Source organism: Agromyces sp. C10 (assembly GCF_023217995.1).
Taxonomy (GTDB): domain Bacteria; phylum Actinomycetota; class Actinomycetes; order Actinomycetales; family Microbacteriaceae; genus Agromyces; species Agromyces indicus.
This window is the reverse complement of the sequence record NZ_JALPSX010000001.1, coordinates 54,797-279,795: the sequence shown is the minus strand read 5'-3', so window position 1 is coordinate 279,795 and position 224,999 is coordinate 54,797. Positions and strand designations below refer to the sequence as shown.

At 71.9% G+C, this 224,999-nt stretch carries 219 protein-coding genes, 1 tRNA gene, 1 other RNA gene and 1 pseudogene (2 of these 222 running past the window's edge); 101 read left to right on the top strand and 121 right to left on the bottom strand.

Features of this window, described 5'->3' with window-relative positions; translation table 11 throughout:
• From M1L56_RS01395 to M1L56_RS01385, 3 genes are all read right to left on the bottom strand, one after another.
• Nucleotides 1-1,241, bottom strand: partial view of a M13 family metallopeptidase gene (locus M1L56_RS01395; protein ID WP_248597849.1) — the 5' portion only. 751 nt of this gene lie to the left of the window's left edge; the window shows 1,241 of its 1,992 coding nt (coding positions 1-1,241); it begins with the start codon at nt 1,239-1,241; the stop codon falls past the left edge of the window.
• Between the two features lie 68 nt (nt 1,242-1,309).
• Complete coding sequence (locus M1L56_RS01390) at nt 1,310-2,017, bottom strand: TrkA family potassium uptake protein (RefSeq protein WP_248597848.1); 708 nt, start codon at nt 2,015-2,017, stop codon at nt 1,310-1,312.
• On the bottom strand, nt 2,010-3,389 hold the full coding sequence (locus M1L56_RS01385) for a potassium transporter TrkG (RefSeq protein WP_248597847.1): 1,380 nt from the start codon (nt 3,387-3,389) through the stop codon (nt 2,010-2,012). The genes M1L56_RS01390 and M1L56_RS01385 overlap by 8 nt, the downstream gene beginning before the upstream one ends.
• 100 nt (nt 3,390-3,489) lie before the next feature.
• Here M1L56_RS01385 and M1L56_RS01380 point away from each other — a divergent pair, with 100 nt between their 5' ends.
• The 3 genes from M1L56_RS01380 to M1L56_RS01370 all read left to right on the top strand — a co-directional run bounded on the left by M1L56_RS01380 (nt 3,490) and on the right by M1L56_RS01370 (nt 6,135).
• On the top strand, nt 3,490-3,864 hold the full coding sequence (locus tag M1L56_RS01380) for a YccF domain-containing protein (RefSeq protein WP_248597846.1): 375 nt from the start codon (nt 3,490-3,492) through the stop codon (nt 3,862-3,864).
• Between the two features lie 50 nt (nt 3,865-3,914).
• Nucleotides 3,915-5,312: an MATE family efflux transporter gene (locus M1L56_RS01375; RefSeq protein ID WP_248597845.1), complete on the top strand. Its 1,398-nt coding sequence runs from the start codon at nt 3,915-3,917 to the stop codon at nt 5,310-5,312.
• Between the two features lie 100 nt (nt 5,313-5,412).
• Entirely contained in the window at nt 5,413-6,135 is a 723-nt protein-coding gene (locus M1L56_RS01370) for a head GIN domain-containing protein (RefSeq protein ID WP_248597844.1), read from the top strand.
• Nucleotides 6,136-6,267: 132 nt separating this feature from the next.
• Here the strand turns inward: M1L56_RS01370 and M1L56_RS01365 are convergent, their stop codons facing one another.
• The 3 genes from M1L56_RS01365 to tdh all read right to left on the bottom strand — a co-directional run bounded on the left by M1L56_RS01365 (nt 6,268) and on the right by tdh (nt 9,715).
• Nucleotides 6,268-7,344 carry a LacI family DNA-binding transcriptional regulator gene (locus M1L56_RS01365; RefSeq protein ID WP_067947707.1) on the bottom strand — a complete coding sequence of 359 codons (1,077 nt, stop codon included), beginning with the start codon at nt 7,342-7,344 and terminating at the stop codon, nt 6,268-6,270.
• Nucleotides 7,345-7,487: 143 nt separating this feature from the next.
• A complete protein-coding gene (locus tag M1L56_RS01360; RefSeq protein WP_067947705.1) occupies nt 7,488-8,669 on the bottom strand; it encodes a glycine C-acetyltransferase in 1,182 nt (393 codons plus the stop codon).
• 2 nt (nt 8,670-8,671) lie between these two features.
• On the bottom strand, nt 8,672-9,715 hold the full coding sequence (gene tdh, locus M1L56_RS01355; RefSeq protein WP_248597843.1) for an L-threonine 3-dehydrogenase: 1,044 nt from the start codon (nt 9,713-9,715) through the stop codon (nt 8,672-8,674).
• Between the two features lie 308 nt (nt 9,716-10,023).
• Here tdh and M1L56_RS01350 point away from each other — a divergent pair, with 308 nt between their 5' ends.
• Both M1L56_RS01350 and M1L56_RS01345 read left to right on the top strand, forming a co-directional pair.
• Nucleotides 10,024-11,346 (top strand): MFS transporter, encoded by a 1,323-nt coding sequence (locus M1L56_RS01350; protein ID WP_248597842.1) that lies wholly within the window; start codon nt 10,024-10,026, stop codon nt 11,344-11,346.
• 44 nt (nt 11,347-11,390) lie between these two features.
• Nucleotides 11,391-11,852 carry a hypothetical protein gene (locus M1L56_RS01345; protein ID WP_067947699.1) on the top strand — a complete coding sequence of 154 codons (462 nt, stop codon included), beginning with the start codon at nt 11,391-11,393 and terminating at the stop codon, nt 11,850-11,852.
• A gap of 61 nt (nt 11,853-11,913) precedes the next feature.
• Here the strand turns inward: M1L56_RS01345 and M1L56_RS01340 are convergent, their stop codons facing one another.
• The gene (locus M1L56_RS01340; RefSeq protein ID WP_248597841.1) at nt 11,914-12,471 is read right to left on the bottom strand and encodes a dihydrofolate reductase family protein; all 558 of its coding nucleotides are present in this window, start codon (nt 12,469-12,471) and stop codon (nt 11,914-11,916) included.
• 45 nt (nt 12,472-12,516) lie between these two features.
• Between M1L56_RS01340 and nucS the strand changes: the two genes are divergently transcribed.
• The 3 genes from nucS to M1L56_RS01325 all read left to right on the top strand — a co-directional run bounded on the left by nucS (nt 12,517) and on the right by M1L56_RS01325 (nt 16,991).
• Nucleotides 12,517-13,212 carry an endonuclease NucS gene (nucS, locus tag M1L56_RS01335; protein ID WP_067947695.1) on the top strand — a complete coding sequence of 232 codons (696 nt, stop codon included), beginning with the start codon at nt 12,517-12,519 and terminating at the stop codon, nt 13,210-13,212.
• A gap of 55 nt (nt 13,213-13,267) precedes the next feature.
• A complete protein-coding gene (locus M1L56_RS01330; protein ID WP_248597840.1) occupies nt 13,268-13,960 on the top strand; it encodes an HAD hydrolase-like protein in 693 nt (230 codons plus the stop codon).
• A gap of 223 nt (nt 13,961-14,183) precedes the next feature.
• Nucleotides 14,184-16,991: an immune inhibitor A domain-containing protein gene (locus M1L56_RS01325; protein WP_248597839.1), complete on the top strand. Its 2,808-nt coding sequence runs from the start codon at nt 14,184-14,186 to the stop codon at nt 16,989-16,991.
• A gap of 39 nt (nt 16,992-17,030) precedes the next feature.
• Here the strand turns inward: M1L56_RS01325 and M1L56_RS01320 are convergent.
• Nucleotides 17,031-19,133: pseudogene (locus M1L56_RS01320) on the bottom strand (DNA polymerase III subunit gamma and tau); the annotation flags it as partial.
• Nucleotides 19,134-19,251: 118 nt separating this feature from the next.
• Here M1L56_RS01320 and M1L56_RS01315 point away from each other — a divergent pair.
• The gene (locus tag M1L56_RS01315; RefSeq protein WP_248597838.1) at nt 19,252-19,647 is read left to right on the top strand and encodes a TraR/DksA C4-type zinc finger protein; all 396 of its coding nucleotides are present in this window, start codon (nt 19,252-19,254) and stop codon (nt 19,645-19,647) included.
• 28 nt (nt 19,648-19,675) lie between these two features.
• Here the strand turns inward: M1L56_RS01315 and M1L56_RS01310 are convergent, their stop codons facing one another.
• The 4 genes from M1L56_RS01310 to pta all read right to left on the bottom strand — a co-directional run bounded on the left by M1L56_RS01310 (nt 19,676) and on the right by pta (nt 25,194).
• On the bottom strand, nt 19,676-21,040 hold the full coding sequence (locus M1L56_RS01310; protein ID WP_248597837.1) for an MFS transporter: 1,365 nt from the start codon (nt 21,038-21,040) through the stop codon (nt 19,676-19,678).
• On the bottom strand, nt 21,037-21,624 hold the full coding sequence (locus tag M1L56_RS01305) for a helix-turn-helix domain-containing protein (protein ID WP_248597836.1): 588 nt from the start codon (nt 21,622-21,624) through the stop codon (nt 21,037-21,039). The genes M1L56_RS01310 and M1L56_RS01305 overlap by 4 nt, the downstream gene beginning before the upstream one ends.
• A gap of 93 nt (nt 21,625-21,717) precedes the next feature.
• Complete coding sequence (locus M1L56_RS01300) at nt 21,718-22,908, bottom strand: acetate/propionate family kinase (protein WP_248597835.1); 1,191 nt, start codon at nt 22,906-22,908, stop codon at nt 21,718-21,720.
• 120 nt (nt 22,909-23,028) lie between these two features.
• Nucleotides 23,029-25,194, bottom strand: a complete 2,166-nt coding sequence (pta, locus tag M1L56_RS01295; RefSeq protein WP_248597834.1) for a phosphate acetyltransferase — start codon at nt 25,192-25,194, stop codon at nt 23,029-23,031.
• A 141-nt stretch (nt 25,195-25,335) separates the two neighbouring features.
• Here pta and ffs point away from each other — a divergent pair.
• The 3 genes from ffs to M1L56_RS01280 all read left to right on the top strand — a co-directional run bounded on the left by ffs (nt 25,336) and on the right by M1L56_RS01280 (nt 26,405).
• Nucleotides 25,336-25,432, top strand: an RNA gene (gene ffs, locus M1L56_RS01290) — signal recognition particle sRNA small type.
• A tRNA-Ser gene (locus tag M1L56_RS01285) sits at nt 25,430-25,514 on the top strand. The genes ffs and M1L56_RS01285 overlap by 3 nt, the downstream gene beginning before the upstream one ends.
• 288 nt (nt 25,515-25,802) lie before the next feature.
• Nucleotides 25,803-26,405 (top strand): hypothetical protein, encoded by a 603-nt coding sequence (locus M1L56_RS01280; RefSeq protein ID WP_248597833.1) that lies wholly within the window; start codon nt 25,803-25,805, stop codon nt 26,403-26,405.
• A gap of 1 nt (nt 26,406) precedes the next feature.
• On the opposite strand, the gene M1L56_RS01275 is transcribed toward M1L56_RS01280, so the two are convergent.
• The 3 genes from M1L56_RS01275 to M1L56_RS01265 form a co-directional block, all read right to left on the bottom strand.
• Nucleotides 26,407-28,677 carry a N,N-dimethylformamidase beta subunit family domain-containing protein gene (locus tag M1L56_RS01275; RefSeq protein ID WP_248597832.1) on the bottom strand — a complete coding sequence of 757 codons (2,271 nt, stop codon included), beginning with the start codon at nt 28,675-28,677 and terminating at the stop codon, nt 26,407-26,409.
• A gap of 111 nt (nt 28,678-28,788) precedes the next feature.
• A complete protein-coding gene (locus M1L56_RS01270) occupies nt 28,789-29,406 on the bottom strand; it encodes a GNAT family N-acetyltransferase (protein WP_082847184.1) in 618 nt (205 codons plus the stop codon).
• Between the two features lie 11 nt (nt 29,407-29,417).
• Nucleotides 29,418-31,247, bottom strand: a complete 1,830-nt coding sequence (locus M1L56_RS01265) for a helicase HerA-like domain-containing protein (protein ID WP_248597831.1) — start codon at nt 31,245-31,247, stop codon at nt 29,418-29,420.
• Between the two features lie 122 nt (nt 31,248-31,369).
• Here M1L56_RS01265 and M1L56_RS01260 point away from each other — a divergent pair, with 122 nt between their 5' ends.
• Both M1L56_RS01260 and M1L56_RS01255 read left to right on the top strand, forming a co-directional pair.
• Entirely contained in the window at nt 31,370-32,650 is a 1,281-nt protein-coding gene (locus M1L56_RS01260; RefSeq protein WP_248597830.1) for a cyanophycinase, read from the top strand.
• A 45-nt stretch (nt 32,651-32,695) separates the two neighbouring features.
• Nucleotides 32,696-33,997 (top strand): cyanophycinase, encoded by a 1,302-nt coding sequence (locus M1L56_RS01255; RefSeq protein WP_248597829.1) that lies wholly within the window; start codon nt 32,696-32,698, stop codon nt 33,995-33,997.
• A gap of 88 nt (nt 33,998-34,085) precedes the next feature.
• On the opposite strand, the gene M1L56_RS01250 is transcribed toward M1L56_RS01255, so the two are convergent.
• On the bottom strand, nt 34,086-35,444 hold the full coding sequence (locus M1L56_RS01250) for a dihydrolipoamide acetyltransferase family protein (RefSeq protein ID WP_248597828.1): 1,359 nt from the start codon (nt 35,442-35,444) through the stop codon (nt 34,086-34,088).
• On the bottom strand, nt 35,444-37,630 hold the full coding sequence (locus M1L56_RS01245; protein WP_248597827.1) for a thiamine pyrophosphate-dependent enzyme: 2,187 nt from the start codon (nt 37,628-37,630) through the stop codon (nt 35,444-35,446). Before M1L56_RS01245 ends, M1L56_RS01250 begins: the two co-directional genes overlap by 1 nt.
• A 167-nt stretch (nt 37,631-37,797) precedes the next feature.
• Here M1L56_RS01245 and M1L56_RS01240 point away from each other — a divergent pair, with 167 nt between their 5' ends.
• Complete coding sequence (locus M1L56_RS01240) at nt 37,798-38,322, top strand: VOC family protein (RefSeq protein WP_248597826.1); 525 nt, start codon at nt 37,798-37,800, stop codon at nt 38,320-38,322.
• Nucleotides 38,319-38,999, top strand: a complete 681-nt coding sequence (locus tag M1L56_RS01235; RefSeq protein WP_067948984.1) for a GntR family transcriptional regulator — start codon at nt 38,319-38,321, stop codon at nt 38,997-38,999. The genes M1L56_RS01240 and M1L56_RS01235 overlap by 4 nt, the downstream gene beginning before the upstream one ends.
• Before the next feature lie 18 nt (nt 39,000-39,017).
• Here the strand turns inward: M1L56_RS01235 and M1L56_RS01230 are convergent, their stop codons facing one another.
• The gene (locus M1L56_RS01230; RefSeq protein WP_248597825.1) at nt 39,018-39,779 is read right to left on the bottom strand and encodes a cupin domain-containing protein; all 762 of its coding nucleotides are present in this window, start codon (nt 39,777-39,779) and stop codon (nt 39,018-39,020) included.
• Between the two features lie 50 nt (nt 39,780-39,829).
• Between M1L56_RS01230 and M1L56_RS01225 the strand changes: the two genes are divergently transcribed.
• Nucleotides 39,830-40,855 (top strand): NAD(P)-dependent oxidoreductase, encoded by a 1,026-nt coding sequence (locus M1L56_RS01225; RefSeq protein WP_308198797.1) that lies wholly within the window; start codon nt 39,830-39,832, stop codon nt 40,853-40,855.
• Nucleotides 40,852-41,154: a Dabb family protein gene (locus M1L56_RS01220; protein ID WP_248597823.1), complete on the top strand. Its 303-nt coding sequence runs from the start codon at nt 40,852-40,854 to the stop codon at nt 41,152-41,154. Before M1L56_RS01225 ends, M1L56_RS01220 begins: the two co-directional genes overlap by 4 nt.
• On the opposite strand, the gene M1L56_RS01215 is transcribed toward M1L56_RS01220, so the two are convergent.
• From M1L56_RS01215 to M1L56_RS01190, 6 genes are all read right to left on the bottom strand, one after another.
• A complete protein-coding gene (locus tag M1L56_RS01215; protein WP_248597822.1) occupies nt 41,139-42,209 on the bottom strand; it encodes a ketopantoate reductase family protein in 1,071 nt (356 codons plus the stop codon). The two genes, M1L56_RS01220 and M1L56_RS01215, sit on opposite strands and share 16 nt — an antisense overlap.
• A gap of 46 nt (nt 42,210-42,255) precedes the next feature.
• On the bottom strand, nt 42,256-43,341 hold the full coding sequence (locus M1L56_RS01210; protein ID WP_248597821.1) for a ketopantoate reductase family protein: 1,086 nt from the start codon (nt 43,339-43,341) through the stop codon (nt 42,256-42,258).
• Nucleotides 43,338-44,375, bottom strand: a complete 1,038-nt coding sequence (locus tag M1L56_RS01205; RefSeq protein WP_248597820.1) for a 2-dehydropantoate 2-reductase — start codon at nt 44,373-44,375, stop codon at nt 43,338-43,340. The genes M1L56_RS01210 and M1L56_RS01205 overlap by 4 nt, the downstream gene beginning before the upstream one ends.
• Before the next feature lie 4 nt (nt 44,376-44,379).
• Nucleotides 44,380-46,914, bottom strand: coding sequence for an ATP-binding cassette domain-containing protein (locus M1L56_RS01200; protein WP_231878608.1), 2,535 nt, complete (start codon nt 46,912-46,914; stop codon nt 44,380-44,382).
• A gap of 100 nt (nt 46,915-47,014) precedes the next feature.
• Nucleotides 47,015-48,124, bottom strand: a complete 1,110-nt coding sequence (locus M1L56_RS01195) for a substrate-binding domain-containing protein (protein ID WP_067948988.1) — start codon at nt 48,122-48,124, stop codon at nt 47,015-47,017.
• 75 nt (nt 48,125-48,199) lie between these two features.
• Nucleotides 48,200-49,213, bottom strand: coding sequence for an ABC transporter permease (locus tag M1L56_RS01190; RefSeq protein ID WP_248597819.1), 1,014 nt, complete (start codon nt 49,211-49,213; stop codon nt 48,200-48,202).
• A 339-nt stretch (nt 49,214-49,552) separates the two neighbouring features.
• Between M1L56_RS01190 and M1L56_RS01185 the strand changes: the two genes are divergently transcribed.
• Entirely contained in the window at nt 49,553-50,632 is a 1,080-nt protein-coding gene (locus M1L56_RS01185; RefSeq protein WP_248597818.1) for an SDR family oxidoreductase, read from the top strand.
• Nucleotides 50,633-50,701: 69 nt separating this feature from the next.
• On the opposite strand, the gene M1L56_RS01180 is transcribed toward M1L56_RS01185, so the two are convergent.
• The 5 genes from M1L56_RS01180 to M1L56_RS01160 all read right to left on the bottom strand — a co-directional run bounded on the left by M1L56_RS01180 (nt 50,702) and on the right by M1L56_RS01160 (nt 56,104).
• Nucleotides 50,702-51,676 (bottom strand): zinc-binding dehydrogenase, encoded by a 975-nt coding sequence (locus tag M1L56_RS01180; RefSeq protein WP_067948901.1) that lies wholly within the window; start codon nt 51,674-51,676, stop codon nt 50,702-50,704.
• Between the two features lie 17 nt (nt 51,677-51,693).
• Nucleotides 51,694-52,752, bottom strand: a complete 1,059-nt coding sequence (locus M1L56_RS01175; protein WP_067948903.1) for a 2,3-butanediol dehydrogenase — start codon at nt 52,750-52,752, stop codon at nt 51,694-51,696.
• Nucleotides 52,753-52,813: 61 nt separating this feature from the next.
• Nucleotides 52,814-53,896 carry a zinc-binding dehydrogenase gene (locus tag M1L56_RS01170; RefSeq protein ID WP_248597817.1) on the bottom strand — a complete coding sequence of 361 codons (1,083 nt, stop codon included), beginning with the start codon at nt 53,894-53,896 and terminating at the stop codon, nt 52,814-52,816.
• Nucleotides 53,897-53,907: 11 nt separating this feature from the next.
• Nucleotides 53,908-55,290, bottom strand: coding sequence for a Xaa-Pro peptidase family protein (locus M1L56_RS01165; RefSeq protein WP_067948906.1), 1,383 nt, complete (start codon nt 55,288-55,290; stop codon nt 53,908-53,910).
• Between the two features lie 34 nt (nt 55,291-55,324).
• On the bottom strand, nt 55,325-56,104 hold the full coding sequence (locus M1L56_RS01160; protein ID WP_248597816.1) for an SDR family NAD(P)-dependent oxidoreductase: 780 nt from the start codon (nt 56,102-56,104) through the stop codon (nt 55,325-55,327).
• 309 nt (nt 56,105-56,413) lie between these two features.
• Here M1L56_RS01160 and M1L56_RS01155 point away from each other — a divergent pair, with 309 nt between their 5' ends.
• Nucleotides 56,414-56,863 (top strand): VOC family protein, encoded by a 450-nt coding sequence (locus tag M1L56_RS01155; RefSeq protein ID WP_067948909.1) that lies wholly within the window; start codon nt 56,414-56,416, stop codon nt 56,861-56,863.
• A gap of 52 nt (nt 56,864-56,915) precedes the next feature.
• On the opposite strand, the gene M1L56_RS01150 is transcribed toward M1L56_RS01155, so the two are convergent.
• The 4 genes from M1L56_RS01150 to M1L56_RS01135 form a co-directional block, all read right to left on the bottom strand.
• Nucleotides 56,916-58,361, bottom strand: coding sequence for an amidohydrolase family protein (locus tag M1L56_RS01150; RefSeq protein WP_248597815.1), 1,446 nt, complete (start codon nt 58,359-58,361; stop codon nt 56,916-56,918).
• Between the two features lie 40 nt (nt 58,362-58,401).
• Complete coding sequence (locus M1L56_RS01145; RefSeq protein WP_248597814.1) at nt 58,402-59,109, bottom strand: SDR family oxidoreductase; 708 nt, start codon at nt 59,107-59,109, stop codon at nt 58,402-58,404.
• Nucleotides 59,106-60,002 (bottom strand): cupin domain-containing protein, encoded by an 897-nt coding sequence (locus M1L56_RS01140; protein WP_248597813.1) that lies wholly within the window; start codon nt 60,000-60,002, stop codon nt 59,106-59,108. The genes M1L56_RS01145 and M1L56_RS01140 overlap by 4 nt, the downstream gene beginning before the upstream one ends.
• Nucleotides 60,003-60,166: 164 nt before the next feature.
• Nucleotides 60,167-60,526 (bottom strand): rhodanese-like domain-containing protein, encoded by a 360-nt coding sequence (locus M1L56_RS01135; protein WP_248597812.1) that lies wholly within the window; start codon nt 60,524-60,526, stop codon nt 60,167-60,169.
• Between the two features lie 44 nt (nt 60,527-60,570).
• Here M1L56_RS01135 and trxA point away from each other — a divergent pair, with 44 nt between their 5' ends.
• From trxA to M1L56_RS01115, 4 genes are read left to right on the top strand one after another with little or no spacing between them, the layout of a single operon-like run.
• A complete protein-coding gene (gene trxA, locus M1L56_RS01130; protein WP_067948919.1) occupies nt 60,571-60,951 on the top strand; it encodes a thioredoxin in 381 nt (126 codons plus the stop codon).
• Between the two features lie 38 nt (nt 60,952-60,989).
• Nucleotides 60,990-61,226: a DUF2892 domain-containing protein gene (locus tag M1L56_RS01125; protein WP_067948921.1), complete on the top strand. Its 237-nt coding sequence runs from the start codon at nt 60,990-60,992 to the stop codon at nt 61,224-61,226.
• 20 nt (nt 61,227-61,246) lie between these two features.
• Nucleotides 61,247-62,116 carry an endonuclease/exonuclease/phosphatase family protein gene (locus tag M1L56_RS01120; protein WP_248597811.1) on the top strand — a complete coding sequence of 290 codons (870 nt, stop codon included), beginning with the start codon at nt 61,247-61,249 and terminating at the stop codon, nt 62,114-62,116.
• Entirely contained in the window at nt 62,116-62,772 is a 657-nt protein-coding gene (locus M1L56_RS01115) for a hypothetical protein (protein WP_248597810.1), read from the top strand. The genes M1L56_RS01120 and M1L56_RS01115 overlap by 1 nt, the downstream gene beginning before the upstream one ends.
• Here M1L56_RS01115 and menC read toward each other — a convergent pair.
• From menC to M1L56_RS01100, 3 genes are all read right to left on the bottom strand, one after another.
• Nucleotides 62,759-64,051, bottom strand: coding sequence for an o-succinylbenzoate synthase (gene menC / locus M1L56_RS01110; protein ID WP_248597809.1), 1,293 nt, complete (start codon nt 64,049-64,051; stop codon nt 62,759-62,761). The genes M1L56_RS01115 and menC overlap by 14 nt on opposite strands.
• A 136-nt stretch (nt 64,052-64,187) precedes the next feature.
• Nucleotides 64,188-65,009 (bottom strand): hypothetical protein, encoded by an 822-nt coding sequence (locus tag M1L56_RS01105; protein ID WP_248597808.1) that lies wholly within the window; start codon nt 65,007-65,009, stop codon nt 64,188-64,190.
• A gap of 75 nt (nt 65,010-65,084) precedes the next feature.
• Entirely contained in the window at nt 65,085-66,362 is a 1,278-nt protein-coding gene (locus tag M1L56_RS01100; protein WP_248597807.1) for a saccharopine dehydrogenase family protein, read from the bottom strand.
• A gap of 106 nt (nt 66,363-66,468) precedes the next feature.
• Here M1L56_RS01100 and M1L56_RS01095 point away from each other — a divergent pair, with 106 nt between their 5' ends.
• Genes M1L56_RS01095 through xdhC form a run of 3 tightly spaced genes read left to right on the top strand, consistent with a single transcriptional unit; the run spans nt 66,469 to nt 71,158 of the window.
• Nucleotides 66,469-67,896: a xanthine dehydrogenase small subunit gene (locus M1L56_RS01095; RefSeq protein WP_248597806.1), complete on the top strand. Its 1,428-nt coding sequence runs from the start codon at nt 66,469-66,471 to the stop codon at nt 67,894-67,896.
• Nucleotides 67,893-70,292: a xanthine dehydrogenase molybdopterin binding subunit gene (gene xdhB / locus M1L56_RS01090; RefSeq protein ID WP_248597805.1), complete on the top strand. Its 2,400-nt coding sequence runs from the start codon at nt 67,893-67,895 to the stop codon at nt 70,290-70,292. The genes M1L56_RS01095 and xdhB overlap by 4 nt, the downstream gene beginning before the upstream one ends.
• A gap of 11 nt (nt 70,293-70,303) precedes the next feature.
• Nucleotides 70,304-71,158, top strand: a complete 855-nt coding sequence (gene xdhC, locus M1L56_RS01085; protein ID WP_248597804.1) for a xanthine dehydrogenase accessory protein XdhC — start codon at nt 70,304-70,306, stop codon at nt 71,156-71,158.
• Here xdhC and M1L56_RS01080 read toward each other — a convergent pair.
• The 4 genes from M1L56_RS01080 to M1L56_RS01065 form a co-directional block, all read right to left on the bottom strand.
• Nucleotides 71,121-71,993, bottom strand: coding sequence for a phosphatase PAP2 family protein (locus tag M1L56_RS01080; RefSeq protein ID WP_248597803.1), 873 nt, complete (start codon nt 71,991-71,993; stop codon nt 71,121-71,123). The genes xdhC and M1L56_RS01080 overlap by 38 nt on opposite strands.
• Nucleotides 71,994-72,095: 102 nt before the next feature.
• On the bottom strand, nt 72,096-72,569 hold the full coding sequence (locus M1L56_RS01075) for a GNAT family N-acetyltransferase (protein ID WP_248597802.1): 474 nt from the start codon (nt 72,567-72,569) through the stop codon (nt 72,096-72,098).
• A gap of 46 nt (nt 72,570-72,615) precedes the next feature.
• Nucleotides 72,616-73,893, bottom strand: coding sequence for a multidrug effflux MFS transporter (locus M1L56_RS01070; protein WP_248597801.1), 1,278 nt, complete (start codon nt 73,891-73,893; stop codon nt 72,616-72,618).
• 228 nt (nt 73,894-74,121) lie between these two features.
• Nucleotides 74,122-75,327, bottom strand: a complete 1,206-nt coding sequence (locus M1L56_RS01065) for an ROK family transcriptional regulator (protein ID WP_248597800.1) — start codon at nt 75,325-75,327, stop codon at nt 74,122-74,124.
• A gap of 162 nt (nt 75,328-75,489) precedes the next feature.
• Here M1L56_RS01065 and M1L56_RS01060 point away from each other — a divergent pair, with 162 nt between their 5' ends.
• The 6 genes from M1L56_RS01060 to M1L56_RS01035 all read left to right on the top strand — a co-directional run bounded on the left by M1L56_RS01060 (nt 75,490) and on the right by M1L56_RS01035 (nt 82,161).
• The gene (locus M1L56_RS01060; RefSeq protein ID WP_157356805.1) at nt 75,490-76,776 is read left to right on the top strand and encodes an ABC transporter substrate-binding protein; all 1,287 of its coding nucleotides are present in this window, start codon (nt 75,490-75,492) and stop codon (nt 76,774-76,776) included.
• A gap of 4 nt (nt 76,777-76,780) precedes the next feature.
• Nucleotides 76,781-77,779 (top strand): carbohydrate ABC transporter permease, encoded by a 999-nt coding sequence (locus M1L56_RS01055; RefSeq protein WP_067948944.1) that lies wholly within the window; start codon nt 76,781-76,783, stop codon nt 77,777-77,779.
• 1 nt (nt 77,780) lies between these two features.
• Nucleotides 77,781-78,683, top strand: coding sequence for a carbohydrate ABC transporter permease (locus tag M1L56_RS01050; RefSeq protein ID WP_067948946.1), 903 nt, complete (start codon nt 77,781-77,783; stop codon nt 78,681-78,683).
• The gene (locus tag M1L56_RS01045) at nt 78,680-81,112 is read left to right on the top strand and encodes a beta-glucosidase (protein ID WP_248597799.1); all 2,433 of its coding nucleotides are present in this window, start codon (nt 78,680-78,682) and stop codon (nt 81,110-81,112) included. The genes M1L56_RS01050 and M1L56_RS01045 overlap by 4 nt, the downstream gene beginning before the upstream one ends.
• A gap of 279 nt (nt 81,113-81,391) precedes the next feature.
• Nucleotides 81,392-81,823 carry a RidA family protein gene (locus tag M1L56_RS01040; protein ID WP_248597798.1) on the top strand — a complete coding sequence of 144 codons (432 nt, stop codon included), beginning with the start codon at nt 81,392-81,394 and terminating at the stop codon, nt 81,821-81,823.
• Nucleotides 81,820-82,161 carry a transcription initiation protein gene (locus M1L56_RS01035; protein ID WP_248597797.1) on the top strand — a complete coding sequence of 114 codons (342 nt, stop codon included), beginning with the start codon at nt 81,820-81,822 and terminating at the stop codon, nt 82,159-82,161. The genes M1L56_RS01040 and M1L56_RS01035 overlap by 4 nt, the downstream gene beginning before the upstream one ends.
• 13 nt (nt 82,162-82,174) lie before the next feature.
• Here M1L56_RS01035 and M1L56_RS01030 read toward each other — a convergent pair whose 3' ends face one another.
• Both M1L56_RS01030 and M1L56_RS01025 read right to left on the bottom strand, forming a co-directional pair.
• Nucleotides 82,175-82,444, bottom strand: a complete 270-nt coding sequence (locus M1L56_RS01030; RefSeq protein WP_067948956.1) for a hypothetical protein — start codon at nt 82,442-82,444, stop codon at nt 82,175-82,177.
• Nucleotides 82,445-82,480: 36 nt separating this feature from the next.
• Entirely contained in the window at nt 82,481-83,515 is a 1,035-nt protein-coding gene (locus M1L56_RS01025) for a LacI family DNA-binding transcriptional regulator (protein ID WP_248597796.1), read from the bottom strand.
• Between the two features lie 121 nt (nt 83,516-83,636).
• Here M1L56_RS01025 and xylA point away from each other — a divergent pair, with 121 nt between their 5' ends.
• The 3 genes from xylA (at nt 83,637) to M1L56_RS01010 (ending at nt 87,643) form a co-directional block, all read left to right on the top strand.
• A complete protein-coding gene (gene xylA / locus M1L56_RS01020; RefSeq protein WP_067948960.1) occupies nt 83,637-84,830 on the top strand; it encodes a xylose isomerase in 1,194 nt (397 codons plus the stop codon).
• A 141-nt stretch (nt 84,831-84,971) separates the two neighbouring features.
• Entirely contained in the window at nt 84,972-86,387 is a 1,416-nt protein-coding gene (gene xylB, locus M1L56_RS01015) for a xylulokinase (protein WP_248597795.1), read from the top strand.
• Nucleotides 86,384-87,643, top strand: coding sequence for an endo-1,4-beta-xylanase (locus M1L56_RS01010; RefSeq protein ID WP_248597794.1), 1,260 nt, complete (start codon nt 86,384-86,386; stop codon nt 87,641-87,643). The genes xylB and M1L56_RS01010 overlap by 4 nt, the downstream gene beginning before the upstream one ends.
• An 88-nt stretch (nt 87,644-87,731) precedes the next feature.
• Here the strand turns inward: M1L56_RS01010 and M1L56_RS01005 are convergent, their stop codons facing one another.
• The 5 genes from M1L56_RS01005 to M1L56_RS00985 form a co-directional block, all read right to left on the bottom strand.
• Nucleotides 87,732-88,835, bottom strand: a complete 1,104-nt coding sequence (locus M1L56_RS01005; RefSeq protein ID WP_248597793.1) for a glycerate kinase — start codon at nt 88,833-88,835, stop codon at nt 87,732-87,734.
• Entirely contained in the window at nt 88,832-89,587 is a 756-nt protein-coding gene (locus M1L56_RS01000; protein WP_248597792.1) for a ThuA domain-containing protein, read from the bottom strand. Before M1L56_RS01000 ends, M1L56_RS01005 begins: the two co-directional genes overlap by 4 nt.
• Entirely contained in the window at nt 89,584-89,967 is a 384-nt protein-coding gene (locus tag M1L56_RS00995; RefSeq protein WP_248597791.1) for a bleomycin resistance protein, read from the bottom strand. Before M1L56_RS00995 ends, M1L56_RS01000 begins: the two co-directional genes overlap by 4 nt.
• Before the next feature lie 52 nt (nt 89,968-90,019).
• Complete coding sequence (locus M1L56_RS00990; protein WP_248597790.1) at nt 90,020-90,556, bottom strand: putative immunity protein; 537 nt, start codon at nt 90,554-90,556, stop codon at nt 90,020-90,022.
• Between the two features lie 61 nt (nt 90,557-90,617).
• Nucleotides 90,618-91,268 (bottom strand): TMEM175 family protein, encoded by a 651-nt coding sequence (locus M1L56_RS00985; protein WP_248597789.1) that lies wholly within the window; start codon nt 91,266-91,268, stop codon nt 90,618-90,620.
• A 78-nt stretch (nt 91,269-91,346) separates the two neighbouring features.
• On the opposite strand from M1L56_RS00985, the gene M1L56_RS00980 reads away from it, so the two are divergent.
• The 3 genes from M1L56_RS00980 to M1L56_RS00970 all read left to right on the top strand — a co-directional run bounded on the left by M1L56_RS00980 (nt 91,347) and on the right by M1L56_RS00970 (nt 93,139).
• Nucleotides 91,347-91,631, top strand: coding sequence for a hypothetical protein (locus tag M1L56_RS00980; RefSeq protein ID WP_248597788.1), 285 nt, complete (start codon nt 91,347-91,349; stop codon nt 91,629-91,631).
• Nucleotides 91,632-91,646: 15 nt separating this feature from the next.
• Nucleotides 91,647-91,793: a hypothetical protein gene (locus M1L56_RS00975; RefSeq protein ID WP_248597787.1), complete on the top strand. Its 147-nt coding sequence runs from the start codon at nt 91,647-91,649 to the stop codon at nt 91,791-91,793.
• Between the two features lie 149 nt (nt 91,794-91,942).
• Complete coding sequence (locus tag M1L56_RS00970; RefSeq protein WP_248597786.1) at nt 91,943-93,139, top strand: MFS transporter; 1,197 nt, start codon at nt 91,943-91,945, stop codon at nt 93,137-93,139.
• Here M1L56_RS00970 and M1L56_RS00965 read toward each other — a convergent pair.
• Nucleotides 93,120-94,217, bottom strand: a complete 1,098-nt coding sequence (locus M1L56_RS00965; protein ID WP_248597785.1) for a DUF2510 domain-containing protein — start codon at nt 94,215-94,217, stop codon at nt 93,120-93,122. The two genes, M1L56_RS00970 and M1L56_RS00965, sit on opposite strands and share 20 nt — an antisense overlap.
• A 201-nt stretch (nt 94,218-94,418) precedes the next feature.
• Between M1L56_RS00965 and M1L56_RS00960 the strand changes: the two genes are divergently transcribed.
• The 3 genes from M1L56_RS00960 (at nt 94,419) to M1L56_RS00950 (ending at nt 98,588) form a co-directional block, all read left to right on the top strand.
• Nucleotides 94,419-95,492 (top strand): LacI family DNA-binding transcriptional regulator, encoded by a 1,074-nt coding sequence (locus tag M1L56_RS00960; RefSeq protein WP_248597784.1) that lies wholly within the window; start codon nt 94,419-94,421, stop codon nt 95,490-95,492.
• Between the two features lie 120 nt (nt 95,493-95,612).
• Nucleotides 95,613-97,148: an alpha-N-arabinofuranosidase gene (locus M1L56_RS00955; protein WP_248597783.1), complete on the top strand. Its 1,536-nt coding sequence runs from the start codon at nt 95,613-95,615 to the stop codon at nt 97,146-97,148.
• Between the two features lie 39 nt (nt 97,149-97,187).
• Nucleotides 97,188-98,588 (top strand): GNAT family N-acetyltransferase, encoded by a 1,401-nt coding sequence (locus tag M1L56_RS00950; RefSeq protein WP_248597782.1) that lies wholly within the window; start codon nt 97,188-97,190, stop codon nt 98,586-98,588.
• A 3-nt stretch (nt 98,589-98,591) separates the two neighbouring features.
• Here M1L56_RS00950 and M1L56_RS00945 read toward each other — a convergent pair whose 3' ends face one another.
• The 4 genes from M1L56_RS00945 to M1L56_RS00930 all read right to left on the bottom strand — a co-directional run bounded on the left by M1L56_RS00945 (nt 98,592) and on the right by M1L56_RS00930 (nt 102,513).
• Nucleotides 98,592-99,725 carry an AI-2E family transporter gene (locus M1L56_RS00945; protein WP_082846987.1) on the bottom strand — a complete coding sequence of 378 codons (1,134 nt, stop codon included), beginning with the start codon at nt 99,723-99,725 and terminating at the stop codon, nt 98,592-98,594.
• 69 nt (nt 99,726-99,794) lie between these two features.
• On the bottom strand, nt 99,795-100,928 hold the full coding sequence (locus M1L56_RS00940; protein WP_248597781.1) for a serine/threonine-protein kinase: 1,134 nt from the start codon (nt 100,926-100,928) through the stop codon (nt 99,795-99,797).
• A 301-nt stretch (nt 100,929-101,229) separates the two neighbouring features.
• Nucleotides 101,230-101,796 carry a MarR family winged helix-turn-helix transcriptional regulator gene (locus tag M1L56_RS00935; RefSeq protein WP_067946452.1) on the bottom strand — a complete coding sequence of 189 codons (567 nt, stop codon included), beginning with the start codon at nt 101,794-101,796 and terminating at the stop codon, nt 101,230-101,232.
• Nucleotides 101,797-101,859: 63 nt separating this feature from the next.
• On the bottom strand, nt 101,860-102,513 hold the full coding sequence (locus M1L56_RS00930; RefSeq protein ID WP_248597780.1) for an NUDIX domain-containing protein: 654 nt from the start codon (nt 102,511-102,513) through the stop codon (nt 101,860-101,862).
• 36 nt (nt 102,514-102,549) lie between these two features.
• On the opposite strand from M1L56_RS00930, the gene M1L56_RS00925 reads away from it, so the two are divergent.
• The gene (locus M1L56_RS00925; RefSeq protein ID WP_248597779.1) at nt 102,550-103,359 is read left to right on the top strand and encodes an MBL fold metallo-hydrolase; all 810 of its coding nucleotides are present in this window, start codon (nt 102,550-102,552) and stop codon (nt 103,357-103,359) included.
• A gap of 52 nt (nt 103,360-103,411) precedes the next feature.
• On the opposite strand, the gene M1L56_RS00920 is transcribed toward M1L56_RS00925, so the two are convergent.
• The 4 genes from M1L56_RS00920 to M1L56_RS00905 form a co-directional block, all read right to left on the bottom strand.
• Nucleotides 103,412-104,221: a TerC family protein gene (locus M1L56_RS00920; RefSeq protein ID WP_248597778.1), complete on the bottom strand. Its 810-nt coding sequence runs from the start codon at nt 104,219-104,221 to the stop codon at nt 103,412-103,414.
• 28 nt (nt 104,222-104,249) lie between these two features.
• Complete coding sequence (locus M1L56_RS00915; RefSeq protein WP_248597777.1) at nt 104,250-105,800, bottom strand: lipase maturation factor family protein; 1,551 nt, start codon at nt 105,798-105,800, stop codon at nt 104,250-104,252.
• An 80-nt stretch (nt 105,801-105,880) separates the two neighbouring features.
• The gene (locus tag M1L56_RS00910) at nt 105,881-106,240 is read right to left on the bottom strand and encodes a hypothetical protein (protein WP_248597776.1); all 360 of its coding nucleotides are present in this window, start codon (nt 106,238-106,240) and stop codon (nt 105,881-105,883) included.
• 130 nt (nt 106,241-106,370) lie between these two features.
• Nucleotides 106,371-106,946 carry an NADPH-dependent F420 reductase gene (locus M1L56_RS00905; protein WP_248597775.1) on the bottom strand — a complete coding sequence of 192 codons (576 nt, stop codon included), beginning with the start codon at nt 106,944-106,946 and terminating at the stop codon, nt 106,371-106,373.
• Between the two features lie 101 nt (nt 106,947-107,047).
• Between M1L56_RS00905 and M1L56_RS00900 the strand changes: the two genes are divergently transcribed.
• The 3 genes from M1L56_RS00900 (at nt 107,048) to M1L56_RS00890 (ending at nt 108,900) form a co-directional block, all read left to right on the top strand.
• Nucleotides 107,048-107,569, top strand: a complete 522-nt coding sequence (locus tag M1L56_RS00900; RefSeq protein WP_248597774.1) for a MarR family winged helix-turn-helix transcriptional regulator — start codon at nt 107,048-107,050, stop codon at nt 107,567-107,569.
• Between the two features lie 99 nt (nt 107,570-107,668).
• The gene (locus tag M1L56_RS00895; RefSeq protein WP_248597773.1) at nt 107,669-108,292 is read left to right on the top strand and encodes a ClpP family protease; all 624 of its coding nucleotides are present in this window, start codon (nt 107,669-107,671) and stop codon (nt 108,290-108,292) included.
• Nucleotides 108,289-108,900 (top strand): ClpP family protease, encoded by a 612-nt coding sequence (locus M1L56_RS00890; RefSeq protein WP_248597772.1) that lies wholly within the window; start codon nt 108,289-108,291, stop codon nt 108,898-108,900. The genes M1L56_RS00895 and M1L56_RS00890 overlap by 4 nt, the downstream gene beginning before the upstream one ends.
• A gap of 151 nt (nt 108,901-109,051) precedes the next feature.
• Here M1L56_RS00890 and M1L56_RS00885 read toward each other — a convergent pair whose 3' ends face one another.
• The 7 genes from M1L56_RS00885 to M1L56_RS00855 form a co-directional block, all read right to left on the bottom strand.
• A complete protein-coding gene (locus M1L56_RS00885) occupies nt 109,052-109,579 on the bottom strand; it encodes a helix-turn-helix domain-containing protein (RefSeq protein ID WP_248597771.1) in 528 nt (175 codons plus the stop codon).
• An 82-nt stretch (nt 109,580-109,661) separates the two neighbouring features.
• Nucleotides 109,662-109,964, bottom strand: coding sequence for a DUF1540 domain-containing protein (locus tag M1L56_RS00880; protein ID WP_067946433.1), 303 nt, complete (start codon nt 109,962-109,964; stop codon nt 109,662-109,664).
• Between the two features lie 108 nt (nt 109,965-110,072).
• Complete coding sequence (locus M1L56_RS00875; RefSeq protein WP_248597770.1) at nt 110,073-110,828, bottom strand: hypothetical protein; 756 nt, start codon at nt 110,826-110,828, stop codon at nt 110,073-110,075.
• Between the two features lie 124 nt (nt 110,829-110,952).
• Nucleotides 110,953-112,293, bottom strand: coding sequence for an ABC transporter substrate-binding protein (locus tag M1L56_RS00870; RefSeq protein ID WP_067946429.1), 1,341 nt, complete (start codon nt 112,291-112,293; stop codon nt 110,953-110,955).
• A gap of 50 nt (nt 112,294-112,343) precedes the next feature.
• The gene (locus M1L56_RS00865; protein ID WP_197466952.1) at nt 112,344-113,246 is read right to left on the bottom strand and encodes a carbohydrate ABC transporter permease; all 903 of its coding nucleotides are present in this window, start codon (nt 113,244-113,246) and stop codon (nt 112,344-112,346) included.
• 32 nt (nt 113,247-113,278) lie between these two features.
• The gene (locus tag M1L56_RS00860) at nt 113,279-114,229 is read right to left on the bottom strand and encodes a carbohydrate ABC transporter permease (protein ID WP_248597769.1); all 951 of its coding nucleotides are present in this window, start codon (nt 114,227-114,229) and stop codon (nt 113,279-113,281) included.
• Entirely contained in the window at nt 114,226-116,316 is a 2,091-nt protein-coding gene (locus tag M1L56_RS00855) for a beta-galactosidase (protein WP_248597768.1), read from the bottom strand. The genes M1L56_RS00860 and M1L56_RS00855 overlap by 4 nt, the downstream gene beginning before the upstream one ends.
• A gap of 121 nt (nt 116,317-116,437) precedes the next feature.
• On the opposite strand from M1L56_RS00855, the gene M1L56_RS00850 reads away from it, so the two are divergent.
• Nucleotides 116,438-117,460: a LacI family DNA-binding transcriptional regulator gene (locus M1L56_RS00850; RefSeq protein ID WP_248597767.1), complete on the top strand. Its 1,023-nt coding sequence runs from the start codon at nt 116,438-116,440 to the stop codon at nt 117,458-117,460.
• 139 nt (nt 117,461-117,599) lie between these two features.
• On the opposite strand, the gene M1L56_RS00845 is transcribed toward M1L56_RS00850, so the two are convergent.
• Nucleotides 117,600-118,436, bottom strand: coding sequence for a helix-turn-helix domain-containing protein (locus M1L56_RS00845; RefSeq protein ID WP_248597766.1), 837 nt, complete (start codon nt 118,434-118,436; stop codon nt 117,600-117,602).
• 90 nt (nt 118,437-118,526) lie between these two features.
• Between M1L56_RS00845 and M1L56_RS00840 the strand changes: the two genes are divergently transcribed.
• Nucleotides 118,527-119,468 carry a phytanoyl-CoA dioxygenase family protein gene (locus M1L56_RS00840; protein WP_248597765.1) on the top strand — a complete coding sequence of 314 codons (942 nt, stop codon included), beginning with the start codon at nt 118,527-118,529 and terminating at the stop codon, nt 119,466-119,468.
• A 6-nt stretch (nt 119,469-119,474) separates the two neighbouring features.
• On the opposite strand, the gene M1L56_RS00835 is transcribed toward M1L56_RS00840, so the two are convergent.
• Nucleotides 119,475-120,119 carry an SDR family oxidoreductase gene (locus M1L56_RS00835; RefSeq protein ID WP_248597764.1) on the bottom strand — a complete coding sequence of 215 codons (645 nt, stop codon included), beginning with the start codon at nt 120,117-120,119 and terminating at the stop codon, nt 119,475-119,477.
• A 255-nt stretch (nt 120,120-120,374) separates the two neighbouring features.
• Between M1L56_RS00835 and M1L56_RS00830 the strand changes: the two genes are divergently transcribed.
• On the top strand, nt 120,375-120,842 hold the full coding sequence (locus M1L56_RS00830) for an NUDIX domain-containing protein (RefSeq protein WP_248597763.1): 468 nt from the start codon (nt 120,375-120,377) through the stop codon (nt 120,840-120,842).
• 37 nt (nt 120,843-120,879) lie between these two features.
• Here the strand turns inward: M1L56_RS00830 and M1L56_RS00825 are convergent, their stop codons facing one another.
• The 4 genes from M1L56_RS00825 to M1L56_RS00810 all read right to left on the bottom strand — a co-directional run bounded on the left by M1L56_RS00825 (nt 120,880) and on the right by M1L56_RS00810 (nt 123,976).
• Nucleotides 120,880-121,695, bottom strand: a complete 816-nt coding sequence (locus tag M1L56_RS00825; RefSeq protein WP_248597762.1) for a nitroreductase family protein — start codon at nt 121,693-121,695, stop codon at nt 120,880-120,882.
• A 5-nt stretch (nt 121,696-121,700) separates the two neighbouring features.
• Complete coding sequence (locus M1L56_RS00820) at nt 121,701-122,087, bottom strand: hypothetical protein (protein WP_248597761.1); 387 nt, start codon at nt 122,085-122,087, stop codon at nt 121,701-121,703.
• On the bottom strand, nt 122,084-123,304 hold the full coding sequence (locus M1L56_RS00815) for an AI-2E family transporter (protein ID WP_248597760.1): 1,221 nt from the start codon (nt 123,302-123,304) through the stop codon (nt 122,084-122,086). Before M1L56_RS00815 ends, M1L56_RS00820 begins: the two co-directional genes overlap by 4 nt.
• Nucleotides 123,305-123,394: 90 nt before the next feature.
• Nucleotides 123,395-123,976, bottom strand: a complete 582-nt coding sequence (locus tag M1L56_RS00810; RefSeq protein ID WP_067946417.1) for a helix-turn-helix domain-containing protein — start codon at nt 123,974-123,976, stop codon at nt 123,395-123,397.
• Nucleotides 123,977-124,090: 114 nt separating this feature from the next.
• On the opposite strand from M1L56_RS00810, the gene speB reads away from it, so the two are divergent.
• The 5 genes from speB (at nt 124,091) to M1L56_RS00785 (ending at nt 128,781) form a co-directional block, all read left to right on the top strand.
• A complete protein-coding gene (gene speB / locus M1L56_RS00805) occupies nt 124,091-125,062 on the top strand; it encodes an agmatinase (RefSeq protein WP_248597759.1) in 972 nt (323 codons plus the stop codon).
• A gap of 57 nt (nt 125,063-125,119) precedes the next feature.
• Nucleotides 125,120-125,551, top strand: coding sequence for a nuclear transport factor 2 family protein (locus tag M1L56_RS00800; RefSeq protein ID WP_248597758.1), 432 nt, complete (start codon nt 125,120-125,122; stop codon nt 125,549-125,551).
• A gap of 29 nt (nt 125,552-125,580) precedes the next feature.
• Entirely contained in the window at nt 125,581-126,960 is a 1,380-nt protein-coding gene (locus tag M1L56_RS00795; RefSeq protein WP_067946411.1) for a cytosine permease, read from the top strand.
• A gap of 11 nt (nt 126,961-126,971) precedes the next feature.
• Nucleotides 126,972-127,619, top strand: coding sequence for a cyclase family protein (locus tag M1L56_RS00790; protein ID WP_248597757.1), 648 nt, complete (start codon nt 126,972-126,974; stop codon nt 127,617-127,619).
• A gap of 94 nt (nt 127,620-127,713) precedes the next feature.
• Entirely contained in the window at nt 127,714-128,781 is a 1,068-nt protein-coding gene (locus tag M1L56_RS00785; RefSeq protein ID WP_248597756.1) for a PHP domain-containing protein, read from the top strand.
• A 43-nt stretch (nt 128,782-128,824) separates the two neighbouring features.
• Here the strand turns inward: M1L56_RS00785 and M1L56_RS00780 are convergent, their stop codons facing one another.
• From M1L56_RS00780 to M1L56_RS00770, 3 genes are read right to left on the bottom strand one after another with little or no spacing between them, the layout of a single operon-like run.
• On the bottom strand, nt 128,825-129,670 hold the full coding sequence (locus M1L56_RS00780) for an alpha/beta fold hydrolase (RefSeq protein ID WP_248597755.1): 846 nt from the start codon (nt 129,668-129,670) through the stop codon (nt 128,825-128,827).
• A gap of 22 nt (nt 129,671-129,692) precedes the next feature.
• Nucleotides 129,693-129,887 carry a hypothetical protein gene (locus tag M1L56_RS00775; protein WP_248597754.1) on the bottom strand — a complete coding sequence of 65 codons (195 nt, stop codon included), beginning with the start codon at nt 129,885-129,887 and terminating at the stop codon, nt 129,693-129,695.
• A gap of 27 nt (nt 129,888-129,914) precedes the next feature.
• The gene (locus M1L56_RS00770) at nt 129,915-130,856 is read right to left on the bottom strand and encodes a cytochrome b/b6 domain-containing protein (RefSeq protein WP_374255512.1); all 942 of its coding nucleotides are present in this window, start codon (nt 130,854-130,856) and stop codon (nt 129,915-129,917) included.
• Nucleotides 130,857-131,008: 152 nt separating this feature from the next.
• On the opposite strand from M1L56_RS00770, the gene M1L56_RS00765 reads away from it, so the two are divergent.
• Nucleotides 131,009-131,740, top strand: a complete 732-nt coding sequence (locus tag M1L56_RS00765; RefSeq protein WP_248597752.1) for an EI24 domain-containing protein — start codon at nt 131,009-131,011, stop codon at nt 131,738-131,740.
• Between the two features lie 222 nt (nt 131,741-131,962).
• Here the strand turns inward: M1L56_RS00765 and M1L56_RS00760 are convergent, their stop codons facing one another.
• The 3 genes from M1L56_RS00760 to M1L56_RS16185 form a co-directional block, all read right to left on the bottom strand.
• Nucleotides 131,963-132,685: an NAD-dependent deacylase gene (locus M1L56_RS00760; protein ID WP_248597751.1), complete on the bottom strand. Its 723-nt coding sequence runs from the start codon at nt 132,683-132,685 to the stop codon at nt 131,963-131,965.
• Complete coding sequence (locus tag M1L56_RS00755) at nt 132,682-133,311, bottom strand: class I SAM-dependent methyltransferase (RefSeq protein ID WP_248597750.1); 630 nt, start codon at nt 133,309-133,311, stop codon at nt 132,682-132,684. The genes M1L56_RS00760 and M1L56_RS00755 overlap by 4 nt, the downstream gene beginning before the upstream one ends.
• A gap of 88 nt (nt 133,312-133,399) precedes the next feature.
• Nucleotides 133,400-133,513 carry a hypothetical protein gene (locus M1L56_RS16185; RefSeq protein WP_374255508.1) on the bottom strand — a complete coding sequence of 38 codons (114 nt, stop codon included), beginning with the start codon at nt 133,511-133,513 and terminating at the stop codon, nt 133,400-133,402.
• On the opposite strand from M1L56_RS16185, the gene M1L56_RS00750 reads away from it, so the two are divergent.
• Nucleotides 133,512-133,961, top strand: coding sequence for a WYL domain-containing protein (locus M1L56_RS00750; protein ID WP_248597749.1), 450 nt, complete (start codon nt 133,512-133,514; stop codon nt 133,959-133,961). The genes M1L56_RS16185 and M1L56_RS00750 overlap by 2 nt on opposite strands.
• Nucleotides 133,962-133,964: 3 nt before the next feature.
• Here the strand turns inward: M1L56_RS00750 and M1L56_RS00745 are convergent, their stop codons facing one another.
• The 3 genes from M1L56_RS00745 to M1L56_RS00735 form a co-directional block, all read right to left on the bottom strand.
• Entirely contained in the window at nt 133,965-134,513 is a 549-nt protein-coding gene (locus tag M1L56_RS00745; protein ID WP_067946382.1) for a hypothetical protein, read from the bottom strand.
• A gap of 61 nt (nt 134,514-134,574) precedes the next feature.
• Nucleotides 134,575-135,777 (bottom strand): hypothetical protein, encoded by a 1,203-nt coding sequence (locus tag M1L56_RS00740; RefSeq protein WP_248597748.1) that lies wholly within the window; start codon nt 135,775-135,777, stop codon nt 134,575-134,577.
• A 37-nt stretch (nt 135,778-135,814) separates the two neighbouring features.
• Complete coding sequence (locus M1L56_RS00735) at nt 135,815-136,429, bottom strand: histidine phosphatase family protein (RefSeq protein ID WP_067946378.1); 615 nt, start codon at nt 136,427-136,429, stop codon at nt 135,815-135,817.
• Nucleotides 136,430-136,562: 133 nt separating this feature from the next.
• Between M1L56_RS00735 and M1L56_RS00730 the strand changes: the two genes are divergently transcribed.
• From M1L56_RS00730 to M1L56_RS00715, 4 genes are all read left to right on the top strand, one after another.
• Nucleotides 136,563-138,722 (top strand): sensor histidine kinase, encoded by a 2,160-nt coding sequence (locus M1L56_RS00730; protein WP_248597747.1) that lies wholly within the window; start codon nt 136,563-136,565, stop codon nt 138,720-138,722.
• Nucleotides 138,715-139,374, top strand: a complete 660-nt coding sequence (locus M1L56_RS00725; RefSeq protein WP_197466947.1) for a response regulator transcription factor — start codon at nt 138,715-138,717, stop codon at nt 139,372-139,374. The genes M1L56_RS00730 and M1L56_RS00725 overlap by 8 nt, the downstream gene beginning before the upstream one ends.
• Before the next feature lie 126 nt (nt 139,375-139,500).
• Entirely contained in the window at nt 139,501-140,247 is a 747-nt protein-coding gene (locus M1L56_RS00720; RefSeq protein WP_248597746.1) for a hypothetical protein, read from the top strand.
• Nucleotides 140,248-140,428: 181 nt separating this feature from the next.
• Complete coding sequence (locus M1L56_RS00715; RefSeq protein ID WP_248597745.1) at nt 140,429-141,037, top strand: dihydrofolate reductase family protein; 609 nt, start codon at nt 140,429-140,431, stop codon at nt 141,035-141,037.
• A 6-nt stretch (nt 141,038-141,043) separates the two neighbouring features.
• Here the strand turns inward: M1L56_RS00715 and M1L56_RS00710 are convergent, their stop codons facing one another.
• The 4 genes from M1L56_RS00710 to M1L56_RS00695 form a co-directional block, all read right to left on the bottom strand.
• Nucleotides 141,044-141,451, bottom strand: a complete 408-nt coding sequence (locus M1L56_RS00710) for a VOC family protein (RefSeq protein WP_248597744.1) — start codon at nt 141,449-141,451, stop codon at nt 141,044-141,046.
• An 18-nt stretch (nt 141,452-141,469) separates the two neighbouring features.
• Entirely contained in the window at nt 141,470-142,993 is a 1,524-nt protein-coding gene (locus tag M1L56_RS00705; protein ID WP_248597743.1) for an ATP-dependent DNA ligase, read from the bottom strand.
• Nucleotides 142,994-143,131: 138 nt separating this feature from the next.
• Complete coding sequence (locus tag M1L56_RS00700) at nt 143,132-144,634, bottom strand: basic amino acid/polyamine antiporter (RefSeq protein ID WP_374255501.1); 1,503 nt, start codon at nt 144,632-144,634, stop codon at nt 143,132-143,134.
• 55 nt (nt 144,635-144,689) lie between these two features.
• Entirely contained in the window at nt 144,690-145,121 is a 432-nt protein-coding gene (locus M1L56_RS00695) for a VOC family protein (RefSeq protein ID WP_248597742.1), read from the bottom strand.
• Between the two features lie 157 nt (nt 145,122-145,278).
• Here M1L56_RS00695 and M1L56_RS00690 point away from each other — a divergent pair, with 157 nt between their 5' ends.
• The 8 genes from M1L56_RS00690 (at nt 145,279) to M1L56_RS00655 (ending at nt 151,830) form a co-directional block, all read left to right on the top strand.
• Entirely contained in the window at nt 145,279-146,010 is a 732-nt protein-coding gene (locus M1L56_RS00690; RefSeq protein ID WP_067946365.1) for a GntR family transcriptional regulator, read from the top strand.
• Nucleotides 145,977-146,999, top strand: a complete 1,023-nt coding sequence (locus tag M1L56_RS00685) for a 1-aminocyclopropane-1-carboxylate deaminase (RefSeq protein ID WP_248597741.1) — start codon at nt 145,977-145,979, stop codon at nt 146,997-146,999. The genes M1L56_RS00690 and M1L56_RS00685 overlap by 34 nt, the downstream gene beginning before the upstream one ends.
• 143 nt (nt 147,000-147,142) lie before the next feature.
• Nucleotides 147,143-148,093: an NAD(P)/FAD-dependent oxidoreductase gene (locus M1L56_RS00680; RefSeq protein WP_248597740.1), complete on the top strand. Its 951-nt coding sequence runs from the start codon at nt 147,143-147,145 to the stop codon at nt 148,091-148,093.
• A 75-nt stretch (nt 148,094-148,168) separates the two neighbouring features.
• Complete coding sequence (locus M1L56_RS00675) at nt 148,169-148,579, top strand: hypothetical protein (RefSeq protein WP_248597739.1); 411 nt, start codon at nt 148,169-148,171, stop codon at nt 148,577-148,579.
• Between the two features lie 85 nt (nt 148,580-148,664).
• A complete protein-coding gene (locus tag M1L56_RS00670) occupies nt 148,665-149,513 on the top strand; it encodes a 3-methyladenine DNA glycosylase (RefSeq protein WP_248597984.1) in 849 nt (282 codons plus the stop codon).
• A gap of 125 nt (nt 149,514-149,638) precedes the next feature.
• A complete protein-coding gene (locus tag M1L56_RS00665) occupies nt 149,639-150,427 on the top strand; it encodes a VOC family protein (protein WP_248597738.1) in 789 nt (262 codons plus the stop codon).
• A 92-nt stretch (nt 150,428-150,519) separates the two neighbouring features.
• Entirely contained in the window at nt 150,520-150,822 is a 303-nt protein-coding gene (locus tag M1L56_RS00660) for a DUF3072 domain-containing protein (protein WP_248597737.1), read from the top strand.
• Nucleotides 150,823-150,906: 84 nt separating this feature from the next.
• Nucleotides 150,907-151,830: a hypothetical protein gene (locus M1L56_RS00655; RefSeq protein ID WP_248597736.1), complete on the top strand. Its 924-nt coding sequence runs from the start codon at nt 150,907-150,909 to the stop codon at nt 151,828-151,830.
• A gap of 24 nt (nt 151,831-151,854) precedes the next feature.
• Here M1L56_RS00655 and M1L56_RS00650 read toward each other — a convergent pair whose 3' ends face one another.
• Nucleotides 151,855-152,439, bottom strand: a complete 585-nt coding sequence (locus tag M1L56_RS00650) for a helix-turn-helix domain-containing protein (RefSeq protein ID WP_248597735.1) — start codon at nt 152,437-152,439, stop codon at nt 151,855-151,857.
• 67 nt (nt 152,440-152,506) lie between these two features.
• Between M1L56_RS00650 and M1L56_RS00645 the strand changes: the two genes are divergently transcribed.
• The gene (locus M1L56_RS00645) at nt 152,507-153,481 is read left to right on the top strand and encodes an NAD(P)/FAD-dependent oxidoreductase (protein ID WP_248597734.1); all 975 of its coding nucleotides are present in this window, start codon (nt 152,507-152,509) and stop codon (nt 153,479-153,481) included.
• Between the two features lie 54 nt (nt 153,482-153,535).
• Here M1L56_RS00645 and M1L56_RS00640 read toward each other — a convergent pair whose 3' ends face one another.
• The 3 genes from M1L56_RS00640 to M1L56_RS00630 form a co-directional block, all read right to left on the bottom strand.
• Nucleotides 153,536-154,588 carry an alpha/beta hydrolase gene (locus M1L56_RS00640; protein ID WP_248597733.1) on the bottom strand — a complete coding sequence of 351 codons (1,053 nt, stop codon included), beginning with the start codon at nt 154,586-154,588 and terminating at the stop codon, nt 153,536-153,538.
• Between the two features lie 90 nt (nt 154,589-154,678).
• Entirely contained in the window at nt 154,679-155,095 is a 417-nt protein-coding gene (locus M1L56_RS00635) for a hypothetical protein (RefSeq protein WP_248597732.1), read from the bottom strand.
• A gap of 5 nt (nt 155,096-155,100) precedes the next feature.
• A complete protein-coding gene (locus M1L56_RS00630) occupies nt 155,101-155,985 on the bottom strand; it encodes a DNA-formamidopyrimidine glycosylase family protein (RefSeq protein WP_248597731.1) in 885 nt (294 codons plus the stop codon).
• Nucleotides 155,986-156,143: 158 nt separating this feature from the next.
• Between M1L56_RS00630 and putP the strand changes: the two genes are divergently transcribed.
• Nucleotides 156,144-157,664, top strand: coding sequence for a sodium/proline symporter PutP (gene putP, locus M1L56_RS00625; RefSeq protein ID WP_248597730.1), 1,521 nt, complete (start codon nt 156,144-156,146; stop codon nt 157,662-157,664).
• A 91-nt stretch (nt 157,665-157,755) separates the two neighbouring features.
• Here putP and M1L56_RS00620 read toward each other — a convergent pair whose 3' ends face one another.
• Complete coding sequence (locus tag M1L56_RS00620) at nt 157,756-161,151, bottom strand: phosphodiester glycosidase family protein (RefSeq protein WP_248597729.1); 3,396 nt, start codon at nt 161,149-161,151, stop codon at nt 157,756-157,758.
• A gap of 248 nt (nt 161,152-161,399) precedes the next feature.
• On the opposite strand from M1L56_RS00620, the gene M1L56_RS00615 reads away from it, so the two are divergent.
• From M1L56_RS00615 to M1L56_RS00595, 5 genes are all read left to right on the top strand, one after another.
• Nucleotides 161,400-161,801 carry a DUF4440 domain-containing protein gene (locus M1L56_RS00615; RefSeq protein ID WP_067946329.1) on the top strand — a complete coding sequence of 134 codons (402 nt, stop codon included), beginning with the start codon at nt 161,400-161,402 and terminating at the stop codon, nt 161,799-161,801.
• 75 nt (nt 161,802-161,876) lie between these two features.
• Nucleotides 161,877-162,452, top strand: a complete 576-nt coding sequence (locus M1L56_RS00610; RefSeq protein ID WP_248597728.1) for a flavodoxin domain-containing protein — start codon at nt 161,877-161,879, stop codon at nt 162,450-162,452.
• 313 nt (nt 162,453-162,765) lie between these two features.
• Nucleotides 162,766-163,509 carry a DUF2306 domain-containing protein gene (locus tag M1L56_RS00605; RefSeq protein ID WP_248597727.1) on the top strand — a complete coding sequence of 248 codons (744 nt, stop codon included), beginning with the start codon at nt 162,766-162,768 and terminating at the stop codon, nt 163,507-163,509.
• Between the two features lie 4 nt (nt 163,510-163,513).
• Nucleotides 163,514-164,659, top strand: a complete 1,146-nt coding sequence (locus M1L56_RS00600; RefSeq protein ID WP_248597726.1) for a sensor histidine kinase — start codon at nt 163,514-163,516, stop codon at nt 164,657-164,659.
• Nucleotides 164,656-165,333 (top strand): response regulator transcription factor, encoded by a 678-nt coding sequence (locus M1L56_RS00595; protein ID WP_248597725.1) that lies wholly within the window; start codon nt 164,656-164,658, stop codon nt 165,331-165,333. Before M1L56_RS00600 ends, M1L56_RS00595 begins: the two co-directional genes overlap by 4 nt.
• 100 nt (nt 165,334-165,433) lie before the next feature.
• Here M1L56_RS00595 and M1L56_RS00590 read toward each other — a convergent pair whose 3' ends face one another.
• Together M1L56_RS00590 and M1L56_RS00585 are read right to left on the bottom strand one after the other, a co-directional pair.
• Entirely contained in the window at nt 165,434-166,321 is an 888-nt protein-coding gene (locus tag M1L56_RS00590; RefSeq protein ID WP_248597724.1) for a hypothetical protein, read from the bottom strand.
• A gap of 147 nt (nt 166,322-166,468) precedes the next feature.
• Nucleotides 166,469-167,386 carry an oxidoreductase gene (locus M1L56_RS00585; RefSeq protein ID WP_248597723.1) on the bottom strand — a complete coding sequence of 306 codons (918 nt, stop codon included), beginning with the start codon at nt 167,384-167,386 and terminating at the stop codon, nt 166,469-166,471.
• Between the two features lie 91 nt (nt 167,387-167,477).
• Here M1L56_RS00585 and M1L56_RS00580 point away from each other — a divergent pair, with 91 nt between their 5' ends.
• Complete coding sequence (locus M1L56_RS00580) at nt 167,478-168,020, top strand: TetR family transcriptional regulator (protein WP_248597722.1); 543 nt, start codon at nt 167,478-167,480, stop codon at nt 168,018-168,020.
• Nucleotides 168,021-168,102: 82 nt separating this feature from the next.
• Here M1L56_RS00580 and M1L56_RS00575 read toward each other — a convergent pair whose 3' ends face one another.
• Together M1L56_RS00575 and M1L56_RS00570 are read right to left on the bottom strand one after the other, a co-directional pair.
• A complete protein-coding gene (locus tag M1L56_RS00575; protein WP_248597721.1) occupies nt 168,103-168,915 on the bottom strand; it encodes a LuxR C-terminal-related transcriptional regulator in 813 nt (270 codons plus the stop codon).
• Between the two features lie 197 nt (nt 168,916-169,112).
• Nucleotides 169,113-173,060 carry a hypothetical protein gene (locus tag M1L56_RS00570; RefSeq protein ID WP_248597720.1) on the bottom strand — a complete coding sequence of 1,316 codons (3,948 nt, stop codon included), beginning with the start codon at nt 173,058-173,060 and terminating at the stop codon, nt 169,113-169,115.
• 358 nt (nt 173,061-173,418) lie between these two features.
• Here M1L56_RS00570 and M1L56_RS00565 point away from each other — a divergent pair, with 358 nt between their 5' ends.
• The 3 genes from M1L56_RS00565 (at nt 173,419) to M1L56_RS00555 (ending at nt 177,388) form a co-directional block, all read left to right on the top strand.
• On the top strand, nt 173,419-173,820 hold the full coding sequence (locus tag M1L56_RS00565) for a DUF1801 domain-containing protein (RefSeq protein ID WP_248597719.1): 402 nt from the start codon (nt 173,419-173,421) through the stop codon (nt 173,818-173,820).
• A gap of 241 nt (nt 173,821-174,061) precedes the next feature.
• Nucleotides 174,062-174,916, top strand: a complete 855-nt coding sequence (locus M1L56_RS00560; RefSeq protein WP_248597718.1) for an alpha/beta hydrolase — start codon at nt 174,062-174,064, stop codon at nt 174,914-174,916.
• Between the two features lie 126 nt (nt 174,917-175,042).
• Nucleotides 175,043-177,388, top strand: coding sequence for a hypothetical protein (locus M1L56_RS00555; protein ID WP_248597717.1), 2,346 nt, complete (start codon nt 175,043-175,045; stop codon nt 177,386-177,388).
• A gap of 78 nt (nt 177,389-177,466) precedes the next feature.
• On the opposite strand, the gene M1L56_RS00550 is transcribed toward M1L56_RS00555, so the two are convergent.
• The 7 genes from M1L56_RS00550 to M1L56_RS00520 all read right to left on the bottom strand — a co-directional run bounded on the left by M1L56_RS00550 (nt 177,467) and on the right by M1L56_RS00520 (nt 184,604).
• Nucleotides 177,467-178,528 (bottom strand): SIS domain-containing protein, encoded by a 1,062-nt coding sequence (locus M1L56_RS00550; protein ID WP_248597716.1) that lies wholly within the window; start codon nt 178,526-178,528, stop codon nt 177,467-177,469.
• A complete protein-coding gene (locus M1L56_RS00545; RefSeq protein ID WP_248597715.1) occupies nt 178,525-179,256 on the bottom strand; it encodes an ATP-binding cassette domain-containing protein in 732 nt (243 codons plus the stop codon). The genes M1L56_RS00550 and M1L56_RS00545 overlap by 4 nt, the downstream gene beginning before the upstream one ends.
• Nucleotides 179,253-180,479 (bottom strand): alanine racemase, encoded by a 1,227-nt coding sequence (locus tag M1L56_RS00540; protein WP_248597714.1) that lies wholly within the window; start codon nt 180,477-180,479, stop codon nt 179,253-179,255. The genes M1L56_RS00545 and M1L56_RS00540 overlap by 4 nt, the downstream gene beginning before the upstream one ends.
• A 2-nt stretch (nt 180,480-180,481) precedes the next feature.
• Entirely contained in the window at nt 180,482-181,456 is a 975-nt protein-coding gene (locus tag M1L56_RS00535; RefSeq protein WP_248597713.1) for an ABC transporter permease, read from the bottom strand.
• Nucleotides 181,453-182,397 (bottom strand): ROK family protein, encoded by a 945-nt coding sequence (locus M1L56_RS00530; RefSeq protein WP_248597712.1) that lies wholly within the window; start codon nt 182,395-182,397, stop codon nt 181,453-181,455. Before M1L56_RS00530 ends, M1L56_RS00535 begins: the two co-directional genes overlap by 4 nt.
• Nucleotides 182,394-183,401 (bottom strand): phosphotriesterase, encoded by a 1,008-nt coding sequence (locus M1L56_RS00525; RefSeq protein ID WP_248597711.1) that lies wholly within the window; start codon nt 183,399-183,401, stop codon nt 182,394-182,396. Before M1L56_RS00525 ends, M1L56_RS00530 begins: the two co-directional genes overlap by 4 nt.
• 69 nt (nt 183,402-183,470) lie before the next feature.
• Complete coding sequence (locus tag M1L56_RS00520) at nt 183,471-184,604, bottom strand: substrate-binding domain-containing protein (RefSeq protein WP_248597710.1); 1,134 nt, start codon at nt 184,602-184,604, stop codon at nt 183,471-183,473.
• A gap of 217 nt (nt 184,605-184,821) precedes the next feature.
• Here M1L56_RS00520 and M1L56_RS00515 point away from each other — a divergent pair, with 217 nt between their 5' ends.
• A complete protein-coding gene (locus M1L56_RS00515) occupies nt 184,822-185,976 on the top strand; it encodes an ROK family transcriptional regulator (protein ID WP_248597709.1) in 1,155 nt (384 codons plus the stop codon).
• Between the two features lie 130 nt (nt 185,977-186,106).
• On the opposite strand, the gene M1L56_RS00510 is transcribed toward M1L56_RS00515, so the two are convergent.
• Nucleotides 186,107-188,740: an ATP-dependent Clp protease ATP-binding subunit gene (locus M1L56_RS00510; RefSeq protein ID WP_248597708.1), complete on the bottom strand. Its 2,634-nt coding sequence runs from the start codon at nt 188,738-188,740 to the stop codon at nt 186,107-186,109.
• Between the two features lie 359 nt (nt 188,741-189,099).
• On the opposite strand from M1L56_RS00510, the gene M1L56_RS00505 reads away from it, so the two are divergent.
• Nucleotides 189,100-191,949, top strand: coding sequence for an RNA 2'-phosphotransferase (locus tag M1L56_RS00505; protein WP_248597707.1), 2,850 nt, complete (start codon nt 189,100-189,102; stop codon nt 191,947-191,949).
• Between the two features lie 99 nt (nt 191,950-192,048).
• Nucleotides 192,049-193,461 carry a restriction endonuclease gene (locus tag M1L56_RS00500; protein ID WP_248597706.1) on the top strand — a complete coding sequence of 471 codons (1,413 nt, stop codon included), beginning with the start codon at nt 192,049-192,051 and terminating at the stop codon, nt 193,459-193,461.
• Between the two features lie 341 nt (nt 193,462-193,802).
• Here the strand turns inward: M1L56_RS00500 and M1L56_RS00495 are convergent, their stop codons facing one another.
• Entirely contained in the window at nt 193,803-195,503 is a 1,701-nt protein-coding gene (locus tag M1L56_RS00495; RefSeq protein WP_248597705.1) for an AIPR family protein, read from the bottom strand.
• Between the two features lie 52 nt (nt 195,504-195,555).
• Nucleotides 195,556-196,455: a PaeR7I family type II restriction endonuclease gene (locus M1L56_RS00490; protein WP_248597704.1), complete on the bottom strand. Its 900-nt coding sequence runs from the start codon at nt 196,453-196,455 to the stop codon at nt 195,556-195,558.
• A gap of 178 nt (nt 196,456-196,633) precedes the next feature.
• On the opposite strand from M1L56_RS00490, the gene M1L56_RS00485 reads away from it, so the two are divergent.
• Nucleotides 196,634-198,304, top strand: a complete 1,671-nt coding sequence (locus tag M1L56_RS00485; protein WP_248597703.1) for a class I SAM-dependent DNA methyltransferase — start codon at nt 196,634-196,636, stop codon at nt 198,302-198,304.
• A gap of 168 nt (nt 198,305-198,472) precedes the next feature.
• Here the strand turns inward: M1L56_RS00485 and M1L56_RS16180 are convergent, their stop codons facing one another.
• Nucleotides 198,473-198,676: an ATP-binding cassette domain-containing protein gene (locus tag M1L56_RS16180; protein WP_374255481.1), complete on the bottom strand. Its 204-nt coding sequence runs from the start codon at nt 198,674-198,676 to the stop codon at nt 198,473-198,475.
• A gap of 198 nt (nt 198,677-198,874) precedes the next feature.
• Here M1L56_RS16180 and M1L56_RS16175 point away from each other — a divergent pair, with 198 nt between their 5' ends.
• Both M1L56_RS16175 and M1L56_RS00475 read left to right on the top strand, forming a co-directional pair.
• Complete coding sequence (locus M1L56_RS16175) at nt 198,875-199,630, top strand: alpha/beta fold hydrolase (protein WP_374255658.1); 756 nt, start codon at nt 198,875-198,877, stop codon at nt 199,628-199,630.
• Nucleotides 199,631-199,735: 105 nt separating this feature from the next.
• Nucleotides 199,736-200,290: a TetR/AcrR family transcriptional regulator gene (locus M1L56_RS00475; protein WP_248597701.1), complete on the top strand. Its 555-nt coding sequence runs from the start codon at nt 199,736-199,738 to the stop codon at nt 200,288-200,290.
• A 60-nt stretch (nt 200,291-200,350) separates the two neighbouring features.
• On the opposite strand, the gene M1L56_RS00470 is transcribed toward M1L56_RS00475, so the two are convergent.
• Genes M1L56_RS00470 through M1L56_RS00455 form a run of 4 tightly spaced genes read right to left on the bottom strand, consistent with a single transcriptional unit; the run spans nt 200,351 to nt 203,006 of the window.
• Nucleotides 200,351-201,007 carry a hypothetical protein gene (locus M1L56_RS00470; protein WP_248597700.1) on the bottom strand — a complete coding sequence of 219 codons (657 nt, stop codon included), beginning with the start codon at nt 201,005-201,007 and terminating at the stop codon, nt 200,351-200,353.
• Nucleotides 201,008-201,049: 42 nt separating this feature from the next.
• Nucleotides 201,050-201,634: a DUF6036 family nucleotidyltransferase gene (locus M1L56_RS00465; protein ID WP_248597699.1), complete on the bottom strand. Its 585-nt coding sequence runs from the start codon at nt 201,632-201,634 to the stop codon at nt 201,050-201,052.
• Nucleotides 201,634-202,212, bottom strand: coding sequence for a helix-turn-helix domain-containing protein (locus M1L56_RS00460; RefSeq protein ID WP_248597698.1), 579 nt, complete (start codon nt 202,210-202,212; stop codon nt 201,634-201,636). Before M1L56_RS00460 ends, M1L56_RS00465 begins: the two co-directional genes overlap by 1 nt.
• A 35-nt stretch (nt 202,213-202,247) precedes the next feature.
• Complete coding sequence (locus tag M1L56_RS00455) at nt 202,248-203,006, bottom strand: STAS/SEC14 domain-containing protein (RefSeq protein ID WP_248597983.1); 759 nt, start codon at nt 203,004-203,006, stop codon at nt 202,248-202,250.
• 259 nt (nt 203,007-203,265) lie between these two features.
• Between M1L56_RS00455 and M1L56_RS00450 the strand changes: the two genes are divergently transcribed.
• From M1L56_RS00450 to M1L56_RS00440, 3 genes are all read left to right on the top strand, one after another.
• The gene (locus M1L56_RS00450; RefSeq protein ID WP_248597697.1) at nt 203,266-203,622 is read left to right on the top strand and encodes an iron chaperone; all 357 of its coding nucleotides are present in this window, start codon (nt 203,266-203,268) and stop codon (nt 203,620-203,622) included.
• Between the two features lie 242 nt (nt 203,623-203,864).
• Nucleotides 203,865-204,455, top strand: coding sequence for a PadR family transcriptional regulator (locus tag M1L56_RS00445; RefSeq protein ID WP_248597696.1), 591 nt, complete (start codon nt 203,865-203,867; stop codon nt 204,453-204,455).
• A gap of 39 nt (nt 204,456-204,494) precedes the next feature.
• Entirely contained in the window at nt 204,495-206,228 is a 1,734-nt protein-coding gene (locus M1L56_RS00440) for an AarF/ABC1/UbiB kinase family protein (RefSeq protein ID WP_248597695.1), read from the top strand.
• A 25-nt stretch (nt 206,229-206,253) separates the two neighbouring features.
• On the opposite strand, the gene M1L56_RS00435 is transcribed toward M1L56_RS00440, so the two are convergent.
• From M1L56_RS00435 to M1L56_RS00415, 5 genes are all read right to left on the bottom strand, one after another.
• Complete coding sequence (locus M1L56_RS00435; protein WP_248597694.1) at nt 206,254-206,568, bottom strand: hypothetical protein; 315 nt, start codon at nt 206,566-206,568, stop codon at nt 206,254-206,256.
• 13 nt (nt 206,569-206,581) lie between these two features.
• Nucleotides 206,582-206,860, bottom strand: coding sequence for a hypothetical protein (locus M1L56_RS00430; RefSeq protein WP_248597693.1), 279 nt, complete (start codon nt 206,858-206,860; stop codon nt 206,582-206,584).
• Between the two features lie 16 nt (nt 206,861-206,876).
• On the bottom strand, nt 206,877-207,554 hold the full coding sequence (locus tag M1L56_RS00425) for a hypothetical protein (RefSeq protein ID WP_248597692.1): 678 nt from the start codon (nt 207,552-207,554) through the stop codon (nt 206,877-206,879).
• Entirely contained in the window at nt 207,551-207,853 is a 303-nt protein-coding gene (locus tag M1L56_RS00420; protein ID WP_248597691.1) for a hypothetical protein, read from the bottom strand. The genes M1L56_RS00425 and M1L56_RS00420 overlap by 4 nt, the downstream gene beginning before the upstream one ends.
• Before the next feature lie 127 nt (nt 207,854-207,980).
• Nucleotides 207,981-208,916, bottom strand: a complete 936-nt coding sequence (locus tag M1L56_RS00415) for a LysR family transcriptional regulator (RefSeq protein ID WP_248597690.1) — start codon at nt 208,914-208,916, stop codon at nt 207,981-207,983.
• Between the two features lie 72 nt (nt 208,917-208,988).
• Here M1L56_RS00415 and M1L56_RS00410 point away from each other — a divergent pair, with 72 nt between their 5' ends.
• Nucleotides 208,989-209,969, top strand: coding sequence for an EamA family transporter (locus tag M1L56_RS00410; RefSeq protein WP_248597689.1), 981 nt, complete (start codon nt 208,989-208,991; stop codon nt 209,967-209,969).
• On the top strand, nt 209,966-210,331 hold the full coding sequence (locus M1L56_RS00405) for a cupin domain-containing protein (protein ID WP_248597688.1): 366 nt from the start codon (nt 209,966-209,968) through the stop codon (nt 210,329-210,331). Before M1L56_RS00410 ends, M1L56_RS00405 begins: the two co-directional genes overlap by 4 nt.
• Nucleotides 210,332-210,591: 260 nt before the next feature.
• On the opposite strand, the gene M1L56_RS00400 is transcribed toward M1L56_RS00405, so the two are convergent.
• Entirely contained in the window at nt 210,592-211,266 is a 675-nt protein-coding gene (locus M1L56_RS00400) for a LysE family transporter (RefSeq protein WP_248597687.1), read from the bottom strand.
• Nucleotides 211,267-211,347: 81 nt separating this feature from the next.
• On the opposite strand from M1L56_RS00400, the gene M1L56_RS00395 reads away from it, so the two are divergent.
• On the top strand, nt 211,348-211,800 hold the full coding sequence (locus tag M1L56_RS00395; RefSeq protein WP_248597686.1) for an Lrp/AsnC family transcriptional regulator: 453 nt from the start codon (nt 211,348-211,350) through the stop codon (nt 211,798-211,800).
• A 24-nt stretch (nt 211,801-211,824) separates the two neighbouring features.
• Here the strand turns inward: M1L56_RS00395 and M1L56_RS00390 are convergent, their stop codons facing one another.
• From M1L56_RS00390 to M1L56_RS00375, 4 genes are all read right to left on the bottom strand, one after another.
• Nucleotides 211,825-212,193, bottom strand: coding sequence for a nuclear transport factor 2 family protein (locus M1L56_RS00390; RefSeq protein WP_248597685.1), 369 nt, complete (start codon nt 212,191-212,193; stop codon nt 211,825-211,827).
• Nucleotides 212,194-212,281: 88 nt separating this feature from the next.
• Nucleotides 212,282-213,238 carry an alpha/beta hydrolase gene (locus tag M1L56_RS00385; protein WP_248597684.1) on the bottom strand — a complete coding sequence of 319 codons (957 nt, stop codon included), beginning with the start codon at nt 213,236-213,238 and terminating at the stop codon, nt 212,282-212,284.
• Nucleotides 213,235-213,834: a helix-turn-helix domain-containing protein gene (locus M1L56_RS00380; RefSeq protein ID WP_248597683.1), complete on the bottom strand. Its 600-nt coding sequence runs from the start codon at nt 213,832-213,834 to the stop codon at nt 213,235-213,237. Before M1L56_RS00380 ends, M1L56_RS00385 begins: the two co-directional genes overlap by 4 nt.
• Nucleotides 213,835-213,837: 3 nt before the next feature.
• Nucleotides 213,838-214,188 (bottom strand): hypothetical protein, encoded by a 351-nt coding sequence (locus tag M1L56_RS00375; RefSeq protein WP_248597682.1) that lies wholly within the window; start codon nt 214,186-214,188, stop codon nt 213,838-213,840.
• A gap of 106 nt (nt 214,189-214,294) precedes the next feature.
• On the opposite strand from M1L56_RS00375, the gene M1L56_RS00370 reads away from it, so the two are divergent.
• A complete protein-coding gene (locus M1L56_RS00370) occupies nt 214,295-214,645 on the top strand; it encodes a Fe-S protein (protein WP_248597681.1) in 351 nt (116 codons plus the stop codon).
• 11 nt (nt 214,646-214,656) lie between these two features.
• On the opposite strand, the gene M1L56_RS00365 is transcribed toward M1L56_RS00370, so the two are convergent.
• Nucleotides 214,657-215,334 (bottom strand): SGNH/GDSL hydrolase family protein, encoded by a 678-nt coding sequence (locus tag M1L56_RS00365; protein WP_248597680.1) that lies wholly within the window; start codon nt 215,332-215,334, stop codon nt 214,657-214,659.
• 14 nt (nt 215,335-215,348) lie between these two features.
• Nucleotides 215,349-215,594, bottom strand: a complete 246-nt coding sequence (locus M1L56_RS00360; RefSeq protein WP_248597679.1) for a zinc-ribbon domain-containing protein — start codon at nt 215,592-215,594, stop codon at nt 215,349-215,351.
• A 154-nt stretch (nt 215,595-215,748) separates the two neighbouring features.
• On the opposite strand from M1L56_RS00360, the gene M1L56_RS00355 reads away from it, so the two are divergent.
• From M1L56_RS00355 to M1L56_RS00325, 7 genes are read left to right on the top strand one after another with little or no spacing between them, the layout of a single operon-like run.
• A complete protein-coding gene (locus tag M1L56_RS00355; RefSeq protein ID WP_248597678.1) occupies nt 215,749-216,087 on the top strand; it encodes a PadR family transcriptional regulator in 339 nt (112 codons plus the stop codon).
• Between the two features lies 1 nt (nt 216,088).
• Nucleotides 216,089-216,457, top strand: coding sequence for a DUF1048 domain-containing protein (locus M1L56_RS00350; protein WP_248597677.1), 369 nt, complete (start codon nt 216,089-216,091; stop codon nt 216,455-216,457).
• Nucleotides 216,454-217,290: an ABC transporter ATP-binding protein gene (locus tag M1L56_RS00345; RefSeq protein ID WP_248597676.1), complete on the top strand. Its 837-nt coding sequence runs from the start codon at nt 216,454-216,456 to the stop codon at nt 217,288-217,290. The genes M1L56_RS00350 and M1L56_RS00345 overlap by 4 nt, the downstream gene beginning before the upstream one ends.
• Nucleotides 217,287-218,051 carry an ABC transporter permease gene (locus tag M1L56_RS00340; protein ID WP_067946246.1) on the top strand — a complete coding sequence of 255 codons (765 nt, stop codon included), beginning with the start codon at nt 217,287-217,289 and terminating at the stop codon, nt 218,049-218,051. Before M1L56_RS00345 ends, M1L56_RS00340 begins: the two co-directional genes overlap by 4 nt.
• A gap of 28 nt (nt 218,052-218,079) precedes the next feature.
• Complete coding sequence (locus tag M1L56_RS00335) at nt 218,080-219,117, top strand: NADPH:quinone reductase (protein WP_248597982.1); 1,038 nt, start codon at nt 218,080-218,082, stop codon at nt 219,115-219,117.
• A 45-nt stretch (nt 219,118-219,162) separates the two neighbouring features.
• Nucleotides 219,163-219,807, top strand: coding sequence for an HD domain-containing protein (locus M1L56_RS00330; protein ID WP_248597675.1), 645 nt, complete (start codon nt 219,163-219,165; stop codon nt 219,805-219,807).
• A gap of 55 nt (nt 219,808-219,862) precedes the next feature.
• The gene (locus M1L56_RS00325; protein WP_248597674.1) at nt 219,863-220,810 is read left to right on the top strand and encodes a hypothetical protein; all 948 of its coding nucleotides are present in this window, start codon (nt 219,863-219,865) and stop codon (nt 220,808-220,810) included.
• Here the strand turns inward: M1L56_RS00325 and M1L56_RS00320 are convergent.
• Complete coding sequence (locus tag M1L56_RS00320; protein ID WP_248597673.1) at nt 220,807-221,874, bottom strand: winged helix DNA-binding domain-containing protein; 1,068 nt, start codon at nt 221,872-221,874, stop codon at nt 220,807-220,809. The genes M1L56_RS00325 and M1L56_RS00320 overlap by 4 nt on opposite strands.
• A 142-nt stretch (nt 221,875-222,016) precedes the next feature.
• Between M1L56_RS00320 and M1L56_RS00315 the strand changes: the two genes are divergently transcribed.
• Nucleotides 222,017-222,967: a DUF1254 domain-containing protein gene (locus tag M1L56_RS00315; RefSeq protein ID WP_248597672.1), complete on the top strand. Its 951-nt coding sequence runs from the start codon at nt 222,017-222,019 to the stop codon at nt 222,965-222,967.
• 6 nt (nt 222,968-222,973) lie between these two features.
• Here the strand turns inward: M1L56_RS00315 and M1L56_RS00310 are convergent, their stop codons facing one another.
• Entirely contained in the window at nt 222,974-223,474 is a 501-nt protein-coding gene (locus M1L56_RS00310; RefSeq protein WP_067946506.1) for a hypothetical protein, read from the bottom strand.
• Nucleotides 223,475-223,524: 50 nt separating this feature from the next.
• The gene (locus tag M1L56_RS00305) at nt 223,525-224,073 is read right to left on the bottom strand and encodes a CGNR zinc finger domain-containing protein (RefSeq protein ID WP_248597671.1); all 549 of its coding nucleotides are present in this window, start codon (nt 224,071-224,073) and stop codon (nt 223,525-223,527) included.
• Nucleotides 224,074-224,184: 111 nt separating this feature from the next.
• On the opposite strand from M1L56_RS00305, the gene M1L56_RS00300 reads away from it, so the two are divergent.
• Nucleotides 224,185-224,999 carry the 5' portion of an alpha/beta fold hydrolase gene (locus M1L56_RS00300; protein WP_248597670.1) on the top strand. 19 nt of this gene lie beyond the right edge of the window, so the window shows 815 of its 834 coding nt (coding positions 1-815); it begins with the start codon at nt 224,185-224,187; the stop codon falls past the right edge of the window.

Here is a 224,999-nt window from a genome sequence, read left to right as displayed (position 1 = left end):
TTCGCGACGAGGTCGGCGGCGTCGACCTCGAGGGTGGAGTAGTCGCGCCACTTCACCGGGTAGCCGATCTTCGGCGTGAACTTCTCGAGCTTGTCGAGCGCCTTCGCGCGGGTCTCCTCGCCCATCCAGTCGAGGCCGGTGATCGACTGCCGGTAGGCCTCGACGAGGTTCGCGACGAGCTCGTCCATCGCCTCCTTGGCGGCGGGCGGGAAGTGCCGCTCGACGTAGATGCGGCCGACGGCCTCGCCCATGGCGCCCTCGACGAACGAGACGGCGCGCTTCCACCGCTCGCGCAGCTGCGGCGTGCCCGTGAGCGTGCGGCCGTAGAAGTCGAAGTTCGCGTCGACGAAGTCCTTGGAGAGGTACGCGGCGCTCGAGCGGATGACCTGCCAGGCGAGCCAGTCCCGCCACGCGGGCAGGCGGTCGTCGGTGAGCAGCCGCCCGACGCCCTCGACGAAGCTCGGCTGGCGCACGACGAGCTCGTCGAACGCGCGCGCGGGCACGCCCATCGCGTCGCGCCAGCGGTCGAGGTCGACGGATGCCGCGGCCGCGACGTCCGACCACGGCATCAGGTTGTACGTCTTCTGCGAGTCGCGGGACTCCACGTTGGTCCAGTGGGTGGCCGCGATCTCGGTCTCGAGGTCGAAGACGCGCTTGGCACGCGCGGCGACGTCGTCGAGCTTCGCGAGGTCGAACATGCGCTCGAGGTGCGCGCGGTACTTGTCACGGATGTCGGCGAAGCGCTCCTCGCGGAAGTAGCTCTCGTCGGGCAGGCCGATGCCGCCCTGCTCGACGAACACGAGGTACCGCTCCGGGTCGCCCGGGTCGTTGTCGACGAACAGCTGCGCGAACCCCGAGATGCCCTGGCGCTCGAGCCGGCCGACCGTCTCGAGCAGCTCGTCGATCGTGCCCGGCAGCGACGCCTCGACCAGCTGCGCGGCGATGGGGGTGGCCCCCAGCAGCTCGACGTGCTCCTCGTTCATGAACGACGCGTACAGGTCGCCGACCTTGCGCGCCTCGGTGCCCGGCTCGGCCCGCTGGGCCTCCTCGATGATCTCGCGGACGGCCCGCTCGGCCTCCTCGTACAGCACGATGAAGCTGCCGTAGCGCGCCTTGTCGGCGGGGATCTCGGTCCGCTCGATCCACTTGCCGTTGACGTGGCGGAACAGGTCGTCCTGCGGGCGGACCCGCGGGTCGAGCTCGTCGAGGATGATGCCGGAGGGCTTCGTCGCGTCGGTCATGCCTCCCACCCTAAGCGGGCACCCCTGACGATCGCTGCGACGGATGCCGCGGCATCCGCCCGACCCGATCAGCGCAGTTGGGCGAAGCCCTCGGCCTTGCGCGTGGGGCCGACGATGAGGATGGTGTCGCCCTCGGTCAGCACGGTGTCCATGTCGGCGTTGTGCCACTCGCCCCCGGGCTTCTTGAAGGCGGCGACCGTGACCCCGAACTCCTTCCGGAGGCCGGACTGGCCCAGCGGGACCCCGTGGAGGCGCGCGGGCGGCGCCGACTTCACGATCGCGTACCCCGGCTCGATCTCGATGTAGTCGAGGGCCGCACCGCGGACGAGGTGCGCGACGCGCTTGCCCATCTCGGCCTCGGGACGGATGACGTGGTGCACGCCGAGCTGCTCGAGGATCAGCGCGTGCTGCTCGGTCACCGCCTTCGCCCAGATCACCGGGGTCTTCATGCCGAGCAGCACCGAGCACGTGAGGATCGAGGCCGTGATGTCGGAGCCGATCGCGACGACCACGCGATCGAACTCGTCGACCGCCAGCTGCTTGAGCGCCTCGGCCTTCGTCGAGTCGGCGCGGACCACCTGGGTGAGCTCGCCGTTCAGCGCCTGGACGATCTCCTCGTCGGCGTCGATGCCGAGCACCTCGGTGCCGGCGCGCATGAGCTCGAGCGCGAGCGAGCTGCCGAAGCGGCCGAGCCCGATGACGGCGACCGAATCGGCCTCCGCGATGCGGCGGGACGTGTCGGCGGCACCGCCGCCGAAGATCGAGAACCTAGCCAATAGCGGGCCTTTCCTTGGGGAGTTCGTAGAGGATGCGACGCTCGCGGAGCGCGATCGCCGAACCGAGCGTGAGCGGGCCGATGCGGCCGAGGAACATGAGCAGCACGAGCACGATCTCGGCTGCGGGCGGCAGGTCGTAGGTGATGCCGGTGGACAGGCCGACCGTCGCGAAGGCCGACACCGCCTCGAAGACCACCCGGTCGAACGCGAGGCCGGTGAGGTGCATGAGCACGACGGTGGCGAGCATGACCGCGCCGACGGCGACGAGCACGACCGTGATCGCCTGGCGGTGCACCGCCCGCGAGAGGCGCTTGCCGAAGATGTTCACGGCGCCCTCGCCGCGGAACTCGGTGAGCAGGATGAAGAACAGCACGGCGAACGTCGTCACCTTGATGCCGCCCGCCGTGCCCGCGGGACCGCCGCCGATGAACATGAGCACGTCCATCGCGACCCAGCTCTCGTCGTGCATGAGCCCGATGTCGACGCTGTTGAAGCCGGCCGTGCGCGTCTGCACCGACGCGTAGAACCCCGCGAGGAGCTTCGCGGCCGGGTCGAGCGGGCCGAACGTGTCGGGGTTCGACCATTCGACGATCGTCAGGTACGCCCAGCCGCCGAGGAGCAGCACGGCCGTTCCCCAGAGGACCAGCTTCGTGTTCATCGTCCAGTGCAGCGGACGCGTGAACTCCTTGCGGAGCTGCATGATCACGGGGAACCCGAGCCCGCCGAGGATGATCGCCGCGCTCATCGGCAGGCAGATGAACGGATCGGCGACGAAGTCCATCATGTTGTTCGAGTACAGGGCGAAGCCCGCGTTGTTGAACGACGACACCGAATGGAACAGCGCGTGCCAGGCCGCCTCGCCCGGGTCGTAGTCGTAGCCGAACAGGAACCGCGGGAACAGGAACGCCCACGTGATCGCCTCGATCGTGAACGAGATGAGCACGATGCCGCGCACCAGCCCGCGCACGTCGTCGAAGCCCACCGCCTTGGCCTCCGTGGCCGTGTTCAGCCGAGCCCGGACCGACAGCCTGCGCGCCAGCACGAGGCCGATGAGCGACGCGAAGATCATGATGCCGAGCCCGCCCAGCTGGATCAGCAGCAGGATCACGGCATGCCCGAGCGGACTCCAGTGCACGGCCGTGTCGACGACGACGAGCCCCGTCACGCACACCGCGCTCGTCGCGGTGAACAGCGCGTCGACGAAGGTCGTGCCGCCCGGTTCGACGGACATCGGCGGCAGCCACAGCAGGAGGGTGCCGGCCAAGACGGCGGAGGCGAATCCCGCCACCACGGCCTGCGCCGGATGGAGTCGGAAGCCCCGCCGGAAGCGAAGGCGCCGCGAGGTGCGGACCGCCGGATCGCGGAAGGTCACCGCGGAATCATACGCCCGCCGACTCCCGCGTCAAGTCGGCCGCGCGGCATCCGTCGCCCCCCTCGCGCCGGCCGACCGCCGGTGGGATGATCGAGCCACCATGAACACGCTGCTGAACGTCATCTGGTTCGTGCTCGCCGGCATCTGGCTCTGGATCGGCTACATGCTGGCGGGGGTGCTCATGTGCATCCTCATCGTCACCATCCCGTGGGGCCTCGCGTCGTTCCGCATCGGCAACTACGCGGTGTGGCCGTTCGGCCGCGAGGTCGTCTCCAACCCGCGCTCGGGCACCTGGTCGTTCCTCGGCAACGTGGTGTGGGTCATCCTCGCCGGCTGGTGGCTCGCGCTCGAGCACCTCATCACGGGCATCATCATGTGCCTCACCATCATCGGCATCCCGCTCGGGATCGCGAACTTCAAGCTCATCGCCGTGTCGCTCGCCCCGCTCGGCAAGGAGATCGTCGAGTCCGAGTGAGGTCGGCGCGCCGCGGGCGCGTCGGCGGCGCCGCGTAGGCTCGATCCGCAATGAGCTCCCCCTCCGCCCCCGCCCCGGAGGTCGCGCGCGGCGTCGTCGACCGCGACATCCTCCGCCTCGCCGTGCCCGCGCTCGGCGCGCTCGTCGCCGAGCCGCTGTTCCTGCTCGCCGACACGGCCATGGTCGGCCACTTGGGCGCGACGCCGCTCGCGGGGCTCGGGCTCGCGAGCGCCATCCTGCAGACCATCGTCGGGCTCATGGTGTTCCTCGCCTACGCGACGACGCCCTCGGTCGCGCGCCGGCTCGGTGCGGGTGACGAACGCGGGGCCGTGGCATCCGGCATCGACGGGCTGTGGCTCGCCCTGGGGCTCGGTGCGCTGCTCGCCCTGGGCGGGTGGGCCGCGTCGCCGTGGCTCGCCGGGGCCTTCGGCGCCTCCGCCGCGGTCACCGCCGACGCGGTCACCTACCTCTCGATCTCGATGATCGGCCTGCCCGCCATGCTCGTCGTCTTCGCGGCGACGGGCCTGCTGCGCGGCCTCCAGGACACCCGCACGCCCCTCTGGGTCGCCGGGCTCGGGTTCGGCGCGAACATCGCCCTCAACGCGCTCTTCATCTACGGCCTCGGGCTCGGCGTCGCGGGTTCCGCGATCGGCACCGTCATCGCCCAGTGGGGCATGGTCGCGGTGTACCTCGTGGTCGTCGCCCGGCACGCGCGCCGCGTCGGCGCGAACCCGTGGCCGCATCACGCCGGCGTGCTCCGCGGCGCCGCATCGGGCGGCTGGCTGTTCCTGCGCACCGTCAGCCTGCGTGCGGCGCTGCTCGTCGCGACGTGGTCGGCGACCGCGCTCGGCTCCGACGAGCTCGCCGCGTTCCAGGTCACGATGACCCTGTACGCGACGCTCGCCTTCGCCCTCGACGCCCTCGCGATCGCGGCGCAGGCGCTCGTGGGCAAGGGGCTGGGCGCCGGCGACGTCGCCCAGGTGCGCGCGGTGCTCCGCCGATGCCTCGCCTGGGGCGTCGGCGCCGGACTCGTGCTCGGGGCGCTCCTCGTGGCCGGCGCATGGGCGCTGCCCGTGCTCTTCACCTCATCCGCCGAGGTGCGCGACCTGCTTCCGCTTTCGCTCGTCGTGCTCGGGGTGTCGACGCCCCTCGCGGGCGTCGTGTTCGTGCTCGACGGCGTCCTCATCGGGGCGGGCGACGCCCGCTACCTCGCCTGGACCGGCCTCGTGAACCTCGCCGCCTACGCGCCGATCGCGTTCGCCGTGGTCTGGTGGGCGACGGGCGGGGCGGATGCCGCGGGCTCGGCCGCGGACGGGCCGGTCGCGGCATCCGTCGCCCTCGCCTTCGTCACCGGCGCGTTCGTCATCGCGTACCTCCTGGCCCGCGCGGTCACGCTCTCGCTGCGGGCACGCGGCCGGGCCTGGATGGTGACCGGCGCGCCCGCCTGACGTTCCTTGCGGAGTGACCAACGACCCTCCGCTTCGTCGCCCGTCGCGAGTACGCTCGGCGGGTCGCCTCCGCACGACCCGGGGGCGGGGAGGGGTCGACATGCACCGCGCATCGCTGCGCCGAGTCGCCGTGACGGCGGTCGGCGCGACCGTGCTCGCCACGCTCACCGCGTGCGCGCCGTTCGTGACCGCGGGGCAGACCCGCACCGAGGATCGCGAGATCGACGACGCGTCCTCCGTCGTGCTGCGCACGGGCGGCGAGGTCGACATCCGCCTGGGCGACGAACCCGCGCTCACCGTCACCGGGGGCGAGAACGTGCTCGACCGGCTCGTGACCGAGGTCGACGGCGGACGGCTCGTCATCGGCATCCGCCGCGGCCCACTCATCGTCGGCGAGCGCGACCTGCGGATCGAGGTCACGGTCACCTCGCTCGAATCGGTCGTGATCGACGGATCGGGCGACGTGACGGCGGAGTTCGGCGACGCCGAGGAGGTGGCTGTGGACATCCGCGGCTCCGGCGAGATCGAGGCCGACGACCTCGACGCGCAGTCGGTGCGCGCGTCGATCAGCGGGTCCGGCAACCTCGAGCTCTCGGGGCGCACCGACTCGCTCGTCGTCGAGGTGAGCGGTTCCGGCGACGTCGACGCGGGCGACCTCGAGGCGTCGTCGGCGCAGGTCGTGCTGTCGGGTTCGGGCAACATCGGCGTGAACGCGTCCGACGAGCTCGACGTCACCCTCTCGGGCAGCGGCGACGTGCGGTACTCGGGCCGGCCGCAGGTGCGCAGCAGCGTCTCGGGCTCCGGCGAGGTCGCACCCGAGTAGCCCCGGCCGCGGATGGCGCGTGCCGCCCTCGGGCGAGTGCGCGGAACCGCGACGAGTGCGTGACGCACGCGCCGCGCGCTTGTCGCGCAACCGCGCCCTCGGGAGCGCGGAGTTCGCCGCGCGGGGCGCCGCTCAGCGACGCGGCGGTGCGGTCGTGTCGCCGACGTGGAGGGTGCTCGTGAAGGCGGTGCCCGCGGCATCCTCGCCCGAGAGCATCTGCACGATCGCCTCGCCCGCGGCCCGACCCTTCGCGACCGACGGCTGCACGAGCGTGGTGAGGTCGTGCTGCAGGCCGTCGACGCGGATGCCGTCGAACCCGATCACGCTGAGGTCGCCGGGCACCGCGAGCCCGAGCTCTTCAGCGGCCTGGATGACGCCGGCGGCGAGCAGGTCGGACTGGGCGATGATCGCGGTGGGCCGGGTCGCGGCATCCGCCAGCAGGGCACGTGCGGCCTCGAGTCCCTCCTCGATCGAGCTGGCCGCGGCCACCTGGGCGCGGATGCCGGGGTACACGTCGCGCGCGCCGCGCAGGCGCTCGACCGAGGTGTCGACCGTCGCGGCGGCCTCGATCTCGGGGGTGAGCGGACCGCGCACCCGACCCGGCTCGAACGGCAGGGTCACGGTCGCGACGTCGGTGTGCCCGAGCTCGCGGAGGTGCTCGGCGCCGAGGCGCGTCGCCTCGCGGTTGTCGATGGTGATCTCGGGCACCCCGCCGCCCGGCGCGCCCTCGATGGCGACGATCGGGATGCCGCGGCGCTGGAGACGCTCGGTCTGCCGGTGGAACTTCGGGCTGCACCCGATGAGCACGACGGCGTCGAGCGGCGCCGTGTCGAGGCTGACCGGCGCGTCGGGGTCGCCGGAGTCGGTGAGCAGCAGCAGCCCCGCGCCGAGCGGCGCGATGCCCTCGGTGAGGCCGTCGAGCGTCTGGATCTTCACGGGGTCGAGGAAGGCCGCGCGCACGCGCTCCTCGAGCACGACGCCGACGATGCCCGACCGGCCGCGGCGCAGCGAGCGCGCCCGGGGGTCGGGGCCGGCGTAGCCGAGCTCGGATGCTGCGGCGAGGACGCGCTCCTTCGTGGCATCCGACACCGGGCCCGAGCCGCTGAACGCGAGCGACGCGGTCGACGCGGAGACCCCGGCGCGCGCGGCGACGTCGGCGAGCGTCACGCGCGGAATGGCGCCGGTGGTCGTGGCGGACTCGGGGGTCATGACGTCGATTCTACGGTCGAATCGATTCGAGCCGGGCATGCGGCCGCCGCCGGATGACGCGAACGGCGCTTCGGGCGTCGCCGAAGCGCCGTTCGCGTCATCTCGCGGGGCGGAGTCCGGTCAGGCGGGGGGGCGGAGTCCGGTCAGGCGGGGACGGCGTCGCGGGCCTCGATGAAGGCGGCGACGCAGCGGCGGATCTCGTCCTCGGTGTGCGCGGCGGAGAGCTGCACGCGGATGCGCGCGCGACCCTTCGGCACCACCGGGTACGAGAACGCCGTCACGTAGACGCCGCGCTCGTTGAGGGCCCCCGCGATGCGGGCGGTGAGCGCCGCGTCGCCGAACATGACGGGCACGATCGGGTGCTCGCCGGGCAGCAGCTCGAAGCCGGCATCCGTCATCAGCTCACGGAACAGCGCCGCGTTCGCGACGAGCCGCTGCCGCAGCTCGCCCGACTCGGCGACGAGCCGGAGCGCCTCGAGCGTGCCGGCCACGATCATCGGCGCGAGCGTGTTCGAGAACAGGTACGGCCGAGCGCGCTGGCGCAGCAGGTCGACGATCTCCTGGCGGGCGGCGACGTAGCCGCCGGATGCGCCGCCGAGCGCCTTGCCGAAGGTGCCGGTCGTGATGTCGACGCGTCCCTCGACGCCGCACAGCTCGGGCGTGCCCCGCCCGTTCGAACCCACGAAGCCGACGGCGTGCGAGTCGTCGACGAACACGAGCGCCCCGTACTCGTCGGCCAGGTCGCAGATCTCGCGGAGCGGCGCGATGTAGCCGTCCATCGAGAAGACCCCGTCGGTGACGATCACCTTGCGACGCGCGCCCGAGGCGGCCTGCAGCTGCGCCTCGAGGTCGGCCAGGTCGCGGTTGCGGTACCGGAACCGCTGCGCCTTCGACAGCCTGATGCCATCGATGATCGACGCGTGGTTGAGCTCGTCGGAGATGATCGCGTCCTCCGGCCCGAAGAGCACCTCGAACACGCCGCCGTTCGCGTCGAAGCACGACGAGAACAGGATGGTGTCGTCGTACCCGAGGAACTCCGACACCCGCCGCTCGAGCTCCAGGTGCAGTTCCTGCGTGCCGCAGATGAACCGCACGCTCGCCATGCCGTAGCCCCACTCGTCGAGCCCGCGGTGCGCGGCCGCGACGATGCGCGGGTCGTTCGCGAGGCCGAGGTAGTTGTTCGCGCAGAAGTTGAGCTCCGGCCGGCCGGCGACCTCGATCTCGGCCGACTGCGGGCCGTGGATGCCGCGCTCGCGCTTGGTGAGGCCCGCGGCCTCGATCTCGTCGAGCTCGGCGCGCAACTGCGCCTGCACCGATCCGTACATGCTCAGACCTCCGTCCAGTCGAGGATGACCTTGCCCGCCCCGCCCGAGGCGGCCGCGTCGAACGCGGCACGCCAGTCGCGTGCCGGGTAGCGGTCGCTGATGATGGATGCCACGCGCTCGCGCAGCTCGCCGCTGGTCTGCAGCATCGCGCTCATGGAGTTCCACGTCTCGAACATCTCGCGACCGTAGATGCCCTTGAGCGTCAGCATGTGCGTGACCACCTTGCCCCAGTCGACCGCGAACGGCTCGCTCGGCAGGCCCAGCAGAGCGATCCGTCCGCCGTGGTTCATGTTGTCGATCATCTCGGGCAGCGCCTTCGCCGAGCCCGACATCTCGAAGCCGACGTCGAAGCCCTCGCGCATGCCGAGGCGCGGCTGCAGGTCGCGGATGCGCTCGCGCGAGACGTCGACCGTGGCATCCGCGCCCATCTGCATGGCCAGCTCGAGGCGGGCCGGGCTGACGTCGGAGGCGACGATGAAGCGGGCGCCGACATGACGGGCCACGGCGATCGACATGAGCCCGATGGGGCCGCAGCCGGTGACGAGCACGTCCTCGCCGACGACCGAGAACGCCAGCGCGGTGTGCACCGCGTTGCCGAACGGGTCGAAGATCGCGCCGACCTCGGGCGCGACCTCGGCGTGGTGCACCCAGACGTTCTCGCCCGGGATGACGACGTACTCGGCGAACGCGCCGTCGCGGTGCAGGCCCACGCCCTTGGTGCGGATGCACATCTGGCGGCGACCCGCGCGGCAGTTGCGGCACATGCCGCAGACGATGTGCCCCTCGCCCGACACGCGGTCGCCGACGGCGACGTCGTGCACCAGTTCGCCGACCTCGACGACCTCGCCGTAGAACTCGTGCCCCGGGATCAGCGGCGTGCGGATCTCGGACGCGGCCCAGTCGTCCCACTGCTCGATGTGCAGGTCGGTGCCGCAGATGCCCGTGCGCAGCACCCGGATCTTCACGTCGGCGGGGCCCGGTTCGGGCTCCGGCCGGTCGACGAACTCGAATCCCGCTCCGGGCGCGGACTTGTACAGGGCCTTCATCGGCGGTGCCTTCTGCGTACGGGCGCCCGCGGGGTGGGCCGGCGCCGGCTTCGTGCGCCGAGGGTCACGGCGCAGCGTCGAGGTGACCCGCCCATCGTAGTCGCGGCGGCGAGCGGATGACGCGGGGCGGGGCCTGCACCGCGCTCCCCCGGACGCTCCCCCGGCGGGTGATGCCGATCGCGCCGACACAGCACGCGAACGGATGGCGCGCGCTGCGGCGGTTGCGACATCCGCTCACCGTCGATATCGTGTTCGAATCGATTCGAGTCGAATCGATTCGACCCCGCAAATCCCACGACGAGGCAGTAATGTCGCACCAGCCGGAAACCGGATCCACCATGGCCGAGAACCTCGACCCGCACCCCTCCGTCGCCGCCGACGCCGCCCGCGCCGACGGCACGCCGACGAGCACCCGGCCCCGCCGCGAACTCGTCGCCTGGCGCAACGCGATCTTCGCGATCTTCTTCCTCTCGGGCCTCAGCCTCGCGAGCTGGGTCGCGCGCCTGCCCGCCGTTCGCGACCAGGTCGAGCTCAGCACGCAGGGCGTCGGGCTCATCATCCTCGCGGGCTCGATCGGCTCGATCGTGGGTCTCATCGCCGCGCCCGCCATCATGGCGCGCTTCGGCGCCCGCCTCGGGATGTCGGCCATGCTCGTCACCGTCGCGATCGGACTCGTGCTCGTCGGCATCGGCGGGTCCATCGCGCCCAGCGTGCCGCTCGTCGCCGTCGGCCTCGTCCTCTTCGGCTTCGGCAACGGCTCGGTCGACGTGATGATGAACGTCGAGGGCGCCGAGGCCGAGCGCGAACTCGGCAAGACGGTCATGCCGCTCATGCACGCGTTCTTCAGCTTCGGCACGGTCGCGGGCGCCGGACTCGCGGCCGCGGCATCCGCCCTGGGCCTGATCGTGGCCGTGCACCTCGGCGTCATCGCGGCCGTCATCGCGGTCGCCGTGGTCGTGGCGGTGCGCTTCGTGCCGCTGCGCGCCGAGCTCGGCGACGACACCCACGCCGACACGCCTCGCGACCCGTGGACCGTGCGCCTGAAGCGGAGCCTCTCGGTGTGGACCGACGTGCGCCTGCTCCTCATCGGCGTCGTCATGCTCGGCATGTCGTTCGCCGAGGGCAGCGCCAACGACTGGCTCGCCCTCGCGGTCGTCGACGGGCACGGCTTCGACGAGACGACCGCGGCCGCCATGTTCACCGTCTTCACCATCGCGATCACGGCGGCGCGCGTGCTCGGCGGGCCGTTCATCGACCGGTTCGGGCGCGTGGCGATGCTGCAGTCGATGGCCGCGATCGGCGTCGTCGGGCTCGCGCTGTTCATCTTCGGGTCCGAGCCGTGGGTGCTGATCGTCGGCACGCTCCTGTGGGGCATCGGCTGCTCGCTCGCGTTCCCGGTCGGCATGTCGGCCGCCGCCGACGTGCCCGACCGAGCGGATGCCGCGGCGCGCGTCTCGGCGGTCGCGATGATCGGCTACTGCGCGTTCCTCGTCGGCCCGCCGCTCATCGGCTTCCTCGGCGAGCAGTTCGGCATCCTCAACGGGCTCCTGCTGCTGCTCGGACTCATGGTCGTCGCGGGGCTCGCCGCGCCGGCCGCGCGCGAGCGGTCGCGGCAGCGCCGCGCCGGCTGACGCAAGGGGGTGCGCGCGCGGCATCCGCTCGGCAGGATGCACCCATGAGCCAACGCGACGACACCGCCCCCGACGCCCCCCTGCCCGAGCACACCCGCCCCGAGGGCACGACGGATGCCACGATCGAGGCCCTCGGCAAGTACTCCGAGGCGCTCGAGGTCATCGAGGACGCGCGCGGTTCGCTGTACCGGTTCCACCGGCTCACGGGGAAGGCCGACCTGGCGATCGGCGAGGCGGTCGAGCTGTTCCGGAAGGCGGGGCACGACGGGATCGCCGACCGGATCGAGCGCGAGATCATCGGCCGCAACGTGCTCGAGGGGCGCTGGACCTTCCAGGTCATGGAGGAGTACGACGACGGGTACTACGCCGCCGTGAAGGCCTCGGAACGAGCCGCGCGCGAGGAGCTCGTCGGCGGCCGGCGGCACATCTTCGAGGCGGAGATGAAGGAGCGCGAGCGCACGCGCGGCCTGCGCCACCACGAGGCTCGACCCGGCCCGGCCGAGTGATGCCGCCGGCGACGACGGATGCCGCTGCAGCCGCATCACCGGGCGCGAACGGCCGCACCCGTCACGTCGTGACGCGACGGTACGCGAGCCCGACCACGCCGCGGTCGTAGGTGCGCGTCTCGGCGAGCGCCAGGTCGAGCCGCGCCTCGGGGAAGGCCGGCGTGCCACCGCCGACGAGCACCGGGAACACGTGGAGCAGCACCTCGTCGACGATCCCGGCGCGGAACGCCGCACCGGCCAGGTCGGGGCCGCCGATCGCGGCGTCGCGGCCGAGCGACGGGACGAGGCGCCGCACCCCGTCGACGTCGAAGTGCCGTTCGACGCGGGTGCGCGGGGCGTCGACGTGGTGGAGCGTCCGCGAGTAGACGACCTTGTCGGCCGACCGCCAGATCCGTGCGAAGCCCACCACCACCTCGGGCAGCCCGTCGAGGTCGATCGCGTCCCAGGCGCGCATGACCTCGTACGTGCGCCGCCCCAGCAGGAAGACGCCGACACCGTGCATCCGCGCGTTCACGGCCGCGTGCACGTCGTCGCCCGGCAGCGCCCAGTCGAATCCGCCGTCGCGGTCGGCGATGCACCCGTCGAGCGAGGCCAGTGCGGAGTAGATCAATCGGCCCATCGGTCCCCCTCCGACCACGTCCCACCTCCAACGTAGACTCGCAGGGTGCGTCTCGTCATCGCCCGTTGCTCCGTCGACTATGCCGGCCGGCTCTCGGCGCACCTCCCGCTCGCGACGCGCCTGCTCATGGTGAAGGGCGACGGCAGCCTCCTGGTCCACTCCGACGGCGGCAGCTACAAGCCCCTCAACTGGATGAGCCCGCCGTGCACGCTCGAGACCGCGGTGCCCGACGACGACCAGCGTGCGGCGGGCGTCGCCGAGGTGTGGACCGTCACCCACCGCAAGACGGCCGATCGCCTGATCGTGTCGATCCACGAGGTGCTGCACGACTCGAGCCACGAGCTCGGGGTCGACCCCGGGCTGCAGAAGGACGGGGTGGAGTCGCACCTCCAGCAGCTCCTCGCCGAGCAGATCGAGGTGCTGGGCGACGGCTACCGGCTGGTGCGGCGCGAGTACATGACCGCGATCGGCCCGGTCGACATCCTGGCGACGGATGCCGCGGGCCGCTCGGTCGCGGTCGAGCTGAAGCGCCGCGGCGACATCGACGGCGTCGAGCAGCTCACGCGCTACCTCGACCTGATGAACCGCGATCCGCGCCTGGCGCCGGTCACGGGGGTGTTCGCCGCGCAGGAGATCAAGCCGCAGGCGCGCACGCTGGCGGAGGACCGCGGCATCCGCTGCGTGGTGCTCGACTACGACGCGATGCGCGGCGTCGACAGCGGTCACGCCCGCCTGTTCTGACCCAGCCCGGACGTTTCCTGAGTGTTCCTCGAACAACAGGTCGTAGGATGACTCGGTGACCTCCCCCCTTTCCACGACCCCGACCACGGCCGCACCCCCGCGCGTCTGGTCCGCCGTGCTGTTCGACCTGGACGGCACGATCGTCGACTCCGCGAGCGAGATCATGGACTCCCTCGCCCACATGTTCACCGAGATGGGCGTCCCCGTTCCGGATGCCGACACGCTGCGCTCGTACGTCGGCCCGCCGCTGCTCGACAGCCTCCAGATGACGGCCGGCTTCACCGACGTCGAGGCGTGGGAGGCGCTCAACGTCTACCGCGACCACTACGACCAGCACCTGCTCCGCTCCCCCGTCTTCCCCGGCGTCGAGGGCGTGCTCCAGCGCGTGCACGCGGCCGGCATCCCGATCGCGCTCGCCACGAGCAAGCCGGAGTCGATGGCCCGCGAGGTGCTCGAGCACAACGGGCTGACGAAGTACTTCACCGACATCGCCGGTGCCAGCGAGGATGAGACGCGCAGCACAAAGGCCGACGTCGTCGCCGAGGCGCTGCGGCGCCTGCAGGCCCGCGGCATCGACACGACGGATGCCGTCATGGTGGGCGATCGCGGGTACGACATCCTCGGCGCGGCCGCCCACGACGTGCCGACCATCCTCGTCGAGTGGGGCTACGGCTCCCCCGCGGAGGCCGGCGACGCCCTCGCGGTCGTGCACTCCGCCGACCAGCTCCGGAGCCTCCTCGTCGGCTGACGCCGACGGCGCAGGACCTGCGTCATCCGCCATCGTCGCTCGCACGACCGGCGCGCCGACGAGGCATTCCATGAGGATGTCTCGATAGCAACGATTCCGGTCGCTTCCCCGGCAGGGACTTCCCACCGCCCCCGTTCGGGGGGCAGGATTCCCCCTACGTCCGCCCACCGGCGGACGACGATCGTGTCCCCGGCCACCGCTGCGGGCACTCGGAGGGAGAACCATGGCTGGAACCAGCTCGCGCGCGCGGAAGCGCGCCGCGGCAGCCCTGCCGGCGCTCGCCCTCGTCGCATCCGGACTCGCGGCCACGGGCGCGGGCGGGATGGCGACGGCGGCACCGCAGGGGGCCGAGACGTCGATCGACGCCTCGGAGTACTACATCAACTACGTCGAGCCGCGCGCCGAAGAGGCGTTCGGCAGCGACCTGAAGGTCGTCGAGGGCGAGGCGGCGCAGAAGCGGGCCATCGAGCTCGCCGAGGAGGTCGACCAGAAGTTCGCCTCGGGCAACCCGATCGCCGCGCAGGGCCTCGCGAAGCTCGAAGCCGAGGCGATGAAGACCGGCAAGAGCCCCAAGCAGCTCAAGAAGGACAAGTACGAGAAGCGCTACAAGAAGGCGCCCTCGACGCAGGAGGCGAAGCTCCTGACGATCCTCGTCGAGTTCAACGACCAGGCGAACGACGACTTCACGGGCGTGTACGTGCCGACCGCGTTCGGCGCGACCGACTGCAAGCCGGGCGACGTGCAGAACGGCCCGCTCCACAACAACATCCCGAACCCCGCCGACGCGTCGATGCTCGACAACAACTCGATGTGGGTGCCCGACTTCTCGTCGGAGCACTTCGACGCGATGCTCTTCAGCGACGAAGGCATCACCGAGCGCGTGCGCACCGACCTCACGGGCCCCGACGGCAAGCCCGGGTTCGACATCTCGGGCTACTCGATGAAGGCGATGTACGAGGAGATGTCGCGCGGCGCCTACACGGTGACCGGCAAGACCACCGAGTGGATCACCGTCCCGCACTCCGAGGCGTACTACGGCGCCAGCCGCTGCACGCAGGACGAGAACGGCACCTGGGTCGCCGGCGCCATCCAGGACATGAAGGGCCACCCGGACAACCCGATGGGTCCGCAGCAGCTCGCGATCGACGCCGTCAAGGCGCTCTCGGAGCAGCAGCCGGACTTCCCCTTCGCCGACTACGACATCGAGGACCAGGGCGACCGCGACGGCGACGGGAACTACTCCGAGCCCGACGGCGTGATCGACCACGTCGTGCTCGTGCACGCCGGTGAGGACAAGTCCGGCGGTGGCGGCGCGGAGGGCACGTACGCCCTCTGGGCGCACTCGTCGGCCGTTCCCGGCGGCGCGGAGATCCCGGGCACGGGCCTGAAGATCTCGAACTACATCGTGCAGCCCGAGGACTCCGGCGTCGGCGTCTTCGCGCACGAGTACGGCCACGACCTCGGCCTGCCCGACCTGTACGACACCACCGGCGGCGGCAACTCCGACGTCGACTTCTGGGACCTCATGTCGTCGGGTTCGCACGCCGGCCCGATCTTCCAGTCGATGCCCACGCACATGGGCCTCTGGGACAAGTGGGTGCTGGGCTGGGCCGACCCGCTCGAGCTGAACCCGGGCGATGAGCGCCAGACCGTCAAGGTCGGGCAGAACTCGCGTCCGCTCAAGGGCACCCAGGACGGCGTCAAGGTCAACCTGCCCGACAAGGTCATCACGCTGACCGAGCCGCACAGCGGCGAGAACGCGTGGTACACCGGGGCCGACCAGGACTGGGCCGACATCACCCTGACGCGCAGCGTCGAGGTGCCCGCGGACGCGAAGTTCTGGATGTGGAACGACTACGTCATCGAGGCGGACTGGGACTTCGGCTTCGTCGAGGTCTCGACCGACGGCGGCTCCTCGTGGACCGAGCTGAAGGTCTACAACCAGGACGGCTCCGAGGCGACCACCTCCGACACGTACGCCGACCCGAACGGCAACATGGCCACGTTCGGCGGCAAGAAGTACGGCCTGACGGGTGACTCGCACGGCTGGGTGCACCAGTACGTCGACCTCGGCGCGTACGCCGGCCAGACCGTCGACGTCCGTCTCCGCCAGGTGACGGATGCCGCCTACCTCGACCGCGGCTGGTTCGCGGACGACTTCTCGGTCACGAGCGGCTCCGAGACCGTGTGGACGGACGACGTCGAGTCGGGTGCGAACGGCTGGACCGCGGCGGTGTCGTCATGGGCCGGAACGACCGGTCCCGGCTGGCGGATCGACTCGGGCACGTCGGTGAAGGCGCACTACTACCTCGTGGAGTGGCGCAACTTCGACGGGTTCGACGAGGGCCTGAAGTACGCCTACGACACGATCTACAGCACCGACGCGTGGAAGGTCGACAAGATCGCCTACAACGCACCGGGCGCGCTGGTCTGGTACCGCGACACCACGTTCGGCGACGCGAACCACGTGGCGAACAACCTCACGGCCCTGCCGAGCGCGGGCGCCAAGGGCGGCCTGCTGATCGTCGACAGCCACTTCGACCCGCTGCGCCGCACCGGCGAGGCGGCGGCGAAGGACCCGTCGACGCTGAAGAACCTGCCCTCGCGGGCGCAGTCCTCGAACGCGGCCTTCGGCCTCCAGGACACGTACCCGTTCACGGAGTGCATCACGGACGCGGCGTTCACCGAGTACTGCACGGAGATCCCGGCGCTGCCGGCGGTGCGCACGTTCACCGACGACCAGGGCTGGACGCCCGGCATCGAGTACCGCAACGGCAGCCTGTTCTGGCGTCACTCCGACGCCTCGGTCGTCGTCCCCTCGGTCGACAACCAGCCGTACTCGACGCGGGTCGTCGACGCGGACGGCAAGCCCGTGACCGACCTCTACGGCACCGACCTCGGTTGGACCGTGCTCGGTTCGGGCAACCCGAAGGACGCGGGCGTCGGCTACGGCACGGTGATCACCGTGAAGAAGGCGATGAACGGCAACCGTTCGGCGCAGATCGAGATCACCCCGCCGCGCGCGGACTGATCGCGGACTGACATCGGCGAGGGGGCGGCCCCCCCCGGGGGGGGGGGCGCCGGGGGCCCCCCAACGACGATCGGGTGTTGCGCCCTCGGCGGCGGCGGGGGTCGTCCACTCGGGCGTCGACCGGCGTGCCGGCGCCGCGTCGGCCGACGGGTCGGCGACGGTCGGGTCGGAGGTCGGGATCGCCACGGTCGCCCATGAGTCGACCGGTCCGGACGGCGCGGCCGCGGGAGCAGGGGCGGCCGCAGGAGCAGGAGCGGACGCGGCCGGGCCGCCGGTCGGGTCGGCGGACGCCGGGCCGGTCGCGGCCACCCGGTCGCTGCCCGCCGGACGCGGCTCGGTCGCCGGTGCCGACGACGGCGCCGCGGACGCAGGTGCACCACCGCGAGGCGCCGCGCCGCCCTCGGAACGGTCGGGCGCCGATGGGGCCGGGGTGCGATCGCCCATCACGCGCGGCACGAACTTGACCTGCACGCCGAGCACCTCGGCGATGGCGCCGCGCAGGAGCTCGGCCGGACTCTGGAGGCCGGTGGCGCCGCGAAGCTCCTTCACGTCGTTCTGGCTGGGGAACCCGAGGACGAGCACGGCGTCGTCGGAGCGGTAGTCGATGACCTTCGCCGTGAGCGCGGCCATCCAGGCCGTGCGCTTGGTGCGTTCGAGCACGCCGAGGATCTCGGGCCACACGTCGCGCACCTGCTCGAGCGTCACCGGCCCGACCGGGACCGCACGCGCCGCGGGCTCGACGGGCGCAGCGGGTTCGGCCGGCGGCACCGGGGTCGGCGGCACGCCCGGCGCCGACGCCTCCACCGGTGCGGATGCCACGGGCGCGGACGAATCGGCCCGGGGCGAGCTCGCCTGCGGAGCACTCGCGCGCGCGGCCGGCGCGGCGGTCGTCGGCTCGGCCGGCGCAGCGGCGGGCGCCGGAGCCGGCGGCGCGACCGAGGCCCGCCCCGGCGACGCGGCGTCGCCTGCGGCATCCGTCACGCCGACCCGGCGTTCGAGCCGCTCGACCCGGGCGAGCGCGCCCCGCTCGGTCTCGTCGCTCGCGGGCACGAGCACGCGCGCGAGCATGAGCTCGAGGTGCAGGCGCGGCGAGGTGGCGCCCGTCATCTCGGTGAGGGTCTGGTTGACCAGGTCGGCGACTCGCGAGAGCTCGGCCGCGCCGAACGCGGCCGCCTGCGCGGCCATGCGCGTGAGCTCGTCGGTCGGCACGCCGCGGAGCACCGCGGCCGCGGCCTCGGGGCTCGTCGCCGCGACCACGATGAGGTCGCGCAGGCGCTCGAGCAGGTCTTCGACGAATCGCCGCGGGTCCTGGCCCGTCTGCATGACCCGGTCGGCCGCCGCGAACGCGCCCGCCGCGTCGGCCGAGCCGATCGCATCGACGACCTCGTCGAGCAGGGCGCCGTGCGTGTACCCGAGCAGCGCGACCGCGCGCTCGTACCCGACCGTCGACCCCTCGGACCCCGCGATGAGCTGGTCGAGCAGCGAGAGGGTGTCTCGCGGCGAGCCGCCGCCGGCCCGCACGACGAGCGAGAGCACGCCGGGCTCGACGGTGACGCCCTCGTCGTCGCAGAGCTGCTGCACGTAGTCGAGCATCGGCGCGGGCGGCACCAGCCGGAACGGGTAGTGGTGGGTGCGCGAGCGGATGGTGCCGAGCACTTTGTCGGGCTCGGTCGTCGCGAAGATGAACTTGACGTGCTCGGGCGGCTCTTCGACGAGCTTCAGCAGGGCGTTGAAGCCCTGCGGGGTCACCATGTGCGCCTCGTCGAGGATGAAGATCTTGTAGCGGTCGCGAGCGGGGGCGAACACGGCGCGCTCGCGCAGGTCGCGCGCGTCGTCGACGCCGTTGTGGCTCGCCGCGTCGATCTCGACGACGTCGAGCGAACCGCCGCCCGCACGTGAGAGCTCGACGCAGCTCGGGCACGTGCCGCAGGGCGTGTCGGTCGGCCCCTCGGCGCAGTTCAGGCAGCGCGCGAGGATGCGGGCCGAGGTCGTCTTGCCGCAGCCGCGCGGACCGCTGAACAGGTAGGCGTGGTTCACGCGGTCGGTGCGCAACGCCGTCATGAGCGGCTCGGTGACCTGCGACTGGCCGATCATCTCGGCGAAGGTCTCGGGCCGGTATCGGCGGTAGAGGGCGGTGACCACGCGTCAATGCTAGTCGCGCCGTCCGACAGCGCGTCCGGCGTGGATCGGCGCCCGTGACGGCGGGCGGGCATAGGATCGGTGGACCGCATCGGCGCGGGTTCCGACATCCGCTCGACCGGTGCACGACGACGGAGGTGGTCACGTGACGGGGATCCGCAGCGCGGAGCAACTCGAGCGCTTCCGGGAGCTGCTGCTCGCCGAACGCCGGGAGGCCGAGGAGCGTCTCGCCGAGCAGAGCGAGGGCATCACGGCGGTTCGCGAAGCGAGATCCGACGGCTCGGTCGACGACGAGCACGATCCCGACGGCCCCACCATGAGCCAGGAGTGGTCGCAGCGCACCGCGGTCCTGCACGACGTCGAGCACGAGCTCGTCGACGTGGAGCGCGCGCTCGCGCGCATCGACGACGGCACCTACGGCGTCTGCGAGAAGTGCGGGCAGAAGATCTCGGTCGCCCGGCTCGAGGCGCGGCCCACGGCGACGCTCTGCATCGACTGCGCGCGCAAGGTCCGCTGAACCGCGCCGCACCCCGCGAGGCGACCGGTCAGCGCACCGCCTCGGTCGCCGCCTGCGCGGCATCCGCTGTCGCGCCGGCCTGCGCATCGCCGTCACGATCGACGACGGATGCCGCGCGCCCGGCACTCGACAGCCCGTCGAACGATCGCAGCACGAGCGGACTCGCCCCGAGCACCGCGTAGAGCACGGCCGCGCCCGCGAGCACGCCGCCCAGTCCGAACGCCTCCACCGTGACACCCGCGAGGAGCGCGCCCACCGGCATCGACGCGGCCACACCGGCCGTGAGGGCACCGAACACCCGTGCGCGCATGCCGTCGGGCACCACCGAGTACAGCGCCGTCGCGATCATCGGGTTGATGGCCCCGGCCGCGAGGCCCGACGCCGCGAGCACCGGGAACAGCACCTCGACGGGTGCCCCGAGCGCCATCGCGGCGTAGGGCGGCGCGCCGGCGAGCACGAAGCAGATCGCGAACATCGTCCGTCCCGACGCGCGGTGGCCGATGATGCCGAACAGCGCCGAGCCGGTGAGGGCGCCCGCGGCGAAGCAGCCGACCATGAACCCGAGCACCGCCGGGTCGCCGAGCACCTGCGACGCGTACACGGGCTTCAGCACGGTCATCCCGGCCGCATCGATCGCGTTGGTCAGCGTGACGAGCAGCACGATCCCGCGCGCGAGCGGGGTGCGCCAGACGAAGCGGATGCCGGCGATGAACGCCTGCACGCTCGACCCGGCGGTCTCGGCCGCCTCGTCCGGCTCGGGGACTCGGTCGCCGCGGAGCGCCGCCGGCCGCGGCACGAGGAGTGCGACGAGCAGGGCGGAGACGGCGAAGCCGGCGGCATCCGCCACCAGCGCGGTCATCGGCCCCGCGAGCGCGACGAGCGCCCCGGCCACGCCGGCCCCGACCATGGTCGCCGTGCGCTGCACCGCCGACTGGGCGCCGGCCGCGCGGGCGAGCGGGATCCGGGCCAGGGCGGCGAGATCGGGCATGAGGACCGTCTTCGCCGTGTCGCCCGGGGCGTCGAGCAGCCCGCCGAGGAACACGAGCGCGAGCAGCGCGCCGAACGAGAGCAGCCCCGCGGCATCCAGCAGCGGGATGGCGAGCACCGTCACCCCGCTCGCGATGTCGGCGGCGATGCTCGATGCGCGGTAGCCGAAGCGGTCGACGAGCACGCCGCCGAGCGCACCGCCGACCACGAGCGGTACGGTCGCGAAGATGCCCGCGACACCCGCCGCGAGCGGGGAGCCGGTCTGCTGCAGCACGATGATCGGGATGGCGACGAGGGCGATCGCGTTGCCGGCGAGCGAGCAGAGCTGCGCCGCGTAGAGCGCGAGCAGCGGGATGCGGCGACGAGGCGCCGCGGCCGGCCGCGTGGCATCCGCTTCGGAGTTCACGCGTCGGCCCTCGGGAAGACGTGGGTGATCCAGCGCACCGGACGCGCGCCCTCGCGCGGCTCGCGACCGCGCGCCCACCAGCGTTCGCGCACCGCGGCGAGCTCGGCCCCGAGCTCCTGGAACTCCTCGAGCGTGAGGTGCGCGGCGCCGTCACTCGAGTCGGAGGCGGCGACCCACTCGGGTTCGAGCCCGGACTCAGCGTCGAGCGCGCCGAGCAGTTCGCGATGGTAGGCCTCGAGCACGGTGCGGCGCAGGGCGTCGGATGCCGCGCGGCGGTCGGGATCGTCGACGAACTCCGCCGACTGCCAGCTCGTCACCTCGTGGGCCGACCGCCACCACCGCTCGCGCCGGTCGCGCGCGAGTTCGGGCGCCTCCTCGACGAAGCCGTGCTTGGCGAGCGTGGACACGTGGTAGCTGATGGAGCCCGCGGCCTCGCCGGTGCGCTCGGCGAGCATGCCGACCGTGGCCGGGCCGTCGATGCGCAGCAGGCCGAGCAGGCGCAGGCGGACGGGATGCGCGAGCGCGCGCATCGGCCCCGCGTCGTGCAACTGGATGCGGTTCGAGTCCGGGCGGCGGTCGTCCATGCCGCGAGGCTACATCTACAAGAAGTCTTGTACAAGTGTTGTTGTGAAATTGACCGCCCGCCGGCCGGCCGCTGACCCTGCCGGCCGGCGGGGTCAGCGGCCGACGACCTCGACGGTCTGGCGGGCGATCTCGAGCTCCTCGTCGGTGGGCACCACGAGCACCTCGACCCCGGCGCCGTCCGGCGAGATGCGGCGCGCTCCCCCGCGAGCCGCATTGCGCTCCGCATCGACCTCGATGCCGAACCACTCGAGCCCCGCGAGCGCCCGCGCCCGCACCGGCGCGGCGTTCTCGCCCACGCCGGCCGTGAAGACGACCGCGTCGAGCCGCCCGAGCTGCGCGGCGTACGCCCCCACGTACGAGCGGATGCGGTGGCAGTACACCTCGAGCGCGAGCTCGGCGCGCGCATCACCCGACCCGGCCGCCGCGACCAGGTCGCGCATGTCGCCGTGGCCGCCCAGCCCCAGGATGCCGCTGCGCTTGTTGAGCAGGTCGTCGACGCCGGCGACGTCGAGGCCGGCACGTCGCTGCAGGTGCAGGAGCACCGCCGGGTCGAGGTCGCCCGAGCGGGTGCCCATCACGAGTCCCTCGAGCGGGGTCATGCCCATGCTCGTCTCGACCGAGCGACCGCCGTCGACCGCGCACGCCGACGCCCCGTTGCCGAGGTGCAGGACGATGAGCTTCAACTCCTCGACCGGGCGCCCGAGGAAGTCCGCGGCCGCGCGCGAGACATACTGGTGGGACGTGCCGTGGAACCCGTACCGGCGGACCCGGTGCCGCGCCGCGACCTCGGCGTCGATCGCGTACGTGTACGCCGCGGGCGGCATGGTCTGGTGGAACGCCGTGTCGAACACGGCGACATGCGGCACCGACGGGAACGCACGCTCGGCGGCGACGATGCCCGCGAGGTTCGCCGGGTTGTGCAGCGGCGCGAGCACCGACAGCTCGTCGATGTTGATCTTCACGAGCTCGGTGATCACCGTCGGCTCGAAGAACCGCGCGCCGCCCTGCACCACGCGGTGGCCGACGGCCACGGGCGGACGTTCCTCCAGCGACGGGCCGTGTTCGGCGAACGCCCGCAGCATCCACGCGAAGGCGGCGTCGTGGTCGGGCACGTCGAGCTCCTCGCGGAACGTCGCGCCCGTGGCATCCGTGTGCCTGGCGGTGCCCGGCGGCCGCCCGATGCGCTCGACGAGGCCGGTCGCGAGCGCCTCGGCCGACTCGACGTCGACCAGCTGGTACTTCAGCGACGACGAACCGGAGTTGACGACGAGGACGATGCTCATGCGGGGCTCCCGGGTCTCGATACGCGCGCTCCGCGGGCTACTCGACCACCGGGGGCTCTCATGCGGGGCTCCCGGGTCTCGGTACGCGCGCTCCGCGGGCTACTCGACCACCGGGGGCGCTCATGTCGCGGCCGCCTGGATCGCCGTGATCGCCACCGTGTTCACGATGTCCTGCACGAGCGCGCCGCGCGACAGGTCGTTCACGGGCTTGCGCAGCCCCTGCAGCACCGGGCCGATCGCCACCGCGCCGGCCGAGCGCTGCACCGCCTTGTACGTGTTGTTGCCCGTGTTGAGGTCGGGGAACACGAACACGGTCGCCCGCCCCGCGACATCCGATTCGGGCATCTTCGTGCGCGCCACCGCCGCATCGGCCGCCGCGTCGTACTGGATCGGCCCTGCGACCGGCAGCTCGGGAGCACGCTGCCGCACGAGCTCGGTCGCGAGCCGCACCTTGTCGACATCCGCCCCCGAACCCGACTCGCCCGTCGAGTACGACAGCATCGCGACGCGCGGCTCGATGCCGAACTGGTCCGCCGTCTGCGCCGACGAGATCGCGATGTCGGCGAGCTGCTCGGCCGTCGGATCGGGAACGATCGCGCAGTCGCCGTACACCAGCACCCGGTCGGCGAGCGCCATGAGGAACACGCTCGAGACGACCTCGACGCCCGGCCGGGTCTTGATGAGCTCGAACGCCGGGCGGATCGTGTGCGCGGTCGTGTGCATCGCACCGGAGACCATGCCGTCGGCGAGGCCGAGCTCGACCATCATCGTGCCGAAGTACGACACGTCCTGAACGGTGTCGCGCGCCTGCTCGAGCGTGACGCCCTTGTGGGCCCGCCGACGCTGGTACTCGTCGGCGAACCGGTACACGAGCACGTGGTCGTGGTTCGACAGCACGGTCGCCTTCGAGATGTCGAGGCCCAGGCCGATGGCGCGCGAGCGGATCTCGATCTCCTCGCCGAGGATCGTGAGGTCGGCGACGTCGCGCGCGAGCAGCGTCGCCGCGGCGCGCAGCACGCGGTCGTCGTACCCCTCGGGCAGCACGATGTGCTTGCGCGCCTCGCGCGCCCGCGCGAGGAGGCCGTACTCGAACATGAGCGGCGTCACCACGTCGGTGCGGGCCACGTCGAGCCGGTCGAGCAGCTCGTGCCCGTCGACGTGCTTCTCGAACAGGGCCAGCGCGGTGTCGCGCTTGCGCTGCGACTCGGCGGCGAGCCGGCCGCGCGTGTGGGTGATCGCGAGCGCGGTGTCGTAGGTCGTGAGCTCGGTGCGGATGATCGGCAGGTCGGACTTCAGGCCCTCGATCAGCCGCTGCACCGTCTCGGAGATCGGGAACCCGCCGTTCAGCACGATGCCCGAGATCGACGGGAACGTCGCCGACGCGTGCGCCGTCAGCACCCCGAGCAGCACCTCGCTCCGATCGCCCGGGACGACCACGACCGAGCCCTCGATGAGCCGCGTCAGCACGTTCTCCATCGACATGGCCGCGATCACGGCGCCGAGCGCCTCGCGCTCGAGCAGCTCCGGGTCGCCCGCGTACAGCTCGCCGCGGAGCGCGTGCATGATGCTGCGCATCGACGGCGCGACGAGGAACGGGTCCTCGGGCACCGCCCACACGGCGACGGATGCCGCATCGACCGACGCACGACCGGCGGATGCCGCGGCCTCCGCTGCCCGCCGCACCGCCGCGCGCAGCGCAGCCACCACATCATCGAGCCGGTCGGGGTCGGCGCGGTTCGCGACGATGCCCAGGACGGTCGCGTGCTCCCGCTCGAGCTCCTCGAGCGCCAGCTCGGTGAGCTGCGCGAGCTCCTCGGGGGTGCGCGAATCGGTGTAGCCCAGCCGCTCGCTCGCCCCTCGGCCCTGCGGCACCCGGCCGCCGACCGCGAGGAGCACCGGGGCGCCGAGGTTGGCCGCGATGCGCGCGTTGTAGGCCAGCTCGGTGGGGCTGCCGACGTCGGTGTAGTCGGAGCCGATCACGACCACGACGTCGCAGCGGGACTCGACGGCCTTGAAGCGGCGGACGATCGTCGCGAGCGCCGCCTCGGGGTCGGCGTGCACGTCCTCGTAGGTGACGCCGATGGCCTCGTCGTAGCCGAGCCCGATCACGCCGTCGTGCGCGAGGAGCAGCTCGAGCACGTAGTCGCGCTCCTGCGTGGACCGGGCGATCGGCCGGAACACGCCGACCCTCGTCGCCCGGCGGCTCAGCGTGTCGACCGTGCCGAGCGCGACCGTCGACTTGCCGGTGTTGCCCTCGGCGGAACAGATGTAGATGCTGTGCGCCACGCGAGCCAGCCTATTGGGCGGCCGAGACGTCGAACTGGGAATCACGGGCGAGTCAGGTCGGGCGAGCGGATGCCGCGGGCCCGAGCCGGCACGGCCGCGCCCGACGCGGTTCGCGGTCGGCGCTCGCTCGGGTAGACTGTCTCAGGCTCCTCACGTGGCGCCATCCAGGCCAACTCCCCCAGGGCGGAAACGCAGCAAGGGCAACCGGGCTCTGGCGGGTGCGTGAGGAGTCCCAGGAGGATTCGCCTAGTGGCCTATGGCGCACGCTTGGAAAGCGTGTTGGGTGAAAGCCCTCGGGGGTTCGAATCCCCCATCCTCCGCTGACGAAATGAGCGCCGTGCCCGAAGGGTGCGGCGCTCGTTTCGTCGATGGACGCTGCGATTCGAGGAGGAGGGAGGGCGGAGCCCGACCGACGGGGTCCCCCATCCTCCGCGGACGAAATGAGCGCCGTGCCCGAAGGGTGCGGCGCTCGTTTCGCGTTCAGCGAGGCCGCGCGCGCGGTCTCCCGGGACCCGATCGGAGGGCGCTCTCCGAGACCGGTCCCCCTTAATGCCGATAGCGGCGAATGAGGGAACGTCGGATCATTGAGCACGATGACAACGGCACCGGTGAGCACGACGCGTGGGGACGCGGGGGACTCGTCCGCCGGTGCCGCGACGACCGCGGACCGGGGCCTCGGGGTGCTCATCCTGAGACCCCGGCCCACGCTCGCCCGCAGCATCGGACTGCCCGTCCTCGCCATGGCGGTGCCGCTGTTCGTCACCGTCGTGTGGGTGCTGGGTCCGCTCGGCCCGGCCGCCCTCGCCGCCGCGATCGCCGGCGTGCTCGTGTTCGCCGGGTTCGCGGCGCTCGCGTGGCACCGGTACCGCCGCACACGCATCCAGGTGAGCCGACTCGGCCTGGTCGAGTGCGGCTTCTTCGGCCGGCTCCAGCGCGTCGCACGCGACGAGGTCGCCGGCGTGCTGCGGCTCGACACCTACCGCGGCGACACGCTCGAGACCGTGCACCAGCTCTTCGTGGTCGATCGCGCGGGCCGATGCCTGGTCCGCATGCGCGGCACGTTCTGGGACGACGACGCCATGGACGCCGTCGCCCCCGCGCTGGGCGTGGAGCAGGCGCTGCGCAACGAACCCGTCACCCTCGCCGAGCTGCGGGCCTCCGACCCGGGCCTCCTGTACTGGTTCGAGGGGCTCGGGCTGCATCGCCCCTGACTCACGGAGCCGGCGGCGTCTCCTCGGTGACCGCGCCCTCGCGCTTCAGCTTCTCGGTCGGGGCGGGCGTCGTCGTCTCGGGCACCGCGTCGGCCGGCGGCGACTCGAGCTGCTTCGCGTTCGGGGCGAGCGCACGATCGAACACGTTCTTCAGCAGCTGCGACATCCGTGAATCGGAACCGAGCCCGAGCACGAACGTGAGCGAGCCGGCGCTGAACACGAACCCGCCGTTCGGCCGCTCCATGAACACCATGTGCGACTTGCGCGAGTGCTGGCCCTCGGCGATGGTCTGCGCCGCGGTCGCGTCGCCGCCCAGCCCGAGGCGGGCGTCGACCTCCCACCCGCTCGCCGGCCCGTTGAGGCCGCTCGAGCCGAACGTGTCGCCGACCTTGAGGCCGGTGCCCGCCCAGAGCGGATGATCGCGGGTGACCTTGAACGGCGCGTAGCTGCCCCAGAGGTTGCCGTCGTAGGCGACGCCGAAGATCTGCGACTCCGGGAGGCCGATGCGGCGGTACTCGTCGCGCGCGCCGGCGGCCCGGCGGAACGTGACGGTCTTCGCCGCGGAGTCGTACGTGACCCGCTCGTAGATGCCGTTGCCGCCGAGGTACAGCAGCCGACCGCCCGTTCCGAGCCAGGCGATGAGGTTGGACCGCATCGTCTCGGTCCAGTACTCCGGGTGCGTGGTCAGGACGAGTGCCTGGTAGCCGTTCAGCCAATCGGCGGACTCGTGCAGGTCCTGGTCCTCGTACATGTCGTACGAGATGCCGCGCTGCGTCATCCACCGCAGCAGCGTCACGTCGCTGTACCACAGGTGGTCCCGGATCCCCGGCGGGGTGAAGGGGACCTTCGCGTGCGGCGTGAGCATGGACATCGTCCGCCGACTCGACCCGTTCCCGACGGTGTACTGGTTGTGGCCGCCCCAGTGGTTGTAGGAGCGATAGGTCAGCGTGGGCAGCAGGACCGCGATCGGCGCCGTCGGCTGCGTCGGGCGCACCGTGAACGGGATGTCGCGCGTGAGCCCCTCCGCGGCCTGCAGTCGCACCGAGTAGAGCCCCGAGGGCCAGTCCGCCGGCACGTCGAAGGTGAGCGACACGGGCCAGTTGCAGCCGGCGGTGCGGTAGTTCGAGGGCAGGATGCGGATGCCGCCGTTCAGCGTCACCGGCTGCCGGACGGTGTCCGGGGAGGCGCCCGCCGGAGCGACCCGGACGACCGAGGCCTGATACGTGGCGAAGCTCGTCGACACCGCCACCGAGGCCGTGCCGCCCTGCCGGACGTCGAGCGTGGTCGCGTAACCCTGCAGCGCCGCCGTCGCCTCGACCGTGAAGCCGCTGCCGATCTGCTTGCCGCTGCCGGCGTACCAGGCGCCGCCCTGCGTTCCGGCGTTGGTCCACGTCGTGAGCCGGTACGCGAGCAGCTTGTCGTCGAGGTTCGGCACCTCGTCCTTGTCGAGCTGGACGCGGTAGAGCGCGCCGGATCCCGCGCAGATCGCGGTCTTCTGGGTCGTCTCCGCCCAGCCGTTGCCGATCGCCTTGCCGCTGCCCGTGGCCCACTTGGTGCCGTCGTAGCGGTACCACTTGAGCGTTCCCGCCATCGCGTAGATCACGCCGCCGGAGTCGCCGACGAGGTCGCTCATCGCCTGCCATCCGTTGCCCACCTTGCCGCGGCTCGTCCAGGCACCGCTGCCGGTCGTGCCATCGGTGCGGTTGTAGCGGAAGTAGTGCAGGTCGCCGTTGCCCGCGACGCCCCAGATGACGCCGTCGTAGCCGCCGAAGAGCCGGGAGAACGAGGTGAAGCCGTAGCCGATGCGCGACCCGCTGTTCGCCGCCCACGACCCGGCGCCGGTGTTCCAGTCGCTGACCACGTACCGGTACCAGATCAGGTCGCCGTTCGGCCGAAGCCCGAAGAGAGTGCCGTTCGAACCGGCGAGGACCGTCACGAAGCTCGCCCAGCCCGTGCCGATCTGACGCGCGATGCCCGAGTTCGCCCACGACGAGCTCACCGTCGCCCAGCCCGCGTGCCGGTACCAGAGCAGCCGGCCGTCGGCCTGGATCGCGTAGATGACGCCGTTGCCGCCGCCGATCAGGCGGATGAACTTCTGGCGGGGATCGATGCCGTCGATGGCCGAAGCCGATGATGCGCCGATCCCGAGGGTCGTACCGCCGATCATGGGGGCGGCGACGCCGATCGCCGCGCCGGCCTGCAGTACGGTGCGCCGGGAGAGGGTGGGTCCGCCGTCGACCTCGGGTGCGGTCGCGGTCTCGTTCGGGTTCATGAGGCCTCCTCGTCGTTCGGGTACGACGTGAGGGCCACTCTGCCACCGGCGCCCCTGCGGCGAGAGCCCCGGTTCGGGGGACGTTTCCGCCGTCTCGTCGGGCCTTCTCGCTCAGCGCGCGGCGATGCCGAGCAGCGGCGCGTCGGGCCGGCTCGACGGCAGCTCGTGGAAGCCCAGCCGCTCGTAGAACGCCCGGGCGCCCGCGTTCGCCGGGTCGAGCCCGAGGTGCAGGGCGGGGACGCCCCGCTCGGCGAGCGCGGCACGGAACGTGTCGATCAGGCGCCGTCCGAGGCCCTGGCCCTGCAGGTGCGGCAGCAGGTCGATGTGCAGGTGCGCGGGGTACCGCGCGAGTTCGGCGATCCGCATCCGTTCGGGGTCGCCGCCGTCGGCGATGAGCTGCGCCTCGCGATACGCGGGCCGGTGCGAGGTGGGCGGCCCGGGCGACGGATGCCGCTCCCGGAAGCCCGGCGCCCACGCTCGCGCGTACCAGTCGATGAAGGCGGCGGTGTCGGCGACGCCGAGCACGTACCCGCCGACCCGCCCCGCGTCGTCGACCGCGACGAAGGCGAGGTCCGGGGCGAAGGCGACGTACGGCAGCGCGTAGACCTCGGGCATGAGCGCGTCGTCGGAGTAGACGCCCCTCGCGTCGCCGCCGGCCGCCGCCGTCCTGAGGCAGATCTCGGCGACGGCATCCCGGTCGTCGGAGCGGTACGGACGGATGCCGGGCACGGGCGGCCCGCTCACCGCCGCTTGGCCATGCCGAAGATACCGGTGAGCACCTGCGTGATGACCTTCTGCGTCGACTTCGACCCGAGCACCTGCTCGAGCGTGGAGCGCTGCGGCGAGCGCGAGCGCGAGCGCGTCGTGCCGGAGGTCTTCTTGAGCAGCCGGTCGTACTCGGCCTGCGCCTTCTTCTGCGCCTTCTCCTCCTCGGCGCGGATCTTGGCCTGCATCTTCTCGTACTCGGCGGCGGCTTCTGCCTGCGCCTCGGCGGCCTCCTCGGCGTCGGCGGCGGCCGCGGCATCCGCCATGCGCTTGGTGAGCAGCTCGTGCGCCGATTCTCGGTCGATCGCGGTGCCGTACCGGGCCATGAGCGGGGATGCCGCGACGGCGCGCTCGACCACGTCGTGCGGGCTCGGCGACATGGAGGCCTGCGGTGCCCGGAGGCGGGTCCAGGCCACCGGGCTCGGCGCGCCCTTCTCGTTCATGACGGTGACGATCGCCTCGCCGGTGCCGAGGATGGTCAGCGTCTCCTCGAGGTCGTAGCCGGACTTGGGGTACGTCGAGACGGTCGCCCTGAGCGCCTTGGCGTCGTCGGGCGTGAAGGCGCGGAGCTGGTGCTGCACGCGCGAACCGAGCTGGGCGAGCACGTCGGCGGGCACGTCCTTCGGGGTCTGGGTCACGAAGAAGACGCCCACGCCCTTGGAGCGGATGAGCCGGACGGTCTGGACGACCTGGGCGAGGAACTCCTTCGACGCGTCGCGGAACAGCAGGTGCGCCTCGTCGAAGAAGAACACGAGCTTGGGCTTGTCGAGGTCGCCGACCTCGGGCAGGGCCTGGAAGAGGTCGGCGAGCAGCCACATGAGGAACGTCGAGTAGAGGGCGGGCTTGTCGGCGACGCCCGGCACCTCGAGCATGCTGATGACGCCGCGTCCGTCGGGCGCCGTACGGAGGAACTCGGCCGTGTCGATCTCGGGCTCGCCGAAGAAGACGTCGGCGCCCTGGTCGGCGAACGCGATGAGCTCGCGAAGGATCACGCCCACCGTCGCCTTCGACAGGCCGCCGAGTCCCTCGAGCTCGGCCTTGCCGTCGTCGCTCACGAGGTAGGCGAGCACGGCGCGCAGGTCGTCGAGGTCGAGGAGCGCGAGTCCGTTCTTGTTGGCGTAGTGGAAGACCAGCCCGAGGCTGGACTCCTGCGTGGCGTTCAGGCCGAGCACCTTGCTCAGCAGGAGCGGCCCGAATCCCGAGATGGTGGCACGGATCGGCACGCCCGTGCCGACCCCGCCGAGCGAGAAGAACTCGGTCGGGAAGCTGGCGGCGGTCCAGTCCTGCCCGATGCCGGCGGTCCGCTTCAGCAGCTTCTCGTTGCCCTCGCCGGGAGTCGCGACGCCGGAGAGGTCGCCCTTGATGTCGGCGGCGAAGACGGCGACGCCGTTCGCCGAGAGCTGCTCGGCGAGCACCTGCAGGGTACGGGTCTTGCCGGTTCCGGTCGCGCCGGCGACGAGCCCGTGACGGTTCGTCATCGCCAGCGGGATGCGCACGGGCACGTCGGGCCGAGCCTCCCCGTTGACGAGCGCGCCCATCTCGAGCGCGGGACCCTCGAAGGCGTAGCCGGCGCGGATGGCCTCGACGGCGGCGTCGTCGAGCGGGCCGGCCTCGGAGGTCGCCGGGTCTCCCGGTGCGTCCGTCGCCGGCGGGGGCGCCTGCTGCGCTTCGAGGGCGGCCTTCGCGAGCGCGGCCGCCTCCTCCGCCCTGCGTATGGCCTCGGCAGCCTGTCGCTGCAGTTCCTCGGCCGCGCGGGCCGCCTCTTCCGCTGCCTGCTGCGCCTGCTGGACCGCGTCATCCGCCATGTCCGGATCCTAGCCCGACCGGATGCAACACGACCGGAACGCGATTGTTACGTGCATTACATCTAGCGCACATGTAATGCAAGTTGTAACGTAACGGGCACTCAATGACGAGAGGAGTGCGAATGCGCACACCGCGGGCCGCGGCGACCATCGCCGTCGCGAGCACCATCCTGATCTCCCTCCTGGGCACCGCCGCCCCCGCGCACGCGGCGGGAAGCTCCGGCAACCTCATCCTCATCGGCGGCGCGCTGAACGAGAACGCGCAGATCCTGCAGCGGATCGTCGCCGATGCCGACCCCGACGGCAGCGGCCCCGCACGGGCGCGGATCGCGATCGTCACCGCCGCCTCCGCCCCCGCCGCGAACGCCACCGAGGCGGCCGACCCGAACGCCAGCAACGCCGCTGCGAACGGGCTCTACTACGCCGACCTCTTCCAGCGGTTCGGCGCCGACACGTACCGGGTGCCGATCGACGTCGCCACGAACTACAGCGGCGACCCCTACGTGCCGTCGAACGCGTTCAGCACCGCCGTCGCCGACCAGGTCCGCGCCTCCACGGGCGTGTTCCTCTCCGGCGGCGACCAGTCCCGCTACGTCGCCACGCTCATGCAGTGCGCGCCCGCGAGCGGCAACGCGTACACCAGCTGCACCGATACGCCGGTCCTCGGCGCCATCCGGTCGGTGCTGAACGGCGGCGGCGTGATCGCCGGCTCGAGCGCCGGACTCACCATCCAGAACGGCGCCGCCATGGTCACCGGCGGCGAGTCGTACGAGGCCTGGCGGTACGGCGCGTACGCGGGCACGGGCGTCGGATCGAAAGACCTGACGTACTCCCCCTTCGGCGGGTTCGGGTTCTTCACCGAGGGACTGCTCGACAGCCACTTCGGCACGTGGGGCCGCCAGGCCCGCATGATCGCACTCGCCGACCACGTGGGCCGCGACCTCGTCGTCGGCGTCGACGAGACCACCGCGCTCGTCTACGACCGGGCCACGCGCCAGGGCACGGTGATCGGCGCGAACGGGGTCTCGGTGCTCGACCTGTACGGCGCCGACATCGTGGGCACTCGCGCCGAGGGCGTGCGCTGGCACTACCTCGTCAACGGCGACCGCATCGACTTCGGGACCCTCGCCGTCACCGCCGGCGCGACGAAGCGCACGGGTGCCGGCACGGGTTCCGGCCCGGCCGTGAAACGCGACATCTGGGACTCGCCGTCCGGTTCCGGGGGCACCTCGTCGATGGTGATCCAGGCGAAGGCGCTCGTGAAGAGCTCCGCGTCGGTCGCGCAGGGCACGACCTGGGAGCGCCGACCCACCTACCGCACCTACCTCGACCGCGTGAGCGGCACCCGCTGGTGGTCGACCGGCGGGTTCGAGGGACTGGAGGTGTCCTTCATCCCCGAGTAGGCCGCACCGCACACCGCAGACCCGCATCCCGATCGAGAGGAACCCATGACCCCCCGCACCACCGCCGCCGCGACCATCGCGGCCACCATCGCCGTCGCCTGCCTCGTCGGCGCGAGCCCCGCCGCCGCCGCGCCGAAGCACGGCACGACGTCGGCGCCCGCCGGCAGCCTCGTGCTCATCGGCGGCAACCTGAAGGAGAACACGACGATCCTCCAGCGCATCGTCGACCTCGCCGATCCCGACGGCGACGGGCCCGCGAAGGCGCGCATCGCGATCGTCACGGCCGCGTCATCCGCTGCGAAGACCGCCGCGGAGGCCGCCGACGACACGCTCAACAACGCGTCGGCGAACGGCCTGTACTACTCGGCGCTGTTCGAGCGGTTCGGCGCCGAGACGTACGCCGTGCCGATCGACACGGCCGTGAACTTCGCGGGTGATCGGTACAAGCCGTCGAACGCGAACGACCCGAAGGTCGCCCGCGAAATCGCGAAGGCGACCGGGGTGTTCTTCGGCGGTGGCGACCAGATGCGATACGTCCGCACCCTGTTCGACTGCAAGAACGCCGCGAGCGAGGCGTTCACGTCGTGCACCGACACCAAGGTCATGAGCGCCGTCCGCGGCGTGCTCGACCGGGGCGGCGTGGTCTCCGGCGTGAGCGCGGGCACCACGATCCAGCAGGGCGCCGACATGGTCACCGGCGGCGAGCCGTACCAGGCGTGGCGCGACGGCACGACGCCCGGCTACCTCGACGACGCGTCGGCGCTCGCGCACCTGCCCTACGGCGGGTTCGGCTTCTTCCCGGAGGGCCAGCTCGACAGCCACTTCGGCACCTGGGGCCGCCAGGCGCGCATGATCAAGCTCGCCGACCAGACCGGCCACGACCTCGTCGTCGGCGTCGACGAGACCACCGCGCTCGTCTACGACCGCGCCACGCGACAGGGCGAGGTCATCGGCCGCAACGGCGTGTCGCTGCTCGACACCTCCGAGACGGTCATCGAGGGCGCGGTCGGCACGGGCACGCGGTGGTCGTACCTCGTCGCCGGCGACCGGGTCGACTTCGGCACGGGGGTGATCACGCCGGCCTCAGAGCGGCGCACTGGGGCGGGCACGGATGCCGCGCCGGCGCCGGTCGCGGACGTGTGGGACTCGATCGACAACCCCGACGCGGGCGTGTACTCGCTCGTCGACCTCGGCGTGGCGCTGGTCGCCTCCGTCGCCGACCGTGCCGAGGGCACGACCTTCGAGACCGACCCGCAGTACCGGACGGTGCTCGAGCGCACCGCCGGCACCTCGTGGTGGGACGGCGGCTTCGAGGGGCTGGCGATCACCATCTCCCCCGCCGACTGAGCGGAGGACGCGCGGACCTCGCGCAACGGCGACGGCCGGGCCCCGATCGGGCCCGGCCGTCGCCGTCTCCGCCCGGAGGCGCCCGGCGTCAGGCGAGGATGGTGAGCGGATGCTCGATCCGCGCCTGGAACGCCGCGAGCCAGCGCGCGGCGACCGCGCCGTCGAGCACGCGATGGTCGGCGGAGAGGGTCACGCTCATGACCGTGCCCACCTCGAGGACGCCGTCGACCACGACGGGGGCCCGCCGGGCGGCGCCGACCGCGAGGATCCCGGCGTGCGGCGGGTTGATGATCGCCGTGAACTCGCGCGTGCCGTACATGCCGAGGTTCGACACCGAGAAGCTGCCGCCCTCGATCTCGTGCTGGCGCAGGCCCCCGCTGCGGGCCCGTTCGGCGAGGTCCGCGATGCGCCGGCCGAGCTCCGAGACGCTGAGCGCCTCGACGCCGCGGACGACCGGTGTCACGAGCCCGTCGTCGAGGGCGACCGCGATCGCGATGTCGGCCGCCCGGTGCTGGAGCACGCCGTCGTCGCTCCACGTGCGGTTCGCCTCGGGCACGTCGGCGAGCGCGCCCGCGACGGCCTTCACGACGAGGTCGTTGAGCGAGACCTTCACGGTGCCGGCCGCGTTGAGCTCGCGACGCAGCTCGAGCAGCCGGTCGACGCGGCACTCCGCGGTGAGGTAGAAGTGCGGCACCTGCGTCTTCGACTCCACGAGCCGTCGCGCGATGGTGCGCCGCATCCGGGTGTGCGGGATCAGCTCGGCGTCGGCGCCGGGCGTCGTCGCAGGGGCGGGCGGTGCCGGCGACGTCGAGGCAGCGGATGCCGCGGGCGCCGCCTCCTGTGCGGGCGCCGCCTCGGCACCCGGAGCCGCTGGCTCGGCCGACGCCGCGCCCTTCGCGGCGATGAGCGGCTCGACGTCGCGCCGGACGATGCGCCCCTCGGGTCCCGACCCGGTCACGCCGGCGAGGTCGATGCCGTGCTCACGCACCAGGCGCCGCACGAGCGGGCTCATGAACCGACGACCCGCGTCGGGCGCCGGCCCGGTCTCGCCGCCGCCGTCGGGCGATGCGACGTCCTCCTGCGAGGCGGTCGACTCGTCGAACGCCGGCTCGGCGTCGGCGACCGGCGCCGCGGACTCGGGATCGGCGGGTGCGTCGCCGGCGGTCGCGGCCGGTGCGGGCGCGGCATCCGTCGACGTCGTCGCCTCGCCGGGCTCGCCGACGACCGCGATCGGCGCGCCCACGTCGACCAGGTCGCCCTCGGCGACGAGCAGTTCCAGCACCGTGCCCGACACCTCGGCCGCGTACTCGACGACCGCCTTGTCGGTCTCGATCTCGGCGAGCGGCTGGCCGACGGCGACCTCGTCGCCGACCGCCACCGACCACGACTGGATCGCGGCCTCGGTCGTGTTCGCGAGCACCTCGGGCATGCGGACCGTGGTGGCCATCACGCACCTCCCGCGTTCGCGCGGACCGTCTCGAGGGCCGCGACGACCTCCTCGGTGCGGGCGATCGCCGCGCGCTCGAGCACGCGCGAGATCGAGGGCGACGTCTCGGAGCCGGTCACCCGCTGCACGGGCTGGTCGAGCCAATCGAACAGCCGCCGCTGGATCTCGTCGGCGAGCCAGCCGCCGTACGACGTGCCGCGCGCGCCCTGCTCGACGATGAGCACGGCGTTCGTCTTCTTCACGCTCGCCTCGATGGTCGCCCAGTCGATCGACGCCCGGTCGAGCCAGCGCAGGTCGATCAGCTCGGCGTCGACGCCGGTCTGCTCGATGGCCTCGAGGCTGTGCCGCACCATCGAGAGGTAGCTGATCACGGTGACCTCGCTGCCCTCGCGACGGATGGCGGCGGTGCCGGGCGGGATCGCGTAGTCCAGGTCGCCGGCGATGACCGTGTCCTTCTCGTTGTAGAGGTCGACGTGCTCGATGACGAGCACCGGATCCTGCAGGGCGAGCGCCGCGTTCATGAGTCCGACGTAGTCCTCGGCGGTCGACGGGGCGACGATGCGCCATCCGGGGCTGGTGGCGAAGACGCCCGCCGGGTCCATCAGGTGCTGCGAACCGTACCCGGAGCCCATCGCGACCTTGGTGCGCAGGACGAGCGGCACCGGGTTGTCGCCGCCGAACATGTGCCGGGCCTTCCCGATCTGGTTGAAGACCTGGTCGGCGGCCACCCACATGAAGTCCGGGTACATGAACTCCACGACCGGGCGGAAGCGCCCGTCGAGGGCGAGCCCGCCGCCGAGACCGGCGAACGCGTTCTCGCTGATGGGGGTGCCGAGCACCCGGTCGGGGTAGGCCGCCGAGAGCCCCTTCGTGGCGCCGTTCGTGCCGCCCTTCAGGCGGTGCACGTCCTCGCCGAGCACGACGATGCGCTCGTCCTCGCCCATGCGCCGCTCCATGACCCCGGCGACCGCGTCGACGAACTTCAGGCCCTCGCGCTCCCGGTCGTCGTCCGTGGGCTCGAGCGCGCGCAGCGACTCCAGCTCGCTGCCGTCGCCGCGCACGCCGACGTCGACGAATGCGGGATCGGGCCAGAGCTCGGGGCGGATGCGTCGCCGCCCCTGGTGCTCGGGGTCGTCCTCGAGCAGCTCGCCCGTCGCGGCGTCCATCGCGGCGACCGCCTGCGCGCGAACTGCGTCGACCTGCTCGCGCGTGAGCCGGCCGAGGGCGATGAGTTCGGATGCCACGCGCTCGAGCGGGTCGCGTGCGCGCCACTCCTCCTCCTCCTGCTTCGTGCGGTAGCCGAACGCGCTGCCGGGGTAGGGGCCGTTCTGGTGGAAGTAGCGGTAGACCTCGGCCTCGACGATGACCGGTCCTCCGCCGGAGCGCATGACCTCGGCGGCCTCCTGCATCGCGAGGTGCACGGCGAGCGGGTCCATGCCGTCCACCCGCCACGACGGGATGCCGAAGCCCTGGCCCCGAACCGAGAGCCGGGTGTCGGCGACGGCCTCCTCGATGCGCGTCGAGACGGCGTAGAGGTTGTTCTCGATGAAGAAGCAGACGGGCAGCTTCCACGCCGCGGCGAGGTTCATCGACTCCAGGACCGAGCCGATCTGCGCGGCGCCGTCGCCGAAGTAGTTGATGGTGAGGTCGGTCGTGCCGGCGTGCTTCTGCGCCCACGCGTTGCCGGTGGCCATCGGGGCGCCGCCGCCGACGATCGCGTTGGTCCCGAGCGCGCCGGCCTCGAACCACTGCAGGTGCATCGAGCCGCCCCGACCCCGGCAGTAGCCCTGCGCGAGGCCGAGGATCTCGGCAAGGGTGCGCTGCAGCACCTCCTGCACCTCGGGCGTGACGAGCTCGCCGAGGTCGAGCCGGCCGCCCGAAACGTGCGTGATGGCCTTCGCCAGGAACTGGTGGTGGCCGCGATGCGATCCGTTCACGGCATCCGTCGACCGGAGCCCGACGATCGAACCGACCGCGCCGCCCTCCTGGCCGATCGACGAGTGCGCCGGACCGTGCACGAGACCGTCGGCGGCGAGGTCGAGCACGCGCTCCTCGAACGCGCGGATGAGGTGGAGCTGGCCGAGCATCGTCTCGAGCAGGGCCGGATCGGCGGCCTTCCAGTCGGCTGCGGTGGTCGTGAGCTCGACCCACTCGGGGGTGGGCTCGAGGCGTCGTCGTCTCGGCATGGCGGTGGTCCTCCGTCGGCGGCCCGGCGCGCGTCGGTGCGGCGGGCGATGCGGCCATGGTACGACAGAATTGGATCCAATCCAAGGGTCGAGGGCCGTTCGGTCTCGGAGAATCGCATCATCCGCGTTACGATTGCATCCAGTCACCGACGACGGGAGGATGCGACATGGCACTGCCGGGCCTCAGGGGAACCGAGCACATCGGCTTCACGGTGCCCGACCTCGACGAGGCGCACCGCTTCTTCGTCGACGTGATCGGGTGCGAGTACGTCTACACGCTCGGCCCGTTCCAGCGCGATGACGACTGGATGGCGGAGCACCTCAACGTGCACCCGCGATCCGTCATGCGCGAGCTGCGGTTCTTCCGCTGCAAGCACGGACCCAACTTCGAGATCTTCCAGTGGGAACCCGCCGACGGCCAGTCGGACCAGCCGCGCAACAGCGACCTCGGCGGCCACCACCTCGCGTTCTACGTCGACGACCTCGACGCCGCCGTCGCCTACCTGCACGAACAGGGTGTCCGCGTGCTCGGCGAGCCCACCGCGAGCCGCAACGCGAGCGAGGGACAGCGCTGGGTCTACTTCCTGACCCCATGGGGCATGCAGCTCGAACTCGTCAGCTTCCCGAACGGCAAGGCGTACGAAGCGGATGCCGCGGTGAAGCTGTGGGACCCGCGGGACCCCGCCGCATGAGCGCGACGGACGTGACGGCGCCGGTGGCCCGCGACGGCAACGCGAGCTCGAGGGTGGCTGCGGGAATCCGCGACGCGATCGCGCACGGCGAGTACCCGCCGGGCTCGCGCCTGCGCCAGGAGGAGATCGCCGAGCGGTTCGGAGCCAGCCGGGTGCCGGTGCGCGAGGCGCTGCGCGCCCTCGAAGCCGAGGGACTCGTCACCCTCGTCGCGAACGCGGGCGCGTGGGTGTCGCGACTCACGCTCGCGGAATGCGAGGAGGTCTACCAGACGCGCGAGCGACTGGAACCGCTGCTGCTCCGCCACTCGGCCCCGCACCTGCTGCCGGAGGATCTCGACCGGCTCGAGGCGCTCGCCACCGCGATGGCCGCGACCGACGACGTCGGCGAGTTCCTGCGCCTCGACCGCGAGTTCCACATGCTGAGCTATTCGCGCGCCGACACCCTCATGCTCGGCGACCTCGTCGAGCGCCTCTGGAACACCACCCAGCCGTACCGTCGCGCCTATACGATGCTCGCCGACGCCGACACCCGCCGCATCATGCACGACGAGCACCACCTCATGGTCGTCGCGCTCCGCGAGGGCGACGTCGAGGGCGCCGAGCGAACGATCGAGGGCCACATCAGGCGCACGCGGCGACTGCTGTCGCGGCATCCGGAGGTGTTCTCGGCGGAGTGAGCGCACCCCGGCCCGCCGCTACCGCGCGGGCTCAGACTCGGCGGCCTCCGGCCCCGACTGCGCGGTGCGCATGGACTTCATCGCGTGCAGGACGTCGACCGCCGACGCGATCGGCCGAGCCTCCGAGGGCTGCTCGTGGCCGAGGTCGGCGAGCGACTGGTACGACATGTCGCGTCGGCCGATCACGAACCAGATGCCGCGGGCCGGCTGGTCGGACTGGTTGACGTAGAGGTGTGGACGGCCGGAGTCGAAGCAGAAGGAATCCCCCGGCTCCAGGTCGTACGTGTCGAAGTCGATGCGGAGCGTGAGGCGCCCCTCGAGGAGCACCCCGTACTCCAAGCCGGCGTGGCGCATCATCTTGCCCTCCATGGAGCTGGAGGCGGATGGCTCGTACGTGACGATCAGCGGGTCGGCGACGGTGCTCTCGCCGACCGCCAGGCGCTCCCAGGTGACGCCGTTCTCCATCTCGATGACGGGGTTGTCCTCGCGACGCTGCACGACCCCGTCGCTGAGGCGCGACCCTGCGGGCCCCCCGTCCGAAGTCGCGTTGGCGGTCCCGAGGGGCGGCACGCCGGCCCGGCTCGTACCCATGAGCCCGTCGAGCGAGATGCCGAGGTAGTTCACGAGCGCGTACAGCGTGCTGACGGACGGCTGCGTCTTGCCCGTCTCGACCTGCGAGAGGAGGCTGGCCGACACCCCGACGGCCGACGCGACGTTGCGAAGGCTCAGCTTCCGCGATTCCCGCACGCGGCGGAGCTCCGAACCCACATCGAGCTGCATGCCGACCCTCCGCCTGTGAATCGCGGTGCTGCGTTTCAGCCCCGCTGAACATGTTCTGGTGGGCCCATGATAGCTGCACTTCGCACGAATCCGATGCGCGCAGGCGATTGCGTGTCCTTGTGTTCATCGTTACTGTACAGATGGGATGCGGCCGAGCATCCCGTGACGGGGAGGTCGCCATGGGTTCGGACGCAGGGTTCCTCGGCCTCGGGGCCATGGGGCGCGGGATGGTGGAGCGTCTCGCCGGTGAGGGCGTCGGCGTCATCGCGTGGAACCGGAGCCCGGGACCGGCGACCGAGCTGGCCGAGCGCCTCGGCACGACGGCGGCCGACTCGCCCGCCGCGGTCTTCGGCGCGGCATCCGTCGTGCACTCGATGCTCGCCGATGACGAGGCCGTGCTCACCGTCTTCGACGACGAGCTGCTCGCCACCGTGCCCCCCGGTCGTGTCCACGTGAATCACGCCACCATCAGCCCGTCCGCCGCGGCCGAGCTCGCCGAGCGGCATGCGCGGCACGGCGTCGGATACGTCCAGGCGCCCGTGCTCGGACGCTCGACGATCGCGTCGACCGGCGCGCTGCTCGTCGTCGTGTCGGGCGAGCCCTCGGCCGCCGAGGCAGCGATGCCGACGCTGGAGCGGCTCGGCCAGCGGGTCTGGAACCTCGGCGCCGACCCGCGCATGGCGAGCATCGTGAAGATCGCGGTGAACTACTCGATCGTGAACGCGCTCCAGTCCATCGCGGAGTCCGTGGTCCTCGTCGAGTCCGCGGGCATCGATGGCGAGCAGTTCACGGAGATCCTCACCCACACGGCGTTCAGCGGCTCCGTGCACCGCGGCTACGGCCCGCTCATCGCCGGCCGCCGCTACGAGCCGGTCGGCTTCTCGATGGCGCTCGGACTGAAGGACCTCTCGCTCGCCGAGGACGCGGCTGACGCGCTCGGCGCCGCGCTGCCGATCGCACCGGCGCTCAGGGAACTGTTCGAGGCGGCCCTCGCGGACCCCGAGCTGCGCGACCTGGACTGGTCGGCCGTCGCCGAGGTCACCCGTCGCCGCTCCGACCGCAGGGGGTCCGCATGATCCGCCACATCGTCCTGTTCAAGGTCGCCGACCGGTCGCCACGCGCCGCGGCGGAGCAGGTCGAGACGCTCCGCAGCGCGCTCGAGCCGCTCGCGGCATCCGTGCCGGGCGTGCTCGGGCTTCGCGTGTCGGCCGACACGACCTCGATCGCCACGCACTGGGACGCCGCGCTCGAGACCGAGCACGCGTCGTGGGAGGACCTCGCCGCCTACCAGGCCCACCCCGAGCACCGGCGCGCCGTCGAGGCGATCGATGCGGTCGTCGCCGAGCGGGCGGTCGTCGACTACGAGGTGACCTGAGCGGCGACGCCCGACTCGGACGACGCCGCCGCCTCGACGAGCCGTGCGGCGTTCTCGGGCGAGGGCGACAGCTCGCCGGCCTCCACCCGCTCGGCGAGCCGCAGGATCGCCTCGTTGACCGGCGCCCGACCGCCGATCTCGGCGCGCTTGGCGACGATGTAGCCGCTGAACGCGTCGAGTTCGGCCCGCCGCCCCTTGTCCCAGTCCTGCAGGACGGCGACGCGCGTGTCGGGCAGGGAGAAGCGCTCGAGGACGACATCGAGCAGGTCGAGCGCGTACCGGTCGGAATCCGGGATCTGCTCCGCCGTCTTGCCGAGCACGGGCAGCATGCTGATCCCGAGGTCACGGGCCAGGGCGTAGGCCTCGCGTGAGGCCGCATCCATCACCGGACGCACGCCCTCGAGCCCCACAGCGGTGAGCAGCGGGACGCCGAGGATGGCCGACGGCAGCATCTCCGGGATGTTGGCGATGAGCTTCATCCACTTCGACGCGCGGATGTCGTCGCTGACCTCGGTCACGCCGGCGTGGGCGAGGGCGGCGGCGACCTGCTCCAGCCGCTCGGTGCGGCGGCCGTCCATGGTGCCGACCGTGAACCACGTACCGGACGGCGGGACCTGCCGCACGACGACGCCCGGCTCGAACATGTTCGCCGCGATGCCGAGGACCGCGCCGATCGAGCGCTCCGCACCGAGGATCTCGGCGACGGCGTCGATCGTCATGCCGTTCTGCAGCCCGACCATGACCGAGTCGTCGCGCATCACGGGCTTCATCAGCTCGCACACCCAGCGCGTGTCGTACGTCTTCACCGACGTGAAGACGAGGTCGAAGGTCGTGCGCAGTTCGGCCACCTGGCAGAGGTGGTACGCCTCCACCGGGGTCACCTGGATCTCGTCGGGCAGGTGCACGGTCAGCCCATCGGCGCGCATCGCCTCGACGTGGGCCGGCCACTGCTCGATGAAGGTCACGTCCAGCCCGGCGCGGATCAGGTCGGCGCCGATCGACGCACCGTTCGCGCCGGTGCCGACGACGGCGATGCGGAGTCGGGTCAGGTCCATCGGGGTCCTCCTCGGTTGCATGGTTCGGGTCGTCGAGGCGACGCGATCAGGCGGATGCCACGGGTCGCCGCAGCTCGGCGATGCGAGCCTCGAGCACAGGCTGCAGGTGCGTTCCGGGCACGCGGCGCCCGGCCTCGATGTCCTGGGCGAGCTCGACCACCGCCCGGTTCACGGGGGCCGGCTCGCCGAAGCGGGCGAGCGCCTCGACGACCGCCCCGTTGATCTCGTGGACCTCCGCACGACGCCCCTTCGACCAGTCCTGCAGCACCGTCGAGCGGGAGTGCGGCAGGACGTAACCGGCCAGGAGCTCGTCGAGGACGGTCGCCACGAAGGTCTCCGGCGACGACGCCGCCTCGCCCGTCATGCCGAAGATCGGCCGGATCGTGAGGCCCATGAGCTGCGCGGCGCGGATCGCCTCGTCGCCGGCGTCGAGCATCACCTCGCGCATGCCCTCCCGGCGCGCGCAGTCGGCGATCGACAGGTCGAGGATGGCGGACGGCACGAGCTCCGCCGCGTTGAGGACGAGCTTCATCCACTTGGCGGAGGCGATGTCGTCGGTGACCTCGACGACGCCCGCGTGCCCGAGGATCGCGGCCACGGTCCCGAGGTGGTGGGCGCTCGCAGGGTCCGGCGCACCCACGGCGAACCACGAGCGGTCGTGCCCGGAGTGCCGCAGGACGATGCCCGGCTGCTCCATCGCGGCGGTGATCTCGATGACCGCGCCGACGGCGCGGTGCGGCCCCATGATGTCGACGATGTCGCCCGCGGTCATGCCGTTCTGCACGCCGACCACGACGCCGTCGTCGGCGACGTACGGCTTGATCAGCTCGCACGCCCAGCGCGTGTCGTACGCCTTGACGAGCAGCAGCACGACGTCGAAGCGGGCGCGCAACTCGGCGGCCTGGCACAGGTGCAGGACCGGGACCTCCGTGACCTCGACGTCCGTCGGCAGTTCGACGCGGACGCCCCGTTCGCGGATCGCCTCGACGTTCGTCGGCCACTGGTCGATGAAGGTCACGTCGAGACCGCCACGTGCGAGGTCGGCGCCGATGCCCGAGCCGTTGGCGCCGGTACCGAGCACCGCGATGCGCAGCCCGGCGAGGGGCGCGGCATCCGTCGCACCGCCGGTCATGCGACCACCGCCGACTCGAGCAGTTCGGCCAGGTTGTGCATCCCGGGGGTCCGGCGCCCGGCCTCGATGTCGCGGGCGAGGGCGACCACCCGGTCGTTGCACGGCGCGGCGACGCCGGTGCGCTCCGCCTCGCGGACCACGTGGCCGTTCAGCTCCTCGACCTCGGCGCGCCGGCCCTTGCGCCAGTCCTGCAGGACCGTCGTGAGCGTGCTCGGCAGCGTGTACACGTCGAGCACGATCTCGAGCAGCCGGTCGGCGTAGCCGTCCGGGCCCGCGAGGTCCGCGTCGGTCATGCCGAAGATCGGCATGAGGCGGCCCCCGGCGGCCAGCGACGTCCGCACCGCCTCCCGGCCGGTTCGAACCATGAAGTCCCGCATGCCCGGTACGCGCACCGCCTCGTCGAGCGGAAGGTCGAGGATCGCCGACGGCACGAGCTCGGCGGCGTTCACGACGAGCTTCATCCACTTCGACGAGCGGATGTCGGCCGACACCTCCGCCCGACCCGCTGCTCGCAGCACGGCGACGACTTCCTCCGCGCGAGCGTCGGCCCCCGGATGGATGCCGCCGACGGCGAACCAGGTCTCCTCGCGCGTGTTCTGCCGTTCGACCACGCCCGGCACGAACAGGTTCGCGGCGATCTCGATGACCGCACCCAGCGTCCGATGCGCGCCGACGATCTCGACGATGTCGTCGACCGTCATGCCGTTCTGCAGGCCGACCACCAGGCCGTCCTCGGTCAGCAGCGGCCGGATCAGCTCGCACGCCCACCGGGTGTCGTACGCCTTGACGACGAGGAACACCAGGTCGAACGGTTCCCGCAGCTCGGCGACCTCGCAGAGATGGTGCACCCGCACGGGCGTGAGCTCCACGCCATCCGGCATCTCGACACGGATGCCGCGTTCGCGCATCGCCGCGACGTGTGCGGGCCACTGCTCGATGAAGGTCACGTCGTGGCCGGCACGGACGAGGTCCGCTCCCACGCCGGCGCCGTTCGCCCCCGCGCCGAGCACGGCGATGCGCGGTGCGCCCGCCACCCGGTCAGACCTTCCGCGCGGCGCGCCGACGACGCTTCGACCGGGCGACCGCGTAGAGGATCGCGGCTGCGAGGATCAGGATCCCCTGCAGGATGTACTGCCACATCTGGTCGAGCCGCAGGAACACGGTCGCGTTGAGCACCTGGACGAGCAGCATCGCGCCGAACAGCGTGCCGACGAAGGTGCCTCGTCCGCCGAGGAGACTCGTACCGCCGAGCACCACCGCGGTGATGCTGGAGAGCGTGTACGCGACGCCCTGCGCCGGGTCGCCCACGCCGATCTGCGTCATGAGCATGATCGCGCCGAAGAAGGTGAGCACGGAGGTCGCGACGTAGGCGAGCACGACGGTGCGGTTGATCTCGACGCCGACGCGGCGCGCGGACTCCTCGTCCGACCCCGCCGCACGGAGCCGCCAGCCCCAGGGCGTTCGGCGAAGCGCGTACTCGAGCGCGACGACGACGAGGACCAGGACGATGAAGGCGACCGGGATCGGACCGATCTTCGTCGTGATCGCCCGCGAGATGTCGGCGTTGATGTAGCCGCCCGCGGTCGGGCGGAGGATGAAGCTCATGCCCTGGAGGGCGATGTAGACCGTCAGGGTCGCCGCGATCGCGGTGAACTTCACGTACCTGATCAGGGTGCCGTTCACGAGGCCGACCACGATCGAGGTTCCGAGCATGGCCGCGAAGCCGAGCAGGATCGAGGCGGTCGACGACTCGTTGAGGATGAAGAACGAGCCGATGACGACGAGGAACCCCACGAGTGGCCCGACCGACAGGTCGATGCCGCCGGTCAGCAGGGCGATGGTCTGGCCCATGGCGATGAACCCGAGCGCCGAGACGAGCAGGAGCATGGCGGAGATGTTGAACGCGCCGAGGTACCGGTCGTTCTGGGCGAAGATGAACGCCCCGAGCAGCACCATGACCGCGACGAGCAGCACCGCCGGGGCGTAGTCGCCCTGCACGAAGCGGCGGATCTTCGCCCGCCGGACGGCGGTCCGCTCGTCGACGTCCGCGTCCGTGATGTCCTCGACGCCCACGGTGGACGTGGTCGAGCTCACCGCGGCGTGGATCATCCGCTCCTCGGTGAGGTCGTCGCCGCGGAGCACGTCGACCACGTGGCCGCGCGACATCACGATCACGGTGTCGCACAGCCCCTCGAGTTCCTTGGCGTCCGAGGAGGCGACGATGACGGGGATGCCGGACGCGGACACCTCCCGGAGGATCTGGTAGATCTCGGCGCGGGCGCCGACGTCGACGCCCTGCGTCGGCTCGTCGGCGAGCACGAGCTCCGGCTCGGAGAGGAGCGCCCGCCCCACCATGACCTTCTGCTGGTTGCCACCCGAGAGCGACGAGACCGGGGCGTCGAGCGAGGCCGCCTTCACGGAGAGCGAGCCCAGGGTGTCGCCGACCATGCCGAGCTCGCGCTTGCGGTTGAGCAGCCGCCCGGTGCGGAACCGCTCGAGCGCGGAGATCGCCGCGTTCTCCCGGACGGTGAGCCGCATCATCAGGCCCTCGCTCAGGCGGTCGGCCGGCAGGTACGCGGCCTCGCCGAGGAGTCGCTTGGAGGTGACCTGCGTGCCGTTGATCGACACGGACCCCTCGAAGTGGGAGAGCCCGGCGAGGGCGCGGAGCAGGTCGCTCTGGCCGTTGCCGACGACGCCCGCGATCCCGATGATCTCGCCGCGGCGGGCCGTCAGCGAGACGTCCTTGAAGCCGGGACCCGTGAGCCCCTCGATGATGAAGTTGGGGGCCTCGTCGGGCCCGTCGTGCTTGGGCGGGAACGTGGAGTCGAGCTGGCGGCCCACGATGAGCGCCAGGAGCTCCCGGTCGCTGATCTCGTCGACGACCGCCGTCGCCCGAAGTCGACCGTCGCGCAGCACCGTGACGCGGTCGGCCAGCTCGCGGACCTCGGCCAGGCGGTGGGTGATGTACACGACCGAGGTGCCGCCCGCGACGAACTCGCGCACGAGACGGAACAGCATGCGCACGGCGTCCTCGCCGAGCGGCGCCGTCGGCTCGTCGAGCACGAGGAGCGCCGGCTTCACCGCGATCGCCTTGGCGATCTCGAGCAGGTGCTTCTGCGCGACCGAGAGGGTCTCGACGCGATCCGACAGGTGGGCGCGGAGGTTCACCCGCGCGAGGAGCGAGCGGGCGAACTCCTCGCGCGACGGCGCCTCGGCGAAGACCGCCGGCGGCAGGGCGACGAGCAGGTTCTCGTACACCGTCATGTCCGGCAGCACGGCGGGGTGCTGGTGGACGAAGGCGATGCCGAGGCGCGTCGCGTCGCGCGGGTCGATGCCGTCGATGGGCTCGCCCCGGAACACCATCGAGCCGGCGTCCGGACGGATGGTGCCCGTCGCGACGTTCATCAGCGTGGACTTGCCGGCGCCGTTCTCACCGAGCAGCGCGTGCACCTCTCCGGGGCGCACCTCGAGCGACACGTCGGTCAGCGCGGCGACGCCGCCGAAGCTCTTCGAGATGCCGGACATGACGAGGGTGGCGACGGTGGCGGGTGCTTCGGCGGCTTGGATGTTCACGTGAGGATCCTCACTCCGGGCTCGGGGGTCTGGTCGGTGGTTCGGGGGTCTCCCGGTCCGCTGCGGGCGCGCGGACCGGGAGACCGTGGGGCGGGCTGCACTACTCGAGCAGCGCGGCCTGCTCGTCGGCGTCCATCTCGGCCGACAGGTAGATGTCGCCCGGGAGGTCGTCACGGCACTGGACCTCGCTGGGATCGCCGTCGACCGAGTCCTCGAACTGCGGTGCCTCGAAGAGCGTGTCCTCGGGGATCTCGCCGCCCGTGGCCCGGGCCACGGCGTGCTGCACGGCGAGCCGCACGTTGTCGTTGCCGGTCGCGACCGTGGTGAGCTTGAAGTCGGGGTTGTCCGGCGACTTCTCCTGCCAGAAGCAGGCGAGCACGTTGCCGTCCGACGTGGCGAGCGCCGGGATCGACCGGCCGCTCTTCTCGAACTCGGGCAGTGCGCCGACCAGCGACGGACCGAAGTCGGAGACGATCACGTCGATCTGGTCGTACTTCGCGATCGCCGCGGTGAGGACCTGCTGCGTGAGCGCCGGGTCCCAGTTCGTGACCTCGTACGGCTGCTCGCCGATGAACTCGTACTTCGGGTCCGTGAGCACCGACTCGAAGCCCTCGCGCTCGTCGAGGCCCTGGCTGTTGCCGGCCGGACCGCTCAGGAACAGGATCTTCGCCCCGTCGGGGAAGTTCTCCTGGATCCACTCGCCCCACGCGACGCCGTCGGCGACGAAGTCCGCACCGACCCAGACGTCGTAGTCCACGCCGGCCTCGCCGCCCGGGTCGACCCGGTACGGCACGGTGACCACGCCGGCCTCGTACGCGCTCCGAAGCGCGGGCAGCATCGCCTCGCCGGCATCCGGGAAGACCACGATGGCGTCGGCGCCCGACGCGACCATGCCCTGGATGTCGGAGATCGCCTTCTGCGTGTCGCCCTGACCGTCGGCGTACAGGTACTCGACGACGCTCGGGCACTTCTCGACCTCGTCCTGGCCGGCCGCGGTCGTGACCAGGCGCCAGCTGTTCCCGCCGAAGCCGTCGAGCAGGCCGACCACGGCCTCCTCGGGGCCGCACCAGGCCGGTGCGCCCTCGACCGAGCCGCCGTCGCCGCCGCCGCCGCCCTCGCCGCCGCCGCCGTCGCCCGAGGAACAGCCCACGAGGGCCAGTGCCGAGACGCCAGCGACGGCGATCGCCGTGGTGATTCTGCGACGAATCATCTTGTCCTCCATCTCCGCGCGACCGCTATGTCGCACGTCTCTCTTGGTGCACCTCGCTCCGAAGGAGCGGGGGTCTCATGGTGTGGCTGTCGCGGCATCCGATCTCGCGACGAGCCGGCGGCGCAGTGCCGCCCAGTCGACGGTGTAGATGGCCACGCCGATGGCCAGGGCCGCGGCCTGGACCAGAGTGCGCACGGCGAAGGGCACGCCGAGGGCGAGCACGAACTGGTCGAGCTGGCTGAGGAACAGGGCCGCGACGACGGTCGCGACCGGGTAGCCGCGACCGCCCAGCAGGGACGTGCCGCCGAGGACCACGACCGCGACCGACGTCAGCAGGTAGGTGTTGCCCTGGAAGGCGGTCGGCTGGTTGGTGATTCCGGCGAGCATGATGCCCGCGGTCGCGAAGAGCAGCTGCGCCCACACGTAGGCCGCGCCTCGGTGCGTCCGGTACCGCAGTCCGGTCGCCCTCGCCGCCGCCGGGCTCGCGCCGACGGCCTCGAACCGGCGTCCCGCCACCGTCCGCTTCACGAGGATCGTGACCAGCAGGAGCACGACGAGCGCGATGAGCAGCGCGTTCGGGATGCCCATCGTCCTGCCGCCCGCGATCGAGCTGAGCAGACGGGTCGTGGTGCGCGGGATGCCGCCCGAGATGCCGAGCACCGCACCGAACAGGAGCGCGTTCGTGCCGAGCGTGGCGATGATGGGGTTGAGTCCGAGCCGGCCGACCATGAAGCCGTTCAGGGCGCCGGCGCCGATCGCCCAGGCGTACACGGCGAGGATCGCGGGAACGAGCATGGCGTCGTTCTGGTTCGGGATGTGGGTCGAGAGCACGACGGCGAGGGACACGGCGCCCGGCACCGAGAGGTCGATCCCGCCCTGCTGGACGACGAGCATCTGTCCCAGGCCGACGATGGCGAGCACGGAGGCGAACGGCAGCATCCCGAGCACGGCCCCTTGCGACACGCTGCTCGGCGCGATCGCGAAGCCGAGGATCACCAGAACGACGGTGGAGACCGCCATCGTCACGAGGCCCTTGGAGACACTGAACCGGGCGCTCGTGAGACGTCGTGATGTCGAGTCGTCGGTCATGCTCTCCCCTTCGAATGCGATGCCGATGTCCGGCTCAGCCGAACAAAGTGTTGAGCCACACTTTATGGATTTCGTCTCGTGTTCACAAGCGTTGTAGGTAACGATTCCGCGCCACGCCGCGATTCCGCCGAGATCGCGCGGCGCCCCGACACGTCCCGTCGACCGGGGGCATGCCGCGGAGAGGCCGTTCGGTCAGGGCCAAAAGTCCCGGAAACACGCCGAAGTCACGGGGCTTGCCGGAGGCAGGCTGCCCCACGGGCCCACTCGCCATCGCCTCGGGCGCTGCCGTGCGCTAATGTTTACCTCAACTGAACAATGCCGTTCGAGAGAGGTTCATTGATGAACACGGAGCAGCAGCGCCGGGCGCTCGTCGTCGGTGCCACCGGCATCGCGGGCCAGACGGTGTCCCGTCAACTGGTCGACGCAGGCTGGGAGGTGCACGGGCTCGCCCGGCGCGCACGACGCCTGCCGGAGGGCGTGACGCCGATCCAGGCCGACCTGCTGGACGCCGACGCCACGCGAGCGGCGCTCGCCGGCCTCCGTCCGGAGATCGTGATCGTCACCGCCTGGATCCGCAAGGACACCGAGGCCGAGAACATCGAGGTCAACACCCGGACGCTGCGGAACCTGTTCGCGGCGCTCGAGCCCGACGGCGGCGTGCGGCACGTCGCGCTGCTCACCGGGCTCAAGCACTACCTCGGGCCGTTCGAGGACTACGCCACGGGGGTCAAGGCCGAGACGCCGTTCCACGAGTCGGAGCCGCGCCTGCCGAGTCCCAACTTCTACTACGCGCAGGAGGACGAGCTCTTCGACGCGGCCGGGCGCATGGGCTTCACCTGGAGCGTGCACCGATCCCACACCATCTTCGGCTTCGCCGTCGACAACGCCATGAACATGGTCCTGACGCTCTCGGTCTACGCGACCATCTGCAGGGAGCTCGGCCGGCCGTTCGTCTTCCCCGGGTCGGTGGCGCAGTGGAACTTCGTGACCGACGTGACCGACGCCGACCTGCTCGGCGAGCAGCTCATCTGGGCGTCCACGAATCCCGAGGGCGAGAACGAGGCGTTCAACATCGCCAACGGCGACCAGTTCCGCTGGCGCTGGCTGTGGCCGCAGATCGCCGACCACTTCGGCGTGGACTGGGAGGGCCCGGGCGAGACGCCGCGCACGCTCGTCGAATCGATGACCGACCTCGCGCCCGACGTCTGGCGCCGGATCGCCGAGCACGAGGGCCTGGTCGAACCGGATGTCGCGAAGCTCGCCTCGTGGTGGCACAGCGACAGCGACCTCGGCCGGGAGGTCGAGTGCATCACCGACATGACCAAGAGCCGCGAGGCGGGCTTCCTCGGCTTCCGATCGACGCCGAAGAGCTTCTTCGACAAGGTCGAGCGCTATCGCGAGGCCGGCCTGATCCCCTGACCGGGTGAGCGCGCGAAGGGGGCGGGACCCGTCGGTCCCGCCCCGCTTCGTCCGCTCGGGCGTGGGCGGCTAGGCCGTGGCCGTGAACTCGATGTGCGCCTTGATGTTCTCCGCGGGCCGCTGGGCGGCTTCGAGCGCTGCGGTCGCCTCGTCCACGCTGAAGCGGCGCGTCACGAGCGACGAGAGGTCGATGCCCGCCTGCGCCATGAAGCGCAGCGTCTCGGGCCACACGCCGGGCGATCCGATGGACCCGGTGATCGTGAGCTCCTTGGACTGGATCAGGCCGAGCTTCGCCGGGGCCTCCCGCCCCACGTCGATGCCGATGTAGCCGATGCGCCCCTTGAACGCGGCGATCTCGAGCGCCCGCGCCATCACCTCCGGGCGGCCGCTCGCCTCGATCACCACGTCGGCGCCGCGGCCATCGGTCTCGGCGGCGAGCACGTCGTCGAGCTCGGCGGGGTCGACCGCGCGGTGCGCTCCCAGCGCGAGCGCCTGGTCGCGTCGTGAGGGGCTCGGCTCGGCGACGATCGTCCTGGCGCCGAGCGCCGCCGCGGCGGCCGTCACGCACAGTCCGATGGGGCCGGCGCCGAGGACCACGAGGGTGTCGCTGGCGTTGACGTTGCCGACGCGCATGAGCGCGTAGTACGCCACGCTGAACGGTTCCACGAGCGCGCCGTTCGTCCACGAGACGCCGTCGGGCAGCCGGTGCAGCCAGCTCTCCTTGGCGACGAAGAACTCCGCCGCGGCCCCGCTGATCGAGAAGCCGAAGTGGTCGTCGCCGATGACGCATTCGCCGACGACCCGGTCGCCCTTCGCGAGTCCGCTCACCTTCGACCCGGTCGCGACCACCTCGCCCGACCACTCGTGCCCGGGGATGATGGGGTACTCGAACGGGATGATGTACCGGCCCTCGAGCAGCTCGATGTCGGAGTGGCAGACGCCCACCGACCGGGCCGCGACGAGCACCTCGTCGTCGGCGATCTCGGGGATCGGCAGCTCCTCGACCGACGGCGTGCCGACGGCGGTGTACTGCAGTGCCTTCATGTTCGGATCTCCTTCGTTCACTCGGCCCGGACCAGCACCTTGACCTGGTCGCCGGTCGGCGAGAGCAGCGTCTCGAAGCCCTGCTCGACGATGTCGGCCATGTCGATCCGGGCGCTCACCACCTTCTCCACGTCCATGCGCCCGCGGCCGATCAGGTCGATGATGCGCGGCCAGTCGGTGACCGGGTAGCACCAGGTGCCCCGCAGGGTGATGTCGCGTTCGGACAGCACCATCGGGTCGATGGCCGCCGGCCGCGTGTGCAGGCCGGTCTGGGAGACGTTCCCCGATGCGCGCACGGCCGCGAGCGCCGTCTGCAGCGCGATCTCGTTGCCCGAGCACTCGATCACCGCGTCCACGCCGATGCCGCCCGTGCGGTCCTTGAGCTCGGCCGCGACATCCGTCGACCGGGGATCGAACAGCTCGCCCACGTCGAGCGATCGTGCGAGCTCCTGGCGCTTCGGGTTGACCTCGGAGAGGTACACGGTCGCCCCGAGCGACGCGGCGTACAGCGACGCGAGCGCGCCGATGGGGCCGAGACCGGTGACCAGGACGGTGTCACCGGGGCGCACGTTCGCACGGTCGACGCCGTACGCGGCCACCGCGGTCGGTTCCACGAGCGCGCCCTGGATGTCGCTCATCGAGTCGGGCAGCTTCGCGACCTTCGACTCCGGCACCACGCACTGCTCGGCGATCCCGCCCCAGGCGTCGCTGAGGCCGACGCACGCCATCGACGTGCACAGGTGGTTGAGTCCGCGACGGCAGAAGTAGCACGCACCGCAGAACAGCAGCGGCATGACCGAGACCCGATCGCCCACGCGCACCGAGGTCACCTCGGCGCCCACCTCGAGCACCTCGCCGGAGAACTCGTGCCCGAGGATCTGCGGCGCCGTCGAGCCGTTCAGCGGATGCGGCGACGTGGGGATGACGATCGGCCCGACCGCGTACTCGTGCAGGTCGGTGCCGCAGATGCCGCACCAGAACGGCTTCAGCCGCACCTCGTGCGGACCGACGGCGTCCGGTTCGGCGACGTCCTCGACGCGGATGTCCTTGGCGTCGTGGAAGACGGCTGCTCTCATGGCGCTCGGCCACCTTTCTCTGTTCGGGTTCGCACGCCGGGCATCGACCCGGCGGCGGTGGTCAGGAGGATCGGGTCGGGTCGAACAGGACCTTGCCGCGGATCTCACCGCGGGCGAGCCGCTCGATCTGGTGCGGCGCCTCGGGCAACGGGAACACCGCCTCGACGAGTTCGTCGCCGAGGTCGGTGGAGGCCAGGATCTCGAGGGCGGGCGCGAGATCCTCGGCGCAGACGTGCGCGACCGTCGTGACGATGGTCACCTCGTTCATGACCAGGCGGTGCACGTCGAGGTCCTGGTGCGCCGACGGCAGGCCGACGCCGAGGATCGTGCCGCCCTGGCGGACCAGGTCGAGCGCCACAGACAGTTGACCCGGAGCGCCGGTCGCCTCGATGACGACATCCGCCCCGCCCGGCCCGACCACCGATCGCAGTGTCGCGACGAGGTCGTCGTCGACCGGCACGGTCCGGGTGGCACCGAGCCGCTGCGCGCGTTCGAGCCGCTCGCCGGCGAAGTCGACGACCGTGATGTCCGCGTCGACGAGCGAGACGAGCCCCGCGAGGATGAAGGTTCCGATCGCGCCGGCACCGAACAGGATCACGCGGTCGCCGTCACGGGCGCCGGCGCGGCGGGCGGCGTGCAGGCCGACGGCGAGCGGCTGCGCGACCCCGGCGTCGTCGAGCGAGCAGCCCTCCGGGATCGGCACGAGGGTCGACGTCTCGACCGCCACGTACTCCGCGAGTCCCCCGTCGGCGTTGAGGCCGTGGGTGACGTAGCGGGCGCAGAGGTTGGTCCGTCCCTCCCGGCAACGGTCGCACTCGCCGCACGAGACACCGGCGCCGGATGCCACGTGGGCGCCCACGCCGAGCCCGTCCACGGGCCCGCCGGGCAGGTCGACGATCTCGCCGACGAACTCGTGCCCGATGACCAGCGGACCGGTGTGGCCGCTGTTGGGATGCACGCGGTCGATCGGGAAGATGATCGGGCCGGACTTCCACTCGGTGGCATCCGTCCCGCAGATGCCGCTGCGGAGCACCCTGACGAGCGCCTGGCCCTCGGTGGCGATCGGGATCGGCCGCCGCTCGACGCGGACGTCGCCGCGGCCGTGGTACACGACGGCGTCCATGGTGCCGATCGGCGTGGTCATCTCGCCGCTCCTCACGCCCCGGGCCGTCCCCACTCGGTGTTGAGGTGCGACTGCGAGTCACGCGTCAGGTCGAGCGGGCCGCCGACCGCGTAGTACCGCTGGCCGGCGACCAGCAGCTCCTCGGCGGGGAACTTCGTGATGACCTCGCAGCCGTCCGCGGTGACGACGACCTCCTCCTCGATGCGCGCGGCCCCCCAGCCGTCGGCCGACGGCCAGTACGTCTCGAGCGCGAACACCATGCCCTCCTCGATCACCTCCGGGTGGTCGAACGAGACCAGACGCGAGAAGATCGGCTTCTCCCAGATCGAGAGGCCGACGCCGTGCCCGTACTGCAGCGCGAAGGCGGCCTCCTCGTCCGGGAACCCGAACTCCTCGGCCTTCGGCCACACCGACACGATGTCGGCGGTCGTCGCCCCCGGCCGCACGAGCGCGATGGCCCGGTCCATGTACTCCCGCGCGCGTGTGTACGCGTCCTTCTGGGCGGAGCTCGCGGAGCCGACCGCGAACGTGCGGTAGTAGCAGGTGCGGTAGCCGTTGAAGCTGTGCAGGATGTCGAAGAACGCCGGGTCGCCGGGCCGGATGAGGCGGTCGGAGAACACGTGCGGGTGCGGCGAGCAGCGCTCGCCCGAGATGGCGTTGACGCCCTCGACGTACTCGGACCCGAGGTCGTACAGGGTCTTCGCCACCAGGCCGACCGCCTCGTTCTCGCGGACGCCCGGCCGGAGGAAGCGGTACAGGTCCTCGTAGGCGGCATCCACCATGGAGGCGGCCTGCGTGAGCAGCCGGATCTCGTCGCCGGTCTTGATCCGGCGGGCCTCCATGAACACCTGCTGGCCGTCGACGACCTCGATGCCCTCCTTCTGCAGGGCGAAGAGGATCGGCAGCTCGATGACGTCCACCCCGAGCGGCTGGTCGGCCAGGCCGAACTTCTCGAGCTCGCGCTTGATCTTCCTTGCGACGCCCTCGGCGATCTCGGCGTCCGGCGGGAACGCCCCGCGGAGCGTGGAGATCCCCGCGCGAGCGCCGCTCTCGAGACGGGGGCGCTTGGCGCCCTCGTGCGGCGCGTTCGGGTCCGCGTCCATCTCCGCGGTCGTCACGTCGAGCCACGGGTTGTACAGCTTGTGGTGCTTCGCGGCCGATCCGAAGTCCCACGAGATGGGGTCGGTGTTGCGCGTCAGGAGGCTGAACCGGATCAGCTTGTCCATCGCCCACGTGCCGATATGGGTGGCCGTCATGTACCGGATGTTCGAGAAGTCGAAGGCGAGCAGCGCGCCGAGGTCGGACCGCTCCAGTTCGGCCTTCAGACGCGCCAGCCGGTCGTCGCGCAACCGGTCCATGTCGACCCGCGCCTCCCAGTCGACCGCGTTGGTTCCCGTGGTGCCCGTGCTCTTCATGTTGATCGCTCTCTCGGTGTAGGGCCGGTCCTCGTCAGACGAGGATCATGCCGCCTTCGATGGGGATGATCTGGCCCGTGATGTAGTCGGAATCGGCCGCCGCGAGGAACACGCCGGTCGGCACGATGTCGACCGGGTCGGCGGGGCGGCCGAGCAGGATGCTGCTCGACATCGAGTCGAAGCCGTTCTGGCCCTCGCCGATCTCCTCGAGTTCCTTGTCGAGCTTGGTCCAGAGCGGCGTCGCCACGACGCCCGGAGCGAATCCGTTCACGGTGATGCCGTGCTCGGCGAGCGCGCGTGCGCCCGCCTGCGTCAGCGAGATGACGGCGGCCTTCGCGGCGCTGTACGGGGCGAAGCTCGAGAAGCCCTGTCGCCCCGCGATGGAGGCGGTGTTCACGACCTTCCCGCCGCCGCCCTGGGCGATGAACCGCCTGGCGGCCTCCTGCGTGCCGATGAGGACGCCGAGCGCGTTCACGCGCATGACGAGTTCGAAGTTCGCCTCGGTCACGTCGAGGAACTTCATGGGCGAGTTCATTCCGGCGTTGTTGAAGTAGGCGTCGAGCCGACCGAAGCGCTCGACGGCGCGCTCGATGCCGGCGCGGACCGCCGACCGGTCGGCGACGTCGACGCGTACGGCGAGCGCGCTCCCGCCCGAGTCCTCGATGCGGCCGGCGAGCTGCTCGGCGGCCGCAAGGTCGAGGTCGGCGATGACGACGTTCGCCCCTTCGTCGGCGAACCCACCGGCGAGCGCCGCACCGATACCCGATGCCCCGCCGGTGACGACGATCGTGCGACCCTCCAGTCGACCCGTCATGTGGATGCTCCTTCGCTTCCGAGTCCCGGTCCGCCGGGAGCGGCCTCCGTGCCGCCTGTTCACTATAACTGAACTTACTGCCGAGCGATCGGTGAATCAAGTGAACGGCTCGTCCACGTGCGGACGCTCGCCTCGACCGCCCATCGCGCCGAGCTGGCGCCGCTCGGGCGCGAAATTCCGGAGGACGCAGGCCGGCTGGTGGCACCCTCGGCCCTTGCCAAGGGCGGCATCCGTGGTGTTGAGTCTGAATGGAAACCGTTCAGTGCTACCGAGCGCTGGCTGCGAACGGAGCGACACGAAGGAGTGGAGATGACGTTCACCATCGACGGCGTGCATCACGTCGGAATCACGGTCCGCGACATGCGGCGATCGTTCGACTGGTACTCGCGGATGTTCGGGTTCGAGCCGGGACCCGTCAACCACGGTGCCGGGCCGGAGCTCGAGCGGGGCGTCCAGGTCGAGGGCGCCGAGCTGTCGTTCGCGATGATCCGCGTGGGCAACGTCAACATCGAGTTCCTCGAGTACCACCAGCCCGAGGGGAAGGACTGGGACCGCGCGAACGGCGACGTGGGTTCGGCCCATATCTGCTTCGTGGTCGACGACATGCAGCGCGCCTACGACGAGCTCATCGAGCGCGGCGCCGTCTTCAACGGGCCGCCGACCACGATCACCGACGGCGACCTGGCCGGGTCGCAGTGGGCGTACCTCCGCGACCCCGACGGGATCCAGCTCGAGATCTGGCAGTACCCCAAGGAGTGACGAGGCCCGGCTCCCGGGCGCGGGGGAACCGGCGCGCCCGGGAGCCGGCCGGTCAGTCGTCTTCCTTGTACTGGTACGGGTTGGCGATCGGCTCGTCCTCGGGGATCTGCGGGTGCATCCACTCGTCCCACGCCTGCTCGCCGAGGCTGCTGCGCACGTACTCGACGGATGCCGCGACCTTGTCGCGCACGGGCGCGAGCGGCAGGTCGATCCGCTTGCCGTCGTACTTCACCACCCTGCCGTTGACGACCACGGTGTGCACGTCGGCCGTGCCCGCCTGGAACACGACGTGGGCGTACGGGTTCAGGATCGGCGTCATCGCGGGCGACTCGTCGTTCTTGATGAGCACGACGTCGGCCTTCTTGCCCACGGTGAGCGATCCCAGCTTGTCGGTCATGCCGATCGTGGTCGCCCCGCCCATCGTGGCCTGCCAGACCACGTCCTCGGCGCGGAGCCGGTTGACGTTGACCGTCTCGCCCTTCGACTGCATCTCGAGGTGGTCGCGCGAGCGGAACGCGCTGAGGGTCGCGCGCATCGCCGAGAAGAAGTCCGCGCTCCACCACACGCTGGTGTCCATCGAGAGCGACGTCGGGATCCCGTACTTGCGGACCGCCCACGTCGACGGATAGCCCTGGCCCGCGCTCTGCTCGCTCTCGGTGGCCACCGAGACCGTGCCGCCGGTGGCCGCGATCTTCTGGTAGCTCTCCGGGCCGAGCGATGCCGCGTGCACGTAGGTGACCTTGTCGGTCATCCACCCGCCGTCGTACATGTGGGAGATGCTCTGGTCGGTCGTGGCGCCCCACACGCCCGCGTGCGTCGTGACCCGGAGGTCGAGGTCGCGGGCCGCCTGGAAGGCGGCCTGCTCGGGGAAGTCCTCGCTGGCCGGAACGTCGAACGCCAGTTGCAGGCCCAGCATGTCGTCGGGCGCGTTGAAGTTGTCGGTGACGAACTTCCGGAACTCGGGACTGTTCGCCCATTCCCATGGCGCCCCGAGGTAGTTGCCGTAGGCGAGCACGAACCGGCCGGGGATCTCACGGAACGCCTGCAGCGCCGCCTCGCCGTATTCGGGCGTGCGGAGCGCGTGCGACCAGTCGAGAGTCGTAGTCACGCCCTGGTCGATCGACTCGAGCGCGCTCAGGAGGTTCCCCGCGTAGATGTCCTCGGGCCGGAACACCTCGCCCCACGTCAGGTAGTAGAAGACGAAGTACTGGCTGAGCGCCCAGTCGCCGCCGTACCCGCGGAGCGCGGTCTGCCACATGTGGCGGTGCGTGTCGATCATGCCCGGCATGACGATGCCGCCCGTCGCGTCGATCTCGAGGGTGCCCTCGGGCACCTCGAGCCGGGGTCCGACGCCGGCGATGGTCTCGCCGTCGATGAGCACGTCGGCGTTCTCGAGCACGCCCTGGGAGTCGACGGTGATCACCGTCGCGTTGCGGAAGACGACGGGACGGCCGGAGGCGAACTCCTCCGGGCGTGGCCGTGCTGCGGCGTCGGTCATTGGTTCCTCCTCGTTGGGTGTTCCGGCCTCGCCCGGCCGGTCAGGTGATGCGCCAGCCGCGGTCGACGCACAGGTTGGTGCCCGAGACCCCGCGGTTCTCGAGCAGGAACATCGTGGCGCCCACGATGTCGGCCATGGTGGCCAATGCGCCGCCCGGCGTGCGCGACTCGTACCCGGCGAGCACGCCCTCGGGTTTGCCCGCCCAGAAGGGGCTGTCGCCCACGATCCCCGGGTGCAGTCCGTTCACCCGCATGGGCGCGAGCTCGAGCGCCAGGCTGTGCACCAGGCCCTCGACGCCGCCGTTGATCGTCGACACCGTGGTCGAGCCCGGGTACGGCGCGTCCTTGGCCCGCCCGCCGAACAGGACGATGCCCGTGTCGTTCGATTCCTCGAGGCGTCCGAGCAGCGTGTGCACCGTCTCGGTGTAGCCGACGAGCTTGAGGGTGACGAGCCGCTTGGCGCGAGCGATGTCGTAGTCGCGGACGGTGTTGGCGTCCCGCTCGATCGCGGCGAGCACCAGGCCGTGCACGGCACCGATGCCGGCCAGGCTCGCCGCGATGGTCTCGGGCTCGGAGATGTCGACGGCGACGCCGGTGGCTCCTTCACCGACGGATGCGGCGACCTCGCGGGTGCGCTCGGGGTCCCGCCCGGTCAGGACCACCCGGTCACCCCGACGCACCACCTCCTTCGCGATCTCGAGGCCGATGCCGGACGTGCCCCCGACGACCACCACGGTGCGTTCGCTCACGACTCCTCCTCCAGTCGCTCGGCGAGGTAGTCCCAGTCGCGCACGAACCGGTAGGCATGCCGTGCCGGCATCTGGGGCGACTGCGTCTCGAGCCAGCGCACCGGCGCACCGGTGGCCTCGAACGAGTGGATGCACCCCACGCCGGCCCAGGCGATGTCGCCCGGGCGGAGCCGGACGGTCTCGCCGTCGAAGCTCGCGTCCACCTCGCCCTCGAGGATCAGGTAGGCCTCTTCCAGCGGATGGTCGTGCGGCCCCGCTCGCCCGTTCGGCTCGTACTGCACCATGAACATGGTCGACAGGGTGGAGCCGAGGTCCGAGTCGACCATCATCTTGAGCGAGATGCCGCTGTAGACGAGCAGCGCCGTGCGCATGCTCGCCGACTGGGCGAGGAGCTCCTGGGACTGCCTGCCCGGGTCCATCTGCTCGGTCGTGATCGCGCCGAACGAACGCGTCCGCGGGTCGCGCGGGTCGACCGGGATCGGCTCCCGGGCCGGCAGTGCCGGGACGCGGTAGGTGTCGGAACCGTAGCGCTTCCGGGGCGGCGGCGCGAAGATGTCGGCCCATACGGCCTCCGCATCGCCGGAGGCGTGCCACTCGTGCGGCACGCCGACGGGGATGACGCCGTAGTCGCCCGCGACCAGCCGGACGGTGGCCTCCGGCGTCGCGAGGATCACCTCGCCCTCGAGCACGTGGAACGACTCCTCGAAGGAGTGGACGTGCGCGGGCACCGACCCGCCCGGGGCGAGGCGGGAGATGCCGAAGTCGGTGTGCGCCGACCCGTCGTCGTACCCGACCGCGCACCAGCGCGTGAGGCCCTCCGACCCGGGCGCGAGCCCCTCGGGGACCTCGTACTCTGCGGAGTCGGCTCGACGGACGAGATGGCGAACGGTCATGTGTGCCTCCGGCTGCTGAACATCTACGTTCAGTTACGGTGAACATTCCATCCGGATGCATAGAGCTTGTCAAGGGCCCTTGGGCACTTCACAGCCGCGTGCCGCACCGATCTCCACGGACGGCACCAATCCGCCGGTTCACTCGTGGCGAATGGCGACCAGCCTCACTGCACGATCGGCAGCCCCGTGGCATCCGCCGCCTGCTGCATGGACCCGGCGTCGGTGACGTCGAGCCCGGCCTCCTCCATCAGCTGCGTCGCCTGGGCCGACCGGTTGCCGGACTTGCAGTACACGACGTACTCGTCGTCGGCGTCGAGCGCGGGGATCTCGGCGGCGAGCTCGCCGGAGGTGAGGTCGAGGTTCACGGCACCGTCGAGGTGGCCGGCGGCGTACTCCCCGGCGGTGCGCACGTCGATGACGACGGTGTCGGAGGTGAGCTCGATCGGGTCGGCGGAGGCGCACCCGGTCAGGGCCAGCGCCGTGGCGCCGGCGAGGGCGACGAGGGTGGAGCGGAGTCGTGACATGCGGACGATAATACCCCAGGGGTATCATCTGCTAGAATCGAGGCATGGCTTCCGTGAACATCACCCACGACACCATCGAGTCCACGATCAAGGACAACGACATCGTGCTCCTCGACTTCTGGGCCGAATGGTGCGGCCCCTGCCGCATGTTCGGCCCCATCTTCGAGCGCGCTTCGGAGCAGCACACCGACGTCGTCTTCGGCAAGGTCGACACCGAGGCCGAGCAGGCCCTCGCCGCCGGATTCCGCATCACCTCCATCCCGACGCTCGTCGTCTTCCGCGAGGGCATCATCGTCTTCGCGCAGCCCGGCGCCCTGAACGGTGCGCAGCTCGAGCAGGTGATCGAGGCGACCAAGTCCCTCGACATGGAGGACGTGCGCCGGCAGATCGCCGAGCAGCAGGCCGCCCAGGCCCAGCAGGCGTGAGCCTGCCGGGTCGTTCGGCGGGCGCGCGTTCCTGCGCCGTGGGCCGCGGCGAACGCGGCATCCGCGCCGTCATCGCCGTGTTCCTCGCGGCCTTCGCGCTGAACAACCTCGACAACCCCTGGTGCGCGATCCCGGCGGGCGTGTGCTCGGGCTTCCTCATGATCGGCGCCGTCACCGGATGGTGCCCCACCGACCTCTTCGCCCGTGCACCCGCGGCGACCGAACCGAACCTGCTCGGCTACCCCGAGGCGCGTCAGCCGCAGCTCCTCCCCTGATCCGCGCGTACGCTGGGCGCATGACGGATGCCGCCACGATCGGACCGGTGACGGCGCCGAACGTGCACGTCATGTCGTTCAACATCCGACGACGCATCCCGTCCGCCCGCCGCGGCGGCCCCGACCGCTGGTCCGCGCGCCGACCGCTCGTGAAGCGCCTGCTCGCGGCGGAGCAACCGACCATCGTGGGCGTGCAGGAGGCCCTCGCCGACCAGGTGCACGTCATCGCCGAGGGCCTCGGCCCCGCGTACCGATGGGTGGGAATGGGCCGCGACCCCTCCGGGCGCGGCGAGCGCTGCCCGATCTTCTACGACGCCGACCGGCTCGACCTCACCGCGTGGCGCCAGCGCGCGCTCTCCGCGACGCCGGACCTGCTGGGGTCGCGCACGCGGTCATGGGGCAACGTGACGCGACGCATCCTGGTCTCCGCCGCGTTCGCCGACCGGGCGACGGGCGCGCGCATCGTCGCGTTCAACACGCACCTCGACCACCTCTCGTGGCGGTCGAGGCTGCAGTCGGCGCGCCTCATCCTCGAGCTCGCCGCGGCCTCGCACGCCGCCGACCCGGACGCGGCGATCGTCGTGACGGGCGACTTCAACGCCAACGAGCGCTCCGCGGTGTACCGCGCGCTCACCGCCGACGGGATGCTCCGCGACACGTGGGAGGCGGCCGCCGAGCAGCTCACCCCGCAGTGGGGCACCTATCACGGCTATCGTCGACTCCGCCGGGGCGGTCCGCGCATCGACTACGTCTTCGCCGGGCCCGGCGTCGAGGTCGAGAGCGTGGCCATCAACGCCGCGCGCTTCGACGGGCGCGCGGCATCCGACCACGAACCGGTGCAGGCGGTCATCCGACCGGCCGCACCCGACGACCAGCACGAGGAGGCCTGATGCGGGAGCTCTGGGAGGGCGTTCGCCGTCGCGCGCACGGACCCGGCGAGGTGACCGCCGACCTCATCCGACTCGTGGGGGCGATCTGCATCCCGATCGCCGCGATCGGGTGGGGGCCGCTCGGCGGCGTCAGCCTGGCGTTCGCGACGGGCGGCATGGTCATCCCGCGGGCACTTCGCGTGCGACCCGCCCTCGACATCGCGTTCGGCATCGTCACCCTCATCGCGGTGTGGAGCAGCGTCACCGACCTCTACGTGACGGTGAAGTGGTGGGACCTCCCGGTGCACGCCGTGCTCAACGGGCTCGTCGCCGCGATCGGCTACCTCATGCTCGTGCACTTCCGCATCGTGGCGGATGCCGCGACGCTGCCGCGTCCGAGGCTCTCAACGGCGGTCGTCACCACCGCGCTCGGCTTCACGTTCGGCGTGTTCTGGGAGATGTTCGAGTGGTTCGGCAAGAACTTCATCGACGACGCGATCTACGTCGGGTACACCGACTCGATCGGCGACCTGCTGTGGGGCGGCATCGGCTCGCTCGTCGCGGGGCTCGCGATGCCGTGGCTCGCGGCCCGTCCGGGCGAGCGGGCGACGGATCCCGCGGCGGAGCCCGGCGCCGGGGCCGGCTCCCGCTCGGGGCGCGACCTCAATCGCGGCTGACCGTCACCGGCGGCCGCGCCGCCCAGTCGCGCACGAGCTCCTCGCGCACGTCCACGCCCGTGCCCGCGGCATCCGGGACCCGCAGCCGGCCGCGGTGCTCGCCGTCGCCGAGCACGAACGGCTCGGTGAGGTCCTCGGCGAAGTACCGGCCCGATGCCGACGTGTCGCCGGGGAGCACGAACCCGGGCAACGCGGCGAGCGCGACGTTCGCCGCTCGTCCGACGCCGGTCTCGAGCATGCCGCCGCACCAGACCGGCACCTCGCGCGCCAGGCACGCGTCGTGCACGCGGAGCGCCTCGAGGTAGCCGCCCATGCGGCCGGGCTTGATGTTCACGATGCTCGTCGCGCCGCGCTCGATCGCATCGACGGCGGTGGTCGCGTCGAGGATCGACTCGTCGAGGCAGACGGGCGTCGCGCTCGCCTGGGCGAGGCGCACGTGCGTGGCGAGGTCCTCCTCGGCGAACGGCTGCTCGACGAGCAGCAGCTCGAACGGGTCCAGGCTCGCGAGCAGCGGGATGTCGTCGGCGGTGTACGCCGTGTTCGCGTCGACCTGCAGCATCGCGTCGCGGCCGATGAGCTCGCGCACCGCCGCGACCGGCACGAGGTCCCAGCCCGGCTTGATCTTCAGCTTGATGCGTCGATAGCCCTCCTCGAGGTAGCCGGTCACCTCGTCGAGCAGTTCCTCGATCGTCGGGGCGATGCCCACCGAGACGCCGCAGTCGACCCACTCGCGCACGGCGCCGAAGCACTCCCCCATCGATCGCCCCTGCGCGCGCAGCTCGGCATCGAGCACGGCCGCCTCGAGCGCGCCCTTGGCCATGCGGTGGCCTGCGACGAACGCGAGGGCGGGGCCGACGGATGCCGCGAGCGGCACGCTCGCGATCGCCGCAGCCGCGCGCCCGGCCGTGGCATCCGCTGCCGGATCGTCGACGTGCTGCTCGCGGTCGTCGACCCAGATGCCCGCCGAGTGCGCCGGATCCTCGATGAGCACGCCGGACACGCGCCCGTCGTCGACGATGCGGGGTCGCGGCGCGCGAAGCAGCGCCGGCGCCAGGTACCGCTCGATGACGGATGCCGCCCCGTCGACGTACTCGGCCGAGTAGAACGGGTCGCGACCGGCCACGCACTCGCCCCAGCCGTCGCCGCGGTCGGTTCGCACGCGCACGAGGAGCACCTCGCGGGCCGTCTCGCGGCCGAACGAGGTCTCGAACGGGCGCACGAGCGGCACCTCGAGCCGGTGCAGCTCGATCGCCTCGATGGTGGGCGTGGACTCGTTCATCGTGGCTCCCCGGGCGTCGTCGGCACTCCCAGTCTGGCGCAGGCCGGCACGGACCACGGGGTGGAACCAGGTTCTCGCCGTCGAACCGGGATGGGATGCGGTTCCGGGGCCGGAACCTGGTTCCGGTCGGAGGCGGTCACGCGGCCCGGTCGGGATCGTCGGCGGTGAAGACGTAGTCGCCGGCGCCGTCGAGCTCGGGACGCAGGCGTCCGTCGTCGAGCGCGGCGAACGCCTCGCGCGACGCGTCGCGCAGGGCCACGGCGGCCCGCGGGTCGGCGGCGCGCACCGCCTCGAAGTCGGCGACGAGCGGCAGGCCGCCCTCGCGGCGCCAGTCCGGCTGCGGCATCCGCTCGAGCGCGCGCTCGACCCTCGGCGACGTCAGCCGCCAGCGCACCTCGAACCGGTCGCTGCGGTCGCCGCCGGAGATCGCGTCGCGCAGTTCGCCGTAGAAGTCGGGGTGGTAGGCGACCACCTCGGCGCCGAGGCGCACCAGGTTCATGCGCGCGTTGCGGCGGATGAGCGGGTCGTAGGTCCATCGCACCTCGTCGATGCCGTGCTCGAGGCAGAGGGCGCGTTGACGCAGCTTCAGCGCGACGCCGACCCCGCGCCCCCGCGCCCGCGGGTCGACGGCGTTCATGTGCGAGTGCACGTGCAGGCCGCCCGCCCAGCCGAGGAACCCGAGGGCCGCCCCGATCGGCGGGTCGCCGGGTGCCGCGAGCTCGGCCGCGGCATCCGCTCGCCCGGGTTCGGGCACCGCCACGAGGACCGTGTTGCCCGCGTGCGCGATCGCCGTGAGCGATGCGAGGTCGACCGTGCGGCCCTCGCCCCAGGTCGCGTCGAACCGGGCGAGGGCGCCGGCCAGCTCGTCGGGTTGCGCCTCGCGGGTGCGGATGCCGCCGCGTCGGTCGGCCTCGTCGGCGAGCGCGTGCGCACGGGCGAGGGTCGCGGCATCCGTCATGGCATCGGACCCTATCGCGCGGTCGCCGACGACGCCCGCCCCGGTGGAGTCCCACGGCGCGGCGTCGCGGGCGGCTCAGCGGGCGAGTCGGTCCTCCATGCCCCACGGCTGGCCGTACCCGCCGTCGGCCTCGGCGCGCGCCATGAGCTCGAGGAACGGCTGCGCGTCGAACGCCTCGGGGCCGAGCACGCCGACGCCCTGCCAGGCACCGGTCGCGAGCAGCTCGAGCGCGATCACGGGGTTCAGCGCGGTCTGCCAGACGACGCACTGCGCCTCGTACTCGCGCATCGTCCACTCGTTGTCGCTCACGTGGTACAGGTACACCTCGCGGGGCGCGCCGTCGGTGCCCGTGCCGGTGACCCACAGCCCGGCGCAGGTCTTGCCGGTCATGCGCGGGCCGATCGTCGCCGGATCGGGCAGTGCGGCGGCGACCACGTCGCGCGGCGCGACCTCGACCGGGCCGTTCGCGCTCCGCACGCGGATCGGGGTGGTCGAGTCGAGCCCCAGCAGGTGCAGCGTCTTCAGCACGCCGATGAACTCGTCGCCGAGGCCGTACTTGAACGTGACGCGCCTGGCGTCGACCCAGCGCGGCATGAGGAGCACCTCCTCGTGCTCGACGTTCACGCACTCGACCGGGCCGATGCCCTCGGGGAACTCGAACACCTCGGGCTCGCTGAACGGCGGGGTCGTGTACCAGCCGCGGTCCTTCTCCCACACGACCGGCGGGTTCAGGCACTCCTCGATCGTCGTCCAGATCGAGAACGAGGGGGCGAAGATCTCGTTACCGGCGTCGTCGCGAACGACGAGGTTGGCGCCGTCGCGCGTGCCGAGCTCGTCGATCTCACTGAAGAGGTGGTCGGCGGCGTACCGGGCGAACACGTCGGAGAGCCCGGGCTCGACGCCCATGCCGACGAGCGCGAGCCGGCCGGCCGTCTCCCAGTCGTCGGCCTGCGCGAACTGGTCGTCGCCGAGCTTCACGCCGGTCTCGGCGTACGGGTCGGTGGGGTGCGGCTCCGACAGGCTCATGGCCATGTCGAGGTAGTCGGCACCCGCGGCGAGCGCGCCGCGGAAGATCGACGGCACGAACTTCGGCTCGACGGCGTTCATCACGTGGGTCGCGCGGTGCTCGCGGGCGACGGATGCCACGACCTCCGGGTCGCTCGCGTCGACCTGCGCCGTGGCGAACCGGGCCGCCACGGCGTCGCCGTGCTTCGCGGCGATCCAGTCGACGGTGCGGCGGGCACGGGACTCGTCGTAGTCGCTCACGACGATCAGCTCGAAGAAGTCGCGGCGGGCGGCGATCTTGGCGATGGCGTCGCCCACGCCCCCCGCGCCGATGAGGAGGATTCGCATGGTCGGTACGGTAGCCGGATCCGCCACAATTGTCCAGATGGACAACGGGCCGTGGAGCGGCGAGCGGGCGCACCGCCCGGCGTAGACTCGCGGCAAGGGGGTGCGGATGCAGCACATCGTCGTGACCGTCCACGGAGTCGAGCTCGCGGACGGGGAGGTGGCCGCCCACACGACGACGCTCGACTGGCTCCGCGCGAAGGGACTCACCGGCGCCAAGGAGGGCTGCGCCGAGGGCGAGTGCGGGGCCTGCTCGGTCCTCGTCGCCGCCCCCGACGACGACGGCGGCACCGCGTGGACGGCCGTGAACGCGTGCCTGCTTCCCGCCGCGGCGCTCGACGGGCAGGAGGTCGTGACGGCCGAGGGCCTCGGTACGCCCGACGCGCCGCATCCGGTCCAGGCGGCGCTCGCGGCCGACGGCGCCTCCCAGTGCGGGTACTGCACCCCCGGCTTCGCGTGCAGCATGGCCGCGGAGTTCTACCGCCCGGGGCGCGCCGACCACGACCACCACGCCCCGAACGGCTTCGACCTGCACGCCCTCTCCGGGAACCTGTGCCGCTGCACCGGATACCGCCCGATCCGCGACGCGGCCTTCGCACTCGGGCAGCCGGACGCCGACGATCCGCTCGCCGCTCGCCGCGCGAGCCCGCCGCCCGCTCCGCGCCGCACGCACGTCGAACACGACGGCGAGCGGTTCGTCCGCCCGGCCGACCTCGCCGAGACGCTCGGACTGCTGCGCGACGAGCCCGACGCGACCGTCGTCGCCGGCTCCACCGACTGGGGCGTCGAGGTCAACCTGCGCGGCCGGCGCACGCCGCTCACCGTCGCGATCGAGCACCTGCCGGAGCTTCGCGAGGTGCACGTCGACGAGTCCGCGATCGAGATCGGCGCCGCGCTGAGCCTCGCCGAGGTCCAGCGCCGGCTGGGCGGCCGGGTGCCGCTGCTCGAGGCGCTCTTCCCGCAGTTCGCGTCGCCGCTCATCCGCAACCGGGCGACGCTCGGCGGCAGCCTCGGCACCGCCTCCCCCATCGGCGACGCGGCGCCCGCGCTGCTCGCGCTCGAGGCGCGGCTGCGGCTCGCGTCGGCCGACGGCGAGCGCGAGGTCGACCTCGCCGAGTACTTCACGGGCTACCGGCAGACGGTGCGCCGGCCCGACGAGCTCATCCGTTCCGTCCGCATCCCGCTGCCGCTCGCGGACCTCGCCGCGTTCCACAAGGTGGCCAAGCGCCGCTACGACGACATCTCGAGCGTCGCGGTCGGCTTCGCGATCGACGTGGGCGATGACGGCACGGTGGTCGCCGCGCGCATCGGACTGGGCGGCGTCGCGGCGACGCCCATCCGCGCCCGGGCGACCGAGGCGGCCCTGACCGGACGGCCGTGGGACCTCGACACCGTCCGCGACGCGGCGTCCGTCATGGGTGGCGAGGGCACGCCGATGTCCGACCACCGTGCGAGCGCCGAGTACCGCGCGCTCATGCTGAACCGGGCGCTGCTCAAGCTGTACCGCAGCACGGCACGTGAGGAGGTGCGGGCATGAGCGAGCTCGCCGCACGCCCCGCCGGCGCCGTCGTCGGTCAGCGGATGACGCACGAGAGCGCCGTCCAGCACGCGACCGGCGTCGCGACCTACACCGACGACCTCGCCGCCCGCCGCGCGGGGGTGCTCACCGCCTGGCCCGTGCAGTCCGAGCACGCGCACGCCCGGATCCGGCTCGACGTGGCGCCCGCACTCGAGGTGCCCGGCGTCGTGCACGTGCTGACGGCCGACGACGTACCGGGCGTGAACGACGCGGGGACCAAGCACGACGAGCCGCTCTTCCCCGACGAGGCCCGGTACCACGGGCACGCGCTCGCGTGGGTGCTCGGCGAGTCGGCCGAGGCCGCCCGGCGCGGCGCCGCCGCGGTCCGCGTCGAGTACGAGCCGCTGCCGTCGATCGTCACGATCGCCGAGGCGATCGAGGCCGGGTCGTTCCAGGGCTTCGCGCCGACCGTGCAGCGCGGCGACGCGGCATCCGCCCTCGCGACCGCGCCGCACGTCTTCGAGGGCGAGAGCGTCGTCGGCGGGCAGGAGCACTTCTACCTCGAGACCCACGCGTCGCTCGCGCACGTCGACTCCGAGGGGCAGGTGTTCCTCGACTCGAGCTCGCAGCACCCGTCGGAGACGCAGGAGATCGTCGCGCACGTGCTCGGGGTGCCCTCGCACCGCGTCACCGTGCAGGTGCTGCGCCTCGGCGGCGGATTCGGCGGCAAGGAGATGCAGCCGCACGGGCTCGCGGCGGTCGCCGCGCTGGGCGCCGTGCGCACCGGCCGACCGGTCCGGCTCCGGCTCACGCGCACGCAGGACCTCACGATGACCGGCAAGCGCCACCCGTACCACGCGACCTGGCGCGCGGGCTTCGACGACGACGGTCGCCTCCTCGCGCTCGAGGCGACCCTCACGGCCGACGGCGGCTGGTGCCTCGACCTCTCCGAGCCCGTGCTCGGCCGGGCGCTCTGCCACGTCGACAACGCCTACTGGATCCCGGACGTCGCGGTGCACGGCCGCATCGCGAAGACGAACAAGACCTCGCAGACCGCGTTCCGCGGGTTCGGCGGACCACAGGGCATGTTCGTGATCGAGGACATCCTCGGCCGGGTCGCGCCGCAGCTGGGCCTCGACGCCGCGACGATCCGCGAGCGCAACCTGTACCGGCCGGGCCAGACGACGCCGTACGGCCAGGAGGTGCGCCACGCGGAGCGGCTGCACGAGATCTGGCAGCGGCTCCGCACCGAGAGCGCCTTCGACGAGCGCCGCGCCGAGATCGCCCGGTTCAACGCCGGCAGTGCCGACGTGAAGCGCGGCCTCGCGATGACCCCGGTCAAGTTCGGCATCTCGTTCACGTTCACCGCCTACAACCAGGCCGGCGCCCTGGTGCACGTCTACAAGGACGGCTCGGTGCTCGTGAACCACGGCGGCACCGAGCTCGGGCAGGGCCTCCACACGAAGATGCTGCAGGTGGCCGCCACCGCGCTCGGGGTGCCGTTCGCGGCCGTCCGCCTCGCGCCGACGCGCACCGACAAGGTGCCGAACACCTCGGCCACGGCCGCCTCGTCCGGCGCCGACCTCAACGGCGGTGCGGTCAAGCACGCGTGCGACCAGATCCGCGACCGCCTCGCGGAGGTCGCGGCGGCGCACCTCGGCGGCGACGCCGGCGACATCCGCTTCGCCGGCGGGGTCGTCGTGTCATCCGCCACCGAGCGGGCGATGGCGTTCGCCGAGCTCGTCGAGACGGCGTACCACGAGCGCGTGCAGCTCTTCGCGGCGGGCTTCTACCGCACCGAGGGCCTCGGCTGGGACCCGGCGACCATGCAGGGCACGCCGTTCAAGTACTTCGCGTACGGCGCCGCCGCGGCCGAGGTCGAGGTCGACGGGTTCACGGGCGCCACGCGCCTGCGCCGCGTCGACATCGTCCACGACGTGGGCGACTCGCTCTCGCCGCTGGTCGACCTCGGCCAGGTCGAGGGCGCCTTCATGCAGGGGGCCGGATGGCTCATGCTCGAGGAGCTCCGCTGGGACGAGACCGACGGCCCCGGCCGTGGGCGCCTGCTCACGCAGTCGGCGAGCACCTACAAGCTGCCGAGCTTCTCGGAGTTGCCGGACGAGCTCAACGTGCACTTTCTCGAGCGGGCGCGCGAGGACGGCGCGGTGTACGGGTCGAAGGCCGTCGGCGAACCGCCGTTCATGCTCGCGTTCAGCGTCCGCGAGGCGATCCGCGACGCGGTCGCCGCGTTCGGCCCGACCGGCCGCAGCGTCGAACTCGCCTCGCCCGCGACGCCCGAGGCGACCTTCTGGGCGATCGAGGCGGCGCGCGCGGCGGGCGCCCCGAGCGCGGCGCGCCACGAACCGACGTCCGAGACGACGGATGCCGCGGCATCCGTCACCGCGGGGACCTGACCGGAGCGACCATGGACTGGCTCGACGCACTGCAGCGGCTGCGGGAGACCCGCACGCCCGCGGTGCTCGTCACGCTCGCGACCGTGCGCGGACACGCGCCCCGCAACGGCGGCGCGAAGATGGTGGTCGCCTCCGGCGACGCGTTCGGCAGCGTGGGCGGCGGCAACCTCGAGGAGACCGCCGTCCGGCGCGCCCGCGAGATGCTCGACGCCGGCGCGGTGGAGCCCGAGCTGCTGACGCTCACACTGAGCGACCGGGCCGTCGTCGACTACGGCGTGCAGTGCTGCGGGGGCGAGGTGACCCTGCTGCTCGAACCGGTGCCGGTGGTGCCGGTCGTCGCGATCTTCGGCCTCGGCCACGTGGGGCTGGAGCTCGCGCGGGTGCTCGCGCGGCATCCGCTGCGACTCGACCTGGTCGACTCGCGCGCCGAGATGCTCTCGCCCGACCGGATCGGCGTGCCGGGTCGGACCGGGCCCTTCGCCGACGCCGTCGCCGACCTGCGGCGGCACCACCTGCCGGTGCCCGAGTCGGCGCTCGCCGACCTGCCCGGCGGCGCGCACGTGCTCGTGATGACGCACGACCACGCGGAGGACCTCGCGATCTGCGACATGGCGCTGCGCACGCCCGCGCTCGGCTCGATCGGGCTCATCGGCTCGCGATCGAAGTGGGCGCGGTTCCGGACGCGACTGCGCGAGGCGGGACACGGCGACGCCGCGCTCGAGCGCATCACGACGCCCATCGGCATCGACGGCATCCGCTCGAAGGAACCCGCGGCGATCGCGGTGAGCGTCGCCGCACGGGTGCTGCAGCTCGTCGAGGGGGCGGCGGTCAGGACGCCGTCGCGCGAGGGCGCGCGGGCGGAGTGACGTGCGCCTCGGCGCGCAGCCGGTTGCGTTCGGCGATCCTCGCCGCCCGGTCGAGCCGTTCGCGCTCGAGGCGACGGGCGAACAGGGTCCAGACCAGCAGCGCCACGCCCGCGCCGATGAGCGCTCCGCCGATCGTGTCGGTGAACCAGTGCACCCCGAGGTAGGTGCGGCTGATGGCCATGAGGATCGTGTAGAGCGCGCCGACGATCCACACCCAGAGCTTGGGCACGATGATGCCGATCGCGACCGCGATCGTCGCCGCGTTCGCCACATGCCCCGACGGGAATGAGCCGAAGTCGGATGCCACGAGCATGTCCTCCGGACGTGCCCGGCCGAAGAGGTTCTTCAGCAGCTGCACCACGCCCGCGCTCGCGACCGACGCGACGATGAAGAACAGCGCACCCCACGGCCGCCGGGCGATGAGGAGGATCACCGCGGTGACGATCGGCACGACGAACACGCCCACGATGCCGCCGCCGAGCGCATCCATGCCGAACGCGAAGATGTTCGCGATCCCGCCGCGCAGGGCGAAGATGTCCTCCGCCCACTCCTCGTCGATCTCGAACAGCGAATCGGCGCGGAGCGCGAGGATCAGGCCGAGCAGCGCCGCGATGACCACCGAGGCGATGCCGACCGCGAGCGGGGCGAAGCGGCCCACGTACTCGGTGCGCGCCTCGCGAGCGCGGGGGTTCAGTTCGTCGGCGCGCGCCGCCGCCCGTCCCTCGGTGACCGCCGCGCCCTGGGCGCGCCAGCCGAGCCGGCGGTGGGGGTTCGGGGCGTCACCCGGGTCGGGCGAATCGGTCGGGTGCTCCGCGGTGCGGTCCGGTGCGCTCATCCTCCAACGCTAGTCGGCGACCCGGGGACGACCTGAGAACGGATGCCGCGTGCCACGTCGCCGCATCGAGGGGCCCGCGGCATCCGTCGCCGTCGCCGTCGGTCAGAGCTCGCGGAGGTAGAACAGCATGCGGTAGTCGGTGCCCGGCTCGATGTTCGCGAAGCCGTGCCGCTCGTAGAACCGCCGGGTGTCGACGTCGACCTCGTCGACGTTGATGTGCATCTCGATCGCGCCGCGGCCGCGCACGTCGGCGAGCGCGCGGGTGAGCAGCCGGGTGCCGATGCCGCGGTCGCGCAGCTCGGGCCGCACGTAGAGCTCCTCGAGCTGGGCGAGCGGTCCGTCGCCGTACGGTGTGGGGCGCAGCGTCAGGTACGCGAACCCGACCGGCTCCGGGTCCTCGGCGAGGAGGACGATCACGTCGTCGCGCTCGAGGAGCGTCGCGAAGCGCGCCGCGAACGCCTCGGCCGACGGCGTCGGCGATTCGAACTCGGTGTTGAAGTCGAACAGCAGGCCGCCGACGACCGCCGCGTCCGCCGCCGTCGCCGCCCGGACCTCGCATCGTGCCGATGAACCCACTGCGCCGCTCCGCTCCCCTCGGCTGCGAGCGTAGCGCGCTCCCGCGTCAGTCGGACAGGGCGGGGACCGTCGACGGCCGCACGAGCAGCCACACCGACGCGACCGCGATCACCGCGGCGCCGGCCATCACGACGGCCATCGGCACGGCGGTGCCGACGCCCATCAGGCCCGCGAGCGGCGAGAGCGCGCCGGCGAGGCCGAAGTTCAGCGCACCCAGCAGCGACGCGGCCGTGCCGGCCTCGGCGCCGTGGTTGGCGAGGGCGAGCACCTGCACGGCGGGGAAGGTGAACCCGCACGCGGCGATGTAGATCCAGAGCGGGACGGCCGTGCCCCAGAAGCCCGCGCCGGAGCTGTCGAGCACGATGATCGCGGCCGCCATCGCCAGGTGGATGACCGTCGTGCCGGCGATGATGTACTGCGGCGGGATGGGCCCGCGGATGAGCCGCGACGACACCTGCACGCCGATGACGACGCCGATCGAGTTCACGGCGAAGAGGATGCCGTACTCCTGCGGTGAGAAGTCGTACACCTGCTGGAACAGGAACGACGAGGTCGAGAGGTACGCGAACAGGCCGGTGAACGTCATGCCGCCGACGAGCGCCGCACCCAGGTAGACCCGGTCGCGGAACAGCGCGCGGTACCGCTCGCGCATCGACGAGTGCCCGGCGACGTGCCGACGCGACTCGGGCAGCGTCTCGACGATGAGGAACATCACGGCGAGCACGACGACGAGGCCGTAGGCGCCGAGCACCCAGAACAGGCCGCGCCAGTCCATGACCTGCATGAGCTGCGAGCCGACGACCGGTGCGACGACGGGCGCGAGGCCGACCACGAGCGCGAGCCGCGACAGCATGCGCACGAGCGGCTTGCCGCCGAAGAGGTCGCGCACCATGGCCATCGCGACCACGCCGCCCGCGGCGGCACCGAAGCCCTGCAGCAGGCGGAACGCGGTGAGCCAGGCGATGTCCGGCGCGAGGGCGGCGGCGACGGATGCCGCGATGTGCACGATCGTCGAGAGGATGAGTGGTAGGCGGCGACCGACCTTGTCGCTCCACGGGCCGACGACGAGCTGGCCGAGGCCGAAGCCGATCATCGTGCCGGTGATGGTCACCTGGATGGCGGCGGCGTTGACGCCGAGCTCGGCCTCGAGCGCGGGGAACGCGGGCAGGTACAGGTCGATGGTGAACGGCCCGAGCGCGGTGAGCGCGCCGAGCACGATCACGTAGACGAGCCGCTGGCGGCGGCTCAGGAGGTCGCCGGGGTGGCGGCCGGGGCTCGCGGCATGGTCGTCGGGGCGGACGATGGGGATGGAAGCGGTGGACATAGGCGGTTCCCGTGCGTGCTGGATGGCGGTCGTGCGGTGCGGTCGGGTGGGCTGCGCGGCGCGCGCCGTCGGGCGCCAGCGAACGGAAACGGCGCCCGCGGGCGCCGTTCTCGGGAATCGCGGCCGGCTCGAAGCCCGGCTCGAATCGATTCGACTCGGAACAGTCTAACCGCGCCCCCGGGGTTTCGCGCAAGCGGGAACTTTTCCGCCCGCCGCTCGTAACGGGTCCTAGTCGACCGCCGCCGGGTGGGCGGCGGCGAGCGGGTCGGCGAGGAGCGACGCGAACGCCGCCTCCGCCGCGCCGATCATGAGCCGGTCCTCGCCGAGGGCCGCGACGACGAGGTCGACGTCCTCGGCGGCGGCCGGCATCGCCTGGGCGGCCACCGCGGCACGGAGCGCCTCCGGGTCCTGGTCTGCGAGCGTCGCGAGGAACCCGCCGAGGATGACCAGCGACGGGTTCAGCACGTTGACCGCGTTCGCCAGCGCCGTGGCGAGGATGCGACGCTGCCGGTCGAGCTCGTCGGCGATGGCCGCCCCGCGCTCGCCGTCGGCCGCGAGCGCGTCGCGGATCGCTGCGGCGAGCGTCGGCTCGTCGGCAGTGCGCAGTCCGACGGCCTCGAGCAGGCGCGTGCGGCTCACCTCGTCCTCGAGCACGCCGCCCACGGCGCGACGGTCGACGGATGCCGCGATGCCGGGCCGGTTCTGCCCGAACTCCCCCGCGTACCCGCTCGTGCCGCCCACGGGCCGGCCGTGCACGATGAGCCCGCCGCCGATGCCGCTCGCGCCGCCGTTGAGGTATACGAGGTCGTCGACGCCGCGCCCGGCGCCGAACAGGTGCTCGGCGATCGCGCCGAGGCTCGCGTCGTTGCCGACCGCGGCCGGCAGTCCCGTGGCCTCCTCGACGAAGGCGCGGACCGGCGCGTCCCGCCATTCGAGGTGCGGCGCGAACCGGACGAGCCCGTCGGCGGCGCGCACGAGACCGGGCACGGCGAGGCCCACGCCGGCGAACCGCGCGTCGGGCAGCTCGCGGCTGCGCCATCCGTCGATCGCGTCGGCCGTGAGGCGCGCCACCTCCTCGGGCGACACGAGCCCGTCGACGTCGATGCGGCGGCGGGCGGAGATGCGGCCGCCGAGGCCCACGGCCGCGAGCGTGACCGCGTCGACCTCGGGATTCACGGCGACGGCGACGAGCGCCGGGTGCGGGGCGACGACGGGCGACGGCCGGCCCACGCGGTTCGTGGGGTCGGGTGCGCGCTCCTCGACGAGGCCGAAGTCGACGAGCTCGCCGGCGAGTGCCGCGATCGTCGACCGGTTGAGTCCGGTCAGCGCGGTGAGGCGCGCGCGGGAGAGCGGCCCCTCGAGGTGCACGAGGCCGAGCACGCGCGCGAGATTGCGGCGATGCACGCCGTCGAAACTTCCGTTCCGGTCTGACACGGCATCCACTCTAGGGACGCGGCCGTCGCTCGGGCAGAGGACGCGCGATATTTGTTGCGCTTGACCCCAAATGGTCGCCAGCGTATATTCAAGACGTCCAGATCACTTTCGACGTTGTGGTCGAAACTTTCGAGAGGTTCAATGATGAACAGACGCAGCACCATGAGGCTCGTCACGCTCACCGCCGCGACGGGTCTCGCACTCGCCTCGCTCACCGCCTGCAGCAGCGGTGACGGCGGCGGCGGCGAGGGCGGCGGTGACGGCGAGGTCACCATCACCTGGTGGCACAACGGCACCACCGGCCCGCTCCCCCAGGTGTGGGAGGAGGTCGCGCAGGAGTTCGAGGCCGACCACCCGGGCGTCAACGTCGAGCAGACGGGCTACCAGAACGAGGAGCTGCAGCGCACGCTCATCCCGAACGCGCTGGCCGCCGGCGACCCGCCGGACCTCTTCCAGGTCTGGCCGGGCGGCGAGCTGCGCGACCAGGTCGAGAACGGCTACCTGATGCCGCTCGACGACGAGATCCCGGACACCATCGAGAGCGTCGGCGCCGCCGTGAACCCCTGGCAGGTCGACGGCGAGACCTACGCCATCCCGTTCACCTTCGGCATCGAGGGCTTCTGGTACAACACCGACCTGTTCGAGCAGGCGGGCATCGACGCGCCGCCGGAGACGTTCGACGAGCTCCTCGACGTCGTCGAGCAGCTGAAGGACGCCGGCATCACCCCCATCGCGGTGGGCGCCGGCGACAAGTGGCCGGCCGCGCACTGGTGGTACCAGTTCGCGCTCAAGTCCTGCTCGCCCGAGGCGCTCGAGGCCGCCGAGGCCGAGAGCGACTTCAGCGACGACTGCTGGGTCGAGGCAGGTGAGCAGCTCGAGGAGTTCCTCGCCATCGAGCCGTTCCAGGAGGGCTTCCTCGGCACCCCCGCCCAGCAGGGCGCGGGCAGCTCCGCGGGCCTCATCGCCAACGGCCAGGCCGCGATGGAGCTCATGGGCCACTGGAACGCCGGCGTCATCGGCGGCCTCACCGCCGACCAGCAGGTGCCCGAGTTCCTCGGCTGGTTCCCGTTCCCGGGCATCGAGGGTGCCGCGGGCGACCCGACCGCCGCACTCGGCGGCGGCGACGGCTACGGCTGCTCGTCGGAGGCCCCGCCGGAGTGCGCCGAGCTGCTCGAGTACATCATGAGCGAAGAGGTCCAGGCGAAGTTCGCCGCGAGCGGCTCCGGCATCCCGACCGTGCCGGCCGCGACCGAGTCGCTCGAGGACGAGAACCTCAAGGCCGTCGCCGACGGCCTCGCGGAGGCCTCCTTCGTCCAGCTCTGGTTCGACACCGCGTTCGGCACGACCGTCGGCAACGCCATGAACGAGGGCATCACGAACCTCTTCGGCGGCTCCGGCTCGCCCGAGGACATCGTGACCAAGATGCAGGACGCCGCGGCGACGCAGTAGCACCATGACCACCGTCCTGAACCCGGCCGGGCCCGCGACTTCCGCGGGCCCGGCCCCCGCCCCGGGCCGTTCGCACCGGCGCTCCGGATCCGTGCGCCAGCGCATCGAGATCGCCGTGCTGATGACCCCGGCACTCGTCCTCTTCCTCGGCTTCGTGATCCTGCCGGTCGTCCTGGCCGCGGTCTACAGCCTCTACAACCTGCCTCCGGCGTTCCGCTGGGAGCACCTGGCCGACCCCGAGCGCTTCGTCGGCCTCGCCAACTACGAGCGCGCCTTCGGCACTCCCGAGTTCGTCCGCGCGATCGGCAACAACTTCTTCATCCTGATCGCGTCGCTGCTCGTGCAGGGCCCGCTCGCGATCGGCATCGCACTGCTGCTGAACCGCCCCATGCGGGGCCGGTCGGTGCTGCGACTCCTGATCTTCGTCCCGTACGTGCTCGCCGAGGTCATCGCGGGCCTGTCGTGGAAGCTGCTGCTGCAGCCGCAGGGCGGCGTGAACGCCGCGCTCGAGGCGATCGGCCTCGGCGAGTGGCGGCAGAACTGGCTCGCCGACCCCGACATCGCGCTGTGGACGCTCTTCTTCATCCTGACCTGGAAGTACCTCGGCTTCGCGATCATCCTGATGCTCGCCGGCCTGCAGGGTGTGCCCGAGGAACTCGCCGAGGCCGCCGCGATCGACGGCGCCAGCTGGTGGCAGATCCAGCGGCACATCACCATCCCGCTGCTCGGCCCGACCATCCGCATCTGGGCGTTCCTGTCGATGATCGGCGCGCTGCAGCTGTTCGACATGGTGTGGGTCACGGTCGCACCGACCGTGCGCAGCATGTCCACCGAGACCATGGCGACGTACATGGTGCAGCAGGGTCAGTTCGCCGGCCAGCCGGGCTACGGCAGCGCCATCGCCGTCATCCTCTTCTTCATCTCGCTGATCGTGGCGCTCGTGTACCAGCGCTTCGCCCTCCGCCGCGACCTCGCCGGCGCCATCACCCGAGGAGTGCGCTGACATGACCGCCACCACCGCCATCACCACGGGCCGGCCGCCCGGCGACCTGCCCGAGCGCCGCCCCGCCGGGCGACGGTTCGACCTCGGACAGCCCTTCGTCTACCTCGTCGCCCTCGTGGTGGCCGCGGTCGCGATCGGCCCCGTCGTGTACGTCTTCCTCGGCGGGTTCCGCACGACCGCCGACCTGAACGCCGACCCCGCGGGCCTGCCCGACCCGTGGACCCTGCAGAACTGGGCGACCGTCCTCGGGGCGCCGCGCTTCTGGGGCAACGTGTTCGCGAGCATCGTGCTCGCCGGAGGCACCACGCTCGGCGTCGTGATCGCGGGCATCATGGCCGCGTTCGTGATCGCCCGGTACGACTTCCGCGGCCGTCAGGGGCTCTACACGCTGTTCACCGCGGGGCTCATGTTCCCGCTGACCGTCGCCGCGCTGCCGCTCACGCTGCTGCTGCGGACACTGGGTCTGCACGGCACGTACCTGGGCGTGATCATCCCGTCGATCGCCTTCGCGCTGCCGACCACGATCATCATCCTCGTGCCATTCCTGCGGGCGATCCCCGACGAGCTCGAGGAGGCCGCGCAGATCGACGGCGCGTCGCGCCTCGGCTTCTTCTGGCGCATCCTGCTGCCGCTGTCGATGCCGGGCCTCGTGACCGTGGGCGTGCTCGCGTTCGTCGGCAGCTGGAACGGCTACCTCCTCCCGCTGCTCGTGATCAGCACCGGCACGCTGCCCCAGGACCTGTGGCCGCTGCCGCTCGGGGTCACCCAGTTCTCGACGCAGTACTCGCAGGACACGGCCGCCGTGCTCGCCTACACGTCGCTGGCCATGATCCCGGCGCTCGTGTTCTTCCTCGCCGCCGAGCGACGCATCGTCGGCGGCCTGCAGGGGGCGGTGAAGGGATGACGCAGCACGACGTGACCGCGACGACCGCGACGACGGATGCCGCGTGGCGCGACGCCGCCCGCCCGGTCGACGAGCGGGTGCAGGCCCTCATCGCCGAGATGACCCTCGACGAGAAGCTCGCCCAGCTCTACGGCGTGTGGGTGGGCGCCTCCGACGACGGCCACGCCGACGTCGCCCCGCACCAGCACGACCTGAACGACGACGTCGACCTCGACGCGCTGCTTCCGTCGGGGCTCGGCCAGATCACCCGTCCGTTCGGCACGGCCCCGGTCGACGCCGCGGTCGGCGCGCTCTCGCTCGTGCGCATGCAGGAGCGGATCGTGGCGGCCAACCGCTTCGGCATCCCCGCGATCGCGCACGACGAGTGCCTCGCCGGGTTCGCCGCGTGGGGCGCGACCGCCTACCCGGTGCCGCTGTCGTGGGGCGCGACGTTCGACCCGGCCCTCGTCGAGCGGATGGCGGGGCGCATCGGCGCCGACATGCGCTCGGTGGGCGTGCACCAGGGCCTCGCGCCCGTGCTCGACGTCGTGCGCGACGCGCGTTGGGGCCGCGTCGAGGAGACCATCGGCGAGGACCCGTACCTGGTCGCGACGGTGGGCACCGCGTACGTGCGCGGGCTCGAGTCATCCGGCATCGTGTCGACCCTGAAGCACTTCGTCGGGTACTCGGCGTCGAAGGCCGGACGCAACCTCGCACCCGTGTCGGTCGGCGCGCGCGAGCTCGCCGACGTGCTGCTGCCGCCGTTCGAGATGGCCGTGCGCGAGGGCGGCGCCCGCAGCGTCATGAACTCGTACTCCGACCTCGACGGCGTGCCGTCCGCCGGCGACCGCTGGCTGCTCACCGAGTTGCTGCGCGAGACGTGGGGCTTCGACGGCACCGTCGTCGCGGACTACTTCGCGGTCGCGTTCCTGAAGCTCCTGCACGGCGTGGCCGACACGTGGGCGGATGCCGCGGCCGGCGCGCTCGAGGCCGGCATCGACGTCGAGCTGCCCACCGTCAAGGCCTTCGGCGAACCGCTGCGGGCCGCGGTCTCAGCTGGCGCGGTGCCGATGTCGCTCGTCGACACGGCGCTCGAGCGCGTGCTGCGGCAGAAGGTCGAGCTCGGCCTGCTCGACGCCGACTGGTCGCCGGTCCCCTCCGCGCTCCAGGGCGTGGGGGCGACGGATGCCGCGGCGGTCCGCGGCACGATCGACCTCGACCCGCCTGGCAACCGCGAGGTCGCCCGCGAGCTCGCCGAGCGAGCGGTCGTGCTCGTGCGCAACGACGGCACCCTGCCGCTCGGCGGCGGCGCGGACGACGCGGACGGTCCAGCCGCGCCCTCCGTCATCGCCGTGATCGGCCCCAACGCCGACGACCCGTACGCGATGCTCGGCTGCTACTCGTTCCCCACCCACGTGGTCACGCAGCACCCGGGCGTGGAGATGGGCATCCGCATCCCGACGCTGCTCGACGCGATCCGCGCCGAGTTCCCGGGCAACGACATCCGTCACGCCCTCGGCACCACCGTCGACGGGGGCGAGACCGAGGGCCTCGCGGATGCCGCGGCGCTGGCCGCCTCGGCCGACGTCGTCGTGCTCGCGCTCGGCGACCGGGCCGGCCTCTTCGGCCGCGGCACGAGCGGCGAGGGCTGCGACGCCGAGTCGCTCGCCCTGCCGGGTGCGCAGCAACAGCTCGTCGACGCCGTGCTCGACACGGGCACGCCCACGGTGCTCGCGCTGCTCGCCGGACGGCCCTACGCCCTCGGGCGCGCGGTCGCGGAGTCGGCCGGGATCGTCCAGGCGTTCTTCACCGGCGAGGAGGGCGCGGGCGCGATCGCGGGCGTGCTGAGCGGCCGGGTCAACCCGTCGGGCCGGCTGCCCGTGTCGATCCCCTCGTCGCCGGGCTCCCAGCCCACGACCTACCTGGCGCCGCCGCTCGCGCGCGCGAGCGACGTGTCGAACCTCGACCCGACTCCGGCGTACCCGTTCGGTCACGGGCTCGGCTACTCGAGCTTCGACTGGCCGGCGTTCGAGGCCGAGGAGGACGCGATCGCGACCGACGGCGCCGCGAGCGTGCGCGTGCGCGTGCGCAACACGGGCACGCGGTCCGGGACGGAGGTCGTGCAGCTGTACCTGCACGACCCGGTCGCCTCGGTCGTGCGGCCCGTGCAGCGGCTGATCGGCTTCGCGCGCGTCGACCTCGACCCCGGCGCGGCCGCCGACGTGTGGTTCACCGTGCCCGCCGACCTCGCGTCGTTCACGTCGCGCTCCGGCGAACGCATCGTCGAGCCCGGCGAGCTCGTCCTGAGCGTGGGCCGCTCGAGCGGCGACCTCGTGCACGCGCACACCGTGCGGCTCGAGGGTCCGGTCCGCGTCGTCGACCACACCCGGCACCTGCACCCGCTCGTCGACGTCGACCTCTCGCCCGCCGAGGAGGCCACCACCGCGTGACCGCCGCGTCCGGCTGAGCGGCCCCGACGGCCGCGCACGCCACCGCCGGCAGCGCGACGGCGTCGCTCGGCGACGGTCGCCGTCCCGGCGGCCGCGGGGCGTCCCACGCCCTGACGCCGAGCGCACGAACCGCGAGGCGGTCGACCGGGTGGAGCGGTCGACCGCCTCGTCGGGCGCGCCCGTCGCCGAGCGGAGCGCCGGCGACGGTCCGGTCGGGCGGACCGGTGGCGGATGTCGGTGCGGGAGTGCAGACTCGCGGGTGAGCCGAGAGGATGCCTCATGCCCGACGTGATCCCGGTCGACCCGAGTCCGCTGCCCCGCAGTCCCGCCTTCGCGCAGGGCATGATCGCGCCGGCGGGTCCGCTGCTCTTCGTCGGCGGCCAGAACGGCACGGATGCCACGGGCGCGCTGCTCCGCGGGCTCCGCGCGCAGACCGAGCAGGCGCTCCGCAACGTGCTCGCGGTCCTCGCCGAGGCCGGCAGCGGCCCCGAGCACGTGGTCAAGCTGAACATCCACCTCGCGCCCGGCATCGACCCGTCCGACGCGTTCGCGGCGAGCGCCGCCGTGTGGGGTTCGCGCCGCACGGCCGTGACGGTGCTCGTCGTCGCCCCCGCGAAGCCCGGCGCCCTCGTCGAGATCGATGCGGTCGCGGCGGTACCGGGAACAGGCGGCGCGCCCGACCGCCCCGAGGGAGAGGAGCACTCACGATGACGAAGTACCTGATCTCGTTCCCGAGCTCGGCGATGGAGGTCTCGCCGGACGAGCTGCCCGCCGTCTCCGACGCCTCGCACGCCGTCGTGCAGGAGGCCAAGGACGCCGGCGTGTGGGTGTTCGGGGGCGGCATCGACGAGAGCGTGCCGCCGGTCATGGTCGCCGCCGACGGCACCGTCACCGCGGGCACGTACCCGCAGACGTCGCGCCTCGATGGCGGCTACGCCGTGCTCGACCTGCCCTCGGCGGAAGCCGCTCACGCGTGGGCGGCGAAGCTCGCCGCCGCGTGCCGATGTGCGCAGGAGGTCCGCGCGTTCGGGTACGACCCCGACAGCTGACCTCCCGGCCGACCTACCAGATGGTGCCGCCGCCGACCGAGATGCCGCCCCAGGTCAGTGCGATGAAAATCGCGGCGAAGACGACGGGGGCGATGCCCTTGCCGTCGCGCGCGAGCCCCTTGAGCAGGGCGATCACGGCGAGGATCGCGGCGACGATCGAGAGGCCGCCGCCGAGGATCAGCCCGATGAACAGCGGGATGGGCATGAGCACGAGGCCGGCGAGCGCGACCCAGAACGCGGCCCAGGCAGTCGGATTGGAGCGGCGTTCGACGGAGGAGGTCATACCCCATTATCCCGTGGCCGCAGCGCGGCGCGGCGCTCAGCCGGCCGGTGGGGCCGTGCTCTCGCGCACCACGAGGCTCGTGGCGAGGTCCATGCGCGGGGTCGGCGCACCGGCGTCGAGCGGCGACTCCGCCAGGCGGATGGCGAGGCGTGCCGCCTCCTCCCCCATGCGGCGCAGGGGCTGGTGCACGGTCGTGAGCTTGGGCGTGAGCCACGCCGCGATCGGGATGTCGTCGTAGCCGACCACCGACAGGTCCTCGGGCACGCGGATGCCGCGCTCGCGCGCCGCCTCGAGCACGCCGAGCGCCTGCATGTCGCTGCCGGCGAAGATCGCCGTGGGCCGCTCGGGCGCGTCGAGCAGGGCGCGGGCGCGGTCGCGTCCGCCGGAGACGTGGAAGTCGCCGAACCGGATCCACGACTCGTCGATCGGCAGGCCGGCCGAGTTCATCGCGGAACGGTATCCGTCGATGCGCGCGAGCGAGCACATCATGTCCTCGGGGCCGGTGATCGCGGCGATGCGGCGGTGGCCGAGCTCGATGAGGTGCCGGGTCGCGGCGAGGCCACCCGACCAGTTCGCCGAGCCCACCGACGGGGCGTCGGCGGACGGGTCGCCCGCCGGGTCGACGATCACGAACGGGATGGCCCGCGCGTGGAGCTGCTCGCGGTACTCGGGCGCGAGGTCGCTGAACACGAGGATCACGCCGACGGGCCGGCGGCGCATGACGCCCTCGACCCAGTCGGGGTCGGGCGAGTGGCGGCTGCCGCTCACGGTGAGCACGACCGACAGTCCGTGCTCCTTGGCGACCGACTCGACGCCGTCGATGAGCTCCATCGACCAGATGCGGTCGAGCTCGTGGAAGACCAGCTCGATGAGCTCCGCGCGCGCCTCGGACCGCGCGGCCCCGCGACGGCGGTACCCCCGCTCGGCCATGACCTGCTCCACGCGGGCGCGGGTGGCGGCGGCGACATCCGCTCGCCCGTTCAGGACCTTCGAGATCGTGGAGAGGGAGACTCCGGCCTCGTCGGCGATCTCGGCGAGCGTGACGCGCTCCGTCGCGGCATCCGTTGACATGTTTCGAAGTCTAGCCACGAAAATTGCGAACGGATGTCGCGCCGCGCCTTGCACCGCGACCGGAGCATCAGTTATGTTGGGCGTGCCAACAAATCGACGACGATGCCCGAAAGGCCCGCACATGGCAGTGACGCCCACCCGCGACGACCAGTTCTCCTTCGGCCTGTGGACCGTGGGCTACAACGGCACCGACCCCTTCGGCGGCCCGACCCGCAACGCGCTCGACGTGGTCCACGTGGTCGAGAAGCTCTCCGAGCTCGGCGCCTACGGACTGACGTTCCACGACGACGACCTGTTCGCCTTCGGCTCCTCGGACGCCGAGCGCCAGACGCAGATCGACCGCCTCAAGCAGGTGCTCGCCGACACGGGCGTCATCGTCCCCATGGTGACCACGAACCTCTTCTCGGCGCCCGTCTTCAAGGACGGCGGCTTCACCTCCAACGACCGCCAGGTCCGCCGCTTCGCGCTCCGCAAGGTGCTGCGCAACATCGACCTCGCCGCCGAGCTCGGCGCGAAGACGTTCGTCATGTGGGGCGGCCGCGAGGGCGCCGAGTACGACGCCGCCAAGGACATCCGCTCGGCACTCGAGCGCTACCGCGAGGCCGTCAACCTGCTCGGCGACTACGTCACCGACAAGGGCTACGACCTGCGCTTCGCGATCGAGCCGAAGCCGAACGAGCCCCGCGGCGACATCCTGCTGCCGACCGTCGGACACGCGCTCGCGTTCATCGACTCGCTCGAGCGCCCCGAGCTCGTCGGCCTCAACCCCGAGGTCGGCCACGAGCAGATGGCGGGCCTCAACTTCGCCGCGGGCATCGCCCAGGCGCTGTACCACGGCAAGCTCTTCCACATCGACCTCAACGGCCAGCGCGGCATCAAGTACGACCAGGACCTCGTGTTCGGCCACGGCGACCTGCACAACGCGTTCGCGCTCGTCGACCTGCTCGAGTTCGGCGGGCCCAACGGCGGCCCGGCGTACGAGGGCCCGCGCCACTTCGACTACAAGCCGAGCCGCACCGAGGACGAGAACGGCGTCTGGGAGTCGGCCGCCGCGAACATGCGCACCTACCTGCTGCTCAAGGAGCGGGCCGCGGCGTTCCGCGCCGACCCCGAGGTCCAGGAGGCGCTCGAGGCCGCGAAGGTGCTCGAGCTCGCGCAGCCCACCCTCGGCGACGGCGAGTCGTACGACGACCTGCTCGCCGACCGCTCGGCGTTCGAGGACTTCGACGCGTCGGCGTACCTCGGCGGCAAGGGCTTCAACTTCGTGCGCCTGCAGCAGCTCGCGACCGAGCACCTGCTCGGCGCGCGCGGCTGACGCGTCGCGCTCGCCGCTCGATCGCCCACCCCACCCATCCGGTGGTCGAGTAGCGACGAAGGAGCGTACCGAGACCTCTCCCCCGGTCTCGATACGCGCTTCGCGCTACTCGACCAGCGGAAACGTCCGAAGGAGGACACCGTGGCCCTCGTCGCCGGCGTCGACTCGTCGACGCAGTCGTGCAAGGTCGTGATCCGGGATGCCGCGACCGGGGCGCTCGTGCGCTCCGGCCGGGCACCGCATCCGGACGGCACCGAGGTCGACCCCGCCGCGTGGTGGGGCGCGCTGCTCAGCGCGTTCGCCGACGCCGGCGGGTTCGACGGCGTCGAGGCCGTGTCGATCGGCGGACAGCAGCACGGCATGGTCGCGCTCGACGCCGAGGGGCGCGTCATCCGCGACGCCCTGCTCTGGAACGACACGCGCTCGGCGCAGGCCGCCCGCGACCTGATCGCCGAGGTCGGCGCCGACGAGTACGCGCGTCGCACCGGCGTCGTGCCCGTCGCGTCGTTCACCGCGACGAAGCTGCGGTGGCTCCGCGACGCCGAACCCGAGAACGCGGCCCGCGTCGCCGCGGTGGCGCTCCCCCACGACTGGCTGACCTGGCGCCTGCGCGGCTACGGTCCCGAGGGCGAGTCGCCGCTCGGTCCCGTGCTCGAGGAGCTCACGACCGACCGGTCCGACGCGAGCGGCACCGCCTACTGGGGCGCCGACGGCTACGACCGCGAGCTGTTCGTCCGGGCGCTCGGCCACGACGCGGTCCTCCCGCACGTGCTCGGCCCCGGCGAGGCCGCCGGTCGCACGCCCGACGGCATCCTCGTCGGGCCCGGCGCGGGCGACAACGCGGCGGCCGCACTCGGGCTCGACGCGGCATCCGGCGACGTGGTCGTCTCGATCGGCACGAGCGGCACGGTGTTCGCCGTGACGGATGCCGCCGTCGCCGACGTCTCGGGAACGGTCGCCGGGTTCGCGGATGCCACGGGGCGGTTCCTGCCGCTCATCGCCACGCTCAACGCCGCGCGCGTGCTCGACGCCACCGCGACGCTGCTCGGCGTCGACCACGCGGAACTCGGTCGCCTCGCGCTCGATGCCGAGCCCGGGGCATCCGGTGCCGTGCTCGTGCCGTACTTCGAGGGCGAGCGCACGCCGAACCTGCCCGACGCCACCGCATCGTTCACCGGACTCACGCTCGCGAACACGACGCGCCCGTCGATCGCGCGCGCCGCCATCGAGGGGCTCCTCTGCGGGCTCGCCGACGGGCTCGACGCCGTGCGCTCGCAGGGCGTCGAGGCGCGCCGGGTGCTGCTCATCGGCGGCGCCGCGCAGAACCCGGCGGTGCGGCGCATCGCCGCGCAGGTGTTCGACGCGCCCGTCGTGGTCCCCGCGCCGGGCGAGTACGTCGCCGACGGCGCCGCCCGACAGGCCTCGTGGGTGCTCCGCGGCGAGCGGCCCGCGTGGCCCGTCGAGATCGCGGACGAACTCGCACCCGACACCCGGCCGACGATCCGATCGCAGTACGCGGTCGCCGCCGCGCGCGCCGCCGAGGAGGCCGCCGCATGACCACCACCGCCCGAGTCGCCGCTGCCGGCGCCGGCCCCGAGCATCGCCTCGGCACGACGACGCTCCAGGTGACGGATGTCACGGGCGCCCCGCTCGCCGACACCGAGGTCGTCGTCGAGCAGACCCGCCATGCGTTCACGTTCGGCAACATCGGCTTCGACCTGGTCGGCCTCGCGAACGGCCGCGGCGAGGCCGGCGACGAGGAGCTCGGCGAGCGCTACGTCGAGGTGTTCAACGCGGCGACGCTGCCGTTCTACTGGCGCGACTTCGAGCCCGAGCCCGGCCGGCCGCGCACCGACGAACTGCGTCGAGCCGCCGAGTGGTTCCGCGACCGCGGCGTCGCGGTGAAGGGGCATCCGCTCGCCTGGCACACGCTCGCGCCGCAGTGGCTCCTCGGCCGACCGCTCGACGAGGTCGAGCAGACGCTGCGCGAACGCATCCGCCGGGACGCCGGCGGGTTCGCGGGCCTCATCGACACGTGGGACGCGATCAACGAGGTCGTGATCATGCCCGTGTTCGAGGCCGAGGAGAACGCGATCACGCCCCTCGCGCGCGAGCGCGGACGCATCCACATGATCCGCCTTGCCTTCGAGGAGGCCCGCGCCGCGAATCCGAAGGCCACCCTCCTGCTCAACGACTTCGACCTCTCGAGCGCGTACGAGTGCCTCATCGAGGGCGTGCTCGAGGCCGGCATCCGCCTCGACGCGATCGGCCTGCAGACGCACATGCACCAGGGCTTCCGCGGCGAGGAGGCGCTCGTGAAGATCGCCGACCGCTTCGCCCGGTACGGCCTGCCGCTGCACTTCACCGAGACCTCGCTCGTCTCGGGCGACCTCATGCCCCGGCACATCGTCGACCTCAACGACTGGCAGGTCGACGAGTGGCCGTCGACGCCCGAGGGCGAGGCCCGCCAGGCCGACGAGCTCGAACGCCACTACCGTGCCCTCGTCGGCCACCCGGCCGTCGAGTCGATCACCTACTGGGGCATCACCGACCGGGGTGCGTGGCTCAACGCCCCCATCGGGCTGCTGCGGGCCGACGGCACGCCCAAGCCCTCGTTCGACGCGCTCCGCGACCTCGTGAAGGGCGAGTGGTGGATGCCGCCGACGACGACGCGAATGGATGCCGCGGGGCGGGTCGCCGTCCGCGGCTTCGCCGGCGACTACGCGGTGCGGCCGGCCCGGTCGACGGATGCCGCGGTCGCGACGTTCACGGTCGCGCGCGGCGCCGACGCCGAGGCATCCGTCTCGCTCTGACCGCGGACGCGAGCGCGCGTTCGCGCGACGAGTGCGCGGCCGTTGGGGCGCGCGCTCGTCGCGCCTCCGCGCACTCGCGGCGCTCCGCTCAGGTGAGGGCGCGGGCGAGCGCGGCGCCGGCCGCCTCGAGCCAGCGGAGCGGCTCGGCCATCGCGGCCGTGCCGCCGCCCGCGAGGTCGGTGAGCGACGCGGCGGCGGCGAAGCCGGAGGCATCCGCGTCGATGGCGCCCGCGACGAGCGCGACCGGCACCCCGGCGGCCGCGGCGCGGGTCGCGACCTCGCGCGGCGCCTTGCCCGCAGCGGACTGGGCGTCGAAGCGGCCCTCCCCCGAGATGACGAGGTCGGCGCGCTCGAGCGCGGCGTCGAGTCCGATCGCGTCGGCCACGGCGCCCGCGCCGGCGGCCATCGTCGCGCCCCACGCCAGCAGCCCGAAGCCCGTTCCGCCGGCGGCCCCCGCACCCGGTGTCGCGGCGAACGCCTCGCCGCCCGGGATCGCGTGCGCGAGCCGCGCGAGATGCTGATCCACCGCATCGATCATCGCCGGCGTGGCGCCCTTCTGCGGCCCGAACACCGCCGCCGCACCGCGAGGGCCGAGCAGCGGATTGGTCACGTCGCCGAGGATCAGCGCGCCGCCGGGCGGGAGCCGGCGCAGCCCGGACAGGTCGACGTGCGCGATGGCGCCGACACCGCGCGCGCCGGACGCCACCGGCTCGCGGTGCCCGTCGAGGAACACGCCGCCGAGCGCGGCGAGCGCGCCCACGCCTCCGTCGGTCGATGCGCTCCCGCCGATCGCGAGCAGCAGCCGCGCGGCGCCCGCGTCGAGTGCCGCGGCGATCGCCTGGCCGAAGCCGAACGTGTGCGCGTCGAGCGGTCGCAGCCGGTCGAGCAGCGTGATGCCGCTCGTGAGCGCGAGTTCGACGACGGCGGTGCCGTCGGGCAGGCGCAGCCACGCGGCATCCGTCGGCCGGTCGTCGGGCCCGCGGACCGTGACGGGCACCCGCTCGGCACCCGGCACGGCCGTGGCGAACGCGTCGAGCGTGCCCTCGCCGCCGTCGGCCATGGGCTTCGCGACGAGCTCGTCGGCGGGCGACACCGTGCGCCAACCGCGTGCGAGCGCCCGCGCGGCATCGGTCGCGGTCGCGGTGCCCTTGAACGAGTCGGGGGCGAGCACGACCAGCCGCCAGGCGCTCACGCCGGCGACACGCCCGTCCACCCGCCCGTCGGCGCCGGCACGTGCGAGAGCCAGTCGAGCGCCCGGGCGAGGAGCGCGCGGTGCTCTGCGGAGTCGTACGACCGGGTGTCGTGGCCGAGCGCGTCGTACACGAGGCGGGACCGCCCGAACTCGCGCGCCCACACCAGCGGGTAGCGGAACCCGCCCTCCTCGTGCTCGGCGATCGGCTCGATGACGTCGTGCAGGCGGAGGCCGGTGTAGCGCTCGTCCTCGAGGGTGAAGTCCTCGAGCCCCTCGCGGATCGGGTGGTTGCCGATGAGGTGCACGCGCGCCTCGCCGAACGGCGGATGCCACGACACGTCGTCCTCCCACCGACCCCCGAGCGCGCGGTGGAACGTCGGGTGGTCGCGAAGGCTCGACGCCGCCGAGTGCACGGCGAGGATGCCGATGCCGCGATCGACCGCGGCCGCGAGCGCGGTGTCGTCGACGGCGGCACCGTCGGACGCCGCGGCGTCGACCCCGTCCGGCAGGGGGCTGTCGGGGTCGCCCGCGTTGACCACGAGCAGGCGCACGTCGTCGCCGAGCGTCGCGAGCGCGGCATCCACGTCGTCGCGCACCTCGACGTCGAACCCCGCCTCGCCGACGATGGCCGCGAGCCGCTCGGTGGTGTCGGGGTACGGATGCCACGGGTCGGCGTACCGCCCGCTGCCGCTCAGGATGATCGCGCGCATGGGAGCCGCCTCGGTCGGCGAGTCGACGGTGGCCGGACTCACGCGGCGGGCTCCTCGATGAGGGTGAGCAGGTTGCCGTCGGGATCGACGAGGTGCCCGGCGCGCAGGCCCCAGTCCTGGCGACGCACCTCGTGCAGTCGCGGGAAGCCCTGCTCGGCGACGGCCACGCCGGACGCCGCGATCGCGTCGGCGAGCTCGTCGACGTCGGCGACCCGGATCGTGCAGCGGCTGGCGCTCTCGGCCGGGTCGAGCTCCGGGAACGGGAAGAACTCGAGCTGGAGCTCGCCGCGGCGGAGGATCAGCCAGCCCTCGTCGCGGAAGCGCCGCTCGAATCCGAATCCGGCGTAGAACGCCTCGGTCGCGTCGAGGTCGCGCGACGGCAGGTTGGGCAGGGCTCGATCACGCGCGGCGGTGTGGGTCATGAGACGCATCATGCCCGTGATCGGGCCCCGCGGCCACCGTCCGGCGCCGGAATCACGCCCGCGCTCGCAGGACCGCGTCGAGGTGGCGCAGGAGCTCGCCCACGCGGCCGCCGCCGCCGGGAGCCGGCGGGTACCGGCGGAGCACGTCGACGACCGCGTCGGGCACGTCCGGGAGCTCCTCGTCGAGGAACGCCTCGCCGACCCCTCGGACGTCGTCGGCCTCGAGCTCGACGGCTCGAGCCGCGCGAGCGGCGGAGCCGAGGATGTGCTTGACCTGGTCGGCGTGCGCGAGCGGATGCAGGAAGGCCGCGCCGGCGGCGGCACTCGCGGCGTGGGCGGCCTCGGCGGCGACGGGCGAGTCCACCGACTGCGTCGCCCGGTAGGCGCCCCAGGCGCTCGTGCGCAGGGCGTTGGTCCGCGCGCCGCCCTCGGCGAAGGCCCAGGCGGCGTCGATGGCCTCGCGCGGTCGCGGATCGTCGGGCGCGTCGCGTTCGAAGAAGGGCAGCACCTCGCTCGCGCACCGTGTCGCGAAGCGCGCCACCTCGCGGAGGTCGTCGTCAGTGAGGTCGATCGCATACGAGTCCCTCATGGCACCATCCTGCACCGCGGACATCGGGATCGGCTGGGCGGTGCGGCGGTCAGCGCGACGGTCAGCGCGACGTTCCTCCCCGCCACCGCGCGACGACCGCCTGTGCCGGGCCGGTGAGCACCATGACGAGCAACGGCGAATAGCCCAGCGCCGGGAACGCGAGCGCCAGCAGCAGGGCGACCGCGAACAGCCCGGCGGTGATGGCTTCTGCGGCGATGCCCGCGGCCATCATCGACGGCGGGATCCGATGCAGCTCCGGATGGGCGCGCAGGAAGAGGCGAACGAGGAGCGAGCAGAGGCTCAACGCGATCATGCTGCCGATGTAGACGATCTTCGCAAGCGCGTCGTCGTCCATCTGCCCGGAGATCGCCGTCGCGACCGGAAGCCAGACGATTGCGAGCAGCCACGGCATCGTCACCCACAGCAGTCCCGGCGAGGCGGCGTCCACGCGCGCGAAGAGCCGGTGGTGGTAGATCCAGAACACCGCGATGAGCGCGAAGCTCACCACGAAGCCGAGCAACTGCGACCGATGCTCGGCGAACCAGTGGGCCGTGTCGCCGTCGCCGCGTGCGACCTCGCCCACGCTCTCGAGGAGCGGGAGGATGAGGAGCGTCATCGCGATGGCGACGACGGCGTCGATGAAGGCGCGCAGGCGCCCGATGTCGACCGACGTGCGCCACTCGTCGGCCCGTGCGCGCCCACCCTCGCTCACGCGTCCCATGCTAGGGCGTCGCCTCCCGGCGGGACCATCGACCCAACGGTGCGGCGGATCCCCGTCGAGACTCGGCGCATGCCCTCCCCACGCAGCGTCGCGCCGACCGTCCTCGCCCCGATCGCCGTCACCGCGCTCGCGCTGCAGTGGTTCGGCCGGACCTACGGGTCGACGGCGGCCGAGCGACACGCGCGGCTTCCGGGCGACGAGGTGGTCGCGCATCCGCAGATCGTGGCGACGCACGCCGCGACGCTGCCCGCTCCGCCCGAGCGGATCTGGCCCTGGCTCGTCCAGGTCGGCTGGCAGCGCGGGGGGTGGTACACGCCGCGCTGGGTCGACGCGCTGCTCTTCCCCGACAACTGACGGGCGACCCGGCTCGTGTTCCGCTGGCGCGCGCGCACCGCGCCGTGCTGGCTCACCGTCGCGGCGCACCTCGTCATCGTCCCCGCCGACTTCATCATGTCGAGGGGGATGCTGCGGGGGCTGCGCGACGGCGTCCGCGAGACGCCCTCGTCCTGGGCCTGAGTCGGCGCCGGCCCCAGGTCGGGCCGGCCGGATGCCGCCGCCTCACCGGGCGCGGCGTACGCTTTCCGTGCGGGCAACGGATGCCGCCGCATCCGCTCGACCACGGAGGAACCATGACCCACACCGCCGCGTCCACCGAGTGCGCCTGAGTGGGCGTCGCCACCTACCTCACCGCGGCGACCCCGCCCCGGCTCGCCGTCGGCGGGATCACCGTCGCGGTCCCCGTGCTCGCGGTCGACCAGCTCGGCGACGTCGCGCTCGGCGGACTGCTCGCCGCGGCCGCGCTCGGCCCGTCGATCGTCGCCGCGCCCGTCGCCGGCGCGATGCTCGACCGCAGCCGCCGACCCGGAGTGCTGCTGGCGGCCGCCGGGCTCGTGATCGCGACCGCCTACGCGATCGCCGCGTTCCTCGGACCCGTTCCCGCCTGGGCGGTGGCGATCGCGCTGCTCGTCGCCGGTGCGGCGACGCCCTTCGTGTTCGGCGGGCTGTCGAGCTTCGTGACCGAGCGGATCCCCGACGAGCGGCGCGCGTATGCGATCGACGCGCTCGCCTACAACCTCGGGGCCGTGGCCGGGCCCGCTGCCGTCGCGGCGGCCGCCGCGCTCGGATCGGCGCGCGTGGCGACCCTGCTCATGGCCGCGGCGGCGCTGCTCGGTGCGCTCGGCACCATCCCGCTGCGCCTGCGCCCGGTCGCGAGCGACCACGACCGCGGGTCGATGCTCGGCACGATCGCCGCCGGCTTCCGGCACATCGCCACGCACCGCCCGCTCGCGATCATCACCGCGAGCGGCACGCTCAGCCAGTTCGGCTCGGGCGGGCTCGCCATCGCCGCGGTCGCGCTGGCGGTCGCGCGCACGGGCGATGCCGCGGAGGGCGCGATCATCGTCACCGCCTTCGCCGTCGGCGGCCTCCTCGGGGCGCTCTGGAACTCCGCGCGGCCGAGCCGCATGCGGCCGGAGGTCGAGATGGGCCTCGGCTTCGCGGCGACCGGCGCGTTCACCGTCATCGCCGCGGCCGACCTCGGCCCGTGGTGGGCGGTGTTCGCGATCGGGGTCTCCGGCGTGTTCACGGCCGGCAGCGCCGCGGCGATGCTGCTCATCCGCAAGCAGCAGAGCCCGCCCGCACTCCGGTCGCAGGTGTTCACCGTCGGCGCGGGCCTGCGCGCGGCCGCCGCCGCCGCGGGCGCCGCGGTCGCGGGCCTCGCCGCGGGCGCGGGCGCCGAGGTGCTCATCGTCGCGATCGGCGTGGTGTGGATCGCCTCGGGCGCGATGCTGCTCGCCTACCCGAAGGGCGCACCGGCGATCGACGGCTCCGCCGTATCCGGCGCTACTGCGCCACGTTCGTGAAGACCACCGACTCGTACTGGAACGACGGCGCGGTCTGCATGGTCAGCGACGCGGCATCCGCGACCGACCACGCCTCGCGCCACGTGATCGACTCGCCCGGCAGGATCGCCGTCGTCGGGGGGATGCCGACCTGGCCGCCCTCGGCGCCGACGTCGAAGATCCGGGTCGCCTCGGTGCCGCCCGACGACAGCGTCGACAGCACGACGGGCTGCACGTTCTCGGTCGAGTCGTTCGTGATCGTGAGGGTGAACACGAGGTCCTCGGCCTGGTCGGCACCGGCCGACAGGTCGGAGGGCGTGTACGACTCCGGCTCGGAGACCGTCATCGAGACGCCGTCGTCCCAGATCATCGTGTCGCCGAACGCGAGGCCGTCGACGGTGCCGGCGTCGGGTGCCTCGCCCTCGTCCTGCGTCGGGACGGGCGTGCCGAACTCCTCCTCGAGCTCGCGCTCGATCTGGTCCTGGATGACGCCGGAGTCGGCGATCTGCCCGAGCACGCCGACCGTGACGAACGCGAACACGAGCGCGCCGACGATCCCGCCGAGCACCGACACGACGAGGCCCGTGATCGCCGGCCACTTGCGGCCCTCGAGGAACAGGGCGACGAGCGAGAGCACGAAGGCGATCGGCAGCACGATCCAGGCGACGACCTGCACGAACGGGATGCAGGCGAGGATGAAGCCCACCACCGCGAGGGCGAGGGCGACGATGCCGAGGACGTTGACCTTCCGCGGCTCGGTCCCGGGCCCACCGGCGGGACCGCCCGGGGCGCCGGCGGCGCCGTACGGCGCGTACGGGTCGGCGGCGCCGGCGCCGCCGACCGCACCCGCCCCGGCGCCGACGGCGCCCGGCGCGATGGAGTACGGGGTGGTCGCGGCGTACGGGTCGGTCGAGCGCTGGGTCTCGTACGGCAGCGTCGCCGACTGGTCCGCCGCGGCGGTCGCCGCCGCGCCCGGGTCGTAGGCGCCCGCGCTCGCGAGCGGCGCGGTGTGCTCGGTCCACTGCGTGCCGTCCCAGTAGCGACGCTGTCCGCGGCCGTCGTCGTACCAGCCGGCGGGAGGGTTCGTGGCATCCGTCATGCGCGCGATCCTCCCACCGCCCGGGCGGTGCGGTGGGGCCGAAAGGCCCTCGTGCAGCGGATGCCGCGGCATCCGCTCGATCGCGTCGGCATGCCCGGCGTTCCGACGTCTTCGGATTCCCCGGGCCGAACGACCCAGCCGGACCCCCGGTCGGGCAGTAGCATCGAGGCGCCCGACCGGGCGCGACGAAGCGGAGGAACCATGGCCGGCGCAGCACACAGCACGCAGGGGGCCCCCGCGACGCTCCACGACGTGGCGCGCGAGGCCGGCGTCTCCCTCGCCACCGCCTCGCGATCGCTCAACGGCAGCACCCGCAAGGTCAACGAGGAGTACCGGCAGCGCGTGCTCACGGCGGCCGCGAAGCTCAACTACTCCCCGAACCTGTCGGCCCAGGCAGTCGCTCGCGGCACCACGACGACCGTCGCCCTGCTCGTCGCCGACATCGCCGACCCGATCTTCTCGCAGATCGCCGCGGGCGTCGTTCGCGAGGCCGACCGCGAACGGCTCATCGTGACCGTGGCGGCCACCGACCGCGACCCGGAGCGCGAGCTCGAGCTGGTGCGCACCATGCGCGGCCAGCGACCGCGCGTGCTGATCCTGGCCGCCTCGCGCCGCGAGGACGACCCGCACAACGCGGCGCTCGAGGCCGAGCTGCGCGCCTACGAGGCCAACGGCGGGCGCGTCGCGTTCGTCAGCGCGACCGACCTCGACTTCCGCACCGTCCGGGTCGACAACCGCATCGGCGCCGAGGCGCTGGCGCGCGAGCTCACCGGCCTCGGCTACCGCCGGTTCGCGGCGATCACGGGCGACGAGGGCATCCGCACGGCCGACGAGCGCCTCGCCGGCTTCCGCGCCGGGCTCGAGGCGGGCGGCGGAACGCTCGAGCGCGTGGCGCGCCACGACTTCACCCGCGACGGCGGCTACGAGGGCATGCGCCGGCTGATCGAGCAGGGGCTCGACGGCATCGAGCTCGTCTTCGCCGCGAACGACGTCATGGCGGTCGGCGCGATGTCGGCCGTGCGCGATGCGGGGCTCACCCCCGGCACGGATGTCGCGGTCGCCGGGTTCGACGACGTGCCAATCGTGCGCGAGCTGACGCCCCCGCTCACGACGGTGCGCACCCCGCTCGAGGAGGTCGGCCGCCGCGCCCTCCGCCTCGCGCTCGGCATCGCCACCGAGGAGGACGAGGCGCCCGTCCGGACGGAGGTCGTGCTGCGCGCGTCGACGCCGCGTCGCGGATCGACGCGCGACGCCGAGCAGGTGCCGACCGCCTGACGACGTCACCGGTGCCGAGCCGCGTGCCGGTGCCGGACCGCGTGTCAAGGAAGGGTCGTTGCGCGTCGATCGATGCGATCATTCGTGGACACTCGCGTTCCCGATCGCACTGAGAGAGCCATGACGCAGACCGCCCGCATCACCGTCCACCCGTCCTTCGTCGTCGGCGAGATCGACCGGCGCCTCTTCGGCTCGTTCGTCGAGCACCTCGGCCGGGCGGTGTACACCGGCGTCTTCGAGCCCGGCCACCCGACGGCCGATGCCGACGGCTTCCGCCGGGACGTCATCGACCTCACCCGTGAGCTCGGCACGAGCGTCGTGCGCTACCCGGGCGGCAACTTCGTCTCGAACTACTTCTGGGAGGACGGCATCGGCCCGGTCGACGAGCGCCCCACGCGCATCGACCTCGCGTGGCGCACCATCGAGCCGAACACGTTCGGCACCGACGAGTTCATGCGGTGGGCCCGCACGGCGGGCGTCGAGCCGATGCTGGCCGTGAACCTCGGCACGAGGGGGGCGGATGCCGCGGCGAACCTGGTCGAGTACTGCAACGTCCCGGGCGGCACGACGTGGAGCGATCGGCGTCGCGCGAACGGCGCGGAGGAGCCCTACGGCGTGAAGCTCTGGTGCCTCGGCAACGAGATGGACGGCCCGTGGCAGATCGGCCACAAGACCGCCGAGGAGTACGGCCGGCTCGCGAGCCAGGCCGCGCAGGCGATGCGCCGCGTCGATCCGACGATCGAGTTCGTGGTGTGCGGGTCCTCGGGCCGCGAGATCGCGACCTTCGGGGAGTGGGAGCGCGTCGTGCTCGAGCACACCTTCGACGACGTCGACTACGTCTCGGTGCACGCCTACTACCAGGAGCGCGACGGCGACCGCGCGTCGTTCCTCGGCTCGGCGGCGTCGTTCGAGGCGTTCCTGCGCGAGGTGATCGCGACGGCCGACGCCGTCGCCGGGCGTCGGCACTCCGACAAGCGCATCCGGCTCTCCGTGGACGAGTGGAACGTCTGGTACGTCGACGAGTTCGCCGGCGAGGAGAACCTCGACCTGCGCGAGCAGCCGCGACTCATCGAGGACGTCTACTCCGCCCTCGACGCCGTCGTCGCGGGCGACTTGCTCGCGACGCTCGTCCGCAACGCCGACCGGGTCGCCGTCGCGTGCGTCGCGCAGCTCGTCAACGTCATCGCGCCCATGCTCACCGAGCCCGGCGGCGACGCGTGGAAGCAGACCACGTTCCACCCGATCGCGCTCACCGCGGCGCACGCGCGCGGCGTCGCGCTCGACGCGCGCATCGAGGGGCCGTTGCTCGCGACCGCGAAGCACGGCGACGTGTCCGGCGTCTCCGGCACGGTCACGTGGGATGCCGGGTCCGGTTCGCTCGTGGCGCTGCTCGTGAACCGCACCGCCGAGCCCGTCGAGGCGCGGGTCGAGCACCTCGGATTCGCCGACGTGGCCCTCGCCGAGGCATCCGTGATCGTCGCCGACGACAACGTGCGCGGGGCGTCGTCGACGGATGCCGCGGCCGATCTCGCCGCTCGCGGCGCCGCCGCCGCACCGCAGCCGCTCGACGGCGTCACGACCGACGGCGACGCCTCGTCGATGGTGCTCCCCGCCGAGTCGTGGTCGCTCGTGCGCTTCACGGCTCGACTCGCCTGACGTTCCGCCTGCCCGGTCGCGGCTCGATAGTCTGGATCGATGGCGTTCGAACCCCGCTCGATCCCGATCGACCCCGATGCGAAGGCGGCCCTCGCCCACCGGGGCCTCGAGTACCGCCTCATCGATCCCGGCGACCCCGCCGCGCTCGACGCGTGGATCGACGCCGACCACCGCGGGTTCCACCACGCGCGACCGCGCGACGTGGGGCGTGAATACGACCGGGCCGTCATGTCGGAGCGGCGCGTGCACGGCGTCTACGACGCCGGCATCGCCGAGCCCGACGTGCCCGTCGCGACGGTCTCGAGCTGGCCCGCCGGGCTCAGCGTCCCGGGCGGGCGCAGCGTCGACGGCTGGGCCGTGAGCTCGGTCACCGTCTCCCCCACGCATCGGCGCCGGGGCATCGCCCGGGCGCTGATGGAGGCGGAACTCGCCACCGCCAAGCGCGCGGGCGCGGCAGTCGCGATGCTGACCGTGACCGAGGCCACGATCTACGGGCGATACGGGTACGCGCCGGCGGCGAAGTCCGCCACGGTCGAGGTGGACCGCCGCCGCGCCAGGTGGACCGGGCCCGACGCACCGGGCCGGGTGCACTTCGTCGAGCCGTCGAGCCTGCGCGAGCAGGCCGCCGCCATCTCACGACGCGCCGTCGCGCGCACCCCCGGCGAGATCGATCGCTGGCCGGGTGCACTCGACCGCATGCTCGGCCTCGTCGATCCCGAGTCCGATTCGTCGCGGTCGCTGCGCGCGCTCCGCTACGACGACCAGCACGGCCAGCCGCAGGGATTCGCGACGTTCCGCGTCACGCGCGAACCGAACGAGCCCGGGTGGGCCGAGTTCGACGTGCTCGCCGCCGCGACCGACGACGCCGAGCGCGCGCTCTGGCGCGTGCTCGTGGAGCAGGACTTCGTCGCCGGCGTGCGCGGCCTGCTGCGCTCGGTCGACGAACCGCTCGAGTGGATGCTCGAGGACCCGCGCGCCGTCACCGTGCGCGACGTCGCCGACCACCTCTGGGTGCGCATCATCGACCCGGCCGCCGCCCTCACCGCCCGCCGGTACGGTGCCGCGGGCGAGCTCGTGCTCGACGTCGACGACCCGCTCGGCTACGCCTCCGGGCGCTACACGCTCCTCGCCTCGGCCGACGGCAAGGCTGTCGTGCACGTGCCGCGCGGCGACGCCGCGACCCCGGAACCGGCGGCGCCGCAGCGCGAACGCGCCCGCGCACGCGCGGGCGGCGAATCCGGCGGACGGGCCGCGCGTGCCGCCGAGCCGCGATCGATCCGGCTCGACGTGCGCGACCTCGCGTCGATCTACCTCGGCGGCGTGCGGCCGTCGGTGCTCGCGCGGGCGGGCCGCATCACCGAGGCGTCCCGCGGGGCGATCGAACTGGCCGAGCGCATGTTCGCCTCGGCGCGCACGCCGCACCTCAGCATCTGGTTCTGACCCCTACGCGGCGTCCTGCCGCGGGAACACGACCTTCTCGACGACGATGATGAGCGAGGCGGCGACGGGGATCGCCACGAGCGCGCCCAGGACCCCGCCGAGCGTGCCGCCTGCGACCGCCGCGATGACGACGAGCGCCCCGGGCACGGAGACGGCGCGGCTCATGATGCGCGGGCTCAGCACGTACGCCTCGACCTGCATGTAGATCAGGTAGTAGATCGCCGCGGCGATGCCCGTCTCGGGCGAGGCGGTGAGGCTCACGAGCGTGATGATCACCGCACCGGTGAGGGTACCGACGAGCGGTACGAGCGAGCAGAGGAAGGCGACGAACGCGAGCAGGAACGGCGCGGGCGCGCCGATGATCGACAGGAACACGAGGCTGAGCACGCCGTTCACCGACGCGAGGCTGATCTGGCCGATGACGTACCGGCCGACTGATCCGGTGATCTCCTCGGAGACCTCGGTGAAGCCGTTTCGCGAGGACGCCGGGACGAACCGCGCGGCATAGCGCTTCATGGAGTCGAGCGAGGCCAGGAAGAACAGGGTCAGGATCAGCACGATCGTCGCGCCGGTGAGCCCGCCGAGGATCCCGGCGCCGACGGCGAGCAGGCCGCCCGTGAGGTTGGCGATGTTGCCCGGGTCGCCGAGCCAGGCGCCCACCGAGGCGATGCCGTCCTCGATCCACGACGAGCCGCCGGCGAGGCCGCCGATCCAGGCGACGAGGTCGCTGTCCCGGACGTCCTCGACGATCTGGTCCCAGTTCTGGACGATCTCGGTGACCTGGGCGACCACGAGCGGCACCGCGGTGGCGATGATCGCGACGAAGGCGCCGATCACCACGACGACCACGAGGAGGATCGACAGCCACCGCGGCATCCCGCGGCGCTGCAGCCAGCTGACCATCGGGTCGAGGCCGAGCGCGAGGAACAGGGCGAGCGCGATGTAGAGGATGACGGTGCTGAGCTGGGTGATGATCCCGCCGAGGAACAGCGCGAGCAGCACGCCGAGCGCCCCGACGAATCCCATCCGGAAGGCCCGCACGCGGACCTCGGGCGTGCCGGGGGGCGCCTCGGCGGTGAGCTCGGCGTGCACGGGCGCCTCGGGCTGCCGGACCACTCCGGCGACACGTCTCCACATGCCAGTGAACCTACGCGCGCGCGGAGGGCCGCGCCGATCGGCACGCCGCCGACGCGCGCGACGACCCGATCAGCCGAACGCTCCGGACGCGGCGGCGAGCCCGACGGCGATCGCCACGACCATGCCCGTGACGCCGACGGCGAGGCCGCCCACGGCGAGCAGCAGACGCTTGCGCGAGGTCTGCTCGGCCTCGTCGCCCATGCGCACCCACGAGGGCGCGCGTCCCTTGCGCATGGCGCTCTCGGCGAGCATGATGCGGATGATGTCGCGCATCGTGCTCGCGACGTCGTGGGCGGTCGGGCGGACCGCGGGGTCATCGGCCGTCATCGCGGCGAGCAGCGCCCGCCACTCGGGCGTGAGGTCCTCGGGGATCTCGGGCGACCGGTGGAGGCGCGCCAGCGCGGCCTCGATGGGCGTGCCCAGGTACTCCCGCTCGCCCTTCAGCGATTCGAGCAGCACCAGGCCGAGCGAGTAGATGTCGGTCGCGGGCGTGACCTCTTCGCCGCGCGCCTGCTCGGGCGAGATGTAGGCGGCGGTGCCCATGATCGTGCCGTGGCCGGTGAGCCGGGTGCCGTCGACGAACTGCGCGACGCCGAAGTCGGCGAGCCGGGTGAGCAGCGTGTACCCGAAGGTCGGCACCTCGCTCACGAGGATGTTCTCGGGCTTGATGTCACGGTGGATGACGCCCTGCCCGTGCACGTAGCTCAGCACGTCGGCGACCTGCGCGCCGATGTCGGCGACCTGGCGGGGCTTCAGCGGACCGTCGGCGAGCTGGTGCGCGAGCGACAGGCCCTCGATGAGCTCCATGACGATGTACCGACGCTCGACGCCCGCGTGGATCAGCGTGCCCGCGTCGTACACCGGCACGAGCCCGACGTGCGTGAGTCCGCTGAGGAGGTGGATCTCCCGCTCGCGGCGCTGCCGGTCGGCGACCGTCTCGTCGCTCTCGCGGAACAGCTTGATGGCGACGTGCCGTCCGAGCTCGTTGTCGCGGGCGCGGTAGACGTCGGCCATGCCGCCGGACCCGATGTGCTCGAGGAACTCGTACCGCGGGGTGGAGTGGTCCTCGGCGCCGTAGGGCGGGGCCTGCGCCGCGTACTCCTCGGCGGCCGTGGGGATCGGCGTCTGCGTGGGCGCCGGCACGTACGGCATCGCGCGGGGATCCGTGCGGCGGGAGGGGTCCGTCTGGAGCGACGGATCCATCCGGGATCCGTGCCCGCCGCGGAGGGTGGGATCGGTTCGGACACCGACGCCGTCGATTCCTCGCGGCCCGGCGTGGCGCGGCTGACCAGGGGGTGACGCCTCGCTCATTGCGGCCTCTTCTCTTCGGCCTGCTGGGGACCGATTCCACGCCGGCGATGGTCTCGAGGCGTGTACCTAGTTTATCTAACTAGTTTTATTGTGGAACGACACTTCACTAGATTCTTCCGAATTCGGATACACGGGGCAAACCTGTCCCACCGGGCTTGACTCCCGAGCACCGGTGTGCCTCGGCGAAGTGCCGTCAGGAGGCGGAGCGGGCGCTCTCGATGGGCGAGACGGTGGCGCCGGACTCGGGCTCGCGGGGCACCTCGACGGTGGCCTGCTCGCTCACGCTGTCGACGGCGTCGCGCATGCGCTCGAGGAAGTAGAGCACCGTGCCGGCCTGCTCGGCCTCGAGCCCTTCGGCCACCTCGATCATGCGGCGGTGCATCTCGCCGAGCGTCGCGCGGACCTCGTCGTCGCTCGCGATGGTGGGCGCGATGACCAGCGCACGCCGGTCGGTGGGATGGGGCCGTCGCTCGACGTGCCCCGAGCGGACGAGCCGGTCGATGAGGACGGTCGTCGAGGCCGAGGAGATGCCGAGGTGCGCGGCCAGGTCCTTGGGGCTCACGGTACGGCCCTCCCCCTCGCGCTTGAGGAGGAAGCGGATGGCGAGCAGGTCGGTCTCGCCCATCCGCATCGCGGATCGGGTCCGGCGGCGCATGGCGGCCTCGGCGGCGCGGTAGTCGCGCAGCGCGTTCAGGACGGCCACCCCCCGGCGCGTCCGATCGTCGGAATACCAGTACCCCGAAGATCGCTCGTCAGCCATTCTTCAAGCCTACACGAACTCGATACTAGACAGTCTAGGGATCACACCGGCGGCCCGGCGTGCTCAGAACGAGCGCTCGTACTCCCACGGCAGCCCGCGCATGACCAGGCGGTGCCGGGGGCCGTCATCCCCCGCCGCCTCGTCCGCGAACGCGGCGTCCTCGCGCCAGTAGAGCACCCGGCGGTCCTCGCCGAACCGGCCGACGTACACCTGCTCACCGCCCTCGCGCAGCCCCGCGAGCACCGAGTCGACGGATGCCGCACCGCGGAGCCCGTGCAGCGTGACCCACGTCGGCGGGTACAGCGTCATCGTGCCCGCGGCGTGCCGGTCGAGCGCCGCCTCGGGCCGCAGCCACGCGGCGGCCACGAGCTCGTCGGCGGCGAGCACGTGCTCGCCCTCCGGGGCGCGCGCGGCGAAGAAGCGGGTCCGCAGCCGCTTGGGCACGCCCTCCGGCGGGCTCCACAGCGCGAACCCCACGAGTTCGTCGTGGTCGAGGCGGAGCCCGACCTCCTCGAGGGTCTCGCGGACGGCGGCGCGCCGTGCGGCGGGCTCGGAGTCGATCGGGTCGCCCGCGGCATCCGCTTCGTCGACCGCCCCGCCGGGGAACACCCACGCGCCCGCGAACGAGCCGCGATCGCTCGGCCGCTCGGCCAGCAGCACCTCGACGCCCTCGACGCCGTCACGGAGCAGCACGACGGTGGCGGCGGAGGCATCCATGCCGGCCAGCCTAACCCCGCGGGTACACTGCCGAGCGTGCCCGACACCGCCGACGCCACGCAGCCCGCCGACGCCCGACCGCCCGTCGAGGCGACGCTCGTCCGGGCGCCCAACCCGGGCCCGATGACGCTCGACGGCACCAACTCGTGGATGCTCCGGGGCCCGCACGCGCGCGGGGCCGTCGTGGTCGACCCGGGGCCGACGGATGCCGCGCACCTGGAGCGCCTCGCCGAGGGCGGGGTCGAGCTCGTGCTCATCACCCACCGCCACCCGGACCACACCGAGGCGGTCGACGCGTTCGCCGAACTCACCGGCGCGCCCGTCCGGGCGATGTCCGACGAGTGGTGCCGCGGCGCCGAACCGCTCGTCGACGGCGAGCGCCTCACGGCCGGCGGCGTCGACCTCGAGGTGCTCGCGACGCCCGGCCACACGGCCGACTCCGCGTGCTTCGCGCTGCGCCGCGGCGACGCACCCGAGCCGGTCGCGGTCCTCACCGGCGACACCGTCCTCGGCCGTGGCACGACGATCATCGCCCACCCCGACGGAGCGCTCGGCCCCTACCTCGACGCCCTCCGGCGGCTCCGCGCGATCGGCGCGGCCGGCGGCCCCGTCACGGTCCTCCCCGGGCACGGCCCGGTCCTCCCCGACCTCGCCGCGATCTGCGACGCGTACCTCGCCCACCGCGCCGAGCGACTCGACCAGGTCCGCGACGCCCTCGCCCGCCTGGGCGCCGAGGCGTCCGCCGAGGCCGTCACCGACCTCGTGTACGGCGACGTCGACGCGGGCGTGCGCTTCGCCGCCGAGGCATCCGTTCGCGCGCAGCTGGCGTACCTGCGCGACGAATGAGCGAGGGGCGGATGCCACGCGGCATCCGCCCCTCGGGAACTGCTCGGCCCGATCAGCGATCGACCGGCTGGACCTCCTTGACGGTGCCGGTGTCGTCGACGTACTGCTGGTGCAGGTGCACGGGCTCCGTCGGCTTCACCGCGGCCCGCTTGCGCTTGCGCGCGGCCGCGGCGAGGTTCAGCACCTCGACGAAGATCGCGAACGCCATCGGCATGTAGATGAGCGCCTTGTCGATCTTGAAGCCGAAGCCGTCGGCGATCAGGAACACGCCGATGAGCAGCAGGAACGACAGCGCCAGCATCTTCACCGTCGGGTGCTTGTTGACGAACGAGAAGATGTAGCGCGCCGCGAAGAGCATGATGCCGAACGACAGCACCACCACGGTGATGATCACGATCATGTTCTCGGTCATGCCCACCGCGGTGATGACCGAGTCGAGCGAGAAGACGATGTCGAGCACGAGGATCTGCGCGATGACGGCGCCGAAGGTCGCGGTGCCCGCGCCGGTCGTGTGCTCCTCGTCGCCCTCGAGCTTGTGGTGGATCTCGGAGACGGCCTTGTAGACGAGGAAGAGCCCGCCGGCGATGAGGATCACGTCGCGGCCGGAGAAGCCCATGCCGAAGAGGGTGAACAACTCCTCCTTCAGCGAGATGACCCAGCCGGCGGCGAACACCAGGCCGACCCGCATGAGCATCGCCAGGGTGAGGCCGAGGTTGCGGGCCTTCGCCTGCTGCTCGACGGGCAGCTTGGCGGCGAGGATCGAGATGAAGATGACGTTGTCGACGCCGAGCACGACCTCGAGCACGAACAGGGTGAGGAACACGGCCAGCAGATCCGGCGTGAACTCGAGTGAGAAGTCCATGGCGGACATTCTCACCCACGCGGGCCCCTCAGCGCGTATCGACCTCGCCCAGCGTGATCGGCGGGATCGCGGTGCCGAGCGGATGCCGCATCCACACGTGTCCCGTGCGCCGGTGCTCCTCGCGGGTGGCGAACGTGAACAGCTCCGTGCGCGCCCGCACCGCGCGGGGCCGCTCGCCGTCGAACGGGTCGTGGGCGAGCAGCCGCAACGTCGCGGCATCCGCTTCGAGGAGCTTCTCGAGGAACCGGAGGAACCACACCTCGTGGAGGCGCCCGAGCGGCAGGAACCACATCAGCCAGTCGAGCCGCAGGTGGTACGGCGCGAACTGCCGCGGAACGCGCGCCGGGTCGCCGGGCTTGCCCTTGAAGCCGTACTCGCGCCACCGCGCATCGCGGTCGCGCGGGTCGTCGACGGTGCCCTCGACGATGATCTCCACGCGCTCCTTCGTGACCGTGCCGAAGGCGCCGTAGGCGTTGACGAGCATGAACCGGTCGAAGCTCGCGTTCATCAGCTGCCGCTTCGAGAACAGGTTCATGAGCGGATGCCGGCTGAGCCAGACGATCAGGACGGCGACCGCCAGCACGATCGCGATCCACCACGGCGGGCTCGTGGCATCCGCCGGCGTCTGGATCGCGTCGAGCGGCAGCCACGGCAGCAGCCACTGCACGGCCTCGTCGCCCACCGCGCCGAACGCGAGGACGATGGTGATCCAGTTGAGCCAGGCGAAGTTGCCCGTGATCACGAGCCAGAGCTGCGTCGCGATGATGATCGCCGCGGCGATCGTGCGGATCGGCTGCGGCGCGAACAGCAGGAACGGCACGACGAGCTGGGCGGCGTGGTTGCCGAGCACCTCGAGCCGGTGGAACCACGCCGGCAGCAGGTGGGCCCGGCGGCTCAGCGGTCCGGGCATGGGCTGGGTCTCGTGGTGGTACATGAGCGCGGTGAGGTCGCGCCATTCGCGACCGCCGCGGATCTTGATCATCCCGGCGCCGAACTCGAGGCGGAACACGAGCCACCACACGAGCACGATCGTCGGCAGCGGCGGGGGCACCTCGCGCGACCCGAGGAACGCCACGAGGAACCCGGCCTCGCAGAGCAGCATCTCCCAGCCGAAGCCGTAGAACGTCTGCCCGACGCTCACGATCGACAGGTACAGCGCCCACAGCGCGAGGAAGGCGAGCATCGGCACCCACGGCGGGCCGAGCTGGGGCAGGCCGACGACGACGGATGCCGCGAGGCCCATGCCCACCGCGCAGACGGCGACGAGCCTCGCATCGCGGTACCCCCAGCGACGGAAGATCGTCGGACCGAGGTAGCCGAGTCGCCGGGTGCGCCGGAGCAACCCCACCGGGCGCCCGGCGCGTTCCTCGCGGTCGCGGGCGCGCTGCTCCGCGCCGCGCACCGCCTCGAGGAGCTCGGGCACGGGAAGCAGGCCGCGCTCGCCGAGGAGCGGGCGGAACTGGTTCAGCGTCGACAGGAATGCGACGAGGAAGAGCGCCGCGATGCCGCGCTGGAGGACCTCGCGCGCCAGGTCGGCGTCGCGCGCGTCGAACCACGAGAACCAGTCGCCCCAGTCCACGGCGTCACGCTATCCCCGGACCGGCGCGGGGCGCGGGCCGTTCGGCCCGCACCCCGCACGTCCTCCGGAGACCGGTCGGCTCAGGCCGGCGGGTTCTCGGGATCGAGGGTCTCGATCGTCTCCTGCTCGACGGCGTTGTCGGCCTCGAGGTCGTTCGCGTCGGTACCGCGGTCGCTCGGCTTCGGCTCGGGGCCGGTGTCGCCGACGCCGCCCGCGGCGGTCTGCTCGGCGTCGCGCGCCTCGCGGTCGGCCGTGTCCGAGTCGAGCATCGCGTCACCGTGCCCGCCGCCGCTCGTCCCGCCGATGGTGCCGCCCGTGTCGCTCATGCGTCCTCCGCTGATGGTGTTGATCGCGCCGGTGAGATCCGGCGTCTTCTCGTTGAGGTCGCCCGCGGGGCCGAGCCGATCCCGGCTCTCCCACGGGTTGAGGGGATCGCTCATCCCACTGCACCTCCTGTGGTTGTACGGGTTCCACGCTCCTCGCGCGGCCGCGGCGCGTCAACGGGTTGACACCCCGACACGCCGACGCGCCCCGGACCTGGCGGCTCGGGGCGCGTCGCGCGGCGGCGGGTCAGGCGACGAGCGCCACGCCCGCGTTCCAGCCGACCTTCTCCTGCACCGCGAGGGTGAGCTGCAGGAACCCGACCGACTCGAGCTCGCGCGCACGGGCGAGCGAACCGGCGTCGACGGCGTTCAGCCCGCCGGCGCGCACGACCTCGAGGAGTGCCTGCTTGGCGAGGTCGTCGTCGCCCGCGACGAGCACGGTGGTCGGCTGCGCGCCGCCCACGGTCTTCGCAGCGAGGGTCGCGGCGAAGTTGGTGTTGAAGGCCTTGAGGACGCGCGAGTCGGGCAGTGCGGCGGCGAGCTCGGCGGCGGCCGACGAGTCGGCGGGCACGACGAGCGAGTCGAAGGTCGCGAAGTCCAGCGGGTTGGTGATGTCGACGACGACCTTGCCCGCGAGCTGCTCGCGGCGCGCCTCGACGATCGCAGCGACCGAGGGGTAGGGCACGGCGAGGATCACGATGTCGCCGGTGACCTGCTCAACTGCGTCGCGGCCGACGTACTCGACGGTGTTGCCGCCCGCCGCCACGATGCCGCCGATGGCGGTGCCCATGTTGCCGTTTCCGATGATGCTGACCGTCGTCATGAGGTTCCTCTCCGCGCCGGATGACGCGATTACTTGTATCGACAACCAACACCGTAGCGTCGATCAGTTGTCGCGTCAACCAAGTGTGCGAGAATGAGGGCATGACGGAGGACACACGCTGGCTCAGCACCGAGGAATCGGCCGCCTGGGTTCGCCTCGTCGCGCTCACCGAACTGCTGCCCGGCGCCCTCGACGCCCAGCTGCTCCGCGACGCGCAGATCACCCACTTCGAGTACGTCGCGCTGATGGCGCTCGCCGCCGCCCCCGACCGCACCATGCGCATGACCGCGCTCGCCGCGCGCACCAACGCCACCCTCCCCCGCCTCTCCCACGTCGCGCGCCGCCTCGAGGACCGCGGGCTCGTCCGCCGCTTCCCCTGCCCCGAGGACCGCCGCGCGACCAACGCGACCATCACCGACGCCGGCATGCGGCTCATCGACGACGCCGCGCCCGGCCACGTCGAGACCGTCCGCCGCAACGTGCTCGATGCGCTCACGCCCGAGCAGCTCCAGCAGCTCTATGACATCGCCGGCGCCGTCCTCACGCTCCTCGATCCCGACGAGCGGCTCACCGCGACCGCCTGCCAGTTCAGCGAGGGCCCCGCGATCGCGCGCGCCGGCTGACCCACGGCCGGCACCCCCGCCCGGTGCCTCCGCCGAGGGCAGATCTGCCCGCGGCAGCATCCGCCCCGCGGCATCCGCTCGAGGCGCAGGCTGGACCGCATGAGCGATCGAGAGACCCCACCCGTCCAGCCCATCGACGCCGAACTCACCCGGCGGCTCTTCCACGAGCGCATCATCGTGCTCGGCGACGAACTCGACCAGGCCGGCGGCAACCGCATCTGCGCCCAGCTCGTCGCGCTCGCCGCCGACGACGCGCGCCGCGACATCCGCTTCTGGATCAACTCGCCCGGCGGCTCGGTGCCGGCGATGCTCGCGATCCACGACGTGATGCGCGCCATCCCGAACGACGTCGCGACCATCGCCGTCGGCATGGCCGCGAGCGCCGGGCAGTTCCTCCTCACGGCCGGCACCCCCGGCAAGCGCGCCGCCCTGCCGCACTCGCGGATCCTGCTCCACCAGGGATCCGCGGGCATCGGCGGCACGGCGGTGGACATCGAGCTGCAGGCCGACGACCTGCGCCACACGCGCGACACCGTCCTCGGGCTCATCGCGCGCTACACCGGCCAGGCCGTCGAGCGGATCGCGCAGGACTCGCTGCGCGACCGGTGGTACACCGCCGAGCAGGCCGTCGAGTACGGGTTCATCGACCACGTCACCGAGCGGTTCGACGAGCTCTTCCCGCTCGAACCGCGCGCCGTCGCCGGACTGGGGGTGCCCGCATGACCAGCTACACGATCCCGTACGTCGTCGAGAAGCGCGGTGGCGTCGAGCGGTCGCTCGACGTGTACAGCCGCCTGCTCTCCGAGCGCATCGTCTACCTCGGCACCGAGATCGACGACGGCGTCGCGAACGTGCTCATCGCGCAGTTCCTCCACCTCGCGTCCGACTCGAGCGAAGCGCCGATCAGCCTCTACGTGAACTCCCCCGGCGGGTCGCCGAGCGCCGCGCTCGCGGTCTACGACACGATGCAGCACATCCGACCGGAGGTCGCGACCACCTGCGTCGGCCGCGCCGGCGGGCCCGCCGCCGTGCTCCTCGCGGGCGGTACCCGCGGTCGACGCTCGATGCTGCCGCACAGCACCGTGACGCTGCACCAGCCGTCCACGCAGGGACGCGGGGCCGTGCCCGACCTGATCCTGCACGCCGACGAGGTGCTGCGCGTGCGCGGCGAGCTCGAGGCGGCGCTGGCCGCCGACACCGGCCGCTCGGTCGAGGCGATCCGCACCGACACCGACCGCGACCTGATCCTGCCCGCGCACGCCGCGGTCGACTACGGCCTCGCCGACCAGGTGCTCGCCGCCCAGGCCGTCGCCGCCCTCGCCCCCCGCTGACCTCGCCCCGCCCCGCCCTCCCCGCCCGCCCCGCCCGGGCCGCGAGATGACGCGAACGGTCGCTCGACCGACTCGCACGGACGATTCGCGTCATCTCGCGGGCCGGCGGGCGGCGGGCGGGTGGGCGGGGCGGGTCGGCGACCCGGCGGGGTCAGGCGGCGAGGAGGAAGACGTCGGCGACGCCGGCCGACAGCGTCGGCGCGGGGAGATGGATGTCCTGCGCGGGTCCGGGGAGCGGCGCGGGGGTGAGCACGACGTGGGCGGGCGCGGGGGCGAGCACGTCGTGGGCTGGCGCGGGGGCGTGGATGTCGCGGGCGGGTCCGGGGACCGGCGCGCGCACCGGCGCCGGGACCGGAGCGGACACCGGCGCGGACGAACCCGTGTCGGCCCGTGCGGGCGTGCGACTGCCGAGGCGCCCCGCGACCCGGCCGACGACGTCGGCGAGCTCAAGCCCGAGCGCGTCGGCGACGGCGCCGAGCACCTCGGACGAGGCCTCCTTGCGGCCGCGTTCGACCTCCGACAGGTACTGCGGCGACACGCCCGCGGTCGCCGCGACCTCGGTGAGGATCCGGTCCTGATCCAGGCGTTCACGGCGGAGCACCTCGCCGAGCGCGTGCCGCCACAGCGGCCGCGCGGCGCGCGACGGTTCGGCCTGCGGGAACTCGATCAGCCTGCCCATGTGCCGAGGCTACGCACGCCCCGGCTCCGGCGACAGGTCGATCCGCTCACAGCAGAACGCCCGCGCCCGGCTCCGCGTGGGGTCAGCGGGGCTCGTACGTCAGGCAGTCCGCGTCGACCGCACCGGGCCCCACGCGCACGGCCGTCGCGGTGCACTCCAGCGAGTCGTTGTGCACGCACTCCGACCGCTGGCACGCGCCGACGTGGGAGATCACCTTGTCGAGCCCGCCCTTCGTGCCGAGCGGGATGAACGTGGCGCACTCGGCGTCGCCCACCGAGCCCGCGATCGTGACCGCGGCGGCGTGGCAGCTCGAATGGTCGTTGTACGAGCACCCGGTCACCGAGCATTCGGCGACGGCGGGCAGTTCGTCGAGGGTCATGCTCATGGTGACCTCCTGAGGTGGTGTCGACCGGCAGGTGCGGGCGATGCTACTCCGCAGGACGACGAGCGACTAGACCCGGTGCGCGCGTCGCGCCGGAATCGAGGTCGCCGGTCAGAGCAGCCAGGGGTCGATGCCGAGGTCGTCGGCCCGCGGCGGGTCGGCGATCGCCGGAGGCGGCGGCATCCGTCGTCGCGCCGCGGCCGCCGCACGCCCCTGCACGACGCCCTTCGCGCCGGTCGCGCCCGCGCCGAGCCGGACGAGGTCCCTCGTGCGCGGGCCGGTGGGCAGGTCGCGCGGGAGCGCGCCCGCGGCCACGATCCACCGCGGCAGGCCGAGCAGGCCGAGCACGCGAGCCAGCCGCTCCGACTCGTAGACGCTGTCGGTGTCGAGCTCCTCGCCGAGCACCTCGGCGAGCTCCTCCGCGGCATCCGCTCGCCCCACCGCGTCGGCGAACGCCTCGGCGTGCTCGACGCCGAACGGCTCGGCGAGCACCTCGTCGTCGGCGCCGGGTTCGCGCGACGGGTCGCTCGAGTAGCGCCCGAGCTCGTCGGTGCCGCGGAACGCCGCGAGCACGAGCTGCCGGTCGAGCCGCACGCGCGCGACGACGACCACGGTGTGCAGCGCCGCCGCGAGCGCCGCCCCCACCTCGAGGACGCCGCTGCGCGCCGTCGCCACCGTGCCGTCGCCGGGATCGCCGAGCGCAACGACCCAGCCCGACTCGGCCGGGGCGACCCAGCCGGTGAAGCGGATGCCGCGGAGCGCGTCGACCACGAGCGACTCGTCGCCGATGCGCACGAGCGCGGCGCCGTACGTCTCGCCGATGGGTCCGCCCCCGTCGGGCGTGCTGCCCGGGATCGCGTACGTCACGCCGACCTCCCGTTCGCCATGTCCCGATGCTCGCACGGATGGCGCGCGACCGCAGCCGCAGGCCCGTGCCGCGGGCGTCCTGGGGGGAGGGACGTCCGCGGCACGGGCTGCACTCAGGCGGGCGCTACTCCGCGACCGGGATGGACTGGGCCTCGAGCGCCTTGATGGTCGACTCCTGGCCCTTCTCGAGGGCCTCCATCAGGGTGCTGCTGCCCGATGCGGCAGCCTTGAACCCGTCGGAGACGTCAGCGTAGGTCTGCGTCATCGTCGGACCCCAGACGAAGTCCGGGCTGACCTGCGCCGCCGCCTCGGCGAACACGTCGTAGATGGGCTGGCCGCCGTAGAACTCGACGCCCTCCTTCAGCACGGGCAGGTCGAGGCCCGCCTCGGTGGCGGGGTAGATCTGCGCGGTCTCGTTGAGCGAGGTGAGCGCCTCCTCCGAGGTGTTCAGCCACAGCGCGAACTTCGCCGCCTCGTAGAGGTGGTCGGTGCCGTTGAAGACGGCGATCGAGGAGCCGCCCCAGTTGCCGGCGACCGCGTCGCCCTCGTTCCACTGCGGCGCGAGCGCGACCGACCAGTTGCCCGCCGTGTCCGGCGCGCCCGACAGGATCGAGTTGGCACCCCAGACGGCCGAGTTCCAGGTCCAGACCTCGCCCGAGTTGTACGCGTTGTTCCACTCGTCGGTCCAGGCCGGGTAGGTCGAGACGAGGTCGTTCTCGATGAGGTCCTGCCAGTACTCGGCGACCGTCATCGACTCGTCGCTCGTGAGCTCGACCGTCCACGCGTCACCGTCGTTGGCGAACCACTGGCCGCCCGCCTGCCAGACGAAGCCGGCGAACTGGTTGATGTCGGTCTGCGAGAAGTTGGTGATGTAGCCGCCCTGCTCGCGGATCGTCACGGCCGCCTCGCGGTACTCCTCCCACGTGGTCGGCACCTCGATGCCGGCCTGCTCGAAGAGGTCGCTGCGGTAGAACAGGGCCATGGGGCCCTGGTCCTGCGGGATGCCGTAGACCTCGTCCTCAGTGCCGAGGGTGACCTGGCCCCAGGTCCAGTCGAGGAACTGGTCCTCGGCGGCGAGCACGTCTTCGCAGGCGCCGAGGTTCACGAGGCCGTCCTGCACGCGGAAGTTCGGCAGCGCGTCGTACTCGATCTGGCCGAGGTCGGGGGCATTGCCCGCCTCGAGCTGGTTGAAGAAGTTCTGGTAGGTGCCGGCGTTGCCCGAGGGGCCGGTCTGCACCTCGACCTGGATGTCGGGGTTCTCCTCGTTCCAGATCGCGACGGCGTCCTCGATGCCGGGGATCCAGCTGGTGAAGGTGAGCGTGACGTCCTCGCCCGCGGGCTCGCAGGATGCCGCGGCGTCGCCGCCGCCGCCCCCGGAGCTCGCGCCGCCCGCGGCGCACCCGGTCAGGGCGAGCGCGGCGGAGGTGAGCAGGGCTGCGGTGACCGCTCGTTTCGTGTGACGCATGGTTTCCTCTTCTCGGTGTGGGGTTGGTGCCCGGATGCCCCGGGCGGGCTCTACTTCAGGGCTCCGGTGCCGAGGCCCGTGCGCCAGTAGCGCTGAAGCAGCAGGAAGGTGATGATCAGGGGGATGATCGACAGCAGCGATCCGACGAGCACGTAGGTGCGCAGCTCGGGGAACTGGTTGACCGTGGAGTTCCAGGCGTAGAGGCCGTAGGTGACGGGGAACAGCTCCTCGCTGCGCAGCATGATCAGCGGCAGGAAGAAGTTGTTCCAGATGGTCACGAACTGGAACAGGAACACCGTGATGAGCGCCGGGAACATGAGGCGGATCGAGACGGTGAAGAAGGTGCGGATCTCCCCCGCGCCATCCAGCCGGCTCGCCTCGAGCAGTTCGTCGGGCACGGATGCCTCGGCGAACACGCGCGACAGGTACACGCCGAACGGGCTCACGACGCTCGGGAGGAACACCGCCCAGAACGTGTCGGTGAGCTGGACGCGGCTGAACAGCAGGAACAGCGGGAGCGCGAGCGCGGTGGCGGGGACGAGGACGCCGCCGAGCACGATGTTGAAGATCGTCTCGCGCCCGGGGAAGCGGTACTTCGCCAGGGCGTAGCCGCACATCGCCGCGAGGATCGTCGCGACGACCGCGCCGAGGCCCGCGTACAGGAGGCTGTTGAGGATCCACTTCAGGTAGACGCCGTCGCGGTGGGCGAGGAGCGCGCCGATGTTCTCGAACAGCCGGAAGTCGGCGAACCAGAGCGGGTTGGTGCTGAACAGGTCGCCGCGGCTCTTCGTCGAAGCGACGAGCAGCCACCAGATCGGCACGAGGAAGTAGAGCGTGAACACGGCCATGACGAGCATGGCGCCGGTGCGCGAGAGGATGCTCTCCCGGGGGCCGCGGCCGACCGACGGCATGTCGCCGTGGCGGTCGACACCGCGCGGGTTGACCGCGGGCATGGCCGAGGTCGCGTCGGGGCCGATCGCGGTGCTCATGCGTCCGCTCCCTTCCGTCGGGTGAGTCGCAGGAACGTGAACGAGAGGATGAACGTGGCGAGCGCGAGCACGACCGAGAAGGCCGCGGCGAGCGAGACGTTCGGGATCGAGCTGGTCGCGTAGATCGTCATGTTCGGCGTGTACGTGCTCGTGACCGCCGAGCTGAACGACCGGAACGTCTGCGGCTCGGCGAGCAGCTGGAGCGTGCCGATGATCGACAGCACGGCCGTGAGCACGAGTGCGGGGCGGACGAGCGGGATCTTGATCGACCAGGCGATGCGCGCCTGGCCCGCGCCGTCGATCCGCGCCGCCTCGTAGATCTCCTGCGGGATGGCGAGCAGCGTCGAGTAGATGATGAGCATGTTGTAGCCGACGAACACCCAGGTGACGACGTTCGCGATCGCCCACAGCACGAAGTCGGCCGACAGCAGGTTGACCTGGCTCGTGAGCGCCTGGAACGGCGACAGGTTCGGCGAGTACAGGAAGCCCCACATGATCGCCGCGATGACGCCGGGGACGGCGTACGGCGCGAAGAACGCCAGCCGGAAGAACTTCTTGCCGCGGATCAGCGGCGAGTCGAGCAGGAGCGCGAACAGCAGCGCGAGCGCGAGCATGACGGGCACCTGCACGATGCCGAAGAGCAGCACGCGGCCGACGGACGTCCAGAACGCCTCGTTCTGGAAGACCAGCTCGTACTGGCGGAGCCCGCCGAAGACCTCGGTCGCGGCGCCGTACGTGCCCTCGCGCTCGACGACGAGCAGCGACTGCCAGACGGCCACGCCGATGGGGATGAGGTAGAACAGCACGAACATCGCCGCGAACGGCCCGACGAAGGCGACGATCGCCCACGGGTGCTGCACGCGCCGTCGGCGCGTCGGCGTCCGGCGGCCGCGTCCCTCCTCGGCGGCCAGTCGCGCCGCGGTCGCGGGGGTGGCGGATGCGGTCATTCCGCGTCCTCCTCTCTGATCACCCGGACCGCGCCGGCGGGCACCGCGAGGCGCCCGTCCGCGACGGTTCCGGTCACGAGTTCGGTGCCGCGCACGTCGACCTCGACGGCGTCGGCGCCGTGGTTCACGACGAAGGTGTACGCCCGGCCCTCGGCGATGCGGCGCGTGATCTCGACGTCGGCGCCGGCGGCGGGGGCGGATGCCGCGCCGGCACCCTCCACGACCCGGCCGACGAGGTCGAGCAGGTCGTCGCGCTCGAGCAGCGTGGCGAGGTACCAGGCGTCGCCCGCGCCGGAGCTGCCGGCGCGGCGGGTCACGGCGGGGCGGCCGGCGGCGGGGCCGTCGGCGAAGCGGTCGAGCACCGCGGCATCCGTCGCCTCGACCCGTTCGGCCCACAGCGAGGCGGCCGCGCCGGACTCGAGGACGAGCGGCGTGCCGGGGAGCACGGGCGTGAACTCCTCGACGCGGACGCCGAGCAGGTCGCGCCAGGCGCCGGGGTACCCGCCGGGTCGCACCCGGTCGTGCTCGTCGACGATGCCGCTGTAGAACGTGACGAGCACGTGGGTGCCGGATGCCACGGCCGCGTCGAGCGCGGCGGCCTCCTCGTCGCCGACGAGGTAGAGGCCCGGCACGACGACGAGGCGGTACCCGCTGAGGTCGGCGCCGGGCCGCACCACGTCGACGCTCACGCCGAGGTCGTGCAGCGCACCGTACAGCGCGTGCACCTGGTCGAGGTACTCGATGGCGTGGGTCGGCCGGGTCTCGGCGTCGGAGGCCCACCACGACTCCCACGAGAACAGGAGTGCGACGTCGGCCTCTACGCGCGTGCCCGCGACCTCGTCGAGCGCGCCGACGATGCGGCCGAGCTCGACGACCTCCCGCCAGAGGGCGGAGTCGGTGCCCGCGTGCGGCACCAGCGCGGAGTGGAACTTCTCGGAACCCTGCAGCGAGGCCCTCCACTGGAAGAAGCAGACGCCGTCGGCGCCGCGTGCGACGTGGGCGAGCGAGTTGCGCAGCAGCTGGCCGGGTTCCTTCGCGAGGTTCACCGGCTGCCAGTTGACCGATCCGGTGGAGTGCTCCATGAGCAGCCAGGGCTCGCCGCCCGCGAGGCCGCGCGTGAGGTCGGCTGCGAACGCGAGCTCGGTGCGCGGCTCGCCGAGCCGGTGGTCGAGGTAGTGGTCGTTCGCGATGACGTCCATGTCGGGTGCCCACGACCAGTAGTCGAGGTTCCGGATGTGCGCGGTGACCATGAAGTTCGTCGTGATGGGCAGGTCGCTGCGGCGACGGATGACGGCGGCCTCCGCCCGGTAGTGGTCGAGCAGCTGCTCGGACGAGAACCGGTGGAAGTCGAGCACCTGGCTTGGGTTGCGGCTGGAGAGGGTGAGCTTGGGGGTGAGGATCTCGTCCCAGTCGGTGTACCGCTGGCTCCAGAAGCTCGTGCCCCAGGCGCGGTTCAGATCGGCGATCGTGCCGTACCGCGCGCGGAGCCAGCGGCGGAAGGCCCGCGTGCTCTCGTCGCAGTGGCAGAGCGCGTTGTGGCAGCCGAGCTCGTTCGACACGTGCCACAGGGCGACCGCGGGGTGCCGGCCGTAGCGCTCGGCGACCGCGTCGACGAGCTCGAGGGCCGCACGGCGGAACACGGGCGAGCTCGGGCACCAGGCCTGGCGGCCGCCGGGGAACCGCGTGGTGCCGTCCTCGACGACGGGCAGGATCTCGGGGTGCCGCGTGGTGAGCCACGGGGGCGGCGAGGAGGTGCCGGTGCCGAGGTTGATGCGGATGCCGGCCTCGTGGAGGAGGTCGACGACCTCGTCGAGCGCGGAGAAGTCGAAGGCGCCGTCGGGACCCTGCAGCGCGGCCCAGCCGAAGATGTTGATGGCGACGAGGTCGACGCCGGCCTCGCGCATGAGCGCGACGTCCTCCCGCCAGACGGCCGGGTCCCACTGCTCGGGGTTGTAGTCGCAGCCGAAGGCGATGCCCTGGTGCTGGAAGCGGGGGCGGGCGGCGGCGGGTGCAGGCTCGGCCTGCTGCGGCGGGATCGGCGCCAGCGTCGTCGCGTGGTGGTCCACGGTGCTCCCGGTGATCGTCATTGAACCTGTGAACGTGCACAGTTTCGCGTGAGCGGATCGGCCTCGCGATTTCTGTGAACGTACACAGAATGGCACCGCGCGGCATCCGTGTCAACACCCCGCCGCCGCTACAGTGAGTCGCATGACGACGAAGCGGGCCCGCGCGAAGCGCGCCACGGTGCACGACGTGGCCCTCGAGGCCGGCGTCTCCCGCGGCACCGTGAGCCGCTACGTCAACGGCGAGCGCTACGTCTCCGCCGCTGCGCGCGAGGCCATCGAGGCGGCCATCGCCAAGGTCGGCTACGTGCCGAACACGGCGGCGCGCAACCTCGTGATGCAGCGCACCCAGGCCGTCGGCTTCATCGTCCACGAACCGCACTCGCTCTTCGTCGAGGACCCCAACATCGGCGAGATCCTGCTCGGTGCGAACGCGCGACTGTCCGAGGCCGACCACCAGATGGCCGTACTCATCGTCGACACCGAACGCGACACCGAGCGCGTCGCCCGCTACCTCTCGGGCGGCCTCGTCGACGGCGTCGTCATCGTCTCCGCGCGAGCCGACGACCCGATCACGCGCGTCGTCGAGCGCCTGCAGCTGCCCGCGGCGTACGTCGGCCATCCGCCGGGCGCCGCCAGCACGGCGTCATTCGTGGTGATCGACAACCGCGGCGCGGCGAGCGCGATCACCGAGCGACTGGCCGCCACCGGCCGCTCGCGCATCGGCATGATCGCCGCCGCCCTCGACCGCGACTCGGGCGCCGACCGGCTGAGCGGCTTCCGCGCCGCCCTCGGCGACCGGTTCGACGAGACCCTCGTCGAACCCGTGCCGCTCTACTCGTACTCCGCCGGACGCGACGGCATGCGTCGCCTGCTCGAGCGCGCGCCCGACCTCGACGGGGTGTTCGCGGCATCCGACGCCGTGGCCGCGGGCGCGATCGAGGCACTCAAGGAGGCGGGCCGCCGGGTGCCCGAGGACGTCGGGGTCGTGGGATTCGACGACAGCGCCTGGGCCCGTCGTACGACGCCGCCGCTCTCGACCGTTCGGCAGCCCGCGGCGGGGCTCGGGGCGGGCGCGGCCGAACTCGTGCTCGACCGCCTCCGCGGCGAGGACACGCCGACCGAGCGCCGCCTCGACTGCGAGATCGTCTGGCGCGACTCCGCCTGACCGGCCGTTCCGCTCTTTTTCCGTTTCTCAGGAGACACGCCCGGCCGGATCGCACGATCCCGGAATCGACGCGCGGATCGGGGCCGCGTTCCGCGATCCTCCGCCGGCGCTCCTGAGAAGAGCATCACGGGGAGGACGGTCAGGGGCGCAGGCGGCGGCGGTACGCCGCGGGCGCCTCGCCGCAGCGCTCGCGGAAGCGCGCGTAGAACTGGCTCTGCGACCGGAACCCGGCGGCGTGGCCAACGTCGGGCGCCGCGAGGTCGGTCGTGAGCAGCAGGTGCTGGGCCCGCGCCACGCGGCACTGCGCGAGGTACTCGCCGATCGTGATCCCGAGCGCCCGGCGGAACACGGTCATCGCGTGCTGCGGTGCGAGGTGCACCTGGCGTGCCACGTCGTCGACGCGCACCTCCTCGTCGGCGTGCTCCGAGATCCACGCGGCCATCGCGGCGGCGTCCGGGCGCAGCCCGCCGCCGGCCGCGACCGCCGACTCGACCGCTCCCGGCTCGGATGCGGCGAGCGCCGCCCGACGCACGAACCCCTCGATCTCAGCGGATGCCGCACGCCGGGCCTCGCCGCCCGCCGCGAGTTCTGCGGCCCACACGCCGACCCGGCCCTCGAGGTCGAGCCCCGGCCCGGCGGGGAGCAGGGCGAATCCGCCCGCGAGCAGGCGCGGGACCATCCCGCCGGGCAGCCGCCAGCCGAGCGCCGTCCCGAGCGGAACGGTGAGCCACGAGACGAGGCCGCGCGACGCGTCGGTCAGGAGCTGGTGCGGGCGCGCCGCCCAGAACAGCGCGAGCGTGCGCGGCGGGATGTGCACGGCGCGTCCGTCGACGAGGTAGTCGAGGCCGCCCGGCGAGAGGTTGAGCTCGAGGTCGTCGTGCCGGTGCGCGACCGTCATGGCCGTGGTCGCACCCTGCCAGCAGGAGAGTCCGAACGACCTCGCTCCGTGTGCGTGTGCGTCGACGTCGAAGCTCATGATCCCGGAATCCTCGCACATTCGGCAGGAAGACCTGCTCGATCCTGCGACCTAGCGTGAGATGCGAACCCGCCGACAGGAAGGACCGACATGACCATCGCCGAGCCCGCCGCCCGCGCCGCGGCATCCGCTGCCGACCACCACCTGACGCCCGAGCAGGTGCGCTTCTTCGACGAGCACGGCTACCTCGTGCTGCGCGGGCGCATCCCCACCGCGACGCTCGCCCGCCTGCAGGACGCGGCCGACGCCTGGATCGCCGACGGCCGCGCGCTCGACGAGGGCGACCCCGCGGCGTCCGACTACCAGTGGGCCACGCGGGGCGGCGAGCGCCGCATGTTCCGCGTCGACTACCTGCACGCCAAGGGCCAGGCGGCGTCGCTCGAGCTGCTCGGCAGCCCCGCCGTGCTCGGCATCGCCGAGAGCCTCGCCGGGCCGGACTTCGTGCCGACCTACGAGTCGCTCGTGTTCAAGGACGAGGGCGACGGCGCTGCGATCGACTGGCACCAGGACGCGGTGCACCCGCGCACGCACCGCATCTTCAACATCGACGTGTACCTCGACGCCTCGCGAGCCCGCGAGGGCGCGCTGCGGGTCGCGCCCGGCTCGCACCTCGCACCCGTCGACGTGTGCCAGCTCCAGGAGGAGTACGGGTGGGACGCGCCCGGCGTGATCCAGGTCGAGCTCGAGCCCGGCGACGTGCTCGTGCACGACGTGATGGTCGTGCACGGCTCCGAAGCGGTCACGGGCAACCGGCTCCGCCGCACGATCTACTACGAGTTCCGCGCGGCCGAGCAGATCCTCGCCGAGGGACCCTGGGACGCCGAGTGGATCGACCGGCGGCTGCGCCTGCTGCCCGTCGCGCTGCGCGAGCACGCCCGCGCCAACCCGGATGCCGCGCCGTTCGCGTGGAACCTCGACCCGGCGCTTCGCCCGGAGACCACGGGCGACGACGCGGCCGAGCTGCGCATCGCGCACCTCGTGCACTCCCCCGGCTCGTACTGCAGCGCGGGCAGCGTGCCGTTCACCGAGTGAGCGCGGTCAACCCCGCAGCGCCTCGGCGATCGGCGTGTCGCCGTTGTTGAAGCGGATGGTGCGCCCGATCGTCGCCGGCTCGTCGAGCGTCGCGACCACGACGGCCGCGACATCCGCGCGGTCGACCTGCCCGCTCTCCTCGCCGGTCGTGTCGATGCGGCCCGTGCCGGGGCCGTCGGCGAGCGTCGACGGGCCGAGGATCGTGTAGTCGAGCCCGGTCGAGCGCAGGTGCTCGTCGGCGTCGGCCTTCGCGTCGGCGTAGTGGCGGAACGCGCTGTCGGCGGGCACGCGGTGGTCGACGCGGGAACCGAAGTACGACACCATCACGTAGCGGCGCACGCCCGCACGCTCGGCGGCGTCCATCGACCGCACCGCGGCGTCGTGGTCGACCGCGCGGGTGCGCTCGGGGTTGCCTCCGCCGGCGCCCGCCGACCACACCACCGCGTCGTGCCCGGCGATGAGCTCGGCGAGCGCGTCGACGTCGAGCGTCTCGACATCCGCCACCACCGGGTTCGCCCCGGTCGCCGCGACGTCCTCGGCGTGCTCGGGGTTGCGGATCACCGCGTCCACCTCGTCGCCCCGGCCCGCCAGCAGGCGCTCGACCTGCAGTGCGACCCGCCCGTGTCCTCCGATGACCAGCACCTTCGTCATCCGTCCGTCCCCCTCCGTCGGTTGCTTCGAGCGTAGTGACGGATGCCGCGGCGGCAACCTGCGGCGGCGAAATCGGGGGTGGCCCGGCGCAGGCCCGGCCCGGCAGAATGGGGCGCACACACGGGGAGGTGCGGATGGACATCGACATCGAGACGGTGCTCTGGCTGGCGATCGGGGGGATCGTGGCGGTCGGCGGGGTCCTCGCCGTCGCGGCGCTGTGGTCGTTCGTCAAGCCCAAGTGAGCCCGGCTCGATCGTGCCGGTGACGAGCGCGGGCATCCTGCTGTTCCGCCGGAGTCCCGCCCTGCAGGTGTTCGTCGCGCACATGGGTGGGCCGTTCTGGGCGAAGCGGCACGAGCAGGCGTGGTCGATCCCGAAAGGGCTGCTCGAAGGCGATGAGTCGCCGCGGGTCGCGGCCATGCGGGAGTTCGCCGAGGAGATCGGCGTGCCCGCGCCATCCGTCGACTACGTCGACCTCGGCACGGTGCGCGCGTCGTCGGGCAAGGTGCTGCACGTGTTCGCGGGCGAGGCGCCGGACTTCGAGGTGGCCGAGCTGCGGCCGGGCACGTTCGAGATGGAGTGGCCGCCGCGCTCGGAGCGCACGGCGGAGTTCCCCGAGGTCGACCAGGCGCGGTGGGCGGATGTCGCGGAGGCGCGGACGCTCCTCGTGAAGGGCCAGCTCGCCGCGCTCGACCGCCTCGAGGCGCACCTCGCCGCCGTCTGACCGCCGTCCTCCGCGCCCGGGTCGCCGGCTGCGCGGGCTATGACCCGGCGGGCCGGTGGAGCGGCTCGTCCCATCCGGTCTGCGGGGTGTCGCACGTCTCGCGGAACACCACCTGCGAGGGCAGCTTACGCTCGTGGCTCACCCAGTCGATGGCCGGACGCCGCTGCTCGACGGGCACGTACCCGAGCCGGTACACGGCCATGAGCTCGAGCTCGTCGGGCACCTTCAGCAGGCGCACGATCTCCTCCCAGCGGCCCGGCACCTCCATGGGGAACGAGATGAACTGGATCCCCATCCCGAGCTCGACGGTCGTGAGCCACACGTTCTCCATCGCGGCGCCCATGCTGAACACCGAGTAGAACGACGACAGCTGCCCCGGCCGGTACTCCGATCGGTCGAGCATGACGCCCAGGAGCAGCGGCGACCCGGCGACGAGCTTGCGGTTCTCCTCGCCGAGGGTCTTCGGCACCCCGAACGTGTTCATGAGCTTCTGCCCGCGCTTGGTGAACACCTGCGAGGTGAACGGCCGCAGCGCCGAGGGCAGCTTGTCGAAGAGCATGCCCGAGCGCTTCTCGTCCATCTCGGCCTGGCTGAAGCGGAAGTACGGCTTGTAGCGCTCGAAGAACGTGCCGTTCGACATCGCCTCGGTCATGCTCTCGCCGGAGATGCGCGCGATGGCCTCGATGGTCGAGCGGTCCTCGATGAGCACGAACCGCCACGGCTGGCTGTTCAGCTGCGACGGCGCCCGGCCGGCGGCCTCGATGAGGGTGCGCTGGTGCTCCTCCGAGACCGGGTCGGGCAGGAACGGGCCGTTGGTGGTCTTGCGGCGCCGGACGGCGTCGAGCAGCTCCATGCGGGCTACCTCCTGGATCGGATCGCGGCGGCGGCGATGAACGGCGCGGCCGTCAGGGCGATGAGCGGATGCCGCCGCGTGTGCGTCCCCGCGTACGGGATGACGGCGAGCGGCACGAGGGCGGGGGCGAGCGCGGCCGCGGCCGAGCCGACGGCGTCGCGGGGCCGGCCCCACCATGCCGAGGAGAACGCGGCGAGCGCGAGCCCGAACGTGGCGATGTACAGGGCGTGGTGCACCCACCGGAAGTTCCGGGTGTCGATGAGTCGCACGGCGACCGAGGCGCCGAGGGCGCAGTTGGCCGTGTAGCTCGCCGCGGCGGCCGTGAACAGCGCCGGGGCGGCATCCGTCGGCGCGCGCGACGGCCCGCGGGTCGAGCGGATGCCGCGGCTCATGCGATGGGCACCCCGCCGGCCGAGTCGGGGCGGGCGGGTTCGGCGCGGCCGGCCTCGATGACCCGCCGGGTCCGTCGTCGGAACGTGCGTCGCTGGTCGATCGTCGGGTCATCGCGGTCCCACACCTTGACGATGGCCCAGCCGACCGCGGTGAGCGGCACCGCGAGGACGGCGCCGACGATGCCGCCGAGGATCGTGCCGGCCGTCAGCGCGATGAGGATGACGAGGGGGTGGAGCTTCAGCGACTGCGCCATGACGACCGGCTGCAGGAAGTTGCCCTCGATCTGGTTCACGCCGATGACGATCGCGATGACGATGAGGGCGACGATCGGCCCGTTGGCGACGAGGGCCACGAGCGCGGCGAGCGCCCCGGCGAGCGTGGCGCCGACGATGGGGATGAACGAGAGCAGGAACACGATCACCGCGAGCGGCAGCGCGAGCGGCACCTGCAGGATCGCGAGGCCGAGGCCGATGAAGAGCGCGTCGACGAAGGCGATGATCGCGGTGCCGCGCACGTAGCCGCCGAGCACGCGGACGCTCGTGCGGCCGACGCGCCGACCGCGTTCGAGCCGGCTGCCGCGGAACGGCCGGAGGAAGAACGCCCAGATGCGGTCGCCGTCCTTGAGGAAGAAGAACAGCACCACGATCATGAGCACGAGCCCGGTCAGGAACTCGGTGGCCTGGGTGACGCCGGCGAGCGCGCCCTGCCCGAACTCGGCACTCGTGACGAATTCGAGGATGCCGTCGCGCGCGTCGTCGAGCTGCTGCTGGTCGATGGGGATCGGCAGGTCGCGCACCCATCCGAGGAGGTCGTCGAAGCCCTCGGTGGCCGACTCGGCCAGTCGCGACCACTGGCCGCGCACGGCGAACACGATGAGCGTCACGACGCCGCCGAGCACGATGATGCCGCCGAGGAGGGTGGTCCATGCGGCGAGCATCGGCGACCAGCCCTTGCGTCGCATGAGCGAGACGAGCGGTGCGGCCGCGGCGGCGAGGATGAGGGCGACGAGCACGGGGATCACGAGCAGGCGGATCTGCAGGAGCGCCCAGATCGAGACCGCGGCGAGCGCGCCGACGATGAGCACCTGCAGGCTCCGGATCGACCAGTGGCCGAGGCGGTCGTTCCAGATCGGTCCGCCCGCTCCGTCGCGCGTCTCGTGCTCGTCGTCCTCCGTCGCCGCCTGGACCGGCCGGCTCCGTCCCCTCACGAAGATCATGGCTCGACCCTAGGGCGGGCACGGCCGGGCGCGCAGCCCCCTCGCGGTCCGTGTCCGATCCGCCTAGGGTGCGCGAGCGGATGCCGCCGGCTACGCCGACCCGCTCCACGGCGCGGGGACGAGCACCCACACGACCTCGGCGGGCGCGTCGTCGTCGGCGACCCAGGTGTGCGGTTCGCGGCCGGGGAAGGTGAGGGCATCGCCGGCCTCGAGTCGGACGGTGCGGTCGGCGAATCGCACCTCGACCGCGCCCGCGACGACGTGGAGCACCTCGACATCGCAGTTGACGGTGTAGAGCTCGTGTCCGCCGTGGGCGCCGGGTTCGAGCGACGACCGCAGGAGCTGGACGCGTTCCTCGCCGCGGGGCGACATGAGGTGCTCCTCGACGTGCACGCCGCCGAGGTTGATGCGGGGCGCGTCGGCACGTGTGATCTTCTGGATCTCGGGCTCGGCGAACAGCGCCCCGACCGGCAGCGAGAGCACCTGGCAGAGCTGCACGAGGGTGGCGACGCTCGGCGAGGTCTCGTCGCGTTCGAGCCGGCTGAGGAAGCCCTTGCTGAGGCCGCTCGATTCCGCGACCTGCGAGAGCGTGAGTCCCTGCGCCATGCGGGTGCTGCGCAGCTTGGCGCCGATGGGCGGACCGCCGGTGGCGGACGGGTGGATGGGTCGCACTGGGGCTCCTCTCGCGCGGGTGGGCGCCGCGGCATCCGTCGGCCCTTGACGCGTGGTCGCGTCGAGGCGTACCGTGTGAGCAAGTTGTCTCAACAGTACTGGAAGTTTCTCAATATGCAACCCTCTCCGGAGTCCACCCCGATCGGACCGGTCGACGCGAGCGTCGTACCGCGATTCGCGGGCATCGCCACCTTCGCACGCCTGCCGCGACTCGACCAGGTCGAGCGGGCGGATGTCGCGATCGTCGGCGTGCCGTTCGACTCGGGCGTGAGCTACCGGCCGGGTGCCCGGTTCGGCCCGGCGCACGTGCGCGAGGCCTCCCGGCTGCTGCGTCCCTACAACCCCGCACAGGACGTGTTCCCCTTCGGCGCCCAGCAGGTCGCCGACGCCGGCGACATCGCCGTGAACCCGTTCGACATCGCCGAGGCCGTGCGGCAGGTCGAGGCCGGCGCCCGCGAGCTGCAGTCGAACGCCGGACGGCTCCTCGCGATCGGCGGCGACCACACCATCGCCCTGCCGCTGCTGCGCGCCGTCCACGCGCAGCACGGGCCGGTCGCCGTGCTCCACTTCGACGCGCACCTCGACACGTGGGACACGTACTTCGGCGCTCCCACCACGCACGGCACCCCCTTCCGCCGCGCGAGCGAGGAGGGCCTCATCGACCTCACCGCGAGCATGCACGTCGGCATCCGCGGCCCGCTCTACGCCAAGAGCGACCTCGAGGACGACGAGCGCCTCGGGTTCTCGATCATCACGAGCGAGTACCTCGAGGAGCACGGCGTCGCGAGCGCCATCGATCGCCTCCGCGCCCGCATCGGCGACGCGCCGCTGTACATCTCGATCGACATCGACGTGCTCGACCCCGCCCATGCGCCCGGCACCGGCACCCCCGAGGCCGGCGGGCTCACGAGCCGCGAGCTGCTCCGCATGCTCCGCGCGCTCGCCGACCGGAACATCGTCGGCGCCGACATCGTCGAGGTCGCCCCGGCCTACGACCACGCCCAGCTCACGGGCGTCGCGGCGAGCCACGTCGCGTACGAACTGCTGAGCGCCATGGCGCCCCGCTCGACTCCGGTGGTCGAGTAGGGCGACGCCCGTAGCGAGACCGCCCCACCCACGACCCCAGGCGAAGGAGCCCGCGACATGACCGAACCACGAACCCCGTCCGTCGAGGAGGTCGAGGCCGCGGCATCCGCCATCGTCGACGCGTTCGCCGCGACCGACGGGGCGCGCTACTTCGCCACGTTCGCGCCCGACGCCACGTTCGTGTTCCACACCGAGCCCGCCCGACTCGACGACCGCGCCGCCTACGAGCGGCTGTGGGACGAGTGGGTCGCGAGCGGCTGGCGCGTCGTGTCGTGCGAGTCGACGAATCGGCACGTGCAGCCCCTGCCCGGCGGCGCCGTCTTCACCCACTCCGTCGCGACGACCGTCGAGACCGGCGACGGCCGCGAGTCGTACCGAGAGCGCGAGACCATCGTGTTCCGAACGGATGCCACGGGCGACCTCATCGCCGTGCACGAGCACCTCTCCCCCGACCCCGCCGACGCGGCATCCGCCGGCGACGACGCCTGAACCCCACCCACCACCGAGGAGACACAGCAATGTCGCTCTACACCCGCCTCGAACAGCGCCTCGAGCGCAACTCGGATGACGCCGGCCCGGTGCGCGGCGAGTTCTCGCTCGTGCGCATCGGCCTCATCTGGCTCGCCGCGAACCTCGTCGTCACCACGCTGCTCACCGGCACGCTCTTCGTGCCGGGCATCGACTACGGCCTGGCGATCCTGCTCATCATCGTCGGCACGCTCGTCGGCGCGGTCGTGCTCGTCACCGTCGGCAACATCGGCACGCGCACCGGGCTGCCGACGATGGCGCTCACGCGCGGGCCGTTCGGCACGCGCGGCAGCCTCGTGCCCGTCGCGGCGAACGTCATCATCCTCATGGGCTGGAGCTGGGTGCAGGCGATGCTCGCCGGCATCGCGCTCGACTTCATCGTCGCCTCCGTGACCGGGGTGTCGATGCCCGTCCTGTGGGCGGTCGTCTGCCAGACGATCGTCGTGATCCTCGCCATCTTCGGCCACGAGGGCATCGCGCGCATCGAGCCGTGGCTCGCCGCGATCATGCTCGCGATCATGGCGTTCATCTTCATCACCGCGTTCACGACGTTCACGCCCGCCGAGTTCCAGTCGATCCCGGTCGACGAGTCCATCGGGTACACGCCGATCCTCGTGCTCGACGTCGTCATCGCGACGGCGATCTCGTGGACCGTCCTGTCGGCCGACTTCAACCGGTTCGCCAAGACGAGCCGCGCGGGCATCATCGGCTCGGGCATCGGCTACAGCCTGTCGACCATCATCGCCATGTCGCTCGGCGCGACCGCGATCTCGTACGTCATCCTCTCCGGCGGCGAGGCGATCCCGTTCGACCCGGTGACCATCGTCGAGCCGTTCGGCTGGCCGCTCGCCGTCGTCATCTTCACCTCGGTCATGGCGACGAACACGATGGTCGTCTACGGCATGGTCACGACGGTCGTCAACGCGGTCCCCGGCACGCGCGTGAAGTTCCTGCCCGCGGCGCTGATCCTCGGCCTGATCTCGATCATCGGCGCGACCTTCTTCGGGCTGCTCGAGCAGTTCACGACGTTCCTCGTGACGATCGGCGCCCTGTTCGCGCCGGTCTTCGCGATCATGATCGCCGACTACTACATCGTCAAGCGCGGCGCCTACACGCCCGACATCCTGAACGCCAAGGGCGGACGCTACTGGTACCTCGCGGGGGTCAACTGGTTCGCGGTCGCCGCGTGGGCGATCGGCGCGGTCGCGGTGTACCTCTGGACGTACGTGTGGCCCACGCCGATCGGCGCGACGATCCCGGGCTTCGTGCTCACGTTCGTGCTCTACCTGGTGCTGTCGCTGCGCGAGCGGTCGGCGCACCCGGCCGAACCGAGCCGCCACCTGGCGCGCAGCGGCGCCCGCGACGCGTGACGACCGGCTCGATGCGCGACCTCAGCCACCCCATCGCCGACGGCATGATGGTGTACCCCGGCGACCCCGGGGTGCACCTCGCGCCGGCGCTCGAGCTCGAGCGCGACGGCGCCGAGGTGACCGCGCTCGAGCTCGGCTCCCACACGGGCACGCACGTCGACGCGCCCTCGCACACCGTCGCGGGCGGACGGACGATGGCCGATGTCGCGCTCGAGGAGCTCGTGGGCGAGGCGCTCGTCGTGCACCTCGACGGCGCGGTCGACGACAGCGAGACCTACGGGCTCGACCGGCTGGGCGAGCTGCCCGAGCGGCTGCCTCCGATCGTGGTGATCGACACGGGGTGGTGGCGGTGGTTCGGCACCGAGCGCGCTCTGCGGCATCCGTCGCTCGCGCGCGATGCCGCGCAGGAGCTCGTCGACCGCGGCATGCGGGTGCTCGCCGTCGACACGCTGAGCCCCGATCCGACGGATGCCGCGGGCACGACGTCCTTCCCGGTGCACGAGGTCGTGCTCGGCGGCGACGGGCTCATCGTCGAGAACCTCGCGAACCTCGGCGACCTGCCGTCGCGCGTGCGGATCGGGTTCTTCCCGATGCGCCTCGGCGGCGACGGCGCGCCCGTCCGCGCGGTCGCCTTCGCCGAGCCCCCGCTGGTCGAGTAGGCGCGTCAGCGCCGTATCGAGACCCCGCGCCCCGAGGTGGTCACGGTGCGCGGTGCCCCTCGACCACCGGGACCAGCCGGGGCAGACTGGGGCGATGGACCCGGTGCAGGCGCTCGAGGAGATCGCGACGCTGCTCGAGGTGCAGCTCGCGTCGCCGTTCAAGGCCAAGGCGTTCCGGCGCGCGGCCGGGGTGATCGGCCCCTGGTCCGAGGACGAGCTGCGGGCGCGCGCCGCCGACGGACGCCTGAAGCGGACCCCGGGCATCGGCGACTCGAGCTTCGGCGTCATCGTCGACGCGCTCGACGGCCGCGTGCCGACGTACCTCGCCGACCTGCGCGAGAAGGCGGGCGCCCAGTCCGCCACGGGCCTGCGCGCGCAGCTGCGCGGCGACCTGCACGCCCACTCGGACTGGTCGGACGGCACGACCAGCATCGCCGCGATGGCCCGCGCCGCGGCATCCGCCGGGCTCGCCTACTTCGCCCTCACCGACCACTCGCCGAGCCTGCGCGTGGCGAACGGCCTCTCGCCCGAGCGACTGGAGTCGCAGCTCGACATCGTCGCCGCCCTGAACGCCGGGCTCGGCGAGTCGGGCCGCGGCGAGGGCGACGAACCCGATCCGCGCTCGCGCGGCGACCTGGGCGTGCGGATCCTCACGGGCATCGAGGTCGACATCCTCGAGGACGGCACGCTCGACCAGCGCCCCGACCTGCTCGAGCGGCTGGACATCGTGGTCGCGAGCGTGCACTCGAAGCTGCGCGCCCCGCGCGACGAGATGACGAAACGGATGCTGCGAGCCATCCGCGACCCGCACACGAACGTGCTCGGCCACTGCACCGGCCGCCTCGTGAAGGGGTCGCGCGGAACGCGCCCCCAGTCGGAGTTCGACCACGAGGCCGTGTTCGCGACGTGCGCCGAGTACGACGTCGCCGTCGAGATCAACTCGCGCCCCGAACGCGAGGATCCGCCCGACGAGCTCATCGCGATGGCGCTCGACGCCGGATGCCGGTTCTCGATCGACAGCGACGGACACGCGCCGGGGCACTTCGGCTTCCTCGCGCTCGGCGCCGCGCGCGCCGAGGCCGCGGGGATCCCGCCGGAGCGGATCATCACCACGTGGGATGCGGACCGGCTCGTGGAGTGGGCGGGCGCGAAGACGCGTTGACCGCGCGCCGCGCCGACCATGCAGACCGCGCGGTCGCGTTGCCTCAGCCGGCGACCCCGGCGGACCGCTCGACGAGCCAGTCGAGCGCGTCGGGAACGACCGCGAGCACCGCGACGTGCCCCTCGTCGAGCCGCATCCAGAGCCGGGCGTCCGGCAGCGCTGCGAGCGTGCGGACGGCGTGCGCCCGCGGCACCACGCGGTCGCGTTCGCCGTGGACGAGGAGGGTGGGAACGCGCACGTCGCCGAGGTCGAACCCCCACGGCCGGGTGAAGGCGACGTCGTCGTCGACGAGTCCGCCCGGCCCGTCGGCCTCGGCGCGCTGCGCGTCCTGCCCGAGCGCCGCCCACTCCCCCTCGAGGGCGGCCCAGTCGGTGTCGACGAACTGGCCGGGGTCGAACTCGTCGTGCTCGGCGTGGCGCAGGCGCGCGTCGCGCGAGGTCGCCGCCGACCGGAGGCCGGCGGGCGCGTGCATGCCCGCGAACCACTCGTCGGCGGCGACGTACGGCGCGATCCCCGCCAGGGTCGCTGCGGCGGTGACGCGACCGGGCAGCAGCGCGGCGCACGCGAGCGCGTGCGGTCCGCCGCCGGAGTAGCCGAGCACGGCGAACCGGTCGACGCCCACCGCATCGGCGATCGCGGCCACGTCTCCGGCGGCCGAGGCGACGTCGCGATCCGGCTGCGGCGTCGACGCCCCGTACCCGGGACGGGCGTAGGTGATGAGACGGATGCCGCGACGCTCGGCCGCGGCGACGAGCGGCGGCACCGGCTCCCCAGTGTGCGGCGACCCGTGGTGCCACACCACCGTCGGGGCGTCGGGCGCGGTCGATCCCGCCTCGACGGCGCGGATGGTGCGCCCGTCGGGTCGGGCGACGTCGACCGTGCGGATCATGCGAGTGCGGGTCGGGTCCCGGTCAGCGCTCGACCTCGCGTCGGTCGCCGGAACGGCCGAGCCAGGACCGCAGCGCGAAGAACACCACGACCGCGACCACCGCCACGATCGCGAGCTTCACGACGAACCAGACGACGCTGAAGACGAGGTCGACGACGAACCAGGCGATGGCGACGGAGACGATGACGCCGAGGACGATCCAGAGGGTGCGGCTCATCAGGCGAGCCTAGCGAAGCAGGCCGGGTCAGCCCTGGACGCGTCCGGATACGGCGGCGATCCGCTTGAGCAGCGGCGGCTTCGCGACGACCCAGGCGACCACCATGACCACGACCGACAGCGCGAACACCCCGAAGCCCAGCCAGTCGTCGGTGTCGCGCGCGGTGTACATCTGGTTGAGCTTGCGCAGCGCGCCGGTCGTGAAGACGAGCACCACGTGCACGAACGTGAAGGCGAGGAAGAACAGCATGACCGGGTAGTGGACGGCACGCGCCATCCGCTCGCCCGCGGGAGCCGCGAGGCGCCCCTCGACGGGCCACACCGACGAGAGCCGGAGGCCCGTGAGGATCGCGAGCGGCGAGGCGATGAAGACGACGGTGAAGTAGGCCAGCTGCTGCAGCGAGTTGTACACGACCCACGAGTCCTCGACGGGCCAGTCGAGCGACGCGTACTGCAGCGCCGCCGAGAGCGCATTCGGCACGACCGCCCAGTCGGTGGGCACGATGCGCACCCACTGCCCCGTGGCGAAGAGCAGCACGACGTAGCTCACGCCGGTGAGCACCCAGAGCGCGTCGAGCCACAGGTGGAACCAGAGCCAGATGCCCAGGCGGCGCGGCGGCCGGGCGGTGCGGGGCCAGCGCGTGTTGTCGCGGGTCCAGAACCCGGGCGGGCGGCGCTTGGAGCGCAGCTCGAGGCCGGTCTTCACGAGCAGCACGAGGAAGAACGCGTTGAGGAAGTGCTGCCACCCGAGCCAGGCGGGGATGCCGACGGGAGCCCCCTCGGGCGACGGCACGATGCCCGGGTACTCGGCGACGAACGCCTCGACCGCGGGCAGGCCGCGGAGCAGCCGCGCGACGACGACGGCGACGACGAGCACGACGAGGGCGATGGCGGCGCCCCACAGCACCCGCTTCCGCTGCGCACGCCACCATTCGGCGGCACGTGAGGGCTTCGTCTGGGTCACGGTCATCTTCCGGGCGGGGTCCTTCTGCGGCGGGGTTCGTCATCCTGCGGGCGGTGACGGATGCCTCCGACGATATCGCCGTCTGCTGTGAGCGCGTGACGGTCCCGCAACACCGCGTCGCACCGCGGCGCGCGCCCGGGCCCGCCTATGCTGGCCCGATGCTGAGGGATCTCGCCGACGGCGCTCGCACCCTGCTGCGCGGCTTCGGGTTCTGGCGGGTCGACCCCGGGGTGATGCTGCTCGGGCTCGTGCCGGCCGCGATCGTGTTCGCCGTGCTCGTGTGGGGCCTCGTCGCGCTCGGCATCGGGCTGCCGGGCCTCGTCGACTGGGCCACGCCGTTCGCCGACGGCTGGGACGAGTTCTGGCGCAACGCCTTCCGCGCGCTCGTCGCCGTGGTGGTCTTCGCCGCGGCCGCCGTGCTCGCGTTCGTGACGTTCACGGCGCTCACCCTCATCGTCGGCGACCCGTTCTACGAGCGGATCTGGAAGCGGGTCGAATCGCACGTCGGCGGCGAGGTGCCCGCCGAGGGCCCGAGCTTCTGGAGCGGCGTGCGCGGCGGGCTCGTCCTCATGCTGCAGGGCCTCGTCTCCGCGGCGGCGGTCGCCGCGGTCGGCTTCCTCCCCGTCGTCGGCGGCGTGGCGGCCGCGGTGCTCGGCGCCGTGCTCACCGGCCGGATCCTCGCCCGCGAGCTCGCGGCGCGCGCGCTCGACTCGCGCGGGCTCACCTTCGCGGACCGCCGCGCCCTGTACCGGCGGCACCGCTGGCGCCTGCTCGGCTTCGGCGTCGCCACGCAGCTGTGCTTCCTGGTGCCGCTCGGTGCCGTCGCGACCATGCCGGCCGCGGTCGCGGGCGCGACGATGCTGGCGCGGCGGATGCTCGACGAGCCCTGATCCGCGGCGCTCGACGGGAAATCTCCGTCGGGGTGCATCCGATCGGGCGGTCCGGTCGGAAGTAGGTGGTGACGGGGTCCCGGTCCCGTCGGGGGATCGGACCGGGAACCCCGTCCACGGCGTCGGCCCTGGTGGGGGCACCGGGGGTGGGCGAGACCGCGGATGCCGCGGGCCGAGACGAGCGGCCCGCGGCATCCGCTCGTCGGCCGACGCTGCCCCGGCTCAGGCGCGGCGCCGCGGCGCCCCGCCTGCGAGCACCTCGTCGACCCAGCGCGGCACGAGCTCGCCCGCGCGACCGAGACGCGTCTCGTCGAAGAACTCGGTGATCTCGCTGACGGCCAGGTTGAGCTCGAGGGTGGCCGCGCCGAACGCGGCCGCCGTGAGCACGAAGCCCGCCGCCGGATGCACGGCGCCCGACGTGCCGATCGCCACGAACCGCTCGCAGCCGACGAGGGCCGCGTCGATCTCGTCGAGGCCGTAGGGCATCTCGCCGAACCAGACCACGTCGGGGCGCAGCATCCGCTCGCCGCACGCCGGGCACGGGGGCTCGTCGATGAGGTCGCCCGTCGCCTCGGAGCGCTGCTCGCAGGCCAGGCAGCGCGCCCGCCGGAGTTCGCCGTGCATGTGCAGCACGCGCCGCGACCCCGCGCGCTCGTGCAGGTCGTCGACGTTCTGGGTGACGAGCAGCAGGTCGTCGCCGAGCGCCGCCTCGAGCCGCGCGAGCGCCTCGTGCGCCGGGTTCGGGGCGACGGATGCCACGGCGCGCCGCCGCGCGTCGTAGAACCGGTGCACGGTCTCGGGGTCGCGCTCGAACGCCTCGGGCGTGGCCACGTCCTCGACGAGGTGCCCCTCCCAGAGCCCGTCCGCGTCGCGGAACGTCGGGACGCCGGACTCCGCGGAGATCCCGGCGCCCGTGAGCACGACGATGCGCGGGGTCGCGGTCACGGGCGCTCCCCCGTCGCGGACGAGCCGGCGGCATCCGTCACGTGCCCGCCGAAGACGAGCACGCGGGTCGGCCCGAGCGGGAACGACGGCACGCGCACGAGGCGGACGTGGTCGCCGGCGAACCCGGCATCGGCGAGCGCCCGACCCGTGTCCCGGTCCCAGTGGCAGTTGTGGCAGAAGCGCGCGCTGATCGGCGTGACCGCGCGCTGCAGCGCCCGCTTGAAGGTGCGCGGCGGGGCGACGACGTGGTCGACGAACACGACGCGACCGCCCGGGCGGAGGACGCGTCGCACCTCGGCGAGCGCCGCGGCCTGGACGTCGACCGAGCAGAGGACGTACGTGCCGACGACCGCGTCGACCGAGGCGTCGGGCAGCGGGATGCGCTCGGCGACCGCGTCGAGCACCTCGCTGCGGTGGCCCCACCCGCGCGCGCGGACGGCGAGCTCGGCGCGGCGGCCGGCGTCGGGTTCGAGGCCGATCCACTCGACGTCTTGGTCGAAGGCGCCGAAGTTCTCGCCTTCGCCCGCCCCGATCTCGAGCACGCGGCCGCGCACCCGCCCGATGGCCTCGCGCTCGAGGTCGTCGAGCGCGTCGTCGGAGATGAGCTCGGGCCGCGCGGCATCCACCCGGCCATGCGACCACGCGCGGGCCCGGCCGTCAAGGCCGCGCGGACCCCCGGGGTCGGTGACCGGCCGGACTCCGCGCGGGGCTCGGTCAGCGGCGCAGCCAGGCCGTCGTCTCGCCGGGGAGGGCGCCGTCCGCGAGCGGGCCGCTCGCCACGAGCACCTCGCCGTCGGGCAGCGGCACCGGGTCCGCGCCGAGGTTCATGACGACCTCCCAGCCGCCGGGGCGGCAGCGCCGCTGGTACCTCGTCGGCCGTGATCCCGAGACGGGCGAGTGGGGCGTCGTCCGCGCCGACCGGATCGAACCGCGGATGCCGACCCGCCGCCGGTTCTCGCCCGTGCCGCTGCCCGGCGGCGACTATGCCGCGTTCGTCATGCGCGCGATCGCCGAGAGCGGATGGAACGTCCATGCCCGCCTGCGCATCGCGGCGCCGGCCGACGAGGTCCTCGCGCGCATCAACCCGGCCGTGGGCGTGGTGGAGGCCGTCTCGGACCGCGAGTCGGTGCTCGCCACCGGCGCGGACTCGCTCGAGACCATCGGCGCGTACATCGGCATGCTCGGCATGGACTTCGCCGTCGAATCGCCCGATGAGCTCAGGCCGCTGCTGCGCACGCTGTCGGAGCGCTACGCACGGGCGGCGGGCTCGGCCTGACGGTCAGGAGGCCGGCGGCTCCAGGCCCACCCGATCGGGCACGGCCGTGACGACGCCCGGCAGCCACTCGTGCACGTCGGGCCAAGCTCGCGCGGTCGGCAGCCCCCGGATCAGGGCGGCGAGCGACGCGTCGCCCGGCGCCCACGGGATCACCCGGTTGGGCGACGCCGACGCGAGCACCCCGAGCCACCAGTGCAGCCACGTGCCGCGGATCGACTCAGGTTCCAGCACGACGTAGTAGTCGGGCACGCGGATCTCGTGCCGATCGACCGCCCGCACGAGCTGCTCGATCTCGAGTTCCAGCACGCCGAGCGTGGACCGCTCGTCGTAGAACTCGACCCACGCGGATGCCACGTGCCCGAGTGGATCGCGGTCGTGGACGACGTACGGTGCGTGCGACGTCGTGGTCCAGGTGACGACCTCCGCGTCGGTGGCATCCGTCATCGCGGCGAAGGACGCGGACTCGACGTTCGGCAGGCCGGCGAGGGACGTGATCGCGGTCGTCGCCTCCTCGCCGACGACGACCAGGGTGGTGCTTCCCGGTGCCTCCATTTTCGGATTGTACGTCCGCTCGGAGGGCTGACTGGATGGGCCCGACGCGCGTCGCCGCGGCTCACCGGCACTGCGCCGCCAGCGCGATGACGTCGTCACCCGGGCGGCCGTAGATCCACTCGCCGCTCCCGTCGCCGGTGTACCCGCGGCTGATCGCCCACGCCGTCGCCCACGCCTCGTTGCCGTCGCCGTACGCGAGCTCGTCGGGCACGATCTCGCCGAGGCACCGGCCCGTCATGGCGTGGCCGACCTCGTGCGCGACGAGCGCCCGCACGCCCGGCGCGTCCCAGAGTTCCGCGACGCTGTGGCTGAACGTGAGGGAGGCGATGCCGCCGCCCGCGACGTCCCAGGTCGCCCGCCCGGCGTACGTTCCGTCGGTGCCGTAGCCGAGCACGATCGTCTCCCAGTCGAACTCGAGCGGCAGGCCGCCGGAGAGCTCGCGCGCGAAGGCCTCGACCTGCTTGCGTCGCTCGTACAACGGCCCCGCCTTCTCGGCCTCCTCGGCGTCATGGGACGCGATCAGCGCCTCGGCCGCGGCGACGTACCGGGCGATGGCGTCGGGCGCGTCGGCGTCCCAGGCGGTGGCCTCGACGATCGCGGTCGCCTCGCGCAGTGCGAGGCGCTCGAGGTTCCGCGCCGACTCGTGCGCCGCCTCCAGCTCCCCCGCGGCCGCCGGGACGGCGGCGAGCAGATCGGCGCCGGTCGCGCCGACGTCCGCAACGGCCGTCGCGAGGCCGTCCTCCGCCGCGCCGAGGTCGGCCGCGTGCTCGGCCAGTCGTGCGGTCTCGGCCTCGAGGAGCCGGGTCGTCGCGTCGAGGTCGCCGGCCGACTCCGCCTGACCCTCGCGCGCACCGGCCGGAACCTCCGGCTCCACGTGCGGCAGCGCCTCGGCCGCGTCGATCCGCGCCGCCAGTTCGGCGACGGCCCCGGCGAACGACGCCTCCGGTTCGGGTCCGACGTGCGCGACGGGCACCTCGTCGACCTCGGCGGCGATGGAGGCGGCGGTCGTCGCGGCATCGAGCGCGTCGTCCACCCCGTCACGTGCACGCTCGACCGCGCGCGCCGCGGCGGCATGCGCGGCACCGGCCCGCGCGAGCCGCTCCGCCGCCCCGGACTCCGACTCATGCCGGGCGAGCAGGACGGCCACGACGACCGCGATCGCGACCAGCACCACCGCGGCGGCCGCGGCCACCACGGCGCGCGGGTTCAGGCGTCCCGGTCCTCCCGGGCGCCGCGAACGGGGGCCGGCGTCGATGGTCGACACCCGAGCAGTATCGCCCGCCGGCGGGCGGGGCGGAACCTCAGCCGGCGAGCCGCACCAGGTCGGCGGCCGCGTCGAGCGCCTCGCGCACCTCGGCGAACGGCGTGCCGCCGACGGTCACGACCTGCCACGCGGCATCCGTTCGCCGCACCTCGGAGACGGCGAGGTTGTCGAGCCGCGGGTAGTGCCGGGCGTCGTGGCCGCTCATCTCGGCGAGCACGTGGCGGATGAGCGTGCCGTGCGCGACGGCGAGCACGCGCGCACCGGCGTGCTCGTCGGCGATGCGCTCGAGCGCCCGGATGCCGCGGGGCCCGACGTGCTCGTCGGCCTCCTTGCGCGGGAAGGCGCGGCCCGGCCAGCGGGCGTCGATCTCGGCGACGAGCGTGCCCTCGGCGGCGCCGAAGTCCTGCTCGACGAGGTCGTCGTACGCACCGGCGACGGGGAGCCCGAGCCCGCGCGCGAGGAGGTCGGCGGTCTCGCGGGCGCGCCCGAGGGTGGAGCTCACGACGACGTCCCACTCGGCGGCGTCGAGGAGCGCCGCGGCGGCCTCGGCCTGCGCACGCCCCGTGTCGTTCAGCGGGATGTCGGTGCGCCCCTGCATGAGCCCGTTCAGGTTCCAGTCGGTCTGTCCGTGGCGGATGAGGGCGAGGCGCATGGGTTCCAGCCTACGGCGGGGCGGCTGAGCGGATGCCGCGTGGCCGGATCGTCGCGGGCCGCGGCATCCGTTCTCGCCGACTCGGGACAGGAGTCCCGTGACAGCGGGACACGGCGGCTGCGACGATGAGCGGATGACGCTCCGCTCGAGTCGCATCGCGACCGTCGTCGCGCTCGTCGTGGCGGGGGTGGCGGCGATCGCCGCGATCGCGATCGACCTGCGGGTGCTGCCCGAGCATCCGGACCCGCCGATGTCGTCGGGCTGGTCGGGCGTGCTGCCGGGCGTGGCGATGCTCGTGCCCGGCGCGCTGCTGCTGTGGCGGCTGCCGTGGCATCCGATCGCGGTCGTGCTCACCGGGTTCGGCACGCTCTGGGTCGTCGACGGGCTCGCCTCGGCGGCCGTCAACCTCGCCTGGTACACCGACCGCGACGCGTGGTGGGCGCCGCCGGCCTTCTGGTTCTTCACCCGGCTCGGGTCGGTGCTGCTCCTGCCGATCGTGCTCCTGCTGGTGCTGTTCCCCGACGGCCGGCTGCGCCGCGGCGCATGGCGGGTCGTCTCGGTCGTCGCGATCGGCCTGGCCCTCGTCATGCCGTTCGCGTTCCTGTTCGCGCCCGCCGCGGCGCTGGTCGCCGACGAGCCGGAGCGCGCGGCGATGCTCGACGCGTTCGGATCGTGGTCGACCGACCTCCCGCTCCCGGACCCGGCGTGGTCGGTGATCCTCGGCGCCGCCCTCCCCTGCCTCGCGGCGAGCCTCGTGCTCTCACTCGTCGTCTGCGTCAGTCGACGCGCCCGCGCGAGCGCCGAGGAGCGGGCGCAGCTGCGCTGGCTGGTGTGGTCGGGCGTCGTGTTCGTCGGCTCGCTGCTCATCTACCCGCTCGTGCCGACCGTCGTCGTCGACGTGCTGCTCGCGGTCACGATCGGGCTCATGAGCGCGGCGGTGGTCGTCGCGGTCACGCGCTACCGCCTCTACGAGATCGACCGACTGCTGTCGTGGACGCTCGTCTACGCGATGCTCATCGCCGCCATCGTCGCGGTCGACGTGCTGGTCGTCCTCCTCGTGGGCAGCGCGATCGACGACCGGGTGGCGATGCTGCTCGCGGTCGTCGCGGTCACGATCGCGTACGCGCCGCTGCGCGGTCGGTTGTTCGCGTTCGCGAACCGGCTCGTCAACGGGCGCCGCGCCGACCCGTACGCCGTGGTCTCCTCGCTCGGCGACCGCCTCGATCGGTCGCCCCACGCGCGGGCGCAGCTCGACGACCTCGCGTCGGCCGTCGCCGAGGCGTTCGCGTCGCCCTACGTGCGGGTCGAACTCGATCGACCCGCGGGCACGTCGACGGATGCCGCGCCCCTCGTCGCGGAGCACGGCACCCCGACCGCGCGGCCCGTCGAGATCCCGATCGACCACGGCGGGCAGGTGATCGGGCGCATCCGGATGGAGCCGGGCCGGCGACCGGTGGGGTCTGAGCGCGACCGTCGGCTGCTCGGCGACCTCGTCCGGCTCGCGGCGGCGGCGATCCGGAACGCCGAGCTGGGCCGGGAGCTGCAGGCCATTCGCGAGCGACTGGTCGTCGCTCGCGAGGAGGAGCGGTCGCGGCTGCGCCGCGACCTGCACGACGGGCTCGGGCCCCTGCTGGGCGGCGTCAAGCTGCGGCTCGAGGCGGCCCGCAACCTCGCCGGGCGAGATCCGTCGCGGTCGCTCGCGCTCGTCGACGCGGCCATCGACGACCAGTCCGCGGTGATCGACGAGATCCGCCGGATCGTCCACGACCTCCGCCCACCCGCACTCGACGACGTCGGGCTGGTCCGGGCCCTCCGGCAGCAGGCCGACCGCCTCACCGGGCCGGGCTTCGTCGTCTGCGTCGAGGGCGACCTGCTGAGCGACCTGCCGCCCGCGGCCGAGGTCGCCGCCTACCGCATCGTCTCGGAGGCGCTGACCAACGCGCGCCGCCACTCGGGCGCCGCGCTCGTCGAGGTCCGCCTCGAACACGACGAGCGGATGCTGCGCCTCACCGTGCGCGACGACGGCTCCGGCATCCCCGCCGACGCCGTGCCCGGCGTGGGCCTGCGTTCGCTGCGCGAGCGCGCGGACGAGCTCGGCGGCACGCTCGAGATCGTCGCGGCCGATGGCGGCGGCACCGAGATCCGGGCCGCGCTGCCCCTCGCCTCGCAGCCCGTCGCCGAGCCGAGCGCCGACACCGAGCCGGGCCCCGGCCGTGACCCCGACCACGACCCGCGCCGTGCAGCGCGCCCCGCGACCACCCCCGAGCACCTGGAGGCCCCCGCTGATGCCTGACGAGCCCATCCGCGTCATCCTCGTCGACGACCACCCCGTCTACCGCGACGGCCTCGCCATGCTGCTCGAGTCGCTGGACGGCGTCGACGTCGTCGCGACCGCCGCCGACGGCGAGGAGGCGCTCGCGGTCGTCGAGTCCTCCGAGGCGGACGTCGTCGTGATGGACGTGCAGATGCCGAAGCTCGACGGCATCGCGGCGACCCGGGAGATCGCCGCGCGGCATCCGCACCTGGCCGTCGTCGTGCTCACGATGTCGGAGGACGACGAGACGGTGTTCGCCGCGATGCGCGCCGGCGCGCGCGGGTACCTCGTGAAGGGTGCGAGCCAGCACGAGATCCGCTCGGCGATCGACGCCGCCGCGCGCGGCGAGCTCGTGTTCGGCGCGGCGATCGCCCGGCGCGTGATGGAGTTCTTCGCGGCCGGGCCGGCGAGCGCCCCGGCGGCGGAGGTGTTCCCCCAGCTCACCGCGCGCGAACGCGAGATCCTCGACCTGCTCGCCGCAGGTCGGTCGAACCCGCAGATCGCCCAGGCGCTGTTCCTGTCGCCGAAGACCGTGCGGAACAACGTCTCGAACATCTTCGCGAAGCTGCAGGTCGCCGACCGCGCGGAGGCGATCGTGCGGGCCCGCGACGCCGGCCTCGGCCGCCCCTGAGCGCCGAGGCGCCGGATGTCCCGGGCTCGACTCGGGACATCCGCGGGACGGCGCACCCTGTGGGCCCGGGTCGGCCGACCCGGAGATTGGGATCACCGCACGATCCCGATTCCGAAAGGCACCGCCATGGACTTCTCACCCGCCACCACGACCGCGCCGGCCCCCGGCACCGCCCCCGACACGAGCCACGCCCCGGCGCCCGCGGCATCCGCCCGCTCGAAGCGGACCCGCATCACCTCGGCCGACCTCGGCCCGGTCCGCCCGAACCGTCTGCAGCGCCTCGGCGGCCTCGGCCTGATCGCCGCGCCGCTGCTGTTCACCGGTGGCATGCTCACCTCGCCCGAGCAGACCGCACCGGGCACCGCCGGCTACATCGAGTCGCTCGCTGCCGACCCCGCCCTCAGCCTCTGGTCGGCGAACCTGCTGCACTACGGCTGGGTCGCCCTCGCGTTCGGCGCGATCGCCTCGCTCGGCCTGATCCGCGCCGGCCGCGGCCGGGTCTTCCTGCCCATCGCCGCGATCATCCTCGCCTTCGGCGCCATCCAGATGTCGGGTCTGCTGCTCTCGGACTGGTTCCTCGTCAGCGCCGGCAACACCCTCCCGATCGAGGACGCCGTGACGATGGACACCGCGGCCAAGGAGTGGACGGTCGCGATCTGGCAGTACACCGGGATGGCGGGCGGCCTGCTCGGCATGGGCCTGCTCTCGCTCGCGCTCGCCCGGGCGAAGGCCGTGTCGTGGTGGATCGCCCCGCTCGGCTTCCTGCCGTGGGTCCTCCCGGCGTTCGGCCTCGGTCCGGTGGGCGTGCTCGTCGCGCTCGCCTGCTACGCCCCGCTCCTCGTCGCGGGCGTGCGGCTGGTCGCCGCCCGCTGACGACGTCGACGGATGCCACGGGCCCGCGGTGCACGCGCACCGCGGGCCTCGTCGCGTCGCGAATGCATGAGGATCCGTCCGAAGGGCCCGCGTGGGACTGCATCGGACGGATTCTCATGCATTCGGGACCCCTCGACGCCGGCCCGCGCGCTCGCTAGCGTGACGCGCGGAAGGGAGCACCATGGGCATCCTCGCAGTCGACCTGTTCCTCACCCTCGACGGGGTCTACCAGGCCCCGGGCGGCCCCGAGGAGGATCCGTCGGGCGGCTTCGCGTACGGCGGGTGGCAGGCGCCGTACCTCGACGACGAGTCGGGCGCCGTCATCGGCGCGGGCATCGACCGCCTCGACGCCCTGCTGCTCGGCCGCCGGACCTACGACATCTTCGCCGACTACTGGCCGCAGCACGTCGAGTCGCAGGTCGGCGAGAAGTTCGCCCGGGTGCCGAAATTCGTCGCCTCCCGCACGCTCTCCGATCCGTCGTGGGCGGGCACGACGGTGGTGACGGATGTCGCGGCCGAGGTGCCCGCGCTCAAGGAGCGGTTCGACGAGATTCACGTGATCGGCAGCGGCGACCTCGCCCGGTCGCTGCTCGCGGCCGACCTCGTCGACCGGCTGAACCTGTACCTCTACCCCATCGCGTTCGGCAGCGGGAAGCGGCTCTTCGACACCGGGACGGTCCCGGCCGCGTTCACGCTCGCGCAGCCGCCGATCGCCTTCCCGAAGGGCGCTGTCGCGCTCGTCTACGACCGCGCGGGCGTGCCGGTCACCGGCATCCAGATGGAGGACTGAGCCGGCTCAGTCGAGCTCCTGGAAGATCGTGAGCTGCACGCCCGCCGGCCCGCGCAGCCGCGCGTTGACCGACCGCCACGGCGTCTCGCGCGCGGACGCCTCGAGGTCGGCACCGGCCTCGACGAGCTCGTCGGCCACGGATGCCGCGTCGTCGACCTCGAGCGCGACCCGCAGGTGATCGCTCCGGCCGCCGTCGGTCTCGACGCGGTCGATGAATCGCACCTGTGCCGGGTTCGAGAGCTCGAGCGTCGCGCGACCGGCGTCGAGGATCACCACCTCCGCGCCATCCGGGCCGCTGTACGCCTCGGACTCGGGCATGCCCAGCACGTCGCGGTAGAAGCGCAGCGCCGCCTCGAAGTCGTCGGCCTCGACGACGAGCCGCAGCTGGCGCACTCGTCCCGGTCGGTCTGCCATCCGGATGCTCCTCTCGTTTCAGCCGCGCAGCAGTCCGCGCAGCGTCTGGATCGTGTCGGCCTCGGCCGCGGGCTTGTCGTCGCGGTAACGCTTGACGCGTGCGAACCGCAGGGCCACGCCGCCGGGGTAGCGGGTCGAGCGCTGCACGCCGTCGATCGCGATCTCGACGACCGTGGTCGGCTCGACGAACACGGTCGACGCGGTGCGCCGCGTCTCGAGCTGCGCGAAGTGCTCGGTCTGCCACCGCAGCAGCTCGTCGGTGAGTCCCTTGAAGGTCTTGCCGACCATGACGAACCCGCCCGGTTCGCCGAACTCGCCCACGGGGTCGCGCGCGCCGAGGTGCAGGTTCGACAGCCACCCCGTGCGGCGGCCCGACCCCCACTCGACGCCGAGCACGACGAGGTCGTACGTGTGCACGGGCTTGACCTTGATCCAGCTCGAGCCCCGCCGCCCGGCCGCATAGGGCGACTCGACGCCCTTCACGAGCACGCCCTCGTGTCCGGCCTCGAGCGCCTCGCGCGAGATGCGTTCAGCGGACTCGGGATCGGCGGTCACCTCGCCGGGAATGCGGTGCGGCCCGGCGATGCGCTCGAGCTCGCCGAGCCGCGCCGACAGGGGTTCGTCGAGCAGGTCGCGCCCGTCGACGTGCAGCACGTCGAAGAACCACGGATGCAGCAGCACCTCGCGCGCGACGTCGGCGCCGAATCGCGCCATGGTGTCCTGGAAGGGCCGCGGCCCGCCGTCCTCATCGAGCGAGAGCGTCTCGCCGTCGAGGATCACGTCGGTCACCGGCAGGCCGCGCGCGACCTCGACGACCTCGGGCACGCGGTGCGTGATGTCGGCGAGGTTGCGAGTGAACACCCGCACCTCGTCGCCCGAGCGGTGCACCTGGATGCGCGCGCCGTCGAGCTTGTACTCGACCGACGCCTCGCCGACCTGCTCGATCGCCGCGGCCGCGGTGGGGGCGGATGCCGCGAGCATCGGTTGCACGGGCCGGCCCACGACGAGCCCGACCGACTCGAGCTCGCCCGGCGCGCCGGTGAGGGCGAGCCGGGCGGTCTCGCCGAGGTCGCCCGAGAGCATCGCCGCACGGCGCACGACCTCGCCGGGCCGGTCGGCGGCCCGCGCGATCGCGTCGGTCACGACGCCCTCGAGCGCGCCCGTGCGCACCTCGCCGAGGAGCACCCGCGTGATGAAGTCCTGTTCGCGGCCGGTCGCTCGCGCGCCGAGGTCGCGCAACGTGGCGGCTCGGGCGGCCGTCGAGCCGGCACCGGATGCCGCGGCGAGCTCGTCGAGTGCGGCGTCGAGGTCGGCGATCGTCAGCGACGCGGCCTCCGCCGGCTCGCCCATCGCCCCGGAGAGGCCCCGCCACCCGACGCCGACCCGCCCCTGTCGGGCCTTGCCCACGAGGAACCCGACCGCGGGCGCGATCTCGTCGGGATCGAGACGGCCGAGCACCTCGGCGAGCGCGTCGACCTTCGCCAGGCGCGACCGGGTGGCGGCGACGCGTTCCGCGGTTGCGACGAGCTCATCGAGCAGCACGCGCTCATCCTCGCACCGCCCGCCGACACGCGCACCGGGTTGCGCCACTCCCTCGAGGGGCCCCGACACGCCGCGCGTGCTCGCGCGCCGACGGCGTGTCGCGTCCCCGCGAGGAGCGGGACGCCGACGCCGCGCGCGTCAGAGCACGATCCACCCGGTGGCGAGGCCGACCACGCCCACTACGGCGGCCGCCACGGCGAGCGCGAGGATGACCGCCTCGCCGGGGCGCAGCATCCGTCGCCCCTGCTCGCGTCGTGCGAGCAGGAACAGGATCGTCGCGGGCGCCTGCACGATGAACGAGACGAGCACGTACGTCAGGCCCGCGCCCAGCAGCAGGAACACCACGTACACCGTCGCGATCACGCCGATCACGACGTCGCCGGCCCGACCTCGGGCGCCGGGCGCACGTCGGCCGACGGCGATCTTCAGCATGAACCCCGCCGCGAACAGGTACGGGATGAGCGCCAGCGCGCTCGTCATGTCGAGCGCGAAGTCGAACGCGTCGGTCGAGAAGTACGCCACGACGAGGATCGCCTGCCCGAACACCGTGGAGGCCAGGAGCGCCCCGACCGGCACGTCGCGGTCGTTCTGCCGGGCGAGCGCCCGCGGCATGTCGCCGTCGCGGGCGGCCATGAAGACGACCTCGGCGGCCATGAGCGTCCACGCCAGGTAGGCGCCGAGCACCGACACGATCAGGCCGATGCTGACGAGCACCGCACCCCACGGGCCGACCGCGGCCTCGAGCACGCCCGCCATCGACGGCTGGCGCAGCGACGCGAGCTCGGCGGCGGGCAGCACGCCGTACGAGACGATCGTGACCGACGCGAACACCGCGAACACGGCGAGGAAGCCGAACACGGTGGCCCGGCCGACATCCGCTCGCCGCCTGGCGTGCCGCGAGTACACGCTCGCCCCCTCGACGCCGAGGAACACGAACACGGTGACGAGCATCGTGCCCTGCACCTGCTCGAACAGGGTGGCCCCGTCGACGGATGCCGCGCCGCCGGCCGCTCCGCTGCCGAACAGGTTGCCCGCGAACACCTCCGGGTCGAACACGAACAGGGCGAGCAGCACGAACACGAGGATCGGCACGAGCTTCGCGATCGTGACGATGCGGTTCAGCGCGGTCGCCTCGCGCACGCCCCGCCGCACGAGGAGGAAGAACCCCCACAGCCCGATCGACGAGACGAGGATCGCGAGCACCGTGTCGCCGTCGCCGAGCGCGGGCACGACCGCGCCGACCGTCGACATGATCAGCACCCAGTAGGTGACGTTGCCGACGCATGCGCTCGCCCAGTAGCCGAACGCGGAGAAGAAGCCGAGCAGCTCCCCGAAGCCCTCCTTGGCGTAGGCGTAGACGCCCGCGTCGAGGTCGGGCCGCCGGACGGCGAGCCGCTGGAACGCGATGGCGAGCGTGAGCATGCCGAGCCCGGCGATGCCCCACGCCACGAGCGCGCCGACGACGCCGGTCTGCTCGGCGAAGCGGCTCGGCAGCGAGAACACGCCCGCGCCGACCATGGACCCGACGACGATCGCGGCGAGCGTGACGACGCCGACCTTCACCGAGGCCGGGGCTCCCGACGCCGAGGCGCCGCCGGCGGATGCCGCGGACTGCCCGCCCTGCGCGTCGCTGGTCGTCACTCGTTCCTCCCGCGGCGGCCGGGTCGCCCGCCGCGGTTCCGCCCGCCGTAGGGTACTACGTCATCATCGTGCGGCCGTCGGAGAGCACGGGCGACAGCATGCCGAACAGGTTGCCGTCGGGGTCGAGCAGGTAGCCGCCGCGACCGATGCCCTCCATGTCCTCGGCGGGCATGGCCTCGGTGGCGCCGAGCTCGATGCCGCGGCGCATGAGGTCGTCGACGCTCCCGTCGACGCCGACGACGATGTTGCAGCCGTTGATCGCCGCGCCCGGCTCGGGTCGTGGCCCCTCGCGCCGCGTGAGTCCGCCGTTGATGCCCATGCCGGCGGTGCCGGACGTGTTGCCGATGGCGCCCTCACCGGTGTCGATCAGCCAGTAGGGCGTGTCGCCGTACTGGCTGAACCGCCAGCCGAGCAGCTCGCTGTAGAAGTCGACGAGCCGCTGCGGCTCGGTCGCGTGGATCTCGAAGTGCACGACGAGGTTGGCCATGGTTCCTCCAGGTCTGCGTCGAGCGTCGGCGCCCGTCGAGCGGATGCCACGCTCCGGATGCCGCACACGGTACGCCCGCCCGCCGACATGCCGCGACCCCCGACGCCGGGACACCGAAGAGTTGACGGATGCCGCGGCATCCGCTGCAATATATTGCATGCCACTGCCCGCCCGCTCGCCCGCCGAGCGACCGAAGTCGCTGCGCGACTACGCCTACGCGCAGCTGCGCGACGCGATCGTGTCGGGCGACCTCGCACCGGGCGAGCGCCTGCGCGACCCCGAGCTCGAGGAGTGGCTCGGCGTGAGCCGCACCCCCATCCGCGAGGCCATCGCGCGCCTCGAACTCGCCGGCCTCGTGCACACCCGCCGCGCCAAGCAGACCGTCGTCGCGCCGCTCGACACGCGCACGGCCCTCGCCGCGCAGCGCATCGCGGCGTCGCTGCACGAACTCGCCGTGCGCGATGCGGTGCCGCAGCTCACCTGGACCGACCTCGAGGCGATGAGCAACGCCAACGCGCGCTTCGCGGCCGCGCTCGGCGCCGACGACGTCGACGCGGCCATCGCCGCCGACGACGCGTTCCACGCGGTCGCCGTCGAGGCGAGCGCGAATCCGCTGCTGCCCGGCCTGCTCGAACAGGTCACCCCGCTTCTGCGGCGCCTCGAGCGCGCACGCTTCGGCTCGCTCGCCGGCCGCGGCTCGGTCGCCGACCACGACCGCATCATCGCGCTGTGCGCCGAGGGGCGAGCGGATGACGCCGCCCGGGCGACGCACGAGAACTGGTCGACGCTCGGCCGCCTCCTCCACCTCGACGACGAGGCCGACTCCGCCACCACCCCACCCGCAGAAGGAGCACCATGGCCCTCGCCGACTTCCCCCGCCACCGGCTGACGTTCGGGCCGAGCCCGATCCATCCGGTCGACCGCCTGAGCGCCCACCTCGGCGGCGCCCGCGTCTGGATGAAGCGAGAGGACGTGAACTCCGGCCTCGCCTTCGGCGGCAACAAGACCCGCAAGCTCGAGTACCTCGTACCCGACGCGCTCGCGAAGGGCGCCGACACGCTCGTCTCCATCGGCGGCGTGCAGTCGAACCACACCCGGCAGGTGGCGGCCGTCGCGGCGCACCTCGGCATGAAGGCCGTGCTCGTGCAGGAGCACTGGGTCGACTGGCCCGACTCGGTGAACGACCGCGTCGGCAACATCATGCTGTCCCGGCTCATGGGCGCCGACGTGCGGCTGTCGCCCGCGGGCTTCAGCATCGGCTTCCGCGAGTCGTGGAGGCAGGCGATCGCGGATGTCGAAGCCGGCGGCGGCACGCCGTACCCGATCCCGGCGGGCGCGTCCGACCACCCGCTCGGCGGACTGGGGTTCGCGAACTGGGCCCACGAGGTCGCCGCGCAGGAGGCCGAGCTCGGCGTCTTCTTCGACACGATCGTCGTGTGCTCGGTCACCGGGTCGACGCACGCGGGCATGATCGCGGGCTTCGCCGACCTCGAGCACAACTTCGGCGGGCGGCCGCGCCGGGTCATCGGGATCGACGCGTCGGCGAAGATCGACGAGACGCGCGACCAGGTCGCCCGGATCGCGCGGAACACCGCCGAGACCATCGGGGTCGGACGCGACCTCCGCGACGACGAGATCACGGTCCTCGAGGGCTGGGCGGGCGACCTCTACGGCATCCCGGTCGCCTCGACCGACGAAGCGATGCGCCTGACCGGACGCCTCGAGGGCGTCATCCTCGACCCGGTGTACGAGGGCAAGTCGATGGCCGGGCTCATCGACCTCGTGTCGAGCGGCGACATCCCGAAGGACTCGAACGTGCTCTACGCCCACCTCGGCGGGCAGCCGGCCCTCAACGCCTACTCCGGCCGCTACCACTGACCGCTGCCCGCCGGCGGCGAGATGACGCGAAACGCTGCCCGGCGGGCGGAGCAGAGCAGTTCCCGTCATCTCACCGCGGCTGCGAGGGGTCCGCGTCGCGGCCGGTAGAGTGACGACCCCGGCGGCACGAGCGGAGTGATGGGATGGACGCGACGGACCTGGATGTCGTCATCATCGGCGGCGGCAGCGCGGGGCTGAGTGCCGCGCTCATGCTCGGGCGCTCGCGCCGCAGGGTGCTCGTGGTCGACGGCGGCGCGCCGCGGAACCGGGTCGCCGGGCACATGCACGGCGTGCTGGGCCGCGATCACTCCTCGCCGCTCGACCTGCTCGCCGCGGGGCGTGCCGAGCTCGAGCGCTACGACGGCGTCGCCGTCGTCTCGGACGAGGTGGCGACGGCGACGCAGCTCGACAGCGGAGCGCTCGCCTTCGAGATCCGGCTCGCATCGGGCGCCCGGCATACCGCCCGGCGCATCCTCGTGGCGACCGGGCTCACCGACCGGCTGCCCGATGTCCCGGGACTCTCGCGGCACTGGGGCCGGGGCGTCGTGTCGTGCCCGTACTGCGACGGTTGGGAGGTACGCGACGGGCGGATCGCGGTGCTTCCGACCACGGCGGCGAACGCCCACCAGGCGCACCTCCTCCGGCAGCTGTCGCCGCAGGTGGTGTTCCACGCGGCCGGGCTCGTGCTTCCCCCGGCGGCGCGAGCGGGGCTCGCGGCGCGCGGCATCGAGCTCGAGGACCGAGCCGTCACCGAGGTCGTGTCGAACGACGACGACCGGCTCCGCGGCATCCGCTACCAGGACGGCACCGAACGCGAGTTCGATGCCGTCTTCGTCGCGCCGCGCCCGCAACCGAACGACGCCGTGCTGCGCGAACTCGGCGCGCGACGCCTGCGCAATGACGGCGTCGACTGGGTGCTCGTCGACGACGACGGACGTACGAGCGTGCCGGGGGTCTGGGCGGCGGGCAATGTCGTGTCGGCGCGGGCGACCGTGCCGATGGCCATGGCGGCGGGCAACGCGGCCGGTGCGGGACTGAACGGCGAGCTGCTCGACGAGGACATCCGCATCGCGGTCGCCGCGGCCGGCGGCTGACCGGCATCCGCCGTTGCCGTGCCCGGCACCGCCGCCGGGCTTGCCGCGCGCGCGACCCGGTGCCACCATGTGCGCATGATGCGGATCGTGGGGGCGATCGGCGTGGCGCAGCTGGTGCTCGGCATCCTCGGGCTGCGCAAGGCCTATCGCGAGGGGCTGCCCGGGGATGTCCCGGGCGTGCGGATCAGGTCGGTCGACGAGATGCGGCGGCGACGCTGGATCGAGGGCACGTCGCTCTCGGCGCCGACCGCGATGCTCGCGGTGCAGGGCGCCGCGAGCGTGGCGCTGCTCGTCGCGCCGAAGCCGCCGGTGCTCGCGGCACGCGTGCTCGGCGTCCTGGGCGCGATCATGTCGATCGGGTACCCGATCGAGCGGGTCTGGCGCGAGTCGCTCGTCACGCCCGACCGGGAGACCACGCCGCTCACCGTGGGCGGGTTCCTCCTCGCGCTGAAGCTCGCGGTCCTCGGCTGGTCCGTGGGCCGGTGACGGCCGGGCCGCTCCCGGGTCGACCGCCTATCCTCGTCGGGTGACCACGCCAGCCCAGCCGACCGCGCTCCGCGCACCCGTCGCGGTGCTCGGGGCCGACGTGTGGCTGGCGCGCGAGCAGGCGCACGCCGAGCGCGCCGACGCGCTCACGGCGGCCCACCGCGAACGGCGCCTCCGCGGCGAGGCCCACCCGATCGAGGACTTCCTCTTCACGTACTACTCCTACTCCCCCGGCCTGCTGCGCCGGTGGCATCCGGGTGCGGGGGTCGAGTTGGCGGATGCCGCGGGCTCGCCGCGCGCCGAGTGGCGGTGGTACGCCCGGGGTGCGGCATCCGGCAGCCTCGTCGTCGACCATGCGGCGATGCGGCGCGAGAAGGGCGCGATGCTCGGCGTCGTCGAGCGGATACTGCGGCGCACCGCCGCCCGGCCGGCCCAGTTCGGCTGCTTCGGCCTGCACGAGTGGGCGATGGTGTACCGGCAGGGCGAGCACCGGCATCCGGTGCCGCTGCGGCTCGGCCAGGGGGGCACCGACGAGGTGGTCGAGGCGCACGACATCCGCTGCACGCACTTCGACGCGTTCCGGTTCTTCACGCCGGATGCCGTGCCCCGCAACCGCTTCGCACCGACCCGCGAGACGCAGCCCGAGCTCGAGCAGCCCGGCTGCCTGCACGCCAACATGGACGTCTACAAGTGGGCGGTGAAGCTCGGCCCGCTCGCGCCGGGCGAGGTGCTGCTCGACGCGTTCGAGCTCGCCCGCGACATCCGTCACCTCGACATGCAGGCGTCGCCGTACGACATGGCGCCCTGGGGCGGCGAGGCCGTGCGCATCGAGACGCCCGAGGGCAAGGCGGAGTACGTGCGGCGGCAGCGCGGCTTCGCCGAACGGGCGAACGCCCTGCGGGCGCGGCTGCTCGACGCGCTGCCGACGGCGTGATGCGAGCGCGGCGGGTCTGGGCGAACGGATGCCGCGGTGCTAGCCTCGCGATCAGCACGCCCGTCGCCTCGCGGCGGGCGTGAATCGGCCGTCGGCCGTCCGCTCCGATCGACACGGGAGGCTCCATGCCCGGATCCGAAGACCTCGTCGCCGGCTCGCCGGCCTGGGTGGACGTGAGCACCACCGACCTCGACGCGACGCTCGCGTTCTACGGCGAGCTGTTCGGGTGGGAGGCAGAGCGCGGCGACGAGGAGCGGTACGGCGGGTACGTGACGTTCCGCCGTGACGGCAAGCGCGTCGCGGGCGCGGCTCGCCGGCAGGACACCGATCCGGCGCCGCCGCACTGGACGGTCTACCTGCTCACGTACAACGCCGCCGCGACGACCCGCACGATCGGCGAGGCCGGCGGCACGGTGCTCTTCGAGCCCATGGACATCCCCGACATGGGCGTCATGGGCCTCGCGATCGACGCGACCGGCGCGGTCGTCGGCTACTGGCAGCCGGGCAACCTGGCGGGCTTCGAGTCGTTCGGCGAGGATGACACGGCCGTGTGGTTCGAGCTCGCCGCGAGCGACTTCGACGCGGCCGAGCGGTTCTACGGCCATGCGTTCCACTGGGAGGTGGAGCACGGCGACGGACAGCCGCGCTCCGCGGTCTACCGCCACGGCGGACGCAACCACGCCGGCATCCTGGATGCCGGCAACCTGCTCGACGAGGACCTGCCGCCCGCGTGGAGCGTCGCGTTCGGCGTCGCCGACGTCGAGGCCGCGGTCGAGCGGGCGGTCGCGGCGGGCGCCACGCTCGTCGTGCCGCCGTGGGACCTTCCGTCGGGCCGTCGCGCGGGCCTCGCCGACCCGACCGGCGCGTACTTCGTGATCGCGTCGCGCATCCCACCCGCACCCGCGGCCGAGTAGGCGACGGGCTCCTCGGACGGCCTCGCCTAGGGCCCGATGGCACCGGGCGCAAGCCCCTCCGATCGCCCGGTGGCGACGCATAGCCTCGCTGCATGAGCGATGAGCACCCGCAGCAGCGCCCGGCACCCGACGCCGGTCCGGGCTCCGACCTGCCCGGCGAGGAGCAGACGATCCCGGATTTCGACGAGACCCTCGGAGCGCGCGGCCACGACGCCGACCCGGCGAGCAAGGACCCGGCCGACTGGGTCACGGGCGACGAGCCGATGACCTCGGCGCAGCGCAGCTACCTCGACACGCTGGCACGCGAGGCCGGCGAAGAGGTCTCGGCCGACCTCACCAAGGCGCAGGCCTCCGCCGAGATCGAACGACTGCAGCGCATCACCGGCCGAGGCTGAGCCGATCGACGAGCGACGTGCGACCTCCGCCCCGGCGGCCCGGCCGCCCGAGTTGAGGATGCCGGGTCGATCGCGCATGCTCGGATGATGCGCCCTACCGCGACCTCCCCTCGTCGCCGTGCCGTCCGCGGCGCCCTCCTCGCCGCCCTCACGCTGGCCCTGCTCTCCGCCTGTGCCGACGGCACCGACCCGGCGCCGGCCACGCCGATGACCGACGTGGAGCGCGAGGAGGCGCTGCGCGACGGCATCGAAGAGCTCGACGGCGTGGCCTCCGTCGACATCGGCGGCATGGAGCCGCGCGACGAGAACCCGCGCTACACGACCGTGACCGTCGACGGCGAGGCGGACCCCGAGACAGTGCTCGCGGCATCCGACGGCGTCGCCGACCTCGCCCGCGACCTCGAGTGGGAGGACCCGATCACGATGCGCGCCGAGCCGCCCGGCGACGAGGGCGCGGCGGAGGACACCGCCTGGAGTGCCGACCCGTGGTGGTCGCTCGAGGTGCAGCCGGCGACGGATGCCGCGGTGACCCGCGCGACGCTCGCGGCCCTGCTCGAGGCGGCCGAGGTCGACGGCGTCGTGGGGCTGTCGGTCGTGGACGGCTGGCCGTTCGCGGCGCTGCTCGAACCCGACCGCGTCGAGGAGCGGTTCGACGCCCTGCGGGAGACGGCGCTGTTCGAGCGGGGCGGCACGTTCTCGGTGCGGTCGGAGCAGCCGTGGTTGAAGTTCACGCACGTCGAGGGGGCGACCTCGCCGCGCCTCATCGAGGAGCTGGTCGCGATCACGCGCGACCACCCGAACTCCGAGGTGCTGCTCGAGGGGCCGCGGTATCCGAAGGTCTACATCGCCCGCGTCACCGTCGCGGAGGCGGAGGCCATCGCCGCCCGGCTCGCCGATCCCGCGCTGCGTGACGGCACGGACACGCAGGCGGGTGCCATCCCGTGGCAGATCACGTCGCCCGAGGGCGACGGGGCCGGCTACTGGGAGGGCGAGGTCGGCGTCGGCTGACGGGTCGCGGCCGCCCGGCCGCGGTCAGCCCCCCGCACCGCGCACGTGGGCGCGCTCGCCCTGCGGACTCAGCAGGTTCAGGATCTCGGCGGGCTCGAGCGACGCGCTCGCCATGCCGTGCGGCGTGCGCGTGTCGAACTCGGCCGCCTCGCCGCGCTCGAGCACGAGCTCGTCCTCGCCGAGGGCGAGGCGGATGCGTCCGCTCAGCACGTACACCCAGTCGTAGCCGTCGTGGACGCTCTGCGCGACGGGTTCGTCGGGGGAGTGACCGGGCAGCACCATCTTGAACGCCACCACGTCGGGGTTGCTGCGGGTGAGCGGGATGATCGCCTTGCCGTCCCGGTAGAACGGCTTGGGGTGGATGCGCGGGTCCGCGATCTGCGGTGCGCCGACGAGGTCGTCGAGGCTCGCGCGATAGACGGCGGCGAGTCGGATGAGCAGGTCGAGCGTCGGTCGCCGACCTCCCGATTCGAGCCGCGACAGCGTGCTCACCGAGATGCCGGTCTGCTCCGAGAGCTCGCCGAGCGTGAGCCCGCGTCGGGTGCGCAGCGCGCGAAGGCGCGGCGCCACGCCGTCGAGCATGCGCCCCAGGTCGTCCGCGTCGGTCATGCATCCTCCGTTTGCCACTCCGGCAAACCATCTTGCCATTGCAGCGAGACCGGCGCACCATCGATCCATGCAGCACACCACTTGGGACGTCCTCATCGTCGGCGGCGGCAGCGCCGGACTCAGCGCCGCGCTCATGCTCGGCCGCTCGCGACGCCGCGTGCTCGTGGTCGACGAGGGCCGGCCGCGCAACCGCTTCGCAGGCCACATGCACGGCGTGCTCGGCCGCGACCACACGTCGCCGCTCGACCTGCTCGCCGCGGGGCGTGACGAGCTCGGGCGGTACGACGGCGTCGAGATCCGCGAGGGCGTCGTCACGGCCGCCGCCGCACAGGCTGACGGCTTCGCGATCGCACTCGGCGACGGCTCGGCGCACGTCGCACGCCGGCTGCTCGTCGCGAGCGGCCTCCGCGACGAGCTGCCCGAGATCCCCGGGCTGGCGGAGCAGTGGGGTCGCGGCGCGTTCCTCTGCCCGTACTGCGACGGGTGGGAGGCGCGCGACCGCCGCGTGGTCGTGCTCGCGACCAGCGAAGCCAACGTGCACCAGGCGCAGCTCATGCGGCAGCTCACCTCCGACGTCGTGTTCCTCGGCCACGGCGTCCAGCTCTCGGATGCCGCACGCGCGGGCCTCGACGCCCGCGGCATCCCGATCGACACGCGGCGGGTCGCGGCCGTGATCGCCGACGACGACGGTCGCCTCAGCGGCATCCGCCTGGAGGACGGCGCCGAACTGGCCGCCGACGTGATCTTCGTCGGGCCGCGGCCCGTGCCCAACGACGACGTGCTGCGCGCCCTCGGTGCCGAGTTCGCCGACCACCCGCCCGTCGGGCGCTTCGCGACGGTCGACCCGATGGGCCGCACGAGCGTGCCTGGCCTGTGGGCCGCCGGCAACGTCGTCGACGGCCGCTCGTCGGTGCCGTACGCGATGTCGGCGGGCAGCATGGCGGGCGCGGCGATCAACGCCGACCTCGTCGAGGAGGAGGTCCGTGACGCGGTGCGGGCGGCGTCCGCCACCGCCGGGGCCCCCGAGCCGGCGAACGCCTAGCCGACCAGCGGCGGCTGCCTCGACCGAGCCGGTTACGCCAGGCGCACGAGCCGGTTACGTCAGGTGGTCGGCGAGGAACGCCCGCACCCGCTCGAACGCCGTGTCGCCCTCGGGGTGCACGCCGGGGAAGAAGTAGAACCCGTGCGGCATCCCCTCGGGCCAGTACCCGACCGCCGCGACGCCATGCCCCTCGAGCAGGTCGACGAACGCCTTCGCCGAGTCGACGATCGGGTCATGCGTGCCCGCCGCGAGGAAGGCCGGCGGGTACGTGGACAGGTCGCCGTAGATGGGGCTGGCGAGGGGCTCGGTCCACGAGGTGGTCGGCAGGTAGGCGCTGCGGATGAACCCGAAGAAGGGACTGTCGTAGACGATCCCCCGCGGGGCGAGCCGCTGGAACGAGTCCCACCGCTCCTGCACGAAGTCGACGAACGCGCCGAGCATGACGACCGCGGCGGGCGCCGGGAGGTCGTGGTGCGCCGCGTACAGGGGCAGGGCGGCGGCGAAGTTCGAGCCGGCGGAGTCGCCCGCGACGGCGACGCGGTCCGCCCGGCCGCCGAGGCGGGCGGCATCCGTCGTCAGCCAGCGGTACACGTCGAGCACGTCGTCGAGCGGCGTCGGGAAGGGGTACTCGGGTGCCAGGCGGTAGTCGGCAGAGACGACGAGCGCCCCGTTGTCGCGCGCGAGCCGGCGCGTGAGGTAGTCGGTGTCGTCAGACGAGCCGACGGTGAACCCGCCGCCGTGGAAGTACAGGATGACCGGGAGTTCCGCCGCGGCATCCGCCGATCGGGGACGGTACACCTGCGCCCTGGCGACGCCGTCGCGCACCGGCAGGTAGACGACGGTGACGTCGACGTCGGGCACCGCCTCGGCGCCGGTCGGCGGCACGAGCGCCGGGTCGGGCTTGGGGTGGTTCGCGCCGATGTAGCCCGTGCGCACGGGCTCGATCATCATGTCGCGCAGCGCGACCGGCTGCCGGTTGTTCGCGATCACCCGGTACGACGGCATCGCCGGATCGTTCGGGTCGATGTAGCTGAGCCCGTCGATGGCCTCGACGACGGTGACGTCGCGCGCGCCGTCGGGCACGCTCAGCAGGGTCGGATCGATCACGGCTCCCCCTCCGGCCGTCGGTGGTCGTCTCGGGTCGAGCCTAGGGTCGACGGATGCCGCGGCGACAGGGTCCACGCCGAGTCGGCGGGCTCACCGGCCGATGAGGTCGTTCAGCCAGCCCGGCCCGGTCGTCGCGACGGGTTCGGGCAGCCGCGCCCGGAGTCCGCGGTCGGCGGTGACGACGAGCACCCGCTCCCCCGCGCTCGATGCGGCGACGGCGACCTCGACGATCGTGGCGTCACCGTCGGCGGGTGCGGCGAGCACCTCGATGCCGGCCGGCGCCGCGGCATCCGTCGCCCGCCCCTCGACGACCGCGACGACCCGCGCGATCGCGACCGGCGCACCGTCGAGGTCGACCTCGCGCCCGGCGAGCGGCGCGATCCGCTGCAGCAGCGTCGTCGCCGCGGCGGCCCGGTCGCGCCACCAGCCGTCGGGCCGCGACCCCATGACGTTCGCGACGTCGACCACGAGCGTGAGGGGCCCGGCGGATGCCTCGCGGCCGGCCACCCGGCTCACTCGCCCTTCAGCGGCAGCAGTGCGCCGCCGGTCTGGCAGTCGGGGCAGTACTGGGCGGTCGTGCTCGCGAAGGTGAAGTCGCGGATCGTGCCGCCGCACCCTGGGCACCGCTCGCCGGTGCGCCCGTGCACGCGCATCGCGGCGACCTTCGCGGCCTTCTGCTCGGCGATCGGGATGCCGCGGCGGGCCTCGATCGCCGAGCGGATGACGCCGACCGTCGCCTCGTACAGCCGGTCGAGCTCGTCGGCGGCGAGGGTCGACGCGTGCGCGACCGGCGAGATGCGCGCCGCGAAGAGGATCTCGTCGGAGTAGGCGTTGCCGATGCCCGCGAGCGACTCCTGTTCCTGCAGGACGGCTTTCACCTGCTTGCGCCGACCCGCGAACGCGCGATCGAAGTCGGCGCGGCTGAATGCGGGGTCGGCGGGGTCGGGGCCGAGCTTCGCGACCGCGGGCACCTCTGCCGGGTCGTCGACGACCCAGGCGCCGAGTGAGACCCAGTCTCCGGCATCCGTGAGCTCGAGGGTCGAGCCGTCGTCGAACGCGAGGGCGGCGAGCGTGGGCGGGGGCGCGACGTCGGCAGCGGGGTCGGCATCCGCGGGGTCGGCCGTGCCGGCGGCATCCGCCTCGCCCTCGACCGCCCAGCGCGCCCACCCGTGCCGGCCGAGCGAGACCACGAGGTGCGCACCGCTCGCGGCCACGAGGTCGATGAGCTTGCCGTGCCGCGTGACGTCCGCGACCCGGTCGCCGACGAGCGTCTCGAGCGGCCGCGCCCGCGTCTTGGTCACCCGGAACTCGACCACGTCGACCTCGGCGAGCGCCCGCCCGGACAACCGCGAATCGAGCTCGTCGGCGAGCGCCTGCACCTCGGGTGACTCGGGCATGCGGCCAGCATGGCACGACCCGCCGACGCCGTCACGGACCGCACCGTCCGTCCCCCCGGTTCTTCGGCGGGCGGACCGAGCGAGTAGGGTGGCCGTGCTCCATGCCCACCCCGCCCGTGGCGGAGAGCCGCCCGGGCGACGACCCCCGAAGGACGGCGATGTCCGACCAGGCATTCCTCTACATCGCCCTCGGCGCGTACTTCGTCGGCATGATCGCGATCGGCGTGTTCGCCGCGCGACGCACGAAGGACCACGAGGACTACATGCTCGCGGGACGCAAGCTCCCGCCGTGGGCCGCAGCCCTCTCCGCTGGCGCGTCCGACATGTCGGGCTGGCTCGTCATGGGCCTGCCCGGGGCGATCTACGCGGCCGGCCTCATCGAGGCGTGGATCGCGATCGGCCTGACCATCGGCGCCTACCTCAACTGGCGGCTCGTGGCGCCGCGCCTGCGCGCGTACACCGAGGTGAGCAACAATTCGATCACCGTGCCGAGCTTCTTCGAGAACCGGCTGAAGGATCGCACGCGTCTGCTGCGGATCATCTCGGCCGTGATCATCCTCGTCTTCTTCACGCTCTACATCTCGGCGGGCATGGTCGCGGGCGGCGTCTTCTTCGAGAGCGCTTTCGGCGGCGAGTACCTCGTGGGCATGCTGCTGGTCTCGGCAGTCACGCTGTCGTACACCCTCTTCGGCGGGTTCCTCGGCGCGTCGCTGACGGATGTCGCGCAGGGCCTGCTCATGATGACCGCCCTCATCCTCGTGCCGATCGTGGCAATCGCGAACGTGGGCGGGTTCGGCGAGGTCGGCGCCGCCATCGCGGCGGCATCGCCCGACGCGGTGTCGCTCACGGGCGGCGAGGGACTCACCGGACTCACGCTGATCGCGATCATCTCGGCGATGGCGTGGGGACTCGGCTACTTCGGCCAGCCGCACATCCTCGTGCGCTTCATGGCACTGCCGAGCGCGCAGTCGGCGACGCCCGCCCGGCGCATCGGCATGACCTGGATGGTGCTCTCGATGACCGGTGCGGTGCTCGCGGGCCTCGTCGGCATCGCGTTCTTCGACCAGACCGGCGGCGGGCTCGACAACCCGGAGACGGTCGTGCTGCAGATGTCGCAGGTGCTGCTGCACCCGATCATCGCGGGCCTCGTGCTCGCCGCGGTGCGCGCGGCGATCATGAGCACCATCTCGAGCCAGCTCGTGGTGTGCTCCTCGGCGCTCGTCGAGGACCTTTACCGGGTCGTGCGCAAGACCCCTCCCGGCGGCCGCTCGCTCGTCGTGCTCGGCCGCTCGTGCGTGCTCATCGTCGCGGTCGTGGCTGCGGTGCTCGCGATCACGCCGAACGACACGATCCTCGGTCTCGTCGGGTTCGCCTGGGCGGGCTTCGGTGCCTCGTTCGGCCCGCTGATCCTGCTCAGCCTGTTCTGGCGTCGCCTCTCGGCGTGGGGCGCGCTCGCCGGCATGGTCACCGGCGCCGTGGTCGTCTTCACGTGGCCGCTGCTCGGCACGCCCGTGTACGAGCTGCTGCCCGGCTTCGTGCTCGCCCTGGTCGTCTCGGTCGTCGTCAGCCTCGTCACCTACCGCGAGGACGACGAGATCCAGCAGGAGTTCACCGACACGACGACGATGACCGTCGCGGTGCAGAAGGGCGAGGAGCCGGAGCCGACGCGCGCGTCCTGACCCGCCGCGCACATCGGGTCCGTGCAACGTCCGGGCGTTCCGCTGATGCGGACGCCTCGGCGTTGCACGGACCCCGTGCGGCTGGGTCGGGCTAGCCGGCCGGCGTCGCCGCCGCGACGCGCACGTCGACGGTCGCCCGCTCGCCGTTCACCACGACCTCGAGCGTGCCCGTTCCCGGGGCGATGGCGGTCAGCTCGCCGGTCGCGGGATCGAAGCGCAGCACGCCGGATGCCGCGACCGCTCGCTCGGCCGTGCCGGTGCGGCCGTCGACGATCGTGACGCCCTTCCCCGACCAGTCGGCGCTCATGGGCCAGCCGACGGGCACGGTGCGCCCACCGTCCTGCTCGATGAACGCGCCGGCTGCGGCCGTCTCCCCCACCACCATGACGGATGGCGCGTCCAGCTCGATGGCGTCCACCCGGGCGTGCACCTCGGCGGTGAGCCAGCGGGTGCGGTCGGCGTCGGCGGTCGCGCCGCGGCCGACCTTGCCGTGCGCCGGGTCGACCCCGAGCATCGTCCACCCGGTGAAGCCCCCGGTCTCGGGCGTGCCCGCCGGCCCCTTGCCCGAATTGCCGTTGACGAGGCGCGACACCCCGTCGACGGCGTCGGCGTGGAAGACGCCCACGTGGCCGTTGACCACGGCGATCGACTTGCCCGTCTCGGCACGGAAGGCGCCGAGCGCGTCGGTGAACGCCGCCGCCTCGACCCGGTCGGCCAGTTGGCTCGCCTTCGACGGGAGCGGGTCGTCGGCCGGGTGGTGCGCGAACACGAGCACGCCCGACGTGTCGCCGTCGGCGGCCGCGTCGGCGAGTTCGCGTTCGAGGAACGCGAGCTGGGCGGGATCGGATGCGCGGAACGACCCGGCGGCGCTGTTCAGCGTGATGATGCGCGTGCGGCCGAGGTCGATGCTTCGGGCGGTGTCGCCGAAGGCCGCCTCGAAGTTCTCGATGGGTCCGCCCATGATCTCGTGGTTGCCGGGGACGTAGACGTACGGCAGCCGGTCGCCGATCTCCTCGTCGAGGATCCGCTTCGCGAACGCGAAGTCGGCCTCGCTCGCCTCGTCGACGAAGTCGCCGTTGATGACGAGCAGGTCGGGCTTCGTCGCGAGGATCTCCTGCAGGGTCCGGCGGGCGCCCTCGACCGCACCGCTCTCGGGTGCCCGGGCGACGAACTGGGCGTCGCTCATGACCGCGATGCGCTGCGGACGGTCGGCGACCGTGCCATCGGTGACGATGACCGGATCGTGCACGACGGGTGCGGCGGGCTGGGCGACATCCGGTGCCACCACCGACTCGAGTCCGGCGATCTCGACGTGCCCGTGGTACTGCACGGCCGATCGCGTCTCGAGCAGGCGCACGCGCTGCAGGTGCAGCGGGTAGGGCGTGCCGGCCGGCACCGGGAAGCGCACCTGCTGCCAGCCGGTCCAGGTCACGTTGGGTCCATCGAGGTTGATGGTGGTGCCGGCGCCGTTCTTCATCTGGATGCGCGGCCACGCGCCGCTGCCGTCGCCGTTGATCCACATGGTGAGCGCCTGCGGCTGCCCTTCGAGTTCGCGGCCGAGGCTTCCGGGCGTCGACATCTCGGGTGCGACGGCGTAGTAGCCCCGCGTGCCGGTGCTCGTGGTGAAGTCGTAGTCGAGCGCGAGCGCGGGGACGCCGTCCGGGCCGGTCGTCGTCGTGATGGTGCCCGTCGCGCGGTCGGCGGCGGGCTTCCATGCGGCACCGTCGGCGAAGTCGGCGACCGAGAGGGTGCGGTAGCCGATGGTGACGGCCACGTCGACGCTCCGGCCGTCGGCCGTGAACGTGACGGTCGCGGACCCGCTGTCGACGTTCGGCGCGATGCGGAACCCATCCCGGCCCTCGGCGGTCACGCTGACGTCGTCGCCGTGCTCGACGGTGAGGTCGGTCGTCTCGATCAGAGCCTCGTGGCCGTCGGCGTCGAGCCCCGTGATGCGGAGTTCCGCCGTCTGTCCGGGGTCGGGCAGGGCGACGACGGTGCGGCTCGGACGCAGCCGCTCCAGGTCACCGAGCACGCGCAGGTCCGTGGCATCCGTGTGGCCGCGCGTCTGGAATCGCACCGTGCTCTCGCCCGGGCGAGTACCCCGCACGATCGCGGTGCTGCCGTCGACCGCGTCGACGTCGATGCCGCGGTTGCCCGTGAACTTCCCGTCGACCGGCACTCCCGCGAGGTTCGCGTCCAGTCCGGTCGCCGTGACGGTGCGGCCGAGGCGCGGGAACACCGCGTCGGCGTCCGGCAGGTCGGAGGCCGGGGCGATGCGCACGTCGGCGAGCTCGCCGGCCGGCGCGGTGGAGAAGAACGCGAGGCTGTTGGCGACGACGCGCTCGGACCCGTCCGAGGGGCGGTTCACGATGGCGGCCTCGGTGGTGCCGGCGGCGCGTGCCGCGAGCGTGGTCGAGCCGCCGCCGTCGAGGTTGACGGCGTTGTGCACGTCGAGGTCGAGCATCAGGTCCCCGAGTTCCCGCAGCGTCATCCCGCGGCTGTCGCCCGCGCGGCCGTCGATCGTGACGATCGTGACCTCGGTGCCGTCGCGGTTCACGCCGATCGCGGTACGCGCAGCCTCGACCTGGTCGGCGTCGGTCTGCGCGCCGTCGACGATGAGGCGCTGGGCGCCGCTCACGGCGAGATCGACGTCGGCGTTCACCCCGACCTCGACCTCGACCGGCTGTCCGGGTGCGAGGGCGGCGAGCGTCGCGGCGCCGGCATCGCGACCGATGAGCACCCCGGTGCCTCCGGCGATCGATGCGGGGGCGGAGAGGGCGGCGGGGTCGGTCGTGACCGACTGCACGACGCCGTCGGCGACGACGACCATGGCGACGGATGCCGCGAGCGAGCCCGGTCCGCCGAGCGGACGGCTGAGCGGGTGCTCGCCCCACGCCGGCGTGTACCAGCCGATGCCGCCGGTGGGCAGCGCGGGCGTGTTGATGCCCCGGATGGCCGTGTCTACCCCGTCGATCGTGAGCGTGCCCTCCGCCATGAGCTCCTGCACGGCGGCGAGGCCGTCGGCCATGGTGAACGCCGGTCGCGGGGCGGTGCTCGCCGTCCGCACGCCGTCGCCGGCGGACACGTTCGTGCCGACGGGCGCGACGGAGGCGTTCATGTCGAAGTAGTCGCCGTTGATCGCGGCGACCGCGCCGGTGCCCTCGATCTGCTCCGTGACCGTGGCGCCGCCCGTGACCGTGCCCGAGTCGAGCACCTCGAGCTCGAGGGTCGGCGTGGTGAGGTCGGCCCGCATGACGTGGCCGGCGACCCACCCTGCCGGCTGCAGTCGCCGGAAGTCGGTGAGCGCGAGGCCCGGAGCCAGCGCTTCGGTCTCGGCGGTGAGCAGAGACGAGTCGCCTCCGGCCAGGTCGAGACCCCCGGTGTCCGGGGCGGCGACGACGCGCGAGGTGGTGACGGGGGGCGGCGCGGCACTCGCCTCGACGCCGTCGGCGAGGACGAGGGTCCCTACCGCGAGCGCGCTCGCCATGAGAAGAGCGGAGCTGCGACGGCTCCGCTCGCGGTGGACGGACGGGGTCGGCATTCGGGCCTCCGGCTCTCTGGAAATCATTTCCTTGATTAGGGCTTCGTAAGAATATGGCTTCCAGATTCACGGGCGTCAAGGGTCGCCTGACGGGCACGTGACCGGCCCGTGAACCTTTCGCCACGATGCGCGAGGGCGAGCGGATGCGGGATCCGTCCTCGCGCCGGAGTGCCGGTCAGGAGCATGCTGGACCCATGAACGACCGCGAGGAGTTCCTGAACTGGGTCTACACATCGCTCGCGCAGGCCGAACGGGCGATGTTCGACGGCGACGCCGGCCCACGGCGCGAGATCTGGTCGCGCGAGGAGCCCGTCACCGTGCTGGGCGCGTGGCGCACCGCGTCGAACCGCCAGGAACTGGTCGAGGTGTTCGACGTGCTCGCGTCGAGCTTCTCGAACTGCACGGCGTACGCGCTCGAGCTGATCTCGTGGGACGTGCGCGGCGATCTCGCGTACACGCTCGGCTACGAGCGCGTCACCACGACGATGGATGGTCGGCAGCGCGAGTTCTCGCTGCGCGCGACCCAGGTCTACCGGCGCGAACTCGACGGGTGGAAGGTCGTGCACCGGCACGCCGACGCGACGACGAGCCCCTGACGGGGTGGATCGATCGGTCCGGCCCGAGTGACCTTGGTCACCGACGCCTCCGGCCGTGCGGCGTAGCGTGCCCCATTGGAACGCACGAACCACGACGAAGGAGGGATCGCGATGAAGGTGCTCGTCGCGTACGCCAGCAAGTACGGCGCCACCGAGGGGATCGCGCGGCGCATCGGGGAGACGCTCACCGGGCACGGCCTCGAGGTCGACGTCGTCAGGTGCAAGGACCTGGAGGCGGCATCCGGGTACGACGCCTACGTGGTCGGGTCGGCCACCTACGCGTTCAACTGGCGCAAGTCGGCCAGGCAGTTCGTCGAGCGCAACGCCGACGTGCTCGCCGCGAAGCCGACATGGCTGTTCTCGAGCGGCCCGCTCGGCACCGAAACGGTCGACAAGGAGGGCAACGACGTACTCGAGGGCGCGAAGCCCAAGCAGTTCGAGGAGTACGAGCAGCTCATCCATCCTCGCGGCATGCAGGTGTTCCGTGGTGCGTACGACCACGACAAGATCCGCGGCGCCGACCGGATGATCGTGTGGATGCCCGCGATCCGCGACCTCATGCCCGAGGGCGACTTCCGCGAGTGGGACGCCATCGACGCATGGGCGTCGTCGATCGCGGCCGAGCTGCAGGCGGCATCCGCTCGCCCCTGACGCCGCGCGGGGTCGAACGGGGTGTCGCCTGACGGACCCGATGGCGCGATCCTGCCTCGCCGGGCGGGTGCTCCCCGTTCAGGCGAGACGGTTTCGCGCCTGCCACGCCGGTACTTCGGTACTTCGGTACCGGATCTCGCGGACGGATCATGCGTGCCGACGCGTCGAGTCGCGCCGCCCGGTTCCGGGAGCGGCGTCGCGGTCGCGATGGCCGCGGGAACCGGCGGGAGGTGGCGCGCATCGGCCGATCGGCTGAGCAAGCTCGAGCCGGCCGGCCGATGTGGGCGGGCCCGCCCGGCGCGAGCATCGAGGCATGACGCAGACCTCACTGCCCGCACCCCGCACCGGCCGCCGCCCGCGCCCCCAGTGGCTCGCGCCGGCCGGGCTCATCGCGCTCAGCCTCGTGCCGATGGCCGCCGGCGCGTTCCGCCTCACCGAGCTCGCGAGCGGCGCGGCCGTCACGCCCGAGAACGCGCGGTTCTTCGACTCGCCCGTGCCGGTGGTCGTGCACATCGTCGGTTCGGTCGTATTCCTCGTGCTGGGGGCGCTGCAGTTCGCGCCGGCGCTGCGCCGTCGGCGCTGGCACCGGTACGCCGGGCGCATCCTGGTGCCGGCCGGGGTGCTGTCCGCCCTGTCGGGCATGTGGATGGCGGTCGCCTACGACCTCCCCGAGCCCAGCGGGACGGCGCTGCTCGTGATGCGGCTCGTATTCGGCACCGCCATGGCGGCCGGCATCGTCGTGGCGTTCCTCGCGATCCGTCGGGGCGACGTGCGCACGCACAGCGCGTGGATGACGCGCGCCTACGCCATCGGGCTCGGCGCCGGCACGCAGGTCTTCACGTTCCTGCCGTGGACGCTCGTCTTCGGCCCCCCGAGCGAGCCGGTGCACGCGGTGCTCATGGGCGCCGGCTGGGTCATCAACCTCGCGGTCGCGGAGGTCGTCATCCGGCGGCGGGCGGGCCGCGGCATCCGTCGTGCCCCCGTCGCTCGCACGGCGGCGGCCATCGACGAACGCGCTGACGCCCGGTCGGCGGCCGCGCGTGCGCACCTATCATGAGGCCATGACGAGCCCGGTGCGCGCACTCTGGTCCGCGCCGCCCGCGCAGCCGCCCGCGCCCCGCCGGGTGTGGCGCGACTGGGTGCTCGTCGCGGCGCTGCCGCTGCTCATCGTGATCGAGGCGGCGGCGCGTCCGGATGTGCCGTGGCGCTGGGCGTGGGCGGCCGTGCTCGTCGTGCTCGTGCCGACGCTGCTCTGGCGTCGCATCCGCCCGTTCACGATGCTCGCGATCGCCTTCGCAGTCGGAACGGCCGTCGGCCTCGCGACCGGCGGCGACCCGCAGCTGATCACGACGGCGTACTTCCTCGTGCTCATCTACGCGGTGATGCGATGGGGGTTGGGCCGGGCGATGCTCGGCGGAGCGGCGCTCGTGCTCGCGGGCATCGTGATCCCGGCCCTGTTCGCGCCACCGGCCCTCGGCGACCTCATCGGCGAGCTCGCGGTCGTCGTGACCACGTCCACGCTCGGCATCGCCTTCCGGTGGCGGGCCGGCGCCCGCGAGCGCGAGCTCGAGGGCGTGCGACTGCTCGAGCGCGAGCAGCTCGCACGCGACCTGCACGATACGGTCGCACACCACGTCTCTGCGATCGCGATCCAGGCGCAGGCCGGTACGGCCGTGGCGCCGCACGACCCGGCGGCGGCCGCCGAGGTCCTGCGCGTGATCGAGGGCGAGGCGTCCCGAACCCTCGACGAGATGCGCTCGATGGTCCGGGTGCTGCGACGAGCGGATGCCGCGGAGCTGGCGCCAGCGCAGGGCATCGCCGACATCCCGCGGCTCGCCCAGCCGGCGGCGCCCGAGCCCGGCAGCCTGGTCGTCGATGTGCGCGTCGACGACGAGCCTGCCGCGGCGGCGCTCCCTCCCGCAGTCGGCGCTGCGGTGTTCCGCATCGCGCAGGAGGCCGTGACGAACGCCCGCCGGCACGCACGCGATGCGACGCGCATCGACGTGCACGTGCGGGTCGAGGCCGAGGGCGTGCGGCTCGAGGTGCGCGACGACGGCGAGCCCGCGGCATCCGCTGCACCGGGGTTCGGCATCACCGGGATGACGGAGCGGGCGGCACTGCTCGGCGGCACCTGCCAGGCCGGCCCGGCGCCCGGCGGCGGGTGGCTCGTGAGCGCCGTGCTGCCGAGGGCCGGGTGGTCGGCATGAGCGTGCGCGTGCTGATCGCCGACGACCAGGACCTCGTGCGGACCGGGCTGCGGATGATCCTCGACGCGCAGCCCGACATCGAGGTGGTCGGTGAGGCGCGCGACGGCGCCGAGGCGGTGGCGATGGCCCGTGAGCTGCGGCCCGACGTGTGCCTGTTCGACATCCGGATGCCGGTCATGGACGGCCTGCAGGCGACGCGCGAACTGGCGGGTCCGGATGTCACCGACCCGCTGCCGGTGGTGGTGATCACGACGTTCGACCTCGACGAGTACGTCTACGCCGCACTGCGCTCGGGGGCGCGCGGGTTCCTGCTGAAGAACGCCGGCGCGACGATGCTGCGTGAGGCCGTGCACGCCGCGGCGCGCGGAGACGCGCTCATCGACCCGAACGTGACGGTGCGACTGATCGAGGCGTTCGCGGTCGGGCCGCCGGGGGCCGGGCCCGTGCCCGGGCGCGCGCCGGCTGCGCCATCCGTCCCGCTCACCGACCGCGAGGAGGACGTGCTCGCGGCCGTCGCGCGGGGCCTCGGCAACGTCGAGATCGGCCGCGAGTTGCACGTGTCGCTCAGCACCGTGAAGACGCACATCGCGAGCATCATGGCGAAGATCGGCGCCCGCAACCGCGTCGAGCTCGCGATCTGGGCGCACGAGCGTGGGGCGCGCGGAGGCCGCTGACGCCCGCTCGTGCACCGGATGGGGACTCGACGGCCTGCCGAGCCCCGGCCGGTGCACGAGCTGCCTCGTCACTTGAAGGCCGCGAGGGTGCGGCCCTCCGCTATCCGCCGATGCAGTTCGGGTCGCCCTCGCCGTAGCAGCTGGAGCCGCCGGGGCCGGGCGCGGGCTCCTGCGCGGGCCCGGGAAGGAACCGACCGGCGGGGACCTGCAGGACGAACGCGAGGATCAGCCCGACGCCGCCGACGACGACCGACGCGACGACCAGCCAACGGCGTCGGCTCAGCACCGCGCTCACGACGGCGCCCGCGAACGCCACCACGGTGAGGCCCGCGGTGACGAGGTAGCGGTCGCCCTGCCCGGGCGTGACGACGACCGGCGTCCCCCCGAGCGTGAAGTACGCCTCGATCGCCTGCCACGCGAGGATCAGCACCAGCAGGCCGCCCAGGGCGAGCAGCCCGCCCGCGACCGGTGCCGCCCAGCGACGCGCCCCGGCGACGGGCGCGGTGCTGGCCGCCGCGGCGACGGCGACGCCGAGCGCGACGACCACGGTCAGGATGCCCGCATCGAACCACGAGACGCCGTTGCCGAGCAGGCCGACCAGGCCGGATTGCGGCAGCATCGGCAGGGCGCGCACGGTACCGACGAGCAGCACGGCGACGGGGGCGGCGACCACGACGAGCGCCATCCGCCCGGGCCGCGGCATCGACCGCAGCCCGAACTGCACGGCGGCGGCGAGCGCGACCCACACCAGCAGGTTGGGATCGACCACCATCGCGACGAACGGCAGCAGCATGCCGAGCGGGTCGCTGCCGAAGCCCGACGCCGACAGCACGATGAGCACCAGCCCCACGATGCGCAGCGCCACGACGGATGCCACGAGCACGACGGTCTCCAGGAGGCGGGCCCGCACGTCGAAGACGGGTGCGGGCGGTGCGGTCGCGGTGTCGGGCTCGGCGGAGGCGTCGGATCCGTAGGGTGCTCCGGTCATCCGCCCAGCATCCCCGTCGGCGGAGCCGGCACGCGTCAGGGGTGGCCCTGAGGCGTGCCGGCGCCGGGCGGACAGCGTTGGGCGGCGGCGCCGGGCGGACAGCGTTGGGCGGCGGCGCCGGGCGGACAGCGCCGGCGGCGGCGCCGATCAGGCGGCGGCGCGGTCCGGGTCGGCCTCGCTTCGGCCTGCGGGCGCAGCCGCGGGCGGCTCGGCGGCGCGCTGCTCGGCGAGCTCGGCCTTGGTCGGCGCGAACACGCTGCGGATCACGAGGTCGAAGACGCGGTCGGGTAGCACGCGCCGGAGGCCCACGATGAACTTCGCGCTCACCGGCGTCGCGTAGCGGGTGCGGGGCCGGCGGGCGGTCGCGGCCTTCGCGATGGTCGCGGCGACGACGTGCGGTTCGGATGCCGCGGAGGAGGCATCCGCGGCCTCGAGTGCGCGGACGAGCGCGCGGGCCTGGGCGGCGTACGCGGTGTCGCCCGAGCGCTCGATGGCGCTGCGGCGCGAGATGCCGTTCCATTCGGTGCGGATGGCACCCGGCTGGATCACCACGACGCGGATGCCGTGCGGCTCGAGCTCGACGCGGAGCGAGTCGCTGAGGCCCTCGACGGCGAACTTGGTGGCGTGGTACCAGCTGCCGAGCGGTTCGTAGATGCGGCCGCCGATGGAGGAGATGTTGACGATGGTCCCGGAGCGGCGAGCGCGCATGCCGGGCAGGACCAGCTGGGTGATTCGCGCGAGGCCGAAGACGTTGACCTCGAACTGGCGGCGCGCCTCCTCGATGGGCACGTCTTCGAGGGCGCCGTACGAGCCGTAGCCGGCGTTGTTCACGAGCACGTCGATGCGGCCCTCGTCGGCCATGATCCGGTCGACCGCGGCGCTGACGGATGCGTCATCCGTCACATCCATCGCGATGGCGTGGCCGCCGGCGTCGACGATGGCCGCCATGCGGTCGACGCGTCGCGCGGCACCGTAGACGGTGAAGCCGCGGCGCAGCAGTTCGAGGGCGGTCTGCTCGCCGATGCCCGACGAGGCACCGGTCACCAGGGCGACGTGACGTTCCATGAGGTTATTCCTAACCGTTTGGTTACTTGCGGTGGAACGAGTGTCGCATGTCTCAGGCGAGAATGCAACTAACTGGTTATATACTGTGGGCATGGCCCGCAACGCTGAGCAGACCCGCGCCCGCATCCTCGAGGCGGCGACCGCCGAGTTCTCGGCGCGCGGCATCGCCGGCGCCCGAGTCGATCGCATCGCCGACGCAGCCGCGTGCAACAAGGCGCTGCTCTACTCCTACTTCGGCAACAAGGAGCAGCTCTTCGACGCCGTGTTCGCCGCACTCGTGGCGCGGCTCGTCGCAGCGCACCCCATCGATGCCGAGCACCTCGACGAGTACGCCGGCGCCCTCGTCGACTCGTACGTCGCGAACCCCGAGCTCGTCCGCCTCGCCCTATGGGACCGCCTCGAGCGCGGCGGCGCGGGCATGCGCTCCCCCGAGTTGCTGGCGACGGATGCCGCGAAGGTGGCCGCCATCGCGGACGCCCAGGCGTCGGGCGCCGTGTCGACGCGGTTCTCCCCCGCCGAGGCGCTCGCGATCGTCACGGTCCTGACATCTATCCTCCCGCTCGTGCTCGGCGACGCACCCGAGGCGCGGGTGCGCGACGTGGTCACGACCGCGGTCGCGCGACTGCTCGGCTGACCGCGCCCGGCGGCGCCCGCGCCACCCCCTGCCGCGTGCCCGCACGTCGCCCCTCGAGCGACCGCTCATGGCGATGCGGCCGTCAGTTCGCGACGGCCTCGAGCGGCGCCACAGGCGCCGCCGCGTTGCCGGCGGCCCGCCACCGCACCGCGATGAGCGTGCGGCTGTCGCACTGCAGCGCGGCGAACAGGTCGCCGACGTGCTTGCGCACCGTCCGCTCGGTGAGGCCCAGGCGTGCGCCGATCTGGGCGTTCGTCAGGCCCAGCTCGACGAGCGCCGCGACCTGGCGCTGGCGCGGTGTGAGTCGGGCCGGCGCGGCATCCGATCGCGATGCCGATGTCGACGACCCGTCGGCTGCCGCACTCGCCCTCGCCTGCAACGACGCGATCGCCGCGCGGTACACGAAGGCCGCGGCGAGCGCGGTGCGGAACTGCTCGAGGTCGGCGAGTTCGGCGTCGGTGAAGTCGGACTGATCGCGCCAGAGCGAGAGCAGCACCATCCGCTGCGGCGAGCGTTCGAGCGGAAGCCCGACCTGGTATCGCGACCCTCGCGGGTGCAGCAGCCGACGGTAGACCTCGCTCTGCTCGAACCGGCGCAGGTCGACGACATCGGTGAGCCGGGAAGCGTGCGGCGGACCGGTCACGACGTGGAGGAAGTAGGGGTGCGTGCCGATGAGCCGTCGCCATTCGGCGGACTCGGCGGTGGTGATCGGCGGGGCGCCCCTGAGCGCGACTTCGGCGTCGACGTCGCTGCCGAGCGACATCATCGAGACGCTGAGCACGGCCGCGCCGATGTGACGGTCGAGCAGCGCGAGGGCGTCGGGCATGATCTCCACGCCCTCGGCGGCCGCGCGAGCGAGGCTGATGACGTCGGATTCGAAGCGGCCCCCCACCATGAGCAGATTCTGCACCCGATCCGGCACGTCCACCCTCAGGGATGGCACTGAGTGCGGTCGTGTCGGGCATGGCGGCGCGTGCGCCGTCGCGCCGCAGACGACGCCCAGGCCGCCGCCGATCCGTCGCCGACGCTGGAGACGGATGCCATCGTGCGCCGGCGCGGCCGGGGAATCAGGCGGCAGTGGGGGACGACGCATCACCGCGGGTCGAGCACCGGAGCGAGGTTCATGACGTGGATCGTCCCGCTGCCTCCATCGATGTGCGTGCGATCGACGGAGAGCTGTCCTGCCTCGATCTGCTGGAAGTCGGATCGATCCCACTGCGTGAGGATCTGCGTGCGGGCCGGCTCGTCTCCCTGTGCGATCGAGCGGAGACTCGTCGCCGTGAGCGCGACGCGGAACGTTCCACTGCGCGAGTCGGCGTGCGTCCTGGACGAGGACCACTCCAGGCTGAGGCCGGTCCCCGGCACGGCGAAGCTCGCGCCGAGGCTGCTCGCCACCTCGACCTCCTTCCCGTGGACCACCGCCGTGAACTCGGAGCGGTGCAGATGCGATGCCGACGGTCCCTCGCCCTCCAGCCAGGATCGGTACTCGTACTGCGCCTCGAACTTCAGCGTCCGCCCCCAGACCGGCGTGATCTCGAGTACGCGCCAGCTCGAACGCAGAGGGAACAGGACTCCACTGGGCGTCGTCGCCAGCGCGAGTCGCCATTGGAGACGGCCGATGAACCGCGGTCCGGTGTCGGAACTGGCGTAGAGGTCCGTGGCCGCGCCGACCGCCTTCACCGTTGCGGCCCACGGTTCGTCCGTGCCGGGGTGCTCCCCCGGGTCGCCGCGGGGCGTGGTCTGCGTGGGAACGGTCCGGGGGCGTGGCCGGTGCGTCGATCGCCGACGCGGGCGGGCGTCGCTCGCGGAGCCGGCCGGCGCAGGGGCCGCCCCGGAGGCGGAGGGGATCGCGCTGGAGTCGCTGGGCGTGGTCGACGGCGACCCCCCGCCCGTCGAACCGGTCGCGCCGCCGGAGCCGCCATCTGAGTTCGGAGCGGCGGACCCCGCCGTTCCGGTACCGGAGCCTGCCGAGCCGGAGTCGCTCGTCCCGGTGCCCCGCGTCAGGATCCGCTCGGCGATACGACCGGCCGTGGGCCCGTCGACGAGTCCCGACCGTCGGGCCTGCTCGAGCGTGGCGATGTCGCGCTGCGTCGCCTCGGCCTGATGGCGCTGCGTCTGCGCTTCGGTGTACTTCGAGAACGCGGTCGTGGCGTTCTCCCCCGCCTTCTCGCCGAGCGCCTGAGCGGTCTGCACCGCCTGGCGCAGGGCGTCGATGCTGTTCTGGGTCACGCGATCCACGGCCGTGACGTCGCGGAACGCGTCTCCACGCGCGATCGCTGCCAGCGCTGGTGCGAGGCCGCTCGGATCCGGCGCCGCCGAGGGCTGCTGCATCGAGATCAGCGATGGGCCGGCCGGGGTGATGTCGAGGTGCATGTCGCTCGCGCGCGAGTCCAGGCTGACTGGCTGCAGCTCGCTCGGCAGGTCGAGGGGATGCTCGTCCCACTTCCAGAACCGGCTGTCGTCGATCTTCTCGGCTGCTTCGCTCGTCCCGAGCACCGCCTCGGCGAACACGCCCCCGGTCGGGAGCGTCACGCGCTGCTCCGCGATCGCGACCCGGTATCGGTCGATGAGGTCGTTGCCGCCGATGCCGTCCATGTCGACGCCGGGAACCACGGGGAACACCATGCTGTTGCCGATGAACGCGACGGGCTCGGGGCGCACGACGCTGGCGAGGGAGCGCGACGTACTGCGGTCGCCCGGCATCAGCCGCTCGTCGAGCATCGCGAACAGCTCGTCGCGGTCGAAGCCGGCCCAGATCGCCTTGTGGAATCGGATCCGCTGCTGGTTGAGGTGCCCGAGCAGTTCGCGGACCGCCAGGGCGTCCTCCGCCTCCGTGGTGGGCGTCCGGGGGACGACGATCGGCGTCACCACGCGCGCGTTCCGCAACGCGGTCGTCCCGACACTTCGGGCGAGCGAGACCTCGCCGTCCTCACCGGCGCCGGACACTTCGAGCTCGGCGATCCGGAACGGCCCCGACGCGCTCGGCGCACGGTCGAGGAACCGGATCTCGAGCGACCGGATCCCGTTGACCGGGATCGCCGAGTCGGACATCGACTGGAACGCGAACAGCCAACGGCGGTCACCGAGGTGTTCGCTCGCCAGGTCCACGTCCATCGGAAGGGACCGTCGCCCATCGGTGAGCACCGCGCGAAGCTCGAGTCGAGCGTAGGGAGGCGTCTCCGCGTCATCCGGCTCCTGCTGGGGCTCGTCCTCGTCGGCCTCCTTCGGCGACGACGCGATCGTCGCCAGCTCGAACGAGCCCCGGATGACTCGGAGCGGTGCCGGCGGCGCGGGCGGGAGCAGCAGACGTCGGGCAGCATCGTAGCCGCCGCGGTACTGGGGGTCGGTGATGGGTTCCAACCTGGCCCGGTGGGCCAGGGCCGACTCGGCCGTGAACGGCACGGTGGGGAGCGGGACGAACAGGCAGGGAGTCACCTCGGCCACCTCGGTGCTGACGACGAGGTGACGGAGCACCTCGAAGTACAGGACGGTCATCGCGTGGTTGCGGTTGTGGTTCGCGATCACCTCGGTGACCGCCTGCGATCGTTCGGTCTGGCTCACGGTCCGCACGACCGTCGTCCGCTGCTCGCGCACTGCCGTGGCCGCCTGCGCCGTCCGATCGCGAAGTCCCTGCTGCATGCTCGCCGCCAGTGAGCGATACGAGTCCTGCTCGGCTGATGCGGTCGCATATCCGACACCGATGCCGATGCCGCCCGATCCGGATGCGCCGGTTCCCCCGGGCGCCCCGGTCGCGCCGCCGCCGCCCGCAAGCCCGCCGCCGACCGAGAACGACGACGAGGTGCCGCTGAGCGTCTCCCTGAGCACCGAGTCGACGTCCTCGGTGACCGTCCGGCTCCGGTCGATCTCGGCGATCAGCGTGTCGCGCGTCATCACGCTGTCGCTCTTGCTTCCCGTCTCGTCGCGCCGCCAGTCCACGACGGCGATGCTCTTCGCCTGGCCCGGCGCCAGCGCGAGGCTGTGCAGCAGCCGTCCGAACGAGTAGCCGTCCGCACGCCACCGCTGCACGAACCGGACCAGGTGCCCGCGGACGATGGTGCTCGACTCCTGTCTGCTGGCGGGATCGAACCAGCGGATGGGGTCGGCGCCGCGGACGGGGCGCCGACGGGCGACGGAGAGCGTGTCGAGCGCGATGTCGTACAGGTCGGACCGGTCGGTGAGCTCGCGAGCGAACAGTTCCTCGAACCGCTTCGCGGGCACCTTGAAGCGCGAGGTCGCCGCCGGTCTCGGAACGGCCGTCTCTCCTCGCAGCAGGCGCCTCACGTCGAGCTTCGAGGACGCGACGACCGGCTTCGCCGGCTCTGGCGGGAGGTGACTCGCCTGTCGGTCCGGGAGCGCGGCACCAGTGTCCGCCGCGGCCTCGAACGACCGGTCCTCGGAGTAGAGCTCGAGGTCCGCCGGTCGGAGCGGCGGTGAGATCGCCGGCTCCTCGAGTCGCACGACGACGAGGGCAGACGACTCCTCGACCGAACGATCGGGGGTGAACAACGGGGTGCCCGATGCGCCGAGGTCCTGGCTGAACTCGCCGGAGGTCACGAACGCCTGCTCGCTGGGCAGCCGGGGAGTCACGTCAATCGCGCCCGGTTCGAGGTTGGCGAGCACGACGTCGAAATCGCCGACGTGAGCCGGAACCTCGACCACGGTCGACTCGTCGAAGAGTCGTACCTCGACGAACAGGTCGGCGCGGGAGACGAGCAGTTCGAGCCTGCCGTGATCCTCCGTGACCCCCGCGACCGTGGTGCCCAGCACGCGGACCTCGGCGCCGCCGATCGGTCTGCCCTCCTCATCCTCGACGCGGACGACGAGCGGCTTCACCTCTGAGCCCGAGGCGACGGCGAGCGCCGCGGTGTCCACCGTGACGACGATCTCCTCCGCGAAGGCGAGATCGGGGCCGGCGGGCTTCAGCTCGACGTCGATCGCCCGCCCGTCGAGCGCGCGCACCCGAACTGCCCGAACGGCCATGTCGTCCGAGAGCGGGATGTCGCGGCGCCCGCCCGAGGGGCCGAGATCGAGTGCATCCAACCTGCCTGACCCAGGGTTCGCCTTGGGTGAGCTCCCCTCCTCGATCACGAGGGTGACGGTCACCCGTCGAGCCAGCGGTTCTCCGCCTTGGTCGACGACGTTCAACTGGACGACACGCACGGCGCTCTCCCATCCCCCCAGGTGGCGCGATCACCGTACGATCGGCCGGTCATCCGACGACAGTGGCGGATGCGACACCCCGGGCGACGGCTGGGATCCACCCTGCGGCCCCGGGGGTCAGCCCTCGGTGGACCTGCCCGACTGAGATCCCACGGGCCCGATCCCTGGACCCGGGGGCGCAGTACGCTGTTGGGGTCGAGCACGATCGCGAGGACCCATGTCGACGAAGCAGCCCGCGATGTCACCGTCGGACCAGCCGGTGACCGAGGTGCTCGACCGCGCCACCGGTCCGCGCCGTGCCGAGGCCGACGAGCTGCTCGCGATGTTCGGCGAGGTCAGCGGTGAGCCTCCCGTCGTCTGGGCGGGCCGCATCATCGGGTTCGGCGAGTACCGGTACCGGTACGAGAGCGGGCGCACAGGCCTGAGTCCGCGGCTCGCGTTCGCGTCGGGGCCTGCGAAGCACACGATCTACCTCCCCGAGCACTTCGCCGAGCGCTGGTCCGACCTGCTCTCGCGGCTGGGCCCGCACGACGCGAGCAAGGTCTGCCTTTACCTCAAGCGTCTCACGGGGGTCGATCGCGGCGTGCTGCGCGAGCTGCTGGAGCGCACGCTCGCCGACACGCCGTCGACGACGTCATGAGCCCCCGGCGCGTCCGGCGCGTCCGTGGCTCCCGGACGGCGCTCATGGTCGCCGGCGGCGGTGTTCTCGCCGGCCTCGCCGCCCTCGCCGCGTGGATCCGTTTCGGCGGCCCGCGTCTTCCGGCCGTCACCGACGCCGTGATCGACCGCGTCGCGGCGAGCGATCTCGCGGGCGTGGTGACGGGCACCACCGGTGAACGGATGCCAGTGGCATCCGTCTCTGGTTCGAGTCGATCCCGGCCGTGGGGCCGGAACGCGGCACGGTGCTCCTGTTCATCTCCCTCGGGGCCGATGGGCTGCTCTGGCCGCCCGCGTTCCTCCGCGCGCTGACCGGCGCCGGCTATCGCGTCATCCGGTTCGACCAGCGCGGCACCGGCGCGTCGGACTGGATGCCCGAGTGGAGTCCCGAGCACCCGTACACGCTCGTCGACCTGGCCCGCGACGCGGTGGCCGTCCTCGACGCGACCGGCACCGAGCGTGCGCATCTGGTCGGGCTGTCGTTCGGCGGGATGGTCGCCCAGGAGGTGGCGATCCTCGCGCCCGACCGGGTCGCGTCGCTCACGCTCATGTCGACCTCACCCGATCCGACGGACCCGACGCTGCCCGAACCGCGAGTGGGGCGGCTGGCGCTCCTCGCCATCCGGAACCTGCCCCTGCTGAAGTACCGGCTCCGCGGCGGCGACCGCGCGCTCGTCAAGGAGCGCATCGCGAAGATGATCAGCGCGTTCGGTCCGGACGGCGTCGACGTCGAGGAGAACGCCGCGCTGGTGCTGTACGACCTCCGCCACCGCAACGGACTGAACGTCCGGGCGTTCCGCCAGCATCAGGCGGCGGTCGCCGCGACGCGGTCTCGGGCGGCGGCACTCGGCACGATCATGGTGCCGACGCTGGTGGTGCACGGCACCGACGACGACCTCATCCCGTTCGAGCACGCGCGGCGGCTCGCCGCGTCGATTCCGGATGCCGCGCACCTCTGGCTCGGCGGCGTCGGCCACGTCTTCCCGTACCCGCCGTGGGCCGACGTCGAGGGCGCGATCCTCGCGCACCTCGACTCGGCGAGTGGGGCTCCCGGAAGGGGCGCCGACTCGCCGCAGTGACGGCGCGAACCCGAGCGAACGCACTCGGGAGCAGGGACGGGAGGCCGGATCTCTGCGCGCCGTACTCCGCGGCGCTCGTCGGCACTGGTTATCCTGCGGCTCAGGACGGACCGGGTCGGGGGAACGATGCGATGGCCGCACGGCGATGAAGCGACGGAACGCATCCACGATGTCGGCCTGCTCTTCGTGCACGGCATCGGCGAGCAGCAGCGCGGCTCCTTCCTGGTGGAAGCCGGCGATTCCCTCGTCGGCTACCTGCGGAGCGAGGACTTCACCGCGCGACTCGGCGGCGCCCCGATGGCCCGACTCGGCTCGGTGAGCATTCCCATCGACGAGCCCGCGAGTGCGGTCGTCGAGTTCGAAGCGGCCCCGGGGCGGGCCGCGACGCCCGGATCCGCCTCGTGGCTGCTCGCCGAGTCCAATTGGGCGCGCGCGTTCGTGCCGCCGGGCGCCGGAACGACGCTGCGCTGGATCCTGCTGCGAACGCCGGGTCTGGTGGTGGTGCGCGCCATCGAGAGCCTGATCGCCGCGGTTCGCGCCTGGGGCTGGCGACCGCAGTACTGGTGGCGCATCGTGCTCCAGGCCTTGTGGACGGCGGTCTCCCTGCCGCTGGTGGCGGCCGTGCTGGTCATCCTCGTGGTCTCGGTCCTGCTTCGCGCGCTCATCCCGTTCGCCTGGTTGCAGACGTTGCTGGGCAAGATCGAGGTGCTGCTCACGACCTTCATCGGCGACAGCCTGCTCTTCAGCGAGAGCGCGATCAACTCGGCGGCCATGTCGAGCGTCGTGGCGCGCGACCTCAACTGGCTCGCGGCCAGGTGCAGGACCCTCCTCGTCGTGGCACACTCCCAGGGCGCGGCGGTCACCGCGCAGGCGCTCGAGCAGACCCCGCCGGTCCACGTCCTCGTGACGTACGGGGCGGGGATCAGTCAGCTCCGGTGGCTCCGATCGGTATCCCGGCGGGAGAACGTGGCCCTCGCCCTGATCAGCCTGCTCGTCCTCGGTCTCGTGGGAGTCGTCGTCTTCACGGTCGTCGACGTGTTCCGCGGCGCCGAGGTTCCGGGTTGGATGGTCGCCCTGCTGATCTTCGGCTGGCCGACCTTGGCGGCGTTCCTCCAGTCGATGGCGAAGCAGGCCACGGCGACGACCCGCGAGGCACGGCTCCGACCGGACTCGAGGCGGCTCGCAGAGCGCTGGGTGGACCTCTGGGCCTCCGCGGATCCCGTCAACGGCGGGCCCTCGACGAGGACCGTCTACGAGCAGGTCGAGGAGATCCGGGTCTGGAACCACGGCAACGTCATCACCGACCACTCGTCGTACTTCTCCAATCGCGCCGAGTTCGTGAGCCGGATCGCCGCCTACGCCCTGGGCGCCACACGGACCTTCCCCCCGGGCTCCGCGGCGGCGCTCGAGCAGCGCGCCACGGTGCGCGGGGTCCTCCGCCAGCGGCGTGGCCGATGGCTCGAGGCGTTCCGAGCTTCGCTGGCGGTCCTCGTGGTCGCTGCGGTGCTCCGCTTCAGCGGGGACCTCGCTCACGTCATGTCACCGCTGGTGGATCGGCTCGCGGAGGTGCTTCCGGGTCGCCTCGCCCCGGTGTTCGGGATTGGCCCCGAGGTCATCGCCGCGGGCGTCGTCATCGTTCTCGTCGGGCTCGCCTGTTACGCGCTCGCGCTGCTGGCGTGGGCGGGTTGGGAACTCGTCGAGGAGCGCGCGTCGACCGGCGATGCCGCAGACGAGCGGGGCTCGAGTGCGATGGTCGTCGTCGCCGGTCTGCTCACCAACCTCGCGCTCGTGACGGCCGCCCTCGTCTGGTTCGACTGGAGCGACGCGGGCCGGCTCCTCGAGGTCGCGTACACCCTCCCGGTCCTGTGCGCTGTCGCCACGGGCGCGATCTGGGTCGTCGTTCGAATGACCCGGCGCATCTGGAGCAGACGAGCGCGTACCGATCAGGCCCTCTCCGCTCGCGCCCTCTGGCACGGCTTCCTGGGCGGGCTGCTGCTGTGGTCGGTGGTCATCGGCGTCGTCGGCCTCGAGCGGTTCGAGGCGTCGCAGACCAACTGGTCCATCGCGCTGGCTCTCGTGTCGAGCATCGCCGTGCTCGCGATGATGTCCGAGGCGTTGCCGCCCCGCCGGAGGTCGGCTGGCTGGTCGCCCGTACGGGACCCGCGGACGTACCAGCCGTTCAAGTACCTCGCGTCCCCCCGGGAGGACGTGGCTCCGGCGTCGGCACCCTTGCTGCTGCTCGGCGTGCTGGCCGGCCAGGCGGCGCTGCTGGTCTTCGCGCCCACGATCCCGGAGCAGGCGGAGATCCTGGTGACGTTCCTGGTGGCGGTGCTGCCGTTCGCCGCACTCAATGTGGCGGTCTGGGCGGGCGACCGCGGCCTGTCGGGAGCGCGTTCCGCGGTGTCCTGGGTGCTCGTGATCGCGAGCTTCGTCCTGTCGACGGTGTTCGTCGTCGTGCAGGTCACCCGCTGACGCCTCCCGTGAGACATTGCGCGCCGCGGGAGGCGACGGCGCGGCCCGGGTGAGCGAGGGCTGCGCCGCGCTTCGTCGCTACTGCGTCATCGTCACCTTGCTGAGCCCCGCAGGCCGGTCCGGATCGATCCCGCGGCGCTCGGCCAATCCTGCGGCCAGCACCTGTAAGGGGAGGATCTCGAGTACGGGTATCAGCTCCTCGGGCGTCTCGCCTGCCGCGTCGATGCAGGTCGCGCCCGGAATCACCGCTGGACCGATCTCGAGCACTCGGGCACCCCTGGACCGCGCGGCGGTGACGAAGTCCACCACCGATTCCCTGCCTGCCGGCGAGCCGGTGAGCGCGATGACCAGCGTCCCGTCCGCGACCTGTCCCAGCGGGCCGTGCGTCGCGTCGGCAGCGCTCCAGCCCGAGGCCGCGACCCCTGAGGTCTCCATCAGCTTCAGCGCGCCCTCCTTCGCCGTGGCCATCGAGTACCCCCTGCCGACGAGGACGATGCGTTCCGTGCCGTGGAGATCATCTGCGATCGGATCGACCCGTTCGGTCAGGCCCTCGAGCAGTCGGGTCGCCCGGTCGGCGAGCCGGTCGATCTCATCGGAGAGCGCGTCGAGGCCGGCACCCGCCACGGCACGGACGAGCGTGCGCACCGCGAGGAGTTCGGCGGTGTAGCTCTTCGTCGCGGCGACCGAAAGCTCCGGGCCGGCGGCGAGGGAGAGGTGCGCGTCCGCCAGCTCGGACAGTCCGCTCGAGGGATCGTTCGTCATGGAGATCAGCGGGAGGCCAGCAGATCGCAGGGCCGCTGCCGTGGAGATCAGGTCAGGCGAACGGCCCGATTGCGAGATCGCGACCTGCACCCCTCGAGGAAACACCGGGGTCGTACCGAAGAGGCTGTGGACGCTCGGCGTGGAGAGCAGCGCGGGGAGTTCGAGCACGTTCTGCACAAGGTACTGGCCGTAGATCGCGGCGTGATCGCTCGAGCCACGCGCGACGAAGGCCACGAGCTCGGGCGACGCGGCGCGAACCGCGGCGATCGCCGCATCCCATGCCGAACGCTGCGATCCGATCAGCTCGACCCAGCGCTGCGGCTGCTCCGCGATCTCGGAGCGCATGTACGCGCCGGGTTCCGTCACGGCGCTGCTCACGAGCTCAGCCCGGTGATCATCGACACGAGCTCGTTGTGGCTCGTGTCAGCGACCCGCCGCGTACCGACCTGCTTGCCGCGACGGAGCACCGTCACCCGGTCGGCGATACGGAACACCTGTTCCATGTTGTGGCTCACGACGAGCACGGCGGCGCCGCGCGCCTTGAGCTTCAGGATAAGCTCCTCGACCTTCGCCGTCTCGGCGACGCCGAGCGCCGCAGTCGGCTCGTCCATGAGCACCAGGCGACTCGCCCAGTGCGTGGCGCGTGCGATGGCGATGGCCTGACGCTGTCCGCCCGAGAGATCGCTCAGGGCCGCCTTCGCAGACGGGATCCGAACGTCGAGGTCGTCGACGAGCTGCTGGGTCTGGCGCGCCATCTCGGCGCGATCGAGGAAACCGAGCGGCTTCTTGCGCAGCTCACGCCCGAGGAACAGGTTCATGTACACGGGCTGCAGGTCGACGAGGGCGAGGTCCTGGTAGACGACCTCGACGCCGTGGTTGCGCGCGTCCGAGGCATCCCGGAACGCCACCCGTTCACCGCCGAGCCGGATCTCGCCGTGCGTCGGGGCGTGGACGCCGGAGATGATCTTCACGAGGGTCGACTTGCCGGCTCCGTTGTCTCCGACGAGCGCGACGACCTCACCCGCTTCGACTTCGAGGTCGAAGCGCTCGATCGCGACGATGCCGCCGAAGTGCTTGCTGATGCCCGAGAGGCTGAGCGGGTTCATCGTGCGTTCTCCATTCCCTCGACCGCGTCCGCCACGGCGAGCGGCTTCGATCCGTCGGCCGACCAGATGCCCTCGATCCGGGGCTCCCCGGAGGCGAGCCCTCGGATGCCGGCGGTGAGCGCCCTGGTGACGAAGACCTGCGGCCGGAAGCCGAAGATCACGGTGTCGCCGGTGCGCGCAGCGCCGTCGGGCACCGGCACCGTCGCGTAGTAGTCGATCGCTTCGGGTGCGGGCATCTCGACGGGGCGTGCGACGACGGATGCCGCGTCGTCCTCGGCACCGACGATGAGGGCCTCCGTCGGGGTCTCCCCCAGCACCGGGTCGACGTAGAGTCCGCCGCCGAAGACGTACGCGCGACCGTTCCACAGGTGGGAGACCTCGGAGACGTAGGCGATCGCCGGGTCCTCGACGAGGTCGCGCACCGCGTGGAGGGGCGTGGTGCCCGTGAGTCCGTGACCGGGCTCCACCTGGGTCGCGCCGGCCTCGGCGAGTCGCTCGAGCGTGGCGGCCGACGTGGTGCCGGGCGCGTTGAGCTGCACGTCGTCGAATCCGGCCGACTCGAGGGCCGCCTTGGCGCGCGTCAGCGTCGCGAGGTTCGGGGTGGAGACCACATCGTGCGTGGCGGAGTCGATCAGGGTCGCCGGGAAGCTCGTCACTCCGGCGAACCGGAGACCGGGGATCGCGTCGATGCGACGCGCGGCATCGACCACGCGGTCCGCGTCGAGCCCGCCCTCGTGACCGGTGTAGAACCGGTCGCCGTCGGCGACGATCCGCAGCAGCACGTCCTGGACGTACCCGGCTGCGGTCGCCGCAGCGCCGGCCTCGCGCGCCTTCTCCTCCGAGAAGACCGTCCAGTAGAGGGGGCGGAGGGCGGCAGCCTCAGGTGCGCGATGGCGCGGGATCTGGACGAGGTGCCCGACATGGCCGGCGGCGAGACCACCTGCCGCGGCGGCGATCGCGCACTCGAGGTCCACCCCGACCGCGTGCGTGATGCCGCCGGCGAGGATGGCACTCGACGCATCCGGGTTCCGGCCGATCTGCTTGGTCATCGCGAACGCACGGAGCCCGAGGCGTTCCGCTTCCGTCGCGATCGCCGCGGTGTTGCGCTCGACGGCGTCGAGGTCGATCACGTAGGTGTTCGGCGGCAGTGCGCCCGCGCGGTGGAACGCGACGGCGGCGTCGATCAGCTGCGGATTGCGGCGCCGCAGAAGTGGGAGGAACACGGTCAGATTCCCTTCTTGCCGCGGAGTGAAAGGGAGACGGCGATGAGGATGATGACGCCGCGCACGATGTCCTGCTGCGCGACGGTGAGTCCGGCGAGCAGCAGCCCGTAGTTGATCATGCTCATGAACAGGCTGCCGACCACGGCGCCGATCATCGACGCCCTGCCGCCGGTGAGCGCGGTGCCGCCGACGATCACGGCCGCGAGCACGCTCATGAGGTCGGTGGTTCCCAGGCTGTAGGTCGCGCCCGCCAGACGCCCCGCGTAGAGCAGGCCGGCGATCGCGGCGGTCGCCCCGCTGAGGACGAACACGGCGATGCGCACGCGGGTCACCTTGATCCCGCTGACGCGGGCCGCTGAGGCGTTGTTCCCGATCGCCAGCACGTGCGCGCCGAAGCGGCGCTGGCGGAGCACGTGCCATCCGATGACCGCGGCGACGATCGACCACCAGATGAAGATCGGGATGCCCAGGATGGCGCCGCCGCCGAAGATCCACCCGAACGTGGGGTCGGTGACGGGAACCGACTGCAGGTTGGTGATCTGCTGCGCGAGCCCTGCCACCAGCCCCATCGTCGCGAGCGTGACGAGGAAGGACGGCAACCGGACGAGTGTCACGAAGAGGCCGTTGACGAGGCCGACCGCGGCGCCGACGGCCAGTCCGGTCAGCGCCGCGACCCACCACATGCCGGTCGCCTGCAGTGCGACGGCCGCCGTGAGGGCGGAGAGCGCGACGGTCGAGCCGATCGAGAGGTCGATCTCGCCGAGGCTCAGCACGAACACCGTCCCGACGGCCATGATCGTGATCGGCGTGGCCTGCGTGACGATGTTGACGAGCGTCGTGCCGTTCAGGAAGCTCGCGCCCTGGGTCGCCGCGAAGTAGAGGAACACGACGACGAATCCGACGTAGACGACGTAGTTCCGCCAGGACCGGACGAGCTGCACCCCCTTGGCGGGCGCCTGGGTCGGGGCGATGGTCATGCTGGGACTCCTTCGTGGGTGCTGCCGGCGGCGTCTCGGGCGAGGCGCAGCGCTCCGAGCACGGGCGCTGCGCTGCCCAGCTCGCTGATGGTGACGGGGAGTGCTCCTCGTCCGAGCCGGTCGAGCCAGCTGCGGATGGAGGCGAGCAGTTCCGGGCGGGAGCCGATGCCGCCGCCCAGGACGATCCGGCCCGGATCGACGATCGCATCGACGGCGGCGATCGCGTGCGCGACCCACTTGGCTTCCTCGTCGATCGAGGCGAGCGCGTCGGGATCGCCGTGATCGGCCCGCGCGAACACCTCGCGGACCGTGACGCCCTGGCCGTATCGCCCGGCGATGGCGTCGCCTGCCACCACCTCCTCGAGCGGGCCGCGTCGATGCGACGCCGGATCGAGCGGGTCGGCGCCGAACGGCAGGTAGCCGATCTCACCGGCGGCGTTGCCGGCCCCGCGCACGAGGGCGCGACCGACGACGAGGCCCATCCCGATCCCGGTGCCGACGGAGATGAACGCGAAGTCGTCGTGTTCGGTGCCGATGCCGGCGGTGAGCTCGCCGAGCGCCGCGACGTTGGCGTCGTTCTCGAGCACGACGACGCATCCGAGGGCAAGCCGGAGCTCATCCGAGAGGCTGAACGAGGCGAGATCACCCAGGTTGGGAGAGAGGTCGAAGCCGCCCTGCCCGTGATCTGGGACGCCGGCACCGCCGATGCCGACCGCCTCCACCGCGTCGACCCCTGTTGCGACGGCGGCGCAGAGGTCGTGCACGAGTTCGACGAGCTGCGCGACGAGTGCGCGGCCGCCTCCCGCGGCGGTCGGTCGCTCGATCTCCGCGAGCGCGCCGCGCGGGTCGGCCTCGCCGTCGGAGGTGATGCCCGCGATTCCGGCCCGCACCTTGGTTCCGCCGAGGTCGACACCCACGACGTACCGGGACGCGCGGCTCACGCGCCGACCTCGAGCAGCCGCGCGGGCGTGCGCGCCGTCATCCGCTCGATGGCATCCTCCGGCACGCCGTTCGCGGCGAGTGCGGGGAGGAATCGGTCGGCGAGGTAGGCGTACCCGAGCTGTCCGTGCGTGCCGGGGTTCATCCAGACCTCGGCTCCGGTGAGGTCCTGGGCCAGCAGGATCCGGTCGGCGTAGCCGCGCTCGACGAGCTCGGTGACGAGCTCCACGCGGCCCTGGTCGGATCGGGCGAACGACCGCTTCGGGAACTCCCCGTCGGGCCGATCCGGCGCGGGTCCGATGAAGAAGTCCCACACCTCCTTGCCGATGGTGTCGATGGCCACGAGGACGCCGCGGTCGAGGACGCTCCGGACGAAGTCGACGCTGAGCTGGGTGTCGAGGTGGCCGATCACGACGCGATCGAGGTCGGCGCCTTCCGAGATCAGGAGGTCCACCTGCTCGTGCGCCATCGTCCCGTGAGTGGTGTGGGTCATGATCGCGAGTCCGGTCTCCCGGTGGGCGCGCGCGACCGCGCGCAGGACCCGCTCTTCGAACGGCGTGATCTCGCCGAGTCCCGTCGCCTGCTCCCCGAAGATCCCCGCACGGATGCCGGTGCCGCCGATGCCGTCGACGGCGTCCGAGACGAACCGGCTCGTCAGCTCGTCGAGCGTCGCGGCCTGCGCCCATCCGGGCGCGTAGGCCTCGAGGTACAGCGCCGTCCCGGCGATGATGTGCAGGCCCGTGAGCTCGGAGACCTCGGCGAGGAGCGCGACATCCGCGCCCGCGGCATCGCGCCCGACCACGCCGTACGGCGAGAGGTCGACGACGGTGCCGAAGCCCCGCTCGGTGAGGCCGGCGAGCGCACCGACGGCGAGCGCGACGCGATCGTCGTGCGCGCCCCCCGTGAGCCACCGGCCGGGGGCGAGCGAGAGCAGGTGCTCGTGCGGCATGATCCTGCCGAGTTCCGCGGACGGCACCGGACCGCGCACGGTCATGACCTCGGTCATCCGATTTCCTTTCGTTGGTGCCGGCTGGACGCCGGGAGGGAGGGGCCGCGAGCGACCCCTCCCCGGTCGTCAGCCCTGGGTGACGCTCGCGGGCGGCTCGACGCCGTAGTCGGCCTTCCAGCCTTCGACGAGGTTGTCCTTGGTCACCTTGGTCGGGTCGGATGCCACGAGTTCGGGCGCCTCCTTGCCGAGCACGCCGTACGCGCCGGCCCGCGCGAGACCCGCACCGATGTCGAGCGAGCCGTTGCCGACCATGCCGGCGACGTTGGTGCCCGTGTTCATGGCTGCGGCCACCGTGGTGTCGAGGTCATTGGTGACGATCTGGATGTCGGTGCGGCCGGAAGCGCGGATCGCGGCCAGCACGCCCTGTGCTGCGGTCGCCCACGAGACGTAGATGCCCTTGAGGTTCGGGTTCTTCGCGATCATCGCCGCGGCAGCGGCCTGCGTCGCCGTCTCGTCGGCGAAGCCCTGCTCCTCGACGATCGTGATGTCGGGGTACTCGAAGGCGAGCCAGTCCTTGAACGACTGGTCGCGCTGGTTGGTGAACCAGAAGTTGGCGTTGAACGAGAGGTAGCCGACCTCGCCCTCGCCGCCGAGCGCGTCGCCGAGGATCTCGGCGTTCGCGCGGCCCGCCTTGGCGAGGTCCTCGGTGACGATCGAGACGAACTCCTCGCCTGCGGTGTAGCCCTCGGGGGGCGTGGTCATGATGACGAGCTTCGCGCCGGCGTCGAGGATCGGCTGGAAGGACTTGGCGGCCGAGGTCGGGTCCACCGCGATGGCGACCACGATGTCGGGGTCGAGCGCCATGATGGTCTCGACGTTGTTGGCCTGCGTGCCCGCGTCGAAGTTCGCCTGGGTGCTGGCCACCACCTCGATGCCGAGCTCCTCGAACTCGGCGCGCGCGCCGTTCTCCACTGCCGCGACGAAGTCGCCGGACGTGTGCCAAACGAACGCGGCCGTGTACTCGCCGTCCTCGACCTCGGCGAGCTCCTCGTCGGTGAGCTCGAGCTCGGCGAGCGCTCCCGGCTGCTCGCCGTTCGGGCCCTGGAACTCGAGGCTCGGTTCGGCCGCGGCCGGCTTCGACTCGTCGGCGGGAGCGGAGGCGCCCTGCGCGGCGCAACCGGTGAGGATCAGCGCGGATGCGACGGCGCCGACGAGCGAGACCCGAAGACCCCGTGTCGCGGTGAACGGTGATCGTGCCATTGGTGTGACCTTCCTATGCGGACGTGACTCTGGGTGCGACGACCGACGGAGGCTCGCGCGTGTCGTCATTGAGCGTGCCAGCCATTTTGATTTCATGACGCAACCAAAGTCAAGAGTGATTTGCGAAACCTCGCCAAGATCGCCTCGCCGGGCGCGCCTGTGACCCGATTGTTGCCATGGTTTATGCTCAGGGTGACGCCAAATAGGGGGGCCGACGATGGTTCAGGATACGCGCGAGCTGAATCGGACGGCCGTGCTCACCGAGCTCCTGCGCATACGTCCGGCCAGCAGGAAGCAGCTCGCCGCGGCGTCCGGCATCTCGGCTGCGACGGTCACCCGCGCGGTCGAGCAGCTCATCGCCCAGGACCTGGTGGTCGAGGCGGCCGAACTGGTCTCGGTGCAACGCGGACGGCGCGCCGTCCTCCTCGACGTCGTCGCCGACCGCTCCCTCGTCGTCGGGGTCGACCTGGGCGCATCGAACACCCGCGTCATGCTCGCCGACATGGTCGGGTCCCCGATCGAGCGACGCGAGATCGCCACCCCGATCGAAGCGGATGCCACCGCGCTGGCCGACTGGCTCGCATCGGTCATCGACGAGATCGCTGGCGAGCGCCGGGACCGTGTCGAGTCGGTCTACATCGGGCTTCCGGGCGCGGTCGGCCGCGACGGCTCGACGATCTCGAACGCGCCGAACCTCCCGCAACTCGAGGAGCCCGGCTTCCTGGACTCGGTTCGCGCCCGGTCCGGCCGGCCCGTCCGTGCCGACAACGACGCGAACCTGGCGCTGCTGGGCGAGCAGCACTTCGGCGCCGCGCGCAACGCGCCCACCGCGGTGATGGTGACGATCGGCGCCGGCCTCGGGGCCGGGCTGTCCATCGACGGGCGGATCCTCCGCGGCAGTCACGGAGTGATCGGCGAGTTCGGCCAACTCCCCGCCGGCCCGTTGGGTACGCGGCTCGAGTTGATGGTGACCGGTCCCGGAATCATGCGGCTCGCCAGTGAAGCCGGCGTGCACCTCGACTCGCCCGCCGACCTGTTCACTCCGGATGCCTCGGAGCCGGTGCGATCGCTTCGTGCCCACTTCGACCAGGCGTTGCTCATCGTGCTCACCGCCGCCACGGTCTCGTGCGAGCCCGAGGTCATCGTGCTCGGCGGCGGCATCGCGAAATCGCTCGCACGGGACCTCGCCCGGTACGAGGCGATGCTCGAGCATCACCTTGGGGCCGCACCGCGCCTCACCGCGTCGGAGCTGGGCGACTTCGCAGGCGCCACCGGTGCGGTCGTCGCAGCACTTCACGAGGTCTACCGCGGCCTCGGCGTCGATGAACGTGCCTTCGGAGACCTCCCCGTCGCGGTGCCCGCCTCGGCGTAGCGCCGGAGTCCGCTTCGGTTGCGCCTTGCGACGGCAAGAACGCCCGGCCTCCCAAGGAGGCCGGGCGTTCTGGTCGTGCGTGAGGTCTCGGGAGGCACCGCCCGCGGCGGCGCTCCTCGACCAACGCGGGTCAGGCGGCGTCGGGCAGCGACACCGTCGCGTTGGGCACGGATGCCACGACGAACTCGCCGTCCGCGGCATCGACCCGCACCGCCTCGCCGTCGCCGAGCGCGCCGGTGACGAGGAGGTCGGCGATGCGGTCGTCGATCTCGCGCTGGATCAGGCGACGCAGCGGACGTGCACCGTACTCGGGCTCATAGCCGCGCTCCGCCAGGAGCGCCACCGCGGCATCCGTCACCTCGAAGCCGATCTCGCGAGCCGCCAGGCGAGCGGATGTCGCACCCAGCATCAGGCGCACGATCTGCGCGATCTCAGAAGCCGAGAGCTTCTGGAATAGCACGATCTCGTCGATGCGGTTCAGGAACTCCGGCCGCATCGCCTCGCGCACCTTGCCCATCACGCGAGCCCGCACGTCATCGGACGAGGAGAACCCCGAGCCATCCGTCGACGCCACGAAGCCGAGCGCACCCGACCGCGACGCGAGGAACTCCGAACCGAGGTTCGAGGTCATGATGACCACCGTGTTGCGGAAGTCCACCGTGCGACCCTGGCCGTCGGTCAGGCGTCCGTCGTCGAGCACCTGCAGCAGCAGGTTGAACACGTCGGGATGCGCCTTCTCGATCTCGTCGAACAGCACGATCGAGTACGGGTTGCGCCGCACCCGCTCGGTGAGCTGGCCGGCCTCGTCGTAGCCGACGTATCCGGGAGGGGCGCCCACGAGCCGCGACACGGTGTGCCGCTCGCCGAACTCGCTCATGTCGAAGCGGATGATCGCGCCCTCGTCGTCGAACAGGCTCGCCGCCAGCGCGCGCGCCAGCTCCGTCTTGCCGACGCCGGTCGGCCCGAGGAACAGGAACGAGCCGACGGGCCGGCGCGCGTCACCCATGCCGGTGCGGTTGCGGCGCACCGAGCGGGAGACGGCGGTGACCGCGTCATCCTGCCCGATGACCCGGGCGTGCAGCTCGCCCTCGAGGTTCGCGAGACGCTCGCGCTCCCCCTCGGTGACGCGGTTGACCGGGATGCCGGTGGCCCGCGAGATCACGGCGGCGATCTCGGGCTCCCCCACGGTGGTCGAGTAGGGCGCTCCAGCGCCCGTACCGAGACCCTCGGTGGTGGTCTCGATACGCTCCGCTACTCGACCAGCGTTGCGCGAGGTCGCGTCATCCAGCTTCGCCTGCACCTTCGAGATCTCGTCGCGAATCCGCGACGCCTCCTCGTAGTGCTCGGCGCGGACGGCCGCGTTCTTGTCGGCCTCGAGCTCCGCCAGGCGCTCGATGAGCGCGGAGACATCCACCTTCACGCCCAGCTTGAGGCGCAGGCGCGCACCGGCCTGGTCGATGAGGTCGATGGCCTTGTCGGGCAGCACGCGGTCGGTGAGGTACCGGGCGCTGAGCTCGACGGCGGCGCGGAGGGCGTCGTCGGTGTAGGTGACGCCGTGGTGCTCCTCGTACGCGGGGCGCAGGCCCTGCAGGATGAGCACGGAGTCCTCGATCGAGGGCTCCCCGACGCGAACCGGCTGGAACCGGCGCTCGAGCGCGGGGTCCTTCTCGATGGTGCGGTACTCCTTGAGCGTGGTCGCACCCACGAGGTGCAGCTCGCCGCGGGCGAGGCGGGGCTTCAGGATGTTGCCCGCGTCCATGCCGCCCTCGCCGGCACCACCGGCGCCGACGACCGTGTGCACCTCGTCGATGAACACGATGAGCTCGCCCCGGTGCTCGGCGATCTCCTCCATCGTCTTGGTGAGACGCTCCTCGAAGTCGCCGCGGTAGCGGGTGCCGGCGAGCATGCCGGGCAGGTCGAGTGCGACGACCCGCTTGCCGAGCAGCGCCTCGGGCACGTTCTCCTCGACGATCGCGCGGGCCAGGCCCTCGACGATCGCGGTCTTGCCGACGCCGGCCTCGCCGATCAGCACGGGGTTGTTCTTCGTGCGGCGGCTGAGGATCTCGATGGTCTGCTCGATCTCGTCGGCACGGCCGATCACGGGGTCGAGCTCGCCGTTCATGGCGCGCTCGGTGAGGTCCATGGCGAACTTGTCGAGCATGGGGGTGCTCGATTCCCCCTCCGCCGGTCGAGTAGGCGCGCCAGCGCCGTATCGAGACCCGGTTTCGTCGGACTCGGTTTCAACGTGCTCACCAAGTCCAGCGGCCAGCGCCTCGGCGGTCACGCCGGCGCGCTGCAGCACCTGCCCGGCAGGCGCATCCTGCCCGAGCACGAGCGCGAAGAACACGTGCTCGGGGTCGATGTACGTCGAACCGCTCGAGCGTGCGACCTGGTACGCGTGGAACAGCGCGCGGCTCGCGCTCGGCGTGATCATGGCCGAGTTGACGTCGGCGGTGTCGGATGCCGCGGGCAGCCGCGCCTCGGTCGCCGTGATGATGCGCTCGGGGCTCGCGCCGACGCGCGTGATCGCCTGCGCGACGGACTCGTCCTCGACGATGACGCGCAGGATGTGCAGTGCATCGAGCTCGGTCTGTCCGCGCTCGAGCGCGAAGCGTCCGGCGCGCTGCAGGATGCTCTGGGTGCGCGAGGTCAGGAACCGGCTGAGGTCGATCGACCGCGCCTGCCTGGCCTGCTCACCCGCGAGGTAGCGGGCGAGGAACTCGTCGAACGAGCTCGCGCCGGCCTCGTTAAAGTTGTCGGGCACCTAGGTCCTCCTGGGAACTTGAGTTGGGTACGCTCAAGTTCAACGCCTCCGCGTCATTGATATTCCCGACGCAGGCACGGCTGACCACAGCGCCTACGCCGGCCCCTTGAACTTCCATGCAACAGTGAAGGGCACCGTCAAGTGGAGGACGAATGGCCGCAGTCCCACCCCCGAGTCCAGCCGATGTCGCCGCGCGGATGAGCAATCGTAGGACGCGAGGTGATTTTGACCGCCTCGCACGACACCTGCGTGACAACTACAGCGCAGCCGCCTGGACAGCTCAACAGGCAGGAGTCGACGTCGACGTCGACCTAGAAAGATGGATTGAGCTTGATGGGGCGGGCGCAGTCGCAGACTGGATGGACCCGAACACCTCGGGATTTCAGCTGGTTCGTCACTGGGCACAGGCGCGTGAGGCAGCCGGCATTCCGTTGATCGCAGCGTTGGTCCAGGAGGAACGGTTGTCGCGGGGCGCGATGTCACTTGGACCGTACTTCCGATCTCACGGGCTGTCCCTGTCCGGGGCACTTCTTCGGGCCCGAGAGCAGGTTGCATGGGCGGCACTTGACGCGGCCTTCGCCGCATCATGGCGCAAGCGGATGGTGTTCTCGCAAGCGCTTGGACTTGCCCGCACATATCTCACCTTCCTCATTGAGGCAGCCAAGTTGAGCGAGGAGGTCCCTGATCGATCGTTGCGAGTGAGATTCGGAATCTCCACAGTCCTTGCCGCACGTTTCGGATTAGTTGAGTTGTCGCAACTCGAGAGTGCATGCGAAGCACTCCTCGACGCTCATCAGGATGGCGCGGACAACGCGCTGACCTACTTCCTCGAAGGGTGTCTCTGGCGTTATGACCTCTTCGGAGAAAAGGGCGCGCTTGAGTCTGCGGCGAGGACGATTGGAGGCAGCGCTGGAGGGACGAATCTAAACGCTACGTGGTACCTAAACTGCGGGGAACTGTGGACCAAGCTGGCGGGTGAAGCAAGCACCGTATCGGGTCGCAAGAAGTTTCTCGAACGCGCACTTCACGCGACTGAAGGCGCGCGCTTGTGCAATCCCGCCGAAGCAGAAACTGTGCTGCGAATAGTCATGCTTCAGGCACTCCTCGACGAACTGGGCAAGCGGGGCGTATCGCGCGAAATCGATATCTCGACCAGGGGTATTCGTCTGCCCTTCTGCATGCGAACGAGCCACGCGGTGCTGTCACCAACGCTCGAATGGATTGCTCCTGCGCTTGTCGCCGCGATATCCCGTGATCGACGCGCGGGCGAGTTCGTATTCAGAGATGTGCTTTCGGAGTTGCACTCCTACCTCGCCAAAGTGGACCGAAGCAACGCTCGAGAACACTTACGTAACGCCATACGGACGCGTTCGGGTGCCCCCAAAGGGCGACCTCTGAGAGGGCACCGATCCAGGCTGGCGGATGCTGAGGACAAATTGAACCTCGCTCGGCTTTCGTCGAACGTCACACTTCGACGGGAGGCGCTCACGTTCTTGGGAACCCCGTCCGGCTCGCAATCTGACGACGCGACCAAACTGATTGTGATGGCCCAAGACATTGAATCCAACGGTCCCGTGCCCGGTTCTCTCTTGCGACTGCCGGAGGAGATCGCGTTCGCGGTACGCAGCGGGGATGCGGCGACGCTGTTCGGCGGTGCAGCCAGCTTGGCCATTCGCAGTCACGAATTGCAGCGGAGACGGCTCGGCGGGCGGGGCGGGGTAATCGTCCTGCAAGACGCTGAGAACTCGATCGGGCAGACATTTGTGTTCAAGGCGCTATCATCATCCGCGTACCAACACGACCTACGCCAAACTCAACTCCTTTCGAAGCGAATCAGGGCAACGGGGCAAACGAACCAATTTGGAGTGATTGACCATCTCGCCACCGTTGGATCGGGCGTGCCCGGAATGGAGTTGGGCGATGATGCGTTATTCTCTGTCCGACGATACAACAGCGGCAAGACCCTTGACGAGGTGATTCGACTCGCACCGTCGAATGCCGAACCGGTCGTCCATCGCACAGCTCGGTTTCTGGCGCTCTTCCACGCCCGAGCCAATGCATCTTCCGACGGCTTGAGACGATGTCTCTGGGAGAGGGAGTTTGGCCGGTGGCTGAAGGCAATCTGCGATGATGAGGAGCGCGCCGCAGTGTTCGCCAGTTGGTGGAATATCATGTGTGCTGCGCCACCGCTCCAACGCCGCGATTCACACGCATTAAACTGGCTCGTCGAACCAAGTGGTCGGGTCCTCGCTGTCGACCTCGATGCAAGGGGGACCCGCCCATTCGGATACGAACTGGCACAATTGCTGGAAGACGTGCCACTGTACGACGCGGCAGACTGGGTGTCGCGTTCGCGAGTACTGCGGTTCTACCTCCAGGCTCTGCTCGATTTCGGCGCTACAGACGCACCCGCACACGACGAGGCGATGCAGTACCTTGCCGGCGGTGTCATCGCCCGCGCAGCCTGGATGTTCAGTGCGCCGGGAGCCACGAGCCACCACCGAGTACGAGCCGGGCAGTTGCTCATCGGTGTAGAAAGGGAGTTTCAGGATTTCCCAATCGGAGAGGTCGCGCGAACCCTTCACAACCGATGGACCGAGATCGCGGGCGTAGCGTCCGAGGACGGTGACACCGTTCTGGATCTTCCCGACCGTCGTCGCATCAGCCGGGCCATGGCTTACCACCTTCGGCACAACCCGTACGCCCCGGCGACAAAGGACGGATGGGTTCATGTCGAGGAGTTGACCGAACTCCTCAACGCGAGCGGTTACGACGTTACGCCCGGTGTACTCATGCTGATCGCCGGAGCGGCGGGCGAGCCCCGGTTCCAACGCGATGGACAAGAAATTCGAGCGGTGTACGGTCATTCGGTCAAGCGAGACATCAAGTACGACGTCCGAACTCCACCCGCCTCGCTCTACCACGCGACGCCATTAGAGAACCTCGCCTCAATATTCGAGGCTCGGTCGGGGCTGCTTAAGGGCAGTCGTCAGTGGGTTCATCTCTCTGACCGGCCAGCCATGGCGATGAACGCATCGCGGCGGCAAGGGAAGCCCGTCGCGCTACTTCGTGTCGATGCAGCTAGGACCGAATCGTTGGTTCACGCCGCGGCAAGTACGTGGCTCGCACCTAGAGTCGGTCCGGAGATGCTTGAGATTGTGCCCGCCAGAGAGGTCGCCTCGCTGTTGGTCGAATCCTCGGATGCCTAATCGGGTGGACTGCTTGGCTCGAGGCGCCGATGATTGGGCGAGGCGATATGAGCCCCGGCGCATCGCGGAAAGGGTGAGACGGTTGGATAGCCTCAGTCTGTGATTACTGAGAGCAGCCTTGGAGGTTATGTCTTAGAGGAGCTCGTCGCTCACTGGTTGAGTGCGAGCGGCTACGAGCGTCTTGAGCGCCAGTCTCAGGATACGACGGCGTTGGTCGACCGGAACGGCTCTCTCTATGTCAGGGGTCGAGGGGCCGACCACCAAGCTGACGTACTCGGGCAACTGACGATGACAGTGCCAGGCACCTATCCGCTTCGTCTGTTCGTTGAAGCGAAGCTTCGACGAGACAGAGTGGGCTTAGACACAGTCAGAAACGCTGTCGGCGTGATCAATGACGTGAACGAGCACTACTCGGCCGCCCGAATGCCGGGGTACGCCCTTTTTGATTACCGCTACGCGCTGTTCTCCGGTAGCGGCTTCACAGCAGATGCGGTTTCGTACGCCCTAACGCACCGCGTCTCCCTCGTGAATCTGGACACTCCGGCTTTCGAATGGCTTCCTCGTCTCGCCCGCCAGATCGCGAAAGCGTTCCTCGCGGCCTCGATCGGAGCCGGACTTACATCCGCGTTCCCAACGGCTCAAGCTCGCAAAGCGATCCGGGCAGGCCTTGCAGAAGCGACTGATAGCGCCGGCAGGTCCGGCGACCCAGCACCTCTTGCCCGTTCCTTCGCCGAAATCGTGGCCGACGCCACGTCCGAGGATCTTCACAAGCGCGGTTTCCTCGCTTTCACATCGACGCCGTTCGCGATGATCTTGCAACCAGATGAACCAGAGTCCGCGGTAGACGAGCTTCTCGATAGCGACCTGGAGGCCGCTCCGGCTGAACTTCAGTTCGGCGGCCTGAGTGTGGACCGAGGCGACTGGGTTCTGGGCAGCACTAACCGCTACGGCCGCCAGACTCGCTTCCGTATTGCGACGGCGGAGGGGATCGAGCAGGTGCTTTTCACCGATCGACCAGGCCACCCGAGACCCGAAGCCAGGCTCGATGTCGCAGTTGGGCAACAGTCCGCAGAGCTACACTTCCGACCCGAACCACCCGCCGACCGCTCCGCCACAGTCGGACAGGATAGTTTCGAACTTCGCCAACGTCGACTTGATCGCTCGCTAGCAGTCTTGGGCGACCCTGACCGGCCTGAGCGCGCCGCTTGGTCACCGAGCGCCTTCGGTCGACTAATGGCGATGCTCGTCGAGGGTGGATATCTGACTCAATCGATGAGCATCGTGGAGGCTGCGCGGAGCGGAGGTGCGATCCCGCGCGAGCGAATATATGAGATCGGTGGATTTGAACCGGATCGAACCCTGAGGGGCTTCACTAGGCCGAGCAACAGATTCGCGGAGCAGCTAGTAGCAGAAGGCCTCGTCGATGCAGCGGCCGAGCGACCGCTAACGAAGGGCGACGTCCTGGCGACCTATTTCGTCGTTCCCCCGGAATTCAACAGCTTTGTTGGCTGACCTCCGACCGAACATGCGACGGTAGGTGGAGCGGCATCCTCGAACTCGCGAAACACAAGCTCTACAAAGCTATCGAACCGATCGAGAACTTTCGTGCGCCGCCGAGCGAAATCGACAGAACCGAGATTCACGCCCCGTCAGCGGCACTTAGGTTAAGGGTAGCGCCTCGATGATATCCGTAACCCCCGGTTCTCAAGTGGTGTTTAAGTAGAACCGAAGAGCCATTCAGATTCCGTGTCAGCTGATGCTATTGATCCGCCTAATTCAGAAGTCCGAGCATCGACGTGACGCCCTCCTAGACCGGCGACCATGAACCCCGTTGCGCTCATCCCCGTGCACGTTTACGACCGGTCCGCAGGCGTGACTGTGAAAAGGTATGAGTGGGCACGCCCCGCCTGCCTGCGGGCGTCGCGTAGGACGTCCGTCTCTAGTCGGCTGACCCCACCTCGACTCTTGAAAACGACCTTTGGATCGTAGTCCGGGTCCGCCTGGAGTTCTGCCTGAACGTGATAATTCGCTGAGTCGACAACTTCGGCCGCTATTGCGTCCAGTGATGCCAGAACGGCGTCCTCCTCCTCCGGCAACCACGCCTCAGGCTCGCGCATAAGTCGAGCTCCAGCTTCTGATATCTCCACTACGACACAAACCAAATAGACGAGCGTAAATCGAATCGACGCATAGCTTGCCCGAAGATCGGGACGCAACTCCTCGCGGTGAGCACCCACGGCTTTGTCGATGAGGTGCAGGAGATAGAGACGGTCCGGTGTGATAGTGCGATTGAAGATGCGGCGGTAGTCCTGATCGAAAAGTCGGACCTTTCGAACCGCCGCCCACGGTTCCTTCAAGTAGGCCGCCATTATGAGCTGCGCTGCGAGCGTGTTTTCGAGCGTCTCGGTTGCGTTGATCACTTCTCCGACACGCGTGACCAACGCGAACTTCGACCCGAATCGATCCGCTGTGCCTTGCTGCAGATCCCGCATCGTTGTGTCGCTGGACCGCTGGTCGCGCAGTGTTACAGCGTTCTGATTGTTCGAGCGGTAGGTGATCAGATCGGCGATCCTGTCATCGCCCGTCACCTCGACTACCTTAACGATGAGCTGGAGTTCGTCGGTCAACGCGTTCCTGTTGTCGTATAGCGTTATGAGGGATTGGCACCCGTTTACGACGCCGACGCCATCGAGGGTTATCGAATCTTCGGTTACGGTTCCGATCTGGTTGGTGAGCAGTGTCAACCCATTGTGGTACGCCGGGAAGAGCCGATGCTCGTCGAGATTCTGAACCGTCCGTCGAAGTTCTTTGTTGATTCGGGTCCGACCAGCGAATAGGCGAACATTTCGACTGAACAACGCTCGGTCCTCGATGCCGGGAAGCGCAACGAGTTCCGAAGCCGGCACCACACAAACCGCCATCTTCGCCTGATGCGTCAAGTCGATGACCATCGGCGCCGACGCTGTCCGTAGAGCTCTGGCATCGTCCATAAGAGACGGACGCTGCGTACGTTCCGCGATCTCAGTCAGCTTGCCGCGGTCCCACACCTCAAGCGGCGGGGGACCGTCTTTGCGAGTCTCGGCGTACGAACTCCCCGCGGCATCGAGTTCCGCGTTGGTTACAAAGATGAGCCTGACCACATGGACGCCGCTCGCGACCTTGTCCCGAACCTGTTGCCTAGCTATAAGGTTGCGGAGTTCCTGATTCGGTCCTGCTGCCATGAGACGGTCGACCGCTTCCGCCGATTCGAGCCAGGCGGCCGCACCTACGAGATTCTTGAGGTCACCGTCCCCCTGCGTGGTGCGCGACGGATCCTGTCGGTATTTCGCCTGAAATATTGTAATCTCGGACAGGTCATCATCGACAATGAGCGCGTCAATTCCCTTGTCGCCACCGCCATCGCATATGGCGCTGTCAACGTCCTCCGGGTCGACCCTCCATACATTTACAAGATACCAAGCGAGCAAAGCAGCGGAGTCGGTTCGACTTCCGACCTTTTCTCCAGCGATTCCCGCGAACAGGATGTCATCAGCATCATCGAGCGGTGAAGGCATTGTTTACTCCTCTAAGCTATTGAGTGTCATATTTGCGGTGGTGCGGTGACCGTCACTTCGACGGAGCCACGTCCTCTTCCGCGATCGGGATCACCCGGCGCTCGATCAATTCACGTGGTTTCACATGCTGGCTCACGGGGGTCGCTGCGAGAATTTTCTCGATCATGCGCATCATGAACTGCTCTGGCCTGATGTCATCAGGAACGTGATCCAGTTCGATTCTCACACCGGCCCCCGGCTGTGTCACGTCCCACGAAACAAGCGCGAGCCCGGTTGCGGTATACCCGTTCAGTCCGACCGGGTCACGAAGTTTCCGCATCATGTCGATGGTCTTCTCGAACGCATCCGGCTCCGACTCAAGGATTGTCGACCGCTGAACGAAGAAGAAGCCGACCGCGGCCAGCGGGTAGCGCGTCCGAAGATTGCCTGCGTCGCCATATGCCTCCTCGAAGCGGTTGGCGAGGTTCTTGCCGAACGACGAGACCTGAGTCTTCGTGCTGAGCAGCATCTCGGGCCCACGGTCCCAGCGCGAAAGCGAGACATCCACCTGCTTCTCGTACGCGCGTCCGAGGTACCGTGCATCGGCCGGGCCGACTGCCTTCATCGTCTGCAGTCGATCGCGAATCTGGCTCGCAAGGCCAGCCGGTAGCCCCTCGAGGAGCATCGCGATTTCGCGCGGCATGATTCGTGGAATGGACGGCCGAGGCCACACCTCGTCGGCGTTGAATCCGGCGCGCCGAAACTCTGAGGAGAGCCAGGCATCGACGCCGCTCGCGAGCGCACCGGACGCAGCCCCCTTGCCTGACGCGACCGGAATGGTCAGTAACTGGGCAAGCAACTCGTAGTCGGGCCCGTAGGCTGGCGGCTCCCCCAGGTGGTGCCCCCACGGGTCAGTGGCTGGGGTGGACGCGAGAAGTGCGTCATAGGGGCTGAAGGAGTCGACTCTCGCCATGGGAGTTAGTCTGCCCGCTGCGACCGACGAGGCATGTACCGGCCACGGGAGCAGCGGCGGTGTGTCGGCACCAGATGGATGTCGGACGCCCCGCCTAGCATCGAACACAGTTTCGAACATTGCCGGAGTTCCGAAACATTGTCTGTCACGACCGCCTCATCGATGGAAGCAGGGAAGAATGAGCAATGTGCAAGAACTCCTCGAGCGCTCGCCCGACGACACCGCAGAGGTGCGCAAGGCCCGTGGGGCGTTCTTCACGCCACCCGAAATCACACGCTTCGTCAGCGAGTGGGCGATCCGGGACAAGGCCGACTCGGTACTCGAGCCATCAGCCGGCGATGCGGCGTTCCTGGTCGAGGCGGTGCGGCGCCTTCGCGAGCTGGGGGCTGAAGCACCGGACGTGTACGGGGCTGAGATCCACGAGCACAGCGCGCAGGTGGCCCGGGCCCGGGTCGAAGCTGCGGGCGGAACACCGCACATTGCGGTTGACGACTTTTTCCGTGTCGAACCGACAGGCACCTACGCGGCAGCGATCGGGAACCCGCCGTATGTGCGGTACCAGGATTTCGCTGGTGACTCGCGCGCTCGTGCGCGCAGGGCGGCACTACGTGGCGGCGTCAACCTGACCGGTCTGGCGTCGAGCTGGGCCGCCTTCACGGTGCACTCCGCCCTCTTCCTGCGTAAGGGCGGCCGACTCGGACTCGTGCTGCCCGCCGAACTGTTGAGCGTTAACTACGCGGCGTCCATTCGTAAGTTCATCTTCGAGCGGTTCAGCGAAGTGAGGCTGGTGCTCTTTACCGAGCAGGTCTTTCCCGAGGCCGAGGCAGATGTCGTGCTGCTGCTCGCAGAGGGGTTCCACGAGGGGTCGACCGTGAGCGCGACGGTGCATGAGGTGCGCGACGCATCCGGGCTCGCGTCACTCGGCGCCGGGCTAACGTTCACTCCGAGCGATCCCTCCGAAAAGTGGACGTCACTGCTGGTGAACGCCGGTGCCGTCGAGCCTCTGCACTCGTTGACCGCTGGCGGCCACTTCACGCACCTTGAGAAGTGGGGCGACACAACGCTCGGCATAGTGACGGGCAACAATCGCTACTTCACTCTCACGGGCGAGCAGGTCACCGAGCTTGGCCTCGACCGTGACGAGGTCGTGCGAATCTCACCGGCCGGAAGCTCGCATTTACGGGGGCTCGGGCTCACAGAGGAGATGCTGGGAGTACTCGACGCGAACGGACGCGCCACCTGGTTGTTTCGACCAGCTGCATCAGCGATGTCTGCCGGCGCGCGCGGGTACGTCAATTTCGGCAAACAGACGGCGGTCGATCAGGCCTATAAGTGCCGGGTGCGAAACCCATGGTTCCGGGTGCCGCTCGTTTCGCCCGCCGACCTGTTGCTTACGTGCATGAACGCCGACACCCCACGTCTCACCACGAACTGGGCCGGCGCCCACCACCTGAACTCAGTACACGGCGTTTACCTTACAGCCGAGCTTCGTAGCCTTGGCCGAGACCTCCTTCCCCTCGCGAGCCTCAACAGCGTCACGCTATTGAATGCTGAGATGGTTGGTCGGTCGTATGGCGGCGGGATCCTAAAGATCGAGCCCCGCGAGGCCGACCGTTGGGCGATGCCTGCCCCGTCACTCGTGGCCACGCACGCCGCAGCACTCAAAGCAATCAAGCCAAAGGTCGCCGAGTTGCTCAGCGTTGGCGCACTCCTCGACGCGGTCACGCTGGTGGATGACGCACTGCTGGCCACTTCTGGGCTTGTCACCGGTGACGATCTACTCAGTGTTCGAAGCGCGCGAGAGCAGATGGCCGCACGACGAACCGCCCGAGGTGCGAGCGGTCGCTGAGCAGTGAGGCGCGCTCCTATGGCGCACGGCTTTCCGGACTAGGTCGGTTCCCGAGAACTTCGGCATCGACAGGAACCGGTTCACGCTATTCTTCGTCGCCGTGAACGCCAGGAATCCCGGATAAGCATTCACCGCATGGCCGAGGCTGTCGCCGAGATCCAGCTCGCCCTACACCCGGTTATGCGAGACGAATCTGCCGCCCGTCGCCCAACGGACGGCTCCGGCACCCACTTTGGTCTCATCGGTCAGTACGTCAAGCAGCGTCGACTTGCCCGGCTGGTTCGAGCCGAGCACCGCGACCCGGTCGCCGCTCGGCAGGTCCAACGAGAGTCTCCCCGACTTCGAATAGAAGGGCTGGCCAGCGCGCGCCATCCGATCTACTATAAACATAGTAACCCGCACCGACGAAGGAGTCGTTATGCGTGCACCAGAACCTCGCCGTCATTCCTCGCCGCACCGGCCGATCTCGCACCGCCGCTGCCCGAGGCATCCGGGTTCGATCACCTCATCGTCGAGACCCCGGGCCTGCGCACGCACGTCGCCACCGTGGGCGACGGTGAACCCGTCGTCATGTTCCACGGCTTCCCGCTACATTGGTGGCCGTGGCATGAGGTCGCCCCGCTGATCGCCGAGCAGGGCTACCGCGTGATCTGTCCCGACCTTCGCGGTGCCGGCTGGACCGAAGCCGAGGACCCCGGCATCGACCGCGAGACGCGACTGCACGACCTGCTTGCGCTCTTCGAGGCGCTCGGCGTCGAACGTGCGCACCTCGTCAGTCACGACATGGGGGCGATCACCGCGATGCAGCTCGCCTACGCCCACCCCGAACGCGTGGGGAGGGCGGTCCAGCTCTCGGTGCCGCCCGTGTTCATCTCGTTCAGCCCGAGGCTCGTCGCCGCCTTCCGGCACATGCCGAAGCTGCTCTGGCATCGCCCCGGCAGCTCCCTCCGGGGCGTGTGGGCCGATCATTACAACGCGAGACGGACGCCGGAGGCGGAGATCGACGCGCACCTCGCGCCCATGCAGCGGCCCGCCATCGACCAGGCGGTGCGAGCGCTCTACCGGGGCATGGTGATCCCCGAGTCGATGCGGCTGAGCCGTGGCGTGTACAAGCAGATGCGCCTGACCGTTCCGACGCTCTTCGCCTTCGGCCGGGTCGACACCAGGTTCGACGAGGAGCTCATCCGCCGCCTCTGCGCGAACCCCGAGCGATTCGCCGACGACATCGAGTTCGCGTTCATCGACGACGGGGGCAAGCTCCTCCCCGCCGAGGCGCCCGACGCGGTCGCGAACCTCACGCTCGACTGGATCCGGCGAACCGACTGAGCTCGGCCCGCCGACCCCGACCTGCGGATGCCACGGCGCACGGATGCCACGGCGCCACGCACGCCCGTGCGAAACTCGTCGACGTACGCGACGTGAGAGGCGCCGATGGCTGCAGCAACCAGGGAGCGAGCCCTCGAGGCGGCGGTCGAGGTCCTCGGCACCGCCGGAGTGCGGGCACTCAGCCATGCGCGCGTCGATCAACGGGCCGGGCTGCCCGCAGGGTCGACCTCGAACTGGTTCCGCACCCGGCGGGCCCTGCTGGCCGGCATCATCGACTGGATGGCCGAACTCGAGCGTGCCGACTTCACGCCGGAGGTGCTCGAGCAGCCGACGCCCGACTCGATCACCGAGGGACTCTGCGCCGTGCTGCTCGTGCAGACCGGCCCGGCCGCGACCCGCACCCGTGCGCGCTACGCGCTCTTCGTCGAACTCGCTGCCGACCCCGAACTGCTCGAACCGCTGCGCCGCCAGCGTCGCGAGTTCGAGCAGTGGACCGACCGGCTCGTCGCCGCAGCCGGCATCCCCGACCCGGTGCCGGCGGCACGCGCGCTCATGGCCCTCTCAGACGGGCTGGCCCTGCACCGACTCACGGTCGACCCCGAACTCGACGTGCGTCCGGCGGTCGAGCGCGCGGTCCGCGCGCTCGCGGCGACGGCCTGACTCGGCGTCGCCGTGGCGCACCCTGTGCGGGGCAAGCTCCGAAGGCCGCCCGCGAGGACTTCAATCGAGATTGCGTGGGCGATTCCAGATTCCGTGCGGGCGCAGCACCTTCTCGACCTCAGCCTCGAGGAGGAGTGCACTTGCGGAGTCCGCCGTCACCGCCCATCGAATGTCAGGCGAAAACCAGGCGACCGCATCGCGAGCCCACGCTGATGTTCGCTGAGGACCCTCTTCTCGCAACCGGTCGAGCTGCCTTGCCACGAATGCTTCATCGGCCAGCGCGCGGTCGAGCACGGCCTCCCCGAACCCGGACGTCGCGGCCTTGCCTCGGCGGTACATCGAGAGACGACCGCGCAAGCCCATCCCCCGCCGCTCGCCCGCCATGCCGACATAGACGGGCATCAGCTGGCCGGTCACCCGGAACTGGTAGACGCCGGGCAGTCGAGGCGCAAGCGGTCCCACCTCCGCAAATGACGCCCAAGCCGACCACTCGGCAAGGTTGTCGATTAGCGCGATGTCATCAAGACCCGCGTGCTCGGCGTTCGACGACCAGTGCGCTCGGGCCGAGGCCTCCTGCTCGGGCGTGATGCACCAGGAAGCACCCTTCTCCTCCAGTCCTCGCCACCCCTGTCGCCGCATCCAGGCGCGGAGCGTCTTCGGCTTCAACCCGAGTTCGGCAGCGAGGTGGGTTGGAGTCACGCATGGCGGCGTCGTCATGTGTCGGAGCCTATCCGTGGGCGCACCGTCGGAAGAGCCCCACTACGGCTCCGGGTCGAGGATCGGCGGCGGCGGCGTGACCGGCGGCACGAGCGGTCCGCCTGCGAGGATCCGCTCGACCATTCCCCACGCACGGTCGGTGAGCGAGTCGCCGGGGAAGAACTCGCTGAAGAGCGCGTCTGCGGCATCGACCGAGTCGATGCCGCAGACAGCGAGCAGTTGCCGGATGTCGTCGGTGTCGCGGCCTGGGCGGCTGGCCTTGAGCTTCATCGCAAGCAACGCGTCCGCGGGCGCCACCTCGATCGTCACGAGGTCGTCGTGGTGGACCGGCTCCCACCGGATGTCGCGTCCCCACCAAGGCGCGAGCTGGGCTGCCTTGAAGTTCAGCCAGTCGAGCTGCCACCCCCGGCGTTCCGCCACACGTTCGGCCGCGGCCAGGACCGAGCCCTCCTCCCCCGGACTCACCTGGACGGCGTCGATGTCGACAGTGGTTCGTCGATCGAAGTGACGCAGCGCCAACGCACCGCCCCCGACGATGCGCAACCCGACCGGCTCGCCCGCCGCGTGCAGCTCTGCGACGAGTTCGCGCAGCCCGTCGATGAGGTCGTCCCGATCGAGGAGGATCATCACACGCTCTCCACGGAGTCGCGCCAGACGAGCACCCCGTGCTTGAGGAACTCGGTCGGAACCTCAGCGCGAGGCGGAATCGGGTCGGCCGGGTCGACGACGAGGGGTCGCGCGCGCTCGAGGTGTCGGGCAGGGGCACTGGTCCAGGCAGGAGCCGGCACGCCATCCTGGTTCAGTCGGTAGTCGACGAGCGCCGCGATCGCGGCATCCCACGTCTTCGAACCGGTCAGCTCGGGCTCGGTGATAGCGAGGATGCCGCGGAGCAGGCCGCGCTCAGCCACCAGATGATCGTTCATCTGGATGAAGTATCGGAACGCCATCACCCGGTCGTCGCGCGCGAGCGCGTGCCGGATCTCGGCGGCGATCGTCGCGACGTCGTCGCGTGTGGTCGCCGCCGCGTAGAGCCGGTGCCCTGCCCCCGCGAGGAGGCGGCTGGCAGTGTCGAAGCGCGGGTCTTCGTGCGCGTTCTCGGCGATCGCGACACGGCTCTGCGAGAGCCCGGCGCGGCGTGCGAGCTCGCGCTGGGAAAGACGGCGGGATCGACGCGCCGAACGGACCAGCGTTGCAATGTCCGTCATACACACCTCCCTAAGATTCGGCAAACAGAATCATATCACCGGGACTGTGGGCAATGTCTTCTGTGAGGAAGGTCGCGAGAGGGTGTGGTGGTGCCGAGGGAGACGGTTCTCAGACCGCTAATGAACAGAGCCGGCCGGATGCCGCGCTGCCGCGACATCCGACCGGCCGACCGCTGACTCAGGGCGCGGTCTTCACGCCCTCCGGCAGATCGACCGCCTCGTCCGCGAACTCCTGGTCGAGCGACGGCACCGGACGCCGGAACCAGCGCGTCGCGAAGGCGGCGGCGATCGAGTACATCACGGGTCGACGCGCGCGCGTCGAGGCCCGCACCGGGCCCGAGCAGCGGATGCGCGAATGCCTGCGCCTCGGCATCCCGATGGAGGGCGAGCCGTCGTTCGACGCGACCGTGCTGCTGATCGAGCTCGGAGCCCTGAGCACGCGCAACCACGGGTTCGACGCGGCCGCAGACGAGTTCGAGCGCGCGCAGGTCGAGCTGTTCGAACAGATCGTCGACGAAGGCGTCGCGGCCGGCCTCGCTCCGGAGCCAGGCCCAAGCGGCATCCGGATCTTCGAAGTACGCCGCCTCCCGCGCGTAGAAAGCGAGATGCGCCAGGCGCTCCTCCCACTTCTTGTGGCCGACGATCGCCATGCGCGCGACCTTCTCGTGGAACTCGTGACCGAAGCGCAGGTCGGCACCCCACGCCCCGACCTTCTCCCACCGGAAGTCGGTGAGATCGAGCATGAGCTTCACCTCGCCGTGCTCCTCGACCGCGGCCTCGACCGCGGGCGTCAGGACGTCGTAGTCGGCTTCGTCACGTCGCCGGACACGACGAACCCGAGGATGTCACCGCTGCGGCGGTCGGACTGCGTGATCGTCATCGGAGTACTCCGCTCTGTCGTCATGCTCATCCTCGCGCGGTGTCGCGCCGGAGTCGAGGGCGGTCGCTCCGCGAGGGCGCGGCGAGCGCGCGTCGCAGGGGTGGCGCGCGTCGCAGGGGTGGCGCGCGTCGCAGGGGTGGCGCGGAGGCATCCGCACTGGCACCATTCCCCTCATGACCGCCCAGAGCGTCGATGAGTACGTGGCGTCGTTCCCCGACGAGATCGCTGCGCGGCTCGCGCAGGTGCGCGCGGCGATCCGGGCCGAGGTTGCCGATCCCGAGGAGAGGATGCGCTACGGCATCGCCGCGGTGATGCTGGGCGGGCGGTACGCGCTCCACTTCGCCGGATGGAAGCGGCACATCGGGGTCTACCCGGTTCCCCCGCTGCCGGAGCCGCTCGAGTCGGAGGTGGCGCCGCACCGATCGGGCAAGGACTCGGTCACGTTCCCGCACGCGGACCCGCTCCCTCTCGACCTGATCACGCGGATGACCCGGGCGATCATCGCCGAGCGGCGGAGCGAGGCGGGCTGACGCGCCGCCGCGGCCGCACGAGCGGGGCGTCGGGCACTTCTCCTTCACAGGCGCGGGTTCGGGCGATTCATCCACAGACAGAATGCCGGGCCCGAGTTCGGGGAAGGCGGGTTCGCGAAGGCGCAGGGCTTCCACAACCCGGCGCTTCTTCCCAGCCAATTCACGACCACCCCGACGGCTCACCGATATATCGTTGACATATCGTCGAGACCCGATCAGGGCCCCGGTTCAGGGAGGTCATCATGAGCGATCCATTCGGCAGCACGTTCGGCAGCGGCTCGAGCAACTGGGGCAAGGGCGGTCCCGGCCAAGGGTTGTGGGAGGCGATGGAGCAGCTGCGCGGCATGTTCGAGCAGAAGGTCGCCCCGCGCATGGGCAAGGGCGACGTCCGCACGGCGGTGCTCGCGCTCCTCGCCGAGAAGCCGATGCACGGCTACCAGATCATCAGCGAGATCTCCGAGCGCAGCGGCGGCGTATGGAAGCCGAGCGCGGGCTCGGTGTATCCGACGCTGCAGCTGCTCGCCGACGAGGGCCTCATCACCGCCGAGGAGGAGGGCGGCCGCAAGACGTACACGCTCACCGAGATGGGCAGGGCCGAGGCCGCGTCATCCGCTGACCGCGCGCCGTGGCCGACCGGCAGCAGCACCAGCGGCAGCAGCAGCAGCGGCCGCCGCGACTTCGGCCACGCCGGGCCGCTCGCCAAGTCCGGCATGGAACTTGCCCAGGCCGCAGCCCAGGTGGGACGCACGGGCACGCCCGAGCAGGTGCAGCAGGCGGTCGACATCCTCGACGAGGCGCGTCGACGGCTCTACTCGATCCTCGCCCAGGACTGACGCTCGGTGGCCTCGACACGTCGGCGTCCGACAGGCAGGATGCCCGATGTGGGGAACACGCGCGCCCGCTACCGGAGGATTCTGCGGTTCGCTGCGCGCTACATCGTCCAGACGTGGTGGTACGAACTCGTCCTGACCCGCTTCGGGCTGACGAAGTTCGTCGCCCGCGGGCGCACGGCACGGATGACGCGCATCGCGCAGCGCTTCCACGTGCTCGCCGTCGACCTCGGTGGGCTCATGATCAAGGTCGGCCAGTACATGTCGTCGCGGCTCGACGTGCTGCCGCCCGAGATCACCCGCGAGCTCGCCGGGCTGCAGGACGAGGTGCCGCCCGTCCCGTTCGACGACATCCGGCGCCTCGCGGAGGCCGAGCTGGGGGTGCCGCTCGAGCGGGCGTACGCGTCGTTCGACCCGACGCCGCTCGCCGCGGCATCCCTCGGCCAAGCCCACCGCGCCCGGCTCGCATCCGTCGACGCCGGCGACATGGGCTACGACGAGGCCGTCGTCAAGGTGCAGCGGCCCGGCATCGAGGTGATCGTCGACGTCGACCTCGCGGCGCTGCGCCGGGTCGCTGGATGGCTGAACCGCGTGCGATTCGTCGCGAACCGCGTCGACCTGCCCGCGCTCGTCGAGGAGTTCGCCACCACCAGCCTCGAGGAGATCGACTACCTGCACGAGGCGCAGAACGCCGAGCGGTTCGCCGCGAACTTCGCCGACGACCCGCGCGTGGCCGCCCCCGAGGTCGTCTGGGAGCGCACCACCCGCCGCGTGCTCACGCTCGCCGACGTCACCGCGATCAAGATCAGCGACCGCGCGGCGCTCGTCGCCGCGGGCATCGACCCGAAGCAGGTCGCGCATCAGTTCGCCGCCGTCATGTTCGACCAGCTGTTCCGCGACGGGTACTTCCATGCCGACCCGCACCCGGGCAACGTCTTCGTCACGCCGGTCGCCGGGCCCGCGGCATCCGCTTCGGCTTCGCCATCGCTCGGGGCGACGGATGCCGCGGCGCCGGCGTGGCAGCTCACCTTCATCGACTTCGGCATGATGGGCGAGGTGCCCGACGGCCTGCGCCGCGGCCTGCAGCAGCTCATGCTCGCGGTCGCCGCGCGCGACGGGAAGCGCCTGGTGCAGGCCATCCAGGGCGTCGGCTTCCTGCTGCCGACCGCTGAGACCTACGAGCTCGAGCGGGCGATGACCGAGCTGTTCGCGCGGTTCGGCGGCATGGGCTTCGCCGAGCTCGCGCAGGTCGACGAGCGCGAGCTGCGCAGCTTCGCGATCGAGTTCGGCGAGGTCGTGCGGTCGCTGCCGTTCCAGCTGCCGGAGAACTTCCTGCTCATCATCCGCGCCATGTCCCTGACCTCGGGCATGTGCAGCACCCTCGACCCCGAGTTCAACCTGTGGGACGCCGTCGAACCCTACGCCGCGCAGCTGCTGCGCGACCAGCGCGGCGGGCTCGTGCAGACCGTCGGGCGCGAGGCGCTGTCGGTGGCCGGCACCGCCTGGCGACTGCCGGGCCGCCTCGAGGGGCTGGTCGACCGCGTCGAATCCGGGCGCCTCGTCGCGCAGTCGCCACGCATCGAGCAGCGGATGACGCGCCTCGAGCGCGTCGCCGGCCGCATCGTGTCGGCGGTGGTGTTCGTCGGCCTGTTCCTCGGCGGCATCCTGCTGCGGGACGACGAGCCCGGGTGGGGTGTGGCGCTCATCGTGGCATCCGTCGTGCCGTTGCTGCACGCGGTGTTCGCGGGGGTGTTCGGGCGGCGCGGGCCCGGGTGACCGCCCAGCCGTCGCGCCGGCGAACTCAGTAGCAGTTGCAGACCCAGACCCACCGAGCCGACGCACCAGAGCCGACGCGCTCGCGCCAGCATTCACCGTTGCCGCCCGGGCAGAGCAGACGCGCGGCGCTGAACTCCTCCGACGCCGGCGAGCTGCCGACGATCAGGCGTCCCTCGAACGGTTGCAGGTGCTCGAAGAACGGTGCTGGTTCCGGAGGCGCCGTCTCCGGGTCATCGGCGAGAACCGCAGCGGCGTGATCGAGGTACTGCTGAATGGCTGCTTGGCCATCCGGCGCTCCCAGGACCTGCGATTGGACCTTCCCTTGGCCGGAATGAATCATCAGGCTTTTCCCTTCAGCACTTCTTCACGCAGCGCACGCGGCCTGAACCATCGCAGAAGCAGACTCGGCACTCGTCGTTGTCGTAGTAGCAGACCTCTTCGCCGCGCGAGAGCGCTTCACGCTGGAAAACCTCTGGGACGTCGCGGGGAAAACGGTGCGACGGCACACCGCTCAGGGTGAACTCGTGCCCGACCGATGGCCACGGGCCGTTCACCGCGGTGATGAACTTCTCATCGTCGAACACCACCTCGAACTCGTTGTCGGATTCATCCGTGAGGACAGTCGATGCCACGATGGCTCCTTTCTCATCAGGCGTTCCTCGGCGGATTGTCGGCGAGGTACTGCGCGATCGCCTCAGCGCGGGCGGTCCGGTTCTCCTTCGACCAGTCGGGCCACGCGTACTTGGATCCGACCGCGTCCAGCGCATCCGATCCGGAGGGGAACAGGATCCGGTCTCCGTCGCGCCACGCGCCGCTCGTCGCGAAGACCAGACGTGCGCCTGCAGGATCTGCGGGGTCGCGACGAGCGTCGTATGCCTTCGTGAACGCCTTCTGTACGGCGTCGCCGATGAGCCCGTCGAGATCTTCAGGCTTCGAGGCAAGTCCGGTGACCAGCGCCGCGAGCGCGGCGGAAACCGCGGCGACGACGGCCTTCAGCTGGGTCTGCTGCGCCGCGACCACCGCATCCTCGCCCTCGCCGGGGGCAGCAACCGCGATCTCGACGCCGATGACGATGGCCAGACCAGCGGCCACGGCCGCAATCACGCCGATCGAGACGGCGGTGCGCTCGAACCATCGCAGTGCACCGACCGGATCTTCAGGAAGTCGGCTCTTCGCGACCCTGCCGATCGCCCATCCGCCGGTAGCCGCCGCGACGAAGGTGGTCAGGGGCAACCACGGTCCAACGCGATACCAGAGGTACGCGAGCACCGCGCCGCCGAGCGCGAAGGACAGTGCACGGATGGGCAACGCAAACGCCGACATCACCAGAAACCGCTCGTGTGAGAAGGACGGTGGCGACAGCGGTCCCGAACTCCCGACTCGGTCATTTCGCGGTAGATGTCCGCGAACGGATACTCCTGCTTGCACTCGCCGATGTATACGGGTCCCGCCTCGGCGAGGTCGCGCAGCACTTCCCTGGTCGCATCCGCGTCGAGGCTGCCGAGCAGCTCGTTCAGGTCTTCGAGGCCACGCGGGCCGCGATTGCGCGTGAACAGCGAGAGCGCCTCACGTGACACCGCCGAAGATCCTCGGACCTCTTCCGCGTCGTCGCCGGATTCCGTCATCTCAGACACCCCTGAGGCACAGGGTAGGGATCGTCAGGCGGTTCCTGCGCCCCCCAAGGGAGGGTGGGATGCGCGGGCGGAGAGACGCGGATCGAGGTATGACCTCGGTGTGGGCCTCGGGGCGCCGCTACCCGCCATCGCGCGCCCGCACCGCAGCCTGCACCGCGTCGAGCACCGCCTGCAGCGCGGGCGAATCCGCCTGGCTGCGGCGGTGCACGGCGGCGATGTCGCGCACCGATGCGGGGCGGGCGGTGGGGATCGCCACGAGATCGTCGGGCAGCGCCGACCGGCCGAGGCGCGGCACGAGCGCGACCCCGAGGCCCGCGCGAACGAGCTCGAGGTGGTTCTCGAACTCCATCGACTCGTGCACGATGCGCGGCGCGTTCGAGACGCCGTCGAACAGGCGGCGCAGCCACTGCCGGCAGATGGTCGAGTCGAAGGTCGCGATCCAGCGCTCGTCGGCGAGGTCGGCGGGCGTCAACTCGACGCGGTCGGCGAGCGGGTGCTCGCGTCGCAGGATCACGTCCGCGACATCCGTGAACAGGGCCGTCTCGACGAGGTGCCCGGGCATCGCGAGCGCCACGCCGCCCCAGCGGTGCACGATGCCGAGATCGCGTTGACCGGATGCCACGAGCGCGACGGTCTCCCACGGTTCGCTCTCGCGCAGCGGCACGCGCAGATCGGGGTGCGCGCCCTGCAGGTCGGCGAGGACGTGGACGAGCAGGCCGCGCACCGCGGTGGAGAAGGCGCCGACGCGCACCTCCCCAGTGATCCGACGCTCCGCGCTGTCGGCTCGCGACCCGCCGGCGAGCTGCAGGTCGGCCTCGATGCGTTCGAGGTCGGCGAGCACGCTCGCGGATGACGTGACGAGCTGCCGACCGGCATCCGTCAGCACGACGCCGCGACCGGCGCGCTCCAGGAGGGCGACCCGCGTGCCGCGCTCGAGGCGCTTGATCTGCTGCGACACGGCCGACGGTGTGAAGCCGAGCGCGTCGGCCGCAGCGGCGACGCTGCCGTTCGTGGCCACCGCACGCAGCGCGACCACGCCTTCGAGATCGATCATGCAGCGATGCTACCGATTCAGATGAAGAAATGAACGCTGGTGCTTCCGGATGCGACGCGTTGGAGTAGTGCCATGACGAGACGCGACATGCTGCTGGCTGCGCTGGTGGCGACGATGTGGGGGTTCAACTTCGTCGTGATCGACTGGGGCATGGCCGGCATCCCCCCGGTGTTCTTCGTCGCCGTGCGCTTCGCCGTCGTCGCACTCGCGGTCGTGGTCGTGCCGCGCCCGCTGGCGAGCTGGCGCACCGTCGTGGGCGTCGGACTGTTCATGAGCCTCGGGCAGTTCGCGCTGCTCTACACGTCCATCGCACTCGGTCTGCAGCCCGGCATCGCCGCGTTGCTCCTGCAGGCGCAGGTCGTGCTGACCATCGTCGTCGCCGCGCTGGCGCTCCGCGAGCGGCCCACCCGACTGCAGGCCGCCGGCGTCGCGATCGGCACCGTCGGGCTCGGCGTCGTGGCGCTCGGACGCGGCGGCGACGCGCCGGCGCTCGCCGTCGTGCTGTGCCTGCTCGCCGCGCTCTCGTGGGCGGTCGGCAACGTGATCGCGCGCCGCGCCGGACCCGTCGCACCGGCTCGACGGTACGGGGCGTTGTCGCTCACGGTGTGGTCGGCGCTCGTCGTGCCGCTTCCGGCGCTCGGCCTGTCGGCGATCATCGAGGGCCCCGACGCGATCGCCGCCGGCATCGCGGCGTTCGGCTGGCGGCCCATCCTCTCGACGCTGTACACCGCGGGGCTCTGCACCCTCATCGGCTACGCGATCTTCAACGGGCTGCTCGCCCGCAACCGCTCGGCGTCGGTCGTGCCGTGGGTGCTGCTCGCCCCCGTCGTCGCGATGGCCTCCGCGGCGCTGCTGCTCGGCCAGGTGCCGAACGTGTGGGAGACGGTCGGCGGCGCGGTGCTCGTGGCGGGCGTCTTCATCGCGAACGCGCCGGCCCGCCGGCAGGTTCGCGCCGCCGAACCCGACGCCGCTGAACCCGAGGCCCCAGAACCCGAGGCCGCCGAACCCGAGCATTGCGAACCGTCGCCGCCCCGCGCGACGATCGAACGATGAGCGCTCAGGTCCGCAACGTCTACGCCGCCCTCGACTCGTTCTCGGAGCACTGGCAGCCCCGCCGGCTCGCGAGTGTGAACGACTACGACGTCAAGGTCGTGAAGGTCCTCGGCGAGTTCACCTGGCATTCGCACCCGGACACCGACGAGCTGTTCATGGTGCTGTCGGGTCAGCTCGTGATCCAGCTGCGCGACGGCGACGTGGAGCTCGGCCCCGGCGACGTCTACGTCGTGCCGCGCGGGGTCGAGCACTGCCCGAGGGCGGACGGCGAGGTCTCGGCGATCCTCATCGAACCGCAGGGCGTCGTGAACACCGGCGACACCCCGAGCGAGCGCACCACCGTGCTGCGCGAGCTCGACTGACCAGGCCGGAGACAGGACTGACGGAAGATGCACACGTCTGGGCCGTCGGCTGCGCCATCCTCGCCCTCGGATGGGTCGTCACGGCGGTGCTCGCCTCGCGGCGGACGCGTCCGCGCGACGTCACCACCTGACCGACCGACCGAGCGCGAACGGCGCGGCTCCACTCGCCCGGTACTTCGGTACCGACTTTTAGGAGGACGAACTGCTTCCCGGCCGCGCCGCGGCGATCGCCCCCACGCGGTCGCGCGGCACCCCGCGGCTCACGCCACGAGGTGCGCCGCCTGCTCCACCACGAGCACCACCGCGAGCACGATCATCGCCGCCCCCGAGACGCGCGAGACGAGCCGCATCGCCGACGGGCGGAGGCGCAGCACCGTCCGCGCGCCGTAGCCGACGAGCGAGTACACGAGGGCGCACGCGCCGACGAAGATCAGGCCGAGCACCGCGAGCTGCACCGGGATCGGCCAGGCGCCCGCGGCATCCGTGAACTGCGGCAGCAGCACCACGAGCACGAGCAGCCCCTTCGGGTTGAGCCCGCTGACGCCGGCGCCCTGCAGCACGCGCAGCCACGGTCGAGCGGATGCCGGGGGCACGTCGCCGTCGGCGGACGCGACCGTTCCCCCGATCCCGCCGGCGCCCGCGACTGCGACCGCCACGGGCGGCTGCCGCAGCACGCGCACGCCGAGGTACGTGAGGTAGATCGCCGCGGCGAACGTCAGCGCGACGATGAACCCGGGCAGGGCCGCGACGGCCGCACCCACGCCGATCGCGACCGCCGCGACCGTGGCGAGGTAGCCGAGCAGGATGCCGGCGAGCGACGGCAGCACGCTCCGCTCGCGCATCCCCGACGCGATCAGGTACGCCCAGTCGGGGCCGGGCAGCACGACCATCAGCACCATCATCACCGCGGCGGCGATCAGCAGTTGCGTGTCCACACGAGAACGGTACGGATGCCGCGGGAGAAGCCGCTGCCGTGTTCAACCTCGCCGCGCGTCATCCGTGGAAGAATTCACGTCGTGGACGCCATCGACCGGAAGATCCTTGCCGAACTGCAACGCGACGGCCGGCTGAGCCTGACCGAGCTCGCCGAGCGGGTGAACCTCAGCATGTCGCCGACGCACCGCCGGCTGCGGGCACTCGAGGCGTCCGGCGCGATCACCGGGTACCGGGCGGTCATCGACCCGAACGCGGTCGGCATGGGCTTCGGCGCGCTCGTCTTCGTCACGATGGCGCAGGCCAACCGCGACACCGTGCCCGCGTTCGACGCGGCCGTCACCGAGATCCCCGAAGTGATCCAGGCGTTGCGCCTCTTCGGCGACCCCGACTACCTGCTGCAGGTCGCGGTCGCCGACCTGCGCGCGTACGAGCGCCTGTGGGACGAGAAGCTCTCGGCACTGCCGGGCGTCGCGCGCGTGCAGTCGACGCTGGTCATGAAGACCGTCGTCGACGACCGGGCACTGCCGCTCTGACCGAGCGGCGCCCCCGGAGCCCGATCAGCTGGGCAGCGCGATCGTGTACGACACGATCTCGGTGATGCACCCGTCGCCGTCGAAGTCGTACAGGTCGCAGGATGCCACGATCGACACGTCGCCCGCGGCATCCGTGTACCGCGCCAGGCTGTCGACCACCACGCTGTCCTCGCCGACGACGCTGCGGAACCGCTGGAACTCGGTCGTGACCTCGGCGAGCTGCGCCGCCGTGCGCTCGACGGCCTTCTTCACCTTCTTCCGCCCCACGATCGGATCGGAGCCGACGACGGTCCAGATCACGTCGTCGGCGAGGCGGGGCAACGCGACGTCGAAGCGGTGGCTCGAGAACGCTCGGGCGATCTTCTCGGTCGATTCCTCGGTCATGACGTCCATGCAGGTCGCTCCCTCCCGTGTGATCCGCGCCTTCGCGGATGACGGATGCGATCAGCCTCGACCCGGCGGCGGCGATCGTCAAGAGCCGTCAGGCGTCGGCGCCACCGCCGGTCGCGTGGCCGCGGGCCGCGACCCACGACGAGACCCGGTCGAGCAGCTCGCGGTCCACGGGCTGCTTGACGTGCGACCGGTACGCCGCGAACGAGGCGGTGTCGCCGGCGTCGCGTCGCAGCAGGTGCGTGAGGCGCTCGGGCCGTTCGATCTCGACGGGGCCCGCGACGGTCGCGGCGATGCGCTCGAGGTCGTCGGGGTCGACCTGCAGGTCGTGGTCGCCCGTGATCGCGAGGACGGGCATCGACAGGCGCGCGAGGTCCGGAGCCGGGTCGTAGGCGATGAGCTCCCGGTGCCACTTGGCGTTGACCCGGCGACCCTCGAGCCGGATCACGTCGGTCGTGCTCTGCCGGAAGCGCTCGACGTTGCGGCGCTGCTTCTCGATGAGGTCGATGCGAAGCAGCCGCAGGATGCCGCGGACCAACCTCGGCATCGTCGGCACGATCTGCCGGGCCTGCCAGGCGAGCATCCGCTCCCCCACGACCGCCGGCGCGGCGAGCAGCACGGTACCGGCCAGGTCCGGCTCGTCGGCGGCGACGCGGGTCGCGATGATCGCGCCCTCGCTGTGGCCGACCAGCACGACGGGCACTCCGGGCAGGCGCTCGCGAAGCGCGGCGAGGGCAGCCGCGGCATCCGTCGTGTTGTCGCTGAGCCCGGCGCTCAAGAAGTCGCCGCCGGACGCACCGACGCCGCGCTTGTCGTAGCGCAGGGTCGCCACGCCGGCACCGGCGAGCGCGTGCGCCAGTTCACGCGTGATGCCGAGGCGCATGCGCGGGTGGTCGCTGTCGCGGTCGACCGGTCCAGACCCGGGAACGAGCAGCGCGGCCGCCCGCGGGGCGTCGGCGGGGAGGGCGAGGGTTCCGGCGAGGCGCACGTCGCCGACGGCGACGTCGAAGGCGGTCTCGGTGAGGGTCGGGGTGGAAGCGGTGATCATGTCGTTCCCGTCGAGGTCGAAGAGGCGGAGGAGGAGGGCGCGGGGGCCGGAGCGGCATCCGTCGCATCGGGGATGAGCACGGTCGACAGCACGCGGCGAACCCGGCCGTCGCCCGGGCCGTTGCCGGCGTAGCGCGAGGCGAGATCCCGGAGGCCGGCGATGAACTCGTCGGTCTCGTCGTCGGTCATCCACAGCGCGACCTGCCGGTAGCCGACGCGGTCGCGCTCGAAGTCGACGTCGCCGCGGGCGAGGTACCCGTCGAACCCGGCGAGCAGCCCGGCGACGTACGCGGCGAACGCGCGGCGGTGCTCCTCGGGCGTCATCCCGGCGAGGTCGTCGCCGGTGATTCGGGCGGCGTCGAGCTGCAGTTCCCACGTGCGCTCGACGGCGCCGCGGACCCGTCGCTCGTCGACGGCGACGAGCACGCCCGCCTCCGCGAGCGTGGCGACCTGCCGGTAGAGCGTCGCGGTGGTCACGCCCGGCAGTTCGTCGCCGAGCTGGGCGGTCGTGAGCCGGCGCCCGCCGAGCAGGGCCTGGATGATGCGGAGCCGGACCGGGTGCAGGACCAGCTCGACGGTGTCGGTGGGGCCGGCCATCGCTCAGCGCACCGCCGCCCGGAGCCGGTCGCGGAGCGACGCGGCATCCGTCGTCGAGAGCACCAGCCGGTCGTATCGCTGCCCCTCGAGGTCGACCACGAGCGCCGGCTGCCCGGCGCGCGCGACCACGAAGGTGCGGCGACCGCGACCGCGCCACGTGCCGACGCGGGTGAGCCCGGGAATCGCGAGCCCCGGGGCGCGCAGCCCTCGGACGGCGTCGAAGGCGTTGTCGACGACGTCGACGTGGCCGATGGCGGTTACCGGAACACGGAGGTCGCCGAGCAGGCCGGCGATCTTCTCGCGGCGCGTGAGTGCCACCTCGAGGTGTCCGTCGGTGAGGCGGATGTCGGCCATGGCGGAGTCCTTTCGTCGTGGACTCCATTATTCTCACTAGTGCGAACGCTGTCAAACGCGCGAATATTGCACGGCGCCGCCCGCCCGTTCCCGGTAACCTGCAGGTATGGAGACCCTTCGCGATATCGTCGTGCTCATCCACCTCGTCGGCTTCGCCGTCCTCTTCGGCGCCTGGGTCGTCGAACTGGTCAACGGCAAGCGCGGCATCACGCGGGTCATGCACTGGGGTCTCGCGATCGCCGCCGTCGCCGGCCTGGCGCTCGCCGCGCCGTGGGGTCTCGACGGCGACCTGAACTACGCCAAGATCGGCACGAAGCTCGTGATCCTGCTGGTCATCGGCGCGCTGCTCGGCATCGGCGCCGCCCGTCAGCGCAAGAGCGGATCGGTGTCGCCGGCGATCTTCTGGCCGATCGGCCTGCTGACGCTCGCCAACGCGGCCATCGCCGTCATCTGGTAACGGCCTGAGGCTCAGCCGGCGACGAGTTCGCCGGCGATCGCCTCGCCGAGCACGCGGGCTCCATCCTCGGACGGGTGGAGACCGTCGAACGACATGCCCGCCCGGAACGTGCCGTCGGAGGTGCGCAGGTCGGCGGCGGCGTCGACGAAGCGCCAGCCGCGCTCGTCCGCGAACTCCTCGAGCTGCTCGTTGAACTCGACGGGCCCCTGGGGGAAGGCGTCCATGGGCGGGATCGAGGAGACGACGACGTCGTCGATCCCGACCGCGTCCACGATCCGCTCGAGGTTCGCCGACGTCTCGGCGAACGGAATGCCGAACGCCACGTCGTTCGTGCCCGCGAGGACGACGAGCGTGTCCGCGTCGACCTCGGCGGCCGCGTCCGCCATGCGCGCAGTCGTCGCACCCCACACCGCCCAGCCGCCGGCGAACACGACCCCAGCGTCGACGACGTAGGCCGCCCACGAGGCCGGACCGATCTCGCCGGCGGCGAAGTTCCGGCTGTCGGCATCCGTGATCGAGTCGCCGACCGCGGCGAACGAGCCGCCGGTGCGGTCGGGGTCGTCGGGGTCGGATGCCGCGGGGCGGTCCGGCGTCGCATCGGACCCGCTCGGCGGAGCCCCGTTCGGCGCGCACCCGAGCAGCACCCACGCGGCGGCGGCCACGGCGAGGATTCCCCCGCGTCGCGTCATCCGCTCGCCCACGCTCAGCGCGCCCAGGTCACCGCCGCTGCGCGCATCGCCGCGTCGCGGCTGAGCTCGGTCGCCCAGCCGCAGTTCGTGCAGACCATCACGTAGGTGCGGCCGAACGTGAACAGGGGGATGAAGAACACCCAGAGGCGACTGCCCGCCTCGAGGAATCGCTGCTGCGCCACCTCGTGGCAGTGCTCGCAGCGCAGGGTGGCGGCGGCGATCTGCCGCTCACGCGGGAAGACGCCGGCGAAGAAGAACATGCCCCGATGCTAGGCGGGCCGCCTGATCGCGGGCAGGGGCTTGCGCATCCACCCCGCGACCGAACGAATTCGGTATTCAGTCTTGCTATCTACCGGTACTCCGTCTTACTATCTACCAGTACCCAGTGACACCGAGTACCGCGAGGAGGTGCTGATGGGCAAGCAGATGACCGAGATGCTGAAGGGCACGCTCGAGGGCATCGTGCTCGCGCTGCTGGCCGACCGGCCGGCGTACGGCTACGAGATCACCGCACGACTGCGCGAGCAGGGGTTCAGCGACATCGTCGAGGGCACCGTGTACGCGCTGCTCGTCCGCGTCGAACAGCGCGGACTCGTCGACGTCCAGAAGGTGCCCTCCGAGAAGGGACCGCCCCGCAAGGTGTACTCGCTCAACCCGCAGGGGCGCGCGTACCTCGACGAGTTCTGGAGGACCTGGAGCTTCCTCGCAGAGCGCATCGGACAGCTCCACGACGACACCGAAGGAGACGACTGACATGGCCGCCAAGTGGATCGAAGCCCTCACCGGCTCGCTCGAGCAGAAGAAGCAGTACAAGCAGGCCAAGGCCCGGATCGACGGGCTCCCCGAGCCGTACCGCACCGCCGCGCAGGCCCTGCACCGGTACTTCATGTACTACGGCGGCATCACCGAGGGCGACACGCTCGTGACGATGTTCGTCGACCTCGCCGACCTGTTCGAGCGGGCCGCGACCGACCGGATGCCGCTCCGCGAGATCGTCGGCGACGACCCCGTGGAATTCGCCGAGACCTTCGCCCAGGCCTACGGCGGCACCCGCTGGATCGACAAGGAGCGCGCACGCCTCATCACGGCGATCGACGACGCCGAACGGAAGGAACCGCGATGACCACCGCAACCGCCACCGCCCCGGCCATCCGGGTGCAGGGCGTCGAGAAGTCGTTCGGCGAGGTGCCGGTGCTGCGCGGCGTCGACTTCGACGTGCAGCCCGGGAGCATCTTCGCGCTGCTCGGCTCGAACGGCGCCGGCAAGACGACGCTCGTCCGCATCCTGTCGACGCTGCTGAAGGCCGACGCGGGGACCGCGTCGGTGCACGGGTTCGACGTCGGCGCGGCGCCGGGCGACGTGCGCGAGTCGATCAGCCTCACCGGGCAGTTCGCCGCCGTCGACGAGGTGCTGACCGGGCGCGAGAACCTCGTGCTCGTCGCGAAGCTCCGGCACCTGAAGGAGCCGGGGGCGATCGCCGACGACCTGCTCGCCCGGTTCTCGCTGACCGACGCGGGCGACCGCCGCGCCGGCACCTACTCCGGCGGCATGCGCCGCCGGCTCGACATCGCCATGAGCCTCATCGGCGATCCGCCCGTCATCTTCCTCGACGAACCGACCACCGGGCTCGACCCGCAGGCGCGCATCGAGGTGTGGCAGGCGATCACCGGGCTCGCGGCATCCGGCACCACCGTGCTCCTGACCACGCAGTACCTCGACGAGGCCGAGCAGCTCGCCGACCGGATCGCGATCCTCCACCGCGGGGTGATCATCCAGAACGGCACGCTCGCCGAGCTGAAGCGGCTGATGCCCGCCGCGAAGGTCGAGTACGTCGAGAAGCAGCCCACGCTCGAGGAGGTGTTCCTGGCGCTCGTCGGAGAGCCGGAACCCGCCGAGCACGCGACATTGGAGCGCGAGACACCCGAGCGCGCGACATCCGAAGGAGACCCGCGATGACCACCCACGTGATCCGCGACACCGGTGTGCTCACCGGTCGGTCGCTCACCCACATCCTCCGCAGCCCCGACACGATCATCACGACCGCGGTCACGCCGATCGCGCTCATGCTGCTGTTCGTGTACGTGCTCGGCGGGGCGATCCAGACCGGCAGCGGCGAGTCGTACGTGAACTACCTGCTGCCCGGCATCCTGCTCATCACGGTCGCGTCGGGCGTCGCCTACACGGCGTACCGGCTGTTCCTCGACCTTCAGGGCGGGATCTTCGAGCGGTTCCAGTCGATGCCGATCGCGCGGTCGAGCGTGCTCTGGGGGCACGTGCTCACCTCGCTCGTCGCGAACCTCGTGTCGCTCGCGATCGTCGTCGGCGTCGCACTGATCATGGGATTCCGCACCGGCGCCTCGGTGGGGGCGTGGCTCGCGGTCGCGGGAATCCTGACGCTGTTCACGCTGGCCCTCACCTGGCTGGCCGTGATCGCGGGGCTCTCGGCGAAGACCGTCGACGGGGCGAGCGCGTTCAGCTACCCGCTGATCTTCCTGCCGTTCATCAGCTCGGCGTTCGTGCCGACCGACTCGATGCCCGGGCCGGTCGCGTGGTTCGCCGAGAACCAGCCGGTGACCGCGATCGTCGACTCGCTGCGAGCGCTGTTCGCGGGCGAGCCGGTCGGCAGCGACCTGTGGGTCGCGCTGGCTTGGCTCGTCGGGATCCTCGTGGTCGCCTACGTCGGGGCGGTCGCGATCTACCGGCGGAAGATGAACTGAGCAGACCCGTCAGGATAGAGCCATGACCATGCGTGCGATCGCCTACTCCGAGACCGGCCCGTCGTCCGCACTCCGGCTCGTCGAGCGCGACCTGCCGCAGCCCGCCGCCGGCGAGGTGCGCGTGCGCGTCGTCGTCTCGGGCGTGAACCCGACCGACTGGAAGGCGCGCGCGGGCGCGTCGCCCGGCCGGTCGACGCCGTTCGACGAGGTCGTGCCGAACCAGGACGGCGCGGGCGTCGTCGATGCGGTCGGCGACGGGGTGACGGGGTTCGCGGAAGGCGACCGGGTGTGGGTGTTCCTCGCGGCGCACCAGCGTCCGACGGGCACGGCGCAGGAGTTCACGGTGCTGCCCGCGAGTCGCCTGGTGCACCTGCCGGATGCCGCGGGCTTCGATCTGGGCGCGTCGCTGGGGGTTCCGGCGATGACGGCGCACCGGGCGCTGACCGTGCACGAGGGCGGGCCGTCGCGGCTCGCGCCGGGCGCGCTCGAGGGGCGCACGGTGCTCGTCGCGGGTGGGGCGGGCGCGGTGGGGCACGCTGCCATCCAGCTCGCGCGGTGGGCGGGCGCCCGCGTGATCACGACGGTGAGCTCCCCCGAGAAGTCGGCGCTCGCGACTGCGGCGGGTGCGCAGCACGTGGTGAACTACCGAACGGATGACGCGGCCCGCGCCATCCGCGCCATCGCCCCCGACGGGGTCGACCAGGTGGTCGAGGTCTCCCCCGCCCGCAATGCGGCGTTGAACGCGCAGGTGCTCGCGAACCACGGCTCGGTTGCGGTGTACGCGACGGATGGCGGCGGGCAGATGTCGCTCGACGTGCGGCATCACTTCGCACTGAACGTGCGGTACCAGTTCCTGCTGCTGTACACGGTCGGTGATGCGGCGCTTGCGGCGGCAGCCGAGGATGTCTCCGCCGCCGTCGCGGACGGGGCGTTGCCCGTCGGCGAGGAGGCGGGGCTGCCGATCACGCGCTTCCCGCTCGAGCGCGCGGCGGAGGCGCACGACGCGGTCGCGGCGGGCACGGTCGGCAAGGTGCTCATCGACGTGGCGGACGAGCCGACGGACTGATCTCATCCTGATCGCCTGGGTGGAACTCGACACGACCACGACACCGTGACGCAACCTCGCTCCGACGCAACCCTCGGCGCCGCCCTGCTCGACATCGCCCGGCACGCGCCGACGCCATCCGAGGCGCTCCGCGCCGCCGGGATCATCGACGCCGTCCCCGAGCTCGCGGCCCTCGCGACCACGCCGCAGGACCCCGTCTGGCACCCCGAGGGCCACGTGCTCGTGCATTCGCTCTGGGCGGCCGACCTCGCCGCGACCGACGCCGACCACCGCGGACTCGACGTCGACCGGCGGGCGCTCCTCGTGCTGGCCGCGATGCTGCACGACGTCGGCAAGCCCGACACCACGCAGACGCGTGACGGGCGCATCATCTCGCCCGGCCACGCCGAGCGCGGCGCCGAGCTGATCCGGTCACTGGGCGAGCGGCTTGAGTTGCCGGGCCCGCTCGTGCGGGCGGTCGCGGCGATCGCGGAGACCCACATGGCGCATGTGTCGGTGCGCGGCGAACCGTCGCGCCGCGCCGTCCGCCGGTTGCGCGACCGCCTCGAGGCGGCGGGCACCTCGCTCGATGACTGGGGTGTCGTGGTCCGGTGCGACGGCGAGGCGCGCGGTGCGGCGGCGCGCCCGACGCATCCGTTCCGTGGCGGCGCGTGGCGCGCGACCTCGACGGTCGCTGAAGCGCAGACCTGACCGACGGATGCCGCGCCTCCGCCGCCATGTCGGTGGCCTCGGGCACGATGCTCGAATGGACGACGGAGTCATCGACTGGTTGCTCGACGCCGACCCGGCGATCACCTGGCAGGTGCGACGCGACCTGCTCGACGAACCGGCCGACGCGGTCGCCGCCGACCGCGCGCGCGTCGCGACCGAGGGCTGGGGCGCCGACCTGCTCGCGCTGCAGGCCGCCGACGGGTACTGGGGTGGCGCGGTCTACGGCGAACGCCTCGAACGCGACTCGGTGATGTGGACCCTGCAGGTGCTCACCCGGTTCGGCATCGACCCCGAGGCATCCGCCGTCGTCGAGGCGATCGAGAGGGTACGCGACGTGCGCTGGCCGGACGATGTCGGGGGCCGCCCCTTCTTCGACGGCGAGGTCGAGGAGTGCGTGAACGGCGGCGTCCTGACCTTCGGCGCCTACTTCGGCGTGCTCGGCGAAGGCGCCGACCAGATGGTCGAACGCCTGATCTCGCAGCGGCGCAGCGACGGCGGATGGAACTGCGCCGAACCCCGGCCCACGACGCGCTCGTCGTTCGACAGCACGCTGTGCGTGCTCGAGGGCCTGCGCGCGTACCAGCGCGCCACCGGGTCGACGGATGCCGCACTCGCCGACGTCATCGGCACCGGCGAGGAGTACCTGCTCGACCGGCACCTCCACCTGCGGAAGTCGACCGGCGAAGTCGCGAACGAGCGATACACCGACTTCGCGTTCCCCGCCTACTGGTACTACGACGTCCTTCGCGCGCTCGAGCACTTCCGCGGCAACGGCGGGCCGGCCGACCCCCGGCTCGACCCCGCCCTCGAGTTGCTCCGGTCACGGCGAGCGCCAGACGGACGATGGCCCGCCGGTCCGCAACGCCCCGCCCTGCGCGCCTGGGTGCTGGAGGAGGCCAAGGGCGACCCGAGCCGGTGGACGACGCTGCGCGCGCTCCGGGTGCTGCGCTGGGCCGGCGCCGACGCCGCCGAGGGGCGCTAGCCCTCGACGACCACGCGCGGCTCCAACCCGAGGTAGGCGCCGTAGCGGCCCGCCGCCGCGTCGAGCGCCGCGCGCTCCGACGACTGCAGGGGCCGGAGCGGGCGCAGCGTGAACGTGACGGACTTCGCGCCGACCGTGCGCCGCATGTCCGCCACGAACTGCCCGTCGACGAGCGCCATGCCGATGGCCGTCTCCCGCCCGCGGGTGAGGAGCCGGTCGGCGTCGATCACGAGGCGCGAGTCCTGGTACCCGCGGTACATCTCGTCGAGCAGTTGCAGCAGGTGCCCCGCCGGCTCCGCCGTGGTCGGCACCGCTCCGCCGACGTGCCGGTACGTGCGGTCGTCGTGCTCGAACGACTCGAGCCGGTCGCCCGCAGCCGCGATCCCGCGCCGCACGCCGGTGAGAGTCAGCGTCGCCCAGTACGCGAGGTCGCGCTCGGTGGCCGGACCGTGGGAGGTGAAGTAGCGCACCGCGAGCTCGGCAAGCGCCTCGTCGCGATCCAGCCGCCGGGGGTTCGGCACGCGGTCCGCGAACAGCGCGTACGTGTGCTCGCCGTCGCGCGGGGCGCCGCTGCAGATCAGCGCCCGCAGCTCGAGGCCGGCCAGGAGCAGCATCAGCTCCATGCCGACGAGCTCGAGACCGCGCGCGGCGAGCTCGTCGGCAAGGTCGCCGCGGGTTCGGTCGGGCGTCGCGGCGAGGATCGACATGACCGCATCGGCGAGTTGCGTCATCCGCTCGCCGTGCGCTCGCAACTGCGCATCGACCACCGGCAGGACTCGCGGCGCGGTGAGGTCGAGCAGCCACGCCGCGTCATCCGCGTCGACGTAGTGCCAGGTCGGCCGCAGCACGTGCGTGCGCAGCACCCGTCCGGCGGCGAGCTCGTCGGCGAGGTCCTCCTGCCGCGGGTTCGTCGTGCGCGTGGCGACCGCCCACGCCGACTGCGACGGATTCTCGGCCTGCACGCCGAGCAGCCGCGACACCACCTGCCGGGCGCCATCGACCGGGGCGGCGAGCAGCTGCGAGTGCAGCCGCCATCGGGCGAGGTCGCGATCGCTGGTCACCACTCTCGTCACCATAGCGATCAGGCCCGGCGCCGGACACCGCCGGGTCCGCGAGCCCGCGTCGAGGGGGTTCCGGCGACGGCCGCCGGTTGGAACACTGGTCCCGGTGGCCGCGACCGGCGGCGGACCGAGGGGGAAGACGCCGATGTCGAACAAGGTCACGTCCAGGAACTTCGTGCAGGCCGAGACCGCGCACCGATTCCGCGCCCAGCTCGGCCGCGCGCCCGTCAACGCGTTCCACCACGACCGGGTGCCGGTGCACGAGGCCCACCCGGGCGCCGTCCGCCCCAACGTCGACGTGCTCTACTCGCACGCGGTCGTCGACGTGAGCGAGGCGGCCACGTTCGCGCTCGAGCCGTCCGACGAATTCCAGGTCGACCAGGTCATCGACGAGCAGCACTACGTCGTCGGCGTCGTCTACCCGGGCGAGCGGCTCACCCTCACGCGAGCCGACCTGTCGAGCGGCACGCACGTCTACGTGCTCGGCCGCACCTCGCTGTCCGGAGGGCGCGACCGCGCCCACCGCCTGCAGGACCTGCGGCGCGTCGAGGCGCTCACCGCGAACGCGTACCGCCCCGTCGACTACGACGACGCGAGCCGCCGCACGGTGGGCACGAAACTCGCGCGCAGGGCCGGCGCCGCGCCCGACCTCAGCCGGGCGTTCGGCACCCCCGCGACGACGGATGCCGAGCAACACCTGCTCGGCACGCGCCTGGGCTGGGGCGGGCTGCCGCCCGAGCACGGCCAGTACCACGAGGGCGTGGCCAAGAGCAGCGGATGCGACATCTGGACGTTCGACGTGCCGCCGGTCGATTCCGAGCGCGGGTTCTACTCGGTCGTCAAGTACGACCAGCGCGGACGCGCCGGCGGCGGCCACACCGCGATCGCCGGGACCGAGATGATGCGCAACGGGGACGGGACCGTCAGCGTCTACTTCGGCGACGACACGTGCGTGGCCACGGGCAACGTCATCCGCACCGGCCCGCGCGAGCGGTTCCGCTACGCGATGCGCGTGTACCGGCCGCGTGACGCCGAGGAGACCCGGCAGTACCTCGCGCGCCTCGACGCGCGCGGGCTGGAGACCGTGCTGCGCTGACGCGGCTCAGCCGACCGCGGCCTCGCCCCGGGCGTCCTCGAGGTGGGGCGCGCCATGGCTCAGCACCTTCACCACGAGGTCGTGTCGTCGCAGCGTGCGGATGGTGCGGGCCACCTCGTCGGGCGTGCGCCCGAGGGCGCGCTCGTTGACGACGACGAGGACGTCGCCCGCGCGGAGCGTCTCGAAGAGGCGCGCGAGTCGCTGCTCCCACGACTCGGGCGCGTCGGGCGTCGGGTAGCGGAAGTCGAGGATCTGCACGCCGAACCGGGTCAGGTCGGTGCGCTGCTCGAGGATGGGCGGCATGTCGTCGCGCGGAACGACGAGCCCGACGAGCCGCGACCCCTCGGGGCGGGCCTTCCACCAGTCGCGGTTGCGCTGCAGTTCCTCGAAGCACTCGGGGCAGCCGATCGCGTGGTGGCCGGGCTCGTGCGCGAGCCGCGCGGCGCCGGTCGCGGGTGTCGCCGGCCCCGCGGCATCCGTCGTCGAACCGCTCGTGTGGTCAGCCATGTCGAACCCCTTCGTGTCGGGTTCCATTCTCGCCGACGGGCCGGCGCCCCTCACGCGCCCCGGGTGCGCGCGTAGTGCCGACGGGCCTTCGCGCGGTTGCCGCAGGTCTCCATCGAGTGCCACTGGCGCGTGTTCGCGCGGCTCGTGTCGATGAAGAAGTGCTGGCAGTCGGATGCCGCGCACGGGCGGATGCGCGACCCCTCGGGGCCCTGCAGGCTCGCCCATTCGAGCATCGCGCGCGCGCCGATGCGGCGGCCGGGGTCGAGGTCGTCGTGCCATTCGAGGCCGCCGGGTCCGAGGGCGGGGCGGCGGGTCACCGCGCCGACCCACGGCGCGAGCTCATCGACCGGGCGCTCGCCGCGCAGCACGTCGACGAGCAGCGGGCGCACCGCACGCGCGTCGGCGATCTCGGCGGGGTCGCCCGTGCCGCCGTGCGCGATGAGCCAGGCGGATGCCGCAGCGTCGTCGCCCAGCTCGTCGGCGACCCGGTCGGGGTAGCGGAGGCGCGAGTTGACGAGGTCGAGCAGCAGCGAGTGCTCGGCGAGGGCGCGCGCGGCATCCGTCGTCATCTGGTCACCCCCGTGTTGCTGGATCGTCATCGAATTCTAACCCCCTTGGAATACTTTCGCGGTTGGCTGCGCTACAGTCGACAACGCACTAACCATCAAGAACATTTCATACGGTTAGGCATTTCGATGAAGGAGCACCCCATGCCGTACATCACCGTCGGAACCGAGAACTCGGCGAACATCGACCTCTACTACGAGGACCACGGCGCGGGGCAGCCCGTGCTGCTCATCCACGGCTACCCGCTGAGCGGCGAGTCGTGGGAGAAGCAGTCCGCCGCCCTGCTCGACGCGGGCCACCGCGTCATCACGTACGACCGCCGCGGCTTCGGCCGCTCGTCGAAGCCCACCGTCGGCTACGACTACGACACCTTCGCCGCCGACCTCAAGGTCGTGCTCGACACCCTCGACCTGAACGACGTGATCCTCGTCGGCTTCTCGATGGGCACCGGCGAGGTCGGCCGCTACCTCGGCACCTACGGCAGCGCCCGCGTCGCCAAGGCCGCGTTCCTCGCCTCGCTCGAGCCGTTCCTGCTGCAGACCGACGACAACCCCACGGGCGTGCCCGCCGACGTGTTCGCCGGCATCGAGCAGTCCGCGAAGTCCGACCGCTACGCCTGGTTCGACCAGTTCTTCCAGGACTTCTACAACCTCGACGAGAACCTCGGCACCCGCATCGGCGAGGCCGCGGTCCGCGCGAGCTGGAACACCGCGGCATCCGCCGGCTCGTTCGCCTCGTCGGCCGTCGTCCAGTCGTGGCTCACCGACTTCCGCGGCGACATCGAGAAGGTCGACGTGCCGTCGCTGATCCTGCACGGCACCGCCGACCGCATCCTGCCGATCGACGCCACCGCGCGCGAGTTCGCGAAGCGCCTGCCGTCGGCCGACTACGTCGAGATCGAGGGCGCGCCGCACGGCCTGCTCTGGACCCACGCCGACGAGGTCACCCGCGCCCTGCT

Coding starts and splice junctions, on each gene's coding strand:
- M1L56_RS01380 (WP_248597846.1), top strand. CDS start 3,490: ATGAACACGCTGCTGAACGTCATCTGGTTCGTGCTCGCCGGCATCTGG.
- M1L56_RS01375 (WP_248597845.1), top strand. CDS start 3,915: ATGAGCTCCCCCTCCGCCCCCGCCCCGGAGGTCGCGCGCGGCGTCGTC.
- M1L56_RS01370 (WP_248597844.1), top strand. CDS start 5,413: ATGCACCGCGCATCGCTGCGCCGAGTCGCCGTGACGGCGGTCGGCGCG.
- M1L56_RS01365 (WP_067947707.1), bottom strand. CDS start 7,344: ATGACCCCCGAGTCCGCCACGACCACCGGCGCCATTCCGCGCGTGACG.
- M1L56_RS01360 (WP_067947705.1), bottom strand. CDS start 8,669: ATGTACGGATCGGTGCAGGCGCAGTTGCGCGCCGAGCTCGACGAGATC.
- tdh (WP_248597843.1), bottom strand. CDS start 9,715: ATGAAGGCCCTGTACAAGTCCGCGCCCGGAGCGGGATTCGAGTTCGTC.
- M1L56_RS01350 (WP_248597842.1), top strand. CDS start 10,024: ATGTCGCACCAGCCGGAAACCGGATCCACCATGGCCGAGAACCTCGAC.
- M1L56_RS01345 (WP_067947699.1), top strand. CDS start 11,391: ATGAGCCAACGCGACGACACCGCCCCCGACGCCCCCCTGCCCGAGCAC.
- M1L56_RS01340 (WP_248597841.1), bottom strand. CDS start 12,471: ATGGGCCGATTGATCTACTCCGCACTGGCCTCGCTCGACGGGTGCATC.
- M1L56_RS01325 (WP_248597839.1), top strand. CDS start 14,184: ATGGCTGGAACCAGCTCGCGCGCGCGGAAGCGCGCCGCGGCAGCCCTG.
- M1L56_RS01305 (WP_248597836.1), bottom strand. CDS start 21,624: ATGGACGACCGCCGCCCGGACTCGAACCGCATCCAGTTGCACGACGCG.
- M1L56_RS01300 (WP_248597835.1), bottom strand. CDS start 22,908: ATGAGCATCGTCCTCGTCGTCAACTCCGGTTCGTCGTCGCTGAAGTAC.
- M1L56_RS01275 (WP_248597832.1), bottom strand. CDS start 28,677: ATGAACCCGAACGAGACCGCGACCGCACCCGAGGTCGACGGCGGACCC.
- M1L56_RS01265 (WP_248597831.1), bottom strand. CDS start 31,247: ATGGCGGATGACGCGGTCCAGCAGGCGCAGCAGGCAGCGGAAGAGGCG.
- M1L56_RS01260 (WP_248597830.1), top strand. CDS start 31,370: ATGCGCACACCGCGGGCCGCGGCGACCATCGCCGTCGCGAGCACCATC.
- M1L56_RS01255 (WP_248597829.1), top strand. CDS start 32,696: ATGACCCCCCGCACCACCGCCGCCGCGACCATCGCGGCCACCATCGCC.
- M1L56_RS01250 (WP_248597828.1), bottom strand. CDS start 35,444: ATGGCCACCACGGTCCGCATGCCCGAGGTGCTCGCGAACACGACCGAG.
- M1L56_RS01245 (WP_248597827.1), bottom strand. CDS start 37,630: ATGCCGAGACGACGACGCCTCGAGCCCACCCCCGAGTGGGTCGAGCTC.
- M1L56_RS01240 (WP_248597826.1), top strand. CDS start 37,798: ATGGCACTGCCGGGCCTCAGGGGAACCGAGCACATCGGCTTCACGGTG.
- M1L56_RS01235 (WP_067948984.1), top strand. CDS start 38,319: ATGAGCGCGACGGACGTGACGGCGCCGGTGGCCCGCGACGGCAACGCG.
- M1L56_RS01230 (WP_248597825.1), bottom strand. CDS start 39,779: ATGCAGCTCGATGTGGGTTCGGAGCTCCGCCGCGTGCGGGAATCGCGG.
- M1L56_RS01225 (WP_308198797.1), top strand. CDS start 39,830: ATGTTCTGGTGGGCCCATGATAGCTGCACTTCGCACGAATCCGATGCG.
- M1L56_RS01220 (WP_248597823.1), top strand. CDS start 40,852: ATGATCCGCCACATCGTCCTGTTCAAGGTCGCCGACCGGTCGCCACGC.
- M1L56_RS01215 (WP_248597822.1), bottom strand. CDS start 42,209: ATGGACCTGACCCGACTCCGCATCGCCGTCGTCGGCACCGGCGCGAAC.
- M1L56_RS01210 (WP_248597821.1), bottom strand. CDS start 43,341: ATGACCGGCGGTGCGACGGATGCCGCGCCCCTCGCCGGGCTGCGCATC.
- M1L56_RS01195 (WP_067948988.1), bottom strand. CDS start 48,124: ATGATTCGTCGCAGAATCACCACGGCGATCGCCGTCGCTGGCGTCTCG.
- M1L56_RS01190 (WP_248597819.1), bottom strand. CDS start 49,213: ATGACCGACGACTCGACATCACGACGTCTCACGAGCGCCCGGTTCAGT.
- M1L56_RS01185 (WP_248597818.1), top strand. CDS start 49,553: ATGAACACGGAGCAGCAGCGCCGGGCGCTCGTCGTCGGTGCCACCGGC.
- M1L56_RS01180 (WP_067948901.1), bottom strand. CDS start 51,676: ATGAAGGCACTGCAGTACACCGCCGTCGGCACGCCGTCGGTCGAGGAG.
- M1L56_RS01175 (WP_067948903.1), bottom strand. CDS start 52,752: ATGAGAGCAGCCGTCTTCCACGACGCCAAGGACATCCGCGTCGAGGAC.
- M1L56_RS01170 (WP_248597817.1), bottom strand. CDS start 53,896: ATGACCACGCCGATCGGCACCATGGACGCCGTCGTGTACCACGGCCGC.
- M1L56_RS01165 (WP_067948906.1), bottom strand. CDS start 55,290: ATGAAGAGCACGGGCACCACGGGAACCAACGCGGTCGACTGGGAGGCG.
- M1L56_RS01160 (WP_248597816.1), bottom strand. CDS start 56,104: ATGACGGGTCGACTGGAGGGTCGCACGATCGTCGTCACCGGCGGGGCA.
- M1L56_RS01155 (WP_067948909.1), top strand. CDS start 56,414: ATGACGTTCACCATCGACGGCGTGCATCACGTCGGAATCACGGTCCGC.
- M1L56_RS01150 (WP_248597815.1), bottom strand. CDS start 58,361: ATGACCGACGCCGCAGCACGGCCACGCCCGGAGGAGTTCGCCTCCGGC.
- M1L56_RS01140 (WP_248597813.1), bottom strand. CDS start 60,002: ATGACCGTTCGCCATCTCGTCCGTCGAGCCGACTCCGCAGAGTACGAG.
- M1L56_RS01135 (WP_248597812.1), bottom strand. CDS start 60,526: ATGTCACGACTCCGCTCCACCCTCGTCGCCCTCGCCGGCGCCACGGCG.
- trxA (WP_067948919.1), top strand. CDS start 60,571: ATGGCTTCCGTGAACATCACCCACGACACCATCGAGTCCACGATCAAG.
- M1L56_RS01120 (WP_248597811.1), top strand. CDS start 61,247: ATGACGGATGCCGCCACGATCGGACCGGTGACGGCGCCGAACGTGCAC.
- M1L56_RS01115 (WP_248597810.1), top strand. CDS start 62,116: ATGCGGGAGCTCTGGGAGGGCGTTCGCCGTCGCGCGCACGGACCCGGC.
- menC (WP_248597809.1), bottom strand. CDS start 64,051: ATGAACGAGTCCACGCCCACCATCGAGGCGATCGAGCTGCACCGGCTC.
- M1L56_RS01105 (WP_248597808.1), bottom strand. CDS start 65,009: ATGACGGATGCCGCGACCCTCGCCCGTGCGCACGCGCTCGCCGACGAG.
- M1L56_RS01100 (WP_248597807.1), bottom strand. CDS start 66,362: ATGCGAATCCTCCTCATCGGCGCGGGGGGCGTGGGCGACGCCATCGCC.
- M1L56_RS01095 (WP_248597806.1), top strand. CDS start 66,469: ATGCAGCACATCGTCGTGACCGTCCACGGAGTCGAGCTCGCGGACGGG.
- xdhB (WP_248597805.1), top strand. CDS start 67,893: ATGAGCGAGCTCGCCGCACGCCCCGCCGGCGCCGTCGTCGGTCAGCGG.
- xdhC (WP_248597804.1), top strand. CDS start 70,304: ATGGACTGGCTCGACGCACTGCAGCGGCTGCGGGAGACCCGCACGCCC.
- M1L56_RS01080 (WP_248597803.1), bottom strand. CDS start 71,993: ATGAGCGCACCGGACCGCACCGCGGAGCACCCGACCGATTCGCCCGAC.
- M1L56_RS01070 (WP_248597801.1), bottom strand. CDS start 73,893: ATGTCCACCGCTTCCATCCCCATCGTCCGCCCCGACGACCATGCCGCG.
- M1L56_RS01060 (WP_157356805.1), top strand. CDS start 75,490: ATGAGGCTCGTCACGCTCACCGCCGCGACGGGTCTCGCACTCGCCTCG.
- M1L56_RS01055 (WP_067948944.1), top strand. CDS start 76,781: ATGACCACCGTCCTGAACCCGGCCGGGCCCGCGACTTCCGCGGGCCCG.
- M1L56_RS01050 (WP_067948946.1), top strand. CDS start 77,781: ATGACCGCCACCACCGCCATCACCACGGGCCGGCCGCCCGGCGACCTG.
- M1L56_RS01045 (WP_248597799.1), top strand. CDS start 78,680: ATGACGCAGCACGACGTGACCGCGACGACCGCGACGACGGATGCCGCG.
- M1L56_RS01040 (WP_248597798.1), top strand. CDS start 81,392: ATGCCCGACGTGATCCCGGTCGACCCGAGTCCGCTGCCCCGCAGTCCC.
- M1L56_RS01035 (WP_248597797.1), top strand. CDS start 81,820: ATGACGAAGTACCTGATCTCGTTCCCGAGCTCGGCGATGGAGGTCTCG.
- M1L56_RS01030 (WP_067948956.1), bottom strand. CDS start 82,444: ATGACCTCCTCCGTCGAACGCCGCTCCAATCCGACTGCCTGGGCCGCG.
- M1L56_RS01025 (WP_248597796.1), bottom strand. CDS start 83,515: ATGTCAACGGATGCCGCGACGGAGCGCGTCACGCTCGCCGAGATCGCC.
- xylA (WP_067948960.1), top strand. CDS start 83,637: ATGGCAGTGACGCCCACCCGCGACGACCAGTTCTCCTTCGGCCTGTGG.
- M1L56_RS01010 (WP_248597794.1), top strand. CDS start 86,384: ATGACCACCACCGCCCGAGTCGCCGCTGCCGGCGCCGGCCCCGAGCAT.
- M1L56_RS00995 (WP_248597791.1), bottom strand. CDS start 89,967: ATGACCCACACCGCCGCGCGTGATCGAGCCCTGCCCAACCTGCCGTCG.
- M1L56_RS00990 (WP_248597790.1), bottom strand. CDS start 90,556: ATGAGGGACTCGTATGCGATCGACCTCACTGACGACGACCTCCGCGAG.
- M1L56_RS00980 (WP_248597788.1), top strand. CDS start 91,347: ATGCCCTCCCCACGCAGCGTCGCGCCGACCGTCCTCGCCCCGATCGCC.
- M1L56_RS00965 (WP_248597785.1), bottom strand. CDS start 94,217: ATGACGGATGCCACGAACCCTCCCGCCGGCTGGTACGACGACGGCCGC.
- M1L56_RS00960 (WP_248597784.1), top strand. CDS start 94,419: ATGGCCGGCGCAGCACACAGCACGCAGGGGGCCCCCGCGACGCTCCAC.
- M1L56_RS00955 (WP_248597783.1), top strand. CDS start 95,613: ATGACGCAGACCGCCCGCATCACCGTCCACCCGTCCTTCGTCGTCGGC.
- M1L56_RS00950 (WP_248597782.1), top strand. CDS start 97,188: ATGGCGTTCGAACCCCGCTCGATCCCGATCGACCCCGATGCGAAGGCG.
- M1L56_RS00945 (WP_082846987.1), bottom strand. CDS start 99,725: ATGTGGAGACGTGTCGCCGGAGTGGTCCGGCAGCCCGAGGCGCCCGTG.
- M1L56_RS00940 (WP_248597781.1), bottom strand. CDS start 100,928: ATGGATCCGTCGCTCCAGACGGACCCCTCCCGCCGCACGGATCCCCGC.
- M1L56_RS00935 (WP_067946452.1), bottom strand. CDS start 101,796: ATGGCTGACGAGCGATCTTCGGGGTACTGGTATTCCGACGATCGGACG.
- M1L56_RS00930 (WP_248597780.1), bottom strand. CDS start 102,513: ATGGATGCCTCCGCCGCCACCGTCGTGCTGCTCCGTGACGGCGTCGAG.
- M1L56_RS00920 (WP_248597778.1), bottom strand. CDS start 104,221: ATGGACTTCTCACTCGAGTTCACGCCGGATCTGCTGGCCGTGTTCCTC.
- M1L56_RS00910 (WP_248597776.1), bottom strand. CDS start 106,240: ATGAGCGATCCCCTCAACCCGTGGGAGAGCCGGGATCGGCTCGGCCCC.
- M1L56_RS00905 (WP_248597775.1), bottom strand. CDS start 106,946: ATGACGACGGTCAGCATCATCGGAAACGGCAACATGGGCACCGCCATC.
- M1L56_RS00900 (WP_248597774.1), top strand. CDS start 107,048: ATGACGGAGGACACACGCTGGCTCAGCACCGAGGAATCGGCCGCCTGG.
- M1L56_RS00895 (WP_248597773.1), top strand. CDS start 107,669: ATGAGCGATCGAGAGACCCCACCCGTCCAGCCCATCGACGCCGAACTC.
- M1L56_RS00890 (WP_248597772.1), top strand. CDS start 108,289: ATGACCAGCTACACGATCCCGTACGTCGTCGAGAAGCGCGGTGGCGTC.
- M1L56_RS00885 (WP_248597771.1), bottom strand. CDS start 109,579: ATGGGCAGGCTGATCGAGTTCCCGCAGGCCGAACCGTCGCGCGCCGCG.
- M1L56_RS00880 (WP_067946433.1), bottom strand. CDS start 109,964: ATGAGCATGACCCTCGACGAACTGCCCGCCGTCGCCGAATGCTCGGTG.
- M1L56_RS00870 (WP_067946429.1), bottom strand. CDS start 112,293: ATGCGTCACACGAAACGAGCGGTCACCGCAGCCCTGCTCACCTCCGCC.
- M1L56_RS00865 (WP_197466952.1), bottom strand. CDS start 113,246: ATGCCCGCGGTCAACCCGCGCGGTGTCGACCGCCACGGCGACATGCCG.
- M1L56_RS00860 (WP_248597769.1), bottom strand. CDS start 114,229: ATGACCGCATCCGCCACCCCCGCGACCGCGGCGCGACTGGCCGCCGAG.
- M1L56_RS00855 (WP_248597768.1), bottom strand. CDS start 116,316: ATGACGATCACCGGGAGCACCGTGGACCACCACGCGACGACGCTGGCG.
- M1L56_RS00850 (WP_248597767.1), top strand. CDS start 116,438: ATGACGACGAAGCGGGCCCGCGCGAAGCGCGCCACGGTGCACGACGTG.
- M1L56_RS00845 (WP_248597766.1), bottom strand. CDS start 118,436: ATGAGCTTCGACGTCGACGCACACGCACACGGAGCGAGGTCGTTCGGA.
- M1L56_RS00840 (WP_248597765.1), top strand. CDS start 118,527: ATGACCATCGCCGAGCCCGCCGCCCGCGCCGCGGCATCCGCTGCCGAC.
- M1L56_RS00835 (WP_248597764.1), bottom strand. CDS start 120,119: ATGACGAAGGTGCTGGTCATCGGAGGACACGGGCGGGTCGCACTGCAG.
- M1L56_RS00825 (WP_248597762.1), bottom strand. CDS start 121,695: ATGGAGCTGCTCGACGCCGTCCGGCGCCGCAAGACCACCAACGGCCCG.
- M1L56_RS00820 (WP_248597761.1), bottom strand. CDS start 122,087: ATGAGCCGCGGCATCCGCTCGACCCGCGGGCCGTCGCGCGCGCCGACG.
- M1L56_RS00815 (WP_248597760.1), bottom strand. CDS start 123,304: ATGATCTTCGTGAGGGGACGGAGCCGGCCGGTCCAGGCGGCGACGGAG.
- speB (WP_248597759.1), top strand. CDS start 124,091: ATGCAACCCTCTCCGGAGTCCACCCCGATCGGACCGGTCGACGCGAGC.
- M1L56_RS00800 (WP_248597758.1), top strand. CDS start 125,120: ATGACCGAACCACGAACCCCGTCCGTCGAGGAGGTCGAGGCCGCGGCA.
- M1L56_RS00795 (WP_067946411.1), top strand. CDS start 125,581: ATGTCGCTCTACACCCGCCTCGAACAGCGCCTCGAGCGCAACTCGGAT.
- M1L56_RS00790 (WP_248597757.1), top strand. CDS start 126,972: ATGCGCGACCTCAGCCACCCCATCGCCGACGGCATGATGGTGTACCCC.
- M1L56_RS00785 (WP_248597756.1), top strand. CDS start 127,714: ATGGACCCGGTGCAGGCGCTCGAGGAGATCGCGACGCTGCTCGAGGTG.
- M1L56_RS00780 (WP_248597755.1), bottom strand. CDS start 129,670: ATGATCCGCACGGTCGACGTCGCCCGACCCGACGGGCGCACCATCCGC.
- M1L56_RS00775 (WP_248597754.1), bottom strand. CDS start 129,887: ATGAGCCGCACCCTCTGGATCGTCCTCGGCGTCATCGTCTCCGTCGCC.
- M1L56_RS00770 (WP_374255512.1), bottom strand. CDS start 130,856: ATGACCGTGACCCAGACGAAGCCCTCACGTGCCGCCGAATGGTGGCGT.
- M1L56_RS00765 (WP_248597752.1), top strand. CDS start 131,009: ATGCTGAGGGATCTCGCCGACGGCGCTCGCACCCTGCTGCGCGGCTTC.
- M1L56_RS00750 (WP_248597749.1), top strand. CDS start 133,512: ATGACGACCTCCCAGCCGCCGGGGCGGCAGCGCCGCTGGTACCTCGTC.
- M1L56_RS16185 (WP_374255508.1), bottom strand. CDS start 133,513: ATGAACCTCGGCGCGGACCCGGTGCCGCTGCCCGACGGCGAGGTGCTC.
- M1L56_RS00745 (WP_067946382.1), bottom strand. CDS start 134,513: ATGGAGGCACCGGGAAGCACCACCCTGGTCGTCGTCGGCGAGGAGGCG.
- M1L56_RS00735 (WP_067946378.1), bottom strand. CDS start 136,429: ATGCGCCTCGCCCTCATCCGCCACGGACAGACCGACTGGAACCTGAAC.
- M1L56_RS00730 (WP_248597747.1), top strand. CDS start 136,563: ATGACGCTCCGCTCGAGTCGCATCGCGACCGTCGTCGCGCTCGTCGTG.
- M1L56_RS00725 (WP_197466947.1), top strand. CDS start 138,715: ATGCCTGACGAGCCCATCCGCGTCATCCTCGTCGACGACCACCCCGTC.
- M1L56_RS00720 (WP_248597746.1), top strand. CDS start 139,501: ATGGACTTCTCACCCGCCACCACGACCGCGCCGGCCCCCGGCACCGCC.
- M1L56_RS00715 (WP_248597745.1), top strand. CDS start 140,429: ATGGGCATCCTCGCAGTCGACCTGTTCCTCACCCTCGACGGGGTCTAC.
- M1L56_RS00710 (WP_248597744.1), bottom strand. CDS start 141,451: ATGGCAGACCGACCGGGACGAGTGCGCCAGCTGCGGCTCGTCGTCGAG.
- M1L56_RS00695 (WP_248597742.1), bottom strand. CDS start 145,121: ATGGCCAACCTCGTCGTGCACTTCGAGATCCACGCGACCGAGCCGCAG.
- M1L56_RS00690 (WP_067946365.1), top strand. CDS start 145,279: ATGCCACTGCCCGCCCGCTCGCCCGCCGAGCGACCGAAGTCGCTGCGC.
- M1L56_RS00685 (WP_248597741.1), top strand. CDS start 145,977: ATGGCCCTCGCCGACTTCCCCCGCCACCGGCTGACGTTCGGGCCGAGC.
- M1L56_RS00680 (WP_248597740.1), top strand. CDS start 147,143: ATGGACGCGACGGACCTGGATGTCGTCATCATCGGCGGCGGCAGCGCG.
- M1L56_RS00675 (WP_248597739.1), top strand. CDS start 148,169: ATGATGCGGATCGTGGGGGCGATCGGCGTGGCGCAGCTGGTGCTCGGC.
- M1L56_RS00665 (WP_248597738.1), top strand. CDS start 149,639: ATGCCCGGATCCGAAGACCTCGTCGCCGGCTCGCCGGCCTGGGTGGAC.
- M1L56_RS00660 (WP_248597737.1), top strand. CDS start 150,520: ATGAGCGATGAGCACCCGCAGCAGCGCCCGGCACCCGACGCCGGTCCG.
- M1L56_RS00655 (WP_248597736.1), top strand. CDS start 150,907: ATGATGCGCCCTACCGCGACCTCCCCTCGTCGCCGTGCCGTCCGCGGC.
- M1L56_RS00650 (WP_248597735.1), bottom strand. CDS start 152,439: ATGACCGACGCGGACGACCTGGGGCGCATGCTCGACGGCGTGGCGCCG.
- M1L56_RS00645 (WP_248597734.1), top strand. CDS start 152,507: ATGCAGCACACCACTTGGGACGTCCTCATCGTCGGCGGCGGCAGCGCC.
- M1L56_RS00630 (WP_248597731.1), bottom strand. CDS start 155,985: ATGCCCGAGTCACCCGAGGTGCAGGCGCTCGCCGACGAGCTCGATTCG.
- putP (WP_248597730.1), top strand. CDS start 156,144: ATGTCCGACCAGGCATTCCTCTACATCGCCCTCGGCGCGTACTTCGTC.
- M1L56_RS00620 (WP_248597729.1), bottom strand. CDS start 161,151: ATGGCGAGCGCGCTCGCGGTAGGGACCCTCGTCCTCGCCGACGGCGTC.
- M1L56_RS00615 (WP_067946329.1), top strand. CDS start 161,400: ATGAACGACCGCGAGGAGTTCCTGAACTGGGTCTACACATCGCTCGCG.
- M1L56_RS00605 (WP_248597727.1), top strand. CDS start 162,766: ATGACGCAGACCTCACTGCCCGCACCCCGCACCGGCCGCCGCCCGCGC.
- M1L56_RS00600 (WP_248597726.1), top strand. CDS start 163,514: ATGACGAGCCCGGTGCGCGCACTCTGGTCCGCGCCGCCCGCGCAGCCG.
- M1L56_RS00595 (WP_248597725.1), top strand. CDS start 164,656: ATGAGCGTGCGCGTGCTGATCGCCGACGACCAGGACCTCGTGCGGACC.
- M1L56_RS00590 (WP_248597724.1), bottom strand. CDS start 166,321: ATGACCGGAGCACCCTACGGATCCGACGCCTCCGCCGAGCCCGACACC.
- M1L56_RS00585 (WP_248597723.1), bottom strand. CDS start 167,386: ATGGAACGTCACGTCGCCCTGGTGACCGGTGCCTCGTCGGGCATCGGC.
- M1L56_RS00580 (WP_248597722.1), top strand. CDS start 167,478: ATGGCCCGCAACGCTGAGCAGACCCGCGCCCGCATCCTCGAGGCGGCG.
- M1L56_RS00575 (WP_248597721.1), bottom strand. CDS start 168,915: ATGGTGGGGGGCCGCTTCGAATCCGACGTCATCAGCCTCGCTCGCGCG.
- M1L56_RS00565 (WP_248597719.1), top strand. CDS start 173,419: ATGTCACCGTCGGACCAGCCGGTGACCGAGGTGCTCGACCGCGCCACC.
- M1L56_RS00555 (WP_248597717.1), top strand. CDS start 175,043: ATGCGATGGCCGCACGGCGATGAAGCGACGGAACGCATCCACGATGTC.
- M1L56_RS00545 (WP_248597715.1), bottom strand. CDS start 179,256: ATGAACCCGCTCAGCCTCTCGGGCATCAGCAAGCACTTCGGCGGCATC.
- M1L56_RS00535 (WP_248597713.1), bottom strand. CDS start 181,456: ATGACCATCGCCCCGACCCAGGCGCCCGCCAAGGGGGTGCAGCTCGTC.
- M1L56_RS00525 (WP_248597711.1), bottom strand. CDS start 183,401: ATGACCGAGGTCATGACCGTGCGCGGTCCGGTGCCGTCCGCGGAACTC.
- M1L56_RS00520 (WP_248597710.1), bottom strand. CDS start 184,604: ATGGCACGATCACCGTTCACCGCGACACGGGGTCTTCGGGTCTCGCTC.
- M1L56_RS00515 (WP_248597709.1), top strand. CDS start 184,822: ATGGTTCAGGATACGCGCGAGCTGAATCGGACGGCCGTGCTCACCGAG.
- M1L56_RS00505 (WP_248597707.1), top strand. CDS start 189,100: ATGGACCCGAACACCTCGGGATTTCAGCTGGTTCGTCACTGGGCACAG.
- M1L56_RS00495 (WP_248597705.1), bottom strand. CDS start 195,503: ATGCCTTCACCGCTCGATGATGCTGATGACATCCTGTTCGCGGGAATC.
- M1L56_RS00490 (WP_248597704.1), bottom strand. CDS start 196,455: ATGGCGAGAGTCGACTCCTTCAGCCCCTATGACGCACTTCTCGCGTCC.
- M1L56_RS00485 (WP_248597703.1), top strand. CDS start 196,634: ATGAGCAATGTGCAAGAACTCCTCGAGCGCTCGCCCGACGACACCGCA.
- M1L56_RS16180 (WP_374255481.1), bottom strand. CDS start 198,676: ATGGCGCGCGCTGGCCAGCCCTTCTATTCGAAGTCGGGGAGACTCTCG.
- M1L56_RS16175 (WP_374255658.1), top strand. CDS start 198,875: ATGTTCCACGGCTTCCCGCTACATTGGTGGCCGTGGCATGAGGTCGCC.
- M1L56_RS00475 (WP_248597701.1), top strand. CDS start 199,736: ATGGCTGCAGCAACCAGGGAGCGAGCCCTCGAGGCGGCGGTCGAGGTC.
- M1L56_RS00470 (WP_248597700.1), bottom strand. CDS start 201,007: ATGACGACGCCGCCATGCGTGACTCCAACCCACCTCGCTGCCGAACTC.
- M1L56_RS00465 (WP_248597699.1), bottom strand. CDS start 201,634: ATGATCCTCCTCGATCGGGACGACCTCATCGACGGGCTGCGCGAACTC.
- M1L56_RS00460 (WP_248597698.1), bottom strand. CDS start 202,212: ATGACGGACATTGCAACGCTGGTCCGTTCGGCGCGTCGATCCCGCCGT.
- M1L56_RS00450 (WP_248597697.1), top strand. CDS start 203,266: ATGACCGCCCAGAGCGTCGATGAGTACGTGGCGTCGTTCCCCGACGAG.
- M1L56_RS00445 (WP_248597696.1), top strand. CDS start 203,865: ATGAGCGATCCATTCGGCAGCACGTTCGGCAGCGGCTCGAGCAACTGG.
- M1L56_RS00440 (WP_248597695.1), top strand. CDS start 204,495: ATGCCCGATGTGGGGAACACGCGCGCCCGCTACCGGAGGATTCTGCGG.
- M1L56_RS00435 (WP_248597694.1), bottom strand. CDS start 206,568: ATGATTCATTCCGGCCAAGGGAAGGTCCAATCGCAGGTCCTGGGAGCG.
- M1L56_RS00420 (WP_248597691.1), bottom strand. CDS start 207,853: ATGACGGAATCCGGCGACGACGCGGAAGAGGTCCGAGGATCTTCGGCG.
- M1L56_RS00415 (WP_248597690.1), bottom strand. CDS start 208,916: ATGATCGATCTCGAAGGCGTGGTCGCGCTGCGTGCGGTGGCCACGAAC.
- M1L56_RS00410 (WP_248597689.1), top strand. CDS start 208,989: ATGACGAGACGCGACATGCTGCTGGCTGCGCTGGTGGCGACGATGTGG.
- M1L56_RS00405 (WP_248597688.1), top strand. CDS start 209,966: ATGAGCGCTCAGGTCCGCAACGTCTACGCCGCCCTCGACTCGTTCTCG.
- M1L56_RS00390 (WP_248597685.1), bottom strand. CDS start 212,193: ATGGACGTCATGACCGAGGAATCGACCGAGAAGATCGCCCGAGCGTTC.
- M1L56_RS00385 (WP_248597684.1), bottom strand. CDS start 213,238: ATGATCACCGCTTCCACCCCGACCCTCACCGAGACCGCCTTCGACGTC.
- M1L56_RS00380 (WP_248597683.1), bottom strand. CDS start 213,834: ATGGCCGGCCCCACCGACACCGTCGAGCTGGTCCTGCACCCGGTCCGG.
- M1L56_RS00375 (WP_248597682.1), bottom strand. CDS start 214,188: ATGGCCGACATCCGCCTCACCGACGGACACCTCGAGGTGGCACTCACG.
- M1L56_RS00370 (WP_248597681.1), top strand. CDS start 214,295: ATGGAGACCCTTCGCGATATCGTCGTGCTCATCCACCTCGTCGGCTTC.
- M1L56_RS00365 (WP_248597680.1), bottom strand. CDS start 215,334: ATGACGCGACGCGGGGGAATCCTCGCCGTGGCCGCCGCCGCGTGGGTG.
- M1L56_RS00360 (WP_248597679.1), bottom strand. CDS start 215,594: ATGTTCTTCTTCGCCGGCGTCTTCCCGCGTGAGCGGCAGATCGCCGCC.
- M1L56_RS00355 (WP_248597678.1), top strand. CDS start 215,749: ATGGGCAAGCAGATGACCGAGATGCTGAAGGGCACGCTCGAGGGCATC.
- M1L56_RS00350 (WP_248597677.1), top strand. CDS start 216,089: ATGGCCGCCAAGTGGATCGAAGCCCTCACCGGCTCGCTCGAGCAGAAG.
- M1L56_RS00345 (WP_248597676.1), top strand. CDS start 216,454: ATGACCACCGCAACCGCCACCGCCCCGGCCATCCGGGTGCAGGGCGTC.
- M1L56_RS00340 (WP_067946246.1), top strand. CDS start 217,287: ATGACCACCCACGTGATCCGCGACACCGGTGTGCTCACCGGTCGGTCG.
- M1L56_RS00335 (WP_248597982.1), top strand. CDS start 218,080: ATGCGTGCGATCGCCTACTCCGAGACCGGCCCGTCGTCCGCACTCCGG.
- M1L56_RS00325 (WP_248597674.1), top strand. CDS start 219,863: ATGGACGACGGAGTCATCGACTGGTTGCTCGACGCCGACCCGGCGATC.
- M1L56_RS00315 (WP_248597672.1), top strand. CDS start 222,017: ATGTCGAACAAGGTCACGTCCAGGAACTTCGTGCAGGCCGAGACCGCG.
- M1L56_RS00310 (WP_067946506.1), bottom strand. CDS start 223,474: ATGGCTGACCACACGAGCGGTTCGACGACGGATGCCGCGGGGCCGGCG.
- M1L56_RS00305 (WP_248597671.1), bottom strand. CDS start 224,073: ATGACGATCCAGCAACACGGGGGTGACCAGATGACGACGGATGCCGCG.